Here is a 227,593-nt window from a genome sequence, read left to right as displayed (position 1 = left end):
CCCGCCCGCGCCGGAGTGGGCACGCGTCTGCCGGGCCGCCTACTGCTCCGGGTACGCGGAGGTGACCGGCCGCGACCCGCGCACCGATCCGGTGCTGCTGGCGGCCTTCGAGACCGACAAGGCGGTCTACGAGGTCGTCTACGAGGCCCGGCACCGCCCCGACTGGCTCCCCGTACCGCTCTCCGCGATCCGTCGCCTCGCCACGTCCGCCCAGGAGGCTCGTCCGTGACGACCAAGAAGCCGGCCACCCCGAAGCACACCCCGCATTCCGCCGTCTCCCCCGCCGACCGCGAGCGGCTGCGGCACGGCACCCATCACGACCCGCACTCCGTCCTGGGCGCCCACCCGGTGACGGGAGGCGTCGCCTTCCGGGTCTTCCGGCCGTACGCGCGGTCCGTCACGGTCGTCACCGACGACCTGCGCGCCGAACTTCACGACGACGGCGACGGGTTCTTCTCGGGGTCGCTGCCGCTCGGGGACGTACCGCGCTACCGGCTGCTGGTGGCGTACGAAGGCAACGTCCTGGACACCGAGGACCCCTACCGGTTCCTGCCCACGCTCGGCGAGCTGGATCTGCATCTGATCGGCGAGGGGCGGCACGAGCAGCTGTGGCAGGCGCTCGGCGCGCATGTCACCGCTCATCAGGGCGTCACCGGCACCCGGTTCGCGGTGTGGGCGCCGGACGCGCGGGGGGTACGGGTCGCGGGCGGCTTCAACTTCTGGGACGCGACGGGCTTTCCGATGCGCTCGCTGGGCTCGTCCGGGGTGTGGGAGCTGTTCGTGCCGGGGATCGGCGAGGGCGAGGCGTACAAGTTCGAGATCACCCGCCCGGACGGCTCGCGCACCCTGCGCGCCGATCCGCTGGCCCGCCGTACCGAGGCGCCGCCCGCCACCGCGTCGATCGTGCATGCCTCGCACCACGAGTGGGCCGACGCGGAGTGGATGGCGCACCGCGCCGACATCCCCGTGCACGAAGCGCCCTTCTCCGTCTACGAGGTCCATCTCCCCTCCTGGCGCCCCGGCCTGACCTACCGCCGGCTCGCGGAGCAACTGCCCGCCTACGTACGGGAGATGGGCTTCACGCACGTGGAGCTGATGCCGGTCGCCGAGCATCCCTTCGGCGGCTCCTGGGGCTATCAGGTCACCGGTTTCTACGCCCCGACGGCCCGGCTCGGCACCCCGGACGACTTCAAGTACCTGGTGGACCGGCTGCACCAGGCCGGCATCGGGGTGCTGATGGACTGGGTCCCGGCGCACTTCCCGCGCGACGACTGGGCGCTGGCCGAGTTCGACGGGCGCCCGCTGTACGAGCACCACGACCCTCGGCGGGCCGCGCATCCCGACTGGGGCACCCTGGAGTTCGACTTCGGCCGCCGCGAGGTGCGCAACTTCCTCGTCGCCAACGCCGTGTACTGGTGCGAGGAGTTCCACATCGACGGCCTGCGGGTGGACGCGGTCGCCTCGATGCTCTACCTGGACTACTCGCGCGAGCCGGGCCAGTGGACCCCGAACGAGCACGGTGGCCGGGAGAACCTGGACGCGGTGGCCTTCCTGCAGGAGATGAACGCCACCGTCTACCGGCGCTGCCCGGGTGTGGTGACCATCGCCGAGGAGTCGACGGCCTGGGACGGCGTCACCCGCCCCACCCACCACAAGGGCCCGAGCGGTTTCGGCGGGCTCGGCTTCGGCCTGAAGTGGAACATGGGCTGGATGCACGACTCGCTGCAGTACATGGCCCACGAGCCGGTCCACCGCAAGTACCACCACCACGAGATGACCTTCTCGATGGTGTACGCCTACAGCGAGAACTACGTCCTGCCGATCTCCCACGACGAGGTGGTGCACGGCAAGCGGTCCCTCGTGTCGAAGATGCCCGGCGACTGGTGGCAGCAGCGCGCGAACCTCCGCTCCTACCTGGGCTTCATGTGGGCCCATCCGGGCAAGCAGCTGCTGTTCATGGGCCAGGAGTTCGCCCAGGGCGCCGAATGGTCCGAGGCGCACGGCCCCGACTGGTGGCTGCTCGACCCGTCCTACGGCGCCGAGGCCGACCACCGGGGCGTACGGGATCTCGTCCGGGACCTGAACGCGCTGTACCGGGCGACCCCCGCCCTGTGGCAGCGCGACACCGACCCGGCGGGCTTCCAGTGGATCACCGGGGACGCGGCGGACGACAACGTCTTCGCGTTCCTGCGCCTCGACGCCGACGGCAATCCACTCCTCGCGGTCTCCCACCTGTCCCCGGTGGTCCGGCACGACTACCGGCTCGGCGTTCCGGAGGACGTACCGGCCTGGCACGAGTGCCTGAACACGGACGCGGCGCGGTACGGGGGCGGCGATGTCACCAATCCCGACATCATCAAACCCGAGCCCCAGGGCTGGCACGGCCGCCCGGCGAGCATCCGGCTGACCCTGCCGCCACTGGCGACGGTGTGGCTGCGACCGGCTTAGACCGGGGAGGAACCGGCGTGCGCCGGGGCTACGGGCCGGGTTCGTCTCCGGCTCCGTCCCCGGCCCCTGCTTCGGTCTCGGGCTCGGTTTCGGCCAGCCCCTCGACCAGTTCAGGCAGTTCACGGAGCACGCGCAGGGTGCGGGACACGTCCCGGACGATGGCGTCGGCCTGTCCTCGGCCGAAGGCCGACGCAACGCCGTCCGCCCGGGCCCGGTCAGCCATCCGGTCCAGGACATCCTTCGCCAGGCGGGACTCGTCGAGCAGCCGGCCGACCCGCGCCTTCAGTTCCCCGGCCCACTGCTCCAGGCAGGAGGGGCCCGTGGTACCGAGGACAGTAGTCTGCTGCGGGCCGGTGGGCAGAGGAGCAGCAGGCAGAGCCTGTGCCTGCGGAGGGGGTGGGGTGGTGACTGCCGGGGCGGATGCGGAAGGCGGGGACGCCGGTTGCCGCGCCGTCACCGCCATCGCGGGGGGAGCGGTGCGCGCACCGGGGACGATGGGCCGGTTCGGGCGTTTTCCGGTCTCCTTGGGGAACTCGCGGTTGAACCAGGCGGCCTTCATCGGCACCACATCGGGCTGCCCCGAGCGGTTCACCCTGAGTGGCGGCCGGTCGTTCTGGTCCATCGCCAGGGCGAGTTCCCTGAGGACCCCTACCGCCTGCTTCCTGCTGTTGTTCCGCAGCGCGTTGAGGGTGTTGCGCACGGTGCGCCGTACGCGGGTCGCCTCCGTGCCATCGTCCTCATCGGCCTTCTGACCCGTCAGTGAACCCCGGTCCGCGTCGATGATGCCGAAGGCGGCCAGCCAGTGCGCGGCACGGTAACTCACCAACTCCTCGAACGCTTCGTCGTCCGTCTCGGCCGCCGCGAGGAGGTCCCGCAGCGGACGGCCGGAGAGGCGGATGCCCTCGCGTACGTCCGACACCTGGAACATCTCACCGATTCGGGGGTTCCAGGCCTTGGGGTAACTCTCCGATGTCAGCGCGGACCAGGCACGGGCGCGTTGGTTCACTTCCGGGGCGGTGAGCTGCGAAGGAGGCGACTCGCTCAGCACCCGTCGGATCACGAACCGCTTCTCACGGTCGGTGGGGAACAGTTCGGTCAGCAGCATCATCGACCGCAGGTCCCTTAGCTCGCTGACCGTCGCGTCGCTCGGCGCGCCCGGCAGCTCCGTGATCGGAGCAGAGCCGGAAAGCACCTCGGCCGTCCGCTCGTCCAGCCGCCCGGCGGCGACGTAGGCGCCGAGAACGCTGCGTGCGAGGGCGCGGCTGCGGTCGTTGTGGAGGAACTCCAGGGGCGGGTGGACATGGTCGCGCCGATTGCTCGACTGGACAATGCGGTACAGGCGGCGCGGTGTGGTGCTTCCGATCACCAAGTGGGCCTGGACGACGGCGACATTCCTGGCCCGAACCGCGCGACAGGTGCTGTCCGGGTCCCACCCGCCCGCGTCGAGGTACTCCTCGTTCAGGCTTTCGGACAGCCGCGCCAGCCATTCATCGACATCGAAGATGAACTTGTCGCCGTCGCCGCCGAGCTTCCTCAGCGGAACGCCGGTCAGCACCTCCGCCGACGTCACACCGAAGATCTCCTGGCGTGCCTTGGTCCGGTTGTTGCCCCGCACGGCCATCCATCCCCAGTGCTCAGCGGGATGCAGCGGTTCACCGTCCTGGCCGGTCAGGGGTGCTTCGTCCAGTTGGAAGTGTTGGGCAACGTAGAGGCCCGGCTCCTGCTGGCCGTTGAGGATGAGGTCCTGCCGGAGGTCATAGGGCCGGTGACCGACGCGGCCACTCAGGGCCTCGGCAGCCAGCTCGACGTCCGCGATCAGATCCTCACGGCTCGCCACGGTACTGCGCAGCGCCGCGTAAGCCTCTTCCCGACCATCGGGGGTCACTCGCGTCCAGGGATGCACCCGGGCCAGCACACGTCGCTGCTCGGTGACGCCGGAGGGATCGGCCAGGGAGTGCCAGGCCGAGCTGATCCGTTCGTTGTTCTCCCAGACGATCCCTCCGACGCCATGCATCCGGACGGTCACGACGGTCATGTCCCCGGCGTCGGTGACGATCCGCCGCAGAGCGCGGTCCTCCAGCCTGCGCCGTCCGGCAGCGTCGGCGGCGCCCAGCAGCTCCTTCGGCTCGACGAGGAAGGGAGCGATATTACTGAGCGCACCCCGGGGTACATTCGCCCCCGGGGTGGCGATCGCCGCCTCAATCCACTCTTCCTGTTCCTCCCGAGAAGCGGGCAAAGGAAACGGACGCTCGACCTCGGCCATCAAATCCCCCCATTCACCGCACCAGTGGCAGTATTAGAGAATGACGGGAAGGCTGGTGTCCACCAGGATAAGCCGGAGTCACCGGTACGAGGGATTCACCTGATACATAGCGATCGAATTCGACCGACTGTGATCACCCTGAGTCAATGACTGACAGACTCACCCAGGAACCGCAGCAAGTCAGGAAGAAAGGGAAGCGCCGTCGTGAGACAGAAGGACAGCAGTCCGCGCCAGCCCTGCCGCCATCTCTGCATTTGCTCGATTCTACGCCTGACCTCCTCCAACTGGTGATCCTGTGCGTCAAGCTGCCGCCTCAGACCGTCGAGGCCGGACGGGTCGTCGTCGCCCGATGCTGGCATACGCAATCCTCAGATCAATGTGCCACCGACACCGGACTCCCCCGTCCGGTCGAGAGCCAGATTGACATCCCGAATTCCCGTTGTCGAATGCATCGCGGAGGGACACCCTCCGCCCGATATGACGTGCCCGCGGGAAAATCTACCGACTTGCACTGCACCCCGACACGGCCAGTGTTCCACAAACAGCAAAGCCAAGGCCAGAGCTTCGATTTCCTAAGTCATATATTCATCACGGACATTCATCCGACTGTGCGATGCGTAGAACAAAGAATCTGGAGATCGCACGGCCGGAGGGTTCCCGAGCGCTTTCTCGTCTCGGGAACCCTCCGGTCATCCGGACCTGCCCGTCACGCCGCCTCGGCGAGCCCCGCCGGCAACGTCCCGGTGTGCAGCACGCCGAGCCGTTGTGTGGCCCGGGTCAGGGCCACGTACAGGTCGCTCGTCCCGTAGCGGGCCGGCTCGACGACCAGCACCGAGTCGAACTCCAGGCCTTTCGACTGGCGGGGGTCGAGCAGGACGACGGCCCGGGTCAGGTCCGGCTCGGCGCCCGCGGTCACCCCGTCCAGCCGTGCGGCCAGCTTGCGGTGCAGGTGGCGCGGGGCGATGATCGCGAGCCGGCCCTCGGCGGGCGTCAGCTCCCGGGCCGCCTCGGCGACGGCGCCGGGCAGGTCGTCGGTGGCGCGCACCCAGGGCCGTACCCCGGTCGAACGGACCGAGCTCGGCGGTTCGAAGCCGGGGTTCTCGGCACGGACGACGGCTGCCGCCAGTTCCATGATCTCCGCCGGCGTACGGTAGTTGACCCCGAGGCGCGTGTGCTCCCAGCGGTCCTCCACATACGGCTGGAGGATCTTCGACCAGGAGCCGACACCCGCCGCCTCCGCCGTCTGGGCCGGATCGCCCACCAGGGTCATCGAGCGGGTCGGGCAGCGCCGCATCAGCAGCCGCCAGGCCATCGGCGACAGCTCCTGCGCCTCGTCGACGATGATGTGCCCGAACGCCCAGGTCCGGTCGGCCGCCGCCCGCTCGGCGGCGCTGCGGTGGTCGGCCTCCTCGTGCCGCTCGGCGAACCGCTCCGCGTCGATGATGTCGTGGGCGGACAGCACCTCCGAGTCCTCGTCCTGCTTGTCCTCGAACTCGTACGTCCGGGACGCGTACGAGACGTCCAGCACGCCCTGCGCATAGGCCACCTGCGTCTCCCGTTCCCGCTCCGCCCGCGCCCGCGCCACCCGCTCGTCCACGCCGAGCAGTTCGGCCGCCTCGTCCAGCAGCGGCACGTCGGCCACGGTCCACGCCCGGGTCACCGGGCGGCGGATGGCCGCCGCGTCCTCGTCGGGGAGGTAGCCGACGGGGTCGGCGAGGAAGTCCGCGACCAGGCGCTGCGGCGTCAGGCGCGGCCACAACTGGTCGATGGCGGCCCAGACCTCGGGGTTCTCGGCCAGTTCGTCGCGGATCTGGGTGATGTCGGAGGCGTCCAGCAGGTTGCTGCCGTCGTACGGGTCGGTCCCCACACGCTCGGCGTACAGGTCGGTGAGTGTGTTGAGGATGTGGCCCTCGAAGTGTTCCCGGGCCACGTTGTGCGGCAGCTTGGCGGCGCGGGTGCGCTCGCGGGCCACCTTCACCAGGCCGTCGTCGAGCATCAGGACCTCGCGGTCGTGCTCGATCGCGATCACCGGATCGGGCAGCGATTGCCAGTCGCGTACGACTTCGGCGAGTACCTCCGCCATGCCGGCGCGGCCCTTGACCGCGGCCGCCTCCCTGCTGTCGGTGGCCGTCGCCCTCACCCCGGGGAACAGCTCGCCGACCGTGGCCAGCAGCACGCCGGTCTCACCGAGGGAGGGCAGCACCTCGCCGATGTAGCCGAGGAAGGCCGGGTTGGGGCCGACGATCAGCACGGCGCGGCGGGCCAGCAGTTCCCGGTGCTCGTACAGCAGATACGCGGCCCGGTGCAGGGCCACGGCCGTCTTGCCGGTGCCGGGGCCGCCCTCGACCACCAGCACCCCGCGGTGGGGCGCCCGGATGATCTCGTCCTGCTCGGCCTGGATGGTCTGCACGATGTCGCTCATGCGGCCGGTGCGCGCAGAGTTCAGCGCGGCCAGCAGCACCGCGTCGCCGTTGTGGTCCTCGTAGCCGGTGCGGGTGGCGTCGCCCAGGTCGAGGATCTCGTCGTGCAGGGACGTCACGGTGCGGCCCTGGGTGGTGATGTGCCGGCGGCGGCGCAGGCCCATCGGGGTGTGACTGGTGGCCAGGTAGAAGGGGCGGGCGACGTCGGCCCGCCAGTCGATGAGCACCGGGGTGCGCTCGGTGTCGTCCTCGCGGAGCCCGATCCGGCCGATGTGGTGGACGGCGCCGGAGGCGAGGTCGATCCGGCCGAAGCAGAGCGAGCCGTCGACGGCGTTCAGCGCGGCGAGCAGCCCCGAGCGCTCGGCGACCAGGATGTCCCGCTCCAGCCGGGCCTGCATGGGCTTGTCGCCCTGGGCGAGTGCGTCGGTGACCGACGTCTCGGTTTCGCCGCGCAGCACGTCCGCACGCGCGTACAGTCCGTCGATGAATTCCTGCTCGTGCCGCAATTCATCGCCTGGAAATTCGGTGTTTGACAATTCCGCTCCCGCCCGGATATACTGTGCCCACTGAACTTCTCCGCGCCATTCATCGAATGGAAGTCGCGAACCACCGAATATACGCAGAGAAATCCCCCGAGCGCAATTGCTCGGGGGATTTTTTCGTGGGCGCAGGGGTTTTACAGCACGTCGGCCAGCTCTGCCAGCAGCCGCCGCTTGGCCCGCGCCCCCACCATCGACCGCACCGGCTCACCGTCCCGGAAGACCATCAGGGTCGGCGTGGACAGCACGCCGTAGGCGATGGTCGTCTGCGGATTGCGGTCCACGTCCAGCTGTACGACCTTCAGCCGGTCGCCCTCCTCGAAGGCGATGTCCTTCAGCACCGGCGCGAGCTGCCGGCACGGCCCGCACCAGTCGGCCGTGAACTGCACCAGCACCGGCAGCTCCGAGTCCTTCACCTCCGCCTCGAAATCCGCGTCCGTCACCTCGGCCAGTCCGCTCACCAGACTCATCGTGAAATCCCTCCCAGCTCGCACACCGGTTCCGGACCCCCCGGAACCAGCGCCTCGGCGGCCAGCGCGTCACGGGCCCGCTCGGCCCGCCGCAGCTGCCCGGCGACCGTCTCCCGCACCGCCGACAGCTGCCCGATGAGCGCGTCCAGCTCGTCCAGCTTGCGCCGGTAGACCGTGAGCGAGGCCGGGCAGGAGTCGCCCTCCGGGTGCCCGGAGCGCAGACACTCCACGAAGGGCCGCGTCTCCTCCAGCTCGAACCCGAAGTCGCGCAGCGTCCGGATCTGCTCCAGCAGCCTGAGGTCGCCCTCGTCGTACGTACGGTGTCCGTTGCCGTCGCGCCGGGCCGGCAGCAGCCCGCGCGCCTCGTAGTAGCGCAGGGTGCGGGTGGTGGTCCCGGCCCGTGCGGCCAGCTCGCCGATTCGCATGCCTACGACCGTAGGTGTTGACGTCGGCGTCAAGGCAAGGGGTGTTTTTCCTTCAGGCTCGGGCCGGGGGCAGCAGCGGCTTGCGGCGCACCGGTGAGGACAGCACGATCGAGGTCGTCGTCCGGCCCAGCACCGAGGTCTGCTCCAGGATCTCCTCCAGGTGGACGGTGTCGGTGACGGCGACCTTGAGGATCCAGCAGTCCTGGCCGACCACGTGGTGCACCTCGGTGATCTCCGGGCGGTCGATCAGTTCGAGGGTCCTCGGGTGCTTGAGGTTGTAGCCGCCGTGCGGGTTCACCCGGATGAAGGCCTGGATGCCGTAGCCGAGGCGGGCGGGCGCGACCTGGGCGCCGTACCCCTCGACGACGCCGGCCGTCTCCAGCCGGCGCACCCGCTCGGCCACGGCCGCCGGGCTCAGACTGACCCGCCGGCCCAGCTCGCTCAGCTTGATCCGCCCGTCGGTCTGGAGCAGCTGGAGGATCTGCCGGTCCACCGCGTCGAAGGCCACCTGTGTTTCGTCGGCGACTGCCCGCAGATGCCGTGGTTCTTTCGGCGTAGTGGCCCGATCTCCCATGTCTCCCCCTTCAGAGCTCCCTGCTCGGTCCGGAGAATTATGGTCATGGCAAAGGCACGAGAGGTACTGGTCATCGGGGGCAGCCGCTATTTCGGCAAGCGGCTGATCGCCCGGCTGCTGGCGGCGGGTGACCGGGTCACGGTCCTGAACCGGGGATCGTCGGCCCCGCCGCCGGGAGCGGTCCACCTGGTGGCCGACCGCGACGACGAGAAGGCGCTGGCCGAAGCGATCGGCAGCCGTACCTTCGACGTCGTCATCGACCAGGTCTGTTACACCCCGCGCCAGGCGGAGATCACCCACCGGGTCTTCACGGGCCGCACCGGACGCTATGTCATGACCTCGACGGTGGAGGTGTACGAGCACGAGGACTCGGCGGTGCCGGTGCCGGAGAGTGCGGTCGATCCCAGTACGGTCGCCGTTGACCTGGACCTTCCCTGGGACGAGGCGGGGTTCGTCGAGGCGCACTACGGCGAGGGCAAGCGGCAGGCCGAGGCGGTGTTCACGGGCTCCGGCCTGCCGTTCGCGTCCGTTCGCGTCGCCCATGTGCTGGGCGGCGACGACGACTTCACCGGCCGGCTGGAGCACTACGCTCACCGCATCCGTACCGGCACGCCCATCGCCGTACCGCCGGTCTCGCACCCGGCGACGTACATCCACGTCGAGGAGATCGCCGACTTCCTGTTCTGGGCGGCGGGAGCGGACTTCACGGGCCCGGTGAACGCCGCCTCCGACGGCCTGCTGGCCGTGGACGAGCTGTGCACCGCGGTGGCGGCACAAATCCCCGGGGGCGAGGTGCGCTTCGAGGTGACCGAGTCCGCCGGGCTCTCCCCCTTCGCCTTCCGCCGCCGTTACGCCATGGACAACTCCCGGGCCGCCCGGCTCGGTTTCCTCTTCGGTGACGTACGGCAGTGGCTGCCGAAGGCCGTGGCCGAGACCCTGGGAAAGGACAGCTGAGATGCGGTACCGCACGGTTGGCGGCCTGAAGGTGAGCGCGGTGGGACTCGGTGCCATGCCGCTGTCGATCGAGGGCCGACCGGACGAGGCCCGCGCCCTCGCCACCGTCCACGCGGCGCTGGACGCGGGCGTGACCCTGCTCGACACGGCCGACTCCTACCATCTGCCGGGCCAGGAGCCCGGCCACAACGAACTCCTCCTCGCCCGCGCCCTCGCGGCCTACGGCGGCGACACCGACGGCGTGCTGCTGGCCACCAAGGGCGGCCGGGGCCGCCCGGCCGACGGCACCTGGACGACGACGGGCACGCCCCGGCACCTCAGGACGGCCGCGGAGGCCTCCCTGAAGCGGCTCGGTGTCGAGGCGATCGGCCTCTACCAGCTCCACAGGCCCGACCCGGCCGTGCCGTTCGAGGAGTCGGTGGGCGCCCTGCGCGAGCTCCTCGACGAGGGCAAGATCCGCCTGGCAGGCCTGTCGAACGTGACCGCCGACCAGATCGTCCGGGCCCGCACGATCCTCGGCGACCGCCTGGTGTCCGTGCAGAACCGCTTCTCCCCCGAGGTTTGCGACAGCGATCCGGAACTGCGGCTCTGCGCGGAGCTGGGCCTGGCGTTCCTGCCGTGGAGTCCGCTCGGCGGGATCTCGCGCAGCTCGCTGGACGGGTCGTCGGGCCTGGCGGCGGCCCCGCGGTTCGCCGCGTTCCACGAGGTGGCCCGGGAGCGCGGGGTCAGCCCCCAGCAGGTGTGCCTGGCCTGGCTGCTGTCCCTCTCCCCCACCGTGATCCCGATCCCGGGCGCGAGCCGTCCTCGGACGATCCGGGACTCGGCGGCGGCGTCGGAGCTCACACTGACGGAGGCGGAGCTGACACGGCTCTCCGAGGCCGCGCGGGCTTCGTAGCCCGCGGCGGGCGGCGGCCGGCGGGGGTCAGACGGTCACCCCCGCCGACTCCTCCACCTCCATCAGGGAGGCGCTGTGCCGTTCCTCCTCGAAGGCCCTGCGGCCGCCCCGGAGGCCGAACAGGCGCTTGGCCATGGCGATGTAGAGGACCGCGAGGATGTTGAGGACGAGCGTGGCGATCTTCAGATAGCTGACCTTCTCGGTGAGCTCGTAGATCTCCAGCGGCAGGAACGCGGCGGTGGCGACGACCGTCAGATACTCGGCCCAGCGCTTGGCGTACCAGAGGCCGACGGCCTCGATGAGCTCGATCAGCGCGTAGGCGAGCAGCAGGGCGGCGACCAGCAGCAGCGTGGAGTGCTTGTAGCCGAACGCCTTCTGGATGGAGCCGACGACGGGTGAGTGGTCAAGGTCGTAGTGGAAGTGCCGGAAGACCGGCCGGAGGACGTCGAGGTACTCGTTGAAGAGGCTGCGGACCGCGTCCTGGCTGTTGCTGAACTTCCAGACCGCGACCGCGACCAGCACGATGAACACCCCGCGCACGGCCCGCTCGATCGCCAGGAAGCGCAGGATGAACAGGTCCCGCAGCACCTTCCCGCGCGGCACCAGCGGGGCGTCCGCGGCCGGACCGGAGCCGTGCGGCTCACCCAGCGCGAAGTCACCGCAGCGCAGGCAGCGCCACACCTCGCCGAGCGCGGTGTCGGCGTGCAGCCGCAGACGCAGGCGGGGGTCGTCGGGCGCGTAGGTGACATGCCCCTTCCGCGCGCAGGTCCGCCGGTCCCAGTCGATCTTCATATCCCCCGTGCCTCCATACACGTCATGACTCACAGGTACGGACGCCACGCACGAACGTGCCGTTCCGATTGATCAGGAACGGCACGTTAGTGGATGGCGGCGAGGAGCTGTCAGCCGACCGCGCTGTCCAGGAGTTCCTTCTCCTCGGTCTTCACGTCCGGCGCGGGGGCTTCACGGCGTGGGAGCAGGAAGCCCACGAGGAGCGTGCCGAGGCCGAGGATCACCGCGCCGACCAGGCTGGTGTGGGCCACGGCGGAGGAGAAGGAGGAGCCGACCGCGTCGGCCATCTGGCGGGCGCCGGAGGCGAGTTCGGCGGCCTGTTGCTTCAGTTGTGCGGCCTGGTGCGGGTCCTTGGACTGTGCCGCCTGCGCGGCCAGCGCGTGCGCCTTGTCGCCGATGCCCTGGGCGACGGCGTATCCGGCGCCGACCGAGTCCTGCGCGGTGTCCAGGGCGCTCGCGGGGAGCTTGCTGCCGGCGGTGGCGTCGGAGAGGTGGTTGCCGTAGGACGTGGCGAGCAGCGAGCCGAGGATGGCGATGCCGAGCGAGCCGCCCAGTTCCAGCGAGGTGTCGTTGACCGCGCCGCCGACGCCCAGCTCGGACTCGGGGAAGGCGCCCATGATCGCGTCGGTGCAGGGCGACAGGGCGAGGCCGATGGCCAGGCCGAGGATGATCAGGGGGGCCAGGAAGTCGGTGTACGTCGAACCCGCGTCCACCCGGGTCAGCAGGGCGAGGGCGCTGGTGCCGCCGACCATGCCCGCCGTGACGGTCCACTTCATCCCCACGCGCGGGGTCAGCAGGCCGGTCAGGGCCGAGCCGACGAAGACCGCGCCGGCCAGCGGGAGCATCCGTACGCCGGTCTGCAGGGCGTCGTAGCCGAGGACGAACTGCAGGTGCTGGGTGAGGTAGTAGAAGGCGCCGAAGACGGCGAGGAAGAACAGGGCGACGGCGAGGTTGGAGCCGGCGAAGCGGCGGTGCGCGAAGCGGCGGACGTCCAGGATCGGGCGGGGGTGGCGCAGCTCCCAGACGACGAACGCGACCAGGCCGGCGCCCGCGACGACGGCCGCCGTGACCGCCTTGGCACCCCAGCCGAAGTGCGGACCCTCGATGATCATGTAGATGAGGGAGCCGGTCCAGACGACCGACAGCAGGCCGCCGACGTAGTCGATGCGGTCGTGGTGGCCCGCCCTGGACGGCGGTATCAGGACGAAGGCGGCGACGATCGCTACGGCCGCGATGGGCACGTTGATCAGGAAGGTCGAGGACCAGCCGTGATCGCGCAGGAGGGCGCCAGCGACGACCGGTCCGGCGGCGATGGCGAGCCCGGCGGTGGCGGTCCACAGGACGATCGCCTTGGCGCGTTCGGCGCGCGGGAAGGTCGCGGCCAGCAGGGAGAGCGTGGCGGGCATGATCAGCGCGGCGCCGACACCCATCACGGCGCGGGCCGCGATGACGGACGCGGCGCTGTCGGCGAGGTAGCCGGCGATCGCGCCGCCGCCGAAGACGACCAGGCCGAGGACGAGTGCCCCGCGCCGGCTGTACTTGTCGCCGATCGCACCGAGCAGCAGCATCAGCGCGGCGTAGGGGACGGTGTAGCCGTCGATCACCCACTGCAGGTCGGCGCTGCTCAGCCCGAGGTCCTTCGTCATGTCGGGCGCGGCGACCGTGAGGGCGGTGTTCGCCATCACGATGATCAGCAGGCTCAGGCAGAGCACGAGCAGTGCCCACCAGCGCCGGGCGTACGGGCGCTCCATCTTCTCGACCGGTTCGGTCATGACGAGTCGCATGGCAGGGGTCGCCTTCCTCGGTTCCGCGACGGGACGTGGAGTCCAGGTTTTGCACAGTGGCGTGCAATTGCACAACCATGTGCAATGTACGTCGTTGCACAGCACTGTGCAAGTTCTGCGCGTGCGTGCAGAATGACGACATGACCACGGGTAACCCCAGCCGCGCCGACGCCAACCGGCGCCGCATCCTCGACGTCGCCCTCGCCGAGCTGCTGCGCGATCCGGACGCCTCCATGGACCAGATCGCGCGCGCGGCGGGTGTCGTACGACGGACGGTGTACGGCCACTTCCCCAGCCGTGAGGCACTGATCAGCACTCTCGTCGACGAGGCGGTGCAAGCGCTGACGGACGCGGACGCGGCGGTGCGCGAGGGGGTGCAGGACCCGGCGGAGGCGGTGGCCCGGTCGCTCCTCGCGATCTGGGTGACCGCGGATCGCTACCGCCTGCTGATCGCGCTCGCCCAGCGCACGGTCACCGTCCAGGGCATCCGCGAACGCCTCGCCCCGCTGCGCGCCAACAAGGTCCAACTGCTCCAACGGGGCCTGGACGAGGGCGTGTTCAGCTCCCCGCTGCCCGCCCCGGCCCTGGCGTACGTACAGGAGCAGATGGTGTTCGCGGTGATGGAGGCGGTGAACGACGGCCTGGTGACAGCGGAAGAGGCGGGCCGCTCGGCCACGGTCACGGTCCTGACCGCGGCGGGCGTGCCCGCCTCGGCGGCCACCGCGCTGGTGGCCAAGGTGAGTGCGTAAGGGGTGGGTGCGCAGAGGTGAGTGCGCTGAGGTGAGCCGGCAGACGTGAAGAAGCCGGGCGGTCGAGGTACGGGGGAGACTCGACCGCCCGGCGGTGGATCCCGGACGCCCGGCCCGGGTTCAGGCGGGGCCGGACGTCCGGAGTTCTTTCGGGCGGGTCAGGCCTTGGCCAGCTCCTTGTCCCCGCCCTCCTGGGGTTCGGGGACCTCGGTGACCGCCGGCTGCTTCTCGTCCAGCAGCGTGGTCTCGTCGAACGGCAGCTCACCCGCCAGCACCTGCCGCACCCGCACCTTGTCGATCTCCTTGGTCCAGGTGCCGATCAGCACGGTGGCGACCGCGTTGCCCGCGAAGTTCGTCAGTGCCCGCGCCTCACTCATGAACCGGTCGATACCCACGATCAGACCGACCCCGTCGACCAGCGCCGGCTTGTGCGACTGCAGGCCGCCGGCCAGGGTGGCGAGCCCCGCACCGCTGACGCCCGCCGCGCCCTTGGACGCCAGCAGCAGGAACAGCAGCAGCGGGATCTGCTCGCCCACCGACATCGGCGTACCCAGCGCGTCGGCGATGTACAGCGACGCCATGGTCATGTAGATCATCGTGCCGTCGAGGTTGAAGGAGTAGCCGGTCGGCACGGTGATGCCGACGACGGGCTTGCTGACGCCCAGGTGCTCCATCTTCGCGATCAGCCGCGGCAGCGCGGACTCGGAGGACGAGGTGGACAGGATCAGCAGGAACTCGCGCGACAGGTACCTGAAGAGGGAGAAGACGTTGAGTCCGGTGACGATCCGCAGAATCACGCCGAGCACCACGAAGACGAACAGCACGCAGGTGACGTAGAAGCCGAGCATCAGCACGGCGAGGCTCTTCAGGGCGTCGAGTCCGGCCGAGCCGACCACCGCCGCGATGGCGCCGAAGGCACCGACCGGCGCCGCCCACATGACCATCGACAGGATGCGGAAGACGAGCCGCTGGAGGTGCTCGATGCCGCGCAGCACCGGCTGCCCGACCGGCCCCATGGACTGCAGCGCGAACCCGGCGAGCAGGGCGACCAGCAGGGTCTGCAGAACCTGTTCCTGGGTGAAGGCGGACACGAAGGTCGTCGGAATGATCGACAGGATGAACTGGACCGGCGGCAGTGCCTCCTTGGACACCTGGTCGTGTCCGGCCGCCTTGACGGCGTCGGTGAGGTGCAGCCCGTCACCCGGGTGCAGCACGTTGCCGACGACGAGCCCGATGGCGAGCGCGACCAGCGACATCACGAGGAAGTAGCCGAGCGCGATCCCGCCCACGGTGCCGACCTTGGCGGCCTTGCGTACGGACCCGATGCCCAGCACGATCGTGCAGAAGATGATCGGCGAGATCATCATCTTGATCAGGCTCACGAAACCGGAACCGAGCGGCTTCAGCTGGACCGCGGCGTCGGGCCAGATGAGTCCCACGGCGATGCCGAGCGCGACCGCCACGATGACGGCGATGTACAGGTAATGGGTCCGGTCCCGCTTCACGCGGGGTGCGGCAGGTGCCGTGTCGGGGGTTGTGGCGGCCACGACTGCCCTCCTTGACGTCTTCGTCGGCGAACAACCGGCGTGCGGCTCACGTCCGGGCGTTACTGGGGAATGCCGTGACTATCTCCCGCCGTGTGAGGGCGGTCACCCTTCCGTTCATTTAGTTCACGATGGACCGCAGAGACACACCGCATCGACCGGAGAGGCACACTGCTGACATGCGCGTTCCCCGTCTCCCCCGACCCCGCAGCCTGGCGGGCCAGCTGTTCGCGATGCAGGCCGTGCTGATCGCGCTGGTCGTGGCCGGGTACGCGCTGTTCACCTACCTCAACGACCAGAGGCAGGCCGAGGACGCGGCGGTCCGCCAGGTCACGGCGGTGGCCCGCTCCATCGCGGACGCCCCCTCGGTCCGCTCGGCGATCCACACCTCCCGCCCCACGGCCGCGCTGGAGCCGTACGCGCTGCAGGTCATGCGGGACGCGGACGTCGACTTCGTCACGATCATGAACCCGGACGGGATCCGCTGGACCCATCCCGACCGGAACGAGATCGGCAAACGCTTCCTCGGCCGTATCGGCCCCGCCCTGCACGGCCACACCTTCACCGAGACGTACACCGGCACCCTCGGCCCCTCCGTCCGCGCGGTGACCCCGGTCGAGGAGAACGGCCGCGTCATCGCCCTGGTCAGCGCCGGCATCAGGGTGGAGGAGATCAGCGCGCGGGTCCAGGACCAGGTCACGGCCCTGCTGGGGGTCGCCGGAGGCACGCTGCTGCTGGGCGCGGTCGGCACGTACGTCGTCAACGCCCGGCTGCGCCGGCACACCCACGGCATGAACGCCACCGAGCTGAGCCACATGCACGACTACCACCAGGCGGCGCTGCACGCGGTCCGCGAGGGCCTGCTGATGCTGGACGGGCAGTACAGGGTGGCGCTGATCAACGACGGCGGCCGGGAGCTGCTGGGCCTGGGCGCACCGGACACGGAGCTGATCGGCCGCTCGGTGGCCGACCTGGGCCTGCCGGTCCCGCTGACCGGCGCGCTGCTGTCCTCGGAGCCCCGGGTGGACGAGGTGCACCTGACCGCGTCCCGCGTCCTGGTGGTGAACACCTCCCCGGTGTCGGGCGGGGAGCGCCGGGGCACGGTGGTCACCCTGCGGGACGTCACCGAACTCCAGTCCCTGATGGGTGAGTTGGACTCCGAGCGCGGCTTCACCCAGGCCCTGCGCTCGCAGGCGCACGAGGCCGCCAACCGTCTGCACACGGTGGTGTCGCTGATCGAGCTGGGCCGGGCCGAGGAGGCGGTGGAGTTCGCCACGGCGGAGCTGGAACTGGCCCAGGCCCTGACCGACCAGGTGGTCGCGGCGGTACGGGAACCGGTGCTGGCCGCCCTGCTGCTCGGCAAGACGGCCCAGGCCAACGAGCGGGGCGTGGAGCTGGTGGTGTCCCGGGACAGCCGCCTGGACGACGGGCTGCTCCCCGGCAGCCTGCCCGCCCGTGACCTGGTCACCATCCTCGGCAACCTGATCGACAACGCGGTGGACGCGGCACAGGGCAGCGTCGGGGCGCGGGTGACGGTCACGGCGTACGCCTCGGACGCCGAGGTGGTCCTCAGGGTGTCCGACACGGGCCCCGGTGTCGACCCGGCCCATGCCGACCTGGTATTCCAGCGGGGGTTCTCGACGAAGCCGGCCGGGCCCGGCGGCCGGGGCCTCGGGCTGGCCCTGGTCCGGCAGGCGGTGACCCGCCACGAGGGCACGCTGACGGTGGCGGAGTGCGACGAGGACGGCGAGGGCGGAGCGGTGTTCGAGGTGCGGTTGCCGCTGCGGTCGGCGGTGGGGGGCGGCAGATGACGCAGGAACCGCATCCGATCCGCGTCCTCGTGGTCGAGGACGACCCGGTCGCCGCCGACGCCCATGTGCTGTACGTCGGCCGGGTGCCCGGGTTCGTCTCGGTCGGCAGGGCGCACACGGGGGCGGAGGCCCGCCGCATCCTGGACCGCACGCCCGTGGATCTGCTGCTCCTGGACCTGCACCTGCCGGACGTGCACGGCCTGCAGTTCGCCCGGTCCCTGCGTGCGGCCGGGCATCACGCGGACGTGATAGCGGTGACATCGGCCCGGGACCTGGCGGTGGTCCGCGAGGGCGTGTCCCTGGGCGTCGTCCAGTACGTCCTGAAACCCTTCACCTTCGCCACGCTGCGGGACCGGCTGATCCGCTACGCCGAATTCCGCGCCGCGGTCGGCGAGGCGAGCGGCCAGGACGAGGTCGACCGCGCGCTGGCGGCCCTGCGGGCACCGTCACCCGCGGCGCTGCCGAAGGGTCTGAGCGGACCGACCCTGGAGCGCGTGACGGGCACACTGCGGGAGGCGGAGGAGGGGCTGACGGCGGCGGGGGTGGCCGAGGCGGTGGGCATCTCGCGGATCACCGCCCGGCGGTACCTGGAGCACCTGGTGGAAGCGGGGAGGGCCGGCCGGAGTCCGTTGTACGGGCAGGTGGGGCGGCCGGAGCTGGTGTACCGGTGGGTTTCTCAGGGGCGGTGAGGACAGCGTCCACCCGGGGCAAGGCCCCGCAGACGCCGCCAACGGGCAATCCGCGCACACTCATTGACCCGACTGGACCACCGCTCATACCTTCACACGGCAGCCATCTCCGCGCCACCGCCACGTGTGCTCAGGAGGTCATGCCCGTGCGCCCCACCGCCGCCTACTCCGCCCTCCTCACCGCCGCCCTCGCCGCCACCGCCCTCACCGCGTGCGGCTCGGGATCCGGCAGCAGTGCCGACACGGTCAAGGTGTCGTACAAGCAGTCCACCGACAACTCCATCAAGGTGATGGACACCTATCTCGCCGGGGTCAAGAAGGAGTTCGAGAAGAAGTACCCGGGGAAGAAGGTCGAGTTCGTCCCCGTCAAGGCCCCGGACTCCGAGTACTACACCAAGCTGCAGCAGATGCTGCGGTCGCCGAGGACCGCCCCGGATCTGGTGTACGAGGACACCTTCCTCATCAACTCCGACATCACGAGCGGCTATCTCAGACCCCTCGACCGGTACCTCGCCAAGTGGCCGGACTGGAAGCGGTTCGCCGGCACCGCGAAGGCGGCCGCGAAGGGGCAGGACGGGAAGACGTACGGCGTGCCGGACGGGACGGACACCCGCGGGCTGTGGTTCGACAAGCGGGTGTTCAAGAAGGCCGGGCTGCCGCTGAACTGGCAGCCGAAGAACTGGGACGACGTCCTCGCCGCCGCCCGCACCATCAAGCGGAGGGTCCCCGGCGTCACTCCGCTCAACGTCTACACCGGCAAACCGGCGGGAGAGCGCTCCACCATGCAGGGCTTCGAGATGCTCCTGTACGGCACCGGCGACGGCACCTCCGATCCGCTCTACGACAGCACGGGCAAGAAATGGGTCACGGCCGGTCAGGGTTTCAAGGACTCGCTGACGTTCGTCGAGACCGTGTACCGGGAGAAGCTCGGCCCCGACGTCTCCGACGCCCTCGACCCCAACTTCGCGACCACCGTCAACGGTGAGCTGCTCCCCCAGGGCAGACTCGGCATCGACCTCGACGGCTCCTGGCTGCCGCAGGCCTGGCTGCCCGGCAGTGGGCACGAATGGCCCGACTGGTCCCGGCAGTTGGGCCTCGCGTACATGCCCACCCAGCACGGGCAGGCGCCCGGCAAGGTGAGCATGTCCGGTGGGTGGACCTGGGCCGTCCCGGCCAAGGCCGGCAACCCGGACCTCGCCTTCGACTTCATCAGGACGATGCAGACCGAGGCGAACGCCAAGAAGTGGTACATCGCCAACTCCGGCATCTCCGTGCGCAGCGACGTCGCCGAGGACCCCGCGTACGCCACCGCCCAGCCCGGCATCAGGTTCTTCACCGACCTGGTGTCCAGCACGCACTACCGGCCCGCGTACCCGGCGTACCCCAAGGTGTCGACCGCCATCCAGGAGGCCATGGAGAGCGTGACGACCGGCGACCAGTCCGCGGAGCAGGCCGCGAGCGGGTACGACGACACGCTCAAGGACGTCACCGGCGGCCAAGTGACCGAGAAGTGAAACCTCCGCGCCGGCTCACCCGGGCCCTTCCTCTCCTCCCCGCCGTCGTCCTTCTCCTGCTCTTCCTCGCCGGACCGATCGCGTACTGCGTCTACATCGCCTTCACCGACCTGCAGCTGACCGGTCAGGCGCATGCGTCCTTCGTCGGGTTCGCCAACTTCCGGCGCGCCTTTCGTGACGACGCGTTCCTGAACGCCGTCCGGCTGACCCTGGTGTTCACGGTGCTGTCCTCGCTCCTCGGACAGAACACCCTGGGTCTCGCCCTGGCGGCGCTGATGAAGCGGGCCTCGAAGCCGGTGCGCACGCTCACCGGCGGGGTCGTCGTCACGGCGTGGGTGCTGCCGGAGGTCGTCGCCGGGTTTCTGCTGTACGCCTTCTTCCGGCGGGAGGGGACGCTCAACGCGATCCTGGACTGGCTGCATCTGCCGCGCGAGAACTGGCTGTTCACGCTCCCCATCCTCGCCGTGTCCTTCGCCAACGTCTGGCGCGGTACGGCGTTCTCGATGCTCGTCTACTCCGCCGCGCTGGACGGGATACCCGCCGAGATCACGGAGGCCGCCGAGGTGGACGGGGCCGGCGGATGGCGGCGGATGTGGCACATCACCCTGCCGATGATCCGCCGGTCCATCGGCACCAACCTCATGCTCAACACCCTGCAGACGCTCTCCGTCTTCGGGCTGATCTGGGTGATGACCCGGGGCGGCCCCGGAAACAAGAGCCAGACACTGCCGCTGTTCATGTACGAGCAGGCCTTCCAGAACAGCATGATCGGGTACGGCACCGCGGTCGCCCTGCTTCTGCTGCTCGTCGGCTCGCTGTTCTCGGTCGTCCATCTGCGGCTGCTCCGGACGGAGGTGTGACACCCGCATGCCCAGGAAACGCGCTTCTGGGCGGCTTGCCGCCGATGCCTGTCTGCTGGTCGTGGCCGTCGCCTTCGCACTGCCCCTCGCCTGGGTGGTGCTGTCCTCCGTCGATCCGCACGCCGATCTCAGAGTGAAGATCCCGGACGGGTTCACCCTCGGCAACTTCGACGCGATCCTGACCCCGGACATCACCTGCACCCCGCTGCTCAACAGCCTGGTCCTTTGCGGCTGCGGCACCGCGCTGACCGTCGTCTGCGCCGCCCTCGCCGCCTATCCGCTCTCCCGGTTCCGCTCCCGTCTGGGCCGGCCATTCCTGGTGACCATCCTGTTCGCGACGAGCCTGCCGATCACCGCGATCATGGTGCCGGTGTACGCGCTGTTCGTCCGGGTGAACCTGATCGACACACTGCTGGGCACGATCCTCTTCTTCGCCGCCTCCCAGCTGCCGTTCGCCATCTGGCTGATGAAGAACTTCATGGACGGGGTGCCGAGGGAGCTGGAGGAGGCGGCCTGGACGGACGGGGCGAACGCGCTGCAGTCCCTGGTGCGGATCGTGCTGCCGCTGATGGGGCCGGGGATCGCCGTCGTCACGGTGTTCTCGTTCGTGATGATGTGGGGGAACTTCTTCGTCCCGTTCATGCTGCTGCTCACCCCGGACCAGATGCCGGCCTCGGTCAGCATCAACGACTTCTTCGGCAACCGGGGCATGGTGGCGTACGGGCAGCTCGCCGCGTTCTCCGTCATCTATTCGACGCCGGTGATCCTGCTGTACGTGCTGGTGGCGCGGCGGCTGGGGGGCGGCTTCGCGCTGGGCGGGGCGGTCAAGGGGTGAGCCGGAAGGGTGTCGGCTCCGTAACATCCGTCCGGTTACATACCGAACGGACGGAACTGTACATTCCCACAACCGGTGATCCTGTCGGAACGGACCGTAGCCATGGTGACAGCGGGCCCCTAGCTTGTGCGGGGTGCGCCAACCCTCAGCTCCCCCCTTCAACGCCCCGGCGGCCCGCCGGCTGCGCGCCGCGCTCGGCATGGGCCCCGAGCACGTCGCGTACGGCATGCGGGCCTCGTACGGGCTGCCGTACGTCACACCCGATCTCGTGATCGCCTGGGAACGCGGCATCGCCTCCCCGGGAAACGCCGAACTCACCGCCCTCGCAGGCGTCTTGTGGTGTTCCGCGGGCGAGCTGCTGGGCCGGCCGCAGAGCCTGCGCGAGCATCGCATCGCCCGTGCCGTCGCGCCCGAGGACGTCGCCCACGCCGTCGGCATGGACCTGCGCGGCTATCTGCGCATGGAGGAGAGCGGGCAGTGGCGCGGCAATGAGCGGCAGTCGGCGGCGCTGGCCGAGGTACTGGGTCTGGCCCTGCCCGACTTCGTCGCCGTCACCGGCCGTGAGGCCAAGCTCGCCGACCTGCTGCACAGCGCGGTCACCACCCGCTGGCAGGCCTATGTGCGGCCGGTGATGAAACTGGCGCCCCTGGACAAGGCGGTCGTGGAGGACGTGCTGCAGGAGCTGTACGACGACTACCAGGGGCACATGGCCGCCACCCTCAGCTGGGGCGGCGGCAGCAGGGGTGCCAGCGAGTCCGGCCGGGAGTTCCTCGACCGGATCGTGGAGAACTTCTGGAAGACCGTGGAGGACAAGAGCGCCTAGAAAACCGACTCGGCCTCGTCCATCCGGTCCTTCGGCACCGTCTTCAGTTCGGTGACCGCCTCCGCGAGCGGCACCATCACGATGTCGGTGCCGCGCAGCGCGGTCATCCTGCCGAACTGGCCGCGGTGCGCGGCCTCGACGGCGTGCCAGCCGAAGCGGGTGGCGAGGACACGGTCGTAGGCGGTGGGCACGCCGCCGCGCTGGACGTGGCCGAGGATGACCGGCTTGGCCTCCTTGCCGAGGCGCCGCTCCAGCTCGTACGCCAGCGCGGTGCCGATGCCCTGGAAGCGCTCATGGCCGTACTGGTCGATCTCGCCCTTGCCGTAGTCCATGGTGCCGTCGATGGGGTGGGCGCCCTCGGCGACGCAGATCACGGCGAACTTCTTGCCGCGGGAGAAGCGCTCCTCGACCATCTTGACCAGGTCGGCCGGGTCGAAGGGGCGCTCGGGCAGGCAGATGCCGTGGGCGCCGGCGGCCATGCCGGACTCCAGGGCGATCCAGCCGGCGTGCCGGCCCATGACCTCGACGACCATCACGCGCTGGTGGGACTCGGCCGTGGTCTTCAGGCGGTCCATGGCCTCCGTGGCCACGCCGACCGCGGTGTCGAAACCGAAGGTGCGGTCGGTGGAGGAGATGTCGTTGTCGATGGTCTTGGGGACGCCGACGACCGGCAGGCCCGCGTCGGAGAGCATCCGGGCCGCGGTCAGCGTGCCCTCGCCGCCGATCGGGATCAGCGCGTCGATGCCGAACTCCTCGACCATGTCGGCGGCGCCCTCGCAGGCCTCGCGCAGCCGGTCGCGCTCCAGCCGGGAGGAGCCGAGGATGGTGCCGCCGCGGGCCAGGATGCCGCTGACCGCGTCCAGGTCGAGGGTGCGGTAGTGCCGGTCGAGCAGACCTCGGTAGCCGTCCTCGAAGCCGATGACCTCGTCGCCGTACTGCGCCACCGCCCGGTGCACGACCGACCGGATCACGGCGTTCAGGCCGGGGCAGTCGCCGCCTGCGGTGAGAACTCCGATGCGCATCGTGCTGTGTCTCCTGCTCGCTGTCGGTGCCGGTGAGCCACTGTCGATTGTTTCACGTCCACCGGGGCGGTGAACCACTTGACGGGCGCCTTATCCGGGGCCAGGGGTATTGTCAAGAGGGTTCTGCTCACCTTGGTGGGCGATTTTTATGCCGACGACGATGAGGAACGGAGTGGACACGTGACGCGCAGCGTGTACGTGACCGGGATCGACCGCGGTGACGGCCGCCAGGTCGTGGAGCTGGGAGTCATGGAACTCCTGACCCGGCAGGTCGACCGGGTGGGCGTCTTCCGTCCGCTCGTGCACGACGGCCCGGATCGGCTGTTCGAGTTGCTGCGGTCGCGGTACCGCCTCTCGCAGGACCCGGCGACGGTCTACGGCATGGACTACCACGAGGCGTCCGCGCTCCAGGCCGAGCAGGGCACCGACGAACTGGTCTCGGCGCTGGTCGACCGCTTCCACCTGGTGGCCCGCGACTACGACGTCGTCCTCGTCCTCGGCACCGACTTCGCCGACACCCAGCTCCCGGACGAGCTGTCCCTGAACGCCCGGCTGGCCAACGAGTTCGGCGCCTCCGTGATCCCGGTCGTCGGCGGCCGCAAGCAGCCGGCCGAGTCGGTGCTGGCCGAGACGCGCAACGCCTACCGGGCCTACGACGGCCTCGGCTGCGACGTGCTGGCGATGGTCGCCAACCGGGTGGCCCGCGAGGACCGCGACGAGATCGCCGAGCGGCTCGCCACCCGGCTGCCGGTCCCCTGCTACGTCGTCCCCGACGAGCCCGCGCTGTCCGCGCCGACCGTCTCCCAGATCGCCCACGCCCTCGACGCCAAGGTGCTGCTCGGCGACGACTCCGGGCTCGCCCGGGACGCGCTGGACTTCGTCTTCGGCGGCGCCATGCTGCCCAACCTCCTCGGCGCCCTGACGCCGGGCTGCCTGGTCGTCACCCCGGGCGACCGCGCCGACCTGGTCGTCGGCTCGCTGGCCGCGCACAGCGCCGGCACCCCGCCGATAGCCGGCGTGCTGCTCACCCTGAACGAGGTGCCGCGCGACGAGATCCTCACCCTCGCCGCCCGCCTCGCCCCCGGCACCCCCGTGCTCTCCGTGACCGGCAACAGCTTCCCCACCGCCGAGCAGCTGTTCTCGCTGGAGGGCAAGCTGAACGCGGCCACCCCGCGCAAGGCGGAGCGGGCGCTCGGCCTCTTCGAGCGGTATGCCGACACCGCCGAGCTGGCCCGCCGGGTCTCGGCGCCGAGCAGCGACCGGGTCACCCCGATGATGTTCGAGCACAAGCTGCTGGAGCAGGCCCGCTCCGACAAGCGGCGGGTCGTGCTTCCCGAGGGCACCGAGGAGCGGGTGCTGCACGCGGCCGAGGTGCTGCTGCGCCGGGGCGTGTGCGACCTGACCCTGCTCGGCCCCGTCGACCAGATCCGCAAGAAGGCCGCCGACCTCGGCGTCGACCTCGGCGACACCCAGCTGATCGACCCGGCCACCTCGGAACTGCGCGACGCCTTCGCCGAGCAGTACGCCCAGATCCGGGCCCACAAGGGCGTCACCGTCGAGCTGGCCTACGACGTCGTCTCCGACGTGAATTACTTCGGCACGCTGATGGTGCAGGAGGGCCTGGCCGACGGCATGGTGTCGGGGTCCGTGCACTCCACGGCCGCCACCATCCGGCCCGCCTTCGAGATCATCAGGACCAAGCCCGACTCCTCGATCGTCTCCTCGGTGTTCTTCATGTGCCTGGCCGACAAGGTGCTGGTCTACGGCGACTGCGCGGTCAACCCGGACCCGAACGCCGAGCAGCTCGCGGACATCGCCGTCCAGTCGGCCGGTACGGCCGCCCAGTTCGGCGTGCAGCCCAGGATCGCGATGCTGTCGTACTCCACCGGTACGTCCGGCTCGGGCGCCGACGTCGACAAGGTGCGCGCGGCCACCGAGCTGGCCCGCTCCCGGCGGCCGGACCTGAAGATCGAGGGGCCGATCCAGTACGACGCGGCCGTGGAGCCGTCCGTCGCCGCGACCAAGCTGCCCGACTCCGATGTCGCCGGGCAGGCGACGGTTCTGATCTTCCCGGACCTCAATACGGGCAACAACACGTACAAGGCCGTGCAGCGTTCGGCCGGCGCGATCGCCGTCGGACCGGTCCTGCAGGGTCTGCGCAAGCCGGTCAACGACCTGTCCCGGGGCGCGCTCGTCCAGGACATCGTCAACACCGTCGCCATCACGGCGATCCAGGCCCAGACGCCCGCCAACTGAGCAGAGAGCATTTCCACACCGTGACCGCGACCCGCGTCCTCGTCCTCAACTCCGGCTCCTCGTCGGTGAAGTACCAGCTGCTCGACATGCGCGACCGCAGCCGGCTCGCCGTCGGACTGGTGGAGCGCATCGGCGAACAGACCTCCCGGCTCAAGCACACCTGCCTCACCTCCGGCGACACCCGCGAGCACAGCGGGCCGATCGCCGACCACGACGCCGCGCTCAAGGCGGTCGCCGAGGAGCTGAGCCGGGACGGCCTGGGCCTGGACTCGCCGGAACTGGCCGCCATCGGGCACCGGGTGGTGCACGGCGGCATGTTCTTCACCGAGCCGACCGTCGTCGACGACGAGGTGCTCGCCGAGATCGAGCGGCTGATCCCGGTCGCCCCGTTGCACAACCCGGCCAACCTCACCGGCATCCGCACCGCGCAGGCGCTGCGCCCCGACCTGCCCCAGGTCGCCGTCTTCGACACCGCGTTCCACACGACGATGCCCGAGTCGGCGGCGCGCTACGCGATCGACCCGAAGATCGCCGACCGCCACCGCATCCGCCGCTACGGCTTCCACGGCACCTCGCACGCGTATGTCGCGCGGGAGACGGCGCGGCTGCTGGGCAAGGACCCGTCCGAGGTCAACGTGATCGTGCTGCACCTGGGCAACGGCGCCTCCGCGTCGGCGGTGGAGCGGGGCCGGTGCGTGGACACCTCCATGGGGCTCACGCCTTTGGAGGGGCTCGTGATGGGTACGCGATCCGGTGATCTGGATCCGGCCGTCATCTTCCATTTGACCCGGGTTGGCGGAATGTCCATGGACGAGATCGACACTCTTCTCAACAAGAGGAGCGGTCTGTTCGGCCTGTGCGGGGACAACGACATGCGGGAGATCCGCCGCCGGATCGACGAGGGCGACGAAGAGGCCGCTCTCGCGTTCGACATTTACATTCACCGGCTCAAGAAGTACATCGGCGCCTATTACGCCGTTCTCGGCACGGTGGACGCGGTCGCGTTCACGGCCGGGGTCGGCGAGAACGCGGCGCCCGTGCGGGAAGCGGCGATCGCGGGCCTGGAGGGGCTGGGCCTGGCGGTCGACCCGGGGCGGAACGCGGTGCGCTCCGGCGAGCCGCGGCTGATCTCGCCGCAGGACGCGCGGGTGGCGGTGGCCGTGGTGCCGACGGATGAAGAACTGGAGATCGCGACGCAGACCTACGCACTGGTCGGAATGAACAACTGAATAGCACCTGAGCGGTGCGGCACTCATTTGTATCTTCCGCCAGACGGAATATTCCGTTGCGAAACAAACCGATAGGATCGCCCCATGCGCCGTTCGAAAATCGTCTGTACTCTCGGCCCCGCGGTCGACTCCCACGAGATGCTCGTCGCCATGATCGAGGCGGGCATGAATGTGGCCCGGTTCAACTTCAGCCACGGCTCCCACGCCGAGCACCAGGCGCGGTACGACCGCGTCCGGGCCGCGTCCAAGGAGACCGGCCGGCCCATCGGCGTCCTCGCCGACCTGCAGGGCCCCAAGATCCGTCTGGAGACCTTCGCCGAGGGTCCGGTCGAGCTCGAACGAGGTGACGAGTTCGTCATCACGACCGAGGACGTGCCGGGCGACAAGCACGTCTGCGGTACGACGTACAAGGGGCTGCCGGGCGACGTCTCGCGCGGCGACCAGGTCCTGATCAACGACGGCAACGTCGAGCTGAAGGTGCTGGACGTCGAGGGCCCCCGGGTCAAGACGATCGTCATCGAGGGCGGTGTGGTCTCCGACCACAAGGGCATCAATCTGCCCGGTGCGGCCGTCAACGTGCCCGCGCTGAGCGAGAAGGACGTCGAGGACCTGCGCTTCGCCCTCCGCATGGGCTGCGACATGGTCGCGCTGTCCTTCGTCCGGGACGCCAAGGACATCCACGACGTGCACCGCGTCATGGACGAGGAGGGCCGCCGGGTCCCGGTCATCGCCAAGGTGGAGAAGCCCCAGGCGGTGCAGAACATGGAGGACGTCGTCGCGGCGTTCGACGCCGTGATGGTGGCCCGCGGTGACCTCGCCGTCGAGTACCCGCTCGAAAAGGTCCCCATGGTGCAGAAGCGCCTGATCGAGCTGTGCCGGCGCAACGCCAAGCCGGTGATCGTGGCGACCCAGATGATGGAGTCGATGATCACCAACTCCCGTCCGACCCGCGCCGAGGCCTCCGACGTGGCCAACGCGATCCTGGACGGCGCCGACGCGGTCATGCTGAGCGCCGAGTCGTCGGTGGGCGCCTACCCGGTCGAGACGGTCAAGACCATGTCGAAGATCGTCACCGCGGCCGAGCAGGAGCTGCTCTCCAAGGGCCTGCAGCCGCTGGTGCCGGGCAAGAAGCCGCGCACCCAGGGCGGCTCGGTGGCCCGCGCGGCCTGCGAGATCGCCGACTTCCTCGGCGGCCGCGGCCTGATCGCGTTCACCCAGTCCGGTGACACCGCGCGCCGTCTGTCCCGCTACCGCGCGACCCAGCCGATCATCGCCTTCACCACGGACGAGGCCACCCGTAACCAGCTCACCCTGAGCTGGGGCGTGGAGTCGCACATCGTGCCGTTCGTGAACACCACGGACGAGATGGTCGACCTGGTGGACCAGGAGATCGCCCGTCTGGGCCGCTTCGACGCGGGCGACACGGTCATCATCACGGCCGGCTCGCCCCCCGGCGTCCCCGGCACCACCAACATGCTCCGCGTCCACCACCTGGGCACGCAGGGCAACTGACGGTCCCGGCAAGGGCCTTGCACGGCGCTGAGGGCGCCCCCTGGAATCAGGGGGCGCCCTCAGCTGTGTGCGGCTCCCGAACGGGCTTGCGGGACCGGTCAGTCGGTCGTGTACACATGCATGCCGGGCACATGCAGGTTGCCGCCGAACTGAGCGGCCTGGACCACCTTGACGTTGGTGAAGTAGATCAGCGGGAGGTTCAGCGGGGGCGGGCTGTCCGGCGTGAACTTCATCGGGATCAGGCCGAACAGGTTGCCCGAGATGCTCTCGGTGTACATCACGGTGTCGCCGCCCCGGATGGTGGACGTCGACCCCTTGGCAGCCTGCACGTGGTAGGTCTTGCCGGACAGCTTGTCCTTCACCGTCTGGTGCAGGTCGCCGATGTCCGTGCCGCCGGAGATGACGTACTTGAGCACCTTCTTGGTGGTGCCGGACGCCGTCTTCACCTCGACGATGCCCTTGTAGTCGGCGCCCTTCAGCAGGAGCGAGCTGGCGTCCAGGTACCAGGGGTCGTCGGCCACCGGCACCTTGTTGTCGACGCCGCTGACGTCGTCCGTGGCCTTGGGACAGTTCTCCGCCGAGGCGGAGTCGCTCGCGGACGGGCTCGGCGTGGCGGACCCCGCCGTGTCCTTGACCGTCCTGGTGGTGTCCCCGGCCGTCCTGGAGACCGTGTCGGTGGTCTTCTTCACCGTGTCCCCGGCCGTCTTGTCCACCGTGTCCCCGACCGTCTTGGTGGTCTTGGAGACGGTGTCACCGACGGTGTCGGAGACCTTGGAACCGGAGGACGACGCATCCGACGTGGACGAATCCGGCGTGGAGGGGTGCGAGGACGCGCTCGCCGACGGGGTCGCGGACGGCGTCGCGCTCGCGGCCGAGCTGCCGGAGTCCGTGCCGCCGGTGAGGATGCCGCCGAGCGTGTCGCCGATGGTGTCCAGCAGGCCGCCGCCGCTCTTGGAGGCCGACGGGGTGGGCGTGGCCGTGGCATCGCCGGAGGACGACGAGCCGGAGCCCGAGTCCGACCCGGAGGACGACGAGCCGGAGGAGCCGGAGGTCGCGGTCGGCTTGGGCGTGGCCTTGTCACCGGAACCTGAATCCGGCGAAGAGGACGTGCCCGAGTCGCCGGACTTCGTGTCCTTCGAGTCCTTGGCGTCGGCGCTCGCCGAGGGCGACGGGGTGGCCTTGTCACCGGACGCACTCTCCGAGGCGGAGGGCGAGGGCGACGACGAGGCGTCCTTGGAGTCGCCCAGCGCCTTGACGCAGTCCTGGTAGTCCGCCGCCTTCTGGCTGTTGGACGTACCGGCACTGTCCGCGAGGGCCAGCGAGGACGTGAAGCCCATGCCCATCAGCACCGCCGTCGGCATCGCCACGGAGGCGATCGCCTTCCCGGCCGGCATGTGGAACCTGGTGAACAGCGGCTTCCTGGGTGCCGCGTGGCGGGGCCCGGTTCTCGCGCGGGACCCGTCCACATCGGTCCCGCGGGTCACCTCGTCAGCCGGCACTGTGCCTCCCGTTCGCCCCGTTGGCCGGGCTCGTTCCTGACAGGTCGTTCTCCCCAGGTGCGGTGAAGCCCTGGTAGGGCACATCACCCAGCCCGTCCGTGCGCTGCTGGGGCAGCGGCGCGGTCTGCGGGTCCCCGCCCTCGCCCGGCGCCGCCTCGGCGGGCGGCTGCTGCTGCGGCGGGGCGCCCGGCGACCAGGCGATGGCCATCGCTCCGCCGGTCAGCGAGAACACGAAGCCGACGATGAAGCCGCCGATGTTGGACAGCGGGATGGACACCAGCGCCAGGAGAATCGCCGCGACACCCGCGAACACCCGGATGTGCCGCTGGAACCAGAGCGTGATGCCGAGGACGATGAGCAGCGCACCGATGATCAGGGAACTGGAGCCGCCGGGCGTCCCCATCGTCATCGTGAGATGGCCCAGCTGCAGGTGTGCGTAGGGAAAGTACAGGATGAGAAAGCCGCCGAGCATGACGAACAGTCCGGCCCAGAACGGACGGGTGCCCCGCCAGGCGCGGAACTGCAGCCTCCGGCGGGTGAACTGGCCGGGTGCGGCGGCAGAGGTCTCGGCGCTCATGGAAAACAGCTCCCTGGTGCGGCGTTGCTGTGGTGGTGATGTGAGCCGTGTGTGAAAACGCGGCCGGTGGCGGAACGGGCGGGGGCGCCGTTGGCTCCCCCGCCCGTCACCGAGCGCCTAGTAGCACTCGATTCCCTTGCCGTCGCCCTTGTGCAGCGACATGTGGAGACCACTGAGCTTGAACGTGCCGGCGGTGGTGGCCCACGCCGTCTGGCGCACGTTGGTCAGATCGGCCGAGTCGGCCTGCTGGGCGAAGCCGTACGGGTTGGCCTGCTCCCCGTTGCCCTTCATGCCCGGACCCTTGCTCGCGTCCTTGGCAGCCACACCGATGTCGATGTTGTTGAAGGTCGCGTCGGCGGCCAGGTCATCGACGTCGATGAAGAGGTTGTGAGCCTGAACCGCGTCATGACCCTTGCCGCCGGCCTCCAGCCGGAGGGTGACCGAACCGAAGAACGGCACATCCGGCGTGACCACGGACTGGCACATGTTCGTGATCGAGGCGTCCTTGAACGACGAGACGGCGACGGGGTGGGCCGTCTTCTTCCCGTCGAGCGTGTAGCCGCTGTCGATCGCGCCGTACTGGGCGAAACCCTCGCCGTGCAGGCTGTCAGCCGTCACCTTGAACTGCTGACCCGACACGCTGAACGAGGCAGCAAGAGCGCCCTGCGCGAGGGCGACACCTATGCATGCCGTGGCGGCAACGCTGGGCACCATGACCACAGCGAACCGCTTCCATCTGGTCCCGCCACGCACCTGGGACTCCATATTTCCTCCTTCTCGGACGTACATCTCCTGGCCCGGACTCGCCGCAGTCGGCGGCTCAGCCGGGCAGGGATGGGAGAAGTGCTACGTCCTCGGGAAGGAGAGCGCCCGCACTCGGAGGCGCGAACCGCACCCGAATCACCGGCGATCACCCCCGAGCGACAACCACTGGTCGCGCCTGACACGCATCACGCACAACCCTGCTGGACAGGCTTCGCCGGCCGGCGAAGACCCCCCTGCCCTGGACCCGGCGCCACTGCCGCCGGCCCTGCTCGGTGGGGACCCAGATTCTCCCGTCACCCGACCGGATGCCGGGGTACGGAAATGGACCGAGCGTCGCCGATCGTGGTGCATTCTCGCGCCGGGCACAAGGGGGTTCGTTACTGGCTAGTAACGGGCGGATAACCGGAGGACGACCGACCGGTCTCGAAGTGCGACTCTGGGTGGCATCCAGGGGCAGAGCAAAGCCGTTGATCCCTGGACGAAACCAGACAGACCAACGGCCTCGACTTACTCGGAGTAACAGATTGCGCGATTACCAAGATTTGGTAAAGCGCAGTCGCCCTGACGCCTCGTCGGCAAATCTTTCACCCCGGCATCACAAGCCGTGGTGTTTAGCAACTGGTCAGAACAGGGCGCGCGCGAGCGCTCTGCGTGCGCCCACCACGCGCGCGTCCTCGGGCCCCACGACCTCGAACAGCTCCAGCAGCCGACGCCGTACCGTGTCCCGGTCGTCACCGGCCGTGCGCTGCACGGTCTCGATCAGCCGGCCGAAGGCGTCCTCGACATGCCCGCCCACCAGGTCCAGGTCGGCGGCGGCGATCTGCGCGTCGACGTCCTTCGGCCTCTCGGCAGCCTCCTGACGGACCTTCTGCGGATCGAAGCCCTGCACCCGCTGCAGCAACTCGGCCTGCGCCAGGCCCAGTTTCGCCTCGGGGTGGGCCGGGTCGTCGGCCAGTACGTTCTTGTAGGCCTGGACGGCACCGGCCAGGTCACCGGCGTCCAGGGCCTGCGCGGCGGCGTTCAGCGAGGCGTCGTACGGACCCGCCTGCTCGACGGCCGCACCGCCGCCCGGCTGCGCGTCCGGGTCGACACTCAGGCCGGTGATGCCGAACCGCTGCTCGGCGACCTGCACCAGCTGGTCCAGGGTCTGCCGGATCTGCTGCTCGCCGGCCGCTCCCTGGAACAGCGGCAGCGCCTGTCCGGCCACAACGGCGAACACGGCCGGGATGCCCTGCACCCCGAACTGCTGCATCAGCATCTGGTTGGCGTCGACGTCGATCTTGGCGAGGAGGAAGCGCCCGTCGTACTCGACGGCCAGCCGCTCCAGGACCGGGCTCAGCTGCTTGCAGGGCTGGCACCACTCGGCCCAGAAGTCGATGACGACGGGCACCTCGGCGGAGCGCTGGAGGACATCGCTCTCAAAGCCCGCCTCATCGACGTCGATGACGAGATCGGCCGGGGAGACGGCCCCCGTGCCGCCCTGCCGGGCGGCCTCCGCGCGCGTCTGCTCGGCCTTGGCCTTGGCCTCCTGGGCCGCCTTCACCGCGGCGAGGTCGACGACGCCGCTCATGGACATGTTCCGTGGCTGCATGCGTCTATCCTCCCCCGTTACCGCGTCGGAATGAAAAAGCAGTGGGTGCGGGCGCCGGGTCCCCACCCCACGCCGCATGAATCGCCGCTCGTGTACGTCCCTCACGAGCTTTCGCTACGAGTCGTAGCGTAATGCCATGCAGGGGCCGCGCGACACCACACCCCGGTGATCTCCCTCACGACCGCACAGTTCCCGCCGGTTATGGTCAAGGGATGCAGAGCCGCACTCCCGCCAGCCGAACCGGTCGTCCGCGCAGCGCCGCCGCGGACACCGCGATCCTGGCCGCGACCAGGGATGCGCTGGTGGAACTGGGCTGGTCCAAGCTCACCCTGGGAGACGTGGCGACGCGTGCCGGCGTCGCGAAGACGACGCTGTACCGCCGCTGGGCCGGCAAGCCGGAGCTGGTGTGCGACGCCGTGGCGGAGCTGTTCGACGAACTGGAACTCCCCGACCGCGGCAGCCTCGCGGCCGACATCGAGGGCGTGGTTCTGCAGTTCGCGGCGATCCTGGCCCGCCCGGAGGCGAAGAGCGGCCTGATGGCGGTGGTCGCCGAGTCCACCCGCGACGACGCCCTGCGCGAGCGCATCCGCGCCTCCATCGTGGAGCGTCAGATGCGGCTGGTTCTGGAGGGCCGCGCACGGGCCCAGCAGCGGGGCGAACTCCCCCCGGAACCCGACCCGGAGGAGTCCGCCCGCACGGTCGACCTGATCTTCGACATGGTCGCGGGCGCAGTGGTCCACCGCACCCTGGTGAGCGGCAAGCCGGCCGACGAGGAGTGGGTACGCGGTTTCACGCGCGTACTGCTGCTGGGCCTGGCTTCTGAGCCGACCGGGTCCTAGAAGCCGGCCGGCTCGGTGTACACCCCCCACTCGTCCCGCAGCACACCGCAGATCTCCCCCAGCGTGGCCTCGGCCCGCACGGCGTCCAGCATCGGCTCGATCATGTTGTCCCCGGACCGCGCCGCACCCAGCATGGCCTCCAGCGCGGAGCGCACCGCGGACTCGTCCCGCGCCGTCTTCCGCTCGGAGAGCACCCGCACCTGCTCCCGCTCCACCTCATGGCTGACCCGCAGGATCTCCAGGTCCCCGGTGACGGACCCGGTGTGCACATTGACGCCTACGACCCTCTTGTCGCCCTTCTCCAGCGCCTGCTGGTACCGGAAGGCGGACTCGGCGATCTCGCCGGTGAACCAGCCGTCCTCGATCCCGCGCAGGATCCCGGAGGTGATCGGCCCGATCGGGTGCCGCCCGTCCGGGTGGGCCCGAAGCCCCCGCTCCTTGATCTGCTCGAAGATCTTCTCCGCGTCGGCCTCGATCCGGTCCGTCAGCTGCTCGACGTACCAGGAACCGCCCAGCGGGTCGGCCACGTTGCCGACCCCGGTCTCCTCCATCAGCACCTGCTGCGTGCGCAGCGCGATCTCCGCCGCCTGCTCGGAGGGCAGGGCGAGCGTCTCGTCCAGCGCGTTGGTGTGCAGCGAGTTGGTCCCGCCGAGCACGGCGGCCAGCGCCTCCACGGCCGTACGGACCACGTTGTTGTACGGCTGCTGCGCGGTCAGCGAGACCCCGGCGGTCTGCGTGTGGAACCGCAGCCACTGGGCCTTGTCGCTCTTCGCGCCGTACACGTCCCGCATCCAGCGCGCCCAGATGCGGCGCGCGGCCCGGAACTTGGCGATCTCCTCGAAGAAGTCGACGTGCGCGTCGAAGAAGAAGGAGAGTCCCGGCGCGAACACATCCACGTCGAGACCCCGGCTGAGCCCCAGCTCCACGTACCCGAAGCCGTCGGCCAGCGTGTACGCCAGCTCCTGTGCGGCCGTCGCGCCCGCCTCGCGGATGTGGTAGCCGGAGACGGACAGCGGCTTGTAGGCGGGGATGCCGGCGGCGCAGTACTCCATCAGGTCGCCGATGAGGCGCAGATGCGGTTCGGGCTGGAAGAGCCACTCCTTCTGCGCGATGTACTCCTTGAAGATGTCCGTCTGGAGGGTCCCGTTGAGCACTCCCGGATCCACGCCCTGCCGCTCGGCGGCGACCAGGTACATGCAGAAGACGGGCACGGCCGGACCGCTGATGGTCATGGACGTCGTCACATCGCCCAGCGGGATGTCCTTGAACAGGACCTCCATGTCTGCGGCCGAGTCGATGGCGACGCCGCAGTGCCCGACCTCGCCGAGCGAGCGGGGGTCGTCGGAGTCGCGGCCCATCAGCGTCGGCATGTCGAAGGCGACGGACAGTCCCCCACCACCGGCGGCGAGGATCATCTTGTACCGCTCGTTGGTCTGCTCGGCGTTGCCGAACCCGGCGAACTGCCGGATCGTCCAGGTACGCCCGCGGTAGCCGGTCGGATGGAGGCCGCGGGTGAAGGGGTACTCCCCGGGCCAGCCGATCCGCTCGAATCCCTCGTACGTGTCGCCCGGTCGGGGCCCGTACACCGGCTCCACGGGGTCGCCGGAGAGCGTGGTGAAGTCAGCGTCGCGCTTGCGCGCGGCGTCGTAGCGGGCCTGCCAGCGCCGGCGGCCCTCCTCGATGGCGTGAGCGTCCATGCCTTCGAATTTACTTGGACGTCCTAGTAAATGTCGATGGCTGACCGCCGCACGACGCTCGTACGGCGGTGGAGCGGGGAGCTCAGGCCTCGGCGACGGCCGGGGCCTGGCCGGCGACCTTGGCCTCCAGCTCGCGGCTGATCTTCCGCTCGACGATGAAGGCGGCGGTGGGGATGGTCCCCGCGAGCAGCACCCACAGCTGCTTGCCGACGGGCCACTTCGCCTTCGAACCCAGGTCGAAGGCGAAGACCAGGTAGATCACGTACAGCCAGCCATGGGCGATGGCGACGACCCGGGTGAAGTCCGCGGCGCCGTCGATGTGGAGCCCGTACTTCGCGATCATGCTCAGGCACAGCAGCACCAGCAGGACACCGGTGGTGTAGGCCATGACGCGGTAGCGGGTCAGCACGCTCTTTTTCATGAAGTCGAGCGTAACCACCCGTTCCGGGAGATCTTTCCCGGGGTCGGCCGAGGGGTCACTCCTCGTCGAAGTCGTGTGCCGCGATGCGCAGCGGCCGGAGCAGCGCGAAGATCTCCGCGCACTCCTCCGCGTCGTACACGCCGAGCCCGAAGTCCATGGCCATGAGGTCGCGGGTGGCCGCGTCGACCACCTCGCGGCCCTTGTCGGTGATGACGGCGAGGGTGCCGCGCCCGTCGTTGGGATTGGGCCGCTTGGCCACCAGCCCGGACCTCACCAGCCGGTCGACGGTGTTCGTGACGGACGTCGGATGCACCATCAGCCGCTCGCCGATCTTGGACATGGGCAGCTCACCGGCCTTGGAGAAGGTGAGCAGCACCAGCGCCTCGTACCGCGCGAACGTCAGTCCGTACGGCTTGACCACCGCGTCCACCTCGGCGAGCAGGATCTGCTGGGCCCGCATGATCGAGGTGATCGCGGCCATGGACGGCACGTTTCCCCAACGCTGCTTCCAGAGCTCGTCGGCGCGGGCGATGGGGTCGAAGGGGAGGCTGAGAGGCTTGGGCACGTCATCAGACCCTACCGGCCGGTCATATTCCGGGCAGCCCCGTCTCGGCTTTCGGTCGCCCGAGCCGCGGCGGCGAGGCCGCAGCAGCACAGGACGCCCACCGCACCGGCCCCCGCCACCGCCGCCCGTACGCCCGCCACCTGCGCGGCCACCCCGGCCAGCGCCATGCCGACGCCCTGGACGGTCATCAGCCCGGCGCACAGCACGGTCATGGCCCGCCCGCGCAGCTCCTCCGGCACGGCCCGGACGAACCACTGGTCCAGGCCCAGGGTGTACGCCGAGCCGGCCCCGGACAGCAGCAGGAGCAGCAGCGAGGCGGTGAGCCCGGGGCGCAGGGCGAAGCCGAGGTACGGCAGCAGGGTCAGACACAGCAGGGGAAGCGCGACGCGTTCGCGTGCCAGGGGTGCGAGCCTGGCACCGGCGAACAGCTCGCCTGCCACCGTGCCGACCGGCAGCGCGCACATCAGCAGCCCGAGACCCGTGGAACCGCTGCCCAGCTCGTCCGCGTACGGCGCCGCCAGTGCCTCGGGGACGACCGAGAACGCCGCCGGCATCCAGAACAGGAGCAGCAGGACGCGCACCCGGCGGTCGGCGAACAGCGGGCGCAGACCCGGCGCGGTGTCCGTGCGCCGGTCGGTGCGGGCGGGGCGGTGCCGGGTGCCGCAGCGCAGCAGCACGGCGGAGGCGAGGAACGTGCCCACGGTGATCAGCAGGGCATGGCGCGGGCTGACGGCGGTGAGCAGCAGACCGCCGAGGCCGTAGCCGACGAGCAGGGTGCTCTGGGCGACGATCCGCAGCAGGGAGCGGCCGAGCACGAACAGGTCGCCGTCGCCGAGGACGTCGGCCAGGGTGGCCATGCGGGTGCCGGCGAACACCGGGGAGACGACGGCCGGCGCGCAGCGCAGCGCGAGGAGCAGGCCGATACCGGCGCCGGGGACGGTCATCAGGGCCACGCAGCCGGCGCACACCAGGTCGCAGCCGACGAGCACCCGGCGGGCCGGGAAGCGGTCGGCGACGGGTGCGAGGAGGGTGCCGCCGACGGCGTACGGCAGGAAGCCCAGTGCGAAGGTGAGCGCGCTGAGCAGGGGCGAGCGGGTGAGGTCGTAGACGAGGACGGTCAGCGCGATCTCGCTGACGATCACGCCGACCATGGACAGCACATGGGCGGCGAAGACGGCCCGGAACTCGGGCACGGCGAAGACACGGCGGTAGCCGGCGGGCGCCGGGGCGGCCTGCGGTGGTGCGGACATGCCGGGCAGCGTGCCGGGAGACGGACCGGCAGCCGTAGAGTTTCGGCTCCAGCCGAATCTTCCCCGGAGGTCGCCCGTGCCCTCGCGTCTGCACTTCGGTGACGACGACTTCCTGCGCTGCCGGTTCGCGATCTCGCCGCTGTGGGAGACACAGGAGGCGGTGCGCACCCTCCACCGGCCCGACCGGCACGCCTACCAGGCGCCCTGGCTGCGCCGGATCAGGGACGCGGCGGCCGGGCTCGACCTGGCTCCGCTGTGGCTGCTGATGCCCCGGCGCGGGCACTCACCGGACTGGCTCGGCGCACCACCGATCGGACCGGCGGCCACGTTCGAGGAGGAGATCGCGGCCGTACGGGCGTCCGACCCGGAAGCGGCCCGCGAGGACACCGCCCAGTCGCTGGCCTGCACCCCGGGCGCGCTTCGGTCGCCGCGGGGCCGGGCCTGGCTCGCGGACCCGGCACGGATGATCCAGGAGCTGGCGGACGCCATGGAGGCGGCCTGGCGGGCCCTGATCGCGCCGCACTGGCCCCGGCTGCGGGCGCTGCTGGAGGCGGACGTGGCCTTCCACTCGCGGCGGCTGGCCGAGGTGGGGCTCGGCACGCTGCTGCCGGAACTGGACGGCCGGCTGTCCTGGGACGGCCGTACGCTGACGCTCGCGCTGCACACCGAGCACACCCGCGACCTCGACGGCCGGGGCCTGGTCCTGATGCCGAGCGTGTTCTCGTGGCCCGACGTGATCACGGGTTTCGAGCCCCCGTGGCAACCCACGCTGGTCTACCCGGCCCGCGGCATCGCCGGCCTGTGGACCGAGCCGGGCGCCGGAACCCCGGAGGCGCTGGTACGGCTGCTGGGCCGCAACAGGGCGGCGGTCCTGTCCGCGCTGGACGAACCGGCGACCACCTCGGCCCTGGCCCACCGGCTGCGACTCGCCCCGTCGTCGGTGTCGTCCCACCTGACGGTGCTGCGCGACGCGGGCCTGCTGACGGCACGCCGGTACGGCCACCAGGTGCTGTACGAACGCACACCCCTGGGCATGGCCCTGACGGCGGGACACCCGGCCTAGGCCCCCGGCCCCTGGGCCAGATACCGCTCCACCGTCTCCACCTTGGAGGTGAGCCCATCGCTCACGCCGGGGCGGATGTCGGCCTTGAGGACGAGGGAAACCCGCGGCGCCCGTTCCTCCACGGCGGCGACCGCCCGCTTGACGACGTCCATGACCTGGTCCCAGTCGCCCTCGACGGACGTGAACATCGCGTCGGTGCGGTGGGGCAGGCCCGACTCGCGGACCACGCGGACGGCGTCGGCGACGTACTCCCCCACGTCCTCGCCGACCCCGAGGGGCGTCACGGAGAAGGCGACGATCATGCGTTCACGACTCCTTCCTTGCGGGCGCGGGCCGCGATGACGGCGTCCTCGGCCTCGCGGCGCAGCTTGCGCTCGGCGAAGAAGCCACCCGTGGGCAGCACCGAGAGAAGGAAGTAGAGGAGCCCGGTCCGCACGGGCCACTTGGTGCGGTTCCAGGCGTCCGCCCAGAAGATCACGTACAGGACGAACAGGACGCCGTGGACCGCGCCCATCACGGGGACCGCGTTGAAGTCGGTGGTGCGCTTCAGCACCGAGCAGACGAGCAGGATCAGGAAGGACACGGCCTCCGGGGCCGAGACCAGGCGGAGGCGGCGGAGGGCGGTGGCGGTCTTGATGTCCACGAGTCACCTTCGATGGGAGGGACGTCCACGGTTTGTGAACGCAAGCACAAACGTCCGCCCATTGTGGCAAACGGTGACCCCAGGGGTCCGCTCAGGGTCGATATCCACCCACAGGACCTGTTCCGTCCACCCGTGCCGCCGCTACTTTCACTGCGTGGCGACGTTCCGACTGCAGGGAAACAAGGTGCTCGCCGTCGACATGACCGGGGACGCCGTGAAGGCGAAGAACGGCTCGATGGTCGCGTACGACGGGCAGATGAGCTTCAAGAGGCTGAGTGGTGGCGGGGAAGGGCTGCGCGGCATGGTGACGCGGCGGCTCACCGGCGAGCAGATGACGGTGATGGAGGTGAAGGGGCACGGCACCTGCTGGTTCGCGGACCGCGCCGCGGAGATCAACCTGGTCGGCCTCCACGGGGACAAGCTCTACGTGGAGTCGAGCAACCTGCTCGCGACCGACGCGGGACTGCGCACGGGCACGACGTTCACCGGCCTGCGCGGGGCCTCGCAGGGCAACGGGCTGTTCACGACGACCGTCGAGGGGCACGGGCAGGCCGCGATCATGTCCGACGGGCCGGCGGTGGTGCTCCGGGTCGCCCCGCAGTACCCGCTGATCGTCGACCCGGGCGCGTACATCGCCCATCAGGGCAGCGTCCGGCAGTCCTTCCAGTCCGGCGTGACGTTCCGCACACTCCTCGGGGAGGGCGGCGGCGAGGCCTTCCAGATCCGCTTCGAGGGCGACGGACTGGTGTATGTGCAGCCGAGCGAGCGGAACACGATCGCGGGGGATCTGTAGCCATGGCCTTCCGAGAGATCAACTCCAAGATGGTCGAGGCGACCGTGCTGCCCGGCCGGCGGCTGTTCAGCCAGCGCGGCGCGATGCTCGCCTACAAGGGGGACGTGTCCTTCACGCCGAACCTCCAGGGCGGCCAGGGCGGGCCGGCATCCATGATCGGGCGCCGGGTGACGGGCGAGGCGACCCCGCTGATGACCGTCGAGGGCAACGGCACGGTCTTCTTCGGGCACGGCGGCCACCACGTCCATGTCATCCACCTCACGGGCGACACCCTCTACGTCGAGGCCGACCGCCTGCTCGCCTTCGAGGGCACGCTCCGGCAGGGGACGATGTTCATGGGCTCCCAGGGCGGCGTGATGGGCCTGGTCCGGGGCCAGGTCACCGGGCAGGGCCTGTTCACCACCACCCTGCAGGGCCAGGGCTCCGTCGCCGTGATGGCACACGGCGGCGTCTTCGAGATCCCGGTCACCCCCCGGCGGCCGGTCCATGTCGACCCGCAGGCCTACGTCGCCCACCACGGCGAGGTCCGCAACAGGCTGTCCACCGCGCTCGGCTGGCGCGAGATGGTGGGCCGCGGCTCCGGGGAGGCCTTCCAGCTGGAGCTGAGCGGCAACGGCACGGTCTACGTCCAGGCCTCGGAGGAAAAGCTGTGAGCGCGCACGCAGGCATGTACGGCACCCCCGGCGGCCCGGTGGTGCACGACCCGATGACACTGCCCGCCGACGACAACGTGAACGCGTACACGTTCTGCGTCGAGCTCAAGAACGGGCAGTGGTTCCTGCAGAAGGGGAAGATGATCGCCTACTACGGGGCGATCGAGTTCAACGGCATCGGGCACGGGCGACTCGACCGACTTGTCCGTACCTCGTTCCATTCGCCACTGCACGCGAGCGACTGGGTCGTGGCGGAGGGCTCCGGCAAGATGCTGCTGGCCGACCGGGCGTTCGACGTCAACTCCTACGACCTGGACGACGGGAACTTGACCATTCGCGCGGGCAACGTGCTCGCTTTTCAGCCAAGTCTCACACTCAAACAATCGATCGTGCCGGGTTTTCTGACCCTTATCGGAACCGGAAAGTTTGTGGCCGCATCTAACGGTCCGGTGGTGTTCATGGAACCTCCGATCCGGGTCGACCCGCAGGCGCTCGTCGGGTGGGCCGACTGCCCGTCACCGTGCCATCACTACGACCACGGCTATCTGACGGGTGTACTGGGCGGTCTACGTGCAATGACGGGCTTCGGCGGGGTTTCCGGGGAGGAGCACCAGTTCGAGTTCGCGGGCGCCGGGACGGTCCTGCTGCAGTCGTCGGAGACCCTTATGGGCGAGGCGGCGACGGGGGTCGTTCCGTCCGAACCCGGGGTGCCCGGAGGTGGCGCAGCGGCACCGGATGGACACGGTCAGCAACCCTCGGGTGCACCGCGCCTTCCCGGACAGCTGGGGGACCTCCAGCGTCGCTTCGGGCTGTGAGCGGTAGTCTGCGGAGTGTGACGTCGAACGCGTGCGCACTGTCACACCACCCGAAGTAGTTCGTCATTCAACTTCTTAGGTAGACTTCATTCATGGAGACCGAGACGGCCACGCGCTGGCTGACCGATGCGGAGCAGTGCGCCTGGCGCACCCACCTGGAGGTCAACAGGCTGTTGACGTACCAGCTGGAGAAGGATCTGCAGCCGTTCGGCCTGACGATGAACGACTACGAGATCCTCGTCAATCTGTCCGAGTCGGACGACGTACGGATGCGGATGAGTGACCTCGCCTCCGCGACGCTGCAGTCCAAGAGCCGGCTCTCGCACCAGATCACGCGGATGGAGAACGCGAACCTGGTACGCCGCGAGAACTGCGAGTCCGACCGGCGGGGGCTGTACGCCGTGCTGACCGAGCACGGCATGGAGACGATGAAGAAAGTGGCGCCACACCATGTGGCGTCCGTGCGGCGGCACTTCATCGATCTGCTGTCGCCCGAGGCGCTGATAGAGCTGGACAAGGCGCTCAAGCCGATCGCGGAGCATCTGCGCGGTCAGCGCGGACGTCCGTAGCCGCCGGATCCGGCAGCTGCGAGCCGACGGCGGGGCGGAGCGCTCACACACCGCTCCGCCCGCCGGCATCTGCGACCTGCTGTGGGCCGTCACAGCAGGCGGGCGGGGTGCTCCCCGTCCCCCGTGCGAGCCGCGCCCCGGGCCACGGTCAGCGCGGTCAGCAGCATCACCGCACCGGTCACCGCGAAGCACGGCGCCGGTGGCAGCCGGCCGACCAGCACCCCGGAGACCGCGGCACCCGCCGTACCGCCCGCGTTGAGGGCCGTGTTGACCCAGGCACCGGCCCGGACCCGGGCCTCGGGCGGCGCGGTCTCGTCGGCGACGAGGTACGCGGTGGTGATCAGCGGGGACACGAAGAGCCCGGCGGCCGCCACCGCCAGGGCGAGCGCGCCCACCCCGTGCGCCAGCCCGGCGGCGCACAGCACCAGACCGAGTCCGGCCGCCTGCAGGGGCAGTCGTGCACCGGCGGTGGCTCGCCACGAGACGGCACCGTTGAGCAGCCCGCCGACGGCGCTTCCGGCGGACAGTGCGGCGAGCACCCAGCCGGCACTGCCCCCGCTGCCGTGCCCCTCGGCGAACGCCACCACCAGCAGCTCGACCACGCCCAGCGCAAGACCGACCCCCGCGGCGGCGACCACCGGCCGCGCCAGCCCGTGCAGCACCCGCCGTCCGGCCGGGCGCCGGTCCCGCTCGCGCCCGCCCGCCGGTACCGCACGCACCGCGGGAGACGACACGAACCCCGCTGTTCCCGCCGCCATCAGCACCGCCCCGGCGAGCACACCGGCCGCCGGCGGGGCGAACCCCACGAGCACCCCGACCAGCAAAGGTCCCGACACGAACAGCAGTTCCTCGGCGACGGCGTCGAGGCTGTAGGCACGCTGCAGCAGCGCCGGGTCCGGGGCGAGCCGCCCCCACACGGCCCGCATGGTGGGCCCGAGCGGCGGCGTACAGGCCCCGGCGGCGGCCGTCACGGCGCCGAGGACGAGCGGCGGGGCGGCGCCGGGGCGCCAGAGGGTCATCGTCAGCAGCCCGAGCAGCGCGACGTGGGTCCCGGCCATCGGGGCGAGCACGCGCCGCGGCCCGTACCGGTCGATGAGGCCCGCCCGGGCGGGCGACAGGAAGACGCTGGTGGCGGAGAACAGCGCCATGACGGTGCCCGCCACCGCGTACGACCCGGAGGCCCGGGTCACGGCGAGCATCAAGGACAGCGGCGCGACGCCGTACGAGAGCCTGCCGAGCAGGGCGGCGGCGAAGGTACGGCGCGCATGCGGGATGCGCAGGACGGCGGCGTACGAGGGCTCGTCGTCGCCGGAGGCGGGGGGAGGGCAGGCGGTGACAGGCCCTTGGGGCCGCGAAGGGTGCGTGGACACGCTGGGGTTCCTCTGCGGGAGGCGGAAGAGGGGACGCCGAAGGACGCGGTGGCCGTGTGGTCGGCCGCCGCGGTCCGGTGTGCGCTCTACGCCATGGAGAGGAACATGCCGGTCAACCTAGCAGCATGATCGGCACGTCGGGACCCTCAGCCCTCCGTCAGGCCCGCGACCAGCTCGTCCGCCGCGCGGTACGGGTCCAGCTCGCCCGCGACGATGCGCTCCGCGAGCGCGCTCAGGCGGCGGTCCCCGTGCAGGTCGCCGATGCGTTCACGCAGCGCGGTGACGGCGATGGTCTCCACCTCGCGGGCCGCCCGCGCCCTGCGGCGCTCGGCGAGCACGCCGCGCTCCTCCATCCAGGCGCGGTGCTTCTCCAGGGCTTCGACGACCTCGTCGACGCCCTCGGCGCGGGCCGCGACCGTCTTCACGATCGGCGGGCGCCAGTCGCCGGGGCCGCGGGACTCGCCGAGGCCCAGCATGTGGTTCAGCTCTCGGGCGGTGGCGTCGGCGCCGTCCCGGTCCGCCTTGTTGACGACGTACACGTCGCCGATCTCCAGGATGCCCGCCTTGGCCGCCTGGATGCCGTCGCCCATGCCGGGGGCCAGCAGCACGACGCTCGTGTCCGCCTGGGAGGCGATCTCGACCTCCGACTGGCCGACGCCGACCGTCTCGACCAGGATCACGTCGCAGCCGGCCGCGTCGAGGACGCGGATCGCCTGGGGGGCCGCCCAGGCGAGACCGCCCAGGTGGCCCCGGGTGGCCATGGAACGGATGTAGACGCCGGGGTCGGAGGCGTGCTCCGACATACGGACGCGGTCACCGAGCAGGGCGCCGCCCGAGAACGGCGAGGACGGGTCGACGGCCAGGACGCCGACCCGTTTGCCCTGCTTGCGGTAGGCCGTGACGAGGGCGGAGGTGGAGGTGGACTTGCCGACGCCGGGGGAGCCCGTCAGGCCCACCACATACGCGTTGCCGGTCAGCGGGGCCAGCGCCGCCATGACCTCCCTGAGCTGCGGGGACGCCCCCTCCACCAGGGAGATCAGCCGGGCCACGGCCCGTGGCCGGCCTTCCCTGGCCTGGGCCACCAGAGAGGAGACGTCCTGCATCAAACAGCTCCGTTCACTTCAGCGAATACCGTCAGCGGCGTACCGGGACCTCAGGCCTTCGGTACCCGCACGATGAGCGCGTCACCCTGGCCGCCGCCACCGCACAGCGCGGCCGCGCCGACCCCGCCGCCGCGGCGCTTGAGTTCGAGCGCCAGGTGCAGCACGAGCCGGGCGCCGGACATGCCGATCGGGTGACCCAGGGCGATCGCACCACCGTTCACGTTCACCTTTTCGGTGGACACGCCGAGGTCCTTCATTGACTGCACGGCCACCGCGGCGAACGCCTCGTTGATCTCGATCAGGTCGAGGTCGGAGACCTCCAGGCCCTCCTTCTTCAGGGCGTGCCGGATGGCGTTGGACGGCTGCGACTGCAGGGAGTTGTCCGGGCCGGCCACATTGCCGTGCGCGCCGATCTCGGCGAGCCACTCCAGGCCCAGCTCCTCGGCCTTGGCCTTGCTCATCACGACCACGGCCGCCGCACCGTCCGAGATCTGCGAGGAGGAGCCCGCGGTGATCGTGCCCTCGCGGGAGAAGGCCGGGCGGAGCTTGCCCAGCGACTCGGCCGTGGTGTCGCCGCGGATGCCCTCGTCCTTGCTGAACAGCACCGGGTCGCCCTTGCGCTGCGGGATCTCCACCGGGGTGATCTCGGCCTCGAACAGGCCGTTCTTCTGCGCGGCGGCGGCCCGCTGGTGGGACAGGGCGGCGATCTCGTCCTGCTCGGGGCGCTGGATGCCGAGCCGCGTGTTGTGCTTCTCCGTCGACTCGCCCATGGCGATGCCCTCGAAGGAGTCGGTCAGGCCGTCGTAGGCCATCGCGTCGAGCATCTGGACGGCGCCGTACTTGAAGCCCTCGCGGGACTTCGGCAGCAGGTGCGGGGCGTTGGTCATGGACTCCTGGCCGCCGGCCACGACGATGTCGAACTCGCCGGCGCGGATCAGCTGGTCGGCCAGCGCGATGGCGTCCAGGCCGGACAGACACACCTTGTTGATGGTGAGCGCCGGGACGTTCATCGGGATGCCGGCCTTCACTGCCGCCTGGCGGGCCGGGATCTGACCGGCGCCGGCCTGCAGCACCTGGCCCATGATCACGTACTGCACCTGGTCGCCGCCGATCCCCGCACGGTCGAGGGCGGCCTTGATCGCGAAGCCGCCCAGGTCGGCCCCGGAGAAGGACTTGAGGGAGCCCAGGAGTCGTCCCATGGGCGTGCGCGCGCCGGCGACGATCACCGAGCTGGTCGTTCCAGAAGGCATGAGCTGCGATCCCCTTACCGGCCTGCACAGCCGAGGAGTGAACGAGGGTTTACTTCGAATGTACTGAGCGGTAGAGCACGGCGTCATCGGCCTTACGGTGTGATCGCGCGCACGTTGCGTAACCAAGCGAGGAGCGCTGCACTGAAACCATGCTGACGCGAATCGACCACATCGGGATCGCCTGCCACGACCTCGACGCGACCGTCGAGTTCTACAGGGCCACGTACGGCTTCGAGGTGTTCCACACCGAGGTCAACGAGGAGCAGGGCGTGCGCGAGGCCATGCTCAAGATCAACGAGACCTCGGACGGCGGCGCCTCCTACCTCCAGCTGCTGGAACCGACCCGCGAGGACTCCGCGGTCGGCAAGTGGCTGGCGAAGAACGGCGAGGGCGTCCACCACATCGCCTTCGGCACGGCGGACGTCGACGGGGACGCCGCCGACATCCGCGGCAAGGGCGTACGCGTGCTGTACGACGAGCCCCGGCGCGGCTCGATGGGCTCGCGGATCACCTTCCTGCACCCCAAGGACTGCCACGGGGTCCTCACAGAACTGGTCACTTCGGCCCCGGTTGAGTCGCCCGAGCACTGACCCCCGTACATAAGGGCCGGTAGGGTTGGGGGCGGTCGTCCCTCGAACCGGGACGATCGCATGCCGGGGTCCGGGTTTCGGGGGACGAGCGTCGGGGCAGCAGCCCGTGTTCCGCCGCCTATCTGACACCATTCCCCGGGGGCCCCGTTCGGCGGAGGACGAGGCTCGTTGGAGAAGCTGACCAGGGGACGGATGGGACCGCGCAGTGCGGGGCTACGAGAGCCAGGAGCGAGAGCCGGCGGCTGACGTCGACCACCTCTCTCGGTTCGAGGCCGAGATGAAACGGCTGAGGACCGAGCGGGAGAAGGCGATCCAGCACGCCGAGGACCTCGGCTACCAGGTCGAGGTGCTGCGCGCCAAGCTGCACGAGGCGCGCCGCACCCTGATGACCCGGCCCGCCTTCGACGGCGGTGACATCGGCTATCAGGCCGAGCAGTTGCTCCGTAATGCCCAGATGCAGGCCGACCAGCTGCGTCAGGACGCCGAGCGGGAGCTGAGCCAGGCCCGCGCGCAGACCCAGCGCATCCTGCAGGAGCACGCCGAGCAGGCCGCCCGGCTGCAGGCGGAGCTGCACCAGGAGGCGGTGACCCGGCGCCAGCAGCTCGACCAGGAGCTGGCCGAGCGCCGCGCCACGGTCGAGTCGCACGTCAACGAGAACGTGGCCTGGGCGGAGCAGCTGCGCGCCCGCACCGAGCAGCAGGCCCGCCGGCTGCTGGACGAGTCCCGTGCCGAGGCCGAGCAGGCGATGGCCACCGCCCGCGCGGAGGCCGAGCGGCTGACCCGGGAGGCCCGGGAGCGGCTGCAGAGCGACGCCGAGGCGGCCCGCGCGGAGGCCGAGCAGATCCTGCGCCGCGCCCGCACCGACGCCGAACGCCTGCTGAACGCCGCCTCCGCGCAGGCGCAGGAGGCCACCGAGCACGCCGAGCAGCTGCGCACCACCACCGTCACCGAGTCGGACACCGCGCGCCGGCAGGCCGCCGAACTGAGCCGGGCCGCCGAGGAGCGGATGGCGGCGGCCGAGGAGGCGCTGCGCAAGGCGCAGGCCGAGGCCGAGAAGCTGCAGACGGAGGCGAAGGAAGCCGCCGCCAAGGCACTCGCGAGCGCCGAGGCCGCGGGCGAGGCCCGTACGCGCACCGCGAAGGAGCAGGTCGCCCGGCTGGTCGAGGAGGCCACCAAGGAGGCCGAGAACACCCGGTCCGAGGCCGAGCAGCTGGTCGCCGACGCCCGCGCCGAGGCCGAGAAGATCGTCGCCGAGGCCGCCGAGAAGGCCCGTACGGTCACCGCCGAGGAGAGCGCGACCCAGCTGTCCAAGGCCGCGAAGACCGCCGAGGACGTCCTCAACAAGGCGGCGGAGGAGGCCAGGAACACCACCAAGGCCGCCGCCGAGGAGGCCGAGCGGATCCGCACCGAGGCCGAGGCCGAGGCGGACCGGCTGCGTGCCGAGGCGCACGACATCGCCGAGCAGCTCAAGGGCGCGGCGAAGGACGACACCAAGGAGTACCGCGCCAAGACGGTCGAGCTGCAGGAGGAGGCCCGCCGGCTGCGCGGCGAGGCCGAGCAGCTGCGCGCCGACGCGGTCGCCGAGGGCGAATCGATCCGCGCGGAGGCCCGCCGGGAGGCGGTCGCGCAGATCGAGGAGGCGGCCAGGTCCGCCGAGGAGCTGCTGGCCAAGGCCAAGGCGGACGCCGACGAGCTGCGGCAGACCGCGACCGGCGACAGCGAGAAGGTCCGCACCGAGGCCATCGAGCGGGCCACCAGCCTGCGCCGGCAGGCCGAGGAGACGCTGGACCGGGCCCGCAAGGAGGCCGAGCGGCTGCGCGCCGAGGCCGACGAGCAGGCCGAGACGGTCCGGACGGACGCCGAGACCGCCGCGCGGGAGCTGCGCGAGGAGACCGAGCGGATCATCGAGGCGCGCCGAATCGAGGCCGCCGAGGAGCTGACCCGTCTTCAGACGGAGGCGCAGGAGCGGCTCGCGTCCGCCGAGCAGGCGCTGACCGACGCCCGCGAGGAGGCCGCCCGGATCCGCCGTGAGGCCGCCGAGGAGGCCGAGCGGCTGCGCACGGAGTCGGCGGAACGGATCCGTACGCTCCAGCAGCAGGCCGAGGCCGAGGCGGAACGGCTGCGCACCGAGGCCGCGTCCGACGCGTCCGCCTCCCGCGCCGAGGGCGAGGCCGTCGCCGTACGGCTGCGCTCCGAGGCCGCCGCGGAGGCCGAGCGGCTCAAGGCGGAGGCCCAGGACACCGCGGACCGGGTGCGCGCGGAGGCGCAGGCCGCCGCCGAGCGGCTCGGCACCGAGGCGTCCGAGACGCTGGCCGCCGCCCAGGAGGAGGCCGCCCGGCGCCGCCGCGAGGCCGAGGAGACGCTCGGCGCGGCCCGCGAGGAGGCCGACGAGGAGCGCCGGCGCGCCCGCGAGCAGAGCGAGGAACTGCTGGCCTCCGCCCGTAAGCGGGTCGAGGAGGCCCAGGCCGAGGCGACCCGGCTGGTGGACGAGGCCGACCGGCGCGCCACCGAGATGGTCTCCGCGGCCGAGCAGCACGCCCAGCAGGTGCGGGACTCCGTCGCCGGGCTGCACGAGCAGGCGCAGGAGGAGATCACCGGGCTGCGCTCGGCCGCCGAGCACGCGGCGGACCGTACGAAGCGGGAGGCCGAGGAGGAGGCGGACCGGCTGCGCGCCGACGCCTACGCCGAGCGGGAGCGGGCGAGCGAGGACGCGAGCCGTGTCCGGCGCGCGGCGAACGAGGAGTCGGAGGCCGCCAAGGCGCTGGCCGAACGTACGGTCGCGGAGGCGATGGCGGAGGCCGAGCGGCTGCGCTCGGACGCGTCCGACTACGCCCAGCGGGTGCGCACCGAGGCCTCGGACGCGCTCGCCGAGGCGGACCAGGCGGCGGCGCGCACCCGCGCGGACGCCCGCGAGGACGCCAACCGGATCCGGTCGGACGCGGCGACCCAGGCGGACACCCTCATCACCGAGGCGCGCAACGAGGCCGAGCGGCTGCAGACGGAGACCGTCGCGGAGGCCGACCGGGTCCGCACGGAGGCGCTGACCGAGGCCGAGCGACTCCAGACGGAGACCGCGGCCGAGGCCGAGCGGGTGCGCACCGAGGCTCTGGCCGAGGCGGACCGGTTGCGCGCGGAGGCGTTGGCGAAGGCCGAACGGCTCGTCGGGGAGGCCACCGACGAAGCCGAGCGGCTGCGCGCCGAGGCCGCGGAGACCGTCGGCTCCGCGCAGGCGCACGCCGAGCGGGTGCGGGCGGAGGCCGAACAGCTCAAGGCGGACGCGGAGGAAGCGGCCGAGCGGCTCGTCGGCTCCGCCCGCGAGGAGGCCGAGCGGACCCTGGACGAGGCCCGCAAGGACGCCAACAAGCGGCGCTCGGAGGCGGCCGAGCAGGTCGACACGCTCATCACCGAGACCACGGCCGAGGCGGACAAGCTGCTCGCCGAGGCGCAGGCGCAGGCGCTGAAGACCACCGCGGACGCGGAGTCGCAGGCCGACACGATGGTCGGCGCGGCCCGCAGCGAGGCCGAGCGGATCGTCGCCGAGGCGACCGTCGAGGGCAACGCCAGGGTGGAGAAGGCCCGTACGGACGCCGACGAGCTGCTGGTCGGTGCGCGCCGGGACGCCACCGCGATCCGCGAGCGTGCGGAGGAGCTGCGCGAGCGGATCACCACCGAGATCGAGGAGCTGCACGAGCGGGCCCGGCGCGAGGCCGCCGAGACGATGAAGTCCACCGGCGACCGCTGCGACGCGCTCATCCGGGCCGCCGAGGAGCAGCTGGCCAAGGCGGAGGCGAAGGCCAAGGAGCTGGTGTCGGAGGCCGGCTCGGAGGCGGGCAAGGTGCGTATCGCCGCCGTCAAGAAGGCGGAGGGGCTGCTGAAGGAGGCCGAGCAGAAGAAGGCCAGCCTCATCAAGGAGGCCGAGGAGCTGAAGGCCGAGGCGATCCGCGAGGCGCGGCGCACGGTCGAGGAGGGCAAGCGCGAGCTGGAGATCCTGGTGCGCCGCCGCGAGGACATCAACGCCGAGATCTCCCGGGTCCAGGACGTCCTGGAGGCGCTGGAGTCCTTCGAGGCGCCGGCGGCCGGCAAGGAGGGCGGAGTCAAGGCCGGTGCGGCGATCGGTGCCCCCCGATCGGGTGGCAAATCGTCAGACGGCTAGCGCAAGAGGTGCGTTCCGGTGTCTTCTGGGGGCTTTGCCCGACTCATTGGCAAGCTCCCTGACGGTCAGCCACCCGAAAGAGGTGTCATTCTCCAGATCAAACACGTATCCGCTCGATGACACACCGCTTCGGCCCCTAGGATTCCCCCTATCACCTCACCGGTCTCATTGGACAGGAACCCCATGAGCGACACTTCCCCCTACGGCTTCGAGCTTGTGCGGCGTGGGTACGACCGCGCTCAGGTGGACGAACGTATCTCCAAGCTCGTCTCCGACCGTGACAGCGCTCTCTCCCGCATCACCGCTCTGGAGAAGCGCATCGAGGAGCTGCACCTCGAAACGCAGAACGCCCAGGCACAGGTCACCGACGCCGAGCCGTCGTACGCGGGTCTCGGCGCACGGGTCGAGAAGATCCTGCGGCTGGCCGAGGAAGAGGCCAAGGAGCTGCGTGAGGAGGCCCGGCGGGCGGCCGAACAGCACCGTGACCTCGCCGAGTCGGCGGCCCAGCAGGTCCGCAACGACGCCGAGTCCTACGCCGCGGAGCGCAAGGCCAAGGCCGAGGACGAGGGCGTCCGGATCGTCGAGAAGGCCAAGGCCGACGCGTCCCAGCTGCGGGCCGAGGCGCAGAAGGACGCGCAGTCCAAGCGCGAGGAGGCGGACGCCCTCTTCGAGGAGACCCGCGCCAAGGCCGCGCAGGCCGCCGCCGACTTCGAGACGAACCTCGCCAAGCGCCGCGAGCAGTCCGAGCGCGACCTGGCCTCGCGTCAGCAGAAGGCCGAGAAGCGCCTGGCGGAGATCGAGCACCGCGCCGAGCAGCTGCGCCTGGAGGCGGAGAAGCTGCGCACCGACGCCGAGCGCCGCGCCCGCCAGACGGTGGAGACGGCCCAGCGTCAGGCCGAGGACATCGTGGCCGACGCCAACGCCAAGGCCGACCGCATCCGTTCGGAGTCCGAGCGCGAGCTCGCTGCGCTGACCAACCGCCGCGACAGCATCAACGCTCAGCTGACGAACGTCCGCGAGATGCTGGCGACGCTGACCGGTGCGGCGGTCGCTGCCGCGGGTACGCCCGGCGACGACGAGCCCATTTCGCGTGGGGTGCCGGCGCAGCAGTCCCGGTAACGGCGGGCCGTGGGGAAGCTGCGGGTCCGCTGATCGCGCAGTTCCCCGCGCCCCTCTGGGGCGCCTTCGAAGCCCTCTGCCTTCAAGTGGCAGGGGGCTTCGTCCCGTTTTAGCGTGGCCGCATGATCGAGCTGGAGGGCCTGACCAAGCGGTACGGCGACAAGGTGGCGGTCGACGGGCTCACCTTCACCGTGCGACCCGGCATCGTCACCGGGTTCCTCGGGCCCAACGGAGCCGGCAAGTCCACGACCATGCGGATGGTCCTCGGGCTCGATCACCCCACCGCCGGTGATGTCCGTGTCGACGGCAGGCACTACCGGCAGCTGAAGGACCCACTGACGTACATCGGTGCACTGCTGGACGCCAAGGCGGTGCACGGCGGGCGCAGCGCCCACCACCATCTGCTGTGCCTCGCGCAGAGCAACGGGATCCCGAAGCACCGGGTGGCTCAGGTGCTGGATGCCGTCGGGCTCACCGCGGTGGCGCGGAAGAAGGCCAAGGGGTTCTCGCTGGGCATGGGCCAGCGGCTGGGGATCGCCGCTGCGCTGCTCGGGGATCCGCGGATCCTGATGTTCGACGAGCCGGTCAACGGGCTGGACCCGGAGGGCATCCACTGGATCCGGAGCCTGATGAAATCGCTGGCCGCGCAGGGCCGGACGGTGTTCGTGTCGAGCCATCTGATGAGCGAGATGGCGCTGACCGCCGATCATCTGGTGGTCATCGGGCAGGGGCGGCTGCTCGCCGACACCTCCATGGCCGACTTCATCCGGCAGAACTCCCGGTCGTACGTGCGCATCCGGTCGCCGCAGCGCGAGCGGCTGCTCGATGTGCTGCACGAGGACGGGATCACCGTGGTGGAGGCGGGCGCGGGCGTGCTCGAAGTGGAGGGCGACAAGAGCGGGCGGATCGGCGAGCTGGCGGTGCGGTACGGGATCGTGCTGCATGAGCTGAGCCCGCAGCAGGCCTCGCTGGAGGAGGCGTTCATGCAGCTGACGGCCGAGGCGGTGGAGTATCACGCGCACGCCGGCCCGGATCCCGTCCAGCAGGTCCGGGGCGCGGGCCGGAAAGGGGCTGAGGGATGACGGCCGTGCAGGTGATCCGCTCCGAGTGGACCAAGATCCGGTCGGTGGCGTCCACGATGTGGACACTGTCGCTGGCGGTGGTCGTCACCACCGCCCTCGGCATGCTCGTCTCCGGACTGTCGCGGAGCCAGTTCGGCTCAATGCCGGCGCGGCAACGGCTGTCGTTCGATCCGGTCTTCGTGTCCTTCGCGGGCATGACCCTCGGCCAGCTCGCCCTGATCGTGTTCGGTGTGCTGGTCGTCTCGAACGAGTACAGCACCGGCATGATCCGGGTCTCGCTGGCCGCCGTACCGCAGCGTGCCACCTTCCTGTTCAGCAAGATCGCGGTGGCCACCGCGCTCGCGCTGGCGGCCGGCATGGTCACCGGCTTCGCCGCGTTCTTCCTCGGCCAGGCGATGCTCGGCCCCCACGGGGTGCAGCTGGGTGACCCCGGTGTCCTGCGCGCGGTGCTCGGCGGCGGGCTGTACATGACGCTGATCGCGATGTTCTCGATGGGCGTCGCCGTGATGCTGCGCTCACCGATGCTGTCGCTGGGGATCCTGATGCCGTTCTTCTTTCTGATCTCCAACGTGCTCGGCAATGTGGACGCCACGAAGAAGATCGGCCAGTTCCTGCCGGACCAGGCGGGCAGCCGGATCATGCGGGTGGTGCCGAGGGTCGGCGACGCGGCCCCGTACGGGCCCTGGGGCGGGCTCGGGATCATGGCGCTGTGGGTGATCGCCGCGCTCGTGGGCGGGTACGTCCTCCTCGCGCGCAGGGACGCGCAGTAGGCCTCACGTCACTCGTCGTAGTGCTCTGGCTTTGCTTTCTTTTGGGCGGAACCGTCAGCCGCTCGATATCCTCCTAACCCTTACGGGGGCGTGTGCCCCGCTGTCCTGAACCTTTCGATGGGTGCGGAGCATGATCGAGGCTGTCGGCCTGACCAAGCGCTACGGCGACAAGACCGCCGTGTACAACCTTTCCTTCCAGGTGCGGCCAGGAGCCGTCACCGGCTTCCTGGGGCCGAACGGCTCGGGCAAGTCCACGACGATGCGGATGATCCTCGGGCTGGACAACCCGACCTCCGGATCGGTGACGATCGGCGGCCACCCGTACCGGAAGCTGCCCAACGCTCCCCGTCAGGTCGGCGCGCTGCTCGACGCCAAGGCCGTGCACGGCGGCCGGTCCGCCCGCAACCACCTGCTGAGCCTCGCCCAGCTGTCCGGCATTCCCGCCCGGCGCGTGGACGAGGTGCTCGGCGTCGTCGGCCTGCAGGAGGTGGCGAAAAAACGTTCCAAGGGCTTCTCGCTCGGCATGGGGCAGCGCCTCGGCATCGCCGCCGCGCTGCTCGGCGACCCGCAGGTGCTGCTGTTCGACGAGCCGGTCAACGGCCTCGACCCCGAGGGCATCCTCTGGGTCCGCAACCTGATGAAGGCGCTCGCCGCCGAGGGCCGTACGGTCTTCGTCTCCTCGCACCTGATGAGCGAGATGGCGCTGACCGCCGACCACCTCATCGTCATCGGGCGCGGCCAGCTGCTCGCCGACATGAGCGTGAAGGACTTCATCTCGGCCAACTCCGCCGACTTCGCGCGCGTGCGCACCCCCGACACCGAGCCCCAGCTGCGCGAGAAGCTCAGCACCGCGCTCGCCGAGGCGGGCGGCCATGTGCTGCCCGAGCAGGACGGCGCGCTGCGCGTGACCGGGCTGGCGCTGCCCCGGATCAGCGACCTCGCGCACGAGGCGGGCGTACGGCTGTGGGAGCTGTCGCCGCACCAGGCCTCGCTGGAGGAGGCGTACATGCGGATGACGCAGGGCGCCGTGGACTATCGCTCGACCATCGACCAGAAGGCGGGTCTGCAGCAGCCGCTGCCGCCCGGCGCCCAGCCGCCCATGCCGGTGCCCGGCCAGGGCCAGCCCGGCTGGTACGCCCCGCCGCCGCCCCAGCAGGGCGGGCAGCCGTTCGCGATGCCGCAGGGCCCCGCGGGGCCGTACGGCGGCACCCCGGCGGGCGCATACGGCCCCCAGGGCGTGCCCGGCGCCCCCGCCGCTCCGGACGCGGGGGCCCCCAACCCGTACGCCCAGCAGGCCCCCGCGGCCCCGCAGGCCCAGCCTCCGGCCGCGGCGCCGGGCGGCCCGCAGGCGCCGGGCGCGCCGTCGGCTCCCGCCGCGCCGCAGCAGGCGCCCGCCGCCGCTCCCCCGGCCCCGGCTCCGGCCGCCGCCTCCGCCCCCGCCGACCTGACCAAGCCCGAGGAAGCCCGATGAGCACCCACCAGCCCCCGATGCCGCAGGCCCCCGCCGCGCCCGACTGGCAGGCGGCGCCCGGCGGTTCGTACCCCGGTTACACCTCGCCGATCCCGGTCGTGCGCACCCACCTCGGGCACGCGGTGGTCTCGGAGTGGACGAAGATCAAGTCGGTGCGCTCCACGATGTGGACGCTCGGCGTGTTCGTGGTCCTGGTCGTCGGCATCGGCCTGTTGACCGGCGCGATGGTCAAGGCCCACGCCGACACCACGAACATGGAGGGCATGAACCCGCTCTCCCTCGGGTTCTTCGGGCTGCTCCTCGGCCTCATGTGCATCATCACGCTCGGCGTGCTGACCACGGCCTCGGAGTACGGCACCGGCATGGTCCGCACGACGATGACGGCGTGCCCGAGCCGGGGCCGGGTGCTCGCCGCCAAGTCGATCGTGTTCTTCCTCGTCGCCTTCGTCGTCACACTGGCCGCGTCCGCCTTCGTGGGCATGGTCCAGACGTCCATGCTGAGCGGCACCAGCGCCCCCACGCCCTCCGGCTCCGACTGGTTCAAGGACACCGTCGGCGTCAGCCTCTACATCGCGCTGCTCGGGCTGCTCTCGCTGCTCGTCGGCTCGATGATCCGGCACTCCGCGGGCGGCATCACGATCATGATCGGCGCGGTGCTCGCGCCGTTGGTCATCGCGCTGTTCATGGCCACGTCCTCGCTGTCCGACGTACGGGAGTGGCTGTTCACGTACTCCATCCCGAGTCAGCTGGGCGTCTTCTACGACAACACCCTGAGCGGTACCGGCCCGACCGGCTGGGACCCGCTGTGGATCATGCTGGGCCTGACGGCCGCCGCGTACGCCGGCGCCTACGCACTGCTGCAGAGCCGGGACGTGTGAGCCCGACCGACCGACGAACGAGGGCCTCCCGGGCCCCGCGGACCACTTCTCCGCAGGGCACCGAGGGGGCCCTCTCGTTTTGCCCACCGCACGCCCCAAGGAGAAGAGAAGCGTCATGTCCGAGTACGGCTTCGCCCGTGCGTCCGATGAAGTTGTCGCCGTCCGGTACGAGTTGGCCGACCGAGTGGTCGGAGCGCTCCGGCAGGCCGGCCTGCCTTCCGCGACGGGGAAGCCGGAACGGCGGACCGACCGGGCGCGGTGATCTTCGTGGAGCAGGGATCACCGCCACGCTGGAGAACGACACCGTGATCCGGACCATGTCCTGGTGTTCGGGACGATGGCCGACCTGCCGCCCGCGCTACGGCCCGCCTTCGTTCCACCAACACGTTAGCCGCGAGGCGACCGGCTAGAACCGCGGCGCATTGCGGGACCGCTGTACCCGTGTGGTGCGGCGGTCCTTTGCGTTCCAGCAGGACTTGTGCCAGTGGCGGCGGTCGTCGACGCCCGCGTGCTCCGGCCAGGCCACGACGTGCGGGACGCCGGAGGGGATCACCTGGTCGCAGCCCGGGCAGCGGTAGGTCTTGCCCTCGGCGCTCGCCCCGGCGACATGGCGCACGCTCCACTCATCGCCCTGCCAGCTCTCGGTCGACTGCCAGCCGCCGTACCGGCCGGTGCGGTCGTCCTCGGCGCTCCGGCCCGATGATCCGGCTGCCTTCGGTCGGTTGCGGCGCGGGGACACGGGACACCTCTCGGGGCTATACAGGAAGCACGGGCTGCTTCCAGCCTACGCGCCGCCGAGACGGGTACGCGTACGGAACCAAACCGCACAAGTCCCCCTCCCCGGCGACCCATTCTGCAGACAATCCGCAAATCTCTCCGCCAGGCCGTGTCCTGGGCACGTGTCAGACGGTTATGCCGGGTGGGGGAGCTCCGGGTCGGAGCCAAGGAAGCAGGAAATGCAATGTACGTAGGAAGTTTTGTGCTGGGCGCCCAGTTCCCGGGCCAGGGCCCCGGGGAGGCCCTGCACCGGGCCGTCCGCTCGGCGGAGGTCGCCGAGGAGGCCGGGCTGGACGCCGTATGGCTGGCCGAGCACCACTTCGTGCCGTACGGCACGTGCCCGTCCGCCGTCACCCTGGCCGCCCTGCTGCTCGGCCGCACCCGCCGCATCCGCGTCGGCACGGCGGTCAGTGTCCTGCCCACGGCCCACCCGGTCGCCCTCGGCGAGCAGGCCGCGCTGCTGCACCTGACGAGCGGCGGCCGGTTCACCCTGGGTGTCGGGCGCGGTGGGCCCTGGGTGGATCTGGAGGTGTTCGGCACCGGCCTGGAGGCTTACGAACGTGGGTTCCCCGAGTCACTCGATCTGCTGCTGCGCTGGCTGCGCGAGCCGCGCGTGGCGGCCTCCGGCGAGCGGTTCCGGTTCCGCGAGGTGCCCGTCGTACCGCGCCCGTCGGAGGCGCTGACGGAGACCCCGGGACCGGAGGTCGTCGTCGCCTGCACCTCCCCGGCGAGCGTGCGGCTGGCCGCCGAGCGCGGCCTGCCGATGCTGCTCGGCATGCACATCGGGGACGAGGAGAAGGCCGAGATGGTCGCCCTGTGGCGGCGCTGCGCCCGGGCGGCGGGCCGGCCGGGCGAGGAGATCGCGGACGCCGCGCATGTCTCGGCCGGGGTGTGCCAGCTCGCCGACCGGCGCACGGACGCGGCCGAGACCCTGCTGAAGGCGATGCCGGGCTGGCTGAAGCAGGGCCTGGATGCGCATGTGACGGTCGACGGACGGGAGCGCGCGATGCGCGACCCGTACGCCTACACCGAGCTGCTGTGCGGCCTGCACCCGGTCGGCACCCCGCGGCTCGCCGCCGACCGGCTCGCGGCCACCTCGGAGCGCACGGGCATCTCCCGTTTCGCCCTGCTCACGGAGGGCTCGGGTGATCTCGCCGCGACCGAGGAGAACCTCCGGCGGCTCGGCGCCGAGGTACTTCCCCAGCTGCGCTGAGCCGCACCGGCCGCCTTGGGGGCTTGCCGCCCCAGGACTGAAAGCACCTCCCGCGGATGGAGCGGCAAGCGAGCGGCTCACTGGCTCTGCCCTGACGCGCCTGCGCGTCAGCAGTCCCGGAGCTCCGGCGACTGGTTCAGCAACTGATTGCGCACCGAGGTGAAGCGGGCCAGCGTCTCGTCCACCGAGGCGTCCAGCGGGAACACCGCCACCCGATGGCAGTTCTGGAAGGCCAGCCGCACACCGAAGTGCCGCTGCAGGGCGCCGCGTATGGCGTCACTCGCGAGCGCGCGCAGCAGCTGACCGCGTGCCTGCTCGTCCGGCGGGGGCGTCTGGTTGTCGGCGAACGGGCCGCCGTCGACCTTCAGCTGGGCCACCAGGGAGCTGATCATCTCCCATGCGTAGGGCAGGGAGGTCCGGACGCAGTCGACGAATGCTGCTTCGTCGACCTCGCCTCGCTCGGCCTGTTCGAGTAGGGCCGGTGAGACGTCGAGCGACATGGGTACTCCTCTCGCACCCCCGCGGAGCAGGGGTTGCCGGACAGGTACGGGAGTTCGCTATTTCGAACACGCTCAGTACACATGTCGCGACCTCCCGTACCTACGTTAGGCAACGGTAGGTGACCACACCAGCAGAATGGGTATATGGAACGGTCCCGTTACGGGCACAATCGGCCAAGGATGAACAAGAGTTTCCAGGGACAATTGGGGCGATCCACAGGGAGCGCGCTGGGCGAATCGCGTGCACCGGCGCGCGTCGAGTAGCGTTGCCGACCATGCGTCTCGTCATTGCCCGATGCTCGGTCGACTACGCCGGCCGGCTCACCGCCCACCTGCCCTCGGCGCCCCGCCTGATCCTGGTCAAGGCGGACGGCAGCGTCTCCATCCACGCCGACGACCGGGCCTACAAGCCCCTCAACTGGATGTCGCCGCCCTGCACGCTGAAGGAGGGGACGGGCGAGGACGAGGGCGTGTGGACCGTCGTCAACAAGGCGGGCGAAAAACTGATCATCACGATGGAGGAGATCCTCCACGATTCCTCGCACGAACTGGGTGTGGACCCCGGCCTGATCAAGGACGGCGTGGAAGCGCACCTCCAGGAACTGCTGGCCGACCGCATCGAGACGCTCGGCGAGGGATACACGCTCATCCGCCGCGAGTACATGACGGCCATCGGCCCGGTGGACATCCTGTGCCGGGACGCGGACGGCCGGACGGTCGCGGTGGAGATCAAGCGCCGGGGTGAGATCGACGGCGTGGAGCAACTCACGCGCTACCTTGAGCTGTTGAACCGCGACCCCCACCTGGCCCCGGTCCGCGGCGTCTTCGCCGCCCAGGAGATCAAGCCCCAGGCCCGCGTCCTCGCCACCGACCGCGGCATCAACTGCCAGATCCTCGACTACGACGCCATGCGGGGCATCGAGGACGACAAGCTCCGCTTGTTCTGAGCCGGGCTGCCGGGCCGACGGCGGGCTTACAAAAGCTAGATCACCTCGTCGGAAGACCCCGACGCACTCTCCGGACTCGACGCGCTCTGCGAACTCGACGTGCTCTGCGAACTCCGCGGTGCCGTCGGTCCGCTCGCCGTGTCCGTCGTGGACGGGGTCGTACCGCCCGTCTGGGTCGGGGTCGTCGTCGGCGCTGTCGGCGTCGGTGTGTGGGAGGTCGGCGGGGCCGACGGACTGCCCGAGGGCGTCGACTTCGTCGGCGCGGGAGAGGTCGCCCTGGTCGGCTTCGACGTGGACGGGGCCGGGGACGTGCTGCCGCTGCCCGTGCCCCGGGTGTGGCTCGGGTCGGCCGACGGGGATGCGGCCGGCCGGGACCGCGTCGGGTCGTCCGTCGTGCCGTAGGTGCCGTCGGGGCCCGGGTTCGTCGGGTGGGCGGCGGTCGGGCCCGAGCCGGTGCGGGCCGGCGGGTTCTTCTTCGGGTCCGCGCCGAGGCTGCCGTCGTCCAGGCCCGCGCTCGCCGACGGGTTGACGTCGACCTTCCCGGCCGGGTTCTTGCCGGCGTTGTCGTCGGAGGTCATGCCGAGCGTGACGACCGTACCGAGCACGGCGGCGAGCAGCGCCCCCGAGCCGATCGCCACGAGGTTGCGGCGGGCCAGCCGCACAAGGCCTCTGCCCCGCGCCGTGGCGGCCTCCGGAAGCAGGTGGGTGACCAGGGGGTCGCCGAGGGGCACGTACGGCGGCGGCGCGGACTCCTCGTGCCGTACCTCCGGCAGCTCCTCCCCCGCCGCCGGCACGAGCCCCGCCGCCACGATCCCGGGCACCTCGCCGGAGCGGTCGGCGACCAGCGCGAGGGCACGGCGGCCGGCGACGGTGCCCCGCTTGTCGGCGAGCGCCCCGCGCAGCCCGATGGACGCCTCCAGCTCGGCGCGGGCCCGGTCGAGCTGTCCGCCGCACAGCGCCAGGACACCCAACTCGTGGTGGAAGTAGGCCTGTTCACGCACCTCGCCGGCCAGCCGGGAGGCTTCCGCGCCGGAGCGCAGGGCCCGTTCCCAGGCGCTCCAGTGCAGCCCGGCGGCGAAGGCGGGTGCGGCCGTACGGGCGAGCCGTACCGCGCAGCTCTCCTGCCCTTCGGCGGACGGAGCCGTGTGCGGGACGACCGCGGCGAGCGCGGCCAGGACCGCATCGGCCTCGGCGCACACCCGCTCGGCGGTGACCGAGGGATGACCGGCCCACCAGGTGTAGTGCTCGGCGGCGGCCAGGGCCTGGGCCTCGCTGTCGTCGGCGTACCCGGCGGCCTCCAGCTGGGTCCGCACACCGGCCGCGAGACGGTAGTGGGCGCCGACCGGGGAGACCAGTCCGCACGCGGTGAGTTCACCGAGGGCGGCGTCGGCGTGGGTGTCGCCGATCAGCGCCGGCAGATGCGCCTGGTGCGGCACCTCGCCGCCGAGGGCGACGGCGAAGCGCAGGGTCGCGCGGGCGGAGGCGCTGAGCCGGGAGGCGAGCAGCGGGGCGGGCGCGGCGGCCTCGCCGAGCGAGGGCAGCGGGACCTCGTCCGCGGGCTCCAGGACCGGCTCCAGGACCGGTTCGACCGGCTCGCGTACGTCCTCGAAGACGCCGTACTCGTCCACCGCCCCGGCGTCGGCCCGCAGCTCCTCGCGCTGCCGGAGCAGCGCGCCGGCCTGGACGAACCTCAGCGGCAGCCCCTCCGACTCGAACCACAGGTCGCCGGCCCAGTTGGCCTCCTCCTCGGTGAGCACCCGGCCGACGGTCCGCTCCAGGATCTCCACGCCGCCGGCCCGGTCGAGGCCACTGAGGAAGACCTCCTCGACCGCGGATCCCTCTGAGGGCGCCGGCACATCGGGGGTGGCGCCGATCAGGAACGCGCACTCGGGGGTGGCGTCGAGCAGCTCGTCGAGGGCGGTGCCGCCGAACTCGATGTCGTCCAGCACGACGACCGCGCCGATCTCACGGACCAGCGCGCGCAGTTCGTCCGGTTCCGGGCGGTGCTGCGGGGCGTCGTAGACGGCGTGCACGAGGTCGTGCAGGAGGTCGGTGGTGGTGCGGTGGAAGCCGGTGAGCCGGACCACGCCGTCGGGCGCGAGGTCCATGCAGTCCTCGGCGACGAGGTCGAGCAGCGCGCTGCGGCCGGAGCCGCCGGGACCGGTGAGCCGGACCGAGCGGCCACGGGCCAGCAGCCGGACCAGGCGCTCGCGTTCGTCCTGCCGTTCCACCAGGGAGAGCGCCGGCTGGGCGGGACCGGGCGGTACGGGCGGCCGGGCGGCACGCTCGGCCTCGGCACGCTCGGCGGCGGTGCGCTTGCGGGGCCTGGCCGGTCGTCGGTCCGGCGGGCAGAGCTCTATCTCGCTGCCGTCGACGGGGTTGACGGTCAGCAGCAGGTCGCCGGAGACGAGTTGCGCCGTGCGGGCGAGCGCGGGCGCGCTCTGGCCGAAGTCGGAGGTGAGGGATTCCCGGGGCGGGCGGCGGCTCGCCGCGTGGCCGTGCTCCTCGGGTCCCCGGTTGATCGGGTCGGGTTCCATGCGTTCCATGGGTTCAGCCCCCCAAAAGCGTTGTGTGCCCGTGATTCCGGCCCCTCCCGGCCTTGTCGCACACCGCGCTGTCGCTTCTGGTCCGGGCCCGCTCGGTCGAGGGTTGCGAGGTAGCGGGCGACCGAACCCTAAACCTTCGCTCAGTATCTCCGACAGTGCGGGGTGCCGTGCGGTCCGAGACGTCACAGTCCGGTGAGGATTGCCCCCGACGTGCGCTTCGGCGGCTGCGCCCGGTTCTGCCGCGGCTCCCCTGTCGCCCGGTGCACACCGGTAACGGCGTCACACCCGGGGCAGTGACTCCACCCCGATGCCGCCCTCGATGGCGAGGATGCGGTGCAGCCGGGTGGCCACCAGCAGGCGCTGCATCTGCGGCGGGACACCGCGCAGCACCAGACGGCGACCGCAGCGGCCGGCCCGCCGATGGGCACCCATGATCACCCCGAGTCCGGTGGCGTCCCAGGAGTCCAGTTCGGACAGGTCGAGCACCAGATCGCCGACTCCGTCGTCGACGGCCGAGTGCAGGGCCGTACGGGCGTCCGCCGCGCTGCGGACGTCGAGGCGGCCCCCGACGACCAGCTCGGCATGGTCGCCCCTGATGTGCATAAGCGCTCCCCGTTGAGTGCGGTTGGCGTACTCGGTGACGGTGCTGTGCACCGTCTGACTGCGTGAGTGGTGGTGCGGTTGCTGCTTGTAAGCGAACCGATACCGAATTCACCCCGGGGAGTGATGTTCCCGGGGTGAATGTCCGGCGTTGTGCGGGTACGGGAGGGTCTCCTCTCCCGTACGTATGACGGGCGGGTCTCAGTACGTGTAGAAGCCCTGCCCGCTCTTGCGGCCGATGTCACCGGCATCCACCATCCGGCGCATCAGCTCCGGCGGGGCGAACTTCTCGTCCTGGGACTCGGTGTAGATGTTGCTGGTGGCGTGCAGCAGGATGTCCACGCCGGTGAGGTCGGCGGTGGCGAGCGGGCCCATGGCGTGGCCGAAGCCCAGCTTGCAGGCGAGGTCGATGTCCTCGGCGGTGGCGACGCCGGACTCGTAGAGCTTGGTCGCCTCGACGACGAGGGCGGAGATGAGCCGGGTCGTCACGAACCCGGCGACGTCGCGGTTGACGACGATGCAGGTCTTGCCGACGGACTCGGCGAACTCCCGTGCGGTGGCGAGGGCTTCGTCGCTGGTCTTGTAGCCCCGGACCAGCTCGACGAGCTGCATCATCGGCACCGGCGAGAAGAAGTGGACGCCGACGACCCGCTCGGGGCGCTCGGTGACCGCCGCGATCTTGGTGATCGGGATGGCGGAGGTGTTGGAGGCGAGCACGGTGTCCGGGCGCACGATCTTGTCGAGCGCGCGGAAGATCTCGTGCTTCACCTCCAGCTTCTCGAAGACGGCCTCGACCACGATGTCCGCGTCGGCGGCGGCGTCCAGGTCGGTGGTCGCGGCGATGCGGGCCAGGGCGGCGTCGGCGTCCTGCGCCTCCATCTTCCCCTTGCCCACGAACTTGTCGTACGACGCCTTGATGCCGTCGGTGCCACGCTTGAGCGCCTCGTCGGTGACGTCGCGCAGGACGACGTCCCAGCCCGCCTGTGCGGCGACCTGAGCGATACCGGACCCCATGAGACCGGCCCCGATGACGGCAAGCTTCCGTGCCACTCCGACTCCCCTTTGAACGCGCTCCAAGTCTGCTTCTCCGGCGGACCATAGCGCTCCGGAGCGGCTGTGTGAGCAGTAAGTAACGCGCGTCACGTCTCACTTGACGGACATCACACCGGCAGCGGTACGCGCCGCCCGGCCGGACCGCATCCGCGGTGCTGCGTACCCGGAAGTGGCTTTTCACCCCAATGGATTGAATCGTCGTCGTTCGCCCGCCGCGTCGAGGGTGGCGCCGGGTGGTGCGGCCCGGCCCTCGGGCTCATTGTTCCGTAACTCCATGATCACGTGGCGTGGCGGACGGCGGCCGGGTCATGCTGACTCCCCCTCCTGGTTCTTCAACACCGGGACGACGGGGGGTAGTTGGAGTGAGTCCTGCTCACAGAAACGAAGTGCGTGATGTCGAGTAAGAAGGTGATGACCGTCGCCGTCCTGGTGACGGTCCTCACGTGGAGCACGGTGATGACCGTGCTGGGACAGGTCGCCGCCGTGGCCACCCTGCTCCCGTCCCTGGGCCTGCTGGTGCAGCAGATCGTCCAGGCTCTGACCGGGCCCGAGAGGGAGGAGCCGCCCCAATGACCTCGCCCTCCGGCGCCGACCGGCCGGCCCCCGTGGAGGCCGGCGGCAGGCGCGGCCGGAAACCGGCCCCCATCTCCGCGGCTGCGGGTCTGTCCCACCGCGCCTGGCTGGAGCCGGTGCGCAACCGCGTCCGCTCCAGCGGACTGACCCTGGACGACCTCGTCCACCGCTCCGGCTACTCCAAGACCCGGATCAGCGAACTCCTGCGCGGCAACGGCTACTACCCCGCCTGGGAGATCACGTTCAGCGTGATCCGCGCACTCGGTCTGCCCGTGCAGCCGATGCGCCGCCTGTGGACCGCCGCGGCCCGCGAAGCCCGCAAGGAGCAGGGGTGGATCGACCACTGCATCGAGCAGGTGGCGTACGCCCCGGAGCCGCCGCCGCTGGCCCACCAGGCCTTCACCGAGGCGATGCGTGCGCCCTACACCGCCTATGCGCGCGCCTTCCTGCTGGCCGAGGACCGCGTCCGCTGGGCGGTGGGTGAGACCTTCGACCTGCTGTGGCTGTCCTGGAGCACGGCCGCGAGCAGCGAGAACCTCCGGCGCAACGCCTGGCGCCTGCTGCGGTCCCGGGTGCTCGCCCGGGCCGCCCACCGCGAGGGCCGCCCCGACCTGCGCGCCGCCGTCTTCTCCACCGAGGAGGTCAGCGAGAGTGTGCCGGGCCGTCTCGTCGTCATGACCGACCTGGTGGACCTCTTCGACGCCATCACCCGCCTGCCCCAGGACCAGATGGACGTGGTCGTGCTGGGTCACCTGTGCGGCCTGGACCTGGAGGAAACGATCCCCTACGTCACCGGCCTGAGCCCGGCCATCACCCACGCCGTCGACCACCACGCCCGCGCGGCCCTCGAAGACCTGCTGCGCCGGACCGCTTCCCGGGAGTGACCCCTGCCGCCATGCCCGACATAGACGCCCTCCTCGCCCGCGCCCGGCTGCACCATCGCCCCGAGGTCCCCACCGACACCGTCCCCTACGAAAACACCGCCCACCCCGGACAGGGGCAGGGCACCGAAGACGCCCGCCCCGCCGACCCCGCCGCCATCCGCGACCTGCGCACCCTGTGCGACTCGCTCCTCGGCGCACTCGCCCCCGGCGCACTGCGCTTCCTCACCGACCAACTCCCCGAACCGGAGGGAGCCTGGCTGCTCGGCTGCGCCCTGAACGTCGCCGGGATCGACGAAGGGGCCCGCTTCTGGTGGCAGTACGCGGCCGGCGCCGGACACGCACCGTCCGCCTACTGCCTCTCCCTGCACCATCGCGCGCGCGGCGAGGCCCACGCGGCCGCCTTCTGGTACGGCCAGACCGGCCTCGACACCACGACCGACCACGACACCATCCCCGTGACCGGCACGTGTCCGCCGGTGAGCTGCACGTTCGACGCGTCGGTCCCCACGGTGCTGCGGGTCCTCAGCGGCCTGACCGACCCGGGCACGCGCCTGCGGCAGCGGCGGGCAGACGTCGTCACGTCGTACGTCGCCCATGCCGTCCGACGGGGTTACGCCCGGCATCCCGGCGTCGAGATACCGGTACCCGGCCCGCGCTTCGCGGACAGAGTCAGCTCGCTTCTCACAGAAGCGGCGCGGTGAGCGGGCCCCGATCGATACGCTACGTGTCCGGGCGACTACGGAGTCGGGGGGGGCGGGTCATGCCGGCGCGGAAGGTGATCACGGGGCGCAGCCAGGAACCCCGCAAGCGCTATGCGGAGGAACTCCGGCGCCTGCGCACGGCCAGAGGCTTGAGCTTGCGGGCACTGGCCGACGCGGTCGGCTGGGACCCGTCGCTCTTCATGAAGCTGGAGAGCGGGAAGACGCTGGGCAGCCCGGAGGTCGCCGAAGCGCTGGACGAGTTCTACGGCACGCCGGGACTGCTGTTGGTGATGTGGGAGTTGGCGGTGGGGGACCTGACGCCGTTCAAGGAGCAATACCGGCGGTACATGATTCTGGAAGGGGAGGCGGTGAGTCTGTGGCACTTCGGGGTGAGCATCCTGCCTGGCCTGCTCCAGACAGATGCTTACGCGCGCGAGGTGCTCGCACTCGGCGGCTACAAGGGCAAGGAACTGGACCAGCAGGTCGCTGCGCGCACCGGGCGGCGGATGCTCCTGCAGGGCGAAGACGCCCCGCCGTTCCGCGCCCTCGTCGCCGAGACGGTGCTGCGCACGCCGCTGCGCGACCCAGGGGCTTGGCGGGAGCAGTTGGACTTTCTCCTGGAGGTGTCGGAGCGTCCGGACGCCATCCTCCAGGTACTGCCGAACAATTCCGGTCTGCACGGCTTGGTGGGCACTGCCGTCATGTTCCTGCGGCTGACGGACGGTACTACGGTGGCATACACGGAGAACGCCTACCGTGGTGAACTGATCGAGGAAAACGCTGCAGTTGAGCGACTGCAACGTGCATACGATGCGATGCGCGACCAGGCACTGAGCCCTGCCGAGTCGAGGAAGTTCATCCTGCGGATGTTGGAGGAAGTACCGTGCGAGCCATCGACCTGAGCGGCGTGACGTGGCGCAAGAGCAGCTACAGCAACCCGGACGGCGGCGAGTGCCTCGAAGTCTGCGACACCATCCCCTCCGCCGTTCCCGTCCGTGACAGCAAGACCCCCGACGCCCCCGCCCTCCTCTTCGCGGCGGAGCCGTGGTCGGCGTTCGTCGCGGGCGTCAGGCGCGGCGCGTTGCGCTAGTCCTCGCCGCGTACCGCATAACCGAGGACCCGCTCGCTCAGCAGGTCCTCGATGTCGTCCAGCAGCACCAGCACCTCTCGGGACACTTCGCGCGGGTCGCGCCCCTTGACCATCTCGCGGCCGATGACCGCGATGACCGTGCCGTGGATCCAGCCGATCTGACCGGCCATCAAGTGGGGCAGCTCGTCGTCGGCCGATGCGCCGGTGTCCTCGCGCAGTACCTGCTCCAGGTTGGCCTGGACCTCCTGGGCGAGGGCCCACAGGCGGGAGCGGAGGGCGGGGGCCTCCTCGATGACCTTCATGAAGGCGGCGTAGCCGGGGAGCAGGCCGACCCGGGGGGAGACCGCCTCGACCTCCTCGCGCAGCTCGCGGAGAACAGCCGCCGCGGCGGACTCGCCTTCCGACCTGCCCCGCACCCAGCGGGCGAGGCGGTCGACCATGCCGGCCGAGCGGTCGAAGAAGAGGTCCTCCTTGGCCGGGAAGTAGTTGTAGACGGTGTTGACGGAGACGTTCGCCGCCTCGGCGATCTCCGCGACCGTCACCGCGTCGAAGCCGCGCTCGACGAACAGCCCCGTGGCGACATCCGAGATGTACTGCCGGGTCTGCCGCTTCTTCCGCTCCCTGAGTCCCTCAGCCATGCCCGCATCCTAACTTCACTGGAGCCGATGAAAACTTGGGGTGATTGCAAATTTTCAGAGACTCTGTTTTTCTGGGGGCATGGCAGCAGTCATCAGCGCGGCGGGACTCGCCCGCACCTTCCAGATCAAGGCCGGGCCCGTCGAGGCCGTGCGCGGCATCGACCTCGCCGTCCGGGAAGGCGAGATCCTCGGCTTCCTCGGGCCCAACGGCGCCGGCAAGACGACCACCCTGCGGATGCTCACCACCCTGCTGAAGCCGACCGGCGGCGCGGCCACCGTCGCCGGGCACGACCTCGCGACGGATCCGGCCGGGGTACGCGCGGCCAGCGGGTACGTCGCCCAGTCCGGCGGGGTCGATCCGCAGATCACCGTGCGGGAGGAGTTGGTCACCCAGGGGCGGATGTACCGGCTGCCCAAGGCCGAGGCGAGCGCCCGCGCCGAGGAACTCGCCCGCGACCTGGACCTCACCGGATTCCTGGACCGCAAGGCCGGGGCCCTCTCCGGCGGTCAGCGGCGGCGGCTGGACATCGCGATGGCGCTCACCCACCGGCCCAAGGTGCTGTTCCTGGACGAGCCGACCACCGGCCTCGACCCGGGCAGCCGCGCCGACCTGTGGGACCTGGTCCGCCGGCTGCGCGACGACCACGGCACGACCGTCTTCCTGACCACGCACTACCTGGACGAGGCCGACGCCCTCGCCGACCGCCTGGTGATCGTGGACAAGGGCACGGTCGCCGCCGAGGGGACGCCGAGCGCGCTGAAGCTCCAGTACGGCGGCTCGATCGACGCCTCGCTCCAGGACACCTTCCTCGCCGTCACCGGCCGCGGCCCCGCCCCGGCCGACGCCACCCCCGTCGCCGTATAAGGCCGTACAAGGCCGTACAAGGATGCGAAAGACGATGCTTCTTCATGACACGGCCCTCATCTACGGCCGTTATCTGCGCCAGTCCCTGCGCTCCCGCTTCGCCCTGCTCTTCGGGGTGCTGACGCCCCTGCTCTATCTGCTCTTCTTCGGGCCGCTGCTCACCGATCTGCCGCTGGGCGGTGCGGGCAGTTCCTGGCAGGTGCTGGTCCCCGGGCTGCTGCTCCAACTCGGCCTGTTCGGTGCCCTGTTCGCCGGATTCACGGTCATCGTCGAGAAGGGGCAGGGGGTGGTGGAGCGGATGCGGGTGACCCCGGTCAGCCGGCTCGCCCTGCTGCTCGGCCGGGTGCTGCGCGACACCACGGTCTTCGTCTTCCAGGCGGTGCTGCTGGTGCTGGCCGCGCTCGTCATGGGCCTGCGCGCGCCGGTCGCGGGCATCCTGATCGGCTTCGGGTTCGTCGCACTGCTCACGCTGTCGCTGGCCGCGCTGTCGTACGCGCTGGGAATGAAGGTGCGCACCCCGCAGGAGTTCGGCCCGCTGATCAACATGGTGTCGATGCCCTCGATGCTGCTGTCCGGCCTGATGCTCCCGATGACCCTGGCGCCGGCCTGGCTGAACGTGCTGTCGCACTTCGTGCCGTTCCGCTATCTGGTGGACGCGGTCCGCGACGCGTACGTGGGGCACTACGCGACCGCGCACATGCTCTACGGCGTCCTCGTCGCCGTCGGCTTCGCGGCACTGACCGTGACGGTGGGCACACGGGTGTTCCGGACGGCCGGGGCGTAACTACGCTGGCCACATGGTCAATCTGACGCGCATCTACACCAGGACCGGCGACAAGGGCACCACCCACCTCGGGGACATGAGCCGGGTGCCCAAGACGGACCTCAGGATCTCCGCGTACGCCGACGCCAACGAGGCCAACGCGGTGATCGGCGCCGCGATCGCGCTGGGCGGTCTGGAGGCGGAGGTCGTCGCCGTCCTCACGCGCGTCCAGAACGACCTGTTCGACGTGGGCGCCGACCTGTCGACACCGGTGGTGGAGAACCCCGAGTTCCCGCCGCTTCGGGTCGAGCAGTTCTACATCGACAAGCTGGAGGCGGACTGCGACCGCTTCAACGAGCAGCTGGAGAAGCTCCGCTCCTTCATCCTGCCCGGCGGCACCCCGGGCGCGGCCCTGCTGCACCAGGCCTGCACGGTCGTACGCCGGGCCGAGCGCTCCACCTGGGCAGCCCTGGAGGTCCATGGCGAGACGATGAACCCGCTCACCGCGACCTACCTCAACCGGCTGTCGGACCTGCTGTTCATCCTGGCGCGCACGGCGAACAAGGACATCGGCGATGTGCTGTGGGTGCCGGGCGGTGAGCGTTAGCGCTCTCGCTTCGGGAACACGGTGTAGCTGCCTGCGATGATCACGTTGATGCCGATCACCCACAGCATCCGCAGCTGCCACTCCCGCAGCGAGCCGGTGTCTCCGGCGGAGCCGACGTACCAGACAGCGGCCTGAAGCAGAGCCAGGGCGACCAGTGCGGCCAGGATCCAGCGGGCCGCGACCTTCCACTCGTGGACGGTGCGGGCCGTGCCGTACTTCGGCGGCTTCACCGGGGGTGGGCCGCCGGCGAAGCGGTGGGCGACCCGGGCGTCGGCCCACTTGATCGTCGAGTGGCCGAGCCCGACCGTGAAGCCGATGTACACGGCGGCCAGGCCGTGCCGCCAGTCCGGCTGCGCGCCGTGCTTGAGGTCGATCGCGGTCACCACGAACAGCACGACCTCCAGCAGCGGCTCGCACAGCAGCAGCGCGAGGCCGGTGCGGGGCATGCGCAGCCCGTAACGGAAGGTCAGTCCGGCCGCCAGCAGCACCCAGAACGCCACCTCACAGGCGATGACCAGCCATACGATCACGGTTCGCTCCCCTCGTCACCGTCAAGGCTCCCGGCAGCCGGGGCGCGGATCATCGTCGGCGCGGGCGAACCGGGCGTAAGCGAAAGTTGCAGTCCAGGACCCTGCCCGGGGAGCACACGGGCCGTCCGTGGGCCGTGTTGGATGGGGGCATGGCCCTCGCACTCCCCCGCCCCCACCGTGACGACCTGCGGATCGCCGTGAGCGGGCTGCTCGGCGGGCTGCTGCTGTGGTCGCTCGGTCTCCACTCGCGTGAGTCCACGGACCCGGTCGTGCTGTGGTCGGCGCCCTGGGCGCCGCTGGTCCCGCTGGCTGTGACGGCCGCCTGCGAGCCGCTGCGCCGCACCCGTCCCCGCATCGGTCTGCTGGTCGGCACGCTCGCGCTGACCCTGGACACGGTGACCCTCGGCAACCTCGTCACCGTCGTGCTGTACACCGACCTGATGTACGCGGCGGTCGTGTACGGCACTCCGGCCGCCGCCCGCCGCATCCCCTTGATCACCGGGATGCTGACGGTGCTCGGCGGGGTCGTACCGGCCGCCCTGTGGCGCGATCCGAAGGGGCTGCTGATCGGTGTCGGGATCGGCGTGGTCGCGTTCGCGCCGGCCGCGACCGGCTGGGTGGTGCGCGACCACCGGGACGCGGCCGAGGCCGCCCGGCTGCGGGCGGAACAGACCGCCCTGCTCGCGGAGATGGACCGCACCCAGGCGGTCACCGCCGAACGGGCTCGCATGGCACGGGAGTTGCACGACATGGTGGCCAACCATCTGTCCGCGATCGCCATCCACTCCACGGCCGCGCTGTCCCTCGACGATCCGGCGACCTCGCGGGACGCTCTGGGCGTGATCCGGGAGAACAGCGTGGAGGGGCTGGCCGAGATGCGGCGGCTGATCGGCATCCTGCGGGACAGCGGCGGTGACCTGGAGCCGGCCGCCACACCGACGCTCGACGGCCTCGCCGCCCTGGTCGAGGGCGCCCGCGCCAACGGTCTGGACGTGCGCCTCCACGCCGGCCACGGCCGGGTGCCGGCGCCGGTGGAGCTGGCGGCCTACCGAATCGTGCAGGAGTCGCTGACCAACGCGCTCAAGCACGCGGCGCCGGGCACGGTCCGGGTGGCCGTGCGGCAGACCGAGGACGCCCTGACCGTCGAGGTCACGAGCCCCTACCGGCCCGGTGACACTCCGCGTGCCCCCGGCTCGGGCTCCGGGCTCACCGGGATGCGGGAGCGGGCGAACCTGCTCGGCGGCGGCTTCACGGCCGGAGCCGAGGCCGGCCTGTGGACCGTACGCGCCACGCTTCCGCTCACCGAAGGAGCCCCCGCATGAACCGGCCCATCCATGTGCTCGTCGCCGAGGACCAGTCCGCCGTGCGCGCCGGACTCGTGCTGATCCTGCGCAGCGCGCCCGACATCGACGTGGTCGGCGAGGCCGCGGACGGTGAGCAGGCGGTGGAGCTGGCCAGGGAGATCAGGCCCGATGTCGTGCTGATGGACGTGCAGATGCCGCGCCTCGACGGGGTGTCGGCGACTCGGCAGATCGTGGCGGAAGGGGTCGCGGACGTGCTCGTGCTGACCACTTTCGACCTGGACGAGTACGTGTTCGGGGCGCTGCGGGCCGGGGCCGCCGGGTTCCTGCTGAAGAACACCGAGGCGCGGGATCTGCTGGAGGCGGTGCGGACGGTGGCGCGCGGCGAGGGCATCGTCGCGCCGGCGGTGACCCGACGGCTGATCGCCGAGTTCGCGGCGGGTCCGGCACGTCGGACGAAGGCCGATCCGGCCGTGCTGGAGGGTCTGACCCGGCGCGAGCGGGAGGTGCTGTCCTGCGTCGGCCAGGGCCTGGCGAACGCCGAGATCGCCGAGCGGCTGCAGATGGCGGAGGGCACGGTGAAGACGCACGTCAGTCGACTGCTGGCCAAGCTGGAGCTGCGCAGCCGGGTCCAAGCGGCCGTGCTGGCACAGGAGTTGGGGATCTGACCGAACGGTCTGCGAAGTGGTCCAGACCTATTGACGAGTGGTCCAGACCTTTCTACTCTCGCAGCACCGTGGGCGTGAAGGCTCAGTCATGCCCCTGACATCCCCACATTTGAGGAGGCGCAGCATGCGCTTCAGACACAGAGCCGCCGCAGGCCTCGCGACCCTGCTGCTCCCCCTGGCCGGCCTCGTCGGTCTCGCCGGCCCCGCCCAGGCCGCGGCGAACGCATCGGCGAGCTTCACCAAGACCAGCGACTGGGGAACCGGCTTCGGTGGTCAGTGGACCATCAAGAACACCGGCAGCTCCAGCATCAGCTCCTGGACCGTCGAGTGGGACTTCCCCTCGGGCACGTCCGTCACCTCGGCCTGGGACGCGGACGTCACCGGCTCCGGCACCCACTGGACCGCGAAGAACAAGTCCTACAACGGCAGCATCGCCCCCGGCGCCTCCGTCTCCTTCGGCTTCAACGGCTCGGGCCCCGGCTCCCCGTCCAACTGCAAGCTGAACGGCGACAGTTGCGACGGTACGACGGTCCCCGGTGACGCGGCGCCCTCCGCGCCCGGCACCCCGACCGCCTCCGGCATCACCGACACCTCGGTCAAGCTCTCCTGGGGTGCGGCCACCGACGACAAGGGCGTGAAGAACTACGACGTCCTGCGCGACGGCAAGGTCGTCGGCACCGTGACGGCCACCTCGTACACGGACAGCGGCCTGACCGCCGGCACCGACTACTCCTACACCGTGCAGGCCCGCGACACCGCCGGCCAGACCGGCCCGGTCAGCGGCGCGGTCAAGGTGCACACCACCGGCGGCACCACCACTCCCCCGACCACCGGTGACAAGGTCAAACTCGGCTACTTCACCGAGTGGGGCATCTACGGCCGCAACTACAACGTCAAGAACCTGGTGACCTCCGGCTCCGCGGCGAAGATCACGCACATCAACTACGCCTTCGGCAATGTCACGAACGGCCAGTGCGCGATCGGCGACTCCTACGCCGACTACGACAAGGCGTTCACCGCCGACCAGTCGGTCAGCGGCGTCGCCGACACCTGGGACCAGCCGCTGCGCGGCAACTTCAACCAGCTGCGCGAGCTGAAGGCCAAGTACCCGAACCTCAAGGTGCTCTGGTCCTTCGGCGGCTGGACCTGGTCCGGCGGCTTCGCCCAGGCCGCCGCGAACCCGACCGCGTTCGCCCAGTCCTGCTACAACCTGGTCGAGGACCCGCGCTGGGCCGATGTCTTCGACGGCATCGACATCGACTGGGAGTACCCGAACGCCTGCGGCCTGTCCTGCGACACCAGCGGGGCGGCGGCCTTCAAGAACGTGCTGGCCGCGCTGCGCGCCAAGTTCGGTTCGAAGGCCCTGGTCACGGCCGCGGTCACCGCAGACGGTTCGGCCGGCGGCAAGATCGAGGCCGCGGACTACGCCGGTGCCGCCCAGTACGCCGACTGGTACAACGTGATGTCGTACGACTTCTTCGGCGCCTGGGACGCCAAGGGCCCGACCGCCCCGCACTCCCCGCTCACCTCGTACTCCGGCATCCCGAAGGCCGGCTTCGACACGGCCGACGCGATCGCCAAGTACAGGTCCATCGGTGTCCCCGCGTCCAAGCTGCTCATCGGCATCGGCCTCTACGGCCGCGGCTGGACCGGCGTCACCCAGGACGCCCCGGGCGGCACGGCCACGGGCCCGGCGGCGGGTACGTACGAGCAGGGCATCGAGGACTACAAGGTGCTCAAGACGTCCTGTCCGGTCACCGGCACCGTCGCGGGCACGGCGTACGCGCACTGCGGCAGCAACTGGTGGTCCTACGACACCCCGTCGACGATCGCCGGGAAGATGAGCTGGGCGAAGTCCCAGGGGCTCGGCGGGGCCTTCTTCTGGGAGTTCAGCGGCGACACCGGCAATGGTGAGCTGGTGAACGCCATCAGCAGCAACCTCTAGTACCTGTCGGTGCCCTAAGCGACGTTGACGCGCTGACCGGGCGGGGCTGCCTCCAGCCACGCGAGGAATCCGGTCAGCGCGTCTTCGCTCATCGCGAGTTCGAGGCGCGTGCCCCGATGGGTACAGGCGAGGACCACCGCGTCGGAGAGCAGCGCCAGCTCCTCCTCACCCTCGGGCAGCCGGCGGCCGGCCACCTCGATCTGCGCGCGCTCCAGCGTGCGGCGCGGCCGGAAGGCGTAGGAGAAGACGCGGTACCACTCGATGCGGTCGCCGTTGTAGCGGGCGACGCCGTAGGACCAGCCCTTGCCGTTGGCGTCGGGTTTCTCGGCCACGTCCCAGCGCAGGGAACAGTCGAAGGTACCGCCGGAGCGCTGGATGAGTCTGCGGCGCAGGCCGAACAGGAACAGTCCCACCACCACGAGCGCGACCACGATCCCGCACACAGTCAGAGCGAGGATCACCGGCACCGACCTCCTCGTCTCCTAGGAACTGCTTCTGTCACTTCGTAATGAAATGGAAAAAACACCCACATCTACCTCAGCCGCGACCGGCACCGGATTGCTCCGGGCCGGCCGCGGCTGAGTGACGTCATACCGCGCGCTGGGCTCAGCGCGCCGCCGCCGCGCGGAGGCGGACGTCCGCGCGACGCTCGGCGGCGGCATCGCCCTCCGCCTTCGCGCGCTCCAGCTCCCGCTCCGTGCGCTGGACATCGATCTCGTCCGACAGCTCGGCGATCTCGGCCAGCAGGGACAGCTTGTTGTCCGCGAACGAGACGAAACCGCCGTGCACCGCGGCGACGACCGTTCCACCGTCACTCGTCCGGATGGTCACCGGGCCCGACTCCAGCACACCGAGCAGCGGCTGGTGACCGGGCATGACGCCGATGTCGCCGGACGTGGTGCGCGCGACGACCAGGGTGGCCTCGCCGGACCAGACCTGGCGGTCGGCGGCGACCAGCTCGACGTGCAGCTCAGCAGCCAAGGGTGGCTCCTCGGGTCACCACCCGGCGGTTCTGCCGGGTGTTGGGGTCAATTCTAGTGGGCGTGAGTGAGGGGGCGGGACGCACCCCGCCCCCTCGGACGAGCGCGAGGCTCAGGAGACGCCGAGCTCCTTGGCGTTGGCCTTGAGGTCCTCCAGGCCACCGCACATGAAGAACGCCTGCTCCGGGAAGTGGTCGTACTCACCGTCGATGATCGCGTTGAACGCGGCGATCGACTCGTCCAGCGGCACGTCCGACCCGTCGACGCCGGTGAACTGCTTGGCGACGTGGGTGTTCTGGGACAGGAAGCGCTCCACGCGACGGGCACGGTGGACGACGAGCTTGTCCTCCTCGCCGAGCTCGTCGATACCGAGGATCGCGATGATGTCCTGGAGGTCCTTGTACTTCTGCAGGACCGTCTTCACGCGCATGGCGGCGTTGTAGTGGTCCGCGGAGATGTAGCGCGGGTCCAGGATCCGGGACGTGGAGTCCAGCGGGTCCACGGCCGGGTAGATGCCCTTCTCGGAGATCGGACGGGACAGAACCGTCGTCGCGTCGAGGTGGGCGAAGGTGGTGGCCGGGGCCGGGTCGGTCAGGTCGTCGGCGGGGACGTAGATCGCCTGCATCGAGGTGATCGAGTGACCGCGGGTCGAGGTGATGCGCTCCTGGAGGAGACCCATCTCGTCGGCCAGGTTCGGCTGGTAACCCACCGCGGACGGCATACGGCCGAGCAGCGTGGAGACCTCGGAGCCGGCCTGCGTGAAGCGGAAGATGTTGTCGATGAAGAACAGCACGTCCTGCTTCTGGACGTCACGGAAGTACTCGGCCATGGTCAGGCCGGCCAGCGCGACGCGCAGACGGGTGCCCGGGGGCTCGTCCATCTGACCGAAGACCAGCGCGGTCTTGTCGATGACGCCCGAGTCGCTCATTTCCTCGATGAGGTCGTTGCCCTCACGGGTGCGCTCACCGACACCGGCGAACACGGAGACACCGTCGTGGTTGTTGGCGACACGGTAGATCATCTCCTGGATGAGCACCGTCTTGCCGACGCCGGCGCCGCCGAACAGGCCGATCTTGCCGCCCTTGACGTACGGGGTGAGCAGGTCGATGACCTTGACGCCCGTCTCGAACATCTCGGTCTTGGACTCGAGCTCGTCGAAGTTCGGGGCCTTGCGGTGGATCGGCCAGCGCTCGCCGTCGTAGGACTCGTCGACGTTCAGCACCTCACCGAGGGTGTTGAACACCTTGCCCTTGGTGAAGTCGCCGACGGGGACGGAGATGGCCGCGCCCGTGTCGGTCACCGGGGCCTGGCGGACCAGACCGTCGGTGGGCTGCATGGAGATGGTGCGGACCAGGCCGTCACCCAGGTGCTGGGCGACCTCCAGGGTCAGCGTCTTCTTCTCGCCCGCGTTCGCCGGGTCGGAGACCTCGACGTGAAGGGCGTTGTAGATGTCCGGCATCGCGTCGACGGGGAACTCCACGTCGACGACCGGGCCGATGACCCGGGCGACGCGGCCCGTAGCCGTCGCGGTCTCAACAGTGGTGGTCATTTATCGGTCACTCCCCGCGGTCGCGTCGGCCAGGGCGCTCGCGCCACCGACGATCTCGCTGATTTCCTGGGTGATGTCGGCCTGACGGGCCGCGTTGGCAAGCCGGGTGAGGTTCTCGATGAGCTCACCGGCGTTGTCGGTGGCCGACTTCATCGCGCGCCGCGTGGCGGCGTGCTTCGAAGCGGCCGACTGGAGCAGCGCGTTGTAGATACGGCTCTCCACATAGCGCGGCAGCAGGGCGTCGAGGACGTCCTCCGCCGAGGGCTCGAAGTCGTACAGCGGGAGGATCTCCCCCTTGGGGTGAGCCTCCTCGGCGACCTCGTCGAGGCGCAGCGGCAGCAGCCGGGCGTCGAGCGCCGTCTGCGTCATCATCGAGACGAACTCGGTGAAGACGATGTGGAGTTCGTCCACACCACCCTCGGCCGTGTCCTTCTCGATCGCCTCGATCAGGGGCGCCGCGACCTTCTTGGCGTCCGCGTACGTCGGCTCGTCCGTGAAGCCCGTCCACGACTCCGTGACCTTGCGCTCACGGAAGTTGTAGTGGGCGACACCGCGCCGGCCGACGATGTACGTGTCGACCTGCTTGCCGTCGCGCTCCAGGCGCTCGGTCAGCTGCTCCGCCGTCTTGATGGCGTTGGAGTTGAAGGCGCCGGCCAGACCGCGGTCGCTCGTGAGGAGCAGGACCGCGGCACGGGTCGGGTTCTCCGCCTCCGTGGTGAGCGGGTGCTTGGTGTTCGAGCCGGTGCCGACCGCCGTGACCGCGCGCGTCAGCTCGGTCGCGTACGGCGTGGAGGCCGCCACCTTGCGCTGCGCCTTGACGACGCGCGAGGCGGCGATCATCTCCATCGCCTTCGTGATCTTCTTGGTCGCGCTGACGGATCGGATGCGACGCTTGTAGACCCGGAGCTGAGCTCCCATGAGTCAGGTCCCTTCCTTACGTCACTTGGCGGCAGCGGCAGGAACGTCCTCGCCGAGCAGCTTGCCGTCCGAGGTCTCGAACTGCTTCTTGAACTCGGCCACCGCGTCGTCGATCGCCTGGATCGTGTCGTCCGACATCTTGGCGCCCTCCTTGATGGAGGTCATCAGGCCCTGGTGCTTGCGGTGCAGGAACTCGATCAGTTCCTTCTCGAAGCGGCGGATGTCGGCGACCGGGACGTCGTCCATACGGCCGTTGGTGCCGGCCCAGACGGAGACGACCTGGTCCTCGGTGGCCATCGGCTGGTACTGGTCCTGCTTCAGCAGCTCGACCATGCGCGAACCGCGCTCCAGCTGCGCCTTGGAGGCCGCGTCCAGGTCGGAACCGAAGGCGGCGAACGCCTCCAGCTCACGGAACTGGGCGAGGTCCACACGGAGACGGCCGGAGACCTGGCGCATCGCCTTGTGCTGCGCGGAACCACCGACTCGGGAGACGGAGATACCGACGTTCAGCGCGGGACGCTGACCGGCGTTGAACAGGTCCGACTCCAGGAAGCACTGGCCGTCGGTGATGGAGATGACGTTGGTCGGGATGAACGCCGAGACGTCGTTGGCCTTGGTCTCGACGATCGGCAGACCGGTCATCGAACCGGCACCCATGTCGTCGGAGAGCTTGGCGCAGCGCTCCAGCAGCCGGGAGTGCAGGTAGAAGACGTCACCCGGGTAGGCCTCACGGCCCGGCGGGCGGCGCAGCAGCAGCGACACGGCGCGGTAGGCGTCGGCCTGCTTCGACAGGTCGTCGAAGATGATGAGGACGTGCTTGCCCTCGTACATCCACTGCTGACCGATGGCCGAACCGGTGTACGGCGCCAGGTACTTGAAGCCGGCCGGGTCGGACGCCGGGGCGGCGACGATGGTCGTGTACTCCAGGGCGCCGTTCTCCTCCAGCGCGCGGCGCACGCCGGCGATGGTGGAGCCCTTCTGGCCGATGGCGACGTAGATGCAGCGGACCTGCTTCTTCGGGTCGCCGGTGCGCCAGTTGTCGCGCTGGTTGATGATCGTGTCGACGGCCAGGGCGGTCTTGCCGGTCTGGCGGTCACCGATGATCAGCTGACGCTGACCACGGCCGATCGGGGTCATCGCGTCGACGGCCTTGTAGCCGGTCTCCATCGGCTCGTGCACCGACTTGCGCTGCATGACCGTGGGGGCCTGCAGCTCAAGCGCGCGGCGGCCGGACGTCTCGATCTCGCCGAGGCCGTCGATCGGGTTGCCGAGCGGGTCGACGACACGGCCGAGGTAGCCCTCGCCGACCGCGACGGAGAGGACCTCACCGGTGCGCTGCACCGGCTGACCCTCCTCGATGCCGCTGAACTCACCGAGGACGATGGCACCGATCTCGCGCTCCTCGAGGTTGAGGGCGAGGCCGAGGGTGCCGTCCTCGAACTTCAGCAGTTCGTTGGCCATGGCCGAGGGAAGACCCTCGATCTTCGCGATGCCGTCGCCGGCAAGGGTGACCGTACCGACCTCCTCGCGCGAGGCCGCGTCCGGCTTGTACGACTGGACAAAGTTCTCCAGCGCGTCCCGGATCTCCTCCGGCCGGATCGTGAGCTCCGCCATCTGGGTTCCCTGCTCTCCTTGTTGGGCCCGAAGTTTCACTTGGGGGGTCTGGGGGCGACCCCCAGGAATCCTCTGCACGGCCCAACCAGGGCCGTAAGTAAGTACTGACTCTTGAGTTGCTAGCTCGCCATGCGGCGGGCGGCGTCGTCCAGCCGGTCCGCGAGGGAGCCGTTGATGACCTCGTCACCGACCTGTACCCGGATCCCGCCGATCACGTCGGGGTCCACGTCCAGGTTGAGGTGCATCCGGCGGCCGTAGAGCTTTGCGAGGGCGTCGCCCAGGCGCTGCTTCTGCGGGTCGCTCAGCGGCACCGCCGAGGTGACGATCGCCACCAGACGGTCCCGGCGCTCGGCGGCGAGCTTGGACAGGGACTCCAGTCCCGCTTCCAGGCTACGTCCCCGCGGCGCGGTCACGAGGCGTGCGACCAGACGCTCGGTGGCGGGCTTGGCCCGTCCGCCCAGCAGCCGGTGCAGCAGCTCGGTCTTGGCCTGGCCGCCGGCGGCGCGGTCGGTCAGCGCGGCGCGCAGCTCGGTGTTCGACGAGACGATCCGGCCGAACCGGAACAGCTCGTCCTCGACGTCGTCGAGCGTGCCGTTCTTCTCCGCGGCGGTGAGGTCGGCGATGCTCGCCAGCTCCTCCAGCGCGTCCACCAGGTCGCGGGGCTGCGACCAGCGGGAGCGCGCCATACCGGCCACCAGGTCGGCGGTCGCACCGCTGACCTGGCCACCGATCAGACGCTCCACCAGCTGCGCCTTGGCCTCTGCGGGCTGCGCCGGGTCGGTGAGGACCCGGCGCAGGCCGGCCTCGCGGTCGAGCAGCGCGGTGACGGCCGCCAGCTCGTCGGCGAGCGAAGCGGCATCGACGGACGTGGAGTCCGTCAGCGCGTCGAGACGCTCACGTGCGGCTGCCAGGGCCTCGCGGCTCGCTCCGTTCATCGCGTGGCCTCGGCCTTCTCCTCGAGCTCGTCGAGGAAGCGGTCGATCACACGGCTCTGCCGGGCGTGGTCCTCGAGGGACTCACCGACGAGCTTGCCGGCCAGTTCGGTGGCGAGCTTGCCGACGTCCTGACGCAGCGCGGACGCCGCGGCCTTGCGGTCGGCCTCGATCTGGGCGTGACCGGCGGCGATGATCTCCTCGCGCTGACGCTGGCCCTCGGCCCGCATCTCGGCGATGAGCGCGGCACCCTGCTCCTGCGCCTCCTGGCGCAGACGCGCGGCCTCGTGCCGGGCCTCGGCGAGCTGGGCCTTGTACTGCTCAAGGACGCTCTTGGCCTCGGTCTGCGCGGCCTCGGCCTTTTCGATACCGCCCTCGATGGCCTCGCGGCGCTCTTCCAGAACCTTGTTGATGTTCGGGAGGAGCTTCTTGGCGAGGAAGCCGAAGACGATGACGAAGGCGATCAGGCCGATGACGAGCTCTGGGATCGGCGGGAAGAGGGGGTTCTCGGGGTCCTCAGCCGCCAGCTGAACCAGGAGGCTCATATCAGTGCCTTTCGTCTAATGGTGCGCGACGGTCGGATCAGGCGCTCGGGTAGACGAACGGCATGACCAGACCGATCAGGGCGAGCGCCTCACAGAAGGCGAAGCCCAGGATCTGGTTGGCACGGATCAGACCGGCCGCCTCGGGCTGGCGGGCCAGGGCCTGCGTGCCGTTACCGAAGATGATGCCGACGCCGACGCCCGGGCCGATGGCGGCGAGACCGTAACCGATGGAGCCGAGGTTGCCCTTGATCTGGACGCCGGCGGCAAGGGTTTCGAGAGCGGACATGCCGGTTCTTCCTTCTCTTTCAATGACCGGTGGGGGTTGACCACCGGATGTCTGGGTGGGTGGTCGGGTGGCTCAGTGGTGCTCGGCGAGCGCGCCCTGGATGAAGCTGCAGGTCAGCAGTACGAAGACGTACGCCTGGACAGCCTGGATGAAGAGCTCGAAGGCCGTCATGATGATGACCATCGTGAACGACACGGCGGAGTACGCGATGCCGATGCCGTTCAGCATGTACCAGCTGGCGACGGTGAAGAGCACCAGCAGGGTGTGGCCGGCGAACATGTTGGCGAAGAGTCGCACGGCGTGGGTGAAGGGCCGCACGAGCAGGTTCGAGAACAGCTCGATCGTCATCGACAGCGGGAGCACTCCGCCGAGCGACTTGTCGTAGCCCGTGAAGTTCTTGAAGGCGCCGACGAACCCGTGCCGCTTGAAGGTCAGCGAGACCCAGAGGATGTAGACGATGCCGGCCAGGACGGCGGGGTACGAAATGATCGACGTCACCGGGAACTGGGCGAGCGGGATGACCGACCAGAGGTTCATCATCCACACGAAGAAGAACAGCGAGACGACCAGCGGGACGTACTTCTCGCCTTCCTTCTTGCCGATCGTCTCGTAGACGACACCGCGGCGGATGAAGTCGTAGCCCGACTCGGCCACCAGCTGCAGCTTGCCCGGCACGACCTTCGGCCTGGCGAACGCGGTCCAGAAGAAGCCGACGATGATGATGGAACCGAGCAGCGCCAGCAGCATCGTCTTGTTGAAGTACACGTTGCTGTCCGCGTCGCCCCAAAGCGGCTTGAACAGGAACGAGTGCAGGCCCGGAGCGACGGTGTCGAAGCCACACCCGTTGAACAGGTGGCAGCTCGAGTCGAAAGCGAGCGTCTGCGTCGCGTCAGCACTCACCGCGGGCTCCTTCATCGTGGCGCATGGGTACGGCAACCTCGTTGTGTCGGCGCGGCGTGAGGCCGCGGTTCGGCACGGGACTGGTGGTTCGGATGTGGGGGCGGCTGGGGGGCATCTCGCCTCGCGATTGAGCAGGCGTCAGCTCGGATGCCCGCGCCCGCGATGCCGCAGTTGGCACCGGACGATAGCAGGATCTCTCGTGCGCCTTTATCCCGGCCCTACCTCTCACGACGAGTGCCCTGTCTTCTCGGGCTTGTCGCCCTTCGACGAGGCTTCGGGATCGACGTAGAGGATCTTGGCCTTCATGTGCGCCCGCGTCTGCGCGGCGATCCACGCCAGGGTGGCGACCACGAGCGCGATGGCGAAGGCGCGGGGGTTGAACAGCGTCGTGTTCTTGAACAGGGCGACAAAGATGACCAGCAGCAGCAGCTGGGCCGCGTAGAGCATCAGGCCCATCATCTGGAACAGCTGCGGAAAGGATTTGGCGGTGCGCTGGAGCACGTAGAGCCCGATCCCCATGAACAGGATCACGACCAGCGTTCCGACGACGGCCCCGATCGCCCCCTTGCCACCGGCAACCACACCGCTGACGACGGCGGCAATCGCGCCGACGGCAGCTGTGGGCACGGCGGCCTGGGTCAGGATCCGGGCGTCATTGGACGGCATGGCGGCAACTCCGCTTTCACAGGGGGCAGGGTGTCGTCATGGACGAGCGTAGTCCCGGGCTGAGTGATCGAGACCTCACACCAATGGACCGTCGCACTCAGGTCCTTCGGTTCTATCCGGGGTTCTCGTGAACCGTATCACAAACTATTTGATGAGGTCTTTACCTGGCAGGTGTGCTTACTGTCACACATGAGAGTGACAGCGCGCGTCTGTGCAGAAACCGCGCCCACTTGTCTGGTATTGGGGGCTTTACACCCCCACGAGTTGGCAATGCTCTAGTCAGATTCTTACCCGGAGCGGCTTACCGGCGATCAAGGAAACGCGAACGGGGGCCAATGGCCGTCGCCCCGTTGACGCCCGAGATCCCGGCGGTGACCGGGGTCCGCTCCTCGGTCTCCTGGGCCGCCTCCGGCTCATCGGCCGCCACAGCCACGGCGGCCGGCACGGCCCCGCGCCGGCGCCGGTAGCGCGGCGGCACGAACCGCTGCGCCCACAGGGGCACGCGCGGCGTGAAGCGCGGGAGCAGCAGCAGGACCAGGCCCACCGCGCTGAGGAAGACGACGCCGAGCACGATCCACATGGACGCCGAGTTCACCGAGTACGCCAGGGCGCCGAAGGCGATCAGGGCCGACCAGAAGTACATGATCAGCACGGCCCGGCTGTGCGAGTGGCCGATCTCCAGCAGCCGGTGGTGCAGATGGCCGCGGTCCGCGGCGAACGGGGACTGCCCGCGCCAGGTGCGGCGGACGATCGCCAGGACCAGGTCGGCGGTCGGCACCGCGATGATCGTCAGCGGGAGCAGCAGCGGGATGTAGACCGGCACGGTCTGGTGCACCGCGGCCTTCTCCGAACCCGCGTACAGGTTCAGCGCGTCCGGGTCGAGCTGGCCGGTGATCGAGATCGCGCCGGCGGCCAGCACCAGACCGATGAGCATCGAGCCGGAGTCGCCCATGAAAATGCGCGCGGGATGCATGTTGTGCGGCAGGAAGCCCAGGCACATGCCCATCAGGATCGCCGCGAAGAGCGTCGCCGGGGCGGCGGCCTCGATGCCGTACGACACCCAGACGCGGTAGGCGTACAGGAAGAACGCGGCCGCCGCGATGCAGACCATCCCGGCCGCGAGGCCGTCCAGGCCGTCCACGAAGTTCACCGCGTTGATCGTGATGACCACGAGGGCGACGGTCAGCAGCGTGCCCTGCCACTGGGTCAGCGCCACATTGCCGACGCCGGGGATGGGCAGCCACAGGATCGTCAGGCCCTGCACGACCATCACGCCCGCAGCGATCATCTGACCGCCCAGCTTGATCAGCGCGTCGATCTCGAACTTGTCGTCCAGGACGCCGATCAGCCAGATCAGGGCGGCGCCGGAGAGCAGGGCCCGCGGCTCGTTGGACTTCGCGAACACCTCGTTGAGGTTGGTGAGGTGGTCCGCGACCAGCAGACCCGCGCACAGGCCGAAGAACATGGCGATACCGCCGAGGCGCGGAGTGGGCTCCCGGTGCACGTCACGTGCCCGGATCTCCGGCATCGCCCCTGCCACGATCGCGAATTTCCGTACCGGCCCTGTCAGCAGATACGTCACCGCGGCCGTGATGCAGAGCGTCAGCAGGTATTCACGCACGGGCTTCCCCACAGGTCTCGCTGGCCATCACAGCCCCACACCCTAGCGACGGTCGTATAAGGATGGGGACTTCCGGGTAGCCACGATGGTTGCACGTGTGGCTGTGGACCATGGCCCAGATCGGGCTGTACGGGACCCGCCTACCCCCGTTCAGCTGGGATACGGCGGAAAACCGGCGGTGAGGGCGCGCACCTCGTCCCGGGCCGGGGCAGGCTCGGTCTCCGCGCGCAGCACGGCCGCCGTCAGCGCCGCGATCCGCACCATCTCCGGCTCGCCCATGCCCTGCGTGGTCACCGCCGCCGTGCCCAGCCTCAGCCCGCGCCCGTCGCCGTGCGGCAGCGCGCAGCAGTCCAGGACGATCCCGGCGGCGGCGAGCCGGCCGCGAGCCGTCCGGCCGTCCACGCCCAGCGGGGCCGGATCGGCGGTGATCAGATGGGTGTCCGTGCCTCCGGTGGTGACGGCGAGACCCTCGGCGGCCAGATGACCGGCCAGCACCCGGGCATTGGCGACCACCTGATGGGCGTACGCGGCGAACGCCGGGGTTGCCGCCTCGCCGAACGCGACGGCCTTCGCGGCGATCGTGTGCATCTGCGCACCGCCCTGGGTGAACGGGAACACGGCCCGGTCGACGCGCTCGGCCAGCTCGCTCCCGCACAGGATCATCCCGCCGCGCGGGCCCCGCAGCACCTTGTGGGTGGTCGCGCACACGATGTCGGCGTACGGCACCGGGTTCGGCGCCGCTCCCCCGGCGACCAGCCCGATCGGATGCGCGGCGTCCGCGATCAGGTAGGCCCCGACCTCGTCGGCGACCTCACGGAAGAAGGCGTAGTCGAAGTGCCGGGGGTATGCGATGGACCCGCAGACGATCGCCTTGGGCCGGTGGTTGCGGGCCAGGTGCCGCACCTGATCGTGGTCGACGAGCCCGGTCTCGGCGTCCACCCCGTACCCGACGAAGTCGAACCAGCGCCCGGAGAAGTTCGCGGGCGAGCCATGGGTGAGGTGGCCGCCGTACGGCAGCCCCAGGGCGAGGACGGTGTCTCCGGGGCGCAGCAGGGCGGCGTAGGCGGCCAGGACGGCCGAGGAGCCCGAGTGGGGCTGCACATTGGCGTGGTCGGCCCCGAAGAGTTCCCTGGCCCGGTCGACGGCGGCGCGTTCGGCCACGTCGACGAGCTCGCAGCCACCGTGGTACCTGGCGCCGGGGTAACCCTCGGCGTACTTGTTGGCGAGGGGCGAGCCGAGGGCGGCGAGCACGGCCGGCGAGCAGAAGTTCTCGGCCGCGATCAGCTGAAGGGTGGTCGATTGCCGGTCGAGTTCCGCGAGCAGGATCTCGGCCATCGCCGGGTCCTGCCGCCGCAGGACGTCGGTCTCAAGGGTATGGGTGACCGACATGGCGGGCTCCCGGGCGGTCGACGGTGACGTATCCCCAATGTAGGCCGGGGACGTGCGGGGCGCCCGGTGATGCAGCCGCTTGGCGCGCCACGTGGCCCTACGCCCGCGCCGGAACCCCCGTCAGCGCCGTGACCACAGGGTCCAGCGCCTGGTGTATCTCGTCGCCGATCGACCGGAAGAAGGTGAGCGGGGCGCCGTACGGGTCGTACACCTCGTCCGCCTCCGCCGTGGGCGCAAGCAGCCACCCGCGTAGAGCAGCAGCCGCCCGCACCAGCGCACGGGCGCGCAGGACCACACCGTCCTCCAGCGGCGGCAGCGTGGCCGGGTCTATCGCACGGACCAGGCGGGTGAACTCCTTCAGCGTGAAGGTACGCAGGCCCGCCGAGTGCCCCATCGAGATCACCTGCGCCCGGTGGTCCCGCGTGGCCGTCAGCACCAGGTCGGCCCTGATCACATGCTCGTCGAGCAGTTCCCGGCCGAAGAAGCCCGAGGCGTCCGCGCCGAACTCGGCCAGCACCGCCTCGGCGTTGGCCTCCATCGGCGCGCCCTCATGACCCCAGGTGCCCGCGCTCTCCACGATCAGCCCGCCGCCGAGCACACCGAGCCGCTGCGCGACGAAATGCCGGGTCAGCCGCTCGGTGATGGGCGAGCGGCACACATTGCCGGTGCTGACGTGGAGGATGCGGAAGGTGTCGCGCGGGAGCCCGACGAAGGTCGTCGTGATCTCCGCGGCACGCTCCCCGACGCCTATGCCACGCCCCGCGTCAGGGGCCGTCAATTCGCCACCTCGAGGTCGGGTACGACCTTTCGCAGCTCGTCCGGCGACAGCGCGCCCTCGCGCAGCAGCACCGGCACCCGGCCGGTGACATCGACGATGGAGGACGGGACGTTGCCGGGGGTCGGGCCGCCGTCCAGGTAGACGGAGACGGAGTCGCCGAGCATCTCCTGCGCGGCGTCGCAGTCCTCCGGCGCCGGGTGGCCGGTGAGGTTGGCGGAGGACACGGCCATCGGGCCGACCTCGGTGAGCAGCTCGATCGCGACGGGGTGCAGGGGCATGCGGACGGCCACGGTGCCGCGGGTGTCGCCGAGGTCCCACTGCAGGGACGGCTGGTGCTTGGCGACCAGCGTCAGGGCGCCCGGCCAGAACGCGTCGACCAGTTCCCAGGCCAGCTCGGAGAAGTCCGTGACGAGGCCGTGCAGGGTGTTCGGGGAGCCGATGAGGACAGGGGTGGGCATGTTGCGGCCCCGGCCCTTGGCGGCGAGCAGGTCGGCGACCGCCTCCGAGGAGAACGCGTCGGCACCGATGCCGTACACCGTGTCGGTCGGCAGCACCACCAGCTCGCCCCGGCGGACGGCGGACGCGGCCTCACGCAGACCCGTCGCGCGGTCGGTCGCGTCGTTGGTGTCGTATCGCCGTGCCATGTCTAGCGAGCCTCCTCGTACACGTACTGCGGGATGAAAGTCGGGGTCCTCACGGCAGCGCCTTGCGGGCGGTCGCGAACCGGGGGCGGTTGTTGAGGTCGGGGTGGTCGGCCGCGTCGGCCCAGCCCCGCTCCTCGGTGAAGATCCACGGCACCTGGCCGCCCTGGGTGTCGGCGTGCTCGATCACGACGACGCCGCCGGGGCGGAGGAGGCGGTGCGCCGTGCGCTCCAGGCCCCGGATCAGGTCGAGGCCGTCCTCACCCGAGAACAACGCCAGCTCCGGGTCGTAGTCACGGGCCTCGGGGGCGACGTACTCCCACTCGGTGAGCGGGATGTACGGCGGGTTGGAGATGACCAGGTCGACCTGTCCGTCGAGGTCGGGGAAGGCCGTCAGGGCGTCGCCCTGGCGCAGGTCGACCCTGGACCCCGCCACGTTCTTCCGCGTCCACACCAGGGCGTCCTCGGACAGCTCCACGGCGTGCACGCGCGAGCGCGGGACCTCCTGGGCGAGGGCCAGCGCGATGGCGCCCGAGCCGGTGCACAGGTCGACGATGCACGGCTCGACGACGTCCATGGCACGTACGGCGTCTATGGCCCAGCCGACCACGGACTCGGTCTCCGGCCGGGGCACGAAGACGCCCGGCCCGACCTGCAGCTCCAGGTAGCGGAAGTAGGCCCGCCCGGTGATGTGCTGCAGCGGCTCGCGCTGTTCACGCCGGGCGATGACCTCCCAGTACCGGGCGTCGAAGTCCGCGTCCTTCACGGAGTGCAGTTCGCCGCGCTTCACGCCGTGCACGAACGCGGCGAGCTCCTCCGCGTCGGTGCGCGGCGAGGGCACGCCGGCGTCGGCCAGCCGCTGGGTGGCCTGGGCCACCTCCGCGAGCAGCAGGTTCACGCGAGTCCTCCGTGTCGTACTCGTACTTGCGCTCGTACGTGCGTACGTGTCTTACGCGGCGGCGAGCTTCGCCGCCGAGTCGGCGTCGACGCAGGCCTGGATGACCGCGTCGAGGTCACCGTCCAGGACCTGGTCCAGGTTGTACGCCTTGAAGCCGACACGGTGGTCCGAGATGCGGTTCTCCGGGAAGTTGTAGGTGCGGATCTTCTCGGAGCGGTCGACCGTGCGGACCTGGCTGCGGCGGGCGTCGGCGGCCTCCCGCTCGGCTTCCTCCTGCGCCATGGCGAGCAGCCTGGAGCGCAGGATACGCAGAGCCTGCTCCTTGTTCTGCAGCTGGCTCTTCTCGTTCTGGCAGGAGGCGACGACCCCGGTCGGCAGGTGCGTGATGCGCACCGCGGAGTCGGTGGTGTTGACGGACTGGCCGCCCGGGCCGGAGGACCGGTAGACGTCGATCCGCAGGTCGTTCGGGTTGATCTCCACGTCGACCTCCTCCGCCTCGGGGGTCACGAGGACACCGGCGGCGGAGGTGTGGATACGGCCCTGGGACTCGGTGGCCGGCACACGCTGCACGCGGTGCACACCGCCCTCGTACTTCAGCCGCGCCCACACGCCCTGGCCGGGTTCGAGCTGTCCGCGGGCCTTCACCGCGACCTGGACGTCCTTGTAGCCGCCCAGCTCGGACTCGGTGGCGTCGATGACCTCGGTCTTCCAGCCGACGCGCTCGGCGTAGCGCAGGTACATGCGCAGCAGGTCACCGGCGAACAGCGCCGACTCGTCGCCGCCCGCGCCCGCCTTGATCTCCAGGATGACGTCCTTGTCGTCGCTGGGGTCGCGCGGGATCAGCAGGAAGCGCAGCTTCTCGGTCAGTTCCTCGCGCTGCTTCTCCAGGTCCTTGACCTCGGCCGCGAAGTCGGGGTCGTCGGCGGCCAGCTCGCGCGCGGTCTCGATGTCGTCGCCGGTCTGCTTCCAGGAGCGGTACGTGGCGACGATCGGGGTCAGCTCGGCGTAGCGCTTGTTGAGCTTGCGCGCGTTCGCCTGGTCGGCGTGGACCGACGGGTCGGCGAGCTTCTTCTCCAGATCGGCGTGCTCGGCGACGAGTTCGTCGACGGCCTCGAACATCTTGGGCTCCTGATACTGCGGGGGGAGGGCTGGCGGGCGACCAAAAACGCCGGTCCCGGCGCACGCCTCGGTGGGGCGTACGGCCGTGGACCGGCGAATTGGGGCTCGCTACTTCTTGGAGCCGGCGGCAGCCTTGCCGAAGCGGGCCTCGAAGCGGGCCACACGGCCACCGGTGTCGAGGATCTTCTGCTTGCCCGTGTAGAACGGGTGGCACTCGGAGCAGACCTCGGCCCGGATGGTGCCGGACTCGATGGTGCTGCGGGTGGTGAACGACGCGCCGCAGGTGCAGCTGACCTGCGTCTCGACGTACGCGGGGTGGATGTCGCGCTTCAAGGTGTCTCCTAGGTTTCGGGAGGGCGCCGGGTCGCTGCAGCGGGCCTGCGGCAGCGTGAACCGGGGCCGACGTACCAGTCTGCCAGGACTGGGGCCATCCCCCAAAACCGGGGGCCACTGTTCTTTATTCCGGGTCTTCGTTCCGGGTCTTGTTCCAGGAGGGTGTCGGCCCGGCCCTCAGCCACTCACCACGCCCTTGGCCTCACCCGTGGCCGTGCCCTTCGTGGCCGACTTCGGGATCGGGCGGTCGTTCTTCAGGGCGTTCCACACCTGCTGGGCCTGCTGCTTCGCCATGAGCACGCGGTTGGGGTTCGCCGGGTCGTACCGGACCGGCATGGTGATCATGGTCATGTGCTTCGGGCCGATGCCCTTGAGGCCGTCTGCGAAGTCGATCAGGGAGTTGACCGAGCCGAGGTCGGAGTCGGTGGTGACGGTCTTGGTGGCGGTGTCGGCGAGGTCGTACAGCCTCTTGGGGCTGGTGAAGACGCCGACGTGCTTGACCTGGTTGAGCAGCGCCTTGACGAAGGCCTGCTGGAGCTGGATGCGGCCCAGGTCGGAGCCGTCGCCGACGCCGTGCCGGGTGCGGACCAGGCCGAGGGCCTGCTGCCCGCTCAGGGTGTGGGTGCCGGCCGGCAGGTTCAGGTGGCTCTGCCGGTCGTCGATGCTCTTCGTCGTGGTGACCGGGACGCCGCCGAGGTCGTCGATGAGCTTCTGGAAGCCCGCGAAGTCGACCTCCAGGTAGTGGTCCATGCGGATGCCGGTGATCGACTCGACGGTCTTCACCGCGCAGGCCGCGCCGCCGGTGCCGTAGGCCTCGTTGAACATCGAGCCGGACGCGGCCGGGTGCGTGGTGCCCTTGGTGTCGGTGCAGCGGGGCCGGTCGATCAGGGTGTCGCGCGGGACGGAGACCACGGCGGCCTTCTTGTGGCCCTCGTAGACGTGGACGATCATCGCCGTGTCGGAGCGGGCGCTGCCGTCGTCGGTGCCGCCGCCGAGCTTCTTGTTGGATCCCGAGCGGGTGTCCGAGCCGAGGACCAGGATGTTCTCGGAGCCGTTGTCGACCTTCGAGGGGCGGTCGTTGCCGAGGGCCTGGTCGATGTCGACGCTCTTGATGTTGCCGTTGAGCTTGAAGTACAGGTACCCGGCGCCCACACCGCCCAGCACCACCACACCGGCGGCCGTCCAGGCCGTGGCGAGCAGGGCCTTGCGGCGCGTGCTGCGGGCCTTGCGGCGTCGGCCCTTGCCTCGCGGGCGTGGACCGGTCTCGCCCGGCTCGGATATGACGGGCTCCGGCGTGCTCTGGGCGGACAACATCGCTCCTAGGTCTCGTCGGTCGGTTACCCCCTGCTGTCAGGGTCAGGCGCGGTCAGTACCGCTCCATCGTCGCCCCGCTGGGTCAGACGGAGAAACTCGGGAAAGAGTTGCACAACGCACCGTGCCCATCGCGTACGGCGATGGGCACGGTGCGTATGCGTTCAGTCCGGGCGTACGGCGCTCACCTGCGGCTTCAGCCCCAGATGTCGTACGCCTGGAAGCCGGTGCCGACCGAGATCCTTGTGGCAAAGATCTCGCTTGTGGCCTTTCCGGTCCCCTTGTACAGGTACAGGGTGCCGTCCGAGCCGCGGGCCAGGAAGTCGGCCCTGCCGTCGCCGCTCACGTCGCCGACCGCGTCGAAGGCGTTGTAGCCGGTCCAGGCGCTGCGCACCTTGATCCGGGCGGAGAAGGCGCCCGAGCCGGACTTTCCGGTGCCCTTGTACAGGTACAGGTCGCCGGTGCTGGACTGGCGGGCGAGCAGGTCGGCCTTGCCGTCGCCGGTGAGGTCGCCGTGTCCGCGCACCGAGTTGTACTGGCCCCAGCCGGTGCCGACCTCGACCCGGGAGCCGAAGGTGCCGTTGCCGTTGCCCGGGTAGAGCCACATCGCGCCACCGGAGTCGACGGAGAGCACGTCGGGCTTGTAGTCGCCGGTGAGGTCGCCCGGGACGACGATCCGCTGGCGCGTCCCCCAGCCGCTGAAGATCTTCGTCGTGGCCCAGGACCCGTCGGTGCGGGCACTGTTGAGGACGAAGTGGTCCCAGTACACATCACCGGTGGAACCGACCCGGTAGACGAAGTCCTGGTAGCCGTCGCGGTTGAGGTCGGCCTGCAGGACCAGGTTGGCGCCGCTCCAGTCGCCCAGGGAGATCCGGGCGCCGAACGAGCTGCCGGTGGAGTCCTTCTCGTAGCCGGTCTTCGTGGCGGAGCTGCGCACGAAGAGGTCGGCCTTGCCGTCGGTGTTGCTGAGGTTGGTGTCGTCGATCTGCGGGTAGGCCGCGCCGACGTACGTGGAGACCTTGGAGAAGACGCTGTAGTAGCCCTTCTCCACGCAGTCCTTCACGCCCCAGGAGACGACACCCACGATGCGGCCGCCCACCACGAGCGGCCCGCCGGAGTCGCCGTTGCAGGTCGCCTGGGTACCGGTGTCGCTGCCGGACTGCGTGCCCGCGCAGACCATGTGCCCCGCGATGAAGTCACTGCCGTAGACCCCGCTGCAGGTGCTGTCGGCGTGCAGGGTCAGCGTGTCGGTCTTCAGCGTCTGGGAGATGTCGTCGCTGGTGGAGCTGGTGCGGCCCCAGCCGTAGACCGTGGCGCTGGTGCCGCCGGTGTAGGACGCGGTGTCGCCGGAGGTGGTCATCCGGATGGGCGTGGCGCTGACCGGGACGTCCAGGGTGAGGACGGCGATGTCGTTGTCGATGGTCGTCGCGCTGTACGACGGGTGGTTCCACTGCCGCAGGACGCCGGTGGCCTGGCCGCCGTGCAGGTCCGTGCCGCCGCCGGCGTCGGTGGTGGGCAGCTGGTCGGTGCCGGTGACGACGGTGCCGTACTTGCTCCAGCTGTAGCCCTTGACGCAGTGGGCCGCGGTGAGGATCTTCGTCGGCGCCACGACCGAGCCGCCGCAGAAGAAGCCGACGTCGTCGCTGGTGTCGGTGGTGCCCTTGTCGTCGAAGTACCAGAGCTGGGCCATCCAGGGCGCCGAGGAGATGGTGGTCTCGTTGCCACCGACGATCCCCGGCGACATGGCCGACGGGCTGCTGCCGCTCGTGGCCGGCGAGTCGGTGGCCTCGGCGCCCGCGATCCGCTTCTCCAGGGTGGCCTGGGACGGCTGGCTGACGACGGGGCTGCCGCTCGGCTTCGGCAACGCGGTGGCGGCTCCGGCGGAGGCCGTCATCAGCGCGGCTGTGACGGCGGCGGCGACAGCGGCGGCACCGAGGGGCAGACCGACGCGCATACGGCGTCTGTGCCGCCTGGGCAGGGGCTTGAGCAAGGGAGTTCCCCCCACGGGAGAGGTGTGAGTCTGGTGGGGCGCCTGATGCGTCCCGTACCTCTCAGCGCCAAAAGGCCGCCCCCCGTCACTGATGGACGGGGGGCGGCCCCTGGACTCGCTTGCTCTCAGTCTCCGTTGCCCGGAGCCGGCGTCGTCTTCTGAATCTGCATCAGGAACTCGACGTTCGACTTGGTCTGCTTCATCTTGTCGAGCAGCAACTCGATCGCCTGCTGCTGGTCGAGCGCGTGCAGCACCCGGCGCAGCTTCCAGACGATGGACAGCTCCTCGTTGCCGAGCAGGATCTCTTCCTTACGGGTACCGGACGCGTCCACGTCCACCGCCGGGAAGATGCGCTTGTCGGCGAGCTTGCGGTCGAGCTTGAGCTCCATGTTGCCCGTGCCCTTGAACTCCTCGAAGATCACCTCGTCCATGCGGGACCCGGTGTCCACCAGGGCGGTGGCGAGGATGGTCAGCGAACCGCCGTCCTCGATGTTCCGCGCCGCACCGAAGAACCGCTTCGGCGGGTACAGCGCGGTCGAGTCGACACCACCGGACAGGATGCGGCCGGAGGCCGGAGCCGCCAGGTTGTAGGCACGGCCCAGGCGGGTGATGGAGTCCAGCAGCACGACGACGTCGTGGCCCAGCTCGACCAGTCGCTTGGCGCGCTCGATGGCGAGCTCGGCGACCGTGGTGTGGTCCTCGGCGGGGCGGTCGAAGGTCGAGGAGATGACCTCGCCCTTGACCGACCGCTGCATGTCGGTGACCTCTTCCGGACGCTCGTCGACGAGGACGACCATCAGGTGGCACTCGGGGTTGTTGTGCGTGATCGCGTTGGCGATCGCCTGCATGATCATGGTCTTGCCGGTCTTCGGCGGGGCCACGATCAGACCGCGCTGGCCCTTACCGATCGGCGAGACCAGGTCGATGATGCGGGTGGTGAGCACGCCCGGGTCCGTCTCCAGGCGGAGGCGGTCCTGCGGGTACAGCGGGGTCAGCTTGTTGAACTCCGGGCGGCCACGGCCGTGTTCGGGCGCCATGCCGTTGACGGAGTCCAGACGGACCAGCGCGTTGAACTTCTCGCGGCGCTCGCCCTCCTTCGGCTGGCGGACCGCACCGGTGACGTGGTCACCCTTGCGCAGGCCGTTCTTGCGGACCTGGGCGAGGGAGACGTACACGTCGTTCGGGCCCGGAAGGTAGCCGGAGGTCCGGATGAAGGCGTAGTTGTCGAGGATGTCCAGGATGCCCGCGACCGGGATCAGGACGTCGTCCTCGGCGAGCTGCGGCTCGGCGATGTCGTCGCGGCCACGGCGGCCACGGCGGTCGCGGTAGCGCCCGCGACGGCCACGGCGGCCGCCCTCGAAGTCGTCGTCGTCCTGCTGGCGGTCCTGACGGCCGCCGCCCTGCTGCTGGCCCTGCTGCTGACGCTGCTGGCCGCCCTGCTGGTCGTCGCCCTTGTTGCGGCGGTCGCGGTCACGGCCGCGCTCACGGCGGTCGCGGCGGCCACGGCCCTCGCCGTCACCGGTGTCGCCCTTGGCCTCGCCCTGCTGCGGCTGCTGCTGCACGGACGCCTCGGTCTTGGCCTCGGCCTTCGCCTCGGCGGCAATGGTCTCGGCGCTGCTCGCGGCCGGGCTGCCCGCCTCGGCGGTGGCACGGCGGCGACGGCGCTCGGTCGGGGCGTCGTCGGAGGCCGGCTGGCCGGGGATCTCGATCTGCTGCTGGGCCACGGCCTTCTCGGCGGGGGCCTCGGCCTTCTTCTCGCCGTCGGCGGCCTCACCCGTACGGGCCTTGGAGGTGGCGCGGCGCTTGGGCTTGGTCTCGGTGGCGGCCTCGGCCTTGGGGGCGGCGCCCCCTGCGGCCTGCGCCTCCTTGATGACCTCGATCAGCTGGCTCTTGCGCATCCGCGCGGTGCCCCTGATGCCGAGGCCCGAGGCGACCTGCTGCAGCTCGGCCAGCACCATGCCCTCGAGGCCGGTACCGCGGCGCCGCCGGGAGCCGGCACCGGTGGCAGGCGCGGAGGCGTCCGTGGCGGGCGCGGCAGCGGTCTCCTCGACACGTGCGCCCATCAGATCGGTGGTGTCGCTCACGAAGGGTCCTTCCCTGGAGCGGACGTCGGCCTGTCTGGCTCGGCGACCGGTTGTGCTGTCCGACTACGGTCCTGTCTTCCGTGAACCGTGCCGGGGCGGTGGTCCGCCAAAGCGGCGGAGGAAATGTGCGGTGATTGGCGCTTCCGCGAGCCGTGGCACCCAGTGTCACGTGGCGTGGTAGCACCGATTCCGGAGCGTGCCCGGCGGCCCGCTCAGTGTCCGCATACGACGTACTGCCCAGGTACGGCGCACGGAACACGGAGTGGCCCGGGAGGCTCCCGGAAGAATGTCTGTCCCGGACTGGGACACGAGGCACCTCGCCATGGTGGGGTCGGGTGCAGACTTGAGATTAACACTACCGGATCCAACAAACATTCCCCCTCTCCAAATCCGGCAACCGTGTGTCAGGTCGCAAGCGGCAGCACGCTCGCTCCCTGCAGGTCCAGGCTCAGCCGGTTGGCGGCCCAGTCGGGGCCGGCCAGGGTCTCCACCTTGTCGGCGGTACCGGCGTCGGCAAGGGCCATGACGGTGGGCCCGGCGCCCGAGATGACGGCCGGGACGCCCTCGGCGCGCAGCCGCTCCACCAGCGCGGCGCTCTCCGGCATGGCCGGGGCGCGGTACTCCTGGTGGAGGCGGTCCTCGGTGGCGGGCAGCAGCAGCTCGGGGCGCCGGGTGAGGGCCTCGACGAGCAGGGCGGCACGGCCCGCGTTGACGGCGGCGTCGACGTGCGGCACGGTGCGCGGCAGCAGGCCGCGGGCGGTCTCGGTCAGGACCGGCTTTCCGGGCACGAAAACCACCGGAACGATGGAATCGTTCGGCTCCATCCTGATGGCCCGGGCGGCGCCGGACTCCATCCAGGACAGGGTGAAGCCGCCGAGCAGACACGCGGCCACGTTGTCCGGGTGACCCTCGATCTCGGTGGCCAGTTCCAGCAGCGCCGCGTCGTCCAGGCGGGCCTCGCCGCCTATGGTCACGGCGCGGGCGGCGACGATGCCGGCGCAGATGGCGGCGGAGGAGGAGCCGAGGCCCCGGCCGTGCGGAATGCGGTTGGCGCAGACGATCTCCAGCCCCCGGGGCTGCCCGCCCAGCAGGTCGAAGGCGGTGCGCAGGGAACGGACGAGAAGGTGAGACTCGTCACGCGGAAGGGTCTCGCTGCCCTCCCCCGCGATGTCGATGTGCAGCCCGGAGTCGGCCACCCGGACGACCACGTCGTCGTAGAGCCCCAGCGCGAGGCCGAGGGCGTCGAAGCCCGGGCCGAGATTGGCGCTGGTGGCGGGAACGCGCACCCGGACGGCGGCGGCGCGGAACGCTGGACCGGCCATCGCTCGTTGACTCTCCTTGAGCTGCGTGACTGTCGAAGACATTCGATGACGTACGGGGAGACCCTCGGGCCGCGCAGACGGCGCGGCGCTGCCCCGATGCGAGGGCATATGCAACGGGCGGGTTCAGTACAGCCTATCGAAGGAAGGTTCTGTGGCGACATAGGGCGCACAGGAGGCGCACGATGCGTGTCGTAAGCCCCCTGTGCACCCTGTCAGGGAAAACCCGGGTCGCCGGGCGCTCAGCCGAGGCCGAGGCGCTCGGCGGCGGCGGCCGCGTCGACCGGGACGGTGACCGGCTGCGGGGCGCCGGCGACGGCCCAGTCGGGGTCCTTCAGACCGTTGCCGGTGACCGTGCACACGATCCGCTGGCCCGGGTCGACCCTGCCCTGCTCGGCGGCCTTCAGCAGACCGGCCACCGAGGCGGCCGAGGCGGGCTCCACGAAGACGCCCTCCTGCGCGGCCAACAGGCGGTAGGCGCGCAGGATTTCACGGTCCGTCACCTCGTCGATGGCGCCACCGGACTCGTCGCGGGCCTGCAGCGCGTACTGCCAGGAGGCGGGGTTGCCGATGCGGATGGCGGTGGCGATGGTCGAGGGGTCCTTGACGACCTCGCCGCGCACGATCGGGGCGCTGCCGGAGGCCTGGAAGCCCCACATCCGGGGCGTCCGGGAGGCGATGCCGTCGGCGGCGTACTCCTTGTAGCCCTTCCAGTAGGCGGTGATGTTGCCCGCGTTGCCGACCGGGAGGACGTGGATGTCGGGCGCGTCACCGAGCATGTCCACGATCTCGAAGGCGGCCGTCTTCTGGCCCTCGATCCGCACCGGGTTGACCGAATTGACCAGCGCCACCGGGTAGTTCTCACTCAGCGAGCGGGCGAGCGTGAGACAGTCGTCGAAGTTTCCGTCGACCTGGAGGATCTTCGCGCCGTGCACGAGGGCCTGGCCCATCTTGCCGAGGGCGATCTTGCCCTGCGGCACGAGAACGGCCGAAACCATACCGGCCCGCACGGCGTAGGCGGCGGCGGAGGCGGAGGTGTTGCCGGTGGAGGCGCAGATGACCGCCTTCGCCCCCTCCTCCTTGGCCTTGCTGATGGCCATGGTCATACCGCGGTCCTTGAAGGAACCGGTGGGGTTGGCCCCCTCCACCTTCAGGTGGACCTCACAGCCCGTGCGCTCGGAGAGCACCTGCGCGGGCACGAGGGGCGTGCCGCCCTCGCGGAGCGTCACGACCGGCGTGGTGTCGGATACCGGCAGCCGGTCCCGGTACTCCTCGATGATTCCGCGCCACTGGTGAGTCATTGCTGGTTACTCTCCTTCAACCCGCATGATGCTGGCGACACCCCGCACGGTGTCGAGCTTGCGCAGCGCCTCGACAGTCCCGGTGAGGGAGGCGTCGGACGCGCGGTGGGTGACGACGACGAGGGAGGCCTCGCCGTCCTTGCCCTGCTGGCGCACCGTATCGATCGACACCCCGTGCTCGGCGAACACGGTCGCGACCTGGGCGAGAACACCCGGTTTGTCCGCGACGTCGAGGCTGATGTGGTAGCGCGTGACGACCTCGCCCATGGGCGAGACGGGCAGGGCGGCGTACGCCGACTCACCGGGCCCCGTTGCGCCGTTGAGCCGGTTGCGGCACACGGCGACGAGGTCGCCGAGCACGGCGGAGGCGGTCGGGGAACCGCCGGCGCCGGGGCCGTAGAACATCAGCTGACCGGCGGCGTCCGACTCCACGAACACGGCGTTGTACGCGCCGCGCACGGAGGCGAGCGGGTGGGTCAGCGGAATCATCGCGGGGTGCACGCGTGCGGTGACGGAGCCGCCGTCCGCGGCCCGCTCGCAGATGGCGAGCAGCTTGATGGTGCAGCCCATCTCCTTCGCCGAGCGGAAGTCGGCGGCGGTGACCTCGGTCATGCCCTCGCGGTAGACGTCGTCGAGGCGCACGCGCGTGTGGAAGGCGATCCCGGCGAGGATGGCGGCCTTGGCGGCGGCGTCGAAGCCCTCGACGTCGGCGGTCGGGTCGGCTTCCGCGTACCCGAGCGCGGTGGCCTCGTCGAGGGCCTCCTGATAGCCGGCCCCGGTGTTGTCCATCTTGTCGAGGATGAAGTTGGTGGTGCCGTTGACGATGCCCAGCACCCGGTTGACCTTGTCCCCGGCGAGGGACTCGCGCAGCGGGCGGATCAGCGGGATGGCACCGGCGACGGCGGCCTCGTAGTACAGGTCCTTGCCGTGGTCCTCCGCCGCGGCGTGCAGGGCTGCACCGTCCTGGGCGAGCAGGGCCTTGTTGGCGGAGACGACGGAGGCGCCGTGCTCGAAGGCGGTGGTGATGAGGGTCCGGGCGGGCTCGATCCCGCCGATGACCTCGACCACCACGTCGATGTCGCCGCGTTTGACCAGAGCGGTGGCGTCGGTGGTGACGAGGTCCGCGGGGATGCCCTCACGGACCCTGGAGGGCCGTCGTACGGCGACCCCGGCGAGCTCCACCGGGGCGCCGATCCTGGCGGCGAGGTCGTCGGCGTGCGTCGTCATGATGCGCGCCACCTCTGAGCCGACCACTCCACAGCCCAGCAGCGCCACCTTCAGCGGACGCGTACGCATCATCCGACCTCGTTTCCTCATACCGTCTACGGTTGGACCAGTCTCACTCACCGGACGGGAGTTTCTACCCTTCGTCCGGATCGTGAGACATCTATTTCATTTGTACGGGACCGGAAGACCGTAGATCTTCCGGCCTGCACAGGGGTTACCCGACGTCGAGACGCAGGAGGTCCTCCTCCGTCTCACGCCGGACGATCACCCGGGCCTCGCCGTCCTTCACGGCGACTACGGGCGGCCGGAGCACATGGTTGTAGTTGCTGGCCATGGACCTGCAGTACGCGCCCGTGGCCGGTACGGCGATCAGGTCGCCCGGCGCCAGGTCGGCGGGCAGGAACGCGTCCTTGACCACGATGTCCCCGCTCTCGCAGTGCTTGCCCACGACACGCGCCAGCATCGGCTCGGCGTCGCTGGTGCGCGAGACGAGGGCGACGCTGTACTCGGCGTCGTACAGCGCGGTCCGGATGTTGTCGGACATACCACCGTCGACCGACACATACGTCCGCAGCCCGTCCAGCGGCTTGACGGTGCCGACCTCGTAGAGCGTGAAGGCGGTCGGACCGACGATGGCACGCCCGGGCTCGACGGAGATCCGGGGCGTCCGCAGCCTGGCGGCGTCGCACTCGCGGCTGACGATCTCCGTCAGCGCCTTGGCGATCTCGTGCGGTTCACGCGGATCGTCGGCACTGGTGTAGGCGATCCCGAGCCCACCGCCGAGATCGATCTCGGGCAGCTCGACCCCGTGCTCGTCCCGGATGTCCTTGAGCAGCCCGACGACACGGTGGGCGGCGACTTCGAAACCCGACATGTCGAAGATCTGCGACCCGATGTGGGAGTGGATCCCGATCAGTTCGAGCCCGTCGAGCTGCAGCGCCCGCCGCACGGCTTCCGCCGCCTGCCCGCCGGCCAGCGGAATCCCGAACTTCTGGTCCTCATGGGCGGTGGCGATGAACTCGTGCGTATGCGCCTCGACGCCCACGGTGATCCGAATCTGGACCTTCTGCCGCTTGCCCAGCGACTGCGCGATGTGGGCGACCCGCACGATCTCCTGGAAGGAGTCGAGCACGATCCGCCCGACACCGGCCTCTACGGCGCGGCGGATCTCCTCGGGGGACTTGTTGTTGCCGTGGAAGGCGATGCGCTCGGCGGGCATCCCGGCGGACAGGGCGGTGGCCAGCTCCCCGCCCGAGCACACATCCAGGTTGAGCCCCTCCTCGTGCAGCCACCGCACGACGGCACGGGACAGGAACGCCTTCCCGGCGTAGAACACGTCGGCGTCGGCCCCGAAAGCGGTACGCCACGCACGCGCGCGTGCCCGGAAATCGGCCTCGTCGAGGATGTAGGCGGGCGTGCCGTACAACTCGGCGAGCCGGGTGACGTCGACGCCGCCGACGGTGACGACCCCGTCGGCGTCGCGCGCGACGGTCTGCGCCCAGACCTTCTGGTCCAGGGCGTTGAGGTCGGCGGGCGGCGCGGAGTAGTGCCCCTCGGGCAGGACGTCGGCGTGACGGGGCCCGGCGGGGTGGGCGGAACGGCTCATGACGTGGCTCTCAGACTCTCTGTCTCTCTCCGGGGCGCATCTGCTCTGGCGCCCTCAGAGGTGTTCGGGTGCGTCGATGCCGAGCAGGGACAGGCCGCCGGCCAGCACCGTCCCGACGGCTTCGGCGAGGGCGAGCCGGGCACGGTGGGCGGCCGAGGGTTTCTCCTCGCCGCAGGGAAGCACGCAGGGCAGGAAGGGCAGCACGGCATCAGCGAGGGTGACGAGATGCCGGGCAAGCCGGTCCGGGGCACGGTGGGTGGCGGCCGCGGTGAGGATGCGGGGGTGGTCGGCTAGGGGGGTTAGGAGGTGGTGGGGGGTGGGGGTGGTGCTGGGGGCGGTAAGAGATTGGGGACTGGAGGTGAAAGGGCCGTGGGTGTCGGGGGTGGGGGTGGCGGGGCACTGGGCGCCAGGGGCGGGGGTGGCGGCGCGCTGGGTGCTGGAGGTGACAAGGCTCCCGGTGTCGGTGGTGACGACGTCGGGGGTGCCGGAGGTGACAAGGCTCCGGATGCCGGTGTCGGGGGTGACAAGACCCTGGGTGCTGGATGCGGCCAGGGCCCGCACACCGCCGACGGGACCGGGACCGACTTGGCCCACGGAACCAGGGCCGAATTGGCTCACCGGACCGGGACCAGGACCGGGACCGGCGGCGCTCAGGGGACGGGGATCGGCGACACCCACGTGACCATGACCGGCGGGGCCCACGCGACCGGGATCACCGGCGCTCAGGGGACCGGGACCGGTGTCCCCCAAGGGGCCGGGTTCGGCGGTGAAGCCCAGGCGGGCGGCGTTGCGGCTGAGGGACCGGATCCGGGCGTGGGCGTACCGCACCAGGAACAGCGGATTGCTCTCCCGCTGGACGAGATGGTCGGCGGTGATCCGCGGCCGGTCGTGCGGCGCGGGATGGAGCAGAGCCCACCGGGCGGCGTCGGCACCGAGCGGAGCGGGGTCCTCCGGGGCAGGCACAGGCCGCAGATTGACGGGCTCCCCGTGCTCGACGGTGGCCCGCCCGCCCTGCGTACCGACGATCCGTACGACGGCGTCGGCGACGACCTCGGCCCGCACCTCGTACGGCACCCGCAGCGCGACCACCTGCCCGGCGAGGGCGTCACTGTGCCCGTAGGCGGCACCACGGGCCCGGATCTCCCGGACCAGCCCGGTGAGGGGGTCGGCCTGCGCGTCGAGGCTGATGTTGAGAAAGCCCGGCCCGGTGACGACGACGTCCCGGATGCCGTCGGCGCCGACGAGCCGGGACCGCAGAATCTCGGCGACCCGCAGCGGCGGCTGCCCGGCCGGCCGGGCGAGCTGCAACGCGACGTTGGTGGCGAAGTCCCCACACCCTCCGGGCCCGGGCTCGGTCACCACGACCCTCTCGGGCAGGGCCACACTCAGCTCCCCGTCATCGACAGCACAACGCACCGCGCGCAGCACGGTGCGGGACAGCTCGACGGGGGTCACGGGACAAGCGTAGGGGAGGGAGGGGGTGGGTAGGCGAGGCGGTTCTCACTGTGGGACGGCCGACAGACGGCGACTTCTGCCTCAGCACGCACTGCGCATACGGCGGACAGCCGAGCCCCCGAGCCACCCAACCGCCGCAGCCGCTTACCTAACCGCCGTACGAGATCCCACCGGTCACACCGTCGGCGACCCCATCGGAAACCCCGCCGGAGAAACCGTTGGCAACGTCGTCCTCGCCGCCCCCTTCGCCGGCCCCATCCCCATCCCCGTCACTGTCGCTGTCCCCGTCACCGCCCCCACCCCGGTGACCTCCGTCCCCTCCACGCCCGTCTCCCCCACTGCCGCGCTCAAGGAGCTGCTTGACGAGCCGTACGAGCTCGGCGGGCTCGAAGGGCTTGGCGAGGAAGGCGTCCACGCCGACATCGAGACCGGTGTCGACCTCGTACTGGGTGCACGCGCTGATGATGGCAAGGGGCAGGTGATGGGTACGGGGATCGGCACGGAGGCGGGCGGCGGTGCGCAGTCCGTCCAGCCGGGGCATGACGACGTCGAGCGTCACGACATCGGGCCGCACCTGATGCACCACGTCCAGGCACTCGGCACCATCGGCCGCGGTCACGACCTCGAGCCCTTCCAGTTCGAGGTTGACCCTGATCAGCTGCCGGATGACCTTGTTGTCGTCCACAACAAGCACCCGACCCGAGGCGCCTGGCACAAGTCGAGAGTAGGTCCGGACCGGCCACCGCGTCCGGGTTTTCCCCACTTCCACCCCCTACAGGTGACCCGCCCCACCCCACCCCGGCAAACAGATTCCTGATCACCCCTCCGGACCTGCTAGTGTTCTACCCGTCGCCGCGAGCGAACAGCTCCGCAACCGACACGCCCCCGTAGCTCAGGGGATAGAGCAACGGCCTCCGGAGCCGTGTGCGCAGGTTCGAATCCTGCCGGGGGCACCCAGTATGAGGTGCCCAAAGACCCCGTCACCAGCGGAAACGCTGAGGCCGGGGTCTTCGCGTATGTGCAGGCGTATGCGGCCCGGAGCGGCCGTATGCCGGGGTCTGTGGACTATTCGTGGACAGGAACTGAGCATGTCTGCCCAGGTCACAGTGGCTATTTTGAAGCGGACGCAGGCCGGCGTGCCGGTCACGCTCCAGATCCGCGGCGCCGAATACGCTGCGCCTGACTGCCACACCGGGGCGACTCTTCACGTCGATCCGGAGGGCACAGCCGCCGCATGCACGAAGGGGTGTGGCATGAGGTCTCCAGGCGTACACCTGCGCGAGATCACCGACGACAACCGGGATGCCGTTCGTGCCCTCCGTGTCCGACGCGACCAGAAGCGGTTCGTCGCCTCCGTGTCCAAGTCGCTCAAGCAGGCAGCACAGCACCCGGAGGCCAACCCCTGGTACCGCGGGGTGTACATCGGCGACGAGCCAGTCGGCTTCGTGATGCTGTCGTGGAAGCCGCCGGCTGGTCCCTACAAAGGACGGCACTTCATCTGGCGCCTCCTCATCGACAAGCGGCACCAGAGGCGAGGGATCGGCCGAGAGACCCTCACGCAAATTGCCGCTCTCGTTCGCGCGGACGGCGCCACCGAGCTACTGACCAGCTACGATCCCGGCGACGGCGAACCGTGGCCCTTCTACCAGAAGTTCGGATTCGAGCCCACCGGTGATATCGACGACGGCGAGATCGTTCTGCGCCTCACCTTCCCCGTTCAGTAAGCTCACATGGGAAACCGAAGACAGTTCCCGGTAGTCACCTGACTAAGAATTTGCGGCCGACGCCCTTCGACCGGGAGACGACGAAGCCCCTGGCCCACACTCGGACCAGGGGCTAATGGCTATGCGCCTCGTCACTCGTATTCGCGCAGCAACTCTTCGATCTTGCGGTTGGCGATTTCCTGCCGTCCATCAATGCACTTGGCGTAGCGGCTCAGCAGCACCTCAACACTGTTGCCCGCACGTTCAGCCACTTCGGTCGGGTCCACCCCGGAGTTGAGCCACGTCGACAGCGCCGAGTGTCGGAGGTCTTACGGCCGCGCAGCGAGCGGCGAGGCGACGGCAGCCGGCTGGAGCCCGAGCGCCCGAGCCTCCTGCCACACGCGGTAGTACGTGGACGAGCCGACCACTCCCCCGCGTTCGTTGGTGAACAGCCGCCCGTCCTCGGCAGTCCCGAACGTATCGATGTGCTGCCGGAGGATAGAGACGAGCTGGGGCGGGATCGGTACGAGCCGGACCTCCTCCGCCGGCCGGTTCTTCAGGCCACGGTCATCGTGGGTCTCGCCGGAGTCGGTCCACTGCTTGCCGACACTGGGACGCGTCCGGTTCAGCAGTGCCGTCCCCCAGCCGGCCTCAGGCAGCTTCAGGTCCGCATTCGTAAGGCCGACGGCCTCAGCCGGACGCAGGGCGCCGTAGTACATGCAGGCGAACAGGCCAACGAGTCGACGGCCACGCGCCCGGCCATACCCACCGACGTACGAGACCGCAGTCAGCAGGGACCGAGCCTGCTCGGGATTGGCGACCACCCGAGGATCAACTTCCCCAGCAACCTTCGGCTTCTTCCATCGAATGCCCGTGATCGGGTTCTCTTTGAACTCCCCGAGGTCTACTGCATAGTGCAGCGCGTTGACGAGTGTTCGCCGCTTGCGCCGAACGGTCTCCGCGGCTGCCGCAGTCCCGTCGAGCTTCAGCTTGAGGGAGTCCAGAACTGCCCGGCCGATCGCAGCATCACCGAGGTCCGATAGCGGGCGCGAGGCCTTAGCCACCCAGTAGAGAGTGTTCGCGATCTCGCCGGGCAGTTCGCGATCGTTTGGGCCGGGGAGGACGAAGGCCCAGTTACGAAGCGCCTTCCTGATCAGTTCCTCCGGCGGCTGGCCCGGGCGATCATCGAGAAGAGCCGTCGTCACTGCGGTCAGCGCCTCATTGATCCCGTTACGCGTGTTGGGAGCCGCATGCGGCCACTTCATAGCGAGATACTTCAGAGCAAAGGCATACCAGCTCAGGGAGGCTGCTTTTTCGACCATCGAGTCTGGCAGCCCTGTGGCCGTGTCGAACTCTTCGCCCCCATGAGCGGCACGGAGAAGCTCGAACGGTAGTGGTCCGCGAGCCCCTTGGTACGGAACTGTTCGGAAAACACGCTTCCGGCCACAGTCCATCGAACATCGAAGGACGACTTCTTAGTGTTCCTCTTCCGAACGCCCCAGACCTTGACATCAAGAGACTTCACGCAGCCGCCTCCAATTCCCGAAGCCACGCGGTGAAGTCGCTGCGCCAGACCCGAAGCTCACCGTTGGGGAGCTTGAATGCGGCCGGCCCCTGTCCCAGCTCGCGCCAGCGATAGAACGTCCGGCGAGAAACGCCGCCCAGTTCGTCCAAGACTTGGCGAACCGTCATCAGCTCGTCGCGGCGGGCGTCCATGTCGGCTCTCCTTCCGTTCCAGGGGCAGGTTCGAGGGATGCGGTGAGCCAGGCTTCGGCGCGGGAGAGGCCGGTACCGGCGAAGACCCAGTGGGCGAGGACAAGCGTGGTTTCGCCGTCCTGCGCGACAACCGGAGCGGTTTGGGCTCGGCGCCATTCGGCGCGCGCATCCCGGAGGGCACCAAGGGTGGTGGAGTAGCGGCGGGACTTGGTGGAGAAGTGGCCGCGGAAGCCGAGCATGTGAGCCCAGGCACGGAGGCGGAGGTCTGCCAGCTCGGGGCGTGCGCCGAGGGTCCAAGCGGTGCGGATCAGGCGCCGGGCGTGGTCGGTGATCCTGGCTTGGGCCAGTTCGGCGAGGAACCTGATCGGCCGGTCGAGGGTGCCGGTCGCGGTCTCGGCTCCCTTGGTGGCGTACTTGGCGATGTATGCCGCGACGGCCCGTTCGGTCAGCTCCTGGCCGTCGTTGAAGTCGGCGGAGCGGATCGGGCGGACGTCGAGCTGGCGGCCGAAGACGAACGCGTGCGACCGGCCGTCGATCTCCGGGCCGTCGACGCGTGCGGCAGTGGCAGCCGCACGGATGGCGTCCTTCACCAGTTCGGTGGTGGCCCAGGCCGGTGGAGGCGTGTCGCCGCCTTCGGGGCCGTCGAGGCGGATGACGGCGTGGAAGTGGACGGCGCCGCGCTTCTGGTACTCGGCGACCTTGGCGAACGAGATCCGGGCGTGATCGCGGAAGTCGCGTTGGGTGAGGCCGGCGCGCTTGGCGACCTCGCGGCGGAGGTAGATCGAGAAGCGCCGCCACAGGGCTCCGGCGTGCGCGTTCCAGAGCACGGCCGCTGTGTAGTCGTAGGTGTCCGGGTCGAGGGGTGAGCCCAGGACGGGGTCCGTCTCGTCGTGCCGGAGGCCGCAGCGGCAGTCCCTCCCTCTGGAGGGCCGGTTGTGGACCGGGCCGAAGCTCGGGGCGGTGAAGGTGGCGAAGACACGGGGATGGGTGCCGACCTGTTCCGGCGTGCCCTTGCCGCCCCGGAGACCGACGGTGATCAGGTGGAAGGTGTCGCGGCGGTAGGTCTCGGCGCAGGCTGCACAGCGCGTCGCGCGGCGGTTGTTGCAACGGACGAGGAGCTGGCCGGCGGGGAGCGAGCCGGAGTCGAGGTGGTGCAGGACTCGGCCGATCTCGCCGGTGGTCGGGCTGACCTCGTATTCGGTGCGGTGGCCGTCGAGGCGGACGGGGTTGGTGCAGCCGCCCAGGCCGGAGAGTTGGCGGGCCAGCTCGGGCATAGTGCCGAGTGAGGCCAGCATGGAGAGTTCCGCCAGCGGTGGCGGAGTCTGCCGGGTGATGATGGGACTTCCTTTCGGCTGTTTCGGCGGTTGGGAGGGACGGCCCCGGGGCGACGGGATGCTTGGCGGCTTGTTGTCGCCCCGGTGGCCGGTCAGCGCTTGTACGCGTTGTTCATGAGGGAGCGCAGGACCACGGCGGCGATGGCCACGGCCACGGCCGAGATGGCAACCGTGGCCAGGAGCGCGGTGAGGACGATGCCGACGACGACCACGGCGGCTACTGCGCTCACGTAGGGGGTCAGGGGACGGCCGGCGGAGGGGGCCGGGACCTGCATCTGTTGAGGCGTGACGGTCGTGGTCGGCAGGGTCGGGACGTCAGGGAGTTTGGGGCGGAGCATGGTGGACCTCCTTGTCACTTGTGGGTGCCGTTGACGACGTCGACGCCGGAGCGGGTGCCGGACTCGATGGCGGGGGCGAGGAAGGTGTGCGAGAGCCAGAAGCCGAACAGGGCGATCACGACGGCGACCCAGAGGCGAACGCCGAGGAACTTGATCGCAGCCCAGGCGATGACGCCCAGGACGAAGACGAGCGGCAGCGAGACGGTCACGGAAGCTCCCTCAGCGGACGGCGCAGCGGTGGGTACGGGCGGCCAGTTCGGCGGCGGCACGGCTGTCGTAGTCGGTCGAGAAGCCGCAGCGCGGAGCCGTGCAGGCGGCGGTGTGCTTCTCGCGGCCCCGGCCGTCGTAATACGTGGCGACCTGGACGGGGCCGATGCGGACGACGTTGCGGAAGCGACGGTTGGCGGCCATCAGCGGGCCTCCTTGTCGGTGTCGCCGGTGAAGTCGGTGACGTGCTCGGCGAGCCAGCGCAAGATCTCGTCGCCCTCGTAGCTGTCGGCGGTGAGGATCACCGGCTCGGTGATCAGTACGGCTTCGGTGAGGCGGTTCTGGCGGGTCAGCTCGGCGGCGCGTTTCAGCGCGCGGAGCGTGGACGGGCGCATGAGGGGTGGTTCCTCCGTGGTCAGGTGAGCTGTGCGGCGATGGCTTCAGCGAGTGGCAACGGGACGCCTAGCCGGGCGCGAAGGGTCGGGGTGTCGATGGCGGATCCGGTCCGCGTGCGGTGCTCGTCAGCGACCTTGCGAGCCAGGGCGACGAGGGCGGGCGGGACAGGGGCCGTCGAGGTCGAAGCCGGCTCGGTTTCCTTGGCGGGCAGTGCAGGGAATGAGGGGGCCGGATGGGGCGGGGTGGCTTCCTGAAGCGGCTCTTCGTCCGGCTCGTCGGAGCCGTGGACGAGCAGGGTTCCGCCGAGGAAGGCGACGGCCGGCCACCCGGCGACGAGGATGCGAAGCCAAGCCGGTACGTCGCCCAGGTCAAGGAGCCCGGCCGTGGCTACGTTGGCCCCGAGCGACGCGGTCAGTGCGACGACGAACCAGCACCATGCCGCCGATCTCGTTCCGCCGGAACGGAGCCGTCGCCAGGCAGCAACCAGGAGCAGGTCCACGCTGATCGGGTAGGCCCACGCCTTCCAACCGGCCTGTCCGGCAGCGGCAGCCAGGTCATGGAGGTGGGCGAAGGACAGGGCACCGGCGATGACCGCCTGGACCAAAACAGCGTCCACACGCACGGCGGGGCGGGCCATCTCTCTCCCTTCTTCGGGCATGGCGGGGGTAGGGACGTGGCGCGGGACAGCTGCGCCAGCCGTGAGATGGGTTCGGTTACTCGGTGACCGGCTTGGTGGTGGCGACTGGCCCCGAGAGCCCCGCGGGCGCAGGCGGGACGTATGGCCGGAAGAGCTTGAGCGCTGCTACGTCGGGGGCGATGTGCGCAGTTCTCCGACAAGCGGCCGCAGCGTCGGCGAGAGACAGATACGGAGTGCGGATGCGGGACCAGCCGCCGGAGGTGTCACCGGCCACGGCCAGGCCGGGGCTTTCTGCAGCGATGGCGCAGGCGGCGAGGGCTGCCTCAGGGGCGATGTCGCCCAGCGCCATCTTGGCGGACGCTTCGTCGTTGACTCGATGGCAGACACGTCCGGTGAGCTGTGCGCGGAGCATGGTCGCGCCCTTGCCGAGTTCGGCGCCGAAGCGCTGTCCGCACACCTCCAGGTAAATCCCGGCAGCGCGGCCGAGCTGGGCGAGGCGGATGAGCTGGGTGACCATCTCATCCCGCCGTTCCTCCTCCTTCCGCGTCGCGACGAGGAAGAGTTCTGCCACCTCATCGATGAACAGAACGATGGGAGCGGGGCGCTCGCTCTCGGGCAGGCCCCAGACGTCCGAGGTGATCAGCTCATCCGGCGTCTCGGGCGTGATGCCCTGTCGAGTCTTGATCAGGTCGTAGCGGTCCTCCATTTCCTTCACGAGCACGGGCAGCAGCTCGGCCGCCTGCTCCGGATCGGTTGCCAGGGCGGAAAGCCGGGCGGCGAACGGCGACAGCTCGACCCCGCGCTTGCAGTCGATGCCGACCAGGACCACAGGCTGAGCCGCCAGCTCGGTGAGCAGGTTCCGCAGGTACATGGACTTGCCGGACAGTGTGGCGCCGAGAACAAGCTCGTGCGGTACGGCTCGGTAGTCACGTAAGAAAGCGGTCGCGTACTCTCGCAAAGCCACCGGCACCCGCAGCAGCCCGCCATCGACCCGACTGGGCATGCGGACCTTCCGCAGGACGTCGAAACCGACGAGCCGCAGTTCGACGACACCGGGCTTGATGTCCCGGACGTACACGGCGTGCACGCCCCAGGCGTGCCGGAGCCGTTCAGCCGAAGCCGCCACATCCGCCGGCTCCTGCCCCGGTGCCAGCCGCAGCCGAACCCGCAGGCCCGTCGAGGTGGGCCGGATAAGACCCCGGCGGGGAGGCACGGGCCGGACCTCACGGCGAGTCGTCGCCTTGACGGCCAGCGCCCGCCATCGGGACGGCTCAACGGTCAGGCCGCAGGCGTCCATGGTCGAGGAGTACGAGGCCAGCAGCCGGGCCACCGAGACCGGGAGGCCGACCATGGACCAGTACGCGGCCGGATGGGCGTGTCGGGCATAGGCCACGCCGCCTATCGCAGCGAGCGACCCACCTACCTCGGCAACCGTCATCAGGTCCGTCAAGCGGATCAACCCGCCTGAGCCATCGGGAAGGCGCCCGGCGTCACCGCGGTGGCCCGGTAGGCGATGCCGTGACGCTGCTGGCCGTTGAACACGCTTTCCCAGGGACGGGCGACGAGGCCCGGCAGCGAGACCGGAGCGCCGACGGTCAGACCGTCCGTCACTCCGCTTTCGGGCACGGTGACCTGGATCAGCGACGACTCGCCCTCGTCGATGAAAACGACGCCGATGGTCATCAGCGCCTCACCGGTCACGGCGTCCTTAGCAATCTCACCGGTCTGTCGGTCACGCACCTTGGGCGCCGGGGCTTCGGTCAGCAGGATCGTCGCGGCCGAAGCGTCAATGCGGATCACACGCACAGAAGATCTCTCCTTCGAGGTCAGTCAACCGTCACCTGACAAGTTGACTTAGCAAGCTCGAAGCTAAGGATGCCAAGTTGACTTGTCAAGTGGAAACGGTGGCCGCCGGGCTCCGGTCCTGGGTCAGCTCAGGCGGTAGGTGTCTTCGAGTTCCTGCCGGTCGGCAGGCAGCAGCACGTCAGAGACCTGCAACGCCTGCCCCGCGGCATCACACGCGACTACCAGGACGCTGAGGACAGGAACGCCGTTGGGGATGCCCAGAAGGCCGGCTTCACCCGCTTCTGGCAGCCGGGCCGAGACTCGTTCCGTCACGTGGTCGAAGCGGACCTTCTTCCGCGACTCCAGATGATCACGCAGGCTTCCGCCCAGGGCCTCACTGCTCGCCAGCTCCGTGCCGTCGACCAGGGCCGCGGGAAAGTAGGACGAGACCAGCTCGGCAGCTTCACCTTCCTCTTCGACGAGAAACCGACGCATGAGCACCTTGGCGCGCTTCGGCAGACCGAGCGCAGAAGCGACACGGGCGGGAACAGGTACTTCGCCGACTTCCACGAGACGACCGGGAGTCCGTGACTCGTCGCGCTCCAACGCCTCACGGCCCCTGCGGTCCTTCCGCTCCGCGGCGGCCGGCCGCCCACGCACGATCGTGCCGAAGCCCTGGCGAGACTCCAGCCAGCCATCCCGCTTCAACAGCTCCAGCGCCCGCACGACGGTCGGGCGGGACATCCCGAAGGCCTGCACCAGCTGATTTTCACTGGGAACGCGGGTGCCGGGCGGATAGGTACCGTCCTCGATGCGCCGCTGGATGGTCTGCGCGAGGCGTACGTACTTCGGTGCCTCCACCTCATACGCCATGAACGCCGCCCATCGAGATTGGCCAAGTCAACTGGTCAACCAGACTAGCGCTGCATTGCAATGCAATGTAATAGGGGGTGCTCCGGTCAGAGCCAGGCATCGGCCATCACGAAGGACACGACCGTGCCGCCGAAGGCGCTGGGCCCTGAATGCCAGGAGTCGGCGATGGAATCGACCAGCAGCAGGCCGCGCCCGTGCGCTTCCTCGGCGTCCGGCCGGCGCAGCCGCACGTTCGCAGGAAAACCGGGGTTGTGGACCTCCACCCGAAGCGAGGCCCCGTCACGGAACCACTCCACCCTGACGAGCCACGGCTCATCGGACCGGCCGTAGAGGATGGCGTTGGTCACCAGTTCCGAGATCATCAGCACGCAGTCGTCGACCGAGCAGGCCGGGTTGTAGGGCGCGATGAACTTCTTGAACCAGCGTCGAGCCCGAGGCACCGATTCAGGGGTCGGGTGCAGAGTCATCGCCCCGAGCCGGGGCGACTCCGGGCATGGGTCACGGTCGAGCGTGTAGGCCATCCGTGCTCACTCCTTGCCGGTGCCGTCGCAGTCGAGGCACCGTCGCTTCGATGTGGCACGGGCACGGTCGTTGACGGTGGAGAGCGCCAGCGTGGTGCGCGAGCTGACGCGCTTCCATCCGCGACCCCGGCAACCCCGGCAAACTAAGCGCGCGTCCTGTTGCGGCCGCTGACTCGTCACGCCCGCGCCCCCTTCCGTAAGTGGCCTTGGCCACTTACTGGATAGTGGCATTAGCCACTTGCAGCGTGCAAGCGGTTCGACGCAATCAGACGAACAATCAGGTGAGCGGGTAGCCCTGTTCGAACGCCCAACGGTGAGGCGGGTACGTCGCCTCGGCGAACTCTAGCGGTCGGTCCTGGAGGTCGAAGACCACGTGATGAACCACCAGCACGGCCGAACCGGCCTCCAGCTGGAGGTCCGCCGCCTCCTCGTCGGTCGCCGAGCGAGCGCACATGCGGTCTTCCGCGTAGCTTCCTTGACGCCCCGTCATGTTTTCGACGTACATCAGGGTGCCTTCTTGAATCCGCTCCGGGTCCATGAGCTTGGGTGCCTTCTGACCGACGTCCGGCGCGAACCAGGAGGTGGACAGAGTGATGGGCCCGTCCTGGTTGTTGGTGACACGCCGCCGATGCACGGCCCGCCGGTCCTTCGTCAGCCCCAGCGCCTCGGCGACGTAATCCGGCGCCTCCATCCAGCCGGCCGACGTGATGACCGCGTACTCACCAGGGGTGTAGATCTTCCCCGTCTGGCGAGCGCGCCCGTACAACTCCCGCGCACGGCGATTGACTTCCAGGCTCCGGACGTAGGTACCCGATCCCTGCCGCTTCTCGACCAGGCCCTGATGACTCAGCGCCTCCAACGAGCGGGCAGCCGTCGGCCTGGACACCTTCCAATCCGCCGCAAGTTGGCGTTCCGAGGGGACCTCCTCCCCCGGTCGCAAGTCTCCCCGAAGAATCTGATCACGGATGAAGTGCGCGATCTGGAGATACTTCGGCTGAGCCTCCTCGATCTGAGGCATGTGCCCTCCTCGCCCAAGTGGCTATGGCCTCTAGCCACTATAGGGTGAGTGGCCAGTATTCGAACCCGTACGCTGGGCAGCATGACGCGGTTGATCGTCGCAGCAGGAGGAGGGGGCGACGCAGTCGCCGCCGCAATGCTTCACGCCGCCCTGTACGGCGACGAGGACCAGGCGGTGATCCTCACGTACGCGTGGGACCGCCTGCTCATCGACCCGGTACCGGGTCCACGAGGAGCCCGCGACTTCACCGGCCTCCAGCAGATCACCCCGGCCGTCTCGGCAGTGCCGGCCGAGGCCCGTCCGATCGCACCAGCCGGTTCCACACTGCCGAGGCTCGCCGCGGAGCTCCCGCATACCTTCGCACTACTCGACCCATACCAAGGTGCCGAAGGCGTAACGCGTCAGCTGGAAGAACTGGTCAGTCACTTCAAGCCGGAGTCCATCGACCTCCTGGACGTGGGCGGTGACATCCTCGCCCGGGGCGACGAGCCGACGCTGAAGAGCCCTCTCGCCGATGCCCTCACCCTGGCCGCTGCCTGCCAGGTGAACGCGTCGGTCCGCCTCCTGGTCGCCGGCCCTGGCCTGGACGGCGAACTCTCCCCGGACGACCTACGTCCGATGCTCGGTTCTGTCGTCCACACCCTCACCGCGGACGACGTGCAGCGGATCAGCACAGTCCTGGAGTGGCACCCCTCCGAGGCAACCGCGATGCTCGCCGCAACGGCCCGAGGCGTCCGGGGCACCTGCGAGGTACGCGACGCCGGCCTCCCTGTGGCTCTCACTGACGAGGGCCCCCGAGTGCACGAGGTCGACCTGGACGAAGCGGTGAGCCGCAACAGTCTGGCCCGGGCCATCATGACGACCGCTGCCCTAGACGAGGTCGAGGCACATAGCCGCGAGATCTGCGGCTTCTCCGAGATCGACTACGAGCGCAACAAGGCCGTGTGGCTGAAGGAGCAGTCACCGGTGGAGCTGGACGCCGAGGCCGTGTTGCCGCAGCTGGACCAGTTTGAGGCGGACGCCGGCAGCCGCGGAGTCACCCACACGACGTTCCGCCGCATCACCGAGGCTCTGAATCTCAACGGCTCGCAGCGCAGCACCCTGCGCCAGCTGCTCATCGACAGCCGCCCGGAGCAGTACGACGCGCCCTTGTGGCGCATCACTAGGACTGCCTGAGTAACAACTTTCTCTACGGGTTCAAGGCGGCTCGCTCCGCTCGCCGCGCGCGGCCCGGCCCCCGGCCGGGCCTGCGCTCCTGTCTCCGCCCCGCTCCAGCCCGGCCGGCGCCCGCGCCGCGCGTACAGCAGGCAGCGGCCTGGCGTCAGAGAAGCGGTGTCTCGTGGCTAGGGTGTCGGATACGAGACTTTCGTTGCTCTCGGGTAACGAAGCGTACCCACGTTAGACGGCGAGCACGGACGGCCTGGACAATCCGGCCCATGCTCCTTTCGCATCTCGCCGGGCTTGCGGCATCGACTGGCCAGAAACCACGAGGAATCGCGTGGGGAGATCTGGTTCTCAAAACAGTGCCGATCGCCGCGATCACCACGGCCATCCTCGCGCCCATCATGGCCGTACTCACTGCGCAGCGGCAGGAACGGGGTAAGCGCCGGGCTGCCGACCTCGAAAAGCTTCAGCTCGCCATCCTTACCTTCCGCTCGCACCTCGTCCACCACCGTTCTCGGGCCAATATTCGGCAACGCTTCGACGTGGACTTCCTGCCTGACCTGCTGATTGAGAACTTCGTGGAGGAGGTCGTCAATAGCGCCCTCAGTCAGACAGGCAGACGCCAGGAGGCGGTCCGCCGTGGTCTGGTCCGGATTGCCGGTGACATGCGTGTTCGCATGGCTGAAGACATCGGGCTGGCCACGGCGAAGCTCAAGGACTCCCAGGACCCCCTGGATGCGACCAAGCGGCAGGACGCACGCCTCGGTTGGCACCAGCAGAACTACGTCATTACGGGGCTCGTGGACACCTCCGGAGTCCTCGACCGCTTGAGTCAGAGCCCCCACCTAGCCGAACTGCATGATGCGGCGTTGAAAGAGGTGGATGGCCTTCTGCGCTCGGTCGGCATCAAGCAGCTCGGACTACGGGGAAGGCGCCCGCTTCCGGACGCTGGCTCCCTTCCCGATCCCGACTACACGGCTCGCTGACGGGGACTCCAGACAGCGTGACTGAGGCTGGTGGGGCTACAGCGAGACATACGCGTGCCTGCTCTGTTGGCGCACCCGCCGTCGTGGCTGACTGTCGTCGGCTGAGGTACAGACGAGCTCCGGATATGCAGGTCTCGTACTGCTGCCGACCTCCCTATCGGCCAGCGATCCTCCGTCTTCCAGACTCCGCCGACCTCTGCGTCTCGATTCTGGCATCATGACCCAGATCAAGTGATGGTGCAGTTGACAGGGGGACCCGGTGCGGGAAGCACTAATTGGAATAATAGGCGTCTAGAGCTAGCGCCACTCCTCAAGCAGCACTGAAAATCCCTCGCTCCATCCGCATCGCCGAGTCCGCTTTACCGCTGCCTCCAGCTCTACGTGCTTGGGTCCCGGAGGTACTGAGCTATCAGACGCTTCCGTTCAGGTTCATGAAACGGCCCAAGAAGCCGCTGAGCCTCTTGGAGTGCAGAACGGCCACGCTCTTTATCTCCCTGCGTCACCAATGCGAGCCCAATAGCCGCCATCACAGTCCCTTGCCCGTGACTGTCTCCCACGTCACAGAATATCTGGTGGGCAGATTGATAAGAATTCAGGGCCCTCTCAAGATCGGAAGCCAGGAGAACCGCGTTCCCCAAATTAAGGTGACACATCGCTTCACCCTGACGGTCCCTCACTTCCCGATAGGCCATGATCGCCGCACCCAGATAATTCACACCTTCCTTTAGATGCGGGGTGGAGAGTTCCTGAGTGGCTCTTTGCATCAGTGTTGTCCCGAGTTGAGCTAGCGTCGACGCCTCTGCTTTCTTGGCTCCATTCCGAGCATGGACAGCGAGGGCTTGCCGCAGCGCCTTCTCGGCCTCTTGAAATCTGCCTGACTCACGGAGGGAGATCCCGAGATTGGTCAGACCGAAACCTCCCCCCTCGCCGAATTCCCCTCTAATCTTCATCGCCCTGTTCAAGGGTTCCATGCCGGCCTCGACGCCAACCAGTTCCCTCAATGCACCACTCAGGTTGATAAGCGCTCTGGACTCCTGATCCCGATCATTGAGGGAGCGCGCAAGGGCAACCGCTTTATTCAACCAGCGCACCGCCTCACGATGCTTCCTCATGTTGGTATAGGCGATGCCCAGGTTGTTGTAAACACCAGAAAGGCGCGACTCGTCTCCTGCCCTTTTTGCGGCCTCCATTCCAACGAACAGGACAGACAGGGATGAAGGGAAGTCTGCAATGTTAATGAGATACGATACGACCGATACCGACAGGTCTGCGCTCGTGTCATACATTTCCAGCTCAGCGGACAGCTTCGCACTAGCCGCAAGGTTTGAAGCCTCGTCAGCAAGCCAATCCATGGCGGCGACACGATCCGCAAAACCGTCAGTTAGCTGCCCTTGCGGTCGGCTGTTTACCCATGCAGCAGCATGTTCGGCCCGAGCTGAAAGGTGAATTACGAGCCTTGCTTGAGCGGCATCACGGAACTCTTTGCTGTCATGGGCCTGCCCCTGTTCAGCAGCATAGAGTCGGACCAAATCATGCATTCTCCACCTGCCCGGAGCGCTGCTTGTCTCCACCAGATGACAGTTAAGGAGATGCCTCAGAGCTCGCTTCGCCTTTAGGTGTTGCGTATCGAGCAAGAGAGCAGCTGTTTCTGTCGACAGGTCAGCACCCGGATTAAGTGCCAGTGACCTAAAGGCCGCCGCATGAAATTCATTTAGGCGAACGTAGGATCGTTCAAAAGCCGCGCGGACAGCAACATCTTCGTGCTCTAGACCCTCCAGTCGCTCCTCTTCCTGCGCGAGCTCGCCCCCAAGTTCTGGTGCGGTCAAGTATGGGTCAGAAGCCAGAATGGCGCCGACAATACTTAGCGCCAAAGGCAGGCGACCACAGAGCCTTGCCAGCTCAAGCCCGTCCTCTGAAGAGAATTCCCGTTTCGCCTTGACCTTGATCAGGTCCACCGAATCTTCGGGTGATAGCACATCGAGCCGTACGTTAGTCGCTCTCGGAATCAGGGGCGCGATTGCGTTACGCGACGTAACGATGACCTTGTGCACATGAGAATTGGGGATGAGTGAAAGCACTTGCTCTGCATCGCGAACGTTATCCAGAACGATCAGAACAGGCAGATTAGCGCTTGCCCGCTTTTCCAGCTCAGCATGGAACTGTGGACCCAGATTCTCGGGCTTGCCATCAATGGAATCCACCCCTAAAGCTTTAAGCGCTGGCGAGTATACCTGGTGTGGGTACACAGAGAGATCAGAAAGCGTGTCATATCCGCGAAGGTCCACGGATATGGCACCTCCTGGGAAAAGGCTTTGATCCACCGCCAGGCCAGCAGCCCGGATCGCCAGCTCGGTCTTCCCAATGCCGCCAAGCCCTGACAGCACTAAGACAGTGCTGGCGCCATCTTCTGTCTGCTGAAGGTGGGAGAGGATACGTTGGATCTCTGCGCCACGACCTACGAAATCACCTCGCGCCGGTCCGGATCGACGCAGGGGAACTACCGTCGGTGGAACGACATGATTAACACTGTCATGGACGTAGAGGTCGCGCCCCGCCTGGTATACCCGGGCCTGACCGGATGCCTGTGCGTCCAGCGTCACGCGACTTTCAGGATTACTCATGATTCTTTGATGTGCTGGTCGCGTCCGGCTTGATACACCCGTCCATTTCCTGTCGCGTGGGCGTGCATTTGCACAGCGTTGCCACCTGTCGTGTGAGGTGACACCTCCTCCAGCAGCGCTCGCAGTTCTTCAGCGACGCTGGGGTCAGCGAGCAACAGCCGTCGAACCCGTCCCTGCCACTCCGCCTGAAGGTCGGTCTCCGTCTGCAGGTCCTCTCTACGGCGTGCAGCAAGTAGCTCCTCGCGACTCTGAGCAAGCTCACCAGCGACGGAGTCAGCCCGCTCCGGGTACACCCTCCGCCAGAGAGCAACGACTCCCCCACGAGTGCGCTGCCAGGCCTCCGTGGCCATGAGCGTGACGATCGTTGTACCAGCAGTACCCGCAAGGGTAGCTACCTCTGGGTCCATCAAGTCCCCCAATTCTCAGACAGCTTCACTGTTCCTCGGCCGGAAGACCAGAAATTACCGGTGTAGGCAGCGTCTTCGCCAGTTTCACCACCGAGGAGCGTCGCTCAAGTCGCGTGCGGTTGCGTGCCTGCCGCCAGCCGCGGCTTTGGTAACGCCGCTGCCGTCACCCGAGCCTACTTTTGCACCAACGTACGCAGTTCTGCCGGCGTTGGCCACGGCGCGCAGCGGTGAACCATGCGGTGGCAGTTCGAGCAGATCAGGGCAAGGTCAGCGAGCCTCGTCGTGCCTTCTCCGGCCTCATGGAGTGGCACCACGTGGTGGCACTCGATGTAACCTTGTCCGCGCTCGCCATAGACTGCGCTGAAGTCGAAGCCACACACTTCGCAGGCCAGGGTGCGTCCGCCCTTGAGGACAGCCGCAATCTTCTTAGCGCGGAGCCTCTTATTCCGTTCTCGTGGGCGGTGGCTCGGTAGAGTACGCGCCCTTCTGGCGCGCTGACCTCGTCGTCATCAGTGTCGTCTTTCTCATCAGGCACTCTCGCTCTCGTCCTCGATGCCGTCGTCTTCGCCCGTCTCGTCAACGACCGCAGGCCCGGCGTCCACCGCTGCCTCCCACCACTCCTCGGCGGTGGCCAGGAGGGTTTCGAGCTTCTCCCTGAGAAGGTTGGCCTGAGCGCGTCCGCGCTGCTCGATTAGCGGCACGCCGACTTCGTCCTCGATGCCGCCAAGGTTCCGCATCGCATCCGCCAGGCCCCTGAGCGCTCCCTGTGTGTCCTTTAGGGCAGGCTGGGACTTCTCTTCGAGGACGGCCTCCTCGTCCAGGGGCTCCTGTCCCTCCTTGTCCTTCGGTGCCAACGTCTCCCGGAGGTACTTGTTGTCGACGTAAGTGTCATCGCCGGCAGCGCTCGGCTCGGGGTAGCCCTGCGCGTCCACGCGCCGGTGCCGGAGGCCGGCACGGTCATCCTCGATCGCTTCCGCAGGTGAGGCAGGCCCCACTCGGTTTCCAGCAGCTCCGCCATGACGTCCGCCGGAGGGCGGCGGTCGCTGCCCGCCCCGATATCGTGCCTGGCGCCGCTGATCGCCTTGTGCTTCACGAGGACGTATGCACCAACGGACCCACAGCTGAGTTCCCGCAGGTCCGCCGACCTCGCCGTTCTGCAGCTCCTTCAGTGCAGCCTGGTACAGCGCCTCCGGTGTGCGCTTCGTCGGCTCCCAGGAATTTGGCTGGTTCAGGTGCGTCGGAAGGGCGCTCTCCAGCGCCTTCCGGAAGGCCGCCAAGTCGGTGTCCGATGCCTTGCCACGCAGTTCCCGGGCGATCATCTCGACCCCGAGCGGCAGCTTCGTTCAGCCACCCCCGCCGCTCAGGCGCCCCCGTCAGTGCTTGCTGGTAGAGCTTGTGAGTATGACCCTTCCTGCCGCTTCTGAGCCCCACGTAGCGTTCCCGGACCTTGAAGTCGCTGACCTGCTCGTCGACGCCCTCTACGCCGGCGGCACGAGTGGCAACACCGGCGACGATCCCATTTCTAGGCTCATAAAAGGAGTTGGTAACCAGGGCGGCTTCCGGTACTCCGGCTCCCCAACCAAGGGAACAGTGAAGTTGGCTGTGCTCTACACGAGCGGCAGCGATGTCGACTGGCCCGACCACCTGGATATCGAGACGGGCACCTTCACGTACTACGGGGACAACAAAAAGCCTGGCCAAGGCCTCCACAACACCCCACGGTCGGGCAACGTCCTCCTCCGAGACGTCTTCGCCGCATCCCACGGGACCGCAGAACACCGGGCCAAGGTGCCCCCGTTTTTCCTGTTCGAGAAGGCGGGCTCCTCAGGCCGGGCAGTGCGCTTCCGCGGGCTCCTGGCACCAGGCGGGCCGACCCTCACATCTGACGACGAACTCGCTGCCATCTGGCGGACGACGTCGGGGCTCCGGTTCCAGAACTATCGTTCGCACTTCACCGTCCTCGACCACGACAGGATTCCGCGCAGCTGGATTGAGCACCTGCTCGACGGCGGTGCCCCGCTGGGCGGTCAGTGCCCTGACGTCTGGCGCACTTGGGTCGAGGGACGCGTCTACCGTCCACTGCTGGCGCCTACGACTACCGTCATCCGCTCCAAAGCCGAGCAGCTCCCGGATGATGCCCTGGGCGTGGCCATGCTGAATGAGATCCGTGAGTACTTCCGCGAACGGGAGCACGAGTTCGAAGCGTGTGCCGTGGCCATCTGGCGTCTGATCGCCCAGAACACCGGACCAGTGGACCTTACGCGCCCCAGCAGGGACGGAGGGCGCGATGCCGTCGGCACGTATGGCCTCGGGCCGGCATCCAGTCGCATCTCCATCGACTTCGCCCTTGAAGCGAAATGCTACAGCGTCGGCAACTCAGTGGGCGTGCGGGAGGTTTCACGACTGATCTCCCGAATTAGGCATCGCAACTTCGGCGTCCTTGTGACCACGTCATACTTTCAGAAACAGGTCCAGGAAGAAGTCCACGAGGATGACCACCCCATCGTTCTCATCTCAGGCCGGGACGTTATCGCCGCCCTGCGCCAAAACGGCCGCACGACTGTTGACGCCGTCCGCCAGTGGCTGGAGCAGAGCTTTCCGAAGGTGTAGCTCGGGAGACGCAGAAGTGTCTGCACCAGCTGCTTGGCTAGTCCCGCAACCGGAACACCCATACCGGGTACGTACTGCAGCCGTGGTTACAAGTCGGCGGCCACGGCTGCAGTACGAGCCGACATCACGGCATGAGCTTCCTCACGTCGTGAAGAGTCGTGAGAGGCGCTTGCAAGCGCTCAATGCGCCCGTTCCTATAAAACAGCAGATCCCCATCACCGAGGAGGTCCTCGGCTCCAACACGGTCCAGCACCGTCATGGAGTCACGCCCGCTCGGAAGAGAGAACGCAATCCGGGCGCTGAGGTTCGCCTTGATGCTCCCCGTCACAACATCGACGCTCGGCCGCTGCGTGGCTAGCACGAGATAAATGCCGTAGGCGCGGGTGAGCTGGGCATAACGCTGGATGAGCTCGCTGAACCCCTTGCGATCGCTGCCACCGAGGACCAGGTCAGCGAACTCGTCAACCACGATGACGAGTTGCGGTAGGTCCTCTAGCGGTCCTCCCATCTCGTAATACTCGGCAGCTGAGGTGACACCTGCATCCTCCAGGATGGGTTGCCGCTGAGACAATTCTGCTTCGAGAGTACGGCGGAGCCGCTCAAGGGCCTCGTCGGGATCACTGATGATTGTCCCACCGCGGAGGTGGGGGACTTTAGTGAAGGCAGCGAAATCCAGCCTCTTGGGATCGATGATCACTAGCTGAAGCTGTTCTGGCGTTCGGGCGCGCAAGAGCTCCACCAGCAATCCCCGGAGGAAAACACTCTTACCGGATCCCGTTGCCCCAGCAACCAGCAGGTGCGGCAGGCGGGAAAGGTCGGCTACGCATGCCTGCCCACTGGGGGCGACACCGGCGACAAACTGCAACGCGCCTGGCTTGCCCGGGGTGGCGTCAAGGCTCGGCAGGACATCGGCCAGCAGCAACACGCCGCGTTCGGAGCGAGGGACATCAACAGTGACGAAGCCAGGCTCGTCGCCAATCTGTACTTCACCCGGCGCCGCGATTTCCCGCCCGATGTCGCGACTCCTCCGCTCGACGTCGCTGATCGACAGCTTGCCGAGCGTCCGTGTTCTGAACCGGATGACGCTCGGCCCAACCTGTGCCAGATCAGATGAAAACGGCTCGACTCCAAGCCCATACTTGGCGAATGCTGAGTCGAGGCGGCCGGCCACAACGAGAACTTCCGCTGGTTGCGACGGCGTGGCCGGTTCTAGACCACTCGAGTCCCTAGCCGACACCGCCTCCAGTTCTGGTGATGTATGAGGCGAAGTCGCTTCTGAACTACCCGAGTCCCTGGCCGACCCCCCCTGCGAATCTGGTGATGTATGCGGCGAGCCGCTATCACTGGGCGGAGGGTTGGGGGGCTCTGGATAGGTCACCACGGGCAGTGTCGAGGGGCGCGGGAGCTGCCTGCCCATAGCCAGGGCCTCAAGGGCTGGACGTCCCAGCCGGAGGTGCCCCAAGGGCAGTCCGGCTCCCGGAAGGGGCTGGCGATGCGCTGGGACAACATTGTCGGCTTCGATACTTACGAAGTCGCCGTAAACCGGTTGGCCACCCACCTCAAAGCCCAGCTCCAGCGTGAAGTCACCACGGCTAACAGCGTCGATGGCCGCTTCGGCTGCATTGCGGTCTCCGGCCGAAAGGAGCCCGAAGGCGCTGGCACGCGTGGCGGAGCCGCGGATCAACTCGGCAAGGTCCCGTGCGCGGAAGCGACGCTGGGGACTGCCCGGGTCGGTGCCGAACGTTGAGGTCAGCCAACTGTGGGCTCGCTGAAGCTGCTCACGAGCCGTGTGAGCAGCGCCCGAGTCAGTTGAGCCACGGTACTTCACCTCGAGAAGACGGCCGCGCAACCGCGGCCGCGCTTCGCCGAGAGGGATGCGGAGGTACAGCAAGTCGTCGCAGAGATGCCCAGATGCGGGCCGGGCTGCACGAGGCAGAGCGTCGAGCATCTCCTCTATGGGAATGACGATGCCGGCGTAGCCGTCGGCGTGGAGGCCACCATCCAGGTCCTGCAGGCTTGCGAGGGCAGTTGCAAGGCCGATGCGCTCGTGCAGGTCATTCGGATTGGCGCCAACTAGGTCGAGCGCCCATCTTCCGCTCACACCGTTGAACAGCTGAAGCAGACGGTCGAGGGCTGCTTCACTGGGTCGACCGAGTCCTTTCAGGGCCTGCCGCAGCGCGAGGCGGTACGGTGCGACCCGGGCCGTCGCCGTGATGGCGTCGAGGCCTGGTTGTGTGGGGTCCGCGCGATCTTCGTAGTCGATCAGATAGCGGGCCTGGCGCCCGGTTGCGTCTGGTGCGAACGCCTCGAGGCCGAGCAGCTTGTCCAGGTGAACTACCCATGCACTGGACTGATACAGGTCTCCAAGAAAGGCACTGGCTACTCGAGTGGAGGGCATCCGCGTTCGGCCGGGCGCGAAGTGCTCGCGCGGCATCCCGCCCACGAGTTCGAGCGTCTTTCGAACGAGTGCCTGCAAGGGGCTTTGCAGACCTGTCCCGACAAATGTCCCCCAGGAGAAGGCGGTCTCGTTTCTTCCTGGTTCGGTATGGCGGCCAGGCGCCGCTGCCAGTCCACCGGCATACAAGGTGCCAGCGCGGCTGGTTAGGTCTACTGCTGCCGGCTCACGGTCCAGCGAGGACTGGAAGACAAAGGAGAGGTGGGCGAACTCGGGGATGCCGTCATCCGGGGCAGCCCGCTGCAGGCTCACGCGGTCGCGCAGAATGCGGTCAAGGGTAGCGTCGCTGCGGCTGCTTGCCGTTGCCCCACTAACCACACCTTGCAGGGCGCTCGGCGCACTGCTGGAGCTAATGATCGTCACCTGGAGTTGTGGCAGCGGCTGGGGAGTGCTCTCGGTGGCGAGCGGGCGCACGAGACGCCGGAGAGCCGCCAAGACGGTTCCCCCGTCCCCCGGCTCGTGAAAGGCGAGGGACAGCACTTGGCGTTCGTCGCGGTACTCAGGATGGACACGCAGGAAGTGCTCGATACGGCGGGCGATGTATCCGGGGCGGTGTTCTCCCGGATTGGCCTGTGATTGCGGACGGTAGCGCCGCCACAGCAGTGGCGCTGCTTCGGCGGTCTCGTACCAAGTGCCCTGCATGGCAAAGAAAGGCAGCAGGTGCCGGGTGCTGCAACTGTCCAGGTCTGCTGGCAACACCTCTGATGCGCGGGGCAGCCAACCTTCAACCTCCTCGGTCATCATGAGGATGTACCGCACGCTGATCGGGTTGGTCGGTGCGATGAACAGTTCGCCGGTTGCAGGATCACTAATGGCGTCGCAGAGGAGGATCCGCTCGTACTCAGCTAGGAAGCGACCACGGGCCAGCATGGCATCAAGCAGAGCTTCGTAAGCAGCGACGTAAGCCTCCGCTTCCGTGTGTGCTACGCCCGCGCCCAGCGCATGCACGGAGCCATAGGTGGCTAGAGCGGCAAACAAGTTTACTCGCGCGTGCAGAAAGGCATCGCAAAACTCCCGCGGGAGGCCGCCGAGGTCCAGCCGATCGAGGTGAGGGTGCGGGTCCAGTACAGCGTCGCCTCCAAATCGGCGGACGACAAAGGCCGTGGCGTCCGGGCGCGCGAGAATCTGGCGCTCCAGCTTGAGGCCGTCCAGGCCTTGCGCAAGCCTTTGACTTTCCAGCTCGTACACACCCGGCGTGAGGCCTCGGCCCACGCCATCGGCAGTCACCCTAAAGGAGCTGGGCCCGACCGCCTGGCCGGAGCGGCTAGCACTCAAGCGGGCGTGCGCGACAGACGGAAACCGCGGCACCGAACCGGCGGTTCCACCGCTGTCCGGGCCTTCCTCACCCTCGTTGCCTTCGTCTTCTGGGGGGATTTCTCCTGTGTCGGGCCCGGGGCCGGGGGGAAGCGTGTCGATTCCGGGATCGTCATCCGAGTCATTGAACTCGCCGCTTGAGCCATCAAGGAGGAGGTCAATCGGTTGACTCTGTTGTCCGAACCTTGCTACACAGCGGCACGGCTCCCCGTCTCCCTCGAAGTCCTCGGTCGCCTCGACCTCAGGCTGTCCGAGAAGCTCGCCGGATTTGCCCATCGCAAGGAGCTGGGGCTCGCCAGTGCACCGGAAAGCGGAGGAGGTGAGGTCGAGGTCGAGCCGCGACTCGAATGGCGCCCAGTCCCCCGTGCCAAGAAAGATCGCGAGGTCGGCAGCTTCACCGGTGGGAAGCTCAAGGCGTGCGAAGCGCCAGCCTTCACCTTCTGTATCGATGGTGATCTCCCGGTCACCAGCCGCGATGTGGAGCTCGACTGGTGCACCACCGTCTGCCCACATCAGAGTGACGCTCGCTTCGGAGGTTGCGGGGCTGGTGAGCATTATGGAGAAGCTTCCGCCGCCCGGCTTCCAGATGGCAGCACGGCCCGGCAGGGATGCGCATGCGGCACCGCGGGCCCGGACGGGCGAGACCAGCCGTAGTCGTGTGACGGAAGCGCGCTCCCGTGGCATGTCGGCCAGCGTAATTTTTGCGAAGTCGATGCCAAAGGGCGTCTGAGCCGCGAGGACTCGCTTGAGGCCGGGGTCGCTCTGATCTGGGTAGCGCGGGAGGAGGCGTGCCTCGATGTTCTGGTCCGGGGCCGACCATGCCTCCAACTGAGCGCGCCACGTTGCGCCACGGCGCAGACGGCGCCTCGCATCTGTATGCGCAGCGGGATCGGACAGATAGCAGCCGAGAAGGTCCAGCCCAGCCCCGGCCTCGATGGGATCGGTGCGCGTGGCTAGCCGGCGGAGGGCGCCCACGCTTGTGAACGTTCGAGGCATCCTGCCGAAGCGGGCGTCATCTTCGATGACGGTTCGCAGGAGTGTCAGTACCGCAGGCTCCGCGCCAGAGATGGCAGCGTCAAGCAGTTGCGGCCACTGAAGAGCTTCTAGGAGTGCAGCGTCCTCTGCGGCGGTGCGCACGGTCTCTACGGGGTGTTCATCGAGGATGAGCAGGACGCGCGGTGCCGTTCCGACGGGCACCTCGTCACGCAGGAATGCAGCGAAACCGGCCGAGCCCGCATTTGGCCCGGGAGAACCCACCAGGTAGGGCACTAGGAGCGCCTCGCCGCCGGGGTAGATGCCGAGAGGAACGCCCTGCAGCTGAACCGGACCCAGAGGCGCATCAACGATGATGCCTCTATCGGGATGCAGACGCTCGCGGAGGGCCTCGAACAGCGTCTCGGGCCCAAGTCCGAGGTGTCCTGCGAGGTAGAGCCGCCGGTGTTCGCCCGATCGCATGGCCTCTGCAATGAGTCCGTCAGCAATGAGGGCGGCGGTGAAGTCGCTGTCAGACGGCTCAGGCGTAGTGGACAAAGGAGGCCTCCCCTGCATCGGAATAGCGCGCGAGCAGTCCGAGTCGCTCAAGGGCGTCGGCGAGCGACTCGCGCTCTTGGTCGTCTTGCGGTGCGAGCCCATAAGCCCGCATCCCCTTGAGGAACGCCTCGTAGGGCAGTTGCCGGTCTTGACAGATCAAGCGGACAAGCATGACCAGGAGCTGCTCATCGATCTCGTAGAACCCATGAGTCCCGTTTCGCGTGATGAGAGCTCCAGGGCCCGCAACGTTGGCGTCAAGCATCAATTGGTTGACGATGTCACGACTCTGGTGCCGCAGATCTCGGCGACGCATCTTGCGGACGTCGTCTCGCAAGGCATGCAGCCCCGGACGGTTCGGCCCCGTACGGGCCACGTTCTCCAGTTGACCGAGTGTGGCCGCACCCTTGTGCCACGCGTCGTGATGCAGGACAGCGATACCAGCGCAGGCAGCACCGTGCGCTTTGCGGAGTGCAGGGTCCGTATTCAACGCTGCCGCGAGTGCAGACAGGTCCCTCCGCTGCGCCGCGTCACCGCCTCCTAGCGCCTCCCATGCGTGGCTGGCGAGCGTAGCTGTAACCAGGGTGGCCGGCATATCGAGCAGGCGGCGCTGGTCGACCTCAACGTATGCGGACCGGCAGCCATCCCGAGTGCTAACCGGCCGATACCGGCCGCTCCCCGTACGGAAGCGCAAGAGCCCCGCGAGGGAACATGCTTGCAGGCATTCCGCGCCTCCCGCACCACTTGAGCAGGAACACCCGCCTGCGCCAACCGGGGCATCAAGCTGGCCGGCCGCGGCTACGGCTGCGTCCAACTCGCCGCCCTTTACGACAGCGATCCGATACAGCCGGACGGTGAGGTGCAGGCTGAGCAGCAACGTGAGCCACTGGATCATGTCAGGTCGCGGCAGGTCGGTGCACAGGACGGTCTGAAGATCCCGCCTGAACAGATCGAGACTTGGCTGACAGAACGCGCCGCCGACCCTTCCCAGGTCGCCTTTGAATGCGTTCTCGTAGCGGTCGATCAGCTTTGCAGCATCCGGAGAAGCGGCAGGAGCGGGCGCGTCGCGGAGTGCCACGTCAAGGAAGCGGCGGTCCAGGGAAGTGAGCTCGTTGCTGTCCGCAGCGATGCGCAGCAACTGCGCCACGAGGTCAGCAGCCACTTTGCCTTCGGACGAATCCCACAGGAGGAAGGGCAAGATACCGCCATTAAACATGCGGTATCTGCTCCACCTCCCGTTCGCACTAGCGTGGCCGTAATTGAGCGGTAGAGAGGCGTGGACCGGTAGAAGCGCTCGGAGGCGCTTGCGGTTGAAGAATCGGTCGAGAAGCGCGGCGGCGGCCGCGCGCGATGCCTCGCCGCCGAGCCCTAGGCGCTCCGCGAGGTCAGCTTCAAGAACTCGGTCTTTGAGCGGTTCACCCGCGTCGTCGGGGCTTGCCTCAGCGATCACGTGCCAGAGCAACTTGTCTCGGTCGTCTGCGCGAGGCACGGTAGGTAGAAGCCCCTCGATACCGAAGAGGTCAGCCCGCTCACCCGTAAGCTTCCCGGGTAGGCTGACCGGCCGGCCATCGACCTTGAGCGTTTCCGCGTCCAGGGTGACGTGTACGCCGGTTGCGGCGGTGATGCCGGCGAGGGCTTTAGTAACGTTACTTGTCGCCATGTTCAGAGCACCTCCGTCGCACGCAGCGCTCCCGCGCTGACATTGCGGGTGACTATGCGGAACTTTCGGCCTGTTCCTCGTTCACGCACCAACAACGTCTGCCGGGGATCGGCCGCAGTTTTAATGCCGAGTTCTCGGATTGCCTGACGGAGCGCTAGAAAGCGTTCGAGTTCGACGCTAGTTGGCGCAACACCTTCCGCAGCTCGGCGCAGCAGTCGCCACAACGGATAGTCGACCGTGATGGACCGCTCTCCCGCCTTGAGTGCGAGGGTGATGGGACGGTAGCCGACCAGGGCTGACCCTGCCGGGTTACCCGAGGCAATGGGGTCACGTTGGGTCGTGATCAAGCCGTCCTGGACGAGCTTTGCTTCGACTAGCAGATCGGCGTCGCTGCCTGGCACGGGCGTGGCCGTCGGGTAATAGTGCTCTGGCCCACTTGTAAGACCGAACACTTCGGCCAGCCCCTCTTCGATAGCAGAGAGCGCGCCATCGAGCGCCTCACCGTCTTCAGTCACGTCGTTCTCGGTTGCTCCCGCTTTCTGAGCCTGGAGAGCACGGGCGAACTCCGGCGGCAACCCACTTCGGCCGCGCAGCTCACCAGCCAGCCATGCGGCTCGCGCAAGGACACGGCCCAATGGTCTTGACTGGCCGAGATTGGCGACACGGCCATCCGCCATGGCTTCGGCACCACGCGAGGCGGCCGGGTGAAGTGGGGTGACACCCGTGAGCCACTCGGCGAACCTGCGCCCATCTAGTTCTGGGTTAAGGCCGGCATCTGCGATGAGCTCGTGCGCCGCAAGTGAGGGGGCATAGCCCGGGTCCCTCATCGCGATGTCTGCCACCAGCGTGCCTGGTCGGGCTGAGTCGAGGGCACGGTTACAGGCAAGTCCCCTTAGCAACGCCGCTTCGTCATGTGAGCGTGCCACATCAACAATCGCGTAGCAGGGATCCCTTCCGTCGTTGTCCTGATCGATGCCTACCCCGGACAAGGCGAGTTCCGCCGCAGCATCCCACAAGGCGCGAGGCGCCAACTGTCGGCCGCGCGCAAGCGCGACGTCGCCCGCTGCGGCGTTGATCGCCGCCCGGCCACGCTCGGAGGAGAGAGTTACGGCGTTGGCCATAGGCCAGCACCAATCGCGCACGGTACATGTGGCACAGCGAGGTGCCCCTTCAAGCACCCCTTCACGAAGACTGGGATCGAGGCGCCGAAGTAGATCGTCGAAGAGGTCACCAGGCTCTCCAGCCGTCGGGCGATGGTCCAGGTTTACAACGAGGACAGCGGCGTCGAGCCACGACTGGACCGGGGCGTAGTCGCCCGGCAGCCCCAACCGGCGTCGAAGGACTGCCTCCAGCGCGTTCAGCGGTGGTGCGCCATTCAAGTTGTGCAGGTCATGGAAAAAACGCAGCGCCATGCCTGTATTCATTGCGACGAGCCGACAGGGCTCCGTCACAGTCGTGGGTGCATCATCGGCGAACGGTGCGAAGAATTCGGCAAGCCGCTGGGCTTGTCCTTGGTCGGGTGCATCGGCGTGAGTCGCGTCGGCGAGGTGTACGCCCACTCGCCCAGCACTCGTCTCCCGCTCGCGCTGCAGCAGGTGATTAATCGTTGCGGACTTGCCTGTTCCAGCGCTTCCAGTGAGCACTAGAAGCTTCGGCGCGTCCGCACCGCCGAGGGCTTCCCAAAGGGCCTCATCAAGAGATCCGGCAGGCGCCATCAGTTGCTGCACGTCACTCGGCCGGTCGTCCCGCACCACGGCCTCCACCGCTCGCGCCCGGAGCTGTGCAAGACGGCCGATCGGACTGGGCAGGCTTGTGTCGAAAGGCTCGGTGGCGGTCACGGGCGGTCTCCCAGTGTGTAGTAGAGGGCCTCTTCATCGAGGAGTGCATCGTCAGCGAGGCGGCGAATCGCAATCCATCCCGGAACTCCCAACTTTCTGGCGACGGCGGTCACGACTGCACCGATGTCTGAAACCCAGGGATCCCGCGTATCTGAACCTGCCTCAAGAACTGTCGACCGAAAGGCGTCTTCCAGGAGGTTAGGTGGGCACAGCAGGTAGGCCGCCACGTCGCAAGCGAGGTCCTCACCACTGCCCATGCGCGGGAAGACACACGACAGCTGCTTGTCCAGAGCATGCGCCGCGGCGTGAGCGATCAAAAACCGGATACGAGGTAGGGCAGCGGGGTCCCCGTGCTGGCCTGGGTCCGTCACGATGACGTGCCCGTCCTCGAAGGAGAGAGGCGGGCCGTTGCCGGCCGGACTCACGACTGGCTGCAGCCTCAGCTGGCGGCAGAGGGCTGTCGGCTCAATGCGCCCCCCTTCGACAGCGCCCCCGGGCGTTCGGGACAACAGGCGCTGCGCCCGGGCCGCCGCCGCGAGGCGGCGCAGCGCTGGGAGGGTCTTGGCCTCCAGGACTGAGTCCTGGAGGGCGTCCGGAAACTGGCAGAGAGCTTGCTCCGCTCGGGCGGAGACCCGTCCTGCTGCCGCGGCGAGTTCCGCCTGCGCGTCGAGCTCGTCTCCCAGCCGTTCGAGCAGCCCACGGCTTACCGTCACTCGCTCGCCGGACTCAACCCGCGAAATGTGGGTGACATGCGTACCAGCAGCCTCAGCTAGTTGACGCTGGGTCATCCCGCGGCGCCGACGCAGGCGACGCAGCGTTGGGCCAAGCTCTTCGGCTGGTAGAGATGTCACGCGAACCAGGAAACACCTGTCAACCCTGCCTAGTCCAGGCAAGAGGTTGCGTTTTGCCGCAACCCCCAACTCCCCTGCACGTAGCTGTAGTTTGCGTCGACGCCCTCATCAACTCAATCGGCCTCTTGGGGCAGCCAGCCACTCAAGCCCGTCCTGCGAACATTCCAAGCACCTCGCGACACGCTGACAGTGCCGTCTTGTGTCCGTGGCCCGGGTCATGGCGAACGCCCTCACACGACAGGCCCCGGCGGACGCGGACCATTCGTGGACAGATGTGCCTCCTCATAGGAGGACCTGCACCCTGACCAGCCAAAGGACCAAGGATGCAAAGCCCCTCCGGAGCCGTGTGCGCAGGTTCGAATCCTGCCGGGGGCACTCGCCGAGGATCAGCAGAAGTGAAGCGCTGACCAGGGCGGATGCCGAAGAGAAAGAGCGGGAGACAGTCTCACTGTCTCCCGCTCTTTCTCGTTGTTGCGCACTGATCGCGTGTGAGGAGCGTCTGGGCCGCACGCCTGCCGGCCACCACCCTTCCTCGTGACTGCCCGCCTGGCACAGGTCAAGCATGGGGCCTCTGATTCGTAGCTCCATGCAGACCCGGTTCACCGCGGTCGCGCAACCCTCCTGAGCGGACCTTGCTGGCTGGGCCCGGTTGCTGTGCGTCCCTGATGTACGGGGCGGGGTCCGGTGGGAATGTGCATGCCTCTGGCTGGCAGGCATGCGATAAGGATCTTGTGTTCCGGGTTACAGCGCGCCGTGATCGTGCCCATGTTCACGGAGCGGCTCATCGAATCGTGCGTCTGCTGGGCTACAAGCCGCACTGGTTCACGAACATCAGCAACTCTCGGCCGGAACGCGCGCGTGGAACCCATACCTTCGACGGAGCCGTCGGGGGGATCGGCAACTCTTTCGCCGTGGCGTTGTTGCAGGTGGGCGAGCACTCAGCGTCCCGGTCGGCAAAAACACCCCCGTCTTGCCCGACGGCTGTCCCCTGAGCGGAAACCCATTGCGGGGGGTGTGACTCGGGGATTCGTCGGCGCGACTGTGGCTCGTCTGTCGCTGACAGTCGCCGTTGGTCAGCCTCGCACAAGCCAGGGACGGCCCAGAACTGATCTTCAAGAACCGGCTGTTGGTCAACGGCGGCCTTCCAGTGTTGAGCCGAGTTCACGCGAGACCGGTGAGGGGCGCGCTGGGTTGCCAGGAGACGGGCAGGACGACGTCGACGCCGTCACGGCGAGCCAGGGACAGCAGCCTGCGCATGGTGGTGTCAAGGTCGTCGAACAGGTAGGACATGGGACGCAGTGGCCGGTCCAGGCCGAAGAAAAAGTCGTCCCAGTGCACCAAGATGACCCGCTTGGCCCCGGTCTCGACCACGACCTCGTCCCAGTAGGCGTGGAGGAACTCGGCGGGCTGTTTGCCCAGCATGCCGACGCCCAGGTAGATGACGTCGACATGGTGACCACGAAGCGCGCCGGGCCGGTAGTTGGCACTGGCTTGCAGTAGCACGCGGCCGTGGGGGTGGGTGACGAGCACGGAGTAGGCGGTGCCGGTCTTCCAGGCACCGACGCGGGCCGGCGGCACCAAGGGCCGGTCAACGGTGCCTGGGTAGTGGTCGCCTGGGCTGTGCACGGAGTCCAGGAAGGTCAGCGTGAAGCTGCCGTAGGTGACGGTGTCGCCGTCGCCGACCACCCGCAAGGACGACTCGGGGACCCCCAGGCCGCGTCCGATGTTGGCGGTGGACTCTGACCCGACCAGTTCGGCGCCGGTCTCCAGCGCCCACACCGGTGCGTCGAGGGCGTGATCGTAGTGGGAATGCGCGCACACCACGGCGGCGAGGGTGTCGGCCCGCAGCCGCTCGATGGCGGCACGGACCAACGAGCGGTCCGGGGCGATCTTGCCCACTCCCACTCGCAGCATCCTCGGGCGGGTGATGAACCCGTCGCTGAGAACCGAGGTCCGTCCGTCCGACAGCAGCACTGAGCTGGTGCCCAAGAAGTGAGCGATCAGCCCCTCACGGTGGGTTGCAGCGCGCTGCTGGTAAGCCAGGTAGGGCCGCAGACTCGGGCGACCGATCGGCACCTTCATACGAGCATCCTCGGCCCCCAGGGGCAGGAGAGCCAGCGCGGGACCTCGTGTGCCCTCTCACAACGGTCCATTCTGCGAAGCCCCGTCCGCACGCGCTGGTAAACCGCCACGAGGCCCGGACTTCCTCTCAGGACGCGTTCCCACCCGTACCGAGTGGCTTGTCATGCAGCCCTTGAGCCCGCGGCTTCAGGGACCGCCTGATGCCGCTGCTCGACCACGCTCAACTCCACCAGCACGGCCCCGGCCCTCCCGGCTGGCGGATCAGACGCGCACAGCCAAGCCGAGGCAAGCGGTGTCAAGCATCAGGTAAAGCCACAACGTCAAGCATCAACCGAGACAAGACACAGCATCACGACGAAGCCTGAGTAACAACTTTCTCTACGGGTTCAAGGCTCGCTGCGCTCGCTCGTCCGGCGGACATTGGCGGTCTTGGATCATCGCCAACCCGACCACCGCACACTCCGCCCAAGCGCATCAACGGCCGCGGCCGGCCCCCACGCCACCGCCACCACGATCCGGCCTCAGGAAGGGAAAGACGCTACAGCAGCTCGACCCCAACGCCCCGCCTCCAAGGCCACCGTGCACCCTTTCCACCCGGTTGCCTACAGCCAGTAGGTCGGATCAGGACCCGAGGGCCGCGCCAAGCGCGGCGGCGCCGGTCGGTCGCCGCCGCGCCGCCTCACTGTCTTCGCCACCGGCCGCACGTCGCCGCCCGCCCGTCGCCGCACGCAGCGGCCACATTCCAACACGGGCACGGGGACCAACGGTGATTCCCAACCGGGCAGGTCAAAGACGCTTTGTGTTCCCGCAAGAGGACGGATCGTGGTGGCGGTGGCATGCGGGCCGACGCTGCCAGATGCGCGAACGTTCATACGGCCCGCTGATCCCGCACCAGGCAGCCTGTCGGACTGCAGGCGCGGCCAAGACAGGGAGAAACCCCACTGTGGCTGGGGCCGGTCGGCTACACGGCTTTAGCCACCTCCCCGGTCCGGGTCCCGTGTCGAGCAAGACCAGGGGGCCACTCGTGCAAATTGCGGGCAGGTCCAAAGCCTGCCCGAGTTGCCAGCCAGCGTACGGCCCCCTGATCATGCTCGACCCCAGACCGGGCAGGCCACCGCCCCCCCAAAGTAACGAGCCGTCTGATCGCTTATGGATTCGTCCACTTGAGTGACGACGGGCTGATTGAATGTGACAATAGTTAGCCATGTCTGCCGAGCGACAGTGAGAGTTCACCACTGTGAAGGAAGCGCCATCCCAGACAACAGGAGTACCGTCCGCATTCGTCCCCGCTCAGCGGAGCCCGGTACCTTCGCCAGGTTCGAACGTGCTAAATGACGTACTTGTCCGGGTTCGGGCGCTGGATCCCGCGCTAGCCCTCACACTCGCCCGCGAGGTCGCCGCGGCGCGCAGGCCGATGCGCGCCACAAAGAGGGACCGGAGTGACCCCACCGTCCTTGGTGGACTCATCCCGATCAGCCTGACCGCCTTCTAGATCGTCCGTCTGCTGGTCCTGATGGACCGTCAGGCACGAGTGAGCGGCGGATCCGTCACGGTCTGCACTCGTCCTGACGATGCCGCTTCCACCAAGCTGTTGTCCACAGCGAGCACCGCGATCTACGACCTGAAGCGGGTGAACAATCGTTCGTGCGCTGTATAGTCCCAGCACTCGCCGGGCTGTCCGAGCGAGCACAGGGAGGAAGTCAAGTGCGTGGAAAAACTGCGGCCTTTGCCGTAGCTGTTTGCCTCGTCACCGGAGGATCGCTCGCCACCGCGACCCCCGCATCAGCGACGGTGGATCCCCCCGGCGGCACCTGGGACCACACATGGCACACAACGGACGCCTCTCCTTACGGCGGCACGGTCTACGTCGAAGAGTACGGCGACGTCGTCGAGGTCTGCGACACGGCCGCGGACGGATACAACGCCAACGCATGGGTCTACCAGTCCACCGGTACGTATTACGTGATCACAACGTCCGGAGGCAATGGATCATGCGCCACCGCGCGGGCTTCGGACGGGGTGGGTTACCACAACCTTCCGGAGAACGAGACATTCCATGTCAACGTCTATACATGCAACAACCCTGATGCGCCCTGCGCGCACCAATCTGACCACACTTTCCTCAACGACAACTGACCCGGATCTGCGGATAGTCCGGGCGGCGGCTGACTGCCCTTGGCATTCAACCCCCGATGATCGTTTTTGGGGTATTCGTTAGAGCTGGTCACCCTGCATGGCGGTCTTCCTGATGTGGCGACGGCCTCCGCTTCACGCGGTGGAATGTCGACTCACGCGCCGAGTCAGGTCTCGGCTGAGGGATCTTGAACGGGTGAGGGCCTTCCCGTTCGGTGTGGATTGCGACGCCTATACCAGCCGAAAGGCCCTCCTGCCCCACCGTAATGCACCCCTGGCCAAGTCCGAGCGGCTGCGGCTGGCCGCTGCGCCGGGCCGCGGAACGCGTCCAGATCTCACCCGCCACCGCCCAGCGGTGGGCCGCCCGAACGAACCTGGTGCCTCACCTTCTGGTGGACGGTGGCGGACGGTTCCGGTCGCGTACCAAGTGCCACGGCCAGCCGCCGTCCCGGATACGGATCGAGTCGCCGCATGAGACCGAGGCCAGCGCCGAACTGGGCAAGGGCTCGAACCGTAGGTGCGGCGTAGTACAGCAGCGAAGTACAGCAACCACTGCGGCCAAGCACAGAACTGAGAGAACACACACGGCCGCGCGACCTCCCCAGGAGACCTCTACAACCGGTCTGCCGCAAATTCGCATCGAGGGGCACCATCTAGCCACGCCCGCCTCGCCTGGGGTCAGCAGTAATGAGGCGCTGGCCAAGGTGGATGCCGAAACGAAAGAGCGGGAGCTCGTCTCACTGTCTCCCGCTCTTTCTTGCTGTTGCGCACTGATCGCGTGTGAGAAGCGTGTGGGCCACACACGTCGGCGCCCGTGGTCGTGACGAGGGTTGTTCCATCGCTCTACTGCACCAGCCGGAAGATCGCACATGCAGGTCGATGCTGACCTGCCTGAGCTGTGGTCTGCGGCTCCCGCTCGCACGCGGTTCCGCGCTGCCCCCGAACGCCGCAGAGAACTCCCCTGACTTGTGCGTCCGCCGCGGAGATTCTGGAGGCTCGCCTACTTCGCGGCAGCGTGTCCCGTGTAGGTCGAGCTGGAGGGTTGGGCACTGCGAAGCCTGTTTGTTGGCCGGCTCGACTACACCGCGTTCCGTCTCGTGATCGGCTTGGTCGTGCTGCATCGGTGCGACAGTCGTGACGTATCGGAGGTCGTAGGAGCACTGGGCCTCGGCGGGAAGAACAAGTAGCCAAGGCAGCCCTGGGTTTCATGGCGGCGTCAGCCGGTGGTTGGGGCGGGCGTGCCGGCCGGGTACGGGTGTCGTGTCCGGCGCTGTTGGGGTCACCCGTAGATGCCAGCTTCCCTTCACATGCGCTGAGTCGCACCGTACGCAGGGCACGGTCCCTGATGAACCGGGCACCGGAACGTGTCGGTCACCACCGGCCATGGACATCGCCCTTCCGCCTTGGCAGGAGCGCCGCACTTCGCCGCGCTGTTTCCCCTCCGGTGTCGACAGTCGTGGGTGGAGCTCTAGGAACCGGCGACTGGGTGCGTGCGGCGCCGTTCGCTCGGCTTGGTGGCTCGTCCTGCCGGCTTCCCTCGGTCACGTCACTGCGCGGGCTGAATGGCGTCGCGACAGGTTGGTCCGGGCGCCGCAGCTTGGCGGGCTAGTTCAAGAACGTGAGTTGCGCTCCTCGAAGATCATGGCCCCGGCGTCGTGCTCTACCGGGCAGGTCCACAGAGTGCCCGACGCGCCGGAAGCTTACGGGGCCATGATCATTCGTGGCGAAGCCGCTCCAGTCCAAAGCCACTCCAGCCCGAAGCCACTCCAGCCCGAAGCCGCTCCGGTCCGAAGGCGCTCCGGTCCAAGCGGCTCCGTCGACCTCAGGGTCGACGTCACAAGGCCGTTACCGCCCGGCCCCGCCGGAAGAGCGGTGGCTGGGGCCGGAGCCGCCGACGGTTTCGTGGGTGCCGCCGCTCCGGGAGGCCGCGTGGTGGTTCAGCACCTTCATGATCTCCGAGGCCAGCACATCTGCCAGAGCGGGCGCGAGAGATTCTGCCAGTGCGGTCGCGAGGGTCTGCGCGAGCAGCACCCGTTCCAGTTCCGAGGAACGGGACGGCGGCTGGGAAAGGAACGCCACGGCCGCTTCCATCAGGGCCCCCGCCAGTGGGTCCTTTCCGTGCTTGACACCGGTGCCAGTGTGGGGGATTCCGGCATCGCGCACGATTTCCTCGAAGATCTCGTCGACGAAGGCCCCCAAGGGGTCCCGTTCCGATTTGTCGCCGGACTCAGCTGCCATTGTGTTTCCTCAGGTCTTCGGTTGCCGTACGGGGCCTGCCCCCCGATGCCGGCGGCTGCCGGGATCGGGGGGCAGAGTGTCGTTGTTCCCTGTCAGCGGCGCATGAGCGCCGCGAGGAGGAGCGGGTGCTGGATCAGCGACTCACCGCGCTCCTCACGCCGACGACGCATGAGCGCCGCAAGGAGAAGCGGGTGCTCGATGATCGACTCCTCACCACCCTCCTCACGCCGACGGCGCATGAGCGCCGCGAGAAAGAGCGGGTGCTGGATCAGCGACTCACCGCGCTCCTCACGCCGACGACGCATGAGAGCCGCAAGGAGAAGCGGGTGCTCGATGATCGACTCCTCACCACCCTCCTCACGCCGACGGCGCATGAGCGCCGCAAGGAGGAGCGGATGCTCGATGATCGACTCCTCACCACCCTCCTCACGCCGACGCGCGAGGGCGGCAAGGAGGAGCGGGTGCTCGATGATCGATTCCTCGCCGCGCTCCTCACGCCGGCTCAGCAACGCTGCCAGCAGAAGCGGACCGAAGGCGGATTCCTCGCCGAACTCTTCCTGGCCTACTCCGGCCTTTTCACGAGTGGGAGTCTCCGTCGCTGCCGTCATGGTTTCCTCTTTCTTTGACGCATGACTCAGCGGAGTGCTCGGCTGATACAGGCAGGCCTCGCCCTCCGCCCTTCAGCGCCATCGTCGAGGTGCTCGACGCCGACCGCATTTCGATCATGCGCCATGTGGCCGCAGAATTCAGGAAACTCGCGCGAGTCGAAAGCAAGGGTCACGGGGCACAGCCTCGTGTCCGGTCCTGCGAGAGGTGCGGGGAACGGGTCGCGGAACCGTATCGGTGTGCGGCTCCGTCGCGCGGGCGCGATCAGCGTGGGCGCGATCAGCGTGGGCGCAGCCGGAACCAGGGACCGGCCGATCCCCCTACGGCTACGGCGCTCAGAGGTCGCCCTCAAGCCGTTCGCCGACGCGACGTCGTCTTCTTCTGGGCCGTCTTCTGGGCCGTCTTCTTGGCCGTGGTCTTCGCCGTGGTCTTCGACGCCGCCGTCTTCTTCGTTCCCTCGGCTGTCTTGGACGTCGACTTCCTCGCCGGTGCTGCCTTCTTCTTGGCCGTGGACGTCGACTTCTTGGCGCCCGCCTCCTTCGGTGCCGACCGGCGTGGCAGGGATCTGACCTCGGCCTCTGCCGGGGTGGGCGGTGCGCCGCGGGACTCGCGGGCTGCCCGCACGCTGTTTTCCAGGGCCGCCATCAGATCCAGCACCTTGCCCCCGGCGGCCGGCTCGGGCGCCTCCGGTGGGGCCTCGCCGGAGGCCTTCGCGGCGATGACCTCCTCCAGCGCCTCCCGGTACTCGTCGTGCAGGTCCGCCAGGTCGACCTCGCCGAGGGTGTCCATGAGGGCGTCGGCCAGGTCGAGTTCCTTGTCGCGGATGGTGACGGAGGTGTCCGGGGCGACGCCCTCGGGCGCGCGGACCTCGTCCGGCCACAGCAGCCCGTGCATGGCGATGGCGTCCCCGACCACGCGCAGCATGCCGAGGCGTTCGCGGCCGCGCAGCGCGTACTTGGTGATGGCGACCTTGTTGCTGCGTTTGAGGGCCTCGCGCAGGAGGACGTACGGCTTGGCGGCGGGGGCTCCGCCGGCCGCGAGGTAGTACGCCGCGTCCATCTGGAGCGGGTCGATCCTGTCGGCCGGGACGAAGGCGACGATCTCGATCGTGCGGGCCGTGGGGATGGGGAGGTGGGAGAGGTCCTCGTCGCTGATCGGGATGATCGTGCCGTCGGCGTCCTCATAGCCCTTGCCGATCTCCGACTGGGTGACCTCCCGCTCCTCCAGTTCGCACACCTTGCGGTAGCGGATGCGGCCGTTGTCCTCGGTGTGGATCTGGCGGAAGGAGATCGCATGGCTCTCCGTGGCGTTCACCAGCTTGATCGGGATGCTGACGAGCCCGAAGGAGATGGCGCCGTTCCAGATCGATCGCACGTGCCGCACCCTTCCTGTACCGGGACACCGGTTGCACCGGTTTCACCCGTTTTTCTGGGATTGTCATCTTATGACGCCCATGACAGAGGTGGAGGGGCGGCGGGTCGCCCTCAGCAACCTGGAGAAGGTGCTGTATCCGGAGACCGGCTTCACCAAGGCGGAGCTGGTGCACTACTACGCGACCAGCGCCGAGGTGCTGCTGCCGCATCTGCGCGACCGGGCCGTGTCCTTCCTGCGGTATCCGGACGGCCCGGAGGGCCAGCTGTTCTTCACCAAGAACGTGCCGCCGGGCACGCCCGAGTGGGTCACGACCGCCGAGGTGCCGCGGTCATCGGCGGACAGCCCGGCCCGGATGGTGGTGGTGCAGGATCTGCCGAGCCTGGTCTGGGCGGCGAATCTCGTCGCCGAGTTCCACACCCATCAGTGGCTGGTGCAGGCTCCGGACGAGGCCGACCGGCTGGTCTTCGACCTCGACCCGGGCGCGCCCGCGACCGTCGTGCACTGCTGCGAGGTGGCGCTGTGGCTGCGGGAGAGGCTCGCGGCGGACGGCATCGAGGCGTATCCGAAGACGGCCGGTTCGAAGGGGCTGCATCTGCTGGCGGCGGTGCGCGGGGGTTCGTCCGAACGGACGAGTGAGTACGCGAAAGCACTCGCCGTGGAGGCCGAGCGGGCGATGCCGCGGCTGGTGGTGCACCGGATGACGAAGAGCCTCCGGCCGGGGAAGGTGTTCGTCGACTGGAGCCAGAACGCGGCCCGCAAGACCACGGCCACGCCCTACACCCTGCGCGCCCGCCGGGCCCCGCTGGTCTCGGCACCGGTGACCTGGGCGGAGGTGGCCGACTGCCGGAGCCCCGGTCAGCTGGAATTCCTGGCCGGTGACATCGCACCACGGCTGCAGGATCACGGGGATCTGCTGGCACCGCTGCTGGATGCGGGGGCGGCGGCGCCCTTGCCCTGACGTGGGCGGTCACCCCCGCTGCTCCTACCCGTCCGGCGAGGGTGCTCCACCCCCTGCGACCCCTGCGGGACTGCCCGCCCGTGGGACCCGTGCCGGGCCGCTGCCGCCGCCCCCTGCACCCCTGCCCGGCGGCTGCCGCCCCGCGCAACGCCTGCAGCGGGCCGCCATCCCTGCCCGCCGGCTCGGCGACCGCCGCCCCATACAACGCCCGCCGCGCGCCGCCATCCCTGCCCCCGCCGAGCACTGCCGGCCGCTACGACACCTGCCGCGGGCCACCGTCCCTGCCCCCGCCCGGCGGCGGCCGCCCCGCACCACGCCCACCGCGGCCCGTCATCCCCTCGACCCCGTGCTCGGGCTGCCGCCCCCTACAACCCCAGCCGGCGATGACCGCCCCTCCACCCTCTGCCAGCCGTGACTGCCCCTGTCCGCCTGATGGCGCTGCCACTCCACCCCCCGGCCTCAGTCTGAACAGCCCGCCTCAAGCACCGGACAGCCGCTCAGCCGAGACCGCTCACGCCCTCCCCCATCTACCCATCCGTCCTCACACCCTCCCCCACGTATTCCGATCCCTGGCCATCCCATGCAGCGCCTCCACGTCCGCCGGTTTCAGGACGCCGCCGAGCCGGGACAGGGCCGGCAGGTCCGTGTCCTGGAGGATGCGTACCGCTCGGGGCTGGGTGGTCAGGGTCAGCTCGGCCGGACCCGCCAGGGCCAGCAGCGGGCGCACCTCGGCGGTCAGGGCGTAGGAGGCCCGGTCGGCGACGAGTCGCAGTCGGCGCAGCAGCGGCTCGGGGTCGCGGCGGCCCACGGTGACCATGGGGTCGGCGATCTGGACCCGGGACTTGCGGGCGTACAGGGCGTGTACGGCGAACAGGCCGCCGGGGCCGAGCAGCAGGTGGTGGATGCGGTCGCCGCCGGGGAGGGGGACGGAGTGCAGGGTGTGCCAGCCGGCGCCCTCCAGGGTGTCCAGGGCGGTACCGATGATCTCCTCGGCGGCCAGGGCGCGGCGGCGCGGGTCGGGGCGCAGCCGGTGGGCGGGGCCGGGGTCGCGTTCGAGGGCGACGAGGAGGGTCTCGCCGGGGCGGTTGGGCGCGAGGTCGTCGTCCGGGTGCAGGGTCAGCCGGGCCAGTTCCGCGGGGGTGGGTACCGGGGGCGGTCCTACGGTCACCGGGCCGGTCAGGAAGGGTTTCAGGGCGTGGAGTACGTCGTCCCTGTTGTCCTCGCCGAGCAGATTGACCCGGCCGGTCTCACGGTCGTACCAGGCGACATTGCTTCCGTCCGGGCGGCAGACGTACAGCCGTTCCCGCCCGTGCCGATAGGCCGGCACCACGCGCAGTGCGCTCATGCGCCATCACCCCTCGGACCATGGGAACAGGCGGGGTGCTCCCGGGGCAAGACCGGTTACCGTGGAGGGCGGGCCCACGAGGGGGAGTTGGGGAGGCGCCGGTGCGGATGCGCGGAAAGCAGCCCGACGTACCGGCTCCGGAGAGCCCGTGGCACGAGATCGTGCCGGGTCTGTGGATGGGCGGGCATGAGTTCCGGGGCCGTTCGGGACGGCCGGAGCTTGCCGTCGTGCGGGATGAGTTCGATGTGGTGCAGACGCTGCTGCGGCTGCCGGGATACGGCCCCGCTCCGGGGGTCGAGCACCATGTGTGGCCGATTCCGGACGGCCCGCTGGACGGGACGCAGCTCGCCGGGGTGATCCGGCTGGCCCGGGCGGCGAACGAGGCGCTGGACGCCGGCCGCCGGGTTCTCGTGCGCTGTTACCACGGGTACAACCGCTCGGGCCTGGTCGTCGCCCACGCGCTTGTCCAGCGGGGGCACGCCTCGCCCGACGAGGTGATCCAGCTGATCCGGGCCCGGCGCTCGGCCTGGGCGCTGCACAACGAGCTGTTCGTGGAGTACCTGCGCGCGGGCCTGTCGACGGTGCGACTGCTGGAGGAGCTGGCCGAGTAGCCTCTCTTCCAGCATCACTCCGACGGGTGCAAAAACGACTTATCTATCAAATTCCGTCTAGACATAAGGTGGACGGGGCCCCGACCGACCCCGACGCCCCAGGAGCACCGTGTCAGCCCGCCGTCCCGTGCGCACCGCCTTCACCGTGGCCGTCGTCGCCGTGCTGTCGGCGACGGCGGCGGCCTGCGGGGACGCCGGTGGGCTGCAGGGCGCGGGCGCGACCCCCACCGCCGTCAGCCCGGTCAAGCTCTGGCCCGACCTGCGCCCGGCCTCCAGCCCGGCGTACCCCTACGACGTGGCGACCAGGGAGGTCGTCAAAGGGATCACGGTCCCCGGTGACGACATCCGGTCCGTGGACCCGGTGGCCGTGGTCGAGGCCGAGGTCAAGGCGCATCCGGGCGACTATGGGTCGAAGGGGGCGTATCACGCGACCGTGGACCGGCTGAAGGACTGCCGGCCCGGCGGCGACCGGGCCCGCTGTCCGCTGCTGAAGCCGTACTACCGGGACCTCACGGGTGACGGCCGGGACGACATGACGCTCGGCTTCCGGCTCTACCCGACCAACCAGACGGGCGTGCGGGTCTACACCGTCGAGAAGCACAAGCTGGTGAAGGTGCTGACCGACAACGACGCGATCATCGGGGTGGAGCTGGCCGGCCGGACGCTGATCGAGCGCTCACCGGGCGACATCTCCGGGTACGAGTACCGCGCCACCTGGGTGTGGGACCCGGAGCAGCGCGCGATGGTGTTCTCCCGCGACGAGTTCCTGCGCACCGGTGAGGGGCGGCACGCCAAGAAGGCCTCGCCGACGCCGTCGGCCTCCTCGTCCACTCCGTCCCCCTCCGTCCCCTCCCACGCCCCGTCCCCCTCCTCCGGCTCCGCCCCGGCCTCCGCCCCCGCTTCCCCCTCGGCGAGTGCGCGATGAGGCTCGTGCTTCCCCGGTGGGCCGGGCCGCTCGCCGTGAAGGCGGCCGCGTTCATCACGGTGATGTGCTGCGCACTGGCCGCACTGCTCGGTGTCCTGGTGCACGTCTCGGTGACCAACCAGACCGTCGGCCAGGCCCGCAGCCTGGCCCTGTCCAAGCTCGCGGACGCCACCCAGGCGTACGAGGCCGGGGACGCGCTGCTGCCGAACGCCGGCGTGGACCCCCGGGGCCTGCCGGCGTCGCTGCGGACGCTGGCGGCGGCCGGCAACCGCGGCACCATGGTCTCCTCGTACGACGGGCGCCCGACCATGTGGGCGGCGGGCCCGGTCGCCGGGCACCGGGCGCTCGCCGTGGCGGTCGACTACTCGCAGCAGGCCCGCACCATCGACGGGCTCGACCACTCGATCATGTGGTCGTCCGGTCTCGCGATCGGGGCGACGGTGCTGGTCGGCGTGTTCGCGGTGACCCGGGTGACCCGGCGGCTGCACGCCACCGCACGTGTGGCCCGGCGGATCAGCGCGGGAGACCTCGACTCGCGCGTCGACGACCCTCGTACGAAGGACCCGTCCCGCCCGCAGGACGAGGTGGCCGCGGTGGCCGCCGCCCTGGACACGATGGCCTCGTCGCTGCAGAGCAAGCTGCTGAGCGAGCAGCGCTTCACCGCGGACGTGGCGCATGAGCTGCGCACCCCGCTGACCGGGCTGCACGCGGCGGCGGAGCTGCTGCCGCCGGGCCGGCCGACGGAGCTGGTGCGGGACCGGGTCGCGGCGCTGCGCACGCTCACCGAGGACCTGCTGGAGATCTCCCGGCTGGACACCGGCCGGGAACGGCGCGAGGTGGACACCGAGGAGCTGGCGGCGCTGGCCCGGCGGGTGGTGCGGGCCTCGGGCACCGACACCGAGGTGCGCGTCCTGGCCGACGCGCGGGTGGAGACCGATCGGCGGCGGCTGGAGCGGGTGCTGGGGAATCTGGTGGCCAACGCGCACAAGCACGGGGCACCACCGGTGGTGGTGACGGTGAACGGGGCCGTGGTGACCGTACGGGACCACGGGGGCGGGTATCCGGATTATCTGCTGGCGCATGGGCCGCAGCGGTTCCGCACGGAGGGCGGGGCGACCGGGCACGGGCTGGGGCTGACGATTGCCCTGGGGCAGGCGGAGGTATTGGGGGCGCGCCTGTTCTTTGCGAACGCGATCGACGGTGGGGCCGTGGCCACGCTGGTCCTGCCGCTGGTCGAGGGGCGCTAGGAAGCGTCGTTCGGATCATCCCGGCGTAGCGGGGTCCGGCACGCACATCGGCCGCGTTGTCGTCCCTCGGGGCCGCTCCGAGCGCAAGACGCCCTATTTGGGTAGGTTCCCGGCATGACGAAGGCCGGAACCACCGTGGCGGCGGCGCAGACTCCCACGCCTGCCGTCCGCCTCCCCCGGCGCCGTGGCATCGAACTGTCCCTGATCCTGCTGGCGGTACTGCTGTCGGTGTACGGCTACTGCGCGGTGGGTCTGGCGCGGACCGGCACCGTCCCGCCCGGAGCCGCCGGTTACGGCGCCGGGCTCGCGGTGCTCGCGGTGTGCGCGCATCTCGCGGTGCGCATCCGGGCCCCGTACGCCGATCCGCTGTTCCTGCCGATCGGGGTGCTGCTCAACGGGCTCGGGCTGGTCCTGATCTACCGGCTGGACCGGGAGACCCCGCACGACCAGGCCGCCCCGGCCCAGCTCGTGTGGTCCACGCTCGGCATCGGGCTGTTCATCGTCGTCGTACTGGTGCTGCGCGACCACCGGATGCTCCAGCGGTACTCGTATGTGTGCGTGGCCGCCGCGCTCGGGCTGCTGGCGCTGCCGATCCTGTTCCCGGCGGTCAACGGCGCCCGTATCTGGATCCGGATCGCCGGGTTCTCCATCCAGCCGGGCGAGTTCGCGAAGGTGCTGCTCGCGGTGTTCTTCGCCGCCTATCTGGCCGCCAACCGCAGCGCGCTCTCGTACACGGGCCGCCGGCTGTGGCGGTTGCAGTTCCCGACCGGGCGGGTGCTCGGGCCGATCGTGACGATCTGGCTGCTGAGCGTCGGGGTGCTGGTGCTGGAGCGGGATCTGGGCACCTCGCTGCTGTTCTTCGGGCTGTTCGTGGTGCTGCTGTACGTCGCCACGGGGCGGACCGGCTGGATCGCGGTGGGGCTGGTGCTGGCCGTGCTGGGGGCCGTCGCCGTGGGACGCCTCGAACCGCATGTGAACCAGCGGATCGAGGACTGGCTGCATCCCTTCGCCACCATCGAGGCCGGGCAGGGGCCGAACCAGCTCTCCCAGTCGCTGTTCGCCTTCGCCGCCGGCGGGGTCCTCGGCACCGGGCTCGGGCTCGGGCACTCGATCCTCATCGGCTTCGCCACCAAGTCGGACTTCATCCTGGCCACGGCCGGCGAGGAGCTCGGGCTCACGGGGCTCGCGGCGGTCATCCTGCTCTACGCCCTGCTGGTGGAGCGCGGCTACCGGGCGGGGCGGGCCCTGCGGGAGCCCTTCGGCCGGCTCCTCGCGGTCGGGCTCGCCTCCATCCTGGCGCTGCAGGTGTTCGTGATCGCGGGCGGGGTCACCGGGCTGATCCCGCTGACCGGTATGGCGATGCCGTTCCTCGCCCAGGGCGGCTCCTCGGTGGTCACCAACTGGACGATCGTGGCGCTGCTGATCCGGGTGAGCGATTCGGCGCGCAGCCAGTACGACGGCCGGGAGGCCCGGTGAGCGAGTACGGCGGCTTCCACGAGGGCGGGCGGCCGATGGCGCGGTACATCCGGCACGCCTGCGCGTTCTGCACGCTGCTGCTGGCGGCCCTGCTGGTCAATGCGGCCCGCGTGCAGGTGGTGCAGTCCGGTCTCTACGACGGCAACCCGGCCAACCGCCGTGCCGAGATCGCCCGTTACGGCCAGCCGCGCGGTGACATCCTGGTCGGCGACGAGCCGGTCACCGGATCCGTGGACACCGGCGAGCAGCTGCGCTACGAACGCACCTACAAGAACGGCCCGTTGTACGCCCCGGTCACCGGCTTCGCCTCCCAGTCGTACGGCACCACGTTCCTGGAGCACGCCGGGGACGGGGTGCTTTCCGGCACCGATCCGATGCTGTCGCCGCTGCCGCTGTGGAACGACGTGACGCGCGGGGGCCGCGCCGCCGGGAACATCGTCACGACGCTGCACCGGGGTGCGCAGGAGGCGGCGTACCGGGGGCTCGCCGGGCGCAAGGGCGCGGTGGCCGCGATCGAGCCGGCCACGGGCCGGATCCTGGCGCTGGTGTCGAGTCCGTCGTACGACCCCGGGGAGCTGTCCGGCAACGGCGAGGCGGTGACCTCGGCGTGGGCGCGGCTCAACCACGACCCGGAGAAGCCGATGCTCAACCGGGCGGTGCGGCAGACCTATCCACCGGGGTCGACGTTCAAGGTGGTCAGCGCGGCGGCGGCGCTGGACGCGGGCGTGGTCACCGACCTGGACGCGCGCACCCACTCCCCCGACCCCTACCGGCTGCCCGGCACCAGGACCGTTCTGACCAACGAGGCCGACGACTGCCGGGACGCCTCACTGCGGTCGGCCTTCGAGTGGTCCTGCAACACGGTGTTCGCCAAGCTCGGTGTGGACGTCGGGGTGAAGGGCATGGTGACCACGGCGAACGCGTTCGGGTTCAACGACACCGGGCTGCGCATCCCGTTCTCCGTCGCGCCCAGCACCTTCGACGCGCACGTGGACCGGGCGCAGCTGGCGCTGTCCTCGATCGGGCAGTACAACACGCGGGCCACGCCGCTGCAGATGGCGATGGTGGCCTCGGCGGTGGCGAACGGCGGACAGCTGCGGTCGCCGTACCTGGTGGACCGGACGACCCGGCGCGGCGGGGAGACGGTCGCCGGGAGCGGGACGCATCCGGTGCGGCAGGTGATGAAGCCCTCGACGGCCGCGCGGTTGAAGGAGCTGATGTTGGATGTGGTCCAGGAGGGCACCGGCACCCGGGCGGCCATCCCCGGTGCCCTGGTCGGCGGCAAGACCGGCACCGCGCAGCACGGGGTCGGCAACGCCGGTGTGCCGTACGCCTGGTTCGTCTCCTGGGCGCAGGCCGACAATTCCCTGGAGCCGCAGGTGGCGGTCGCGGTGGTGGTGGAGGACGCCTCCGCGGACCGCGGCGAGATCAGCGGCGGTGGGGACGCGGCGCCGATCGCACGGGACGTGATGCGGGCCGTTCTGGGCCGGTGAGACGCTCAGCCGATCGGTTCGACCGCCTCGGAACGGATCTGGAGGGTGACCTTCGCGTAGAAGGCGAGGTCCACGTCGGACGGGTCCTGCTGGGCCGTCTTGGCGGTGATCCACCCGACCGCGGCTCCGGTATTGCCGTCGTTCCAGGCGCACAGGGGGTAGGTCAGGGTCGCGCCGAACCTCTTCTGCGTCAGCACTTCACAGCTGACCGTGGGCGAGCCGTCCTGGGTGAAGTCCCTGCGCGGCGCGGCCACCGTCACGCCCTGTGCCTCGGATGCGCCCTTCAGCATGTTGCGACGGGCCTCGTCGCTGTTCCTGAACCGGCCGTACATGCCCGACACCGCCAGTGTGCCCCTGGTCGCGTCGCCGCCCAGGTCGTAGGTGCCGACGACACCGCGGGTGTCCTTGGCGTCCCAGGCGCCGTCCGCCTCGTCCTCGATCTTCTTGCCCTCGGAGAGGTCCCGGGCGAGCTGGAACCTGCCGTCCAGCAGCGTCCTGGGCAGGGTGAGCTTGTTCTTCGCCTCGGGAAAGCCGCTCCCGGCCAGCGCCCCGATGAGCACGAGCCCCACGACGCCCGCCGTGACGACTCCGCCCACGATCCCGAGCACCAGCCCGACCCGCCGCTTCTTCGGCGGCGGGGCCATCGGCGGCATGCCCCAGGCGGCGTACGGCTGCTGGGTGTGGAGCTGGGGCGGGTACGGCTGCTGCTGCGGCGGATACGGGGCGCCGTACGGGCCGGGGACGGCCTGCGGGGGCCGGCCGTACGGGGGCTGCGGCTGCTGTCCGTACGGGGGCTGCGGCTGGTTCGGGTACTGCGGCGGCGGCATGGACACGTCGGCACGCTACTGCACCCGGGTGAAAGCCCCGGCAGTCACCTGGGCCACGCGGCCCGTTGCCGGCTCAGGCCTCCGCCGCCCCGGCCTCGATCGCGTCCCGCACCTCCGCGATCCGGTCCCGCTCCTCGGCGGCGAAGCGCTCCGCGTCCAGTTGCTCGGCCAGTTCTTCGTCCTGGGCCATCAGCAGGTCCAGGTTGGAGTCGCCCATCTCGAAGACACCCATGTCGACATAGGCCTGCTGCAGCCGCTTGCCCCACAGGCCGATGTCCTTGACGCAGGGCACGATCCGGCTGAACAGCAGCCTGCGGAACAGCTGCAGGAACTCGGAGCGCTCGCTCAGCGCCTCCGCCTCCGCCTTGGGGATGCCGAAGTTCTCCAGGACCTCGACGCCCCGGAGCCGGTCGCGCATCAGATAGCAGCCCTCGATCACGAACTCCTCGCGCTCGCGCAGTTCGGCGTCGGTGAGCTGCTTGTAGTAGTCCCTCAGCGCCAGCCGGCCGAAGGCCACGTGCCGGGCCTCGTCCTGCATGACGTAGGTCAGGATCTGCTTGGGCAGCGGCTTGTCGGTGGTGTCGCGGATCATCCCGAACGCGGCCAGCGCCAGGCCCTCGATGAGCACCTGCATGCCCAGGTACGGCATGTCCCAGCGGCTGTCGCGCAGGGTGTCGCCGAGGAGGGACTGCAGGTTGTCGTTGATCGGATAGACCATGCCTATCTTCTCGTGCAGGAACCGGCCGTAGATCTCGGCGTGCCGGGCCTCGTCCATCGTCTGGGTGGCGGAGTAGAACTTGGCGTCCAGGTCGGGCACCGACTCCACGATCCGCGCGGCGCAGATCATCGCGCCCTGCTCGCCGTGCAGGAACTGGCTGAACTGCCAGGAGGCGTAGTGGCGCCGCAGCTCGCCCTTGTCCTTGTCGGTCAGCTTGTCCCAGTACCTGGTGCCGTACAGGGACATCGCCTCCTCGGGGGTGCCGAGCGCGTCGTACGGGTCGACCTCCAGGTTCCAGTCGATGCGGGTCCGCCCGTCCCACTGCTTGTCCTTGCCCTTCTGGTACAGGGCGAGGAGGCGGTCGCGGCCGTCGTCGTACTCCCAGCTGAAGCGGGCGGCGCCGGTCGCGGGCACCTCCCAGGGGGAGGTTCCGGGGTCGTTGGCGTACAGGTCATGGGTCGGCATACCTCGCAGGCTCACACGTAGACGCGAAGTCAACAAGTCATGCGCAAGGGATTGACGGTCTTGCTGACAAGCAGTCTCATAAGAGGCGGAAGACGTACCCCGGGTAACGAGGTGAGGGAGCCATGACGACCCTGACGGAAGCGGACGCGCTGGACGGCCTGCGCGACGCGCTCGGCCTGCTCAAGGACCGGGAGCAGGTGGCCGAACGGCTGCTGGCCTCCTCCGCCAAGCACTCCTTCGACCCGGACGAGGAGCTGGACTGGGACGCGCCCTTCGAGGAGGGCAAGTGGTTCTGGCCGCCGGAACTGGTCTCGCTCTACGACACCCCGATGTGGCGGCAGATGTCGGAGGAGCAGCGCATCCTGCTCTCCCAGCACGAGGCGGCGGCGCTCGCCTCGCTCGGTATCTGGTTCGAGATCATCCTGATGCAGCTGCTGGTCCGGCACATCTACGACAAGGCGGCGACGAGTGCGCACGTGCGCTACGCGCTCACCGAGATCGAGGACGAGTGCCGGCACTCGAAGATGTTCGCGCGGCTGATCGCGCGGGGGGACGCGCCCTGGTACCCGGTGAGCCGGGCTCACCAGAACCTCGGCCGCCTCTTCAAGACCATCTCCACAACCCCCGGTTCCTTCACCGCCACTCTCCTCGGTGAGGAGGTCCTGGACTGGATGCAGCGGCTGACGTTCCCGGACGAGCGGGTGCAGCCCCTGATCCGGGGGGTCACGCGCATCCATGTGGTCGAGGAGGCCCGCCACGTCCGGTACGCCCGTGAGGAGCTGCGGCGCCAGATGATGACGGCGCCGAAGTGGTCGCAGGAGTTCACCCGGGTCACGTCCGGGGAGTTCGCCCGGGTGTTCTCGGTCGCCTTCGTGAATCCCGAGGTGTACACGAACGTGGGCCTGGACAAGCGGGAGGCGATGGCCCAGGTGAAGGCCAGTGCGCATCGCCGCGAGGTCATGCAGACCGGCGCAAAGCGGCTCACCGACTTCCTGGACGACATCGGGGTGCTCCGGGGGGTCGGCAGGCGGCTGTGGAAGGCCTCCGGGTTGCTTGCGTGAAGGGGTGGTTAGACTGGCGAGGCGGCCGGGATGATCATGTGATGAATCGTGGCCGCAGTCGTCAACCATCTTTCATTCCACGGGGTTTACAGTGACTTTCCTCAAGCACATGGCCCGCTCGGCGGGTGTGATGGCCGCAGCCGGATGCATCGGCGTGGCCGTCATGACCACCCCCGCCCACGCGGCGAGCGGGGACTGCGAGAAGAACTACACGTGCGTGTGGTCCAAGGAGCACTACACGGGCCGGTACGGAAAGGTGAACACCCAGCTCGGCGCCTGCAACAACAGCCGCTCCGTGCCCATCCGGTCGATCAACAACAACACCCGGCACATGCTCAACCTGTATTCGAAGACGGGCTGCAAGGGCAAGGTCTTCTCGATGAACTGGGGCGTGAAGGTGCCCGACGGCTTCCCCTTCGGTGTCATGAGCTTCAAGGGCGTCAACTAGGGGTGTCGTTCGGATCGGGCCGGCCGTGACGAGCGGTGCCGACCGGCGGGATGATCCAAACGACATCCCCCAGTCCCACGCCCACCGGGCACCCGGCACCCCCACCGCCCGGCGACTACGCTGCGAGGCATGACCCCGCAGGCCACCACCCCCGCCTACCGTCGGCTCAGTGTCGAGGAGCGGCGCAGTCAGCTCCTCGCCGCCGCGCTCTCCCTCTTCGCGCACCGCGCACCGGAGGACGTGTCACTGGACGACGTGGCGGAGGCGGCGGGGGTCTCCCGCCCGCTGGTGTACCGGTACTTCCCCGGCGGCAAGCAGCAGCTGTACGAGGCCGCGCTGCGCTCCGCCGCCGAAGAGCTGCAGCTGTGCTTCGACGAGCCCCACGAGGGCCCCCTGCTGGCCCGCCTGTCCCACGCCCTGGACCGCTATCTGGCCTTCGTCGACGAGCACGACACCGGCTTCAGCGCGCTGCTGCAGGGCGGCAGCGTGGTGGAGACCTCACGGACCACGGCCATCGTCGACGGGGTGCGCCGGGCCGCCGCCGAGCACATCCACGGCCACCTCGGCGTCACCGACCCCGGCCCCCGGCTGCGCATGACCGTCCGGACGTGGATCACGGCCGTGGAGGCGGCCTCCCTGATCTGGCTGGACGAGGACAAGCAGCCCCCGGTCGAGGAGCTGCGCGACTGGCTGGTGGAGCAGTTCCAGGCCATGCTCACGGTCACCGCCGGCCGGGACCAGCAGACGGCCGCCGTCGTCGGCGCGCTCGCCCGCAATGACCGAGACTGAAGCCGTGAAGAGTCAGGACACCCCCTTCGAGGGCGGCCCCATGGACGGGCGCGTACTGCCGGTCCTGGTCGGCCCCACCGGGCACCCCCCGAAGACGTACCGCATCCCCGTCCCGGACCCGGGCGGCGGCCCGGCGACAGAGCTCGTCTACCGCCGCGTGCCGCGCGGACACAGCAGGCGGCTCGGCCTGATCCAGGGGTGGAAGTACCAGTACGACCCGGACGACACCTCCGGCGGCAGGCTCCGGTGGCCCTGGTCCAAGCCACAGGGCACGCCGTCCGGCAAGCCGGACGACGCGAACGGGTGACAGGCTTGCGCCGAACCGCGCACGCGCGGGGCGCGGCCCGCGCGGACACGTCTGATTATCACGTGATGATCCCGGTGCGACGAGCGGCGGACAGTCCGCCCTCACCGGCACCGGAGGTGAAGACGTGTCAGGAACGCTCTTGCGCCTGGCCTGTACGGCAACGGTGGCGGCCCAGGCCGTCCTCACACCCGCACCCGCTCCGGCCGCCCCCGACCCGCAACAGCGTTCCGTCGCCGCACTGCTGACCGACCTGCAGCAGCTGTACCGGCAGACCGAACAGGCCACCGAGACCTACGACGCCACCGCGGAGAAGCTGAAGCGGCAGCGCGCCGAGGTGTCCCGGCTCGACGACGAACTGACACGCGCCCGCCTCGCCCTGGAGGACAGCCGGACCGACGCCGGGCGGCTGGCCCGGCAGCAGTACCAGAGCAGCGACGGTCTCGGCCCGTACGTCCGCCTGCTCCTCGCCCGCGATCCGCAGCACGCGCTGGACGAGGGTCATGTCATCGGCGAGCTGGCGCGCGAGCGGGCCCGCACGGTGAGCCGGCTGACCGCCGCCGAGAAGCGGAAGGACGCCCTGGCCCGGGCGGCCCGCAAGGCCCTCGACACCCAGCTCGCCCTGGCCGGCGAGCAGCAGAAGCAGCGCGACGGCATCCGGTCCAGGCTGGGCGAGGTGGAACGCCTGCTGGCCTCCCTCACACCGGCCCAGCTGACCGCGATCGCCGGGCTGGAACAGCAGGGCGTCACCGAGGCCCAGCAGAGGCTCAGCACCGCCGGCTCCCTTCCCGACGACCGCCCCTCCTCCCCCGAGGGCGACCGAGCGGTCCGCTACGCCATGGCCCAGCTCGGCAAGCCCTACCAGTGGGGCGCGCAGGGGCCTTCGGCGTACGACTGCTCGGGCCTCACCTCCGACGCCTGGTCCCACGCGGGCACCCCGATCCCCCGCACCAGCCAGGAGCAGTGGAAACGGCTGAGGAAGGTCCCGCTCCGCGATCTTCGGCCGGGTGACCTGGTCGTGTACTTCCCCGAGGCGACCCACGTGGCGATGTACGTGGGAAACGGCAACGTCGTACAGGCACCGAGACCGGGAGAGCGCATCAAGGTCTCCCCGATGGCGTCCTACCCGATCCTCGGCGCCGTCCGCCCCGATGCCGGCGCACTGGAAAGCGACCCCGCCGGCGTCAGCGGGTCGCCTCGACGCTGTCGGCAGGCGCCCAGTGCAGTATGTTGAACACGTTCAAATCTGGAGCTCGGGCACGGGGGTGGAGATGGCGACAGAGAGAGGACCCGCCCGCAGACTTGGGTACATCCTGGGGCGAATGGGGTGGTGTGCGCTTACATACGTGCTCCTCCACACCGCAGCGTGGGTGGCCGTCTCGCAGACCGTCTGGTGGAAAGAGACCTTCCTGGAGGTCATGACGCTGGGGATGGGCATGCTGCTGATCATCGGTGTTCCCACCCTCTTCATCGCCATTTTCGCGGTCTGGGTCCACAGCCGGATGGAAACGGTCCGGTTCCGCGTGCTGCTTGCCCTTCCGCTGGTCGTCTGTGCTTGTCCCCTCCTTGCGAGCAGCGCCGCCGAACCTCTGGCGTTCCAGGTCATGGCTCAGATCGCATTCGCGGCACTGATCCCTACGCCGTTCTTCCCCCCGGGGTGGCTCGAAGAGACCACGCGGTGAATCATGCGGCCTTCGCGCTCGTGGTTCGCATCGAGAGAGCTTGGAGCCAGGGGACCCCGACGGCCCCGGCACAGCCGGGGCCGTCTGCGGGCCGTCCGCCTGTCAGGCTCCGGCCACCGAGGCCAGGTAGGCCGCCGTCTTCTCGGCATGAGGTGCGCGTAGATCCGTGGCGTCAGGGCGGCGTTGCTGTGCCCGAGGCACTCACTGACCGCCTTGATGTTCTCCCCTCCGTCCAGGAGCGCGGACGCGTAGAAGTGCCTCAGCGCGTGCATTCCGTGCTCGCGTGCCGCCGCGTAACCGGCCGCCTTGGTCTGCGGCTTCGGGATGACGCCGGCCGCGACGAGCGCGGGCTTCCACGCCTCCTCGTTCAGGGAGGTACACCACACATGGTTGCCCCCAGGCGCCATGAAGATGAGCCGCCGGGTCACCTTCGGCCCGTCCGGTGTCTTCCAGGGCAGCGTGATCTCGACCTGGGGGATGCGGGGCTTGCCCTGGAGGTGGCCCAGGACGTGGACACATCGGGCCTGTCGCCGGAGCGGCAGTCGCGTTTCTTGCTTGACGTGGCGCGAACACACGCGCAGCGGTGACACGTCGGCGAGGCCACAGCCGCGATCTTGGAGGCGGAGGCTTTGGCGCCCGAGCAAATCCAGGACCACCACCTTGCCCGCGAGGTCACCCTTACTCATAGCGGCCGTGAGCGTCTTGGGGACGCTTGGCCGGCGGCGGACTGACGGCAGCAGTTACGTTCCGGTCGGAACGGCGCAAGGATGCAGCCCAGTCAGGGCAGCCGGAGGCTCGGCGCAGAGGGTGCAACTTGAGGGGCCCCTCGATTCGTGGTTCCGGATCCGCGATCGCTTGGATGACCGCCTCGACGCCTTCGTAGCAGCAGCTCGCAGCGCTATGGGCGATCTGCTTCGCGCGAGTGGACCTGAGCGGTAGGCAGCGGCAGCTCAGCCGGGGCGGACGACCCCACCGGCCGGGCCGCCCCTGGGCCGTCCGAGGCCGCTCAGCGTCGATTATTGACGACTACTACTGCAACTGATCTGTGGTCCCGAATGAGGTCGGTTCATAGGGTGTCGATCTCCCAAGCGACGACGCCTGTCGCTCCCTTGGTGCCTTCGACATCGATGCGCACCGGCTGGTGCACGGTGATCCTCTGCTGGACCACGGACTGATCGCACGGCACCTTGTTCTTGGTGCCGACGCTCGCGGGTGTCAGGGTCAGCCGTGCAGTGCCGGTTCCGGCGCACGCCAGCTTGAGCCTGTAGGTCCTACCCTGCCCCAGGGAGGGCTCGGTGTGGATGCCGTCCGTCACCCGCTCCGCGCCGGATTCGACCAGCTTGCCGTTGTGTACGGCAGCGAGGGCAGCCTGCGCCTTGGCAGTGAGCTTCTTGTCTGCCGCCTCGGTTGTGGTCTGCGAAGCGCTCACGGTACTCGGCGTATTTGTTGCGCTGCCAGCTTTGTCGCCACTGGAGGTGCACGCGGTAAGGACAAGAGCTGTCGCCGCGACGACGGACCCGGTGAACCAGAGCCGCGTGCTCGGATAGGTCATGAGGAGGTTTCCCAATACTTCCAACCGGTCTCGGACGTGGGCAGGATGGCCGATCCGTGGCCGATCTCGACGCCGCCACAGTCGCGGCCGCTGCCGGAACGGTATCTCTTCCATATCACCTTGTAGCCCCACGAACCGTACTGGAGATGGCCGTACTTGTTGCTCGAGATCGAGTGGGAGTAGGTGTGTCCCGTCGTCACGGTCACACTGCCACCAATCTTGTAGGTGATGCTTGCCTTTGCTTTGAAGATGACGCCACTGGCCTCGAAGTCACCACTGCCTGACACATCGGCCGAGATGGTCCCGCCCTTGGTGACGGAAACCGAGATGGAACCACCCGGACCGTCCTTGTACTTGGTTCCGTTCCACCAAGAACCGATGTGGTAGGCCTGCTTCGAGGTGATGCTGTACCACGTGGACGGTGTGTCGCACAGGGCCGGCGTGTTGTCCTCGACCGGCTGGTCGATACCGTCTTCCCAGCCCTGTCTGTCGTTCACGTCTGTGGTCTGACTGGCTGATATCTCGGCGTTGTCTGACGGTACGTCCTCGGCAGCCGCCGTGCCGGCAGTGACGAAGCACAGCAGCAGCGCAGTGGCAGCGCCGGTCATAGCGCGCCGTGAACCGATGCCCATGTGACAGCCTCTCGGTGGACCGCCCCCGTGGCGATCAAGCACCTGGACACTATTGCGCCCGACATGTCCCCGACAATTGAAATGTCACGGCTCTGAGGAGAACTTGAGCCTGCACCGCCTTCCACAGCTATTTCCAGTCAGAAAGGCAAAATCGTGATGGGGTGCATGACCCCCGGTAATCCTCCAGATCAGCCGGCGAGCGGTTGAAACGGGGTGACGGACTCGCACTCCTGGCTAGGGGCAAAGGGCTTCTCTCATCGGATTGCAGCACGCACGCGGGCTGAGTGTCCCGCAGTATGACGACGCCGAGGGACCAGTGACCCGAGCCTCAGCCCAAGCAGTTCCGCCAATCTCAGTCGTTCGCGGACAGCTCTCGACGCATCAAGTCTCGGTAGGCGTAGTGGCGCTTCTGAAATTCCATGGCTTCTTCCATGGTCATGCCTTCCTTGGCTACATAGACCTCAGCAGCGGCAGTCTGCGCTGTGTGCGCCTGTTCCCTCAGGAACGCCAACAGGTCATCGGCCGTAGCCCCTGGATGCAGCTCTAGCCATGTCGCGGCCAACTGGTGGCAGTACGTATGCATCATGGCTTGGTTGTGCGCCAAGAAGTCATGCGTGGCGTTGCGGTTAGGCATGGGTCAAGCATGTCGTGTCTGGCGCACCCGCGTGGCTCTTTTCGCAACCAGGTGCTCCAACTGCACAGGAGCCATCAGCAGCCACCACGTCCATGCTTCGCACCGACGCGAGGGCGGCCGACGTCGGCCAACAACGACAGACGACGACGGCCGAACCCCCGGTCAGAGACCCGTCATGCTCCGGTGACCGAGGCCAGATAAGCAGCCGTCTTCTCCGGCTCGTAGAAGAAGTTCTCGAAGTCGGCCGGATCGTTGAACGCGTTGGCGAACCGGTCGGCCACCGGCTGCAGCTGTCCCGCCGCGCCTATCAGGTTCAGGATGTGTTCCGGCGGCGGCATGAGCATCGCGTTCGTCCACTTGGTGACGTGCTGGGCCGTGGCCCAGTACCGGTCGAACGTGGCCTGCATCCACTCCTCGTCGAACGGCTTGTCCCCGTGCTCCAGGATCGAGGCGAGGTACGCGGCCGCGCACTTGGCGGCGGAGTTGGAGCCCTGGCCGGTGATCGGGTCGTTGGCCACGACGACATCCGCGACGCCCAGGACCAGGCCGCCGCCGGGCAGCCGGCCGATGGGGTTGCGCACGGTCGGGGCGTAGCGGCCGGCCAGCGTGCCGCCCGCGTCGGTCAGTTCGACCTTCGTGGCCCGCGCGTACTCCCACGGAGTGAACCTCTCCATGAGTTCCAGGGTCAGGGAGAGGTGCTCGGCCGGGTCCTTGACGCCGTTGAAGACGTCGAGCGGGCCGCCGGGTATGCCCTCCCAGAAGAGGATGTCGGCCGCTCCGGAGGTGGTGAACGTCGGCATGATGAACAGCTCGCCGACGCCGGGGACGAGGTTGCAGCGGACGGCGTGGTAGTCCGGGTGCTCGGGGCGCGGGCCCAGCCCGTGGACGTACGCCACCGCCAGTGCCCGCTGCGGCTCGCTGTACGGGGAGCGCGCGGCGTCACGGCCGAACATCTGGACCAGCTCGCCCTTGCCGGCGGCGATCAGGACGAGGTCGTACGTACGGGAGAAGTAGTCGAGGTCGCCGACCGCCGCGCCGTGGATGACCAGCTGGCCGCCGCGCTGCGCGAAGGTCTCCATCCAGCCGGCCATCTTCACCCGCTGGTCGACCGACTGCGCGTACCCGTCGAGCTTGCCCACCCAGTCGATGGCCCGCTGCGTGGGGCCCGGGTCGTGCGAGCCAGGGGCCGCGACCGAGACGCCGATGCCTTCGATCTTCGGGGCCTGGGACTCCCAGAAGTTCAGCTGGAGATCGCGCTCGTGCTGCAGGGCCGTGTCGAACATGCACTGCGTCGACATGACCCGGCCGGTGCGGATCTCGTCCGCGGTCCGGTTCGACATCAGGGTGACCTCGTAGCCGTGCGACTGCAGGCCGAGGGCGAGCTGGAGGCCGGACTGGCCGGCTCCGACGACGAGTATCTTCCGCATGCGGGGGTGTTCTCCTACTCGGGGGTGACGTCCAGGGCGTGGCCCACGAGGGCCAGGAGAGTCTCGATCACCGAGATCCTCCGCCGCGCATCCATGATCATTACAGGTATGTGCGCGGGGACCGTCAACGCTTCTCGCACGTCCTCCGGTTCGAAGCGCTCGCTGCCGTCGAAGTGGTTGACCGCGACCACGTACGGCATCCCGCAGCTCTCGAAGTAGTCCAGCGCCGGGAAACAGTCCTTGAGCCGGCGGGTGTCGGCCATGACGACCGCGCCGATCGCGCCGCGCACCAGGTCGTCCCACATGAACCAGAACCGCTGCTGGCCCGGCGTGCCGAACAGATAGAGCACCAGGTCGTCGTCGAGCGTGATGCGGCCGAAGTCCATGGCCACGGTGGTGGTCAGCTTGCCGGGGGTCGCGGTGAGGTCGTCGGTCTCCTCACTGGCCTCGGTCATCAGCGCCTCGGTCTGCAGGGGCGTGATCTCCGAGACGGAGGTGACCAGGGTGGTCTTGCCGACCCCGAAGCCTCCCGCCACGACTATCTTCGTGGCGATGGGGGCGCGGGTGCGGTCCGTCTGCCAGGACTTCAGGTCCTCGTCCGGATCGGCGTATCCGGTGGCGAGGGGGGTGACGCCGGTGGCGTCAGAGACGGCGGAGTCCACTCAGCACCCTTTCCAGCAGCGCGCGGTCCGGGCGGCCGGTGCCGTGACCGGTTCCGGTGCCGTACACACGGATCTTTCCCTGGTCCGCGAGATCGCTCAGGAGCACGCGGACCACGCCGAGCGGCATCTTCAGCAGCGCGGCGATCTCGGCCACCGTGCGCATACGGCGGCACAGTTCGACGATGGCCCGCATCTCCGGCATGACCCGGGTGGTGACGGAACCCGTCGTCAGTTCCTTGCGCTCCTCGGGAGCCTCCAGCGCGGCCACGAACGTCTCCACGAGGAGGACGTGGCCGAAGCGGGTACGGCCGCCGGTGAGCGAGTAGGGGCGGACGCGGGCGGGTTTGCGGTCGCCGCCGCGCATGGGCAGCTTCTTGGCCGTGCCGCTCATCGGGCGCTCCCCGCCGATTCGGCCTCCAGGGACTTGCGCAACTCGCTGCGGAGTTCGGGGGTGAGGACGTGGCCGGCGCGGCCGACGAACAGCGCCATGTGGTACGCGACCACGCTCATGTCGCACTCGGCGGAGCCGTGCACACCGAGCAGCGAGCCGTCGCTGATCGACATCACGAACAGGCTGCCCTCCTCCATCGCGATCATCGTGTGCTTGACCCCGCCGAACGCCATGAGCTTCGCGGCGCCGACGGTGAGGCTGCCGATGCCGGAGACGATGGTGGCGAGGTCGGCGGAGGAGCCGCGGGGGCCCTTCGCCGGGAGGGCCCGGCGGGACTGCTCGGTGTGACCGGGGTCGGACGAGAGGAGCAGCAGGCCGTCGGAGGAGACCACGGCGACCGACTGGATGCCGGGAACTTCCTCGACCAGGTTGGTCAGCAGCCAGTGCAGGTTGCGGGCTTCACTGCTCAGTCCGTACGTACTGGGCGCGGTCAACTGCTTGCCTCCTCGGCTGTGCCCCCCGTGGCTTCTGTGGCTTCTTCGGCTTGTGCGATTTCTGCTTCTACGGCGCGGTAGCCGGCCTGGGCGCCGCTGCGGAAGCCGCCGAGCCTCCTGCGGAGGGCTTCGGCGTCGACGGTTCCGGTCCGGCGGCGCGGGGCCTGGGCCGGTGCGGTGATCTTGGGGGTGCGCTTGGGGAGGCCCTTGGCGGTGACCGCCTCGGCTTCGCCTTCGGCGGGGCTTTCGTTCCCACCCGCGCCATCCGTGCGGCTCTCGTCGTCGGGTGCGGGTGGCCCCTGCGGGGCGTGTCCGCCGTCGGCGGCCGGCGGGTCCGTGAACCGTGCCTGCGGCGCATCGGTGCGGTCGGCCGTGGGCTCCGTCGTGAGGTCCGGGAGGAGCAGCTCCATCGTCGTCTCGGCGTACGTCTCCGCCGGGGCCTTCGGGCGGGTCTCCGCGGTCTGCGCACCCGCGTCGGCCTGCTCATGGACCGCCTGCACCGCGTCCTCGGCGCGCCCGGCGCGGGTGTCCCCCGCCGTCGGCTCGGAGCGATCGCCGAAGGCCGCCCGCACCGCGTCCTGGGCCGATCCGCCGAAGGCGGCACCGTCCGCCTCGGCGACCGAACCGCCGAAGACACCCTCGGTCGCCTCGGCCGCCTCATCCCCCGGTCCCCCGGAGCCGCCCTCTCCGACCGAGCCCCCGGCAACACCGGAAGCAGACACGTCCTCTGCGGCCGGCTCACGGAACGCGAGTACGTCCTCCGCCGACCCACCGGAGACGAACGCACCCTCCTCCACCGACCCGGCGGAGACAGAGGCACCCTCCGCCGCCGTATCCCCAGAGGCGGGCCGCCCCTCCCCGGACCCACCGGAGACGGCCTCCTCCCCACCGGAAGCAGACACGTCCTCTGCGGCCGGCCCAGGGAACGCGAGTACGTCCTCCGCCGACCCACCGGAGACGAACGCACCCTCCTCCACCGACCCGGCGGAGACAGAAGCTCCCTCCGCCGGCGAACCGCCGGAAACAGGAGCACCCTCCGCCGAACCGCCGGAGGCAGTCGCCCCCCGGACAGCTCGTTCTGCCAGGGCGACCAGTGGGTCGGGGTCCTTGGGGCGGGTGGGGAGGACGTTGGAGTTGACCTCGGCGTCGGCGCCGGGGAGGGAGAAGGTGCCCGTGGTGCTCAGGGACGAGGTCTGCGGGGGCAGGGCGGTCGGGGGTGCCTCGGTGAGGAGGGTGGACGGGAGGACGACGACCGCCGCGATGCCGCCCTGCTTCTGCTCGCGCAGCTGCACACGCACCCCGTGCCGGTGGGCGAGGCGGGCGACGACGTACAGGCCGAGGCCGAGGCCGGCTTCGCCCTCGTTGTCGTAGGGGGACTCGGGGTCGAAGTCGGTCAGACGGGTGTTGAGGTGGTCGAGGCGCTCGGGCGCCATGCCGATTCCCTCGTCCTGGACCGAGAGCATCACTTCGCCGCTCTCCAGGAGCCACCCGGAGATCTCCACCGGCAGCTCCGGCGGGGAGGACGACGTGGCGTTCTCCATCAGCTCGGCCAGCAGGTGGGAGAGGTCGTCGGCCGCGAAGCCCGCCACATGGGCGTGCGGGGGCAGGGCGGCGATACGGACGCGTTCATAGCGTTCGATCTCGCTGACACCCGCCCGGACCACGTCGACCAGGGGAACCGGGCCGTGGTGCTGCTGCACGTGCTCGGCACCGGCGAGGACCAGCAGGTTCTCGCTGTGGCGGCGCATGACCGTGGCGAAGTGGTCCAGCTTGAAGAGGGTCGCGAGCCGCTCCGGGTCCTGTTCGCGGTCCTCCAGGCCCTCGATCACCGCGAGCTGGCGTTCCACCAGCCCGAGGGTGCGCAGCGAGAGGTTCACGAACGTGCCGCCGATGCTGGTGCGCAGCCGATCCAGCCGGGCCACGGCGTCGGTGAGTTCGGCGCGCAGTTCCTCGCGGGCGTCGGCCATCTTCTGGCGCTGGCCGACCAGGTGTTTGCGGTCGGTCTCCAGGGTGGCGATCCGCTCGCCCGCGGCGACGGCCTGCTCGCGCAGGGCCACCGCGTGCGCGTGCAGGGCGTTGACCGAGCGGACGACCTGGGCGAACTCGTCGTTGCGGCCGGTGAAGGCGATCGGTTCCTGGGTGGTCGGGTCGTCCGATTCCGCGAGCCGGGCCGAGCCGCGGCGCAGCACCGACAGGGGGCGGGTGAGGGTACGGGCCATGGCCGTGGCGATGCCGACCGCGGCCAGCATCAGCGCGCCGAGGACGGCGATGCGGATCTCCAGGGCGGTGACGTCGTCGTCCCGGAGCTGCGCCAGGTCCTTGGTGCGGTGGTCGTAGAGGGCCGATTCCGCGCCGCGCATCAGGTCGACGCGGGCGGACAGGGCCGCGTCCAGCTTCTTGGTGCTGGTGGTCAGCTCGCTGTCGGCCAGCGTCGGCTGGTCGGTGAGCGTGGCGAGGTACTTCTCGGCCGAGTTGACGTCGGAGCCGGTGACCGTGGAGTCGTAGGAGTCGACGGCCGCCTTGGGGGCGGTCGCACGGAAGTCGGCGAGGGCCGCGTCGGCGCGCAGCCGGGCCTGCTGGGCGGCGGCGGTCAGCTGGTCGCGCTGCTTCCGGTCGGCCGCGGAGGCGGTGGAGGTCGTGGTGGGCAGGCCGGTGACCGGGTTGATCACGGTGCGGGTGCCGGACGGCACGTTCAGCGCGGCCAGCAGCAGGCCGCGGGCGGCGGCGGACTGCTGGACGGCGGTGTCCAGTCCGGCGAGCGCATGGGCGCCGGAGCCGGCCCGCGGGGGCGTCTGCTCGGCCAGCTGCTCGGCGAGCCGGTGCAGCGCGGCGATGGTCTCCGAGTACGCCTGGTGGGTCTGGAGGGCCGAGGTCTTGCCGGTGAGGGCGGCCCGGCGGACGGCGTCGATGCCGTCGAGGTCGCCGCGCAGGCTCGCCGGGGTGTCGGTGTCGGCACGCAGCTCCTCGACCTGCCGGTCGACGCGGGCGCTGCGGTCCTCGGACGGGGCCTTGGCCTTGGGGCGGCCCGCCGCGATGTAGGAGGTGACCTCGTCGCGCTCGTCGGCGAGGGAGTTCGCGAGGGCGAGGGCGTCCTGGGTGCGGGCGGCCAGCGTCACCAGGTCCTGGGAGTCGCTGACGTCCTGCGAGGCGGTGAGCAGGGAGGGCGCACCGGCTCCCGCGACGGCGGCGGCCACCACGGCGACGGCGACGATGAGCCGGGTGCGCACATGGGTGGGGCGGCCGGTGCCCGCGGGGGTCTGCTGGGCGGTCCCCGTGGGAGCCGTCTGCCTGCCTGTGCGCCGAGGCCGCTTTTTCTGCACCGGTGCTCGCAATCCTGAACTCGTCTACCCAAGGCACCGGGTGGCGCCCCGTCATCTCGGTGCCAAGTGGTTCGTACACCCGGTTCGTACGGTTCCCGACCCTCCCAGCGCCGGTGGGCGGTGGTCGCGCATCACCTGACCCGCCACCCGAAGGAGTGAACATCGGAGGAGAGTTGACGGGCAAGTTCCCGTGGCGCGTGCGGTGCCCTTGTACGGCACGCCGGTTGGACGCACGCCGCAGGCTTTGGCAATATTCGCCGCCACGCCTTCCCGGAGCCGCTCATTCCCGCCCAAAACAGGCGGCTGACCTGCGGGGTCGGGTCAATTCGGCGGAGCTTGCCAGCCTTTGGCGCATCCTGTGAAGGGGTCGTGCAGACTGGCTGGATGCGAACCGATCTCGTTTCGGAACCCGGCGACGTGAACCGACCCAACGAGGACTTCGCCGGTGCCGGACTACCCGCCTCCGGACAGGGAGGTTGCGTGATCGTCCTGGACGGGGTGACCCCGCCGAGAGGCGGGACGGGGTGTCTGCATTCCGTCCCCTGGTTCACCGCGCGGCTCGGCGGCGCGCTGACCGAACTGACCGTTTCGAGCAGAGATCTGACACTGCCGGAGGTTCTCTCCCGGGCGATCGGCCGCACGGCCGGGGCCCACGCGGACACTTGTGAGCTTTCTCACCCACGGACCCCCCAGGCAACCGTCGCCCTGGCCCGCTGGTCCGCCGACACGGTCGAGTACCTGGTGCTGTCCGATGCGGCGCTGCTGCTCCAGGGGCCCGACGGGACGGTCACCCCGGTCCTGGACGACCGTCTCGCCCGGATCCCGCGCTCCCGGCTCGCCACGGACGCCCTGGTGGACGCCACCCTGCGCAACAAGGAGGGCGGATTCTTCACGGCCGCCGCCGACCCGTCGGTGGCCGCACGCGCGGTCGCCGGCAGCCTGCCCCGCCGCGAGGTCCGCGCCCTGGCCGCGCTGACGGACGGCGCGACCCGCTGGACGGAGAAGTTCCACGAGGGCGACTGGGCGGCCCTGTTCGACGTGGTCGCGAAGGAGGGCGCCCGGTCGCTGGTGGACCGGGTGCGGGATCTGGAGACGGCGGACCGGGAGGAGCGGGCGTTTTTGGGGCGGAGCAAGACGCACGACGACGCGACGGTCGTGTATGTGGAGCTGTGACCCCGGTCGAGGGCTGACCCCGGTCGAGGGCTCCTACTTCTCCATGACGCCGTTCAACTGGTGGAGCAGCCGGGCCAGTTCCGCGACCTCGCGGCGGTCCCAGTGGGCGAGCTGGCTGACGTACCGGGCGCGGCGCGCCTCGCGGACCTTGCCGACCCGGCCGCGCCCCTCGTCGGTCAGGGTGACGAGCCAGGCACGGCCGTCGGCGGGGTCGGGCTCGCGGGCAATCAGGCCCAGCTCCTCCAGGGCGCGCAGCTGGCGGGACATGGTGGCCTTGCCGACGCCGATGTAGGCGGCGAGTTCCGTGGCCCGCTGCCCGCCGTACTCGTCCAGGCGGATGAGCAGGCCGTACGCGGAGGACTCCAGATCGGGATGGACCTCTCGGGCCATCTCTCCCTGGTTGGCCCGCGCTCGCCGCAGCAGCACGGTCAACTCCCGTTCCAGCGCCAGGAATTCCTGGTCCGCGCCGGCGGGCGTCGCCTTGTGGGCGCCGCGCTGTGCGTCGCCGTTTCCGTCCTCGTGCACGTCAGCACCCCTGCTCGGTTTCCCGGTCCTGAAAGTTTCTGCCAAAAGTCGTCATTGCCGCAGCTCCGTAAGTATTTCGCAGGCGTAGACCAACGGCAGCGTCCGGACCCCCTTCCCACGCCGTCATCTACGTGCGTAGCTTCTTTATCAGGCAATCAATGGCATGCCCACGCCAGTGCGGCCACTCGGTTCACGGTCACCGCCTCGTTCCCCCCACCCCACATCCCGGAGGCACGTCATGCCCGTGCACAGACCCGGCTCCGACCGCTCCGCCCGCTCCCTGCGCCCGCGCCCCCTCGCCGTCCTCGTCACGGCCCTGCTCGCGGCGCTCTCCCTCACCCTGCCCCTCACCTCCGCCCACGCCGCGACCACCCCCAGCCGCGGCTCCGCCCGCATGGGCATGGGCGTCCTCGCCCACGACGGCCGAAACGGCACCCCCGCCCCGGGTGCCGTCACCCAGACCGAGGGCGTGGACGTCTCCGCCTACCAGGGCAACGTCGCCTGGTCGACCCTGTGGGGCAGCGGGGTGCGCTGGGCGTACACCAAGGCGACGGAGGGCACGTATTACACGAACCCGTACTTCGCCCAGCAGTACAACGGCTCGTACAACGTGGGCATGATCCGCGCCGCCTATCACTTCGCGACCCCGGACACCACCGGCGGCGCCACCCAGGCGAGCTACTTCGTCGGTCACGGCGGCGGCTGGTCGCGCGACGGCAAGACCCTGCCCGGCACGCTCGACATCGAGTGGAACCCCTACGGGGCGGCCTGCTACGGCAAGACCGCGAGCCAGATGGTCAGCTGGATCGCCGACTTCATCAACACCTACCACTCGCTCACCGGCCGCTACCCGGTGATCTACACGGCCACCAGCTGGTGGACCCAGTGCACCGGCAACTACGGCGGCTTCGCCGCGAACAACCCGCTGTGGATCGCCCGCTACGCCTCGGACCCGGGGACACTGCCGGCCGGCTGGTCGTACTACACGATGTGGCAGTACACCTCCTCCGGCCCGACGGTCGGCGACCACGACAAATTCAACGGCGCTCTGGACCGGGTACAGGCCCTGGCCAACGGCTGATGCTCCTGTGGTGGCCCCTGCCCGCCCGGCAGGGGCCGCTTCCGTTGCGTTGGTGCTCTCCGCCGCCCGGGATCATGCTGGTCAGGGAGAGCCTGCCGAACTGGGCGAGATGAGCGGCGATGGAGCGACAGTCGACGTACACGGCCACGGCCACCATCGATGAGCAGGGCATTCTCACGGGCTGGAGCGAAGGCGCACAGCGGCTGCTCGGTTATGACTCCCCGGCCGTCGTCGGACGGCCCGCCACCGTGCTGCTCGCCGCCGAGGTCTCGGCGGCGCGCCGGGTCCTGGCCGGCCGCGAACGCTGGAACGGCACCGTGCCGCTGCGCCACCGCGACGGCCGGCGGCTGGAACTGGGGGTGCTCGCGCACCGCCGGACCTCGGCCACCGGAGTCACCGACTGGCTCGTGGTGAGCGCCGTGACGGCCCGGTCGCAGCCGCCCCGGGGCGAACCACTGGAGGAGTGGACGTTCCTGCAGTCCCCCTTCCCACTGGCGATCTTCGACGCCGATCTGCGGCTGGTGCGCGCCAACCGCCGGATGGAACACGCCCTCGCCCTGCCCGAGGCCGCGATGCGCGGACTGCGGCTGCCGCACATCGCGCCCGGCGCCGCGAGCGAGGAGGCCGACCGGTCGATGCGGCTCGCCCTGGAGTCCGGCCGGCCGCAGGAGGCCACGGCCGGGCTCGGCGCGGAAGGGAGCGGAACCGCCGTGCTCACCCCGCTGAAGGACGCCGGAGGCCGGGTGCGCGCGGTCTGCCTGTCCACGCAGGCGCCCGGCCAGGACGCCGTCGGCCCGTCACAGGCGGCGGACGAGAGCAGCTCGCGCGTCGGCCCGGCGGCGGACCAGGCCCGTGCCGCGCAGGAACTCGGCGAGGTCACGGTCCCGCGGCTCGCCGACGTCATGGCGGTCGACCTGCTGGACTCGCCCCGCGACGCGGACGAGGAGCCCGAGCAGCCCGGTCCCGTGGTGCTGCGCCGCGCCGCGCTGCGCGCCGTCCCGGACGGCCACGGACCCGCCTACGGCGCCGGCCCGGGCGAGGCGGTCGTCTGCCCGGTGGACTCCCCGCCGGCCCAGTGCCTCGCGGCGAGCCGGCCGCTGCTGTACGACACGACGGACCCGGTCGTCGCCGAGTGGGCGGCGGTGGACCCGGGCGCGGCGTGGCTGCGCGCGTCCGGGACGCGTTCGCTGCTGGCGGCGCCGCTGCTCGCCCAGGGCAGCGCGCTCGGCGTGGCGCTCTTCGGCCGGCGCCCCGACCGGGGGCCGTTCGGCCCGGAGGAGCTGCGGCTGGCCCAGGAGTTCACGGCCAGGGCGGCCGCCGGCATCCGGCAGACCCGGGGCTTCGCACGGGCCCGTACCACCACCATGGCCCTCCAGCAGAGCCTGCTCCCGCACACGCTGCCCGACCAGGCGGCCCTGGAGATCGCCACCCGCTATCTGCCCGCCGCGGCCCGGGCCGGCGTGGGCGGCGACTGGTTCGACGTGATCCCGCTGTCCGGGGCGCGGGTCGCGCTCGTCGTGGGCGACGTGGTGGGCCACGGCATCCGCGCCTCGGCCACCATGGGCCGGCTGCGCACGGCCGTGCGCACCCTGGCCGACGTCGATCTGCCGGCCGACGAACTCCTCACCCACCTCGACGACCTGGTGCTGCGGCTCGCCGCCGACGAGGGCAGCGCGGACCCGGCCGCCGATACCGCCGGCGGTATCGGCACCACCTGTCTGTACGCCGTCTACGACCCGGTCTCGCGCCGGTGCACGCTCGCCCGGGCCGGCCATCCGCCGCCCGCCGTGGTCACGCCGGACGGCGCCGTACGCTTCCTCGACGTGCCCGCGGGGCCACCGCTCGGGCTCGGCGGGCTGCCCTTCGAGGCCAGCGAGACCGAACTGCCCGAGGGCAGCCTGCTCGCGCTCTACACCAACGGGCTCTTCGAGGCCCGTGAGCACGACATCGACGAGGCGCTGGACAAGATGTTCGCCGCACTCGGCCGGCCCGCGACCACGCTGGACGCCGTCTGCGACCGGGTGCTGACCGAGCTGCTGAGCCACCGCCCCGACGACGACATCGCCCTGCTCGTCGCCCGCACCCGGGTGCTGCACGAGGACCGGGTCGCCGCCTGGCAGCTGGCGGACGACCCCACGGACGTCTCGCGGGCCCGCCGCCTGGCCTGCGATCAGCTGTCCGTGTGGGGACTGGACGAGGCCGTCTTCCCCACCGAGCTGATGGTCAGCGAGCTGGTCACCAACGCCATGCGGTACGGCCGCCCGCCCATCCGGCTCCGGCTGATCCACCAGGACTCGACCCTGATCTGCGAGGTGTACGACTCCAGCGGCACCACCCCGCACATGCGGCGCGCCCGCATCTTCGACGAGGGCGGCCGGGGCCTGCTGCTGGTCGCCCAGCTGGCCGACCGCTGGGGCACCCGGCACGACCGGGTCGGCAAGACGGTGTGGGCGGAGCAGTCGCTGGCCGGCGCCGCGGGCTGACCGGCCGCTGCCACCGTCGCCCCACGGCCGCCGTTGCCGCAGCTCGCGCAGGCGCCGGCGCAGAGCCCGACGGCGGCGGCCGGCCTCCGGCGCGGACCGGCGGCCGAAGGCGTCGTCGCGCGTGCACGGCGGGGCGAGCAGCCCGAGCGGGTACGGCGAGGGCCCGGGCCTCCCTCACGGGACCCGGGCCCTCCCTCATCCGGCAGCGTCCGTCACGCCGCCACCGGAACCTCCGGCGCCGCGCCGTTCGTCGCGGGCGCGAGCGCCAGCTCCAGAACCTGGCGGACGTCGGTCACGGTGTGGACGTCCAGCTTGTCCAGCACCTCGGCCGGGACGTCGTCCAGGTCGGGCTCGTTGCGCTTGGGGATGATCACGGTGGTCACCCCGGCGCGCTGTGCGGCGAGCAGTTTCTGCTTCACGCCGCCGATGGGCAGGACCCGGCCGGTCAGGGAGACCTCGCCCGTCATCGCCACGTCCGTGCGCACGAGCCGTCCGCTCAGCAGGGACGCCAGCGCCGTCGTCATCGTGATGCCGGCGCTCGGGCCGTCCTTGGGGACCGCGCCCGCCGGGAAGTGGATGTGCACACCCCGGTCCTTCAAGTCGCCGACCGGGAGCTCCAGTTCGGCTCCGCGGCTGCGCAGGAAGCTCACCGCGATCTGGGCGGACTCCTTCATCACGTCACCGAGCTGACCGGTCAGGGTCAGGCCCGCCGCACCCGTCTCCGGGTCGGCGAGGGACGCCTCCACGAAGAGGACGTCACCGCCGGCGCCGGTGACCGCGAGGCCGGTCGCCACACCCGGGACGGACGTACGGCGCTCGGCCGGGTCCTGGGCGGACTCGGGCACGTGGCGCGGACGTCCGATCAGGCCGCGCAGGTCCTCGTCCCGGACGGTGAAGGGCAGTTCCCGCTCGCCGAGTTCGTGCTGGGCCGCGACCTTGCGCAGCAGGCGTGCGATCGAGCGCTCCAGGGTGCGCACGCCGGCCTCGCGCGTGTATTCGCCGGCCAGTTTGCGCAGGGCGCTCTCGTCCAGGGCGACCTCGTCCCTGCCGAGTCCCGCCCGCTCCAGCTGGCGCGGGAGCAGGTGGTCACGGGCGATGACGACCTTCTCGTCCTCGGTGTAGCCGTCCAGGCGGACGATCTCCATACGGTCGGCGAGCGCCTCCGGGATGGCCTCCAGGACGTTGGCGGTGGCCAGGAAGACCACGTCCGACAAGTCGAGTTCGACCTCCAGGTAGTGGTCCCGGAAGGTGTGGTTCTGCGCCGGGTCCAGGACTTCGAGCAGGGCCGCGGCCGGGTCGCCGCGGAAGTCGGAACCCACCTTGTCGATCTCGTCCAGCAGGACCACCGGGTTCATCGACCCGGCCTCCTTGACGGCGCGCACGATCCGGCCGGGCAGCGCGCCGACGTAGGTACGGCGGTGGCCGCGGATCTCGGCCTCGTCGCGGACGCCGCCGAGGGCCACGCGCACGAACTTGCGGCCCATGGCGTGGGCGACGGACTCGCCGAGGCTGGTCTTGCCGACACCGGGCGGGCCGACCAGGGCCAGTACGGCACCGCCGCGCCGGCCGCCGATCACGCCGAGCCCGCGCTCACTGCGCCGCTTGCGCACCGCGAGGTACTCGGTGATGCGCTCCTTCACGTCCTGCAGACCGGCGTGCTCGGCGTCCAGGACCGCCTTGGCACCCTGGATGTCGTACACGTCCTCGGTGCGGGAGTTCCACGGGAGTTCGAGGACCGTGTCCAGCCAGGTCCGGATCCAGGAGCCCTCCGGCGACTGGTCGGAGGCCCGCTCCAGCTTGTCGACCTCCTTCAGGGCGGCCTCGCGGACCTTCTCCGGCAGGTCGGCGGCCTCCACGCGGGCCCGGTAGTCGTCGGACTCCTCGCCCTCCGACTCGCCGTTCAGCTCGCGCAGTTCCTTGCGGACGGCCTCCAGCTGGCGGCGCAGCAGGAATTCCCGCTGCTGCTTGTCGACGCCCTCCTGGACGTCCTTGGCGATGGTCTCGGCCACGTCCTGCTCGGCGAGGTGGTCGCGGAGCTGCTGCGTGGCGAGCTTCAGCCGGGCCACCGGCTCGGCGGTCTCCAGCAGTTCGAGCTTCTGTTCGGTGGTGAGGAACGGCGAGTAGCCGGAGTTGTCGGCGAGCGCGGAGACGCCGTCGATGGCCTGGACCCGGTCCACGACCTGCCAGGCGCCGCGCTTCTTCAGCCAGGTGGTGGCGAGCGCCTTGTATTCCTTGACGAGGTCCGCGACCTGACCCGGCAGCGGGTCGGGGACGTTCTCGTCGATGCGGGCGCCCTCGACCCACAGGGCCGCGCCGGGGCCGGTGGTGCCGGCGCCGATCCGCACGCGGCTGCGGCCGCGGATCAGAGCCCCCGGGTCACCGTCGGCCAGCCGGCCGACCTGCTCGACCGTGCCCAGCACACCGGTCTTCGCGTACGTGCCGTCGATACGGGGCACCAGCAGCACCTTGGGCTTCCCGGGCGCGGACCGGGCGGCGGCCTGTGCGGCCTCCACCGCGGCCCGCACCTCGGCGTCGCTCAGGTCCAGCGGAACCACCATGCCGGGCAGCACGACCTCGTCGTCGAGCGGCAGCACGGGCAGGACGAGCGTGAACGCCGGTGACTCAGTAGCCATGATCTCCCCTTCGGCAGTCAAGTTGAGCTATGCCGACTCAACTGCTGGGGGGTTGCCGGTGTTCCCTTCGATTGTTCGCTGTGAGCGATCAACAAGTACTGCGGCCCAGGAAGGCCAGGAGGCGGATGTGCGGCGCCGCGTCCGCCGGTGCCGGGAGCTCCGGGCCGAAGACCCCCGGCACCCGGAACGAGTCGAAGCCCGGCGTCTGCCGCATCGTCGTGAGCAGGTGCTCGCACAGGTCCTCGTCCAGGAGGGACTCGCCTCCGGTGGCGACCGCGATGTCGACCCCGTGGACACAGACCTCGGTGAGGTGGACCAGTGCGGCGACCGGGCCGGGCAGGGGGCCGAGCGCGATGCGGACCGTGGTGTCGAGGGCGCCGGGGCGGGTCCAGGCCGCGAGGTCCGCCGCTGCTGCCGCCCGGTACGCGGCCTTCGGGTCCTCGCCCAGCCAGTCGTCCTCGTGCGCCCGGCCCGGCTCGGTGCCGTTCAGGAGGGCGGCGAAGATGTGCATACCGCCCACGGTGTGGTTGAGGACGGTGTGAACGTCCCACGGTTTGCAGGGCGTCGCGATCCGCCACTGGGTGTCGGCGACGGCGTCCACCACGCGGCCGGTCACCTCGACCGCCCATTCGATCCGGGCAACGACATCCGTCATGTGATCCTCCCCCTGTCCCGCCGGAGCCCTGTGCTCCGACCGCAGCACAGGGCTACACCATCGAGCGGGTGTTCACAGGGGAACCGGGGAAACCGCCGGAAGGCGCCGGCGTCGTACGAGCGGCCAGCCGCCGACGCCGATCGCGAGGGCGATCAGGTGGCCCCAGTTCGTCATCGGGTCCTCGAAGGCGATCAGGTCGTTCAAGAGGAGGCCGGTCGCCAGGGCGAGTACGGGCCAGCGGAGCCAGGGGCTCAGGAGGCCGGCCAGGGCGCCGGTGCCGGCGGCGACGCCGAAGCTGATGCCGTAGTCGAGGCGGTGCAGCGAGGTGGGGGGAAGGTGGCCGAACAGGACGGCCAGGCCCACCGGCACCTCGGTCGCGAGGGTGGCCAGGACGTGCCCCGCCAGGAAGACGCAGGCCGCCCGCACACCGCCTATGCGCCGTTCGAGCGCGGTGAGCACCAGCACGAACGCGAGCGCGTACGGCGACAGGACGCCGCCCGCGATCCACAGGGCGCTCGCCAGCAGCACCAGCACGGGTGTGCGCACCAAGTGGGCCACGTCCGTGCTGGAGTTCTGGTAGAGGGTGTGCACCAGGCCCGGGTCGGCCATGGCCGCGACCGTCGAGGTGACGGCCAGGACGGCGCCGTAGGAGAAGGTGAACGGGGTTCCGGTGGGCGTGGGCAGCAGGCGCCACAGCCGCGGGACCCGCAGGGCGGGGCGCGTGTCGGCGGGGGTGGGTGCGGGGTCGCAGGCGGGGACCGTGGCGTGCCGCTGGCGCGGCATGCCGTCCAGCAGGTCCGCGAGCGCGGGTGCCGGACCGGCGACACCGCCGTCGGTGAGCGGAGCGCCCGCCAGGGGCGCGGACGCGGCCGATGAAGGCCCCGTCGCGATCGGTTCCACGGTGTGGCGCTCCTTCCTTCGCGCCCCACCCTTCGCGTTGCGCGGGCCGCTGTCTATGACCGACGCCACGCGAGGGCGGATTCACAGCAACCTCTCACGTACCGGCTGCGTCCGCCCCCGGCCCGGTGCCGGGAGCGTGTGCGTGTCATCCGCAATTCCGGTGCAGGTCATGGCGTGTTCAAGCAGGATGGGGGCATGACTGCTGCCGTGTACGACTCTCCCGTGGTCCTCGACCGGCGTGACGGCCCGTACGGCGAGGTGGTGCTGCGCCGGCACGGAACGCTGCTGCAGATCATCGCCAACGGCTGTTTTCTGATGGACACCTCCGACGGCCGCTCGGAGCGGCTGCTGATGGACGCCGCGTACGACGCGCTGGACGGACGGCCGGAGCCGGATGTGCTGATCGGCGGGCTGGGCGTGGGATTCTCACTCGCACATGCGGCAGCGGACCCCAGGTGGGGACGGATCACCGTGGTGGAGCGGGAACCCGCCGTCGTCGACTGGCACCGGAACGGGCCGCTGGCGGAGGTGTCCGCCGGTGCGCTCGGCGATCCGCGCACCGAGATCGTGCAGGAGGATCTCGTGACGTTCGTCAATGAGACATCCGACACGTTCGACGCGCTCTGCCTGGACATCGACAACGGCCCCGGCTGGACGGTCACGGACGACAATCACAGCCTCTATGCGCCGGCCGGACTCGCCGCCTGCGCAAGGGCGTTGAGACCCGGTGGAGTGCTGGCCGTGTGGTCCGCCGAGCCCTCTCCGGAATTTGAAGGAACCATGCGGAATGCCGGGTTCCGGCAGGTGCGTACCGAAGAGGTCCCCGTTGCCCGGGGCGTTCCGGACGCCGTGCACCTCGGGGTCCGACCTGGATAGCGACAGCACGGCGGATCCCCGTAATGTGCTGCCCTGACGCGGATCATTCAAGCGTCAATCGCAGACATGGGATCACCCCACTGGTTCCGGAAAGCAACAAGCAGGGGCGGGCGATGGAGCAGACACACACCTCCCAGAGCGGCGCGGCGACGACCACCCCGGGCGCACAGCGCCGGGTCCTGGTCGTCGAGGACGACCCCACGATCGTCGACGCCATCGCGGCCCGGCTGCGCGCCGAGGGATTTCTCGTGCAAACCGCGACGGACGGCCCGGCCGCCGTCGACACGGCCGAGGCCTGGCAGCCCGATCTGCTGATCCTCGACATCATGCTGCCGGGCTTCGACGGCCTGGAGGTCTGCCGGCGGGTGCAGGCACAGCGTCCGGTGCCGGTGCTGATGCTGACCGCGCGGGACGACGAGACGGACATGCTGGTCGGTCTCGGGGTCGGTGCGGACGACTACATGACCAAGCCGTTCTCGATGCGGGAGCTGGCCGCGCGGGTGCATGTGCTGCTGCGGCGGGTGGAGCGGGCGGCCCTGGCCGCCGCGACGCCGCGCAGCGGGATCCTGCGGCTCGGCGAGCTGGAGATCGACCACGCGCAGCGCCGGGTGCGGGTGAAGTCCGAGGACGTCCACCTGACGCCCACCGAGTTCGACCTGCTGGTGTGCCTCGCGAACACCCCGCGTGCGGTGCTCTCCCGGGAGCAGCTGCTGGCCGAGGTGTGGGACTGGGCGGACGCCTCCGGCACCCGTACGGTCGACAGCCACATCAAGGCGCTGCGCCGGAAGATCGGCGCCGAGCGCATCCGCACCGTGCACGGCGTGGGATACGCGCTGGAGACGCCGACTCCATGAGCGGCGCCGGGCGCCAGGCCGCACGGAGGAGCCCCGGGGAGGACCCCTGGGGCGGCGTACGCCCGTTCTCGATCAAGACCAAGCTGGGTGCGCTCGTCGTCATATCGGTGCTGATCACCACCGGACTGTCGATCGTCGCCGTGCACACCAAGACCGAGCTGCGCTTCATCACGGTCTTCTCGATGATCGCCACCCTGCTGATCACGCAGTTCGTGGCGCATTCGCTGACCATGCCGCTGGACGAGATGAACACGGTGGCGCGGTCGATCTCCGAGGGCGACTACACCCGCCGGGTGAGCGAGGGCCGCCGGGACGAGCTGGGCGACCTGGCCCGGACGATCAACGTCATGGCGGACGAGCTGGAGGCCCAGGACAGCCAGCGCAAGGAGCTGGTCGCGAACGTCTCCCACGAACTGCGCACCCCCATCGCCGGGCTGCGCGCCGTGCTGGAGAACATCGTCGACGGGGTCACCGAGGCCGACCCCGAGACCATGCGGACGGCCCTGAAGCAGACCGAGCGGCTCGGCCGGCTGGTGGAGACCCTGCTGGACCTGTCCCGGCTCGACAACGGCGTCGTCCCGCTGAAGATGCGGCGCTTCGAGGTGTGGCCGTATCTGTCGGGCGTGCTGAAGGAGGCCAACATGGTGGCCTCGGCGCGCGCCGGCATCGCCTCCGGCTCCGGCAGCCACACCCGCACCGACGTCCATCTGCACCTGGACGTCTCCCCGCCGGAGCTGACCGCGCACGCGGATCCCGAGCGCATCCACCAGGTCGTCGCCAACCTGATCGACAACGCGGTCAAGCACAGCCCGCCGCACGGCCGGGTGACGGTGAAGGCGCGGCGCGGGCCGCAGCCGGAGTCGCTGGAGCTGGAGGTCCTGGACGAGGGCCCGGGGATCCCGCGATCGGAATGGCACAAGGTGTTCGAGCGGTTCAACCGGGGCGCGGCGACCCGGCCGCACGGCCCGGGCAGCGACGGCGGTACGGGCCTCGGTCTGGCGATCGCCCGCTGGGCGGTGGATCTGCACGGCGGCCGGATCGGAGTGGCCGAATCCGAGCGCGGCTGCCGGATCATCGTCACTCTTCCGGGACTGACTTCCGCCCCGAGTTGACGTAAAGTCCGATCCGGAAGCACAAGATCCACGACGGTCGCTGCCGTTCCGTGCAGCTGGACACGTGTGATCAGGGCAGGCCCGCGCCACCCGTCGAACGAAGGCGCGCCGGGCCGGCGCCGGTGCACCCTCCCACATGCGGAACCACGCTTGTTTCCCGCCATATCAAGCCCTGAAACAAGATTTCCGATGTGACTTACACGACGATGACCTTGCTCGACCTGACCTTCCCCGCCATGGAGGCGTAGCCTTTATTCCCGCTGTCCATCACCTTGTGAAGCGGAAGAGGGCGGTTGCCGCCGTGTCGCCACAGTCCCCCAGTAACTCGAGCATCTCGACCGACGACCAAGCCGGGAAGAACCCCGCTGCCGCGTTCGGTCCGAACGAGTGGCTCGTCGACGAGATCTATCAGCAGTACCTCCAGGACCCGAATTCGGTAGACCGCGCCTGGTGGGACTTCTTCGCCGATTACAAGCCGGGTGCTCCTGCCTCCCCGGCTGCGGCGGGTACTGCGGCCGCGGGGGCCGCAGAGACCACCTCCACGGCCCCCCAGGCCCAGCCCGCGGCCCCGGCCCCCCAGGCCGCCGCCCCGGCTCCCGCAGCCCCGAAGCCCGCTGCGGCTCCCGCGCCCGCGGCGAAGGCCGCGGCCCCTGCCCCGGCCAGGCCGGCGACGCCCGCACAGGCGCCGGCCCAGCCCAAGGCGAAGGCCGCCCCCGCCGCCGAGGCCCCCGAGGGCCCGGAGCTGATCACGCTGCGCGGCCCGGCCGCCGCCGTCGCGAAGAACATGAACGCCTCGCTGGAGCTGCCGACCGCCACCTCGGTCCGCGCCGTCCCGGTGAAGCTGCTGTTCGACAACCGCATCGTCATCAACAACCACCTCAAGCGCGCCCGCGGCGGGAAGATCTCCTTCACGCACCTCATCGGGTACGCGATGGTGCAGGCCATCAAGGCCATGCCGTCGATGAACTGGTCGTTCGGCGAGAAGGACGGCAAGCCGACCCTCGTCAAGCCGCCGCACGTCAACCTGGGCCTCGCCATCGACCTGGTGAAGCCCAACGGCGACCGCCAGCTCGTCGTGGCCGCCATCAAGAAGGCCGAGACGCTGAACTTCTTCGAGTTCTGGCAGGCCTACGAGGACATCGTCCGCCGCGCCCGTGACGGCAAGCTGACGATGGACGACTTCACCGGTGTCACGGTCTCCCTGACCAACCCCGGCGGCCTCGGCACCGTCCACTCGGTCCCGCGTCTGATGCCCGGCCAGTCCGTGATCATGGGCGTCGGCTCCATGGACTACCCGGCGGAGTTCCAGGGCACCAGCCAGGACACCCTGAACAAGCTCGGCATCTCGAAGGTCATGACGCTCACGTCGACCTACGACCACCGGGTCATCCAGGGCGCCGCCTCCGGCGAGTTCCTGCGCCAGGTCGCGAACCTGCTGCTCGGCGAGAACGGCTTCTACGACGACATCTTCGAGGCGCTGCGCATCCCCTACGAGCCGGTCCGCTGGCTCAAGGACATCGACGCCAGCCACGACGACGACGTCACCAAGGCCGCCCGCGTCTTCGAGCTGATCCACTCCTACCGGGTCCGCGGCCACGTCATGGCCGACACCGACCCGCTGGAGTACCGCCAGCGCAAGCACCCCGACCTGGACATCGTCGAGCACGGCCTCACCCTGTGGGACCTGGAGCGCGAGTTCGCCGTCGGCGGCTTCGCCGGCAAGTCGATGATGAAGCTGCGCGACATCCTCGGCGTGCTGCGCGACTCGTACTGCCGCACCACCGGCATCGAGTTCATGCACATCCAGGACCCGAAGCAGCGCAAGTGGATCCAGGACCGCGTCGAGCGCGGCCACTCCAAGCCGGAGCGCGAGGAGCAGCTGCGCATCCTGCGCCGGCTGAACGCGGCGGAGGCCTTCGAGACCTTCCTGCAGACGAAGTACGTCGGCCAGAAGCGGTTCTCGCTGGAGGGCGGCGAGTCCGTCATCCCGCTGCTGGACGCGGTGATCGACTCCGCGGCCGAGTCCCGCCTGGACGAGGTCGTCATCGGCATGGCCCACCGTGGCCGCCTGAACGTGCTGGCGAACATCGTCGGCAAGTCATACGCGCAGATCTTCCGCGAGTTCGAGGGCAACCTCGACCCGAAGTCGATGCACGGCTCCGGCGACGTGAAGTACCACCTGGGCGCCGAGGGCACCTTCACCGGCCTGGACGGCGAGCAGATCAAGGTCTCGCTGGTGGCCAACCCCTCGCACCTGGAGGCGGTCGACCCGGTCCTGGAGGGCGTCGCCCGCGCCAAGCAGGACATCATCAACAAGGGCGGCACGGACTTCACGGTCCTGCCGGTGGCGATCCACGGCGACGCGGCCTTCGCGGGCCAGGGCGTGGTGGCCGAGACCCTGAACATGTCGCAGCTGCGCGGCTACCGCACCGGCGGCACGGTCCACATCGTCATCAACAACCAGGTCGGCTTCACCGCGGCCCCCGAGTCCTCGCGTTCCTCCATGTACGCGACGGACGTGGCCCGCATGATCGAGGCCCCGATCTTCCACGTGAACGGCGACGACCCCGAGGCCGTGGTCCGCGTCGCGCGACTGGCCTTCGAGTTCCGCCAGGCGTTCAACAAGGACGTGGTGATCGACCTCATCTGCTACCGCCGCCGCGGTCACAACGAGTCGGACAACCCGGCCTTCACCCAGCCGCTGATGTACGACCTGATCGACAAGAAGCGCTCGGTGCGCAAGCTGTACACCGAGTCCCTGATCGGTCGCGGCGACATCACCCTGGAAGAGGCCGAGCAGGCGCTGCAGGACTACCAGGGCCAGCTGGAGAAGGTCTTCACCGAGGTCCGCGAGGCCACCGCGCAGCCGGCCGCCGCCGGCGCCCAGGCGCCGCAGGACGGCTTCCCGGTCGCGGTGCCGACCGCGGTCTCCGCCGAGGTCGTCAAGCGGATCGCCGAGTCCCAGGTCAACGTCCCCGACTCCATCACCGTCCACCCGCGGCTGCAGCCGCAGCTGCAGCGCCGCGCGACGATGGTCGAGGACGGCACGATCGACTGGGGCATGGGCGAGACCCTCGCCATCGGCTCCCTGCTGCTGGAGGGCACCCCGGTGCGCCTGGCGGGCCAGGACTCCCAGCGCGGCACCTTCGGCCAGCGCCACGCGGTGCTGATCGACCGGGAGACCGGCGAGGAGTACACCCCGCTGCAGTACCTCTCCGAGGACCAGGCGCGGCTGAACGTCTACAACTCCCTGCTGTCCGAGTACGCCGCGATGGGCTTCGAGTACGGCTACTCGCTGGCCCGTCCCGAGTCGCTCGTGATGTGGGAGGCGCAGTTCGGTGACTTCACCAACGGCGCGCAGACGGTCGTGGACGAGTTCATCTCCTCGGCCGAGCAGAAGTGGGGCCAGACCTCCGGTGTGGTGCTGCTCCTGCCGCACGGCTACGAGGGCCAGGGCCCGGACCACTCGTCCGCGCGTCCGGAGCGGTTCCTGCAGCTGTGCGCGCAGAACAACATGACGGTCGCCATGCCGACGCTGCCGTCGAACTACTTCCACCTGCTGCGGTGGCAGGTGCACAACCCGCACCACAAGCCGCTGATCGTCTTCACCCCGAAGTCGATGCTGCGTCTGAAGGCGGCGGCGTCGAAGGCGGAGGAGTTCACGAGCGGCGAGTTCCGTCCGGTCATCGGCGACGCGTCGATCACCGACCCGGCGGCCGTGAAGAAGGTCGTCTTCTGCGCCGGCAAGGTCTACTACGACCTGGAGGCCGAGCGGGTCAAGCGCGGCGCGACCGACACGGCGATCATCCGCATCGAGCGGCTGTACCCGCTGCCGGGTGCCGAGCTCCAGGCGGAGATCAAGAAGTACCCGAACGCCGAGAAGTACCTGTGGGCGCAGGAGGAGCCGGCGAACCAGGGTGCCTGGCCGTTCATCGCGCTCAACCTGATCGACCACCTGGACCTGGCGGTCGGCGCGGACGTCCCGCACGGCGAGCGGCTGCGGCGCATCTCGCGTCCGCACTCCTCGTCCCCGGCGGTCGGCTCCGCCAAGCGTCACCAGGCTGAGCAGGAGCAGCTGGTGCGTGAGGTTTTTGAGGCGTAAGCCCTCAAAGCAAGGGCCCGGTACCGAGTTCCCACTCGGTACCGGGCCCTTCGCGTTGTCAGTTCGCCGTCGGTTCGCCTGGGGTTCGAAGTCCCAGTAGGGGCGGTTGCGGGAGCGGGCCGAGAGGGTGTGGACGTGCTGGGGGCCCACCGTGGCGGCGAGGTCGGAGAGGGTGAGGGGGGTGGGCGCGGCCGAGGGTCTCGGTGGCCCTGAGGCTGGTGACCCTGCTGAGTTCGGCGGGGGACTCGGGCTCGCCGACGAGGTTGCGCAGGGCCGAGGCGTTGATGGCACAGCCCAGGGTGTGCGGGTGGCTCTCGCCGAGGGCCGCGGTCATCCCGGCCGGCGCCTCCTCGATGACGGCGTGCGCGTGTTCCCGCTCGCCGACGCTGCGCAGCACCAGGGCGTGGTTGGCGCGGGCCCCGATCAGGAAGCTCGGAGCCGTCCGGTGCGCCCCCGTCGTACCGCTCTGTCGTTCCGCGCCCCCGACGCCGCCGCCCCCGGCACCCCGTGCCCCCGAACGCCGGTCGACGCGCCGGTGCGGGGTCCCTGGACGGCGGAAGGCGGGGGCGCATTGCCGGGGATGCGGGAGCACCGGGACGGGGCGGGCGGTGTGTCCGCGTCCGGCGGACCGTCCCCGTGCCAGGTCACCGTCCCCGTGCCTGGTCAGGGTGACCGTGAGGGCGGCCCTGGCCTCGCCGTCCGCGAGCGACTGGAAGCTCTCGACGCTCGCCTCCACCCGTTCGGCGAACCCAGTGTCCGTGTACGACAGTCCCCCCGACGCGGGCCCCCCGGCGGCGCGGACAGTTCCTCGGCCCCGATATCCGGGCCCACACCGGCGTGCCGTCCGGCAGCTGGATCCGCGCCACCCGCGTCGACTCCGCATTCCTCAACTCCGCGTCCGTCATGCTCCCCGTCCGCTCGCCCCGTCGGGACCGCGCGTCCGCCGAGCCGGACGGCTGCCTATTATTTTCCTGTTCTTGCCAGGCTCCTCAGGCGGAAATGCGGCATCTTCCACCTCTCACAGGTTGAGGGTTCTTCCCGCCCGGGAGCGGCCCTACCCCTGCACTGAACGACGGAGCGGCATCCATGTACTTCACCGACCGAGGAATCGAAGAACTGGAGAAGCGGCGCGGCGAGGAAGAGGTCACCTTCGAGTGGCTCGCCGAGCAGCTGCGTACGTTCGTCGACCTGAACCCCGACTTCGAGGTACCGGTGGAACGGCTCGCGACCTGGCTGGCCCGCCTGGACGACGAGGACGACGAGTAGGCCCGGCAGCGCGCCCCGCCACCCTCCTCCGGCATACGCACCACGCCTGCGCTCCCACGAACGGGTGTCTTGACTTTCCGTGGCCGCGATATATCGTGAAACGAGGAAGACGCGATATGGCGTGTCGCTACGGCGTTCGGTCTGCGCCGCGCCGTACCCGAGGAGGTCCTCATGCCCGAGTGGTCCGTCACCGAGCCCCAGAAGCTGACCTTTGACACCCGCGTGAGCGACCTCCAGGTCCGCGTCGTCAACGGAACGGTGAACGTGGTGGGCACGGACGAGGGCTCCGCCCGCCTCGAAGTCTCGGAGATGGACGGCCCACCCCTCGTGGTCACCCAGCAGGGCGACACCCTCACGGTGGCCTATGACGACCTGCCCTGGAAGGGCTTCCTCAAGTGGTTCGACCGCAAGGGCTGGCGGCGCAGCGCCGTGGTCTCCCTGGCGGTCCCCGCCGACACGCGCGTGGAGGTGGGCGTGGTCGGCGCCGGCGCGGTCGTCTCCGGCATCCGCGGCCCCGCGGTGGTCAAGGGGGTGACCGGCGACACGACCCTGGTCGGCGTCTCCGGCCCGGTCCGCGCGGACACCGTGTCGGGGAACCTTGAAGCCCAGGCGGTCACCGGCGACCTGGCCTTCAAGTCCGTGTCCGGAGACCTGACGGTGGTCGACGGCTCCGGCCGGTCCGTCCGTGCGGACTCCGTCAGCGGCTCCATGATCGTCGACCTGGACCCGGACGGCCCCACGGAGGTCAACCTCACCAGCGTCTCCGGCGAGATCGCCATCCGCCTGCCGCATCCGGCGGACGCCGAGGTGGAGGCGAACACCGCGAGCGGCACGATCTCCAACGCCTTCGACGGACTGCGGGTGCACGGCCAGTGGGGCGCCCACAAGATCACGGGACGCCTGGGTGCGGGCACGGGCAGACTCCGGGCCACCACGGTCTCCGGCTCGATCGCCCTGCTGCGCCGCCCGTCGCGCGAGGACGAGGCGGAGACCGCGGCGGACGACGGGCCCACCGAGCCGCCGCGCGACCCCGCCGCGGCCCCGCATGCGGCCCCGGGCAACGGCACGACCGACAAGAAGGTGCTCTGACATGCCCCCCGTCTTCGCCCACGGGCGCCTGCGCCTGTACCTGCTCAAGCTGCTCGACGAGGCCCCGCGCCACGGCTACGAGGTGATCAGGCTCCTTGAAGAACGCTTCCAGGGGCTGTACGCCCCCTCTGCGGGCACGGTCTACCCCCGGCTGGCCAAGCTGGAGGCGGAGGGCCTGGTCAGGCACACCACGGAGGGCGGCCGCAAGGTGTATGCCATCACGGACGCCGGCCGTGCCGAACTGGCCGACCGCAGCGGCGAGTTGGCCGACCTGGAGCTGGAGATCCGCGAGTCGGTCGCGGAACTGGCCGCCGAGATAAGGGCCGACGTGCGCGGTGCGGCCGGTGACCTGCGCCGCGAGATGCGCGCGGCCGCGTCCGAGGCCCACCGGAGCACCAAGACGGGCGCGGGCACGGCGGGCCCCTCCGGGGAGTACGGCGACCTCGCCGACAAGGAGGCCTGGCGGGTCGCCAAGGAGGAGATGCGCCGTGTCAAGCAGGAGTGGAAGGAGCAGGCCCGCCGGGCCAAGGACGAGAGCCGCCGGGCCCGCGAGGAGGCCCAGCGGGCCCGTCGCCAGGCCCAGGAGGCGCAGGCGCGGGCGCGGGCCCAGGCGCAGCAGGAGATGCAGCGCATCGCGCGCCAGGTCCAGGATCGCGTCCAGGACCACTTCGCGCACGGTGACTGGCCGACAGGCGTCCGCGAGGGCCTGTCCGAACTGGCCAGGGAGCTCGGCGACTTCGGCAAGAACTGGGGCTCCTCCCGCACCCCCGAGGAGCCGGCGCCCAAGTCCGCCGCCACGGTCGAGGACCTGCACTACGTCCCGCCCACCGAGGACTTCCCGGCCGGGTACGAACCCTCCTGGGCGCACGAGGACCTCACTGGCGACCCGGTCCGTGACCTGGACCGCCTCCTGGACCGCTTCCGCGACGACATCCGCGACGCGGCCCGCGACCACGGCGTCACCCAGACCCAGCTCCGCGACGCCCGCCGCCACCTGTCGACGGCGGCGTCCCACATCGGCGCCCTCCTGCGGTCACCGAGACCCTGACGGGAGGCACGGCCGCCGGTGCTCCGGCGGCAGCCCGTGGCCGCTCGCCGGCACCGGTGCGCAAGGGGCGGGCCCGGACACCCGGACCCGCCCGTGAACCGCCCGAAGCGGGAGAGCTCAGGACGTGGTGAGCACGATCTTTCCGAACTGCTCGCCGGAAGCGAGCCGTTCGAAGCCCTCACGGGCGCGGTCCAGCGGCAGCTCCTCGTCGATGACGGGCCGTACGCCGGCGGCGGCGCAGAAGGAGAGCAGGTCCTCCAGCTCCTCCTTGGTGCCCATGGTGGAACCGACGACCTTCAGCTCCAGGAAGAAGATCCGGGTCAGCTCGGCATGCGAGGGCCGGTCCCCGCTGGTGGCACCGGAGATGACGATCGTGCCGCCGGGCCGCAGGGACTTCACCGAGTGGGACCAGGTCGCGGCGCCCACGGTCTCGATCACGGCGTCCACCCGCTGCGGCAGCCGCGCTCCGGACTCCACGGCCTCCACGGCCCCCAGTTCCAGGGCCCGCTTGCGCTTGGCCTCGTCCCGGCTGGTGGCGAAGACACGGAGCCCGGCCGCCTTGCCGAGCACGATCGCGGCCGTGGCCACACCGCCGCCCGCACCCTGCACGAGGACGGAGTCACCGGGCCGTACCCCGGCGTTGGTGAACAGCATCCGGTACGCCGTCAGCCAGGCCGTCGGCAGACAGGCGGCCTCGGCGAAGGACAGCTCCTTGGGCTTGGGCAGGACGTTCCAGGTCGGCACGGCGACCTGTTCGGCGAAGGTGCCCTGGTAGCGCTCGGTGAGGATGGAGCGCGGCTCGTTCGGGCCGACGCCGTGGCCGGTCTGGCCGATGACGGAGTGCAGGACGACCTCATTGCCGTCCTCGTCGACGCCGGCGGCATCGCAGCCCAGGATCATGGGCAGCCGTTCCTCCGGGAGGCCGACGCCCCGCAGGGACCAGAGGTCGTGGTGGTTGAGGGAAGCGGCCCGCACATGGATGGTGCTCCAGCCGGGCCGGGCCTCGGGGGCCGGACGCTCCCCCAACTCCAGGCCGGTGAGCGGCTGGTCGCGGTCGATTCGGGCGGCGTAGACAGCGAACATGCAGCCGACGATAGGCGTGCTGATCAGCCGACGGAACCGCGAGGGCCTGTGACACTTGCCCTCTTGCGCAGGGACACCCATCCAGCGCAGGCGCCCCCGACGCCGCCGAAGGGCTCCCCTCACACACCGGATTCGAGCGGGCGGGTGGGAAAGGAAATGGCCCCGCCCAAGCGGACGGGGCCATTCAGCGCAATGTCAGCGACGGGCAACGCCCTCGGCACGAGCAGCCGCAGCCACCGCCGCCGTGACCGCGGGAGCAACCCGCTCGTCGAAGGGAGACGGAATCACATAGTCGGCGGCGAGGTCGTCCCCCACCACCGCGGCCAGCGCCTCAGCCGCAGCGATCTTCATCCCCTCGGTGATCCGAGTGGCCCGCACCTGCAGCGCGCCCGCGAAGATGCCCGGGAACGCCAGCACGTTGTTGATCTGGTTCGGGAAGTCCGACCGCCCGGTCGCCACGACCGCCGCGTACTTGTGCGCGACGTCCGGGTGCACCTCGGGGTTCGGGTTGGCCATCGCGAACACGAAGGCGCCCTTCGCCATGGAGGCCACGGCCTCCTCCGGGACCGTACCGCCGGAGACGCCGATGAACACGTCGGCGCCCGCGAGGGCGTCCTCCAGCGAGCCGGTGATGCCCGCCTTGTTGGTGAAGCCGGCCAGCTGACGCTTGACCGGGGTCAGGTCCTCCCGGTCGGCCGACACGACGCCCTTGCGGTCCGCCACCGCCACGTCCCCGATGCCGGCCTCGACCAGCATCTTCGCGATGGCGACACCGGCCGCGCCGGCGCCCGAGATGACGGCCCGCAGCTGCCCGATCTCACGGCCGCTCAGCCGCGCCGCGTTCCGCAGCGCCGCGAGCGTCACGACGGCCGTACCGTGCTGGTCGTCGTGGAAGACCGGGATGTCGAGGCGCTCCTGCAGCCGGCGCTCGATCTCGAAGCACCGCGGCGCCGAGATGTCCTCGAGGTTCACTCCGCCGAAGGAGGGAGCGAGCCGGACGACGGTCTCGACGATGTCGTCCACATCGGTGCAGTCGAGCGCGATCGGCACCGCGTCGACGCCGCCGAACTGCTTGAACAGGATCGCCTTGCCCTCCATCACCGGGAGGGAGGCCTGGGGACCGATGTCCCCGAGTCCGAGCACGGCCGTACCGTCGGTCACGACGGCGACCACCGAGGACTTCCATGTGTAGTCGTTGACCAGCTCCGGCTGTTCCGCGATCGCGGTGCACACGCGCGCCACACCGGGCGTGTACGCGAGGGAAAGGTCGTCCTTGTCGCGGACCGGCACGGTGGCCTGCACGGCCATCTTGCCGCCGCGGTGCAGCGCGAACACCGGATCGAAGGAATCGAGGGGCTCGGCCCCGCCGTCCTGATCCGTTGTGCTGTCGCTGCGAGGATTGACGATCTCCGCTGCCACTTTGTTTTACCCCTTAGGTATGCATGGTTTGAGGGTCGACCACTCCTGGTGAGGGGTGGGCGGGCACCGCGTACGACTCGATTGCTGATACGTACGAGCACATACGCGACGGGCGCGCCGCACACGCGCCCTGAGCCCCGGATGAGGGGTGTAAAGAACCTTCTTACCGGACGGACGGCGCCCACGACGAGTCCAATAGGCGCAAGGTCACATCTCGGAACCGGAAAGCCGCCGTGAGGTGACACGCGGCTGACAACCGCGCCAAGCGCGCGAAGACGTCGTACGCAGGTCTGCACGCTGACCACATCGTGAGATGCGCCGAAGATTTTCCGGCCATATGGCCGGACTTCGACAGATGGTTCGGTGCTGTTGAACCAAGGATGTACCGACCTGAGGCGGTTTCGGGGGTCACCCGTTATCCGATTTTGACATAGTCAGCCCCCTGAACGGCTTAGTCCGAATGGCAAGATGCGGTAAACCCACGAGGTCGCAACACCCGAAGGTGTGTGTACTCGTCGACCCATCGGCACCTCTTCCCATCCGCCGGAGGAACCACGATGACCGCAAGCTCCACCCGTCGTACGACCGCCGCCCGCTCCCGTCTGGCAGCGGTCGGTGCGATCGCGGTCGCGGGCACCCTGCTGCTCACCGGCTGTGGTGACCAGACCAAGGACAAGAGCAAGGACTCCGGCTCCAACAGCGCTCCGCTCGCCGACAAGCTCCCCAAGGACATCAGGGACAAGGGCAAGATCGAGGTCGGTTCGGACATCAAGTACGCCCCGGTGGAGTTCAAGGACTCCTCCGGCAAGGCCGTCGGCCTGGACCCGGACCTCGCGGCGGCTCTCGGCAAGCAGCTCGGCGTGACGCTGGAGTTCCAGGACGGCACCTTCGACGGTCTGCTCACCGGTCTGCGCTCCGGCCGTTTCGACATAGCCATGTCGGCGATGACGGACAACAAGGACCGCCAGCAGGGCATCGACCCGGACACGGGCAAGAAGGTCGGCGAGGGCGTCGACTTCGTCGACTACCTGACCGCCGGTGTCTCGATCTACACCCGCAAGGGCGACACCCAGGGCATCAACGGCTGGTCGGACCTGTGCGGCAAGAAGATCGCCGTGGAGCGCAGCACCGTCTCGGAGGACTTGGCCAAGCAGGAGGCCAAGAAGTGTCCGAGCGGCAAGAAGCTCACCATCGAGCCGTTCGACGACGACCAGCAGTCCCAGACCCGGCTGCGCTCCGGCGGTGTGGACGCCGCCTCCTCCGACTTCCCGGTCGCCGCGTACGCGGTGAAGACCTCCGGCGGCGGCAAGAACTTCCAGATCGTCGGCCAGCAGGTGGAGGCGGCCCCGTACGGCATCGCCGTGGCCAAGAAGGACACGCAGCTGCGCGACGCCCTCCAGGCCGCGATGAACGCGATCATCAAGAACGGCGAGTACGCGAAGATCCTCCAGAAGTGGGGCGCCAAGGACGGCGCCGTCCAGGAGTCCGTGATCAACGGCGGCAAGTGACCCGCGGAAGCACACGAGCAGAAGCGGCCACTGAGAGGCAACACGCGTGACTGACATCCAGAAGACGGCCGGGGAGAACAGCAGCACTCCCCCGGCCGGTCCGGAGGCCATCAAGGCCATCCCGGTCCGGCACTACGGGCGATATGTTTCCGCCGTCGTCGCCATCGCGATCCTCGTCGCGATCGTCTACGCCTTCAGCCAGGGCGACATCAACTGGCACGCGGTGCCGGACTACTTCTTCGACCACCGCATCATGACCGGTGTCTACAAGACCCTCATGCTGACGGTCCTGTCGATGCTGATCGGCATCGTCGGCGGCATCGTCCTCGCGATCATGCGGCTGTCGAAGAACCCGGTGACCTCGTCGATCGCCTGGTTCTACATCTGGTTCTTCCGCGGCACCCCGGTGCTGGTCCAGCTGTTCCTGTGGTTCAACCTGGGCCTGGTCTTCCACTACATCAACCTGATGCCGTTCTACAAGGACTACTGGTCGAACTTCATGACGCCGCTGCTGACGGCGCTGCTCGGCCTGGGTCTGAACGAGGCGGCTTACATGGCCGAGATCTGCCGCGCGGGCCTGCTCGCGGTGGACGAGGGCCAGACCGAGGCGGCCCACGCGCTCGGCATGAGCCACAGCAAGACGCTGCGCCGGGTGATCATCCCGCAGGCGATGCGCGTGATCGTGCCGCCGACGGGCAACGAAGTGATCAACATGCTGAAGACGACCTCGCTGGTGGCGGCCGTCCAGTATCCCGAGCTGTTCCGCTACGCCCAGGACATCGGCCAGAACTCCGGCGCCCCGGTGGAGATGTACTTCCTCGCCGCGGCCTGGTACCTGATCATGACCTCGGTGCTGAGCGTGGGCCAGTACTACATCGAGCGCTACTACGCCCGCGGTTCCAGCCGCCAGTTGCCGCCGACGCCGTGGCAGAAGGTGAAGGCGAACATGTTCTCGCTGGGCCGTCCGAGGGGAGCGGTGGGCGCGGCATGAACGACAAGCTGAGCAAGACGCAGGACGCGCCGGCCAAGGGCACGGTCCCCATGGTCAGGGCGCAGGGCGTGCACAAGTCCTTCGGTCACGTCGAGGTGCTCAAGGGCATCGACCTGGAGGTCGAGCCGGGCGAGGTGTTCTGCCTGATCGGCCCCTCCGGCTCCGGCAAGTCGACCTTCCTGCGGTGCATCAACCACCTGGAGAAGATCAACGCCGGCCGGCTGTACGTCGACGGCGAGCTGGTCGGCTATCGCCAGCAGGGCGACAAGCTGTACGAGCTGCGCGACCGCGAGGTCGCCACGAAGCGCCGGGACATCGGCATGGTCTTCCAGCGCTTCAACCTGTTCCCGCACATGACGGCGCTGGAGAACGTCATGGAGGCGCCGGTGCAGGTCAAGGGTGTGAGCAAGACGCAGGCCCGGGAGCAGGCCATGCAGCTGCTGCAGCGCGTGGGCCTGGCCGACCGGGCCGGGCACTACCCCTCGCAGCTGTCCGGCGGCCAGCAGCAGCGGGTGGCCATCGCCCGGGCCCTGGCGATGGAGCCGAAGCTGATGCTGTTCGACGAGCCGACCTCGGCCCTGGACCCGGAGCTGGTCGGCGACGTCCTCGACGTCATGCGGGATCTCGCCGAGTCCGGCATGACCATGGTCGTCGTCACCCACGAGATGGGCTTCGCCCGCGAGGTGGGCGACAGTCTGGTGTTCATGGACGAGGGCGTGGTGGTCGAATCGGGCCATCCCCGTGAGGTCCTGACGAACCCTCAGCACGAACGGACGCAGTCGTTCCTGTCGAAGGTCCTGTGATCACACATCGGTGAGGGGCGGTACGGATGTTCCGTACCGCCCCTTCCTTCGACATGACTTCAAAAACGACCCGCGAGTTCACCGGTGATGGTGCCGAGGATGCCGCCCTCTTCCTCTTCTTCTTCCTCGGCGTTCTTTCCGGCCGCCTCGCCGTGCGTACGGCCATGGACAGGCTTGGGCCGGGCGATCTGTTGCGCATGGGCGGACTTTTCCGGGGTGGACGCGGCTGCACCCGTCATGCCGATCGTGGCGAGCAGGACGGGGGTAGCGATCGCGATGGCCAGGGCCCTACGTGCAAACACGTCTTCCTCCGCATTTGGGACGATATGTCGCCGCCTAGCTACCCGGGCATCCCTTATCAAAAACGGCTCATCGAACTAACCACTCGCACGGCCCCGGCACACCCCGACGCCCCGGCCACACCCTCGGCCATGTCGAATTCCCCGGTTTGCGTAATACCCTGGACACACGACCGGCTGTTACCCGACGCAGACACGACCATGAAGCGCCCCCGTAAGGACTACAAGTGGAACTGGCCTATTACTCGGATTACGCCGTCCGGCTCGTCAACACCGAGGAACCGGCCCGGGGCAAGGACTCACTGACCTCGGTCGAGGCCGTCCGCGACCTCTTCGGCGACAACTCGTCGGCGGCCCGCCGCGCCACCGACGCCGACGTCACCCGCTTCCGCTCGGTGCGGGCCCGGCTGCGCGCGGTCTTCGAGGCGGCCGACCAGGGCGACGAGACCCTGGCCGTGGACCTCCTGAACTCACTGCTGCTGGAGTTCCCGGTGTCGCCGCAGATCTCCGGCCACGACCACCGCGACGAGGACGGCCGTCCGCTGTGGCACATGCACCTGGCCGACCACCCCTCCAACGCCACCGCCGGCTACGCGGCCATCGCGTCGATGGGCCTCGCCTTCCACCTGACGGAGTACGGCGTCGACCGCCTCGGCCTGTGCGAAGCCACGCCGTGCCGCAACGCCTACCTCGACACCTCCACCAACCGCTCCCGGCGCTACTGTTCCGACCGCTGCGCGACCCGCGCCAACGTGGCCGCCTACCGGGCCCGCAAGCGCCTGGAGGCCGACCGGTCGGCCAGCAGCGGCCTGGCGGCCGAGAGCGCCCAGCGCACCAGCGTCAGCGGCGAACGCTGACCGGCCGGGAGCGGCCGGTACCTGAAGCGTGCCCTGCCCAGCACCAACTCGTCCGGTACGACTCCGTAGTCGGTGCTGTCCCCGCCCGCGTAGGGGTTGTCCCCGAGCACCCACCAGCCGCCCTCGCGCCGCTCCACGGCACGCTTGACGACGAGCAGGTCCTGCTGGAACGGGTGACGCAGGACGATGACGTCCCCCGCCCTGACCGAGGCCCCGTACTGCACCAGCAGCCGGTCCCCGTGCTGGAGCGTGGGCACCATGGACGGGCCGGTCACCTCGGCCAGCCCGAACGGCGCCACCGCCCTCCCCCGCTCGGTCTCCTGCGACAGCTCCGGCATCCCCGGCACCTCCCCGGTCCGTTCCTCCACCAGTCTCAGTCTGACCCTGGACTTTTGTCCTAAGCCCTAGGGGGCACCCGAGAAATCGCCTTCTGCAGGGAGTAATGTCGCACCTGAGAAGACGATCACGAGGAAGGAATGCTCCATGCTTTCCCGCCTGTTTGCCCCCAAGGTCAAGGTCAGCGCCCACTGCGACCTGCCCTGCGGCGTGTACGACCCTGCCCAGGCCCGCATCGAGGCGGAGTCGGTGAAGGCCGTCCAGGAGAAGATGGCCGGTAACGACGACCCCCACTTCCAGGCACGCGCCACCGTCATCAAGGAGCAGCGCGCGGAGCTCGCGAAGCACCACGTCTCCGTGCTCTGGAGCGACTACTTCAAGGCCCCGCACTTCGAGAAGTACCCGGAGCTGCACCAGCTGGTCAACGACACCCTGAAGGCCCTCTCGGCCGCCAAGGCGTCCACCGACCCGGCGACGGGCCAGAAGGCGCTGGACTACATCGCCCAGATCGACAAGATCTTCTGGGAGACCAAGAAGGCCTGATCTCCATCAACGCCTTCTGACCCGCGGTTTCCTTGATTGCAGGGTCTCTCTGTCCGCACCCGGTCCTCACGGCCGCCGAGCACGGCGTCCATGAGGGGCCGGGTGCGGTCTTTCAGTCTGGCCGGCCTGGAGGGTGTGCTCGGCGGCGTCGACCGTCAGGGTCATCCGGCCGGAGATGACGCTGACGGTTTCCACGACTCCGGCCTGGTTGGGGGTGGCTGGGGTACTCCTCGTCCGGTTCCGGCCGCCAGCGCCAGACCTCGACCGGGGCCGGACCCGAGGTCGTCAGCACGAGCCGGGCCTCGCTGCCACGTTCCCCGGTCCACAGGGGAGCGACATGGCCCGCGTCCACCACGCGGACACGGCCCCGGGACGGCCCTTGTATGAGCGCGGACACCGAGATGCCGAGGGCGTCGGCGAGCCGGACCAGGGTGGCCGGATTGGGGTTGCCCTGCGCCTTCTCCCGTGCCACCAGCCGCAGGCCACCGTCCGAAAGGAGAGAGACCGGTGTCGGTGTCCTGTGCCAAGCTGTCGGCGTGACCCTGGAGGACCTCAGACGGCTGCGGCGGGTGCGCGACCGTATGGACCGCGAGTACGCCGAGCCGCTCGACATGACCGAGCTGGCCCGCGGCGCCCACATGTCGCCGGGCCACTTCCAGCGCAGCTTCCGCAAGGCCTTCGGCGAGACGCCGTACAGCTATCTGATGACCCGCAGGATCGAGCGGGCCAAGGCGCTGCTGCGCCGCGGCGACCTCACCGTGACCGAGGTGTGCCTCGCCGTGGGGTGTACGTCGCTCGGTTCCTTCAGCTCCCGCTTCACCGAGCTGGTCGGGGAGACCCCGAGCGCCTACCGGGCCCGTGACCACGAGGAGAGCGCGGTGATCCCGTCCTGCGTGGCCCGTACGTTCACCCGCCCGCGCCGCCGGCCCTGGTGACAGGCGCGCGCCCGGATCCGGATGGGCCTAGCGTGAGCGCATGGACGTGAAACTCAAGCAGTGCTTCATCGCGGTGGACGACCACGACAAGGCGCTCGCCTTCTACCGTGACGTGCTCGGCCTGGAGGTCCGCAACGACGTGGGCTTCGAGGGCATGCGCTGGGTGACGCTGGGCTCGCCGCTGCAGCCGGACGTCGAGATCGTGCTGGAGCCGCCCGGTGCGAACCCGGACGCCTCACCCGCCGACCGGCAGGCGATGGCCGAGCTGCTCGCCAAGGGCATGCTGCGGGGTGTCATCTTCACGACCGAGGACTGCGACGCGCTGTACGAGCGGGTGCGGGAGTCCGGCGCCGATGTGCTCCAGGAGCCCACGGACCAGCCGTACGGGGTGCGCGACTGCGCCTTCCGCGACCCGGCGGGCAACCAGCTGCGCTTCCTCCAGCGGCCCGCGGAGTGAAATACCGGGAACGTGAGATACCGGGCGCGTGTAATACAACGTACGCGAAATGCCGCGGGCCGTTGGGCAGTTGGCGCCTACACTCCCCGTCATGATCATTCGCTGGACGTACGCCTTCGCGGACCGGCCCGCCGCCCGGCTGCCCGAGGCCCGCGCCTTCTGGGCCGCCGTCACCGGTACCCGGCCGTCCGAACCCCGCGGTGACCGGGGGGAGTTCCTGACCCTGCTGCCCGAGGACGACGGCGGGGCGGACGCCTGCGTGAAGCTCCAGGGTGTCATCGAGGGGGAGGGCGGCGCCCACCTCGACCTCTGCACTCAGGACGTGCGGGGGTTGACGGGAACGGCCCGTGAACTCGGCGCGGAGGTGGTGGCGGACCACGGCGGATGGGCCGTACTGCGCTCTCCTGCAGGGAAGTTGTTCTGTGCCGTGCCCTGGCACGGGGAGTCGGTGCGGCCGCCGGTGGTGGCGGGCAGTCGGCTCGACCAGGTGTGCCTCGACATCCCGCCGTCGGCGTACGCCACCGAGTCCGCCTTCTGGGCCCGCCTCACCGGCTGGGAGCGGCAGACCGGGTCACGACCGGAGTTCGAGGTGCTGAAGCCGCCGGCGCAGCTGCCCGTCCGGATCCTTCTCCAACGGCTCGACGAGGAACGTCCCGTCTCCGCCCATCTCGACCTCGCCTGCGCGGACATCGCCGCCGTCCGCGCCCGGCACGAGGGGTACGGGGCGGTCCGGGTGGGCGGGGGCCCGCACTGGACGGTGATGCGCGATCCGGCGGGCGGCACCTACTGCCTGACCGGCCGGGACCCGGAGACCGGCGGCCTGCCCGGCGCCGCTCGGCGCCCGGAGGACGCGTAGAGGCACACCAGGGTCACCGCGCACCGCCACCGGCGCCCGCGGCGCGCGCCCCCTCGTCGGTCACTTCCAGGGCTCCACGTCCACCACGGCGCCGGCCGGCACCGGCCCGTACACATGGGGGAACTCCTCGCCGCCGGGCTCCAGGGCCTCGTACTTCACCGGCGCGCCGACCAGGGCCGGGTCCACGACCAGCACGACCAGCTCGTCCGGGCCGTCGTAGTCGCCGTAGAGGAACGCGGCGATACGCGGGAGCTGCTCGCGGGTGGAGAAGTGGATGAAGCCCTCCTCCTGGAGGGTGCGGCCACGGGTGGACACCTCATAGGAGCCGCGCTCGCGCGCCGTCTCCCAGAGGGAGCGTTCGGTGATGTGGAAAATACGGGGCAGTTTCGGCATGCGCCCACGGTACGGCGCCGGCTGAGGGCTCAGCGGTGTACCGGCGGCGGGCTCAGCGGTGTTTCCGCGCGTGCGCATGCGGCGGGCCCCGCACGCCGTGGGGATGTGCGGGGCCCGCCCGGCCGGAATGCCGGGGGCCGTGCGAGGTCAGGAGTCGCACGGGCCCGGGACTCCGGGGCTTCTCCCGGCTGCCGGTGCCGGCAGCACTCAGCTGCTGCGCCGGGTCACGAACTCGGCGAGCGCCAGCAGACCGCCCGCCGCCTCGGGGGCGGGGATCGCTCGGGACAGCTCGTGCACGGCACGGGCCATCCGGTCGGCCGCCTCGGCCTGCGCCCAGTCCCGGCCGCCCGCCCGCTCCACGGCCAGGGCCGTGCGCGCGATGCCCTCGGCGTCACCGGAGACATACGGCTTGCCGTACAGCTCGGCCAGTTCGGCCGCCGCCTCGGTGCCGGTCGAAAGGGCCGCCACCACGGGCAGCGACTTCTTGCGGGCCGCGAGATCCGCGCCGGCCGGCTTGCCGGTGCGCCGCGGGTCGCCCCATATGCCGATGACGTCGTCGATCAGCTGGAAGGCGAGCCCCGCCTGGCGGCCGAAGCCGTCCAGTGCCGCCACGTCCTCGTCGCCGGCACCCGCGTACAGCGCGCCGAGGGCACAGGCGCAGCCCAGCAGCGCGCCGGTCTTGGCCTCGGCCATGGCGAGCACCTCGTCGAGGGTGACCTCGTCCGGGGCGCGGCGCTCCAGGTCCGTGTCGGTGTGCTGGCCGGCGCACAGCTCCAGGACACAGTCCGCGAGCCGGGCCGCGGCCGGTCCCGAGGCCGGGTGCGGGTCCTCGGCGAGCAGCCGCAGGGCCAGTGCCTGGAGGGCGTCGCCCGCGAGGATCGCGTCGGCGTCGCCGAACACCGTCCAGGCCGTGGGCCGGTGCCGGCGGGAGGTGTCCCGGTCCATCACGTCGTCGTGCAGCAGCGTGAAGTTGTGGACCAGTTCGACCGCCACCGCCGCCCGGACCGCCGCCGCCCGGGCCGCCGGCCCGCCGAGGGCCGCGGCCGACGCCAGGACGAGCGCGGGCCTTATCGCCTTGCCGGCCTTGCCCGTTGCCGGGGTGCCGTCCGCGTGCTGCCAGCCGAAGTGGTAGAACGCGATCCGGCGCATGGCGCCGGGCAGCGACTCCAGGGCCGCGCGCAGCTCCGGGTCGACGACGGCCCGGGTGCACTCCAGCAGGACCGCTGCCTCCTGTCCGTCGAACGGACCGGCGTCGGTCCTCCCCCTCCGTTCCCCCGCCGTGCCGGGGTGCGGCACGACGGGGGAACGCTGTTCTGTCTCCGTCATGAACTCGGCCATGTCTCCCCCTCGCCAGGTCCGCGGACGCCGGCGTCGCCGGCCCGGCCGGACGCATGTTCCGAGGGTCTACCCGCCGCGGCGGGCGGGGACACGGCCGCGAAGTGCGGAAACGTCACCTCCAGCGGCCGATCTCGACGTTCTCCAGCACACCGAGCGCGTCGGGCACCAGCACGGCGGCCGAGTAGTAGGCCGTCACCAGGTACTTGATGATGGCCTGTTCGTTGATGCCCATGAAGCGGACCGACAGGCTCGGCTCGATCTCGTCCGGGATGCCCGACTGGCGCAGACCGACGACGCCCTGGTCCTGCTCACCGGTACGCATCGCGATGATCGAGGTCGTGCGCTCCGGAGTGACCGGGATCTTGTTGCACGGGTAGATCGGCACCCCGCGCCAGGTGGGGATGCGGTTGCCTCCGATCTCGACGGTCTCCGGGACCAGGCCGCGCTTGTTCAGCTCGCGTCCGAACGCGGCGATCGCGCGCGGATGGGCCAGGAACAGCTTGGTGCTGCGCCGGCGGCTGAGCAGCTCGTCCATGTCGTCCGGGCTGGGCACGCCGTCGTGCGGCTGGATCCGCTGGTCGTACTCGCAGTTGTGGAGCAGGCCGAAGTCGCGGTTGTTGATCAGCTCGTGCTCCTGGCGCTCCTTGAGTGCCTCGACCGTGAGCCGCAGCTGCTGCTCGGTCTGGTTCATCGGCTGGTTGTACAGGTCGGCCACGCGTGTGTGGATGCGCAGCACGGTCTGGGCGATGCTCAGTTCGTACTCGCGGGGCCGTGCCTCGTAGTCCACGAAGGTGTGCGGGATGTCGGGCTCGCCGGAGTGACCGGCCGCCAGCTCGACCTCCTTCTCGCCGTACTTGTTGGTCCGCTGCTCCGGGACGGAGCGCAGCTGCTCCAGGTGGGCACGCAGGGTGTCGGAGCGCTCGGCGATCTGCTGGAAGTCCTGGCGGCTGAGGATCAGCACCGTGGTCGCGGTGTCCGCGCGGACGGTGTACTCCCAGATGGCGTCCGGGTCCAGCAGCGCCTGCTCCCCGAAGTAGGCGCCGTCGGCGAGGACCCCGAGGACGGCGTCGTCGCCGTAGGGGCCGGTGCCGATCTTCTCGACCCTGCCGTGCGCCAGCAGGTACACCTCGCCCGTCTGGTTGCCGAAGTCGGCGATCACCTCACCGGCCGCGAAGTCGCGTTGGCGGCAGCGCCGGGCCAGCTCCGTCAGCACCTCCTCGTCCTCGTAGGAACGCAGGGCCGGCAGTTCGCCGAGCTCGGCCGGGATGACCTCGACCTGGTCGCCGGTCTTCACGAAGGTGATGCGGCCGTCGCCGACGGAGTACGTCAGTCGCCTGTTGACGCGGTACGTGCCGCCCTGGACGTCGACCCACGGGAGTGTGCGCAGCAGCCAGCGGGAGCTGATCTCCTGCATCTGCGGGACGGACTTGGTGGTGGTGGCCAGGTTCCGCGCGGCCGCCGTCCCGAGGGACTGCTGCGGCTTGCTCTGATCCGTGCGGACCTCTTCGCCTACCGACATAGAGAATTGCCTCCCAGGTATTCCCGGTGCCGAATCGCGCAGGCACCGGTCTCGCAACCGAGCCTTCCATCACTGTCAGTGGCCGCGCCATTACCCGAAAGAGCGGGAATGGATCATCGGATTACTGGGCACGAAGAGGGATCTCGTCGTGGTCCGGGGTCCGGTTTCGGTAGCGTCCGGCGACCGGAACGGACCGGCACGGAACGAAGGAGGCGGCATGGCCCCACCCATGTCCGCGAGCGGGTTTCTGGACGCTCTGCGAGCGGAGGGCGTCACCGTCGTCGAGGTCGGCGACTGGCAGAACCACAACCGCAATCACAAGGGCCCGTGGGGGCCCGTCCACGGCGTGATGATCCACCACACGGTGACCCGCGGCAGCGCGCACACGGTGCAGATGTGCAGGGACGGCCGTCCGGCGCTGCCGGGCCCGCTGTGCCACGGCGTGATCACCAAGGACGGCAGGGTCCATCTGGTCGGCTACGGCCGCGCCAACCACGCCGGCCTCGGTGACGACGACGTGCTGCGCGCGGTGATCGCCGAGGAGGGGCTGCCGCCGGACAACGAGGCGAACACCGACGGCAACCGGCACTTCTACGGCTTCGAGTGCGAGAACCTGGGCGACGGGGAGGACCCCTGGCCGCAGGTCCAGCTGGACGCGGTCACCCGGGCGGCGGCTGCGGTGTGCCGCCGGCACGGGTGGACCGAGAGCTCGGTGATCGGCCACCTGGAGTGGCAGCCAGGGAAGGTGGATCCGAGGGGTTTCGGGATGGGGTGGCTGCGGGAGCGGGTGGCCGAGCGGTTGGAGGGGTGGCGACAATGAGGCAGTGACCAGCACCGACCCGCTCACCCCGCGCCTGCCCTCCCCTCTTCAGGAGGTCAGGGACGAGCGCTTCGGCCGTCACGGACTCCAGCTGCTCCTGAAGCGCGACGACCTGATCCACCCCGACCTCATCGGCAACAAGTGGCGCAAGCTCGTGCCGAACGTGGAGGCGGCCCGAGGCCGCCCCCTGGTCACCTTCGGCGGTGCCTACTCCAACCACCTGCGCGCCACCGCCGCCGCGGGCCGCCTCCTCGGTCTGCCGACCACCGGCGTGGTCCGCGGCGAGGAGCTGGCCGGCCGTCCGCTCAACCCTTCCCTGGCCCGGTGTGCGGCGGACGGCATGCGCCTGCACTTCGTCGGCAGGTCGGCGTACCGCCGCAAGACGGAGCCGGAGACCCTGGCCGCGATCCTGCGCGCGGCCGGCGCCGAGGAGGCGTACGTCGTCCCCGAAGGCGGCAGCAACAGCGCGGCCGTACACGGCTGCCGGGCCCTCGGCGGGGAACTGCGCGGGCACGCCGACGTCGTGGCGGTCGCCTGCGGCACCGGCGGCACCCTCGCGGGGCTCGCCGCCGGGCTGGCGGCCGGACAGCGCGCGCTCGGCATACCGGTCCTCAAGGGCGGCTTCCTGGAAGGCGAGGTACGGAGTCTGCAGGAACGTGCCTTCGGCGCCCGTACCGGCTCCTGGTCGCTCGACGAGCGTTTCCACTTCGGCGGTTACGCCCGTACGACACCCGGCCTGCACGCTTTCGCGGAAGACTTCGAGGACCGCCACGGGCTGCCCGTCGAACGTCTCTATGTCGCCAAGTTGCTCTACGGACTTGTCTCCCTCGCCGGGGAGGGCGCCTTCGCGCGCGGGACGACGATCGCCGCCGTCGTCACCGGGCGGCCGTTCCCGGAGGGCTAGGGACACCCACTAGGCCGCCTCCCGGTAGGCCGCCGCCTCCTCCAGGTCCAGGCGTCTGAGCAGCGCGCGCAGCATCTCGTCGTCGATGTAGCGGTTGTCCCGGAGCTTGACGAAGACCTCGCGTTCGGCGCTGATCATCTCGCGGGAGAGCCGGCGGTAGGTGTCGTCCACGGTCTCGCCGGTGACCGGGTTGGTCTGGCCGAGACGCTCCCAGACCGCGTTGCGACGGCGCTCCAGGACCGTGCGCAGGCGGTCGGCGAGCGGCGGGGGCAGGGCGTTGCGCTCGTCGGAGAGGAGGTCGTCCAGGCGGCTCTCGGCGGCCCGGGAGGCCTGTGCCTGGGCGTTGGCCTCGGCGAGCGTCTCGGCCTGCCGGTCGCGCCCGGGGAACCGCATCAGGCGGATCAGCGGCGCGAGGGTCAGGCCCTGCACCACGAGGGTGCCGATGACGGTGGTGAAGGTCAGGAACAGGATCAGGTTCCGCTGCGGGAAGGGGGCGCCGCCGTGCACCGTGAGCGGGATCGAGAACGCGATGGCCAGGGACACCACACCGCGCATGGCGGCCCACCCCGTCACGACCGGCCCGCGCCAGGTGGGGTCGTCCTCGCGCTCCCTGATGCGGCGGAAGAGCCGGCGGGGCAGGAAGGTCGCCGGAAACACCCAGACGAACCGGGCCGCTACGACCACGAGGAAGACCGCGATCGCGTACCAGGCCGCATCCGCGCCCCGGTAGGCGCCCAGCCCCTTCAGGACGGTCGGCAACTGCAGGCCGATCAGCGCGAACACCGCCGATTCCAGCACGAAGGCGACCATCCGCCACACCGCGTCCTCCTGGAGCCGGGTGGCGAAGTCGACCTCCCACGCGCGGTGTCCGAGGTAGACCGCGACCACCACGACCGCGAGGACTCCGGAGCCGTGGAACTGCTCGGCCACGCCATAGGCGACGAACGGGATCAGCAGGGAGAGGGTGTTCTGCAGCAGCGCCTCCTTCAGGTGGGTGCGCAGCCAGTGGATCGGCACCATGAGCACCAGTCCGACGACGACACCGCCGACGGCGGCCCGCAGGAACTCGCCGACACCGCCCGCCCAGGTGGCTCCCTCGCCGACGGCCGCGGCGAGGGCCACCTTGTACGCGGTGATCGCGGTGGCGTCGTTGAGCAGGGACTCGCCCTGCAGGATGGTGGTGATCCGGGACGGCAGGCCGACCCGGCGTGCGATCGCCGCGGCCGCGACCGCGTCCGTCGGTGCGACCACCGCGCCCAGGACCAGCGCGGCGGGCAGTGGCAGCCCCGGGACGACGAGGTAGGCGACCCAGCCGACGACGAAGGTCGCGAACAGCACGTACCCGATCGACAGCAGCCCCACGGGCCGCATCTGCGCGCGCAGATCGAGGTACGAGCTCTCCGTGCCCTCCTTGTACAGCAGCGGGGGCAGCACCAGGGGCAGGACGATCTCCGGGTCCAGCGTGTAGTGCGGGACGCCGGGGGCGTACGAGACCACCAGGCCCACGGCGACCAGCAGCAGCGGGGCCGGCACGGGGGTGCGCCGGGCGGCCCCCGCGACCGCCGCACTGCCCGCCACCAGCAACAGCAGCGGCATCACGTCCATGATCCTCGCCCACCCTCGTTGTCCGCGCGGCCACCCGCACACCCGTCGTAATCTGGCAATCATGAAACAGTGCACGCACACCGACGCGCTGCCGCACCCGGAGCCGGATCCGCTCGACGCCACCTGCCCGGAGTGCCTGCGGGACGGCACGCACCCCGTCCAGCTGCGGCTGTGTCTCAGCTGCGGACACGTCGGCTGCTGCGACTCCTCGCCGGGGAGGCACGCCACGCAGCACCACGAGACGACCGGTCACCCGGTCATGCGGTCCTTCGAGCCGGGCGAGGAGTGGCGGTGGTGCTTCGTGGACCATGTACTGGCCTGAGCAGGCCGTCGCGTGATCACATTCCCGCCTGACCCCGTTCTCATGTGACACTGCATGCGGCGACGACCGCACGACGGTTCGAGCGTGTGACGTCTGGGTACGTCAACCCGGCGCGCCCACTTCCCATTTGGGCCCGCACACCCTCTAGACACGGAGCGTATACACAGCTTTACTGTGAGTGACGCCAAGGGGGTTGGGGGTCCCGGGACAGGAACGTTCGGAGCGCGATAGCGTCACCGCGGAACCACGTACGCGTTACCCCGGGGGGCAACCCTCGGCCCCGTAAAGCTTGTACCACCATGGAGGTGAGGGTGTCCCAGATCGCAGGCGAGCCCGCGGCGAATCAGGACTTCGTGGAAGTCCGGCTGCCGGCTGCGGGTGCCTACCTGTCGGTGCTGCGGACGGCCACGGCCGGTCTGGCGGCCCGCTTGGACTTCACCCTGGACGAGATCGAGGATCTGCGGATCGCCGTGGACGAGGCCTGCGCGATCCTGCTCCAACAGGCGGTGCCCGGCTCCGTGCTCAGCTGTGTCTTCCGGCTCGTCGACGACTCGCTGGAGGTCACGGTCGCGGCGCCGACCACGGACGGTCACGCCCCCTCGCGGGACACCTTCGCCTGGACCGTGCTGTCGGCCCTCGCGGGCAAGGTCTCGTCCGCCGTCGACGAGGACAAGACCGTGTCGATCAGCCTCTACAAACAGCGCGGCGCAGGTCCTGGGCCGGCGTGAGGAACGGGGACGGTCCGGTGCGTGACGAAGAGCGCGGCACACGGGAGCTGCCGGTCGGGGACGGGGGTGCCGCCTGGCCGAGGACGGCCGAGACGCCCGGGGAGGGCCCCGGGGACGGTTCCCGGCGCATGGCGGACGGCATCGACGGCATCCCCGAGCAGGCCAGACCGCACCCGGAGGACGACTCCGCGCGGGCCGGCGGTGACGGTTCCGTTGAGGGCGCCCCCGCGGTGGGACCCCGCGCGGCGGCCAGGGCTCGGGGAAGGGCTACGGGCGGGACGATGAGCGAGCACGAGCGGAACGCCGAGGACGACGCGCCGGGCGCGGAGGCCGTGCAGGCAGCACAGCACGGCCCCCAGGACCGCAGCGGGGCGCGGGCGATGTTCGTGGAGCTGCGCACGCTGAACGCGGGCAGCCCGGAGTACGCCGAGCTGCGCAATCAGCTGGTCCGTATGCACCTGCCGCTCGTGGAGCACCTGGCACGCCGGTTCCGCAACCGCGGCGAGCCGCTGGACGACCTCACCCAGGTCGCCACGATCGGTCTGATCAAGTCCGTCGACCGGTTCGACCCGGAGCGCGGCGTGGAGTTCTCCACGTACGCCACCCCGACGGTCGTCGGCGAGATCAAGCGGCACTTCCGCGACAAGGGCTGGGCGGTCCGGGTGCCGCGCCGGCTGCAGGAGCTGCGGCTCTCGCTGACCACGGCGACGGCCGAGCTGTCCCAGCTGCACGGCCGCTCCCCCACCGTGCACGAGCTGGCCGAGAAGCTCGCGATCTCCGAGGAGGAGGTCCTGGAGGGCCTGGAGTCCGCCAACGCGTACTCCACGCTGTCCCTGGACGTCCCCGACACCGACGACGAGTCCCCCGCGGTCGCCGACACCCTCGGCGCGGAGGACGAGGCGCTGGAGGGCGTGGAGTACCGGGAGTCGCTGAAGCCGCTGCTGGAGGATCTGCCGCCGCGGGAGAAGCGGATCCTGCTGCTGCGCTTCTTCGGGAACATGACCCAGTCGCAGATCGCGCAGGAGGTCGGCATCTCCCAGATGCACGTCTCCCGGCTGCTGGCCCGCACACTGGCGCAGCTGCGGGAGAAGCTGCTCGTCGAGGAGTGATCTACTCGGCGCGGCCCGGTCCCTTGATGCCGAGGGCCCGGGTCGTCTCGCCGTTGACGAGCAGCACCAGCGCCGCCACGGCGACGGCCGTGAGGGCGATACCGGCCGGGATGGCCACGCTGTCGGCATGGATCAGGTTGTACGCGATCGGCAGCGCCATGAGCTGGGTGATCACCGCGGGGCCGCGGCTCCAACTGCGCCGCAGCAGCAGTCCGCGCGCGGCGAGCAGCGGCAGCAGCGCGAGCACGACCAGGGTGATCCCCAGGGTCACGGCCTGCTGCCGGTCGTCCGGGGAGCCGGTGAGTCCCAGCACGAGCACCCACAGACCGCCGACCGCGAGGGCGACGCCCTCCAGCCCGGCCAGCACGGCGGCGTACGTCAGCCGACGGGGGCGCGGACCGGCGGCTTCGGCGGTGGTCTGGGCGGGACTCTGCTCACTGCTCACCCCAGCAGGGTAACGGTGGGCGGTGGGGGCGCCCCGAAAGGGGCGCGGGGCCGTCTCGATGTGCGGCTCCGCCGTGGGCGCGATCGGCCACCGAGGACCCGCGCCCGGCAGCGGAGCCGCACCCCGCGGCCCGGCACCGTGTCCACTGTCACGCCCCCACCTCTTACCGGATCCCTACCTCGCTCTACGCCCAGTACCCCCCAGTAGGTACGCTGCCCTCCATGCGTGCACTTCTCGTGGTCAATCCGGCGGCAACCACCACAAGCGCACGCAGGCGCGACGTCCTGATCCACGCGCTGGCGAGCGAGATGAAGCTGGAGGCGGTCACCACCGAGTACCGCGGCCACGCGCGCGACCTCGGCCGGCAGGCGGCGGACAGTGACGACATCGACCTCGTGGTGGCCCTCGGCGGCGACGGCACGGTCAACGAGGTCGTCAACGGCCTCCTGCACGCCGGCCCCGACCCCGAGCGCCTGCCCGGTCTCGCCGTCGTCCCCGGCGGCTCCACCAATGTCTTCGCCCGCGCCCTGGGCCTGCCCAACGACCCCGTCGAGGCCACCGGCGCCCTGCTGGACGCCCTGCGGGAGGGCAGCGAGCGCGTCGTCGGGCTCGGGCTGACCTCGGGCACGCCCGGCACCGAGGACGAGGCGGTCCCGGACCGCTGGTTCACCTTCAATGCCGGCCTCGGTTTCGACGCGGGCGTGGTCGGCCGGGTCGAGCAGCAGCGCGAGCGGGGCAAGAAGTCGACGCACGCGCTGTACGTACGGCAGGTGATCCGGCAGTTCCTGGGCGAGCCGAACCGGCGGCACGGCTCCATCACGCTGGAGCAGCCCGGCGAGGACCCGATCGGTGATCTTGTGGTCGCCATAGTCTCGAACACGTCCCCGTGGACGTATCTCGGCAATCGCCCCATGTACACGTCACCTAAAGCCTCGTTCGACACCGGCATCGACGTGCTCGGTCTCAGCCGTCTGTCGACGGCCTCGGTTGCCCGGTATGGCACCCAGTTGCTCACTTCGTCCCCCGAGCGCGGCCCCCATGGCAAGCACGTGCTCTCCCTGCATGATCTGGACCGGTTCACCTTGCATTCGAAGGTGCCTCTCCCCCTGCAGATGGACGGTGACCACCTGGGGCTGCGTACGAGCGTGACGTTCACAGGCGTACGCCGTGCACTGCGTGTGATTGTGTGAGCGGAAGACGCAAAAGTCCTTTCACTCGAACGTTTAGGCCAGGATCCACCCCATGGAAGTACGGCTGTGACCTAGTCGACACCGAGGAATCAAAAAAAACTTTCCGGAAGGGGTTGTATCCGCCGCTGAGGTTTGCGAGTCTCTACGTGGCGATCGGGACGGCCCGCAACACCGGCCTCCACTGATCACCGGAACCCCTCTTCAAACCAAGGACCACGCCGGGGAAGACTCGGCGGTCGGCCCTTCACTTGTTGAGGGATTCGTGAAAGCGTTCACATTCACAAGCAACCTGCACGTAATACGTTCAGAGAACCTAGGAGAGGTAGCAGCCATGGACTGGCGTCACAACGCCGTTTGCCGCGAGGAAGACCCCGAGCTCTTCTTCCCCATCGGCAACACCGGTCCTGCGCTGCTGCAGATCGAGGAAGCCAAGGCCGTCTGCCGTCGCTGCCCGGTGATCGAGCAGTGTCTGCAGTGGGCGCTCGAGTCCGGCCAGGACTCCGGCGTCTGGGGTGGTCTCAGCGAGGACGAGCGCCGCGCCATGAAGCGCCGCGCCGCCCGCAACCGGGCCCGTCAGGCCTCCGCCTGACACACCCACCCCTGCTGACAGCCTGAGCTTGGCGGCGCGTGCAGCACGCACGCATCTCCCGCCCCCGAGCCGCAGCGCGCAGTATCCCCCGATGCCGCTAGCGATTTAGCAGAGCAGCACGAGCACGAGCCTCGGACCCATGACGGTCCGGGGCTTTTTGCTGTGCTCAAACGTCCTCAGGACAGGGTGACGTGCCCCACTTCAGCGCCCGCAGCTCACTTCTGCGCCCGCACCGGAATGTCGAGGATCACCCGGGTCCCCCGCCCCGGTGCGGGAACCATGTCGAACGAACCGCCCAACTCCCCTTCCACCAGCGTTCGTACGATCTGCAGCCCCAGGTTTCCCGAGCGGTGCGGATCGAAGTCCTCGGGCAGGCCGACGCCGTCGTCCTGGACGGTGACGAGAAGGCGGGCCTCCTTCGTCGTACCCCCACGCACCGCCGACACCTCGACCGTGCCGGTGTCGCCCTCGCGGAAGCCGTGCTCCAGGGCGTTCTGCAGGATCTCGGTGAGGACCATCGACAGCGGGGTGGCCACCTCGGCGTCGAGTATGCCGAAGCGCCCGCTGCGCCGGCCGGTCACCTTGCCCGGCGAGATCTCGGCGACCATCGCCAGCACGCGGTCGGCGATGTCGTCGAACTCCACGCGCTCATCCAGGTTCTGAGACAGCGTCTCATGCACGATCGCGATCGAGCCGACGCGGCGGACGGCCTCCTCCAGGGCCTCCCGGCCGCGCTCGGAGTCGATGCGCCGGGCCTGCAGCCGCAGCAGCGCGGCGACCGTCTGGAGGTTGTTCTTCACCCGGTGGTGGATCTCCCGGATGGTCGCGTCCTTGGTGATCAACTCCCGCTCGCGGCGCCGCAGTTCGGTGACGTCCCGGCACAGCACCAGGGAACCGATCCGGGTGCCCTTGGGCTTGAGCGGGATGGCCCGGAACTGGATGACCCCGTCATTGGCCTCGATCTCGAACTCGCGCGGCGCCCAGCCACTGGCCACCTTGGCGAGCGCCTCGTCCACCGGCCCCCGGGTGGGGGCGAGTTCGGCGGTGGTCTGGCCGAGGTGCTGGCCGACCAGGTCGGCGGCGAGGCCGAGGCGGTGGTAGGCGGACAGCGCGTTCGGGGAGGCGTACTGGACGATGCCGTCGGCGTCCAGCCGGATCAGTCCGTCACCGACGCGCGGCGAGGCGTCCATGTCGACCTGCTGGTCGGGGAAGGGGAACGATCCTGCCGCGATCATCTGCGCGAGGTCGGAGGCGCTCTGGAGGTAGGTGAGCTCCAGACGGCTCGGGGTGCGGACGGTCAGCAGGTTGGTGTTGCGGGCGATCACGCCGAGGACGCGGCCCTCGCGTCGTACGGGAATGGACTCGACCCGTACGGGGACCTCCTCGCGCCACTCCGGGTCGCCCTCGCGCACGATCCGGCCCTCGTCCAGTGCCGCGTCCAGCATGGGCCGGCGGCCACGCGGGACGAGGTGGCCGACCATGTCGTCCTGGTAGGAGGTGGGGCCGGTGTTGGGGCGCATCTGGGCCACCGAGACGTACCGCGTGCCGTCGCGGGTGGGGACCCACAGGACCAGGTCGGCGAAGGAGAGGTCGGAGAGCAGCTGCCACTCCGAGACCAGCAGATGGAGCCACTCGAGGTCGGAGTCGTCGAGGGCGGTGTGCTGGCGGACCAGTTCGTTCATGGAGGGCACGTCTGCGAGCGTACCCGCGGGCCGTGGGTGGCCGGAAAACACCCGCGGGCCGCGGCGCCTGGAAGGGACCCTCAACCCTCCCGGCACCGCAGCCCGGAGCATCATCGGCCGTGGGGTGTGCGGTCCCGATCGGCCGAAGGTCGAGGAGCCGGGGCAGTCAGGGCAGAGAGCGCCGGTTCCTCGATCCGCCTTCCTGTGCGGGGAAGACGGAGGCTTGTTCCACGTTGATGTGTTCTTGTCGATTGTGGACTAGACCACAACGATGTGTCCATGGTCTCGTCGGCATGCACGACTGATGGCACCCGATGCCACGCAGCCTAGCCCGCCTCGGTCAGTCGCGGGGCCAGATGGCCATGGCAATTTCCGCGAGCGCTTCCAGTTCCTTGCGGTTCGCTCCGTCACGAGCCTGCTGGGACATGCCCTGGATCATGGCACCGGCGTGCCGGGCGAGGGCGGCGGCATCGACGTCTGCCGGCAGCCGCCCGGCCGCGAGGTCCGCCCGGATCCGGGATTCGAGGGCGGCGATGCTGTCGTTGCGCCGCGCGCGCAGCAGCTCCTCGACCTCGGGGCTGGTGCAGTTGGTGGCGGCGTGCACGACCAGGCAGCCGTACGGGTGCGCGGGGTCGGTGTACTCGGCGGCGGCCTCGCGCAGCACGCGCGCGACGGCGGCGCGGGCGGTGGGCTCCTCGGCGAGGGCGCGGTCGACGAAGGCGCCGTGCGTGCCGGTGTAGACCCGGACGACCTCCTCGAACAGGGTGCGCTTGTCACCGAAGGCCGCGTACAGGCTCGGCGCCCCGATGCCCATGATCCGGGTGAGGTCGGCGACCGAGGTGGCCTCGTATCCGTGCTCCCAGAAGGCCATGAGCGCCTTCTCCAGGGCGGTGGCCCGGTCGAAGGAACGCGGCCGTCCACGCCCCTTCGGCGTCTTGACCTGCTCTTCCGTGTGCCCGAGTGCCGCCATGGAAGGCATTTTATAGCGGACCTTAGAGAAATGACCCCGTCGTGCCGGGTTTCCGCGCCCGGACCCGCACCCGCGCCCGCCGATTCTGCTAGATTGGTCTAAACCACATAGAGACGCACGAGCCCACTTCAGAACGGCAGGCCCAGCGTGGAAGTTGTCATCGTTCCGGATGCCGCGGCGGGCGGCGAGCTGATTGCCGAAGCCATGGCCCAGCTGCTGCGACGCAAGCCCGACGCCCTGCTCGGCGTGGCCACCGGCTCCACCCCGCTGCCCGTCTACCAGGCACTGACCGCCAAGGTCCGCTCCGGCGCCGTCGACACCTCAAGGGCGCGCATAGCCCAGCTCGACGAGTACGTGGGGCTGCCCGCCGACCACCCCGAGTCCTACCGCTCGGTGCTGCGCCGGGAGGTGCTGGAGCCGCTCGGCATCGGCATGGACGCGTTCGTCGGACCCGACGGCACCGCCCGGGACGTACAGGCGGCGTGCGAGGCGTACGACCGCGCGCTCGCCGCGGCCGGCGGAGTGGACCTGCAGCTGCTCGGGATCGGCACCGACGGACACATCGGGTTCAACGAGCCGTGCTCCTCGCTCGCCTCGCGGACCCGGATCAAGACACTGACCCAGCAGACCCGGATCGACAACGCCCGCTTCTTCGACGGCGACATCGAGCAGGTCCCGCACCACGTCATCACCCAGGGCATCGGCACCATCCTGGAAGCCCGGCATCTGGTGCTGCTGGCGACCGGTGAGGGCAAGGCGGACGCGGTCGCCGCGACCGTCGAGGGGCCGGTCGCGGCCGTGTGCCCGGCCTCCGCGCTCCAGCTCCACCCGCACGCCACGGTGGTCGTCGACGAGGCCGCCGCCTCGAAGCTCAAGCTGGCCGACTACTTCCGGCACACCTACGCCAACAAGCCGGACTGGCAGGGCATCTGATCAAGCACAGGGGGTGGTGGCCTAGACCAACAGCAGGTGCGACGGTATACAGAGGAGATCACGGAGCGTGCGGGGTGGACTCGTGACACACGAAGCCGTGCCACGATGTGACCCGTGGCCGATGCCAGTCGGTCGCTTTCGGCATCCGGAGCCGGGAAGGCAGAGCATGAGCACCGACGTCAGCAGTGCGGAGAACGAGGCCGGCACGACCGTCCGTACGGCGCGCGTGCCCAAGTACTACCGCCTGAAGAAGCACCTGCTCGACATGACGGAGACGCAGGCCCCGGGCACGCCGGTGCCGCCCGAGCGCACCCTGGCGGCCGAGTTCGACACCTCCCGCACCACCGTCCGCCAGGCACTGCAGGAGCTGGTCGTGGAGGGCCGGCTGGAGCGCATCCAGGGCAAGGGCACCTTCGTCGCCAAGCCCAAGGTCTCCCAGGCGCTGCAGCTCACCTCCTACACCGAGGACATGCGCGCCCAGGGCCTGGAGCCCACCTCGCAGCTGCTGGACATCGGCTACATCACCGCGGACGACCGGCTCGCCGGGCTGCTGGACATCGCCGCCGGCGGACGGGTGCTGCGCATCGAGCGGCTGCGCATGGCCAACGGCGAGCCGATGGCCATCGAGACCACGCATCTGAGCGCCAAGCGCTTCCCGGCACTGCGCAGGTCGCTCGTGAAGTACACGTCCCTCTACACCGCGCTCGCCGAGGTCTACGACGTCCACCTCGCCGAGGCGGAGGAGACCATCGAGACCTCGCTGGCCACGCCGCGCGAGGCGGGTTTGCTCGGCACCGATGTGGGCCTGCCGATGCTGATGCTCTCCCGCCACTCCCTGGACCGCGAGGGCAAGCCGGTGGAGTGGGTGCGGTCGGTGTACCGCGGGGACCGCTACAAGTTCGTCGCACGGCTCAAGCGGCCCGCCGAGTAGGACCGGTGGGCCTGGTGGACGTTCGCTGAATCGATATACCGATATACGGACGAGGTCTTCCACTGTCGCGACACCGTCACCTAGATTGCCTGCGCATTACACAGGTGATCAGCGAGGGGACGGAGAGCCTTGGCATGTCCGACACACCTGAAGTGAGACCACCGCTCGTCACCCCGGTCCGGGTGATCATCGCCTTCTGCCTCGTCGCGCCCTTCGTGGCGATGCTCTGGGTCGGCTCCTACGCCAAGACGGACCCGGCCTTCGTCGGGATCCCGTTCTTCTACTGGTACCAGATGCTCTGGGTGCTGATCTCCACCGCCCTGACGATGGCCGCGTACAAGCTGTGGCAGCGCGACCAGCGCGCCCGCGCCTCCCATGCCTCCCCCGTGTCCCCGAAGGGCGGTGAGGCGAAGTGAAGAACGACGTCAACGGCGTCGCGCTCGGCGTCTTCATCTTCTTCTTCCTGGCCGTCACGGTCATGGGCTTCCTGGCCGCACGCTGGCGCAAGGCCGAGAACGAGCACTCCCTGGACGAATGGGGCCTGGGCGGACGGTCGTTCGGCACCTGGATCACCTGGTTCCTGCTCGGCGGCGACCTGTACACGGCGTACACCTTCGTCGCCGTGCCGGCGGCGATCTACGCGGCGGGCGCCACCGGCTTCTTCGCGGTGCCGTACACGATCCTGGTCTACCCGCTGATCTTCACCTTCCTGCCGCGCCTGTGGTCGGTCAGCCACCGCCACGGCTACGTCACCACCTCGGACTTCGTCCGGGGCCGCTTCGGCTCCAAGGGCCTGTCGCTGGCCGTGGCGCTGACCGGCATCCTGGCGACGATGCCGTACATCGCGCTGCAACTCGTCGGCATCCAGGCGGTGCTGGACGTGATGGGCGTCGGTGGCGGGGACACCACCAACTGGTTCGTGAAGGACCTGCCGCTGCTGATCGCGTTCGGCGTGCTGGCGGCGTACACGTACTCCTCCGGCCTGCGCGCGCCCGCCCTGATCGCCTTCGTCAAGGACGCGCTGATCTACATCGTCATCGGGGTGGCGATCATCTACATCCCGATCAAGCTGGGCGGCTTCGACGACGTCTTCGCCAAGGCGGGCCACGCGTTCAGCCAGGTCAACCCGGCGACGGGCAAGCCGCGCGGCGCGCTCGTGCCCCCGGAGGCGAACCAGTGGACGTACGCCACCCTGGCCCTGGGTTCGGCGCTCGCGCTGTTCATGTACCCGCACTCGATCACCGCGACCCTGTCCTCCAGGAGCCGTGAGGTGATCCGCCGCAACACCACGATCCTGCCGCTGTACTCCCTCATGCTCGGTCTGCTCGCCCTGCTGGGCTTCATGGCGATCGCGGCCGGAGTGAAGGTCACCAACGGGCAGCTGGCCATCCCGCAGCTGTTCGAGGACATGTTCCCGGACTGGTTCGCGGGCGTGGCCTTCGCGGCGATCGGCATCGGCGCTCTCGTACCGGCGGCCATCATGTCGATCGCGGCGGCGAACCTCTTCACCCGCAACATCTACCGGGACTTCATCAAGCCGGACGCCACTCCCCGGCAGGAGGCCCAGGTCTCCAAGATCGTCTCGCTGCTGGTGAAGGTCGGCGCCCTGGTCTTCGTCCTCACCATGGACAAGACGGTCGCGATCAACTTCCAGCTGCTGGGCGGCATCTGGATCCTGCAGACCTTCCCGGCCCTGGTCGGCGGCCTGTTCACCCGCTGGTTCCACCGCTGGGCGCTGCTCGCCGGCTGGGCGGTCGGCATGGTGTACGGCACGGTCGCGGCGTACGGGGTCGCCTCGCCGACCCAGAAGCACTTCGGCGGCTCGGCCAAGGAGATCCCGGGCATCGGGGAGATCGGCTACATCGGCCTGACCGCGTTCGTCCTCAACGTAGCCGTGACCGTGGTCCTCACCTTCGTCCTCAAGGCCGCCAAGGCCCCCGAGGGCATCGACGAGACCAGCCCGGCCGACTACACGGCGGACGCGGGCGACCCCGGCGTCCAGGTGGAACTGCCGTCGGCGACGGCGGGCAGCGCGCACTAGGGGACCCCGCGACGCCGGGATGATCCAAACGACACCCCCTAGCCCACGCGCCTCGGCCGGACGCCCTCGTCCCGTGTGCGTCCGGCCATCGCGTCCCAGAAGCGGTCCAGTTCGCGGACGCGCATGCTGACCCAGGGCGGTGTCTTTCGGTGCACCAGCCTGGGAAAGCAGCGGCGGATGGTTCCGGGCAGCAGGACCTGCTGCTGCCGGCAGAAGGGCTCGCGGACCTCGCCCCGGGGCACCCCGCCCCGGGGCGGGTAGGGGCACAGCTGGAACTTGCAGTCGGGCAGACAGGTGGTACCCGGATCGTGCGCGGCCGAGGTGCCGGGCCGCAGCCCGGCCCGCAGCGGCTCACGGCTCGTGCAGATGCACGGTGGCAGTGGCATACCGGGACGCTCGGCGCGGGCCATCCGTTCCTCGACCTCGTCGGGGTACCCGTCCCGCTCCATCAGGTTCAGCATGATCAGCACGTCTGCGACGAGGCGCTGGGCGCGCCCGTCGAGGGTGCTCCACCCGACGGAGGGCGGGATCCACAGGTTGTGCTTGCGGTAGCCCCGGTTGACGACGGTGCGCGAGCCTATGTTGTCGGTGACGGTCTTCTCGTCGATCCAGAGGAAGCGCTCGGGCTGCCCGGTCTCCAGCGCCATGGCCACCAGGTCGCCCGCCTCGGCGACGAACGGATGCAGGACCCGCTGGGGCGCTTCGCCGTTCACGCCGGGGCGGCCGGGAGCGCCGTTCACCGTGCCCGCCATCGACAGCCAGCGCTGCACCGTCTGCACCGCGCTGGACCCGCCGATCGCCCGGGACGGCGCACGCGACCGGTCGCCGTCGTCCTCCTGCCACAGCGCGCTGTCCGCCTCCTGTTCGCGGCGTCCGGTGCAGTCCGGGAGCTCCCACAGACACAGCGCCTGAAGCAGGGTCACCTGGGTGTACCAGCACCGTGACTGCTGCAGCACCGTCTCCGCCTGCCGGATCAGATCGGCTCGGCTCCCCGGGTACGAGTCGGGATGGCGTTTGCGGCGGTTGGCCGCGAGCTTGAAGCCCTGGGCCAGCGCGGCTTCCAGGGCGAGCGGCAGGTCGGGGGGCCATGGGTGTACTTCGGGTCGAGGTGGCGCAGCCACTTGGTGAGGCGGTCCCGTGCCTCGTCCCGGTGGGCGTCGTCGACGGAGCCCAGGAGCATGGGGATCATCCAGGCCCGCATCACGAACTCCCTGAACAGCTTGATACGGGCCTCGCGGTAGTTCCGCTTGATCTTCCTCCGGTCCTCCTGCAGCCGGTAGATCTCCTCCCGCGAGAACCCAGAGTCGGCCCTCGCGTTCCGCATCCTCTCGGTCCAGTGCTGGTAAGCGTTCCTCTTGCGGGCTCTCAGCCGGCTGACCCGCTTGTTGTACTCCCTGACCGGGTCGTTGTTCAGGCCGATCCTGTCCCGGATCACTGCGAACGCGTCGGTTCCGCCGCTGCCGAACTCCTGGGCGGCGGCCAGCCGCACGGCGTACGAGCGCTCCGCTTTGCCGATCTGGAAGAGGTGGTCGTAGAGCTGCATGGTGTCGGTCTTCTCCGAGACCGCGCGCAGTGCCGTGCCGAGCTGCTTCAGCAGTCCGAGCTTCGCGTCCTCAAGGGTGCGACGGTCGCCCTTGATGGCGCACCAGCGTTTGTGCACCTCCGCGACGATGTCGCCGAGCAGTTGCGGCCGGGGTTCCATGCTGTCGATCTCCAGGGCCGCCGCGTACAGATCGAGGGCTTTGGGGTCGTCCGTGCGGCGGTTCGCGGCCGTGAAGAGCCGGTCGGCCATGGTGCGGCCGTACACGGGAGCCTGCCGCACCCTCTCATCCCAGTACTTGTGCACCTCGGCCCCGATGCTGCCTCCCCTGGCCGACTGTTCCACCGCCCGGTCACGGGAGAGCAGCACCAGGGCGATGAGCAGCTCACGGCTGGGCCCCGGCGGCTGCAGCGCCTGCTGGACGAGCTCGCCGGCGGAGCGCTCCTTGAGGTACTGCAACATGCGGAACCCGAAATAGGCCTGGATGATGCTGTGCGGGAAGCGGACCCTCTTCTCGAAGCTCTCCACCAGCTGCAGCTTGTCCGCATGGGCCGCGAAGCGGGCGAGCGCGGCCTGGCATTGGCCCATGTTCCCCTTGGCCAGATGCTCTCTCTCCTCCTTGCTCAGGTGCTCGCAGAGCGTGTTCCAGATCCGCTCCCGGTGCCACTCCGAGAAGGTGTTCCCGCGCTTGCCGTACCGGTCGAAACGGCGTGCCCTGGTCCGCAGGTGGTCCGCCTGGGCCCGCGTCCGCCGCGCCGGACCGGGGTGGACGTCACTGTCCAGCAGCTCGGCGAAGCCGACCTCCAGCTTGTCCTGGAGCAGTCCGATGCACGCGAGCGCGGAGACCACCTCGACGGTGTCCTTGCGTTCCCGGGGGCTCAGCTCGACGTCCTCGCGCAGCCGGCCGTCGCTCATGGCGTGGGCCCAGGTCTCCAGGAGCCACAGCCGGAGCGTGCTGCGGTCCCAACTGCGGGTGTCGAGCCGGTCCTTGTCGTTGCGCGGACGAACGCGTTCGAGGTCGCCGTGGTGGTGCAGTTCGCGGGCGATCTGCAGGTAGATCGGCGATTCGGTGACCTCCGCGGTCTCCACGATCCAGTCCACGCGGCGCTCGTCCGTCTCCGGGACCCGCGCCTCGACGAAGTGCAGCGCCGACTCCTCGCTCAGCGGCTCCAGCTCCACGATCGCGGCGGGGGTGCTCTCCAGCGGACTGTGCGGCCGGGAGGCGATGACGAGGGGCAGCTTCTCCTCGTGGGCGCGCTCGATGGCCCTGCGGATGATGTTGTCCCGGTCCTCCTGGAAGCGCTCGTCGAGGATCGCTTCTTCCAGGCCGTCGGCGATGACGACCACCTTGTCGTCGGCGAGCAGTTGCTGCCAGATCCGGTCGCTCTTGGTGCGCGCCAGAATGCCGTGAGGCGCTTCCTCGGCGAACCGTTGCCTGGCCATGCGCTCGAAGTTCAGATCGGCACCGGTTGCGTCCCTCAGCCGGATCGGCACGGGAACGGCGTGCTGCCGGGCCAGCAGCTCGGTCAGCCGCACCAGGACGGCCGTCTTGCCCGTGCCGACACCGCCGACGAGCAGATAGGGCCGGCGGGTCTCGCGCTGCCGCAGCCTCTGGGCGATGACCCGGGCGACCTCCTCGCGGCCCACGATCTCGGCCATGTCGGGCCCGGCGGTGAGCACCAGCTTGCGGGGGTGCTTGCGCGCCTTGGCGACGTAGCGCCGCTTGCTCCAGCTGTACCAGAAGAACAGGAAGAAAGCGGCGGCCACCGAAGCGGCGAGAAGCGGACCGACGAAGCGGAGCACGGAGTCGAACCCGGTGCTCGACCTCCTCCGCCACTGCTCGAACGCGGTCGTGTGATGGGTGAACAGGATCCAGAGACCTTCCGCGGCCCAGGCGAGGAGTGCGGTCAGGAGGATCAGCCACACAACCCGGATCGCGTTGGTGTACGAGAACCACCTGCGCCAGTTCTTGGGGCGGGTGGTGTCCCGGCGGGCCTCCAGCTTGATGGTCAGATGGTGCCAGTGGACCAGGAAGAACCGCCTGACCCGGCGCCACACGTGTCTCGCCTCCAGCGTCGCCATCGGCGCGCTGCGAGGCCGCACCTTGCCCGGCGGATGACGGACGATCCTCGTCATGGTGCGTTCTCCTTCCGAGGCCGGCTCTCGGCACGAAGGACCCGCGGGGCACCTTCTTCCATGGAAACACTCCAGCCGGGCCCTGCAACTCGGAAGTTGACCCTCCGAAGCCACCGCACCACACAACAGACACAACATCTGGGGGTGACCTGACAGCCCGGCACTAGATGTATGCTCATCCTCGCTGTCGCCGCAGGGGAATCCGGTGCGAATCCGGAACTGTCCCGCAACGGTGTACTTGTGTGTGTCCGTTCCCTGAACGCCGTGCACAGGAGTCAGTCCGAGGACCTGCCGACAGCGCACCCGGCCGTCCGGCCGGTGTGCCCTGAGACGTCCGGGCCTCGTGGAGTGGGCCGGTGGACGCGACGCCGTGTGCGCTCGTGGCTGCCCCCGCCCTCCGCCAGGCCCCCGTGCCGAGCGAGGGAGAGCCCCACGTGACCATCGCGCCAGCAGACCCGGCTTCAGCCGACGGCCTGGAGACCGACGGTCCCGGTGCCGCGCTGCTGCGGACCCTGACCGAGCTGACCGCCGACCTCCCCGACACCGACCCCGGCCGGGTCGCCGCCGCCGCCCTGCGTGGCCGGTCGGCGAACGCCGACGAGGCGGAGTTGCGGGAGCTGGCCACGGAGGCCGCCGCCGGGCTCATCTCCGAGGACCCCGCATACTCCCGGCTGGCCGCCCGGCTGCTGACCCTCACCATCCGCGCGGAGGCCGCCTCGCAGGGCGTGACGTCCTTCACCGAGTCCGTGGCCGTGGGACACCGGGAGGGGCTCATCGCCGACCGGACCGCCGAGTTCGCGCGGGTGCACGCCGCGCGGCTGGACGCGCTGATCGACACGGGCGCCGACGACCGCTTCGGCTACTTCGGGCTGCGCACGCTGCACAGCCGGTATCTGCTCCGGCACCCCTTCACCCGCAAGGTCGTCGAGACCCCCCAGCACTTCATGCTGCGGGTCGCCGCAGGCCTCGCCGAGGACGACAGTGTCCGCTCCCTGGACGAAGTCGCCGCGCTCTACCGGCTCATGAGCCGCCTCGACTACCTGCCGTCCTCCCCCACGCTCTTCAACTCCGGCACCCGCCACCCCCAGATGTCGTCCTGCTACCTCCTCGACTCCCCGCTGGACGAGCTGGACTCCATCTACGACCGCTACCACCAGGTGGCCCGGCTCTCCAAGCACGCCGGCGGCATCGGTCTGTCGTACTCCCGGATCCGCAGCCGCGGTTCGCTGATCCGCGGCACCAACGGGCACTCCAACGGCATCGTGCCGTTCCTGAAGACCCTGGACGCCTCGGTGGCGGCCGTGAACCAGGGCGGCCGGCGCAAGGGCGCCGCGGCCGTCTACCTGGAGACCTGGCACTCCGACATCGAGGAGTTCCTGGAGCTGCGCGACAACACCGGTGAGGACGCCCGCCGTACGCACAACCTGAACCTCGCGCACTGGATCCCGGACGAGTTCATGCGCCGGGTCAACGCCGACGGACAGTGGTCGCTGTTCTCCCCGGCGGACGTGCCGGAGCTGGTGGACCTGTGGGGGGAGGAGTTCGACGCCGCCTACCGCAAGGCCGAGGCGGCGGGGCTCGCGAAGAAGACGATCCCGGCCCGCGAGCTGTACGGCCGGATGATGCGCACCCTCGCGCAGACCGGCAACGGCTGGATGACCTTCAAGGACGCGGCGAACCGCACCGCCAACCAGACCGCCCTGCCCGGCCATGTCGTCCACTCCTCCAACCTCTGCACCGAGATCCTGGAGGTCACGGACGACGGGGAGACGGCGGTCTGCAACCTGGGGTCGGTCAACCTCGGTGCGTTCGTGAGCGGCGGTGACATCGACTGGCAGCGCCTCGACGAGACGGTCCGCACGGCCGTCACCTTCCTCGACCGTGTGGTCGACATCAACTTCTACCCGACCGAGCAGGCGGGCCGGTCGAACGCCAAGTGGCGGCCCGTCGGCCTCGGTGCCATGGGTCTGCAGGACGTGTTCTTCAAGCTGCGCCTGCCCTTCGACTCCCCGGAGGCCAAGGCCCTGTCCACGCGGATCGCCGAGCGCATCATGCTCGCCGCGTACGAGGCCTCCGCCGACCTCGCCGAGCGGAACGGCCCGCTGCCGGCCTGGGAGAAGACCCGTACCGCGCGCGGTGTGCTGCACCCCGACCACTACGAGGTGGAGCTGACCTGGCCGGAGCGCTGGGCGGCCCTGCGCGAGCGGATCGCGGCCGTCGGCATGCGCAACTCGCTCCTCCTGGCGATCGCGCCCACCGCCACCATCGCCTCCATCGCGGGCGCGTACGAGTGCATCGAGCCGCAGGTGTCGAACCTGTTCAAGCGCGAGACGCTGTCCGGTGAGTTTTTGCAGGTCAACTCGTACCTGGTGAAGGATCTGAAGGAGCTCGGCGTCTGGGACGCACGGACCCGTGAGGCGCTGCGCGACTCCAACGGCTCGGTGCAGGACTTCGCGTGGATCCCGGCCGACGTACGGGCCCTGTACCGCACGGCGTGGGAGATCCCGCAGCGCGGCCTGATCGACATGGCCGCGGCGCGGACCCCGTTCCTCGACCAGGCGCAGTCGCTCAACCTCTTCATGGAGACGCCGACCATCGGCAAGCTCTCCTCGATGTACGCGTACGCCTGGAAGTCCGGGCTCAAGACGACGTACTACCTGCGCTCGCGGCCCGCGACGCGCATCGCCCGCGCCGCCCAGGCGCAGACACAGAAGACCATCCCCGTCCAGCAGGCCGCCGATCCCGACGCGGTCGCCTGCTCCCTGGAAAACCCCGAGTCCTGCGAGGCCTGCCAGTAATGTCCACCCGTCCCCAGAACCTCCTCGACCCGGGCTTCGAACTCACCCTCCGCCCGATGCGCTACCCGGACTTCTACGAGCGCTACCGGGACGCCATCAAGAACACCTGGACCGTGGAGGAGGTCGACCTCCACTCGGACGTCGCCGACCTCGCGAAGCTGACTGCGGCCGAGCAGCACCTGATCGGCCGGCTGGTGGCCTTCTTCGCGACGGGCGACTCGATCGTCGCGAACAACCTGGTCCTGACGCTGTACAAGCACATCAACTCGCCCGAGGCGCGCCTGTATCTGAGCAGGCAGCTCTTCGAGGAGGCCGTGCACGTCCAGTTCTATCTGACGCTGCTCGACACCTATCTCCCCGACCCGGACGACCGGGCGGCGGCCTTCGCGGCCGTCGAGAACATCCCCTCCATCCGGGAGAAGGCCGGGTTCTGCTTCAAGTGGATGGACTCGGTCGAGAAGCTGGAGCGCCTGGAGACGAAGGCCGACCGCCGGCGCTTCCTGCTCAATCTGATCTGCTTCGCCGCGTGCATCGAGGGCCTGTTCTTCTACGGCGCCTTCGCCTACGTGTACTGGTTCCGCAGCCGGGGTCTGCTGCACGGTCTCGCCACCGGCACCAACTGGGTGTTCCGCGACGAGACGATGCACATGTCCTTCGCCTTCGACGTGGTCGACACCGTCCGCAAGGAGGAGCCGGAGCTGTTCGACGACGCGCTCCAGCAGCAGGTCACCGACATGCTCAAGGAGGCCGTCGAGGCCGAGCTGCAGTTCGCGCGCGACCTGTGCGGTGACGGCCTGCCGGGCATGAACACCGAGTCGATGCGGCAGTACCTGGAGTGCGTCGCCGACCAGCGCCTCACCCGCCTCGGTTTCGCACCGGTGTACGGCTCGGAGAACCCGTTCTCCTTCATGGAGCTGCAGGGTGTCCAGGAGCTGACGAACTTCTTCGAGCGCCGCCCGTCGGCGTACCAGGTCGCCGTGGAGGGCACGGTCGACCTGGACGAGGACTTCTGACCGTCCCGCTGCTTCGGCACACGGGGCTCGCGCAGGTGTTCCCTCAGGCGGGGTGGGCCACGCCGTGACGGCTGTGGGGGCGGTTCGGCGCCGCCTCCCCTTCGCCGTGCTCCGCCCGCCTGAGCTGCCGGTCGATGCTCCATTCCCGCACGGCACCGATCGCGGACGGGAGAATCATGAGGACGAGGATCCCGAAGGTGGCGAGCATGCCGATGAGGCCTTGGATCTGGTTTCCGTTCATGCCCTCACTGTCGCGCGGAACACTCCTCGTCCGTGAGTGGCAGGACTGCCGTACACCCTCGAATTGCTGCCACTGATCCGGCACACTGGCAGCATGCTGAAGAACGTGGCCGCCGTGCTGCTGGACGGGGTGCATCCCTTCGAGCTGGGTGTCGTGTGCGAGGTGTTCGGCATCGACCGCAGCGACGAGGGGCTGCCGGTGTACGACTTCGCCGTGGTCTCCGCCGAGGGGCCCACCCTCGGCACCCACTGCGGGTTCACCGTGTCCACCCCCTACGGGCTGGAGCGGCTGGAGGAGGCCGACCTGATCGCCGTCCCGGCCGGGGAGACCTATGCCGTACGGGAGTACCCGGAGGAGCTGCTGGAGGCCCTGCGGCGCGCCGTCCAGCGGGGGGCACGGGTGCTCAGCGTCTGCTCCGGCGTGTTCCTGCTGGCCGCGGCGGGGCTGCTGGACGGCCGGCGGTGCGCGGTGCACTGGCATCACGCGGAGCAGCTCGCCCGCCGGTATCCGACGGTCGCCGTCGAGCCGGACGTGCTCTACGTCGACGAGGATCCCGTGATCACCTCGGCCGGCACCGCCGCCGGGATCGACGCCTGTCTGCATCTCGTGCGCAAGGAGCAGGGACCCGAGGTCGCGAACAAGATCGCCCGCCGGATGGTCGTACCGCCGCACCGGGACGGCGGGCAGGCGCAGTACATCGAGCGGCCGCTGCCCAAGGCCCCGTGCGACACCGTCGGCGAGGTGCTGGTGTGGATGGAGGAGCACCTCGACCAGGAGGTGACCGTGGAACAGCTGGCCGCCCGTGCCCACATGGCGCCCCGCACCTTCGCGCGCCGTTTCCAGCAGGAGACCGGGACCACGCCCTACCGGTGGATCCTGCGCCAACGGGTGCTGCGCGCCCAGGAGTTGCTGGAGGGCACGGACGAGACCATGGACGAGATCGCCTGGCGCACCGGGTTCGGTACGGCGGCGGCGCTGCGGCACCAGTTCGTCCAGGCGCTCGGCACCACCCCGAACGCCTACCGGCGCACGTTCCGGGGCCCTCAGGCCGCCTGAGCGTGCGCCGGTACCAGGTGGCCTACCAAGGCATCGGCCTCAGCAGCAGGTTGTGCGGACGGAGCGTGATGCCCACGCGGGTGGCGTCGTTCGACCCGGCGACCTGCTCGAAGCGGTACTTCGCCGAGACCGCCGCGGTGATCAGGCTCAGCTGGGTCATGGAGAAGTGGTCGCTGGGGCACTTGCGGTTGCCCACGCTGAAGGGGCTCATGGCGTACTTCGGCACGTCCTTGGCCCGCTCCGGCAGCCACCGGTCGGGGTCGAAGTCGAGGTGCCGGTCGTAGGAGCGGGCGTCGCGCTGGATCGCGTAGGGGCTGTAGACGATGTCCGCTCCGGCCGGAATGCGATAGCCGCCGAGCGAGGTGTCGGTCACCGCGCGCCGCGTCAATATCCATACGGCGGGCCTGAGCCGCATGGCCTCGACGACGACATTGTTGGTGTGCGTGAGCGCGCGAACGTGCTGGAATCCGACCGGCCGACCGGCGGTCACGGATTCGACCTCGGTCCGTACCTTCTCGGCGTGTTCCGGGTGTTCCGCGAGAACCTGCAGCAGCCACATGATCGTGGACGCCACCGTTTCGCTGCCGGGGGTGAGTATCGCGACGACCTGGTCGTGGATCTCCTGTTCCCCGATGGGGTCGCCATTGTCGTCCTTTGCCTCCAGCAATGCCGTCAGCAAATCGTCCGGCTTTTGACCAGATGCCCTCCGCTCGGCGACGATCTCGTCCACCAGCAGATGCAAATCGGCCAGTGCCCGGTTGAATTCGCGGTTGGCCGGGAGCGGCAGCCGGTACAGCGGTCCGAGGGGGAGGACCATGCGGCGGTACATGCCCCGGAAGACACTGGCGAGGTCGACGCTCAGCCGCTCGGCGCGCTCGTCCATGTACTCGCCGCGCAGCAGGCAGCGGGCGGCGATGCGCACGGCCACCCGGAAGGACTCAGAGGTGCAGTCGATGGTCTCGCCGGGCCGCCAGCGCCCGGTCAGCGCGTGCGCCTCCTCCTCCATCACCGGCCCGTAGTCCGGGATCGCGTCCAGCCGGAACGCGGGCTGGATGGTGCGGCGCTGGCGCCGGTGCCGGGGGCCGTTGGCGGTGGCCACGCCCTCCTTGCCGAGCAGGCCTTCGAGGGACTCCCACAGGGGTCCGTCGATCTTGAAGTCGGCGCTGAGCGCAAGCGCGCCGGTCAGCTCCGGCGTGGTGACGGCATACACCGTCTTGGGGCCGAGCTTGAGGCGTACGACGTCGCCGTGGTCGCGGAGCCGGGACATGAAGGCCAGCGGGTCGCGGACCAGTCTCAGGCCGTGCCCGAGGCCCGGCACCGCGCCCTGGGCCAGGGGCGGCTCACGCAGTTCGGCCGCCTCGGAGGTACCGGGCCGCACAGACTCGACGGTCATTTCTCACCTGCCGCTTCGTTCGTGACGTACGGGGGCGTGGACCGGTCGTCCCAGGTGTCGACCATGTACCGGCCGGACTCGTGGTGGAACCAGTAGACGGAGCTGAACCAGTTGCGCATATTGCCGACACAGGCGCGGACCACGGCGCTCAGTTCCTTTCCGCCGACCGTTCCGTCGGCGAGTTCGTCGGCGAACCGCAGGGCGTCCTGCTCGGCTTCGAGAAATTCACTGACGCATTTCTCGATCCGGCGCCTGACTTCGTCCACCGCGTCTTCGAGAGTCAGCCTCTCATGGACGATGAGACTGATTCCGAGATTGTGGACCTCGTCGCCCGCTATTTCCTTCGGCAGCGAGCACAGGTCGTTGTACCAGGCGGCGAATTCCTGGCTGAGCAGCGCGGCCCGGCGGTAGGCCGGTTTTTTCCGTACGGCGTCCGGGAGTTCACATCCGGCGCTCGGTTCCAGCAGGTCCGTCCATATCCAGTGCGCGAAGGTGTGCCGGCGCAGGGCGAGATATTCCTCGACGCCGGGTATGTATCCCTCGGTGCGGTTGCGGAACTCTCGGTCGTAGGCCTCGATGACCGCGTGGAAGTGCCGGGCGAACCGCTGGTTCCAGGTGCGCGGCAGGAAGCCGTACAGCCGCAGCACGCTGTCGGCGAACCCGGCGACCAGTGGGTCGGGATGGTGCAGATGGTGCCTGGGTGCGTCCAGGGCCGCGTGCAGGCGGTACCTCAGCCGCCGCCAGTCGCCCGTGCGGCCGTGGACGACACAGCGGTCGTGGTGGTCGTCCCAGACGAAGAACCACGCGCTGTAGTCGGCTATGGCCTGCATGACCTCGTCGGGGGCGCCGAGGTAGTAGCCCGCCATGAGGTCGGTGTAGCACAGTCCGTCGGCATATTCCTGCACCTTGTCCGCCGGCATGAGCCGTTTTTCCAGCAGCCAGACCCGTGTCCTGTGCTGTAGCAGCGGCCAATACGGATGCAGTTGCCGGGGAAAGGCGGACTCGATCACCGGGAGTGCCAGTGAGGGTGGTACGACGACCGCCGTTGGCGTCGCTGTGGTGCTGTATGGGAAAGCTTGCACGAACAAACCCCTCTCAGCCGCAGGAGCACACGCCCCTCCACGGTTGTGCCGGGCGTGCGCCGTCGCGTATCCCCGCTCTTACATTCAGCACCACAACTGACCGCCGTGGGAACGGATTTGCTTCACTCACTACCCCAAGGCTGCCGGGAATCCAGCCTTGTGTGACCGGTTAAGGATCACAACGAGGACAGAAGAGGTCGGGTGTACGACGCACGGATGAGCGAGGCGAGACATGCGTAGGGCGCCCGACCGGGGGTGATCCCGGCCGGGCGCCCCGACGAGCCCGCGTCTCCTAGTCGTTGGCGACCACCGGATAACGTGGCTCATTCTCGGCCATCTGCCGCAGGGCGTCCTTGCGGTCCCGCTTGGACAGCCGGTCGATGTACAGGTAGCCGTAGAGGTGGTCGGTCTCGTGCTGCAAACAGCGTGCGAAGTAGCCTGTGCCGCGCACCTTGATCGGGTTGCCCTGCTCGTCCTGACCGGTCACCTCGGCGTAGTCGGGACGCGCAAGCGGCGCGTACGCCGTCGGCACGGACAGGCAGCCCTCGTTGCTGTCGTCCAGCCGGCGCCGGTCGGCGGGCAGGTCGACCAGCCTCGGGTTGCACACCACGCCGACGTGCCGGACGCCCTCGTCGTCCATGCAGTCGTAGACGAAGACCTTCAGGTCGACACCGATCTGGTTGGCGGCCAGGCCCACGCCCTCGGCGGTGCGCTGGCTGGCGAACATGTCGGCGACGAGCTGCTGCAGCTCCTCGCCGAACTCGGTGACGTCCTTGCACTCCTTGTGGAGCACCGGGTTGCCGACGACCGTGATCGGCCGCGAGGTGCCGCGCTCCCGCCAGGCCTTCTCGCGCTCCTCGCAGTCCTCCGTGTCGACGACATAACCCTCGTCGTCGACGGGGAGCACGCCCGCGTGCTGCTGATCGGTGTCCTGCTGCGCCATGACCGACGTACGCCTTCCTGCAAGCCTGGAGAATTCTGCGAGTACAGCCTAAAGGTGGCCGGTCACCGTCGGCTCAGCAAACCTCTTCGAGATCCCGCCAGTCCCGGGAGTCCGGGCTGTCCGCGACCCACCCGTCCAGCAACCCCCGGACCAGCGACGCCGGTGCGGCCACCCCGCACTCCCGCTCGGGCACCCACAGCTGCCCGTCCGTCCGATGCCCCAGCGGGCCGGGATGACCGGGCTCGCTGTGGTCGTGCGGGTCGAGGTGCACACCTTCGCCCTCGTCCGAGGGCATCCGTGACTCCGAACACATCCGGCACAGCAGCCGCACCGACGAGGACCAGTCCTCCGCGGCGAACCCCGCGTCGGCGGCCAGCTGCTCCAGCGCGTCCCGGTCCGCCTCCGTGGCCGCCTCCAGCAGGACCACCCAGGTGGGCACGGGCGAGGGCGCCCACAGCTCGATCTCGTCGAAGACCGGGTAGGAGTGCCCGGCGGACGTCGTGCGCTCGCCGTGCGGGACACCGTCGTGCAGCACGACCTCGCCCCAGCGCCGCCCCGACGAGGGCAGCGGGATGGACAGCACCTCCAGCCGCGCCGGGTCCAGCCTGCGCCCCCACACGACCTCGGCCTCGCCCTCCGGGGAGAGCCGTACGGCCGCACTGCCCAGCTCCATGCCGAGGGGCTCGGCGGAGGCGGCGGCGCCTCCGGGCACCTTCAGTCCATACGCCTGCCAGGCGCGGCGGGCCAGCGGCCAGTCCTGCAGGGCGGTGGCGGCGATGCCGACGTTCCACCAGTCGGGCGCCCCGGTCTCCCGGTCCAGCAGCGCGACCGCCCGGAGTCCGGCGGCACGGGCCTGCTCCCAGTCGTGCCGGAACTTGTGCAGCAGGGCCAGGTTGAACCAGGACTCCGACAGCCAGGGCTCCAGATCGGCGGCCCGTGTCAGCAGCTCGCCCGCGTCCTCGTACCGGCCGTCGCCGATCAGCGTGAACGCGCGGTCTGTGGCCTGCCGCCAGGAGGCGGAGGGCCGGTGCCGTCCCTTGCCGAAGATCCTCACGATTCCCGCCTGCCAGTTCCAGTTCCGCACAGTGGGCTGGCTTGTGCCCCCAAACACCCTCTCCCTCGCATCCAACCACGTACGGCGGGAAAGGCGCTCATTACCCATGGGTTACCCAGCCGCGCCCGGGGTCAGACAGTGCCGTATGTCTCCGTCGCCCTCCGCCGGCGCGCTCTCCCGCCAGGCCCGCGACCGGGCCAGGACCCGGGCGAGGGACTCCACGACGTCCGGAGCGTAGTCGCCGGCGGTGCCGAGGCGCAGCTCCTCCAGCGCCCGCAGGGGGCCGTCGGGCCCGGCGTCCCGGGCCTTCTCCTCGTATGCGTTCACGGCCCGGATGATCCGCGCGGCGACCGGCTGTGCGCGGTAGGGGTCGGCCTGCCGTTCGACCATCACGGCGACGGCCGCGGCCACACCGGTCTGCCGTACGACGGCCCCGCCGAGCAGCGCGATGCGCCGCTGCTCCTCGGGGGGCAGGCCGGCGGTGGCACCGGCCGGGACCGGGTCGACCAGGCTGAGCTGGCCGATGTCGTGCATGAGGGCCGCGTACTCCAGGACGGTCAGCTCGCCCTCGCTCAGGCCGAGGTCCCGGCCGACGGCGAGGCTGAGCGCGGCGACGCGGCGGGCGTGTCCGGCGGGCGTGTATCCGGCGATCTCGGTGGCGCGGGCGAGGGAGGCGATGGTCTGCCGGTTGGTGGCGCGGACGGCCGCGTACCGGCGCACGGACAGCTGGGTGAGCAGCAGGGGCAGACAGAACACGGGCAGCGCCCACAGGCCGACGACGGCGACCGCGAGCGCCATCACGGCGCCGGTCGCGCAGACGGCGGAGCCGATGCCGAGCAGTCCGCGCAGTTCGTCGCGCAGCAGCGGGCCGAACGGCCAGCGGGTGCGGGAGTGGGCGAGGGCCGCGGCGAGGACGGCGTCGCACAGGGCGGTGAGGACGAGGAGGGCGACGAGCAGCAGGGCGTAGGCGGGGCCGCTCCAGGACACGAACACGCCCTCGTTCGAGAGGGGTTGGAAACAGACGGCGGCGAATCCGACGCTCAGCACGCGGCGGGCGAGGTGGTCGCGGGTCGGGGTGCGGCCGCACCAGATGTGCGGGACGCCGCCGAGCAGGGAGGCGGTGAGAACGACCGTGACGACCTGCGGCGCGTCATGCAGCGTCTGCTGCCCGGCGTCGGGCCCGAGCAGGGCGTACGACAGCGATCCGGCGGTGCCCAGCGGCGCGGCCTGCCGCACCGGGGCTCCGCTCCACCGGGTCAGCTCGCCGACGGCTATGAGCACCCCGAAGGCGAGCGCGACGCCCCGGTCGGCCATGCCGGTCCACAGGGTGACACCGAGGGAGGCGGCTGCGGTGAGCCCGGCCGCGGCGTGGATGCACCGGAGCGCGGTCATCGCGGTGCCCCGGTGCGGTGGCCTGCGGCCGGCTGCGGGCCCGGGACCGCGCGCGCCGTCTCGTCGGCCGTGACGGCCGGGTGCCAGCCCTGGCGGTCGAGGGCCCGCGCGAGCGCCGTGACCATACGGGGGTCGAACTGGGTGCCGGCGCACCGCTGCAGCTCGGCGACGGCCACGTCGACCGGCCGGGCCCGGCAGTAGGAGCGGGTGGAGGTCATCGCGTCGAAGGCGTCGGCGACGGCGACGACCCGGGCGCACTCGGGGATCTGGGTGCCGACGAGGCCGTACGGGTAGCCGCTGCCGTCGAGGCGTTCGTGGTGGTGCAGGATCGCGGCGCGGGCCTCGCCGAGGAAGGAGATCCCGCGGACCATCTCATGGCCGTACTCGGGGTGCAGTTCGATGATCCGGCGTTCCTCGGGGGTCAGCGGGCCGTCCTTGCGCAGCAGCCGGGTCGGGACGCCGAGCTTGCCGACGTCGTGCAGGATCCCGGCGAAGCGCAGTGTCTCGACGCGGTCGTCGTCCATGCCGAGTTCCCGCGCGATCATCACGGAGGCCTGCCCGACGCGTTCGCTGTGGCCGCGGGTGTAACCGTCCTTGATGTCGACGGCTTGGACGAGCGCTCGGATGGTGGCCTGGTGGGCGGCGCGTTCGCGGTGGTACTGGGCGAAGATCCACCAGGACACGCACATCGGCAGCAGCACGAGCAGCGCGGCGACCGGGCCGTACGGGCTGCGCCACAGCACGGCCATCATCAGCCCGGCGAGTCCGTGCACCGCGACCGGCGCGAGCGAACGGGACAGCAGCCCGCGCCAGGCCCGGCGCAGCGGAACGCCCAGGGCGACCGCGCGCAGGCCGCCGTCGAGGAGGGTGAGGACCAGGCAGAAGACGAGGACGGCCGCGCCGGCGGGCAGCAGTGCGTACGGGAAGTCGCAGCCGACGACGGCGTCCCGCCCGCCGAGCGCCCAGTGCACCCGGGCAGCGCCCCACACCGCGAGCGCGGGCTGCGCGGCCCGCCAGACACGCCTGACCAGCGCGGGCCGGTGCTCGACCGGGGAGAGCAGGGCCGCGGGCAACGGGACGAGCGCGGCGGCGGGCGGCGGCAGCAGGAACACCCCGGCGAGCAGGACGGGGTAGAAGGTGCCGCCGAAACGGCGGCGTACGACGTGCTCGCAGGCGGCGCAGAGGGCGCAGAGCAGGCCGAGCACCCACCAGGGAGTGTGGACAGCCGGCAGCGGCAGGAGGCAGAGCAGCGCCAGCAGGGCGACACCGGCCACATAGCCGCGTGCCCTTGCCGGTACCGCCTCCATCGCGCCCCTCCCCGACCGTGCCGGTCCAGGCTCGGAGCCTAGGGCGGGGATCGGGGGGTACGGGGCCTATGACCTGAGGATTAGCACATTCGGGTGACGGCCGGGGTGACCCGGCGGTCAGCTCTCCTGCGGCGTGGCGGTCACGTCGTGGTCCGGCACGGCCTGACCGGAGCGGATGAGATCGATCCGCCCCATGACCTTGGCGCGCAGGTCGGCGGGCACGTCGTCATGTCCGCAGCACCGCTTGACCAGCTTCTTCACGGCCTGCTCCAGGCCGTACTTCTCCAGACACGGAGAGCATTCCTCGAAGTGGTGCTGGAACTTGTCGCGATCGACGTCCGGCATCTCGCTGTCGAGGAACTCGTACAGATGGTCGAGGACCTCACTGCAGTCCGTCTCGTGCGGATCTCCGCAGCTCATGAGCCCGAACCTTTCACTTCGTTCGACTCTCCGGCGCCCGCCGGAACCAGCCCGCGCTCACGGGCGTAGTCCTCCAGCATGCCGCGCAGCTGACGGCGGCCCCGGTGCAGCCGGGACATCACCGTACCGATGGGTGTCCCCATGATGTCCGCGATCTCCTTGTACGCAAAGCCCTCGACATCCGCGAGATACACGGCGATGCGGAACTCCTCGGGGATCGCCTGCAGCGCTTCCTTCACGTCCGAGTCCGGCAGGTGGTCGAGCGCCTGCGACTCGGCGGAGCGCAGACCCGTCGACATGTGCGACTCGGCGCGGGCGAGCTGCCAGTCCTCGATCTCCTCCGCGGCGGAGCGCTGCGGCTCGCGCTGCTTCTTGCGGTAGGAGTTGATGAAGGTGTTGGTGAGGATCCGGTACAGCCACGCCTTCAGGTTGGTGCCCTCGCGGAACTGGTGGAAGGACGCGTACGCCTTGGCGTACGTCTCCTGCACCAGGTCCTCGGCGTCGGCCGGGTTGCGCGTCATGCGCAGCGCCGCCGAATACATCTGGTCGAGGAATTCCAGCGCGTCCCGCTCGAAGCGCGCACTGCGCTCGGCGGTGGACTCGGAGGTCGTCTCCGCGCTCACACCCTGGCCCTCGGGCTGCTCCGCCTGGCCGTTGTCGGTCCCTGCGTCGGTACCGGTGACCGGACCCACCTCCTCAAGATCCCGGGCAGGACCGAGAGCGGTCCCACTCGATTCGGAGGATAGAACACGACCCGTGCCTGCCGCCCCTCGAATAGGAGCGGTCTTGGCCGCGTACAGCACCGTCCAGTCCAGGTCGGCGCGGCGCTCACGGCTCGGGCATACGGTCGAACCCATGCGGCGGACTTCCTCTCCTACGACGTCGGTGCCGAGGCCTCAGCACTTCTGTCCGCCACAACAGTGGTCCGGCGCGGCGCATTCCCACCCGTCACCCGAGAGACGTGAGCCACTGCGCGACGCCCTCGGTGATGATCTCCAGGGCCCGCTCCTGGGTGATCTCCGCGCGCTTGGGAATCGCGAAACCATGATCGCCGTACGGCACCTCGATCAGCCCGTGGTCGCCCTCGGGGAACTCTTCCGGCTTCCCGAACGGGTCGTTGCCGCCCTGCACGACCAGTGTGGGCACCCCGGTGCCCAGCAGTTCCCCGGCGCGGGACTTCTCCGGCCTGCCCGGCGGGTGCAGCGGGAAGCTCAGCGCGAGGACGGCGTGCGCGCCCAGCTCGGCCGCGGTTCGGCAGGCGACCCGGGCGCCCGCGCTGCGCCCGCCGGAGATCACGGGCAGTTGCATCCCGGCCAGTGCCGGCCAGATGCCGCGCCAGCCGCTGTCCAGGGTCTGCGGTGCGGGGGCGACCTTCTTCCCGGCCACGCGCCAGGGCTGTTCCACCAGGGCCACGGTCACGCCGTGCGCGGGGAGGGCCCGGGCGAGTGCCTGGAGGTCACGTGCGTCCACGCCCCCGCCGGCGCCATGGCTCACGGCCAGGACCAGCCGGGGGTCCTGCGCCCGGTGCCAGGTGATGCGTGCGGTTCCGGCGTCGGTCTCGACAATCTCGATCACGCTAGAAGAGTGTGCCCTCTTCCGGCGCCTCCAGCTCCTTCAGCAGCTCCGGGCCGTTGTTGCGGACGTTGCTGACTGCCGTGGAGACCGGGTAGGCGCGCATCAGGCCGGGCGGGGGCGGGGCGAGCAGGTCGCGCAGGTGGTCGGGGTCGGTCCGGGAGGGGTCGAGCCAGGCGTCCCAGCGGTCCGGGGTGAGCATCAGCGGCATCCGGGGGTGGATGTCGGCCAGGGTGCGCGGGCCCTCGGCGGGGGCCACGGCCAGCGGGGTCCTCTCGGCCTCGGTGGTGATCACCGAGCAGGTGACCCACCAGGCCTGCGGGTGCTCGTCGGGCAGGGTCCGGTCGCGCCAGAACTCGTAGAGCCCGGCCATCGCGAACACCGAGCCGTCGGCCGGCAGCACGAAGTACGGCTGCTTGCGCGGCCGCTTCTTCCTGCCCTCGACCTCCAGCTCGCGCTCCTGCGCGCCGGTGACCCACTCGTAGTAGCCGTCGGCGGGGATGATGCAGCGGCGGGCGGCGAAGGCACGGCGGTAGGCGGGCTTCTCGTGCACGGTCTCGGCGCGCGCGTTGATCATCCTGGCGCCGCCCTCGGGCGTCTTGGCCCAGGAGGGCACCAGGCCCCATTTCAGCTTGCGCAGCTGGCGAACCGGACGCGGGGAGTCCGCGTCTTTCAGGGGACGGTCGAGGACGGCGTGGACCTCCTTGGTCGGAGCCACGTTGTAGTCCGGCTCCAGGGTCTCCTCGGGCTCCCACTTCTCGATCTCGAAGACGCCTGCGAGATCCTCGGGC

At 69.7% G+C, this 227,593-nt stretch carries 207 protein-coding genes, 1 tRNA gene, 3 pseudogenes and 1 riboswitch (2 of these 212 only partly in view); of the genes and pseudogenes, 91 read left to right on the top strand and 120 right to left on the bottom strand.

Annotated features, from left to right (window positions below; genetic code table 11):
* Both ACIGXP_RS06965 and glgB read left to right on the top strand, forming a co-directional pair.
* Nucleotides 1-229 carry the 3' portion of a maltokinase gene (locus tag ACIGXP_RS06965; RefSeq protein WP_399764805.1) on the top strand. Its footprint begins 1,166 nt before the window's first position, so the window shows 229 of its 1,395 coding nt (coding positions 1,167-1,395); the start codon falls outside the window, past its left edge; it ends in the stop codon at nt 227-229.
* Nucleotides 226-2,448, top strand: coding sequence for a 1,4-alpha-glucan branching enzyme (gene glgB, locus ACIGXP_RS06960; protein ID WP_399764802.1), 2,223 nt, complete (start codon nt 226-228; stop codon nt 2,446-2,448). The genes ACIGXP_RS06965 and glgB overlap by 4 nt, the downstream gene beginning before the upstream one ends.
* 28 nt (nt 2,449-2,476) lie before the next feature.
* On the opposite strand, the gene ACIGXP_RS06955 is transcribed toward glgB, so the two are convergent.
* The 5 genes from ACIGXP_RS06955 to ACIGXP_RS06935 all read right to left on the bottom strand — a co-directional run bounded on the left by ACIGXP_RS06955 (nt 2,477) and on the right by ACIGXP_RS06935 (nt 9,139).
* Nucleotides 2,477-4,711: a hypothetical protein gene (locus ACIGXP_RS06955; protein WP_399764799.1), complete on the bottom strand. Its 2,235-nt coding sequence runs from the start codon at nt 4,709-4,711 to the stop codon at nt 2,477-2,479.
* 706 nt (nt 4,712-5,417) lie between these two features.
* Nucleotides 5,418-7,637 (bottom strand): HelD family protein, encoded by a 2,220-nt coding sequence (locus ACIGXP_RS06950; protein WP_399764796.1) that lies wholly within the window; start codon nt 7,635-7,637, stop codon nt 5,418-5,420.
* A 170-nt stretch (nt 7,638-7,807) separates the two neighbouring features.
* Nucleotides 7,808-8,140 (bottom strand): thioredoxin, encoded by a 333-nt coding sequence (gene trxA, locus ACIGXP_RS06945; protein WP_363216701.1) that lies wholly within the window; start codon nt 8,138-8,140, stop codon nt 7,808-7,810.
* Complete coding sequence (locus tag ACIGXP_RS06940) at nt 8,137-8,565, bottom strand: MerR family transcriptional regulator (RefSeq protein ID WP_363216702.1); 429 nt, start codon at nt 8,563-8,565, stop codon at nt 8,137-8,139. The genes trxA and ACIGXP_RS06940 overlap by 4 nt, the downstream gene beginning before the upstream one ends.
* Nucleotides 8,566-8,617: 52 nt before the next feature.
* Nucleotides 8,618-9,139 (bottom strand): Lrp/AsnC family transcriptional regulator, encoded by a 522-nt coding sequence (locus ACIGXP_RS06935; RefSeq protein WP_363216703.1) that lies wholly within the window; start codon nt 9,137-9,139, stop codon nt 8,618-8,620.
* A 45-nt stretch (nt 9,140-9,184) separates the two neighbouring features.
* On the opposite strand from ACIGXP_RS06935, the gene ACIGXP_RS06930 reads away from it, so the two are divergent.
* Nucleotides 9,185-10,093: an NAD-dependent epimerase/dehydratase family protein gene (locus ACIGXP_RS06930; protein ID WP_399764791.1), complete on the top strand. Its 909-nt coding sequence runs from the start codon at nt 9,185-9,187 to the stop codon at nt 10,091-10,093.
* A 1-nt stretch (nt 10,094) separates the two neighbouring features.
* A complete protein-coding gene (locus ACIGXP_RS06925; protein WP_399764788.1) occupies nt 10,095-10,988 on the top strand; it encodes an aldo/keto reductase in 894 nt (297 codons plus the stop codon).
* 27 nt (nt 10,989-11,015) lie between these two features.
* Here ACIGXP_RS06925 and ACIGXP_RS06920 read toward each other — a convergent pair whose 3' ends face one another.
* Both ACIGXP_RS06920 and ACIGXP_RS06915 read right to left on the bottom strand, forming a co-directional pair.
* Entirely contained in the window at nt 11,016-11,780 is a 765-nt protein-coding gene (locus ACIGXP_RS06920; protein WP_363216706.1) for a DUF2127 domain-containing protein, read from the bottom strand.
* Between the two features lie 110 nt (nt 11,781-11,890).
* Complete coding sequence (locus tag ACIGXP_RS06915; protein WP_399764785.1) at nt 11,891-13,564, bottom strand: MFS transporter; 1,674 nt, start codon at nt 13,562-13,564, stop codon at nt 11,891-11,893.
* Between the two features lie 140 nt (nt 13,565-13,704).
* Between ACIGXP_RS06915 and ACIGXP_RS06910 the strand changes: the two genes are divergently transcribed.
* Complete coding sequence (locus ACIGXP_RS06910) at nt 13,705-14,313, top strand: TetR/AcrR family transcriptional regulator (RefSeq protein ID WP_399764782.1); 609 nt, start codon at nt 13,705-13,707, stop codon at nt 14,311-14,313.
* Between the two features lie 158 nt (nt 14,314-14,471).
* Here ACIGXP_RS06910 and ACIGXP_RS06905 read toward each other — a convergent pair whose 3' ends face one another.
* Nucleotides 14,472-15,860 carry a cation:dicarboxylate symporter family transporter gene (locus ACIGXP_RS06905; protein WP_399764779.1) on the bottom strand — a complete coding sequence of 463 codons (1,389 nt, stop codon included), beginning with the start codon at nt 15,858-15,860 and terminating at the stop codon, nt 14,472-14,474.
* Between the two features lie 176 nt (nt 15,861-16,036).
* Between ACIGXP_RS06905 and ACIGXP_RS06900 the strand changes: the two genes are divergently transcribed.
* From ACIGXP_RS06900 to ACIGXP_RS06875, 6 genes are all read left to right on the top strand, one after another.
* The gene (locus tag ACIGXP_RS06900) at nt 16,037-17,668 is read left to right on the top strand and encodes an ATP-binding protein (protein WP_399764776.1); all 1,632 of its coding nucleotides are present in this window, start codon (nt 16,037-16,039) and stop codon (nt 17,666-17,668) included.
* A complete protein-coding gene (locus tag ACIGXP_RS06895; protein ID WP_363216711.1) occupies nt 17,665-18,357 on the top strand; it encodes a response regulator in 693 nt (230 codons plus the stop codon). Before ACIGXP_RS06900 ends, ACIGXP_RS06895 begins: the two co-directional genes overlap by 4 nt.
* 140 nt (nt 18,358-18,497) lie before the next feature.
* Complete coding sequence (locus ACIGXP_RS06890; protein ID WP_399764772.1) at nt 18,498-19,871, top strand: extracellular solute-binding protein; 1,374 nt, start codon at nt 18,498-18,500, stop codon at nt 19,869-19,871.
* On the top strand, nt 19,868-20,731 hold the full coding sequence (locus ACIGXP_RS06885) for a carbohydrate ABC transporter permease (RefSeq protein WP_399764771.1): 864 nt from the start codon (nt 19,868-19,870) through the stop codon (nt 20,729-20,731). Before ACIGXP_RS06890 ends, ACIGXP_RS06885 begins: the two co-directional genes overlap by 4 nt.
* A 7-nt stretch (nt 20,732-20,738) precedes the next feature.
* Nucleotides 20,739-21,566, top strand: coding sequence for a carbohydrate ABC transporter permease (locus tag ACIGXP_RS06880; RefSeq protein WP_363216714.1), 828 nt, complete (start codon nt 20,739-20,741; stop codon nt 21,564-21,566).
* A 133-nt stretch (nt 21,567-21,699) separates the two neighbouring features.
* Complete coding sequence (locus ACIGXP_RS06875; protein WP_363216715.1) at nt 21,700-22,389, top strand: helix-turn-helix transcriptional regulator; 690 nt, start codon at nt 21,700-21,702, stop codon at nt 22,387-22,389.
* On the opposite strand, the gene ACIGXP_RS06870 is transcribed toward ACIGXP_RS06875, so the two are convergent.
* A complete protein-coding gene (locus ACIGXP_RS06870) occupies nt 22,386-23,411 on the bottom strand; it encodes an ATP-dependent 6-phosphofructokinase (RefSeq protein WP_351250171.1) in 1,026 nt (341 codons plus the stop codon). The genes ACIGXP_RS06875 and ACIGXP_RS06870 overlap by 4 nt on opposite strands.
* Before the next feature lie 180 nt (nt 23,412-23,591).
* On the opposite strand from ACIGXP_RS06870, the gene pta reads away from it, so the two are divergent.
* From pta to pyk, 3 genes are all read left to right on the top strand, one after another.
* Complete coding sequence (pta, locus tag ACIGXP_RS06865) at nt 23,592-25,667, top strand: phosphate acetyltransferase (protein WP_399764767.1); 2,076 nt, start codon at nt 23,592-23,594, stop codon at nt 25,665-25,667.
* A gap of 20 nt (nt 25,668-25,687) precedes the next feature.
* Entirely contained in the window at nt 25,688-26,896 is a 1,209-nt protein-coding gene (locus ACIGXP_RS06860; RefSeq protein WP_363216717.1) for an acetate kinase, read from the top strand.
* An 84-nt stretch (nt 26,897-26,980) separates the two neighbouring features.
* Complete coding sequence (gene pyk / locus ACIGXP_RS06855) at nt 26,981-28,408, top strand: pyruvate kinase (protein ID WP_363216718.1); 1,428 nt, start codon at nt 26,981-26,983, stop codon at nt 28,406-28,408.
* Nucleotides 28,409-28,506: 98 nt separating this feature from the next.
* On the opposite strand, the gene ACIGXP_RS06850 is transcribed toward pyk, so the two are convergent.
* The 4 genes from ACIGXP_RS06850 to ACIGXP_RS06835 form a co-directional block, all read right to left on the bottom strand.
* The gene (locus ACIGXP_RS06850; RefSeq protein ID WP_399764762.1) at nt 28,507-29,907 is read right to left on the bottom strand and encodes a hypothetical protein; all 1,401 of its coding nucleotides are present in this window, start codon (nt 29,905-29,907) and stop codon (nt 28,507-28,509) included.
* Nucleotides 29,897-30,484: a DUF6114 domain-containing protein gene (locus tag ACIGXP_RS06845; protein WP_363216720.1), complete on the bottom strand. Its 588-nt coding sequence runs from the start codon at nt 30,482-30,484 to the stop codon at nt 29,897-29,899. The genes ACIGXP_RS06850 and ACIGXP_RS06845 overlap by 11 nt, the downstream gene beginning before the upstream one ends.
* Before the next feature lie 117 nt (nt 30,485-30,601).
* Entirely contained in the window at nt 30,602-31,249 is a 648-nt protein-coding gene (locus ACIGXP_RS06840; RefSeq protein ID WP_363216721.1) for a DUF6230 family protein, read from the bottom strand.
* Nucleotides 31,250-31,871: 622 nt separating this feature from the next.
* Nucleotides 31,872-32,840: a tetratricopeptide repeat protein gene (locus tag ACIGXP_RS06835; protein ID WP_363216722.1), complete on the bottom strand. Its 969-nt coding sequence runs from the start codon at nt 32,838-32,840 to the stop codon at nt 31,872-31,874.
* 212 nt (nt 32,841-33,052) lie between these two features.
* Between ACIGXP_RS06835 and ACIGXP_RS06830 the strand changes: the two genes are divergently transcribed.
* Nucleotides 33,053-33,679 (top strand): TetR/AcrR family transcriptional regulator, encoded by a 627-nt coding sequence (locus tag ACIGXP_RS06830; protein ID WP_363216723.1) that lies wholly within the window; start codon nt 33,053-33,055, stop codon nt 33,677-33,679.
* Here ACIGXP_RS06830 and ACIGXP_RS06825 read toward each other — a convergent pair.
* The 4 genes from ACIGXP_RS06825 to ACIGXP_RS06810 all read right to left on the bottom strand — a co-directional run bounded on the left by ACIGXP_RS06825 (nt 33,676) and on the right by ACIGXP_RS06810 (nt 37,612).
* Nucleotides 33,676-35,376 carry a methylmalonyl-CoA mutase family protein gene (locus ACIGXP_RS06825; protein WP_363216724.1) on the bottom strand — a complete coding sequence of 567 codons (1,701 nt, stop codon included), beginning with the start codon at nt 35,374-35,376 and terminating at the stop codon, nt 33,676-33,678. The two genes, ACIGXP_RS06830 and ACIGXP_RS06825, sit on opposite strands and share 4 nt — an antisense overlap.
* An 82-nt stretch (nt 35,377-35,458) precedes the next feature.
* The gene (locus ACIGXP_RS06820) at nt 35,459-35,797 is read right to left on the bottom strand and encodes a DUF3817 domain-containing protein (RefSeq protein ID WP_363216725.1); all 339 of its coding nucleotides are present in this window, start codon (nt 35,795-35,797) and stop codon (nt 35,459-35,461) included.
* A gap of 55 nt (nt 35,798-35,852) precedes the next feature.
* Entirely contained in the window at nt 35,853-36,362 is a 510-nt protein-coding gene (locus ACIGXP_RS06815; protein WP_363216726.1) for a MarR family transcriptional regulator, read from the bottom strand.
* 11 nt (nt 36,363-36,373) lie between these two features.
* Nucleotides 36,374-37,612 (bottom strand): MFS transporter, encoded by a 1,239-nt coding sequence (locus tag ACIGXP_RS06810; RefSeq protein ID WP_399764754.1) that lies wholly within the window; start codon nt 37,610-37,612, stop codon nt 36,374-36,376.
* 76 nt (nt 37,613-37,688) lie between these two features.
* Here ACIGXP_RS06810 and ACIGXP_RS06805 point away from each other — a divergent pair, with 76 nt between their 5' ends.
* Nucleotides 37,689-38,675 (top strand): DUF5937 family protein, encoded by a 987-nt coding sequence (locus ACIGXP_RS06805; protein ID WP_399764751.1) that lies wholly within the window; start codon nt 37,689-37,691, stop codon nt 38,673-38,675.
* Here the strand turns inward: ACIGXP_RS06805 and ACIGXP_RS06800 are convergent.
* A complete protein-coding gene (locus ACIGXP_RS06800; RefSeq protein ID WP_363216730.1) occupies nt 38,672-38,977 on the bottom strand; it encodes an MTH1187 family thiamine-binding protein in 306 nt (101 codons plus the stop codon). The genes ACIGXP_RS06805 and ACIGXP_RS06800 overlap by 4 nt on opposite strands.
* Nucleotides 38,974-39,318 carry a DUF3817 domain-containing protein gene (locus ACIGXP_RS06795; protein ID WP_363216731.1) on the bottom strand — a complete coding sequence of 115 codons (345 nt, stop codon included), beginning with the start codon at nt 39,316-39,318 and terminating at the stop codon, nt 38,974-38,976. The genes ACIGXP_RS06800 and ACIGXP_RS06795 overlap by 4 nt, the downstream gene beginning before the upstream one ends.
* A gap of 154 nt (nt 39,319-39,472) precedes the next feature.
* Here ACIGXP_RS06795 and ACIGXP_RS06790 point away from each other — a divergent pair, with 154 nt between their 5' ends.
* From ACIGXP_RS06790 to ACIGXP_RS06775, 4 genes are all read left to right on the top strand, one after another.
* The gene (locus tag ACIGXP_RS06790; protein WP_363216732.1) at nt 39,473-40,111 is read left to right on the top strand and encodes an AIM24 family protein; all 639 of its coding nucleotides are present in this window, start codon (nt 39,473-39,475) and stop codon (nt 40,109-40,111) included.
* A gap of 2 nt (nt 40,112-40,113) precedes the next feature.
* Nucleotides 40,114-40,764: an AIM24 family protein gene (locus ACIGXP_RS06785; RefSeq protein ID WP_399764746.1), complete on the top strand. Its 651-nt coding sequence runs from the start codon at nt 40,114-40,116 to the stop codon at nt 40,762-40,764.
* A gap of 14 nt (nt 40,765-40,778) precedes the next feature.
* Nucleotides 40,779-41,579, top strand: coding sequence for an AIM24 family protein (locus tag ACIGXP_RS06780; protein WP_399764893.1), 801 nt, complete (start codon nt 40,779-40,781; stop codon nt 41,577-41,579).
* Nucleotides 41,580-41,671: 92 nt separating this feature from the next.
* Nucleotides 41,672-42,148 (top strand): MarR family winged helix-turn-helix transcriptional regulator, encoded by a 477-nt coding sequence (locus tag ACIGXP_RS06775; protein ID WP_031171854.1) that lies wholly within the window; start codon nt 41,672-41,674, stop codon nt 42,146-42,148.
* A gap of 89 nt (nt 42,149-42,237) precedes the next feature.
* On the opposite strand, the gene ACIGXP_RS06770 is transcribed toward ACIGXP_RS06775, so the two are convergent.
* The 3 genes from ACIGXP_RS06770 to ACIGXP_RS06760 all read right to left on the bottom strand — a co-directional run bounded on the left by ACIGXP_RS06770 (nt 42,238) and on the right by ACIGXP_RS06760 (nt 45,871).
* Nucleotides 42,238-43,428: an MFS transporter gene (locus ACIGXP_RS06770; protein WP_399764891.1), complete on the bottom strand. Its 1,191-nt coding sequence runs from the start codon at nt 43,426-43,428 to the stop codon at nt 42,238-42,240.
* Between the two features lie 236 nt (nt 43,429-43,664).
* Complete coding sequence (gene meaB / locus ACIGXP_RS06765) at nt 43,665-44,621, bottom strand: methylmalonyl Co-A mutase-associated GTPase MeaB (protein WP_356942989.1); 957 nt, start codon at nt 44,619-44,621, stop codon at nt 43,665-43,667.
* Between the two features lie 50 nt (nt 44,622-44,671).
* Nucleotides 44,672-45,871 carry an acetyl-CoA C-acetyltransferase gene (locus ACIGXP_RS06760; protein WP_363216735.1) on the bottom strand — a complete coding sequence of 400 codons (1,200 nt, stop codon included), beginning with the start codon at nt 45,869-45,871 and terminating at the stop codon, nt 44,672-44,674.
* 149 nt (nt 45,872-46,020) lie between these two features.
* Between ACIGXP_RS06760 and mce the strand changes: the two genes are divergently transcribed.
* From mce to ACIGXP_RS06725, 7 genes are all read left to right on the top strand, one after another.
* A complete protein-coding gene (mce, locus tag ACIGXP_RS06755) occupies nt 46,021-46,461 on the top strand; it encodes a methylmalonyl-CoA epimerase (protein ID WP_030656158.1) in 441 nt (146 codons plus the stop codon).
* Between the two features lie 205 nt (nt 46,462-46,666).
* Nucleotides 46,667-50,614, top strand: coding sequence for a polarized growth protein Scy (scy, locus tag ACIGXP_RS06750; RefSeq protein WP_399764740.1), 3,948 nt, complete (start codon nt 46,667-46,669; stop codon nt 50,612-50,614).
* A 183-nt stretch (nt 50,615-50,797) separates the two neighbouring features.
* Nucleotides 50,798-51,733: a cellulose-binding protein gene (locus tag ACIGXP_RS06745; protein WP_363216739.1), complete on the top strand. Its 936-nt coding sequence runs from the start codon at nt 50,798-50,800 to the stop codon at nt 51,731-51,733.
* 122 nt (nt 51,734-51,855) lie between these two features.
* The gene (locus tag ACIGXP_RS06740) at nt 51,856-52,815 is read left to right on the top strand and encodes an ABC transporter ATP-binding protein (RefSeq protein WP_399764737.1); all 960 of its coding nucleotides are present in this window, start codon (nt 51,856-51,858) and stop codon (nt 52,813-52,815) included.
* The gene (locus ACIGXP_RS06735) at nt 52,812-53,585 is read left to right on the top strand and encodes an ABC transporter permease (protein ID WP_399764735.1); all 774 of its coding nucleotides are present in this window, start codon (nt 52,812-52,814) and stop codon (nt 53,583-53,585) included. Before ACIGXP_RS06740 ends, ACIGXP_RS06735 begins: the two co-directional genes overlap by 4 nt.
* A 130-nt stretch (nt 53,586-53,715) precedes the next feature.
* Nucleotides 53,716-55,056 carry an ABC transporter ATP-binding protein gene (locus tag ACIGXP_RS06730; RefSeq protein ID WP_399764733.1) on the top strand — a complete coding sequence of 447 codons (1,341 nt, stop codon included), beginning with the start codon at nt 53,716-53,718 and terminating at the stop codon, nt 55,054-55,056.
* Complete coding sequence (locus ACIGXP_RS06725; protein WP_363214585.1) at nt 55,053-55,934, top strand: ABC transporter permease; 882 nt, start codon at nt 55,053-55,055, stop codon at nt 55,932-55,934. The genes ACIGXP_RS06730 and ACIGXP_RS06725 overlap by 4 nt, the downstream gene beginning before the upstream one ends.
* Before the next feature lie 406 nt (nt 55,935-56,340).
* Here the strand turns inward: ACIGXP_RS06725 and ACIGXP_RS06720 are convergent, their stop codons facing one another.
* Nucleotides 56,341-56,673: an ATP/GTP-binding protein gene (locus ACIGXP_RS06720; RefSeq protein ID WP_399764728.1), complete on the bottom strand. Its 333-nt coding sequence runs from the start codon at nt 56,671-56,673 to the stop codon at nt 56,341-56,343.
* A gap of 222 nt (nt 56,674-56,895) precedes the next feature.
* On the opposite strand from ACIGXP_RS06720, the gene ACIGXP_RS06715 reads away from it, so the two are divergent.
* On the top strand, nt 56,896-57,924 hold the full coding sequence (locus ACIGXP_RS06715) for an LLM class flavin-dependent oxidoreductase (protein ID WP_399764725.1): 1,029 nt from the start codon (nt 56,896-56,898) through the stop codon (nt 57,922-57,924).
* A gap of 107 nt (nt 57,925-58,031) precedes the next feature.
* Here ACIGXP_RS06715 and ACIGXP_RS06710 read toward each other — a convergent pair whose 3' ends face one another.
* Complete coding sequence (locus tag ACIGXP_RS06710; RefSeq protein ID WP_014675028.1) at nt 58,032-58,424, bottom strand: SCO5389 family protein; 393 nt, start codon at nt 58,422-58,424, stop codon at nt 58,032-58,034.
* Between the two features lie 275 nt (nt 58,425-58,699).
* Here ACIGXP_RS06710 and nucS point away from each other — a divergent pair, with 275 nt between their 5' ends.
* Nucleotides 58,700-59,371 carry an endonuclease NucS gene (gene nucS / locus ACIGXP_RS06705; RefSeq protein WP_399764722.1) on the top strand — a complete coding sequence of 224 codons (672 nt, stop codon included), beginning with the start codon at nt 58,700-58,702 and terminating at the stop codon, nt 59,369-59,371.
* Between the two features lie 35 nt (nt 59,372-59,406).
* On the opposite strand, the gene ACIGXP_RS06700 is transcribed toward nucS, so the two are convergent.
* From ACIGXP_RS06700 to ACIGXP_RS06690, 3 genes are all read right to left on the bottom strand, one after another.
* The gene (locus tag ACIGXP_RS06700) at nt 59,407-61,917 is read right to left on the bottom strand and encodes an ATP-binding protein (protein WP_399764718.1); all 2,511 of its coding nucleotides are present in this window, start codon (nt 61,915-61,917) and stop codon (nt 59,407-59,409) included.
* A gap of 279 nt (nt 61,918-62,196) precedes the next feature.
* The gene (locus tag ACIGXP_RS06695; RefSeq protein ID WP_360096613.1) at nt 62,197-62,520 is read right to left on the bottom strand and encodes an STAS domain-containing protein; all 324 of its coding nucleotides are present in this window, start codon (nt 62,518-62,520) and stop codon (nt 62,197-62,199) included.
* A 198-nt stretch (nt 62,521-62,718) separates the two neighbouring features.
* A complete protein-coding gene (locus ACIGXP_RS06690; RefSeq protein ID WP_399764714.1) occupies nt 62,719-63,567 on the bottom strand; it encodes a 3-hydroxyacyl-CoA dehydrogenase family protein in 849 nt (282 codons plus the stop codon).
* Nucleotides 63,568-63,963: 396 nt separating this feature from the next.
* Between ACIGXP_RS06690 and ACIGXP_RS06685 the strand changes: the two genes are divergently transcribed.
* The 5 genes from ACIGXP_RS06685 to ACIGXP_RS06665 are packed head-to-tail and all read left to right on the top strand — an operon-like array spanning nt 63,964 to nt 66,818.
* Nucleotides 63,964-64,143, top strand: coding sequence for a hypothetical protein (locus ACIGXP_RS06685; protein ID WP_363214579.1), 180 nt, complete (start codon nt 63,964-63,966; stop codon nt 64,141-64,143).
* Nucleotides 64,140-65,027, top strand: coding sequence for an XRE family transcriptional regulator (locus ACIGXP_RS06680; protein WP_363214578.1), 888 nt, complete (start codon nt 64,140-64,142; stop codon nt 65,025-65,027). The genes ACIGXP_RS06685 and ACIGXP_RS06680 overlap by 4 nt, the downstream gene beginning before the upstream one ends.
* An 11-nt stretch (nt 65,028-65,038) precedes the next feature.
* Nucleotides 65,039-65,728 (top strand): hypothetical protein, encoded by a 690-nt coding sequence (locus tag ACIGXP_RS06675; RefSeq protein WP_399764709.1) that lies wholly within the window; start codon nt 65,039-65,041, stop codon nt 65,726-65,728.
* Nucleotides 65,729-65,787: 59 nt separating this feature from the next.
* Nucleotides 65,788-66,630, top strand: coding sequence for a helix-turn-helix domain-containing protein (locus ACIGXP_RS06670; RefSeq protein WP_399764706.1), 843 nt, complete (start codon nt 65,788-65,790; stop codon nt 66,628-66,630).
* On the top strand, nt 66,612-66,818 hold the full coding sequence (locus ACIGXP_RS06665; protein ID WP_399764703.1) for a DUF397 domain-containing protein: 207 nt from the start codon (nt 66,612-66,614) through the stop codon (nt 66,816-66,818). The genes ACIGXP_RS06670 and ACIGXP_RS06665 overlap by 19 nt, the downstream gene beginning before the upstream one ends.
* Here the strand turns inward: ACIGXP_RS06665 and ACIGXP_RS06660 are convergent.
* Entirely contained in the window at nt 66,815-67,456 is a 642-nt protein-coding gene (locus tag ACIGXP_RS06660; RefSeq protein ID WP_399764701.1) for a TetR/AcrR family transcriptional regulator, read from the bottom strand. The genes ACIGXP_RS06665 and ACIGXP_RS06660 overlap by 4 nt on opposite strands.
* A 79-nt stretch (nt 67,457-67,535) precedes the next feature.
* Between ACIGXP_RS06660 and ACIGXP_RS06655 the strand changes: the two genes are divergently transcribed.
* From ACIGXP_RS06655 to ACIGXP_RS06645, 3 genes are read left to right on the top strand one after another with little or no spacing between them, the layout of a single operon-like run.
* Nucleotides 67,536-68,321 (top strand): ABC transporter ATP-binding protein, encoded by a 786-nt coding sequence (locus ACIGXP_RS06655; protein WP_399764699.1) that lies wholly within the window; start codon nt 67,536-67,538, stop codon nt 68,319-68,321.
* 34 nt (nt 68,322-68,355) lie between these two features.
* Complete coding sequence (locus ACIGXP_RS06650) at nt 68,356-69,105, top strand: ABC transporter permease (protein ID WP_399764696.1); 750 nt, start codon at nt 68,356-68,358, stop codon at nt 69,103-69,105.
* A gap of 13 nt (nt 69,106-69,118) precedes the next feature.
* Nucleotides 69,119-69,691 carry a cob(I)yrinic acid a,c-diamide adenosyltransferase gene (locus ACIGXP_RS06645; protein ID WP_399764693.1) on the top strand — a complete coding sequence of 191 codons (573 nt, stop codon included), beginning with the start codon at nt 69,119-69,121 and terminating at the stop codon, nt 69,689-69,691.
* Here ACIGXP_RS06645 and ACIGXP_RS06640 read toward each other — a convergent pair.
* Nucleotides 69,688-70,221 (bottom strand): hypothetical protein, encoded by a 534-nt coding sequence (locus tag ACIGXP_RS06640; RefSeq protein WP_363214569.1) that lies wholly within the window; start codon nt 70,219-70,221, stop codon nt 69,688-69,690. The two genes, ACIGXP_RS06645 and ACIGXP_RS06640, sit on opposite strands and share 4 nt — an antisense overlap.
* 149 nt (nt 70,222-70,370) lie before the next feature.
* On the opposite strand from ACIGXP_RS06640, the gene ACIGXP_RS06635 reads away from it, so the two are divergent.
* The 3 genes from ACIGXP_RS06635 to ACIGXP_RS06625 all read left to right on the top strand — a co-directional run bounded on the left by ACIGXP_RS06635 (nt 70,371) and on the right by ACIGXP_RS06625 (nt 74,135).
* The gene (locus ACIGXP_RS06635) at nt 70,371-71,543 is read left to right on the top strand and encodes a histidine kinase (RefSeq protein ID WP_363214568.1); all 1,173 of its coding nucleotides are present in this window, start codon (nt 70,371-70,373) and stop codon (nt 71,541-71,543) included.
* Entirely contained in the window at nt 71,540-72,190 is a 651-nt protein-coding gene (locus ACIGXP_RS06630; protein WP_399764689.1) for a response regulator, read from the top strand. The genes ACIGXP_RS06635 and ACIGXP_RS06630 overlap by 4 nt, the downstream gene beginning before the upstream one ends.
* Before the next feature lie 124 nt (nt 72,191-72,314).
* A complete protein-coding gene (locus tag ACIGXP_RS06625) occupies nt 72,315-74,135 on the top strand; it encodes a glycosyl hydrolase family 18 protein (protein ID WP_399764685.1) in 1,821 nt (606 codons plus the stop codon).
* Between the two features lie 14 nt (nt 74,136-74,149).
* On the opposite strand, the gene ACIGXP_RS06620 is transcribed toward ACIGXP_RS06625, so the two are convergent.
* From ACIGXP_RS06620 to ACIGXP_RS06495, 26 genes are all read right to left on the bottom strand, one after another.
* Nucleotides 74,150-74,596, bottom strand: a complete 447-nt coding sequence (locus ACIGXP_RS06620) for a DUF2550 domain-containing protein (RefSeq protein WP_351250122.1) — start codon at nt 74,594-74,596, stop codon at nt 74,150-74,152.
* 145 nt (nt 74,597-74,741) lie between these two features.
* Nucleotides 74,742-75,116, bottom strand: coding sequence for a F0F1 ATP synthase subunit epsilon (locus ACIGXP_RS06615; protein WP_046421578.1), 375 nt, complete (start codon nt 75,114-75,116; stop codon nt 74,742-74,744).
* Nucleotides 75,117-75,227: 111 nt separating this feature from the next.
* Complete coding sequence (gene atpD, locus ACIGXP_RS06610) at nt 75,228-76,664, bottom strand: F0F1 ATP synthase subunit beta (protein ID WP_228623588.1); 1,437 nt, start codon at nt 76,662-76,664, stop codon at nt 75,228-75,230.
* On the bottom strand, nt 76,665-77,582 hold the full coding sequence (locus ACIGXP_RS06605) for a F0F1 ATP synthase subunit gamma (RefSeq protein ID WP_363214565.1): 918 nt from the start codon (nt 77,580-77,582) through the stop codon (nt 76,665-76,667). It abuts the gene before it with no gap.
* 21 nt (nt 77,583-77,603) lie between these two features.
* The gene (gene atpA / locus ACIGXP_RS06600) at nt 77,604-79,196 is read right to left on the bottom strand and encodes a F0F1 ATP synthase subunit alpha (protein ID WP_363214564.1); all 1,593 of its coding nucleotides are present in this window, start codon (nt 79,194-79,196) and stop codon (nt 77,604-77,606) included.
* A 119-nt stretch (nt 79,197-79,315) separates the two neighbouring features.
* Nucleotides 79,316-80,131, bottom strand: a complete 816-nt coding sequence (locus tag ACIGXP_RS06595) for a F0F1 ATP synthase subunit delta (RefSeq protein WP_363214563.1) — start codon at nt 80,129-80,131, stop codon at nt 79,316-79,318.
* Complete coding sequence (locus ACIGXP_RS06590; RefSeq protein ID WP_399764678.1) at nt 80,128-80,673, bottom strand: F0F1 ATP synthase subunit B; 546 nt, start codon at nt 80,671-80,673, stop codon at nt 80,128-80,130. Before ACIGXP_RS06590 ends, ACIGXP_RS06595 begins: the two co-directional genes overlap by 4 nt.
* 37 nt (nt 80,674-80,710) lie before the next feature.
* Nucleotides 80,711-80,959 (bottom strand): F0F1 ATP synthase subunit C, encoded by a 249-nt coding sequence (locus tag ACIGXP_RS06585; RefSeq protein WP_399764675.1) that lies wholly within the window; start codon nt 80,957-80,959, stop codon nt 80,711-80,713.
* Between the two features lie 72 nt (nt 80,960-81,031).
* A complete protein-coding gene (atpB, locus tag ACIGXP_RS06580) occupies nt 81,032-81,874 on the bottom strand; it encodes a F0F1 ATP synthase subunit A (protein WP_399764673.1) in 843 nt (280 codons plus the stop codon).
* 210 nt (nt 81,875-82,084) lie between these two features.
* Complete coding sequence (locus ACIGXP_RS06575) at nt 82,085-82,525, bottom strand: hypothetical protein (protein WP_399764670.1); 441 nt, start codon at nt 82,523-82,525, stop codon at nt 82,085-82,087.
* Between the two features lie 301 nt (nt 82,526-82,826).
* Nucleotides 82,827-84,146, bottom strand: a complete 1,320-nt coding sequence (locus ACIGXP_RS06570) for an MraY family glycosyltransferase (RefSeq protein WP_399764669.1) — start codon at nt 84,144-84,146, stop codon at nt 82,827-82,829.
* A 150-nt stretch (nt 84,147-84,296) separates the two neighbouring features.
* Nucleotides 84,297-85,535 carry a serine hydroxymethyltransferase gene (glyA, locus tag ACIGXP_RS06565; protein ID WP_363214558.1) on the bottom strand — a complete coding sequence of 413 codons (1,239 nt, stop codon included), beginning with the start codon at nt 85,533-85,535 and terminating at the stop codon, nt 84,297-84,299.
* A gap of 97 nt (nt 85,536-85,632) precedes the next feature.
* On the bottom strand, nt 85,633-86,313 hold the full coding sequence (locus ACIGXP_RS06560; protein WP_363214557.1) for a protein-tyrosine-phosphatase: 681 nt from the start codon (nt 86,311-86,313) through the stop codon (nt 85,633-85,635).
* Complete coding sequence (locus ACIGXP_RS06555) at nt 86,310-86,957, bottom strand: L-threonylcarbamoyladenylate synthase (protein WP_363214556.1); 648 nt, start codon at nt 86,955-86,957, stop codon at nt 86,310-86,312. Before ACIGXP_RS06555 ends, ACIGXP_RS06560 begins: the two co-directional genes overlap by 4 nt.
* 49 nt (nt 86,958-87,006) lie before the next feature.
* Nucleotides 87,007-87,852: a peptide chain release factor N(5)-glutamine methyltransferase gene (gene prmC, locus ACIGXP_RS06550; RefSeq protein ID WP_351238021.1), complete on the bottom strand. Its 846-nt coding sequence runs from the start codon at nt 87,850-87,852 to the stop codon at nt 87,007-87,009.
* A 51-nt stretch (nt 87,853-87,903) separates the two neighbouring features.
* Nucleotides 87,904-88,971, bottom strand: a complete 1,068-nt coding sequence (gene prfA, locus ACIGXP_RS06545) for a peptide chain release factor 1 (RefSeq protein ID WP_363214555.1) — start codon at nt 88,969-88,971, stop codon at nt 87,904-87,906.
* A 108-nt stretch (nt 88,972-89,079) separates the two neighbouring features.
* Nucleotides 89,080-89,304 carry a 50S ribosomal protein L31 gene (gene rpmE / locus ACIGXP_RS06540; RefSeq protein WP_014675000.1) on the bottom strand — a complete coding sequence of 75 codons (225 nt, stop codon included), beginning with the start codon at nt 89,302-89,304 and terminating at the stop codon, nt 89,080-89,082.
* Between the two features lie 177 nt (nt 89,305-89,481).
* Complete coding sequence (locus ACIGXP_RS06535) at nt 89,482-90,615, bottom strand: LCP family protein (RefSeq protein WP_399764888.1); 1,134 nt, start codon at nt 90,613-90,615, stop codon at nt 89,482-89,484.
* Nucleotides 90,616-90,811: 196 nt separating this feature from the next.
* Entirely contained in the window at nt 90,812-92,569 is a 1,758-nt protein-coding gene (locus ACIGXP_RS06530; protein ID WP_399764662.1) for a trypsin-like serine protease, read from the bottom strand.
* A gap of 161 nt (nt 92,570-92,730) precedes the next feature.
* On the bottom strand, nt 92,731-94,689 hold the full coding sequence (gene rho / locus ACIGXP_RS06525; RefSeq protein WP_399764660.1) for a transcription termination factor Rho: 1,959 nt from the start codon (nt 94,687-94,689) through the stop codon (nt 92,731-92,733).
* A gap of 404 nt (nt 94,690-95,093) precedes the next feature.
* Nucleotides 95,094-96,011 (bottom strand): homoserine kinase, encoded by a 918-nt coding sequence (gene thrB, locus ACIGXP_RS06520; protein ID WP_399764658.1) that lies wholly within the window; start codon nt 96,009-96,011, stop codon nt 95,094-95,096.
* Between the two features lie 239 nt (nt 96,012-96,250).
* Nucleotides 96,251-97,309: a threonine synthase gene (gene thrC / locus ACIGXP_RS06515; protein WP_363214551.1), complete on the bottom strand. Its 1,059-nt coding sequence runs from the start codon at nt 97,307-97,309 to the stop codon at nt 96,251-96,253.
* Between the two features lie 6 nt (nt 97,310-97,315).
* A complete protein-coding gene (locus tag ACIGXP_RS06510; RefSeq protein ID WP_399764653.1) occupies nt 97,316-98,608 on the bottom strand; it encodes a homoserine dehydrogenase in 1,293 nt (430 codons plus the stop codon).
* A gap of 142 nt (nt 98,609-98,750) precedes the next feature.
* On the bottom strand, nt 98,751-100,142 hold the full coding sequence (lysA, locus tag ACIGXP_RS06505) for a diaminopimelate decarboxylase (protein ID WP_399764651.1): 1,392 nt from the start codon (nt 100,140-100,142) through the stop codon (nt 98,751-98,753).
* A gap of 54 nt (nt 100,143-100,196) precedes the next feature.
* Nucleotides 100,197-101,597 (bottom strand): ArgS-related anticodon-binding protein NrtL, encoded by a 1,401-nt coding sequence (nrtL, locus tag ACIGXP_RS06500; protein ID WP_399764648.1) that lies wholly within the window; start codon nt 101,595-101,597, stop codon nt 100,197-100,199.
* A gap of 148 nt (nt 101,598-101,745) precedes the next feature.
* Nucleotides 101,746-102,312 carry a response regulator gene (locus ACIGXP_RS06495; RefSeq protein WP_399764646.1) on the bottom strand — a complete coding sequence of 189 codons (567 nt, stop codon included), beginning with the start codon at nt 102,310-102,312 and terminating at the stop codon, nt 101,746-101,748.
* Nucleotides 102,313-102,478: 166 nt separating this feature from the next.
* Between ACIGXP_RS06495 and ACIGXP_RS06490 the strand changes: the two genes are divergently transcribed.
* Nucleotides 102,479-102,550, top strand: a tRNA-Arg gene (locus ACIGXP_RS06490).
* Between the two features lie 135 nt (nt 102,551-102,685).
* Nucleotides 102,686-103,321: a GNAT family N-acetyltransferase gene (locus ACIGXP_RS06485; protein WP_399764644.1), complete on the top strand. Its 636-nt coding sequence runs from the start codon at nt 102,686-102,688 to the stop codon at nt 103,319-103,321.
* A gap of 131 nt (nt 103,322-103,452) precedes the next feature.
* On the opposite strand, the pseudogene ACIGXP_RS06480 reads toward ACIGXP_RS06485, so the two are convergent.
* The 13 genes and pseudogenes from ACIGXP_RS06480 to ACIGXP_RS06420 form a co-directional block, all read right to left on the bottom strand.
* Nucleotides 103,453-104,825 (bottom strand): annotated as a pseudogene (locus ACIGXP_RS06480) (tyrosine-type recombinase/integrase).
* Nucleotides 104,822-105,016 (bottom strand): helix-turn-helix transcriptional regulator, encoded by a 195-nt coding sequence (locus ACIGXP_RS06475; protein ID WP_399764641.1) that lies wholly within the window; start codon nt 105,014-105,016, stop codon nt 104,822-104,824. Before ACIGXP_RS06475 ends, ACIGXP_RS06480 begins: the two are co-directional and overlap by 4 nt.
* Nucleotides 104,992-106,311, bottom strand: coding sequence for a replication initiator (locus ACIGXP_RS06470; protein ID WP_399764638.1), 1,320 nt, complete (start codon nt 106,309-106,311; stop codon nt 104,992-104,994). The genes ACIGXP_RS06475 and ACIGXP_RS06470 overlap by 25 nt, the downstream gene beginning before the upstream one ends.
* Nucleotides 106,312-106,442: 131 nt before the next feature.
* Entirely contained in the window at nt 106,443-106,688 is a 246-nt protein-coding gene (locus tag ACIGXP_RS06465; protein ID WP_399764635.1) for a SpdD protein, read from the bottom strand.
* Between the two features lie 14 nt (nt 106,689-106,702).
* A complete protein-coding gene (locus ACIGXP_RS06460) occupies nt 106,703-106,897 on the bottom strand; it encodes a hypothetical protein (RefSeq protein ID WP_053708303.1) in 195 nt (64 codons plus the stop codon).
* Nucleotides 106,898-106,907: 10 nt separating this feature from the next.
* Nucleotides 106,908-107,099, bottom strand: a complete 192-nt coding sequence (locus ACIGXP_RS06455) for a mobile element transfer protein (RefSeq protein WP_399764632.1) — start codon at nt 107,097-107,099, stop codon at nt 106,908-106,910.
* Complete coding sequence (locus ACIGXP_RS06450; RefSeq protein WP_399764629.1) at nt 107,099-107,290, bottom strand: hypothetical protein; 192 nt, start codon at nt 107,288-107,290, stop codon at nt 107,099-107,101. The genes ACIGXP_RS06455 and ACIGXP_RS06450 overlap by 1 nt, the downstream gene beginning before the upstream one ends.
* A gap of 20 nt (nt 107,291-107,310) precedes the next feature.
* Nucleotides 107,311-107,928 carry a DUF2637 domain-containing protein gene (locus ACIGXP_RS06445; RefSeq protein WP_399764626.1) on the bottom strand — a complete coding sequence of 206 codons (618 nt, stop codon included), beginning with the start codon at nt 107,926-107,928 and terminating at the stop codon, nt 107,311-107,313.
* Nucleotides 107,929-108,004: 76 nt separating this feature from the next.
* On the bottom strand, nt 108,005-109,378 hold the full coding sequence (locus tag ACIGXP_RS06440; protein ID WP_399764624.1) for an FtsK/SpoIIIE domain-containing protein: 1,374 nt from the start codon (nt 109,376-109,378) through the stop codon (nt 108,005-108,007).
* 5 nt (nt 109,379-109,383) lie between these two features.
* On the bottom strand, nt 109,384-109,734 hold the full coding sequence (locus ACIGXP_RS06435) for a hypothetical protein (protein ID WP_399764621.1): 351 nt from the start codon (nt 109,732-109,734) through the stop codon (nt 109,384-109,386).
* A 123-nt stretch (nt 109,735-109,857) separates the two neighbouring features.
* Nucleotides 109,858-110,586, bottom strand: a complete 729-nt coding sequence (locus tag ACIGXP_RS06430) for a GntR family transcriptional regulator (protein ID WP_399764619.1) — start codon at nt 110,584-110,586, stop codon at nt 109,858-109,860.
* Nucleotides 110,587-110,672: 86 nt separating this feature from the next.
* Nucleotides 110,673-111,107 carry an ATP-binding protein gene (locus ACIGXP_RS06425; RefSeq protein ID WP_399764616.1) on the bottom strand — a complete coding sequence of 145 codons (435 nt, stop codon included), beginning with the start codon at nt 111,105-111,107 and terminating at the stop codon, nt 110,673-110,675.
* 277 nt (nt 111,108-111,384) lie between these two features.
* A complete protein-coding gene (locus ACIGXP_RS06420; protein WP_399764613.1) occupies nt 111,385-112,125 on the bottom strand; it encodes a GntR family transcriptional regulator in 741 nt (246 codons plus the stop codon).
* A gap of 135 nt (nt 112,126-112,260) precedes the next feature.
* On the opposite strand from ACIGXP_RS06420, the gene ACIGXP_RS06415 reads away from it, so the two are divergent.
* Both ACIGXP_RS06415 and ACIGXP_RS06410 read left to right on the top strand, forming a co-directional pair.
* The gene (locus ACIGXP_RS06415; protein WP_399764885.1) at nt 112,261-113,301 is read left to right on the top strand and encodes a DUF1152 domain-containing protein; all 1,041 of its coding nucleotides are present in this window, start codon (nt 112,261-112,263) and stop codon (nt 113,299-113,301) included.
* Nucleotides 113,302-113,561: 260 nt separating this feature from the next.
* Entirely contained in the window at nt 113,562-114,275 is a 714-nt protein-coding gene (locus ACIGXP_RS06410) for a hypothetical protein (protein ID WP_399764610.1), read from the top strand.
* Between the two features lie 377 nt (nt 114,276-114,652).
* Here ACIGXP_RS06410 and ACIGXP_RS06405 read toward each other — a convergent pair whose 3' ends face one another.
* The 3 genes from ACIGXP_RS06405 to ACIGXP_RS06395 form a co-directional block, all read right to left on the bottom strand.
* The gene (locus tag ACIGXP_RS06405; RefSeq protein WP_399764607.1) at nt 114,653-116,896 is read right to left on the bottom strand and encodes a tetratricopeptide repeat protein; all 2,244 of its coding nucleotides are present in this window, start codon (nt 116,894-116,896) and stop codon (nt 114,653-114,655) included.
* A gap of 580 nt (nt 116,897-117,476) precedes the next feature.
* A complete protein-coding gene (locus ACIGXP_RS06400; protein ID WP_399764604.1) occupies nt 117,477-117,683 on the bottom strand; it encodes an HNH endonuclease in 207 nt (68 codons plus the stop codon).
* A gap of 147 nt (nt 117,684-117,830) precedes the next feature.
* A complete protein-coding gene (locus ACIGXP_RS06395) occupies nt 117,831-118,235 on the bottom strand; it encodes a hypothetical protein (RefSeq protein ID WP_399764601.1) in 405 nt (134 codons plus the stop codon).
* Nucleotides 118,236-118,704: 469 nt separating this feature from the next.
* On the opposite strand from ACIGXP_RS06395, the gene ACIGXP_RS06390 reads away from it, so the two are divergent.
* Nucleotides 118,705-119,913 (top strand): restriction endonuclease, encoded by a 1,209-nt coding sequence (locus tag ACIGXP_RS06390; RefSeq protein ID WP_399764599.1) that lies wholly within the window; start codon nt 118,705-118,707, stop codon nt 119,911-119,913.
* 124 nt (nt 119,914-120,037) lie between these two features.
* Here ACIGXP_RS06390 and ACIGXP_RS06385 read toward each other — a convergent pair whose 3' ends face one another.
* From ACIGXP_RS06385 to ACIGXP_RS06365, 5 genes are all read right to left on the bottom strand, one after another.
* Nucleotides 120,038-125,212 carry an FtsK/SpoIIIE domain-containing protein gene (locus ACIGXP_RS06385; RefSeq protein WP_399764596.1) on the bottom strand — a complete coding sequence of 1,725 codons (5,175 nt, stop codon included), beginning with the start codon at nt 125,210-125,212 and terminating at the stop codon, nt 120,038-120,040.
* Complete coding sequence (locus ACIGXP_RS06380) at nt 125,196-126,869, bottom strand: hypothetical protein (RefSeq protein WP_399764593.1); 1,674 nt, start codon at nt 126,867-126,869, stop codon at nt 125,196-125,198. Before ACIGXP_RS06380 ends, ACIGXP_RS06385 begins: the two co-directional genes overlap by 17 nt.
* A gap of 2 nt (nt 126,870-126,871) precedes the next feature.
* The gene (locus tag ACIGXP_RS06375) at nt 126,872-128,707 is read right to left on the bottom strand and encodes a hypothetical protein (protein ID WP_399764590.1); all 1,836 of its coding nucleotides are present in this window, start codon (nt 128,705-128,707) and stop codon (nt 126,872-126,874) included.
* The gene (locus ACIGXP_RS06370; protein ID WP_399764587.1) at nt 128,704-129,558 is read right to left on the bottom strand and encodes a helix-turn-helix domain-containing protein; all 855 of its coding nucleotides are present in this window, start codon (nt 129,556-129,558) and stop codon (nt 128,704-128,706) included. The genes ACIGXP_RS06375 and ACIGXP_RS06370 overlap by 4 nt, the downstream gene beginning before the upstream one ends.
* Nucleotides 129,559-130,719: 1,161 nt before the next feature.
* Nucleotides 130,720-131,640 (bottom strand): MBL fold metallo-hydrolase, encoded by a 921-nt coding sequence (locus ACIGXP_RS06365; RefSeq protein WP_399764584.1) that lies wholly within the window; start codon nt 131,638-131,640, stop codon nt 130,720-130,722.
* 1,704 nt (nt 131,641-133,344) lie between these two features.
* On the opposite strand from ACIGXP_RS06365, the gene ACIGXP_RS06360 reads away from it, so the two are divergent.
* The gene (locus tag ACIGXP_RS06360) at nt 133,345-133,776 is read left to right on the top strand and encodes a hypothetical protein (RefSeq protein ID WP_399764581.1); all 432 of its coding nucleotides are present in this window, start codon (nt 133,345-133,347) and stop codon (nt 133,774-133,776) included.
* 1,842 nt (nt 133,777-135,618) lie between these two features.
* Here ACIGXP_RS06360 and ACIGXP_RS06355 read toward each other — a convergent pair.
* Nucleotides 135,619-136,011, bottom strand: a complete 393-nt coding sequence (locus ACIGXP_RS06355; RefSeq protein WP_399764579.1) for a hypothetical protein — start codon at nt 136,009-136,011, stop codon at nt 135,619-135,621.
* A gap of 125 nt (nt 136,012-136,136) precedes the next feature.
* On the opposite strand from ACIGXP_RS06355, the gene ACIGXP_RS06350 reads away from it, so the two are divergent.
* Nucleotides 136,137-136,637: a hypothetical protein gene (locus tag ACIGXP_RS06350; RefSeq protein ID WP_399764577.1), complete on the top strand. Its 501-nt coding sequence runs from the start codon at nt 136,137-136,139 to the stop codon at nt 136,635-136,637.
* Nucleotides 136,638-136,965: 328 nt separating this feature from the next.
* Here ACIGXP_RS06350 and ACIGXP_RS06345 read toward each other — a convergent pair whose 3' ends face one another.
* Nucleotides 136,966-137,991, bottom strand: coding sequence for a Ku protein (locus tag ACIGXP_RS06345; protein WP_399764574.1), 1,026 nt, complete (start codon nt 137,989-137,991; stop codon nt 136,966-136,968).
* Between the two features lie 70 nt (nt 137,992-138,061).
* On the opposite strand from ACIGXP_RS06345, the gene ligD reads away from it, so the two are divergent.
* Nucleotides 138,062-138,949, top strand: a complete 888-nt coding sequence (gene ligD / locus ACIGXP_RS06340) for a non-homologous end-joining DNA ligase (protein ID WP_363214412.1) — start codon at nt 138,062-138,064, stop codon at nt 138,947-138,949.
* A 541-nt stretch (nt 138,950-139,490) separates the two neighbouring features.
* On the opposite strand, the gene ACIGXP_RS06335 is transcribed toward ligD, so the two are convergent.
* Complete coding sequence (locus ACIGXP_RS06335; protein WP_399764570.1) at nt 139,491-140,294, bottom strand: nuclease-related domain-containing protein; 804 nt, start codon at nt 140,292-140,294, stop codon at nt 139,491-139,493.
* A 101-nt stretch (nt 140,295-140,395) separates the two neighbouring features.
* Between ACIGXP_RS06335 and ACIGXP_RS06330 the strand changes: the two genes are divergently transcribed.
* From ACIGXP_RS06330 to ACIGXP_RS06310, 5 genes are all read left to right on the top strand, one after another.
* The gene (locus ACIGXP_RS06330) at nt 140,396-140,905 is read left to right on the top strand and encodes a protein phosphatase (protein WP_363214414.1); all 510 of its coding nucleotides are present in this window, start codon (nt 140,396-140,398) and stop codon (nt 140,903-140,905) included.
* 109 nt (nt 140,906-141,014) lie between these two features.
* Nucleotides 141,015-141,830 carry a hypothetical protein gene (locus ACIGXP_RS06325; RefSeq protein ID WP_399764568.1) on the top strand — a complete coding sequence of 272 codons (816 nt, stop codon included), beginning with the start codon at nt 141,015-141,017 and terminating at the stop codon, nt 141,828-141,830.
* The gene (locus ACIGXP_RS06320) at nt 141,827-143,077 is read left to right on the top strand and encodes an ATP-binding protein (RefSeq protein WP_399764565.1); all 1,251 of its coding nucleotides are present in this window, start codon (nt 141,827-141,829) and stop codon (nt 143,075-143,077) included. The genes ACIGXP_RS06325 and ACIGXP_RS06320 overlap by 4 nt, the downstream gene beginning before the upstream one ends.
* A gap of 114 nt (nt 143,078-143,191) precedes the next feature.
* Nucleotides 143,192-144,553, top strand: a complete 1,362-nt coding sequence (locus ACIGXP_RS06315; RefSeq protein ID WP_399764562.1) for an FtsW/RodA/SpoVE family cell cycle protein — start codon at nt 143,192-143,194, stop codon at nt 144,551-144,553.
* Nucleotides 144,554-144,588: 35 nt separating this feature from the next.
* Nucleotides 144,589-146,046, top strand: a complete 1,458-nt coding sequence (locus tag ACIGXP_RS06310; protein WP_399764882.1) for a peptidoglycan D,D-transpeptidase FtsI family protein — start codon at nt 144,589-144,591, stop codon at nt 146,044-146,046.
* A gap of 5 nt (nt 146,047-146,051) precedes the next feature.
* On the opposite strand, the gene ACIGXP_RS06305 is transcribed toward ACIGXP_RS06310, so the two are convergent.
* The gene (locus ACIGXP_RS06305; protein WP_399764879.1) at nt 146,052-146,873 is read right to left on the bottom strand and encodes a hypothetical protein; all 822 of its coding nucleotides are present in this window, start codon (nt 146,871-146,873) and stop codon (nt 146,052-146,054) included.
* Nucleotides 146,874-146,946: 73 nt separating this feature from the next.
* Nucleotides 146,947-148,056 carry a ferritin-like domain-containing protein gene (locus ACIGXP_RS06300; RefSeq protein WP_363214418.1) on the bottom strand — a complete coding sequence of 370 codons (1,110 nt, stop codon included), beginning with the start codon at nt 148,054-148,056 and terminating at the stop codon, nt 146,947-146,949.
* Between the two features lie 122 nt (nt 148,057-148,178).
* Here ACIGXP_RS06300 and ACIGXP_RS06295 point away from each other — a divergent pair, with 122 nt between their 5' ends.
* The 6 genes from ACIGXP_RS06295 (at nt 148,179) to ACIGXP_RS06270 (ending at nt 152,340) form a co-directional block, all read left to right on the top strand.
* Complete coding sequence (locus ACIGXP_RS06295; protein ID WP_399764559.1) at nt 148,179-149,117, top strand: diiron oxygenase; 939 nt, start codon at nt 148,179-148,181, stop codon at nt 149,115-149,117.
* 91 nt (nt 149,118-149,208) lie between these two features.
* Nucleotides 149,209-149,565: a peptidase inhibitor family I36 protein gene (locus tag ACIGXP_RS06290; RefSeq protein ID WP_363214420.1), complete on the top strand. Its 357-nt coding sequence runs from the start codon at nt 149,209-149,211 to the stop codon at nt 149,563-149,565.
* 129 nt (nt 149,566-149,694) lie between these two features.
* Nucleotides 149,695-150,354 carry a TetR/AcrR family transcriptional regulator gene (locus tag ACIGXP_RS06285; RefSeq protein WP_399764555.1) on the top strand — a complete coding sequence of 220 codons (660 nt, stop codon included), beginning with the start codon at nt 149,695-149,697 and terminating at the stop codon, nt 150,352-150,354.
* Between the two features lie 4 nt (nt 150,355-150,358).
* Nucleotides 150,359-150,661, top strand: coding sequence for a hypothetical protein (locus ACIGXP_RS06280; protein WP_399764553.1), 303 nt, complete (start codon nt 150,359-150,361; stop codon nt 150,659-150,661).
* A gap of 124 nt (nt 150,662-150,785) precedes the next feature.
* On the top strand, nt 150,786-151,892 hold the full coding sequence (locus ACIGXP_RS06275) for an NlpC/P60 family protein (RefSeq protein ID WP_399764550.1): 1,107 nt from the start codon (nt 150,786-150,788) through the stop codon (nt 151,890-151,892).
* A gap of 112 nt (nt 151,893-152,004) precedes the next feature.
* A complete protein-coding gene (locus ACIGXP_RS06270; protein ID WP_399764548.1) occupies nt 152,005-152,340 on the top strand; it encodes a hypothetical protein in 336 nt (111 codons plus the stop codon).
* On the opposite strand, the gene ACIGXP_RS06265 is transcribed toward ACIGXP_RS06270, so the two are convergent.
* The 9 genes from ACIGXP_RS06265 to ACIGXP_RS06225 form a co-directional block, all read right to left on the bottom strand.
* The gene (locus ACIGXP_RS06265; protein WP_399764876.1) at nt 152,268-152,747 is read right to left on the bottom strand and encodes a tyrosine-type recombinase/integrase; all 480 of its coding nucleotides are present in this window, start codon (nt 152,745-152,747) and stop codon (nt 152,268-152,270) included. The two genes, ACIGXP_RS06270 and ACIGXP_RS06265, sit on opposite strands and share 73 nt — an antisense overlap.
* A 659-nt stretch (nt 152,748-153,406) precedes the next feature.
* Entirely contained in the window at nt 153,407-153,892 is a 486-nt protein-coding gene (locus ACIGXP_RS06260; RefSeq protein ID WP_399764545.1) for a hypothetical protein, read from the bottom strand.
* A complete protein-coding gene (locus tag ACIGXP_RS06255) occupies nt 153,889-154,500 on the bottom strand; it encodes a hypothetical protein (RefSeq protein ID WP_399764542.1) in 612 nt (203 codons plus the stop codon). The genes ACIGXP_RS06260 and ACIGXP_RS06255 overlap by 4 nt, the downstream gene beginning before the upstream one ends.
* Nucleotides 154,501-154,876: 376 nt before the next feature.
* A complete protein-coding gene (locus tag ACIGXP_RS06250; RefSeq protein WP_399764541.1) occupies nt 154,877-155,158 on the bottom strand; it encodes a hypothetical protein in 282 nt (93 codons plus the stop codon).
* Between the two features lie 173 nt (nt 155,159-155,331).
* Nucleotides 155,332-156,585 (bottom strand): styrene monooxygenase/indole monooxygenase family protein, encoded by a 1,254-nt coding sequence (locus tag ACIGXP_RS06245; RefSeq protein ID WP_399764538.1) that lies wholly within the window; start codon nt 156,583-156,585, stop codon nt 155,332-155,334.
* Nucleotides 156,586-156,599: 14 nt separating this feature from the next.
* Complete coding sequence (locus tag ACIGXP_RS06240; RefSeq protein ID WP_399764535.1) at nt 156,600-157,247, bottom strand: GTP-binding protein; 648 nt, start codon at nt 157,245-157,247, stop codon at nt 156,600-156,602.
* Nucleotides 157,228-157,638 (bottom strand): DUF742 domain-containing protein, encoded by a 411-nt coding sequence (locus ACIGXP_RS06235; RefSeq protein WP_363214427.1) that lies wholly within the window; start codon nt 157,636-157,638, stop codon nt 157,228-157,230. The genes ACIGXP_RS06240 and ACIGXP_RS06235 overlap by 20 nt, the downstream gene beginning before the upstream one ends.
* The gene (locus tag ACIGXP_RS06230) at nt 157,635-158,132 is read right to left on the bottom strand and encodes a roadblock/LC7 domain-containing protein (protein ID WP_363214428.1); all 498 of its coding nucleotides are present in this window, start codon (nt 158,130-158,132) and stop codon (nt 157,635-157,637) included. Before ACIGXP_RS06230 ends, ACIGXP_RS06235 begins: the two co-directional genes overlap by 4 nt.
* Nucleotides 158,129-161,452 (bottom strand): nitrate- and nitrite sensing domain-containing protein, encoded by a 3,324-nt coding sequence (locus tag ACIGXP_RS06225; protein ID WP_399764531.1) that lies wholly within the window; start codon nt 161,450-161,452, stop codon nt 158,129-158,131. The genes ACIGXP_RS06230 and ACIGXP_RS06225 overlap by 4 nt, the downstream gene beginning before the upstream one ends.
* A 384-nt stretch (nt 161,453-161,836) precedes the next feature.
* Between ACIGXP_RS06225 and ACIGXP_RS06220 the strand changes: the two genes are divergently transcribed.
* Entirely contained in the window at nt 161,837-162,625 is a 789-nt protein-coding gene (locus ACIGXP_RS06220) for a protein phosphatase 2C domain-containing protein (RefSeq protein ID WP_363214430.1), read from the top strand.
* Between the two features lie 33 nt (nt 162,626-162,658).
* On the opposite strand, the gene ACIGXP_RS06215 is transcribed toward ACIGXP_RS06220, so the two are convergent.
* Nucleotides 162,659-163,150 carry a MarR family transcriptional regulator gene (locus ACIGXP_RS06215; protein ID WP_363214431.1) on the bottom strand — a complete coding sequence of 164 codons (492 nt, stop codon included), beginning with the start codon at nt 163,148-163,150 and terminating at the stop codon, nt 162,659-162,661.
* Between the two features lie 238 nt (nt 163,151-163,388).
* On the opposite strand from ACIGXP_RS06215, the gene ACIGXP_RS06210 reads away from it, so the two are divergent.
* On the top strand, nt 163,389-164,231 hold the full coding sequence (locus ACIGXP_RS06210) for a lysozyme (protein WP_363214432.1): 843 nt from the start codon (nt 163,389-163,391) through the stop codon (nt 164,229-164,231).
* Nucleotides 164,232-164,350: 119 nt separating this feature from the next.
* Nucleotides 164,351-166,714, top strand: coding sequence for a SpoIIE family protein phosphatase (locus tag ACIGXP_RS06205; RefSeq protein WP_399764525.1), 2,364 nt, complete (start codon nt 164,351-164,353; stop codon nt 166,712-166,714).
* 212 nt (nt 166,715-166,926) lie between these two features.
* Here the strand turns inward: ACIGXP_RS06205 and lon are convergent, their stop codons facing one another.
* From lon to ACIGXP_RS06190, 3 genes are all read right to left on the bottom strand, one after another.
* Nucleotides 166,927-169,347 carry an endopeptidase La gene (gene lon, locus ACIGXP_RS06200; RefSeq protein WP_399764523.1) on the bottom strand — a complete coding sequence of 807 codons (2,421 nt, stop codon included), beginning with the start codon at nt 169,345-169,347 and terminating at the stop codon, nt 166,927-166,929.
* 88 nt (nt 169,348-169,435) lie between these two features.
* Nucleotides 169,436-170,002: a TIGR03086 family metal-binding protein gene (locus ACIGXP_RS06195; RefSeq protein WP_399764520.1), complete on the bottom strand. Its 567-nt coding sequence runs from the start codon at nt 170,000-170,002 to the stop codon at nt 169,436-169,438.
* Between the two features lie 72 nt (nt 170,003-170,074).
* A complete protein-coding gene (locus ACIGXP_RS06190; RefSeq protein ID WP_399764518.1) occupies nt 170,075-170,902 on the bottom strand; it encodes a rhomboid-like protein in 828 nt (275 codons plus the stop codon).
* Between the two features lie 195 nt (nt 170,903-171,097).
* Between ACIGXP_RS06190 and ACIGXP_RS06185 the strand changes: the two genes are divergently transcribed.
* The 4 genes from ACIGXP_RS06185 to ACIGXP_RS06170 all read left to right on the top strand — a co-directional run bounded on the left by ACIGXP_RS06185 (nt 171,098) and on the right by ACIGXP_RS06170 (nt 177,846).
* Nucleotides 171,098-171,778: a spermidine synthase gene (locus tag ACIGXP_RS06185; RefSeq protein WP_363214437.1), complete on the top strand. Its 681-nt coding sequence runs from the start codon at nt 171,098-171,100 to the stop codon at nt 171,776-171,778.
* Between the two features lie 113 nt (nt 171,779-171,891).
* The gene (locus ACIGXP_RS06180) at nt 171,892-172,632 is read left to right on the top strand and encodes a response regulator transcription factor (protein WP_351623052.1); all 741 of its coding nucleotides are present in this window, start codon (nt 171,892-171,894) and stop codon (nt 172,630-172,632) included.
* Nucleotides 172,629-173,744 carry a HAMP domain-containing sensor histidine kinase gene (locus ACIGXP_RS06175; RefSeq protein WP_363214438.1) on the top strand — a complete coding sequence of 372 codons (1,116 nt, stop codon included), beginning with the start codon at nt 172,629-172,631 and terminating at the stop codon, nt 173,742-173,744. Before ACIGXP_RS06180 ends, ACIGXP_RS06175 begins: the two co-directional genes overlap by 4 nt.
* A gap of 301 nt (nt 173,745-174,045) precedes the next feature.
* Nucleotides 174,046-177,846, top strand: a complete 3,801-nt coding sequence (locus ACIGXP_RS06170; protein ID WP_363214439.1) for a multifunctional oxoglutarate decarboxylase/oxoglutarate dehydrogenase thiamine pyrophosphate-binding subunit/dihydrolipoyllysine-residue succinyltransferase subunit — start codon at nt 174,046-174,048, stop codon at nt 177,844-177,846.
* 81 nt (nt 177,847-177,927) lie between these two features.
* On the opposite strand, the pseudogene ACIGXP_RS06165 reads toward ACIGXP_RS06170, so the two are convergent.
* Nucleotides 177,928-178,276: pseudogene (locus ACIGXP_RS06165) on the bottom strand (ATP-binding protein); the annotation flags it as partial.
* A gap of 656 nt (nt 178,277-178,932) precedes the next feature.
* On the opposite strand from ACIGXP_RS06165, the gene ACIGXP_RS06160 reads away from it, so the two are divergent.
* The 3 genes from ACIGXP_RS06160 to ACIGXP_RS06150 all read left to right on the top strand — a co-directional run bounded on the left by ACIGXP_RS06160 (nt 178,933) and on the right by ACIGXP_RS06150 (nt 181,249).
* Nucleotides 178,933-179,112 carry a DUF6104 family protein gene (locus tag ACIGXP_RS06160; protein WP_003992906.1) on the top strand — a complete coding sequence of 60 codons (180 nt, stop codon included), beginning with the start codon at nt 178,933-178,935 and terminating at the stop codon, nt 179,110-179,112.
* A gap of 171 nt (nt 179,113-179,283) precedes the next feature.
* Entirely contained in the window at nt 179,284-180,201 is a 918-nt protein-coding gene (locus tag ACIGXP_RS06155) for a DUF4097 family beta strand repeat-containing protein (RefSeq protein ID WP_399764513.1), read from the top strand.
* Nucleotide 180,202: 1 nt separating this feature from the next.
* Nucleotides 180,203-181,249 carry a PadR family transcriptional regulator gene (locus tag ACIGXP_RS06150; RefSeq protein WP_399764511.1) on the top strand — a complete coding sequence of 349 codons (1,047 nt, stop codon included), beginning with the start codon at nt 180,203-180,205 and terminating at the stop codon, nt 181,247-181,249.
* A gap of 117 nt (nt 181,250-181,366) precedes the next feature.
* Here ACIGXP_RS06150 and ACIGXP_RS06145 read toward each other — a convergent pair whose 3' ends face one another.
* Nucleotides 181,367-182,332, bottom strand: a complete 966-nt coding sequence (locus tag ACIGXP_RS06145) for a zinc-binding dehydrogenase (RefSeq protein ID WP_363214443.1) — start codon at nt 182,330-182,332, stop codon at nt 181,367-181,369.
* 195 nt (nt 182,333-182,527) lie between these two features.
* Nucleotides 182,528-183,751, bottom strand: coding sequence for an NADP-dependent malic enzyme (locus ACIGXP_RS06140; protein ID WP_399764508.1), 1,224 nt, complete (start codon nt 183,749-183,751; stop codon nt 182,528-182,530).
* A gap of 557 nt (nt 183,752-184,308) precedes the next feature.
* Here ACIGXP_RS06140 and ACIGXP_RS06135 point away from each other — a divergent pair.
* From ACIGXP_RS06135 to ACIGXP_RS06125, 3 genes are read left to right on the top strand one after another with little or no spacing between them, the layout of a single operon-like run.
* On the top strand, nt 184,309-185,259 hold the full coding sequence (locus ACIGXP_RS06135; RefSeq protein WP_363214446.1) for an ABC transporter substrate-binding protein: 951 nt from the start codon (nt 184,309-184,311) through the stop codon (nt 185,257-185,259).
* A 46-nt stretch (nt 185,260-185,305) separates the two neighbouring features.
* Complete coding sequence (locus ACIGXP_RS06130) at nt 185,306-186,250, top strand: amino acid ABC transporter permease (RefSeq protein WP_399764505.1); 945 nt, start codon at nt 185,306-185,308, stop codon at nt 186,248-186,250.
* 50 nt (nt 186,251-186,300) lie between these two features.
* Nucleotides 186,301-187,053: an amino acid ABC transporter ATP-binding protein gene (locus ACIGXP_RS06125; protein WP_363214497.1), complete on the top strand. Its 753-nt coding sequence runs from the start codon at nt 186,301-186,303 to the stop codon at nt 187,051-187,053.
* 59 nt (nt 187,054-187,112) lie between these two features.
* On the opposite strand, the gene ACIGXP_RS06120 is transcribed toward ACIGXP_RS06125, so the two are convergent.
* The gene (locus ACIGXP_RS06120) at nt 187,113-187,355 is read right to left on the bottom strand and encodes a hypothetical protein (RefSeq protein WP_363214448.1); all 243 of its coding nucleotides are present in this window, start codon (nt 187,353-187,355) and stop codon (nt 187,113-187,115) included.
* 224 nt (nt 187,356-187,579) lie between these two features.
* Between ACIGXP_RS06120 and ACIGXP_RS06115 the strand changes: the two genes are divergently transcribed.
* On the top strand, nt 187,580-188,209 hold the full coding sequence (locus tag ACIGXP_RS06115; RefSeq protein WP_399764502.1) for a CGNR zinc finger domain-containing protein: 630 nt from the start codon (nt 187,580-187,582) through the stop codon (nt 188,207-188,209).
* On the opposite strand, the gene sodX is transcribed toward ACIGXP_RS06115, so the two are convergent.
* Nucleotides 188,113-188,547 (bottom strand): nickel-type superoxide dismutase maturation protease, encoded by a 435-nt coding sequence (sodX, locus tag ACIGXP_RS06110; protein WP_363214498.1) that lies wholly within the window; start codon nt 188,545-188,547, stop codon nt 188,113-188,115. The two genes, ACIGXP_RS06115 and sodX, sit on opposite strands and share 97 nt — an antisense overlap.
* Nucleotides 188,548-188,692: 145 nt before the next feature.
* Between sodX and sodN the strand changes: the two genes are divergently transcribed.
* Nucleotides 188,693-189,088 (top strand): superoxide dismutase, Ni, encoded by a 396-nt coding sequence (sodN, locus tag ACIGXP_RS06105; protein ID WP_014674929.1) that lies wholly within the window; start codon nt 188,693-188,695, stop codon nt 189,086-189,088.
* A gap of 66 nt (nt 189,089-189,154) precedes the next feature.
* Here sodN and ACIGXP_RS06100 read toward each other — a convergent pair.
* Nucleotides 189,155-189,563, bottom strand: a pseudogene (locus tag ACIGXP_RS06100) (XRE family transcriptional regulator); the annotation flags it as partial.
* A gap of 106 nt (nt 189,564-189,669) precedes the next feature.
* Here ACIGXP_RS06100 and ACIGXP_RS06095 point away from each other — a divergent pair.
* From ACIGXP_RS06095 to ACIGXP_RS06085, 3 genes are all read left to right on the top strand, one after another.
* Complete coding sequence (locus tag ACIGXP_RS06095; RefSeq protein ID WP_399764498.1) at nt 189,670-190,023, top strand: helix-turn-helix transcriptional regulator; 354 nt, start codon at nt 189,670-189,672, stop codon at nt 190,021-190,023.
* A gap of 40 nt (nt 190,024-190,063) precedes the next feature.
* Nucleotides 190,064-190,480, top strand: coding sequence for a VOC family protein (locus tag ACIGXP_RS06090; RefSeq protein ID WP_023546852.1), 417 nt, complete (start codon nt 190,064-190,066; stop codon nt 190,478-190,480).
* 91 nt (nt 190,481-190,571) lie between these two features.
* Nucleotides 190,572-191,336 (top strand): VOC family protein, encoded by a 765-nt coding sequence (locus tag ACIGXP_RS06085; RefSeq protein ID WP_399764494.1) that lies wholly within the window; start codon nt 190,572-190,574, stop codon nt 191,334-191,336.
* Between the two features lie 60 nt (nt 191,337-191,396).
* Here ACIGXP_RS06085 and ACIGXP_RS06080 read toward each other — a convergent pair whose 3' ends face one another.
* From ACIGXP_RS06080 to ACIGXP_RS06070, 3 genes are all read right to left on the bottom strand, one after another.
* Nucleotides 191,397-191,729, bottom strand: a complete 333-nt coding sequence (locus ACIGXP_RS06080) for a DUF952 domain-containing protein (RefSeq protein WP_363214451.1) — start codon at nt 191,727-191,729, stop codon at nt 191,397-191,399.
* 207 nt (nt 191,730-191,936) lie between these two features.
* Nucleotides 191,937-193,055 (bottom strand): family 2 encapsulin nanocompartment cargo protein polyprenyl transferase, encoded by a 1,119-nt coding sequence (locus ACIGXP_RS06075; RefSeq protein ID WP_399764491.1) that lies wholly within the window; start codon nt 193,053-193,055, stop codon nt 191,937-191,939.
* 124 nt (nt 193,056-193,179) lie between these two features.
* Complete coding sequence (locus tag ACIGXP_RS06070) at nt 193,180-194,586, bottom strand: family 2B encapsulin nanocompartment shell protein (protein ID WP_363214453.1); 1,407 nt, start codon at nt 194,584-194,586, stop codon at nt 193,180-193,182.
* A gap of 217 nt (nt 194,587-194,803) precedes the next feature.
* On the opposite strand from ACIGXP_RS06070, the gene ACIGXP_RS06065 reads away from it, so the two are divergent.
* Both ACIGXP_RS06065 and ACIGXP_RS06060 read left to right on the top strand, forming a co-directional pair.
* Nucleotides 194,804-195,406: an N-acetylmuramoyl-L-alanine amidase gene (locus ACIGXP_RS06065; protein ID WP_363214454.1), complete on the top strand. Its 603-nt coding sequence runs from the start codon at nt 194,804-194,806 to the stop codon at nt 195,404-195,406.
* 4 nt (nt 195,407-195,410) lie between these two features.
* A complete protein-coding gene (locus ACIGXP_RS06060; RefSeq protein ID WP_399764487.1) occupies nt 195,411-196,310 on the top strand; it encodes a 1-aminocyclopropane-1-carboxylate deaminase/D-cysteine desulfhydrase in 900 nt (299 codons plus the stop codon).
* Nucleotides 196,311-196,319: 9 nt separating this feature from the next.
* On the opposite strand, the gene ACIGXP_RS06055 is transcribed toward ACIGXP_RS06060, so the two are convergent.
* On the bottom strand, nt 196,320-197,915 hold the full coding sequence (locus tag ACIGXP_RS06055) for a Na+/H+ antiporter (protein WP_363214456.1): 1,596 nt from the start codon (nt 197,913-197,915) through the stop codon (nt 196,320-196,322).
* A gap of 61 nt (nt 197,916-197,976) precedes the next feature.
* On the opposite strand from ACIGXP_RS06055, the gene ACIGXP_RS06050 reads away from it, so the two are divergent.
* The 3 genes from ACIGXP_RS06050 (at nt 197,977) to ACIGXP_RS06040 (ending at nt 200,074) form a co-directional block, all read left to right on the top strand.
* Entirely contained in the window at nt 197,977-198,237 is a 261-nt protein-coding gene (locus ACIGXP_RS06050; protein ID WP_363214457.1) for a UBP-type zinc finger domain-containing protein, read from the top strand.
* 311 nt (nt 198,238-198,548) lie between these two features.
* Nucleotides 198,549-198,965, top strand: coding sequence for an anti-sigma regulatory factor (locus ACIGXP_RS06045; RefSeq protein WP_067055564.1), 417 nt, complete (start codon nt 198,549-198,551; stop codon nt 198,963-198,965).
* Between the two features lie 17 nt (nt 198,966-198,982).
* On the top strand, nt 198,983-200,074 hold the full coding sequence (locus ACIGXP_RS06040) for an RNA polymerase sigma factor SigF (RefSeq protein WP_399764482.1): 1,092 nt from the start codon (nt 198,983-198,985) through the stop codon (nt 200,072-200,074).
* Nucleotide 200,075: 1 nt separating this feature from the next.
* Here ACIGXP_RS06040 and ACIGXP_RS06035 read toward each other — a convergent pair whose 3' ends face one another.
* Complete coding sequence (locus ACIGXP_RS06035; RefSeq protein WP_399764479.1) at nt 200,076-200,519, bottom strand: hypothetical protein; 444 nt, start codon at nt 200,517-200,519, stop codon at nt 200,076-200,078.
* Between the two features lie 221 nt (nt 200,520-200,740).
* On the opposite strand from ACIGXP_RS06035, the gene ACIGXP_RS06030 reads away from it, so the two are divergent.
* Both ACIGXP_RS06030 and ACIGXP_RS06025 read left to right on the top strand, forming a co-directional pair.
* Nucleotides 200,741-201,709, top strand: a complete 969-nt coding sequence (locus ACIGXP_RS06030) for a diacylglycerol/lipid kinase family protein (protein WP_399764476.1) — start codon at nt 200,741-200,743, stop codon at nt 201,707-201,709.
* Between the two features lie 331 nt (nt 201,710-202,040).
* A complete protein-coding gene (locus ACIGXP_RS06025) occupies nt 202,041-202,298 on the top strand; it encodes a WhiB family transcriptional regulator (RefSeq protein ID WP_003992873.1) in 258 nt (85 codons plus the stop codon).
* A gap of 215 nt (nt 202,299-202,513) precedes the next feature.
* Here ACIGXP_RS06025 and ACIGXP_RS06020 read toward each other — a convergent pair whose 3' ends face one another.
* On the bottom strand, nt 202,514-203,989 hold the full coding sequence (locus tag ACIGXP_RS06020) for a sensor histidine kinase (RefSeq protein ID WP_399764473.1): 1,476 nt from the start codon (nt 203,987-203,989) through the stop codon (nt 202,514-202,516).
* Between the two features lie 331 nt (nt 203,990-204,320).
* Nucleotides 204,321-204,950 (bottom strand): TetR/AcrR family transcriptional regulator, encoded by a 630-nt coding sequence (locus ACIGXP_RS06015; RefSeq protein WP_399764471.1) that lies wholly within the window; start codon nt 204,948-204,950, stop codon nt 204,321-204,323.
* 147 nt (nt 204,951-205,097) lie between these two features.
* Here ACIGXP_RS06015 and nagB point away from each other — a divergent pair, with 147 nt between their 5' ends.
* From nagB to mctP, 4 genes are all read left to right on the top strand, one after another.
* A complete protein-coding gene (nagB, locus tag ACIGXP_RS06010) occupies nt 205,098-205,883 on the top strand; it encodes a glucosamine-6-phosphate deaminase (protein ID WP_399764469.1) in 786 nt (261 codons plus the stop codon).
* 166 nt (nt 205,884-206,049) lie between these two features.
* The gene (locus ACIGXP_RS06005; protein ID WP_351238169.1) at nt 206,050-206,814 is read left to right on the top strand and encodes a GntR family transcriptional regulator; all 765 of its coding nucleotides are present in this window, start codon (nt 206,050-206,052) and stop codon (nt 206,812-206,814) included.
* Between the two features lie 134 nt (nt 206,815-206,948).
* Nucleotides 206,949-207,230: a DUF3311 domain-containing protein gene (locus ACIGXP_RS06000; protein WP_399764465.1), complete on the top strand. Its 282-nt coding sequence runs from the start codon at nt 206,949-206,951 to the stop codon at nt 207,228-207,230.
* The gene (mctP, locus tag ACIGXP_RS05995; protein ID WP_399764462.1) at nt 207,227-208,855 is read left to right on the top strand and encodes a monocarboxylate uptake permease MctP; all 1,629 of its coding nucleotides are present in this window, start codon (nt 207,227-207,229) and stop codon (nt 208,853-208,855) included. Before ACIGXP_RS06000 ends, mctP begins: the two co-directional genes overlap by 4 nt.
* 38 nt (nt 208,856-208,893) lie before the next feature.
* Here mctP and ACIGXP_RS05990 read toward each other — a convergent pair whose 3' ends face one another.
* Both ACIGXP_RS05990 and ACIGXP_RS05985 read right to left on the bottom strand, forming a co-directional pair.
* On the bottom strand, nt 208,894-209,778 hold the full coding sequence (locus ACIGXP_RS05990) for a hypothetical protein (protein ID WP_399764459.1): 885 nt from the start codon (nt 209,776-209,778) through the stop codon (nt 208,894-208,896).
* A gap of 50 nt (nt 209,779-209,828) precedes the next feature.
* Nucleotides 209,829-212,531 (bottom strand): NACHT domain-containing protein, encoded by a 2,703-nt coding sequence (locus ACIGXP_RS05985; RefSeq protein WP_399764457.1) that lies wholly within the window; start codon nt 212,529-212,531, stop codon nt 209,829-209,831.
* Between the two features lie 136 nt (nt 212,532-212,667).
* Nucleotides 212,668-212,842, top strand: a riboswitch (cobalamin riboswitch).
* Between the two features lie 123 nt (nt 212,843-212,965).
* On the opposite strand from ACIGXP_RS05985, the gene ACIGXP_RS05980 reads away from it, so the two are divergent.
* Both ACIGXP_RS05980 and ACIGXP_RS05975 read left to right on the top strand, forming a co-directional pair.
* A complete protein-coding gene (locus tag ACIGXP_RS05980; protein ID WP_363214467.1) occupies nt 212,966-215,329 on the top strand; it encodes a ribonucleoside-diphosphate reductase subunit alpha in 2,364 nt (787 codons plus the stop codon).
* Nucleotides 215,329-216,342, top strand: a complete 1,014-nt coding sequence (locus ACIGXP_RS05975; RefSeq protein WP_399764454.1) for a ribonucleotide-diphosphate reductase subunit beta — start codon at nt 215,329-215,331, stop codon at nt 216,340-216,342. Before ACIGXP_RS05980 ends, ACIGXP_RS05975 begins: the two co-directional genes overlap by 1 nt.
* 43 nt (nt 216,343-216,385) lie before the next feature.
* Here the strand turns inward: ACIGXP_RS05975 and ACIGXP_RS05970 are convergent, their stop codons facing one another.
* A complete protein-coding gene (locus ACIGXP_RS05970) occupies nt 216,386-216,583 on the bottom strand; it encodes a hypothetical protein (protein ID WP_399764451.1) in 198 nt (65 codons plus the stop codon).
* 93 nt (nt 216,584-216,676) lie between these two features.
* On the opposite strand from ACIGXP_RS05970, the gene ACIGXP_RS05965 reads away from it, so the two are divergent.
* A complete protein-coding gene (locus ACIGXP_RS05965; protein ID WP_363214470.1) occupies nt 216,677-217,639 on the top strand; it encodes a helix-turn-helix domain-containing protein in 963 nt (320 codons plus the stop codon).
* A 22-nt stretch (nt 217,640-217,661) separates the two neighbouring features.
* Here the strand turns inward: ACIGXP_RS05965 and ACIGXP_RS05960 are convergent, their stop codons facing one another.
* The 10 genes from ACIGXP_RS05960 to ACIGXP_RS05915 all read right to left on the bottom strand — a co-directional run.
* A complete protein-coding gene (locus tag ACIGXP_RS05960) occupies nt 217,662-219,032 on the bottom strand; it encodes a cytochrome P450 (protein WP_399764447.1) in 1,371 nt (456 codons plus the stop codon).
* On the bottom strand, nt 219,029-220,114 hold the full coding sequence (gene cyc1 / locus ACIGXP_RS05955) for an epi-isozizaene synthase (RefSeq protein ID WP_399764444.1): 1,086 nt from the start codon (nt 220,112-220,114) through the stop codon (nt 219,029-219,031). The genes ACIGXP_RS05960 and cyc1 overlap by 4 nt, the downstream gene beginning before the upstream one ends.
* A 292-nt stretch (nt 220,115-220,406) precedes the next feature.
* The gene (gene def, locus ACIGXP_RS05950) at nt 220,407-221,057 is read right to left on the bottom strand and encodes a peptide deformylase (RefSeq protein WP_399764442.1); all 651 of its coding nucleotides are present in this window, start codon (nt 221,055-221,057) and stop codon (nt 220,407-220,409) included.
* A 73-nt stretch (nt 221,058-221,130) separates the two neighbouring features.
* On the bottom strand, nt 221,131-222,111 hold the full coding sequence (locus ACIGXP_RS05945) for a hypothetical protein (protein WP_191871517.1): 981 nt from the start codon (nt 222,109-222,111) through the stop codon (nt 221,131-221,133).
* 111 nt (nt 222,112-222,222) lie between these two features.
* The gene (locus tag ACIGXP_RS05940; RefSeq protein ID WP_363214474.1) at nt 222,223-223,503 is read right to left on the bottom strand and encodes an HD domain-containing protein; all 1,281 of its coding nucleotides are present in this window, start codon (nt 223,501-223,503) and stop codon (nt 222,223-222,225) included.
* Complete coding sequence (locus ACIGXP_RS05935) at nt 223,500-224,810, bottom strand: HD-GYP domain-containing protein (RefSeq protein ID WP_399764438.1); 1,311 nt, start codon at nt 224,808-224,810, stop codon at nt 223,500-223,502. The genes ACIGXP_RS05940 and ACIGXP_RS05935 overlap by 4 nt, the downstream gene beginning before the upstream one ends.
* A gap of 117 nt (nt 224,811-224,927) precedes the next feature.
* Nucleotides 224,928-225,230, bottom strand: coding sequence for a mycothiol system anti-sigma-R factor (rsrA, locus tag ACIGXP_RS05930; RefSeq protein WP_191871520.1), 303 nt, complete (start codon nt 225,228-225,230; stop codon nt 224,928-224,930).
* Nucleotides 225,227-225,922 carry an RNA polymerase sigma factor SigR gene (sigR, locus tag ACIGXP_RS05925; RefSeq protein WP_399764872.1) on the bottom strand — a complete coding sequence of 232 codons (696 nt, stop codon included), beginning with the start codon at nt 225,920-225,922 and terminating at the stop codon, nt 225,227-225,229. Before sigR ends, rsrA begins: the two co-directional genes overlap by 4 nt.
* A 256-nt stretch (nt 225,923-226,178) precedes the next feature.
* Nucleotides 226,179-226,805 (bottom strand): alpha/beta family hydrolase, encoded by a 627-nt coding sequence (locus ACIGXP_RS05920; RefSeq protein WP_399764435.1) that lies wholly within the window; start codon nt 226,803-226,805, stop codon nt 226,179-226,181.
* A gap of 1 nt (nt 226,806) precedes the next feature.
* Nucleotides 226,807-227,593, bottom strand: the 3' portion of a protein-coding gene (locus ACIGXP_RS05915) for an SOS response-associated peptidase (RefSeq protein ID WP_399764432.1). It continues 29 nt past the right edge of the window; 787 of the gene's 816 nt are visible here — the last part of the coding sequence; its start codon lies off the right edge, out of view; the stop codon is at nt 226,807-226,809.

The organism is Streptomyces sp. NPDC053069 (assembly GCF_044546895.1).
GTDB lineage: Bacteria > Actinomycetota > Actinomycetes > Streptomycetales > Streptomycetaceae > Streptomyces.
The sequence above is the reverse complement of the archived record's forward strand: the minus strand, read 5'-3'. Positions and strand labels throughout refer to the sequence as shown.

Bases quoted from the DNA above. Each gene is read 5' to 3' on its own strand.
- ACIGXP_RS06955 (WP_399764799.1), bottom strand. From the start codon at position 4,711: ATGGCCGAGGTCGAGCGTCCGTTTCCTTTGCCCGCTTCTCGGGAGGAA.
- trxA (WP_363216701.1), bottom strand. From the start codon at position 8,140: ATGAGTCTGGTGAGCGGACTGGCCGAGGTGACGGACGCGGATTTCGAG.
- ACIGXP_RS06940 (WP_363216702.1), bottom strand. From the start codon at position 8,565: ATGCGAATCGGCGAGCTGGCCGCACGGGCCGGGACCACCACCCGCACC.
- ACIGXP_RS06935 (WP_363216703.1), bottom strand. From the start codon at position 9,139: ATGGGAGATCGGGCCACTACGCCGAAAGAACCACGGCATCTGCGGGCA.
- ACIGXP_RS06930 (WP_399764791.1), top strand. From the start codon at position 9,185: ATGGCAAAGGCACGAGAGGTACTGGTCATCGGGGGCAGCCGCTATTTC.
- ACIGXP_RS06925 (WP_399764788.1), top strand. From the start codon at position 10,095: ATGCGGTACCGCACGGTTGGCGGCCTGAAGGTGAGCGCGGTGGGACTC.
- ACIGXP_RS06920 (WP_363216706.1), bottom strand. From the start codon at position 11,780: ATGAAGATCGACTGGGACCGGCGGACCTGCGCGCGGAAGGGGCATGTC.
- ACIGXP_RS06915 (WP_399764785.1), bottom strand. From the start codon at position 13,564: ATGCGACTCGTCATGACCGAACCGGTCGAGAAGATGGAGCGCCCGTAC.
- ACIGXP_RS06910 (WP_399764782.1), top strand. From the start codon at position 13,705: ATGACCACGGGTAACCCCAGCCGCGCCGACGCCAACCGGCGCCGCATC.
- ACIGXP_RS06900 (WP_399764776.1), top strand. From the start codon at position 16,037: ATGCGCGTTCCCCGTCTCCCCCGACCCCGCAGCCTGGCGGGCCAGCTG.
- ACIGXP_RS06895 (WP_363216711.1), top strand. From the start codon at position 17,665: ATGACGCAGGAACCGCATCCGATCCGCGTCCTCGTGGTCGAGGACGAC.
- ACIGXP_RS06890 (WP_399764772.1), top strand. From the start codon at position 18,498: ATGCCCGTGCGCCCCACCGCCGCCTACTCCGCCCTCCTCACCGCCGCC.
- ACIGXP_RS06880 (WP_363216714.1), top strand. From the start codon at position 20,739: ATGCCCAGGAAACGCGCTTCTGGGCGGCTTGCCGCCGATGCCTGTCTG.
- ACIGXP_RS06870 (WP_351250171.1), bottom strand. From the start codon at position 23,411: ATGCGCATCGGAGTTCTCACCGCAGGCGGCGACTGCCCCGGCCTGAAC.
- pyk (WP_363216718.1), top strand. From the start codon at position 26,981: ATGCGCCGTTCGAAAATCGTCTGTACTCTCGGCCCCGCGGTCGACTCC.
- ACIGXP_RS06845 (WP_363216720.1), bottom strand. From the start codon at position 30,484: ATGAGCGCCGAGACCTCTGCCGCCGCACCCGGCCAGTTCACCCGCCGG.
- ACIGXP_RS06840 (WP_363216721.1), bottom strand. From the start codon at position 31,249: ATGGAGTCCCAGGTGCGTGGCGGGACCAGATGGAAGCGGTTCGCTGTG.
- ACIGXP_RS06835 (WP_363216722.1), bottom strand. From the start codon at position 32,840: ATGCAGCCACGGAACATGTCCATGAGCGGCGTCGTCGACCTCGCCGCG.
- ACIGXP_RS06830 (WP_363216723.1), top strand. From the start codon at position 33,053: ATGCAGAGCCGCACTCCCGCCAGCCGAACCGGTCGTCCGCGCAGCGCC.
- ACIGXP_RS06825 (WP_363216724.1), bottom strand. From the start codon at position 35,376: ATGGACGCTCACGCCATCGAGGAGGGCCGCCGGCGCTGGCAGGCCCGC.
- ACIGXP_RS06820 (WP_363216725.1), bottom strand. From the start codon at position 35,797: ATGAAAAAGAGCGTGCTGACCCGCTACCGCGTCATGGCCTACACCACC.
- ACIGXP_RS06810 (WP_399764754.1), bottom strand. From the start codon at position 37,612: ATGTCCGCACCACCGCAGGCCGCCCCGGCGCCCGCCGGCTACCGCCGT.
- ACIGXP_RS06800 (WP_363216730.1), bottom strand. From the start codon at position 38,977: ATGATCGTCGCCTTCTCCGTGACGCCCCTCGGGGTCGGCGAGGACGTG.
- ACIGXP_RS06785 (WP_399764746.1), top strand. From the start codon at position 40,114: ATGGCCTTCCGAGAGATCAACTCCAAGATGGTCGAGGCGACCGTGCTG.
- ACIGXP_RS06780 (WP_399764893.1), top strand. From the start codon at position 40,779: ATGTACGGCACCCCCGGCGGCCCGGTGGTGCACGACCCGATGACACTG.
- ACIGXP_RS06775 (WP_031171854.1), top strand. From the start codon at position 41,672: ATGGAGACCGAGACGGCCACGCGCTGGCTGACCGATGCGGAGCAGTGC.
- meaB (WP_356942989.1), bottom strand. From the start codon at position 44,621: ATGCAGGACGTCTCCTCTCTGGTGGCCCAGGCCAGGGAAGGCCGGCCA.
- ACIGXP_RS06760 (WP_363216735.1), bottom strand. From the start codon at position 45,871: ATGCCTTCTGGAACGACCAGCTCGGTGATCGTCGCCGGCGCGCGCACG.
- mce (WP_030656158.1), top strand. From the start codon at position 46,021: ATGCTGACGCGAATCGACCACATCGGGATCGCCTGCCACGACCTCGAC.
- ACIGXP_RS06745 (WP_363216739.1), top strand. From the start codon at position 50,798: ATGAGCGACACTTCCCCCTACGGCTTCGAGCTTGTGCGGCGTGGGTAC.
- ACIGXP_RS06740 (WP_399764737.1), top strand. From the start codon at position 51,856: ATGATCGAGCTGGAGGGCCTGACCAAGCGGTACGGCGACAAGGTGGCG.
- ACIGXP_RS06735 (WP_399764735.1), top strand. From the start codon at position 52,812: ATGACGGCCGTGCAGGTGATCCGCTCCGAGTGGACCAAGATCCGGTCG.
- ACIGXP_RS06730 (WP_399764733.1), top strand. From the start codon at position 53,716: ATGATCGAGGCTGTCGGCCTGACCAAGCGCTACGGCGACAAGACCGCC.
- ACIGXP_RS06725 (WP_363214585.1), top strand. From the start codon at position 55,053: ATGAGCACCCACCAGCCCCCGATGCCGCAGGCCCCCGCCGCGCCCGAC.
- ACIGXP_RS06715 (WP_399764725.1), top strand. From the start codon at position 56,896: ATGTACGTAGGAAGTTTTGTGCTGGGCGCCCAGTTCCCGGGCCAGGGC.
- ACIGXP_RS06710 (WP_014675028.1), bottom strand. From the start codon at position 58,424: ATGTCGCTCGACGTCTCACCGGCCCTACTCGAACAGGCCGAGCGAGGC.
- nucS (WP_399764722.1), top strand. From the start codon at position 58,700: ATGCGTCTCGTCATTGCCCGATGCTCGGTCGACTACGCCGGCCGGCTC.
- ACIGXP_RS06700 (WP_399764718.1), bottom strand. From the start codon at position 61,917: ATGGAACGCATGGAACCCGACCCGATCAACCGGGGACCCGAGGAGCAC.
- ACIGXP_RS06695 (WP_360096613.1), bottom strand. From the start codon at position 62,520: ATGCACATCAGGGGCGACCATGCCGAGCTGGTCGTCGGGGGCCGCCTC.
- ACIGXP_RS06685 (WP_363214579.1), top strand. From the start codon at position 63,964: ATGTCGAGTAAGAAGGTGATGACCGTCGCCGTCCTGGTGACGGTCCTC.
- ACIGXP_RS06680 (WP_363214578.1), top strand. From the start codon at position 64,140: ATGACCTCGCCCTCCGGCGCCGACCGGCCGGCCCCCGTGGAGGCCGGC.
- ACIGXP_RS06675 (WP_399764709.1), top strand. From the start codon at position 65,039: ATGCCCGACATAGACGCCCTCCTCGCCCGCGCCCGGCTGCACCATCGC.
- ACIGXP_RS06670 (WP_399764706.1), top strand. From the start codon at position 65,788: ATGCCGGCGCGGAAGGTGATCACGGGGCGCAGCCAGGAACCCCGCAAG.
- ACIGXP_RS06660 (WP_399764701.1), bottom strand. From the start codon at position 67,456: ATGGCTGAGGGACTCAGGGAGCGGAAGAAGCGGCAGACCCGGCAGTAC.
- ACIGXP_RS06655 (WP_399764699.1), top strand. From the start codon at position 67,536: ATGGCAGCAGTCATCAGCGCGGCGGGACTCGCCCGCACCTTCCAGATC.
- ACIGXP_RS06650 (WP_399764696.1), top strand. From the start codon at position 68,356: ATGCTTCTTCATGACACGGCCCTCATCTACGGCCGTTATCTGCGCCAG.
- ACIGXP_RS06645 (WP_399764693.1), top strand. From the start codon at position 69,119: ATGGTCAATCTGACGCGCATCTACACCAGGACCGGCGACAAGGGCACC.
- ACIGXP_RS06635 (WP_363214568.1), top strand. From the start codon at position 70,371: ATGGCCCTCGCACTCCCCCGCCCCCACCGTGACGACCTGCGGATCGCC.
- ACIGXP_RS06630 (WP_399764689.1), top strand. From the start codon at position 71,540: ATGAACCGGCCCATCCATGTGCTCGTCGCCGAGGACCAGTCCGCCGTG.
- ACIGXP_RS06625 (WP_399764685.1), top strand. From the start codon at position 72,315: ATGCGCTTCAGACACAGAGCCGCCGCAGGCCTCGCGACCCTGCTGCTC.
- atpD (WP_228623588.1), bottom strand. From the start codon at position 76,664: ATGACCACCACTGTTGAGACCGCGACGGCTACGGGCCGCGTCGCCCGG.
- ACIGXP_RS06605 (WP_363214565.1), bottom strand. From the start codon at position 77,582: ATGGGAGCTCAGCTCCGGGTCTACAAGCGTCGCATCCGATCCGTCAGC.
- atpA (WP_363214564.1), bottom strand. From the start codon at position 79,196: ATGGCGGAGCTCACGATCCGGCCGGAGGAGATCCGGGACGCGCTGGAG.
- ACIGXP_RS06595 (WP_363214563.1), bottom strand. From the start codon at position 80,131: ATGAACGGAGCGAGCCGCGAGGCCCTGGCAGCCGCACGTGAGCGTCTC.
- ACIGXP_RS06590 (WP_399764678.1), bottom strand. From the start codon at position 80,673: ATGAGCCTCCTGGTTCAGCTGGCGGCTGAGGACCCCGAGAACCCCCTC.
- ACIGXP_RS06585 (WP_399764675.1), bottom strand. From the start codon at position 80,959: ATGTCCGCTCTCGAAACCCTTGCCGCCGGCGTCCAGATCAAGGGCAAC.
- atpB (WP_399764673.1), bottom strand. From the start codon at position 81,874: ATGAAGGAGCCCGCGGTGAGTGCTGACGCGACGCAGACGCTCGCTTTC.
- ACIGXP_RS06575 (WP_399764670.1), bottom strand. From the start codon at position 82,525: ATGCCGTCCAATGACGCCCGGATCCTGACCCAGGCCGCCGTGCCCACA.
- glyA (WP_363214558.1), bottom strand. From the start codon at position 85,535: ATGTCGGTCACCCATACCCTTGAGACCGACGTCCTGCGGCGGCAGGAC.
- ACIGXP_RS06555 (WP_363214556.1), bottom strand. From the start codon at position 86,957: ATGGCACGGCGATACGACACCAACGACGCGACCGACCGCGCGACGGGT.
- prfA (WP_363214555.1), bottom strand. From the start codon at position 88,971: ATGTTCGAGGCCGTCGACGAACTCGTCGCCGAGCACGCCGATCTGGAG.
- ACIGXP_RS06530 (WP_399764662.1), bottom strand. From the start codon at position 92,569: ATGCGCGTCGGTCTGCCCCTCGGTGCCGCCGCTGTCGCCGCCGCCGTC.
- thrB (WP_399764658.1), bottom strand. From the start codon at position 96,011: ATGGCCGGTCCAGCGTTCCGCGCCGCCGCCGTCCGGGTGCGCGTTCCC.
- thrC (WP_363214551.1), bottom strand. From the start codon at position 97,309: ATGACTCACCAGTGGCGCGGAATCATCGAGGAGTACCGGGACCGGCTG.
- ACIGXP_RS06510 (WP_399764653.1), bottom strand. From the start codon at position 98,608: ATGATGCGTACGCGTCCGCTGAAGGTGGCGCTGCTGGGCTGTGGAGTG.
- lysA (WP_399764651.1), bottom strand. From the start codon at position 100,142: ATGAGCCGTTCCGCCCACCCCGCCGGGCCCCGTCACGCCGACGTCCTG.
- ACIGXP_RS06485 (WP_399764644.1), top strand. From the start codon at position 102,686: ATGTCTGCCCAGGTCACAGTGGCTATTTTGAAGCGGACGCAGGCCGGC.
- ACIGXP_RS06475 (WP_399764641.1), bottom strand. From the start codon at position 105,016: ATGGACGCCCGCCGCGACGAGCTGATGACGGTTCGCCAAGTCTTGGAC.
- ACIGXP_RS06470 (WP_399764638.1), bottom strand. From the start codon at position 106,311: ATGCTGGCCTCACTCGGCACTATGCCCGAGCTGGCCCGCCAACTCTCC.
- ACIGXP_RS06465 (WP_399764635.1), bottom strand. From the start codon at position 106,688: ATGCTCCGCCCCAAACTCCCTGACGTCCCGACCCTGCCGACCACGACC.
- ACIGXP_RS06455 (WP_399764632.1), bottom strand. From the start codon at position 107,099: ATGGCCGCCAACCGTCGCTTCCGCAACGTCGTCCGCATCGGCCCCGTC.
- ACIGXP_RS06450 (WP_399764629.1), bottom strand. From the start codon at position 107,290: ATGCGCCCGTCCACGCTCCGCGCGCTGAAACGCGCCGCCGAGCTGACC.
- ACIGXP_RS06445 (WP_399764626.1), bottom strand. From the start codon at position 107,928: ATGGCCCGCCCCGCCGTGCGTGTGGACGCTGTTTTGGTCCAGGCGGTC.
- ACIGXP_RS06430 (WP_399764619.1), bottom strand. From the start codon at position 110,586: ATGGCGTATGAGGTGGAGGCACCGAAGTACGTACGCCTCGCGCAGACC.
- ACIGXP_RS06425 (WP_399764616.1), bottom strand. From the start codon at position 111,107: ATGGCCTACACGCTCGACCGTGACCCATGCCCGGAGTCGCCCCGGCTC.
- ACIGXP_RS06420 (WP_399764613.1), bottom strand. From the start codon at position 112,125: ATGCCTCAGATCGAGGAGGCTCAGCCGAAGTATCTCCAGATCGCGCAC.
- ACIGXP_RS06415 (WP_399764885.1), top strand. From the start codon at position 112,261: ATGCTTCACGCCGCCCTGTACGGCGACGAGGACCAGGCGGTGATCCTC.
- ACIGXP_RS06410 (WP_399764610.1), top strand. From the start codon at position 113,562: ATGCTCCTTTCGCATCTCGCCGGGCTTGCGGCATCGACTGGCCAGAAA.
- ACIGXP_RS06405 (WP_399764607.1), bottom strand. From the start codon at position 116,896: ATGAGTAATCCTGAAAGTCGCGTGACGCTGGACGCACAGGCATCCGGT.
- ACIGXP_RS06390 (WP_399764599.1), top strand. From the start codon at position 118,705: ATGACCCTTCCTGCCGCTTCTGAGCCCCACGTAGCGTTCCCGGACCTT.
- ACIGXP_RS06380 (WP_399764593.1), bottom strand. From the start codon at position 126,869: ATGGCGACAAGTAACGTTACTAAAGCCCTCGCCGGCATCACCGCCGCA.
- ACIGXP_RS06365 (WP_399764584.1), bottom strand. From the start codon at position 131,640: ATGAAGGTGCCGATCGGTCGCCCGAGTCTGCGGCCCTACCTGGCTTAC.
- ACIGXP_RS06355 (WP_399764579.1), bottom strand. From the start codon at position 136,011: ATGGCAGCTGAGTCCGGCGACAAATCGGAACGGGACCCCTTGGGGGCC.
- ligD (WP_363214412.1), top strand. From the start codon at position 138,062: ATGACGCCCATGACAGAGGTGGAGGGGCGGCGGGTCGCCCTCAGCAAC.
- ACIGXP_RS06335 (WP_399764570.1), bottom strand. From the start codon at position 140,294: ATGAGCGCACTGCGCGTGGTGCCGGCCTATCGGCACGGGCGGGAACGG.
- ACIGXP_RS06320 (WP_399764565.1), top strand. From the start codon at position 141,827: ATGAGGCTCGTGCTTCCCCGGTGGGCCGGGCCGCTCGCCGTGAAGGCG.
- ACIGXP_RS06315 (WP_399764562.1), top strand. From the start codon at position 143,192: ATGACGAAGGCCGGAACCACCGTGGCGGCGGCGCAGACTCCCACGCCT.
- ACIGXP_RS06310 (WP_399764882.1), top strand. From the start codon at position 144,589: ATGGCGCGGTACATCCGGCACGCCTGCGCGTTCTGCACGCTGCTGCTG.
- ACIGXP_RS06305 (WP_399764879.1), bottom strand. From the start codon at position 146,873: ATGCCGCCGCCGCAGTACCCGAACCAGCCGCAGCCCCCGTACGGACAG.
- ACIGXP_RS06300 (WP_363214418.1), bottom strand. From the start codon at position 148,056: ATGCCGACCCATGACCTGTACGCCAACGACCCCGGAACCTCCCCCTGG.
- ACIGXP_RS06295 (WP_399764559.1), top strand. From the start codon at position 148,179: ATGACGACCCTGACGGAAGCGGACGCGCTGGACGGCCTGCGCGACGCG.
- ACIGXP_RS06285 (WP_399764555.1), top strand. From the start codon at position 149,695: ATGACCCCGCAGGCCACCACCCCCGCCTACCGTCGGCTCAGTGTCGAG.
- ACIGXP_RS06265 (WP_399764876.1), bottom strand. From the start codon at position 152,747: ATGGCGCCTGGGGGCAACCATGTGTGGTGTACCTCCCTGAACGAGGAG.
- ACIGXP_RS06260 (WP_399764545.1), bottom strand. From the start codon at position 153,892: ATGACCTATCCGAGCACGCGGCTCTGGTTCACCGGGTCCGTCGTCGCG.
- ACIGXP_RS06255 (WP_399764542.1), bottom strand. From the start codon at position 154,500: ATGACCGGCGCTGCCACTGCGCTGCTGCTGTGCTTCGTCACTGCCGGC.
- ACIGXP_RS06250 (WP_399764541.1), bottom strand. From the start codon at position 155,158: ATGCCTAACCGCAACGCCACGCATGACTTCTTGGCGCACAACCAAGCC.
- ACIGXP_RS06245 (WP_399764538.1), bottom strand. From the start codon at position 156,585: ATGCGGAAGATACTCGTCGTCGGAGCCGGCCAGTCCGGCCTCCAGCTC.
- ACIGXP_RS06235 (WP_363214427.1), bottom strand. From the start codon at position 157,638: ATGAGCGGCACGGCCAAGAAGCTGCCCATGCGCGGCGGCGACCGCAAA.
- ACIGXP_RS06220 (WP_363214430.1), top strand. From the start codon at position 161,837: ATGCGAACCGATCTCGTTTCGGAACCCGGCGACGTGAACCGACCCAAC.
- ACIGXP_RS06210 (WP_363214432.1), top strand. From the start codon at position 163,389: ATGCCCGTGCACAGACCCGGCTCCGACCGCTCCGCCCGCTCCCTGCGC.
- ACIGXP_RS06205 (WP_399764525.1), top strand. From the start codon at position 164,351: ATGGAGCGACAGTCGACGTACACGGCCACGGCCACCATCGATGAGCAG.
- lon (WP_399764523.1), bottom strand. From the start codon at position 169,347: ATGGCTACTGAGTCACCGGCGTTCACGCTCGTCCTGCCCGTGCTGCCG.
- ACIGXP_RS06195 (WP_399764520.1), bottom strand. From the start codon at position 170,002: ATGACGGATGTCGTTGCCCGGATCGAATGGGCGGTCGAGGTGACCGGC.
- ACIGXP_RS06185 (WP_363214437.1), top strand. From the start codon at position 171,098: ATGACTGCTGCCGTGTACGACTCTCCCGTGGTCCTCGACCGGCGTGAC.
- ACIGXP_RS06180 (WP_351623052.1), top strand. From the start codon at position 171,892: ATGGAGCAGACACACACCTCCCAGAGCGGCGCGGCGACGACCACCCCG.
- ACIGXP_RS06175 (WP_363214438.1), top strand. From the start codon at position 172,629: ATGAGCGGCGCCGGGCGCCAGGCCGCACGGAGGAGCCCCGGGGAGGAC.
- ACIGXP_RS06160 (WP_003992906.1), top strand. From the start codon at position 178,933: ATGTACTTCACCGACCGAGGAATCGAAGAACTGGAGAAGCGGCGCGGC.
- ACIGXP_RS06155 (WP_399764513.1), top strand. From the start codon at position 179,284: ATGCCCGAGTGGTCCGTCACCGAGCCCCAGAAGCTGACCTTTGACACC.
- ACIGXP_RS06150 (WP_399764511.1), top strand. From the start codon at position 180,203: ATGCCCCCCGTCTTCGCCCACGGGCGCCTGCGCCTGTACCTGCTCAAG.
- ACIGXP_RS06145 (WP_363214443.1), bottom strand. From the start codon at position 182,332: ATGTTCGCTGTCTACGCCGCCCGAATCGACCGCGACCAGCCGCTCACC.
- ACIGXP_RS06135 (WP_363214446.1), top strand. From the start codon at position 184,309: ATGACCGCAAGCTCCACCCGTCGTACGACCGCCGCCCGCTCCCGTCTG.
- ACIGXP_RS06125 (WP_363214497.1), top strand. From the start codon at position 186,301: ATGGTCAGGGCGCAGGGCGTGCACAAGTCCTTCGGTCACGTCGAGGTG.
- sodX (WP_363214498.1), bottom strand. From the start codon at position 188,547: ATGCCGGAGCTGTCGCAGGAGACCGAGCGGGGGAGGGCGGTGGCGCCG.
- sodN (WP_014674929.1), top strand. From the start codon at position 188,693: ATGCTTTCCCGCCTGTTTGCCCCCAAGGTCAAGGTCAGCGCCCACTGC.
- ACIGXP_RS06095 (WP_399764498.1), top strand. From the start codon at position 189,670: ATGGACCGCGAGTACGCCGAGCCGCTCGACATGACCGAGCTGGCCCGC.
- ACIGXP_RS06090 (WP_023546852.1), top strand. From the start codon at position 190,064: ATGGACGTGAAACTCAAGCAGTGCTTCATCGCGGTGGACGACCACGAC.
- ACIGXP_RS06085 (WP_399764494.1), top strand. From the start codon at position 190,572: ATGATCATTCGCTGGACGTACGCCTTCGCGGACCGGCCCGCCGCCCGG.
- ACIGXP_RS06080 (WP_363214451.1), bottom strand. From the start codon at position 191,729: ATGCCGAAACTGCCCCGTATTTTCCACATCACCGAACGCTCCCTCTGG.
- ACIGXP_RS06075 (WP_399764491.1), bottom strand. From the start codon at position 193,055: ATGACGGAGACAGAACAGCGTTCCCCCGTCGTGCCGCACCCCGGCACG.
- ACIGXP_RS06070 (WP_363214453.1), bottom strand. From the start codon at position 194,586: ATGTCGGTAGGCGAAGAGGTCCGCACGGATCAGAGCAAGCCGCAGCAG.
- ACIGXP_RS06065 (WP_363214454.1), top strand. From the start codon at position 194,804: ATGGCCCCACCCATGTCCGCGAGCGGGTTTCTGGACGCTCTGCGAGCG.
- ACIGXP_RS06055 (WP_363214456.1), bottom strand. From the start codon at position 197,915: ATGGACGTGATGCCGCTGCTGTTGCTGGTGGCGGGCAGTGCGGCGGTC.
- ACIGXP_RS06050 (WP_363214457.1), top strand. From the start codon at position 197,977: ATGAAACAGTGCACGCACACCGACGCGCTGCCGCACCCGGAGCCGGAT.
- ACIGXP_RS06030 (WP_399764476.1), top strand. From the start codon at position 200,741: ATGCGTGCACTTCTCGTGGTCAATCCGGCGGCAACCACCACAAGCGCA.
- ACIGXP_RS06025 (WP_003992873.1), top strand. From the start codon at position 202,041: ATGGACTGGCGTCACAACGCCGTTTGCCGCGAGGAAGACCCCGAGCTC.
- ACIGXP_RS06015 (WP_399764471.1), bottom strand. From the start codon at position 204,950: ATGGCGGCACTCGGGCACACGGAAGAGCAGGTCAAGACGCCGAAGGGG.
- ACIGXP_RS06005 (WP_351238169.1), top strand. From the start codon at position 206,050: ATGAGCACCGACGTCAGCAGTGCGGAGAACGAGGCCGGCACGACCGTC.
- ACIGXP_RS06000 (WP_399764465.1), top strand. From the start codon at position 206,949: ATGTCCGACACACCTGAAGTGAGACCACCGCTCGTCACCCCGGTCCGG.
- ACIGXP_RS05985 (WP_399764457.1), bottom strand. From the start codon at position 212,531: ATGACGAGGATCGTCCGTCATCCGCCGGGCAAGGTGCGGCCTCGCAGC.
- ACIGXP_RS05975 (WP_399764454.1), top strand. From the start codon at position 215,329: ATGTCCACCCGTCCCCAGAACCTCCTCGACCCGGGCTTCGAACTCACC.
- ACIGXP_RS05970 (WP_399764451.1), bottom strand. From the start codon at position 216,583: ATGAACGGAAACCAGATCCAAGGCCTCATCGGCATGCTCGCCACCTTC.
- ACIGXP_RS05965 (WP_363214470.1), top strand. From the start codon at position 216,677: ATGCTGAAGAACGTGGCCGCCGTGCTGCTGGACGGGGTGCATCCCTTC.
- ACIGXP_RS05960 (WP_399764447.1), bottom strand. From the start codon at position 219,032: ATGACCGTCGAGTCTGTGCGGCCCGGTACCTCCGAGGCGGCCGAACTG.
- def (WP_399764442.1), bottom strand. From the start codon at position 221,057: ATGGCGCAGCAGGACACCGATCAGCAGCACGCGGGCGTGCTCCCCGTC.
- ACIGXP_RS05940 (WP_363214474.1), bottom strand. From the start codon at position 223,503: ATGACCGCGCTCCGGTGCATCCACGCCGCGGCCGGGCTCACCGCAGCC.
- ACIGXP_RS05935 (WP_399764438.1), bottom strand. From the start codon at position 224,810: ATGGAGGCGGTACCGGCAAGGGCACGCGGCTATGTGGCCGGTGTCGCC.
- rsrA (WP_191871520.1), bottom strand. From the start codon at position 225,230: ATGAGCTGCGGAGATCCGCACGAGACGGACTGCAGTGAGGTCCTCGAC.